General features: G+C 66.7%; 177 protein-coding genes, 2 other RNA genes, 7 pseudogenes and 1 riboswitch (1 of these 187 running past the window's edge). Of the genes and pseudogenes, 48 read left to right on the top strand and 138 right to left on the bottom strand.

What is annotated here, in order from left to right:
* The 5 genes from lgt to XARJCFBP2528_RS10440 form a co-directional block, all read right to left on the bottom strand.
* Window positions 1-115 carry the beginning of a prolipoprotein diacylglyceryl transferase gene (gene lgt / locus XARJCFBP2528_RS10460; RefSeq protein ID WP_016900772.1) on the bottom strand. 776 nt of this gene lie to the left of the window's left edge, so 115 of the gene's 891 nt are visible here — the first part of the coding sequence; the start codon lies at window positions 113-115; the stop codon falls past the left edge of the window.
* A 54-nt stretch (window positions 116-169) separates the two neighbouring features.
* Window positions 170-661 (bottom strand): TPM domain-containing protein, encoded by a 492-nt coding sequence (locus XARJCFBP2528_RS10455; protein WP_026063975.1) that lies wholly within the window; start codon window positions 659-661, stop codon window positions 170-172.
* The gene (locus XARJCFBP2528_RS10450) at window positions 661-1,557 is read right to left on the bottom strand and encodes a TPM domain-containing protein (protein ID WP_039523640.1); all 897 of its coding nucleotides are present in this window, start codon (window positions 1,555-1,557) and stop codon (window positions 661-663) included. The genes XARJCFBP2528_RS10455 and XARJCFBP2528_RS10450 overlap by 1 nt, the downstream gene beginning before the upstream one ends.
* A gap of 385 nt (window positions 1,558-1,942) precedes the next feature.
* Entirely contained in the window at window positions 1,943-2,572 is a 630-nt protein-coding gene (locus tag XARJCFBP2528_RS10445; RefSeq protein WP_039810873.1) for a LemA family protein, read from the bottom strand.
* A 277-nt stretch (window positions 2,573-2,849) separates the two neighbouring features.
* A complete protein-coding gene (locus tag XARJCFBP2528_RS10440) occupies window positions 2,850-3,230 on the bottom strand; it encodes a diacylglycerol kinase (protein WP_016900776.1) in 381 nt (126 codons plus the stop codon).
* 318 nt (window positions 3,231-3,548) lie between these two features.
* Here XARJCFBP2528_RS10440 and XARJCFBP2528_RS10435 point away from each other — a divergent pair, with 318 nt between their 5' ends.
* Window positions 3,549-4,250 (top strand): SGNH/GDSL hydrolase family protein, encoded by a 702-nt coding sequence (locus XARJCFBP2528_RS10435; protein WP_016900777.1) that lies wholly within the window; start codon window positions 3,549-3,551, stop codon window positions 4,248-4,250.
* Window positions 4,251-4,488: 238 nt separating this feature from the next.
* Here the strand turns inward: XARJCFBP2528_RS10435 and XARJCFBP2528_RS10430 are convergent, their stop codons facing one another.
* The 3 genes from XARJCFBP2528_RS10430 to XARJCFBP2528_RS10420 all read right to left on the bottom strand — a co-directional run bounded on the left by XARJCFBP2528_RS10430 (window position 4,489) and on the right by XARJCFBP2528_RS10420 (window position 7,391).
* Window positions 4,489-5,760 carry a sensor histidine kinase gene (locus XARJCFBP2528_RS10430; protein ID WP_039810876.1) on the bottom strand — a complete coding sequence of 424 codons (1,272 nt, stop codon included), beginning with the start codon at window positions 5,758-5,760 and terminating at the stop codon, window positions 4,489-4,491.
* A gap of 144 nt (window positions 5,761-5,904) precedes the next feature.
* A complete protein-coding gene (locus XARJCFBP2528_RS10425; protein ID WP_002811889.1) occupies window positions 5,905-6,618 on the bottom strand; it encodes a response regulator transcription factor in 714 nt (237 codons plus the stop codon).
* A 104-nt stretch (window positions 6,619-6,722) separates the two neighbouring features.
* Complete coding sequence (locus XARJCFBP2528_RS10420) at window positions 6,723-7,391, bottom strand: arylesterase (RefSeq protein ID WP_196299001.1); 669 nt, start codon at window positions 7,389-7,391, stop codon at window positions 6,723-6,725.
* Between the two features lie 103 nt (window positions 7,392-7,494).
* Here XARJCFBP2528_RS10420 and XARJCFBP2528_RS10415 point away from each other — a divergent pair, with 103 nt between their 5' ends.
* The 7 genes from XARJCFBP2528_RS10415 (at window position 7,495) to XARJCFBP2528_RS10385 (ending at window position 15,092) form a co-directional block, all read left to right on the top strand.
* Window positions 7,495-8,100 carry an ABC transporter ATP-binding protein gene (locus XARJCFBP2528_RS10415; protein WP_257998620.1) on the top strand — a complete coding sequence of 202 codons (606 nt, stop codon included), beginning with the start codon at window positions 7,495-7,497 and terminating at the stop codon, window positions 8,098-8,100.
* Window positions 8,097-10,580 carry an ABC transporter permease gene (locus XARJCFBP2528_RS10410; RefSeq protein WP_016900785.1) on the top strand — a complete coding sequence of 828 codons (2,484 nt, stop codon included), beginning with the start codon at window positions 8,097-8,099 and terminating at the stop codon, window positions 10,578-10,580. The genes XARJCFBP2528_RS10415 and XARJCFBP2528_RS10410 overlap by 4 nt, the downstream gene beginning before the upstream one ends.
* Before the next feature lie 194 nt (window positions 10,581-10,774).
* On the top strand, window positions 10,775-11,692 hold the full coding sequence (locus tag XARJCFBP2528_RS10405; protein ID WP_016900786.1) for a TauD/TfdA dioxygenase family protein: 918 nt from the start codon (window positions 10,775-10,777) through the stop codon (window positions 11,690-11,692).
* 89 nt (window positions 11,693-11,781) lie between these two features.
* Window positions 11,782-12,828, top strand: a complete 1,047-nt coding sequence (locus XARJCFBP2528_RS10400) for an ABC transporter substrate-binding protein (RefSeq protein WP_026063977.1) — start codon at window positions 11,782-11,784, stop codon at window positions 12,826-12,828.
* A gap of 3 nt (window positions 12,829-12,831) precedes the next feature.
* Entirely contained in the window at window positions 12,832-13,671 is an 840-nt protein-coding gene (locus tag XARJCFBP2528_RS10395) for an ABC transporter ATP-binding protein (RefSeq protein ID WP_026063978.1), read from the top strand.
* The gene (locus XARJCFBP2528_RS10390) at window positions 13,668-14,552 is read left to right on the top strand and encodes an ABC transporter permease (RefSeq protein WP_039515889.1); all 885 of its coding nucleotides are present in this window, start codon (window positions 13,668-13,670) and stop codon (window positions 14,550-14,552) included. Before XARJCFBP2528_RS10395 ends, XARJCFBP2528_RS10390 begins: the two co-directional genes overlap by 4 nt.
* Window positions 14,553-14,738: 186 nt before the next feature.
* Window positions 14,739-15,092, top strand: coding sequence for a DMT family protein (locus XARJCFBP2528_RS10385; protein ID WP_024938302.1), 354 nt, complete (start codon window positions 14,739-14,741; stop codon window positions 15,090-15,092).
* A 138-nt stretch (window positions 15,093-15,230) separates the two neighbouring features.
* Here the strand turns inward: XARJCFBP2528_RS10385 and XARJCFBP2528_RS24435 are convergent.
* The 8 genes and pseudogenes from XARJCFBP2528_RS24435 to XARJCFBP2528_RS10360 form a co-directional block, all read right to left on the bottom strand.
* Window positions 15,231-15,359: pseudogene (locus XARJCFBP2528_RS24435) on the bottom strand (DUF6607 family protein); the annotation flags it as partial.
* 131 nt (window positions 15,360-15,490) lie between these two features.
* Window positions 15,491-15,619 (bottom strand): annotated as a pseudogene (locus XARJCFBP2528_RS24430) (DUF6607 family protein); the annotation flags it as partial.
* A 131-nt stretch (window positions 15,620-15,750) separates the two neighbouring features.
* Window positions 15,751-15,879 (bottom strand): annotated as a pseudogene (locus XARJCFBP2528_RS24425) (DUF6607 family protein); the annotation flags it as partial.
* A 131-nt stretch (window positions 15,880-16,010) separates the two neighbouring features.
* A complete protein-coding gene (locus XARJCFBP2528_RS10380) occupies window positions 16,011-16,934 on the bottom strand; it encodes a DUF6607 family protein (protein ID WP_047124646.1) in 924 nt (307 codons plus the stop codon).
* A 27-nt stretch (window positions 16,935-16,961) separates the two neighbouring features.
* Window positions 16,962-17,594: a ChuX/HutX family heme-like substrate-binding protein gene (locus tag XARJCFBP2528_RS10375; RefSeq protein ID WP_016903829.1), complete on the bottom strand. Its 633-nt coding sequence runs from the start codon at window positions 17,592-17,594 to the stop codon at window positions 16,962-16,964.
* 5 nt (window positions 17,595-17,599) lie between these two features.
* A complete protein-coding gene (locus XARJCFBP2528_RS10370) occupies window positions 17,600-19,831 on the bottom strand; it encodes a TonB-dependent hemoglobin/transferrin/lactoferrin family receptor (protein WP_047124645.1) in 2,232 nt (743 codons plus the stop codon).
* A gap of 156 nt (window positions 19,832-19,987) precedes the next feature.
* On the bottom strand, window positions 19,988-20,227 hold the full coding sequence (hemP, locus tag XARJCFBP2528_RS10365; RefSeq protein ID WP_024938306.1) for a hemin uptake protein HemP: 240 nt from the start codon (window positions 20,225-20,227) through the stop codon (window positions 19,988-19,990).
* Between the two features lie 333 nt (window positions 20,228-20,560).
* Window positions 20,561-21,529 carry a potassium channel beta subunit family protein gene (locus tag XARJCFBP2528_RS10360; RefSeq protein WP_016903832.1) on the bottom strand — a complete coding sequence of 323 codons (969 nt, stop codon included), beginning with the start codon at window positions 21,527-21,529 and terminating at the stop codon, window positions 20,561-20,563.
* A gap of 330 nt (window positions 21,530-21,859) precedes the next feature.
* Here XARJCFBP2528_RS10360 and XARJCFBP2528_RS10355 point away from each other — a divergent pair, with 330 nt between their 5' ends.
* The 3 genes from XARJCFBP2528_RS10355 to XARJCFBP2528_RS10345 all read left to right on the top strand — a co-directional run bounded on the left by XARJCFBP2528_RS10355 (window position 21,860) and on the right by XARJCFBP2528_RS10345 (window position 25,136).
* Window positions 21,860-22,816, top strand: a complete 957-nt coding sequence (locus XARJCFBP2528_RS10355; RefSeq protein ID WP_047124644.1) for a ribokinase — start codon at window positions 21,860-21,862, stop codon at window positions 22,814-22,816.
* 465 nt (window positions 22,817-23,281) lie between these two features.
* On the top strand, window positions 23,282-24,280 hold the full coding sequence (gene dusB / locus XARJCFBP2528_RS10350) for a tRNA dihydrouridine synthase DusB (protein ID WP_016903835.1): 999 nt from the start codon (window positions 23,282-23,284) through the stop codon (window positions 24,278-24,280).
* A gap of 28 nt (window positions 24,281-24,308) precedes the next feature.
* Window positions 24,309-25,136 carry a methyltransferase domain-containing protein gene (locus XARJCFBP2528_RS10345; RefSeq protein WP_016903836.1) on the top strand — a complete coding sequence of 276 codons (828 nt, stop codon included), beginning with the start codon at window positions 24,309-24,311 and terminating at the stop codon, window positions 25,134-25,136.
* A gap of 57 nt (window positions 25,137-25,193) precedes the next feature.
* On the opposite strand, the gene XARJCFBP2528_RS10340 is transcribed toward XARJCFBP2528_RS10345, so the two are convergent.
* Both XARJCFBP2528_RS10340 and XARJCFBP2528_RS10330 read right to left on the bottom strand, forming a co-directional pair.
* Complete coding sequence (locus XARJCFBP2528_RS10340) at window positions 25,194-26,282, bottom strand: metal-dependent hydrolase (RefSeq protein ID WP_047124643.1); 1,089 nt, start codon at window positions 26,280-26,282, stop codon at window positions 25,194-25,196.
* Between the two features lie 233 nt (window positions 26,283-26,515).
* Window positions 26,516-27,322 carry a UDP-2,3-diacylglucosamine diphosphatase gene (locus XARJCFBP2528_RS10330; RefSeq protein ID WP_047124641.1) on the bottom strand — a complete coding sequence of 269 codons (807 nt, stop codon included), beginning with the start codon at window positions 27,320-27,322 and terminating at the stop codon, window positions 26,516-26,518.
* A 446-nt stretch (window positions 27,323-27,768) separates the two neighbouring features.
* Here XARJCFBP2528_RS10330 and metK point away from each other — a divergent pair, with 446 nt between their 5' ends.
* Window positions 27,769-28,980, top strand: a complete 1,212-nt coding sequence (metK, locus tag XARJCFBP2528_RS10325; protein ID WP_016903839.1) for a methionine adenosyltransferase — start codon at window positions 27,769-27,771, stop codon at window positions 28,978-28,980.
* A 380-nt stretch (window positions 28,981-29,360) separates the two neighbouring features.
* On the opposite strand, the gene XARJCFBP2528_RS10320 is transcribed toward metK, so the two are convergent.
* The 8 genes from XARJCFBP2528_RS10320 to XARJCFBP2528_RS10285 form a co-directional block, all read right to left on the bottom strand.
* Window positions 29,361-30,380: an IS5 family transposase gene (locus tag XARJCFBP2528_RS10320; RefSeq protein ID WP_047124271.1), complete on the bottom strand. Its 1,020-nt coding sequence runs from the start codon at window positions 30,378-30,380 to the stop codon at window positions 29,361-29,363.
* A gap of 810 nt (window positions 30,381-31,190) precedes the next feature.
* Window positions 31,191-32,513, bottom strand: coding sequence for a histidine-type phosphatase (locus tag XARJCFBP2528_RS10315; protein WP_047124702.1), 1,323 nt, complete (start codon window positions 32,511-32,513; stop codon window positions 31,191-31,193).
* A 599-nt stretch (window positions 32,514-33,112) separates the two neighbouring features.
* Window positions 33,113-34,315, bottom strand: a complete 1,203-nt coding sequence (locus tag XARJCFBP2528_RS10310) for an OmpA family protein (protein ID WP_016904953.1) — start codon at window positions 34,313-34,315, stop codon at window positions 33,113-33,115.
* A 318-nt stretch (window positions 34,316-34,633) separates the two neighbouring features.
* Window positions 34,634-36,577, bottom strand: a complete 1,944-nt coding sequence (locus tag XARJCFBP2528_RS10305) for an esterase/lipase family protein (RefSeq protein WP_230673699.1) — start codon at window positions 36,575-36,577, stop codon at window positions 34,634-34,636.
* A 77-nt stretch (window positions 36,578-36,654) separates the two neighbouring features.
* Window positions 36,655-37,692 (bottom strand): DUF4105 domain-containing protein, encoded by a 1,038-nt coding sequence (locus XARJCFBP2528_RS10300; protein ID WP_016902214.1) that lies wholly within the window; start codon window positions 37,690-37,692, stop codon window positions 36,655-36,657.
* Complete coding sequence (locus tag XARJCFBP2528_RS10295; protein WP_016902213.1) at window positions 37,689-38,261, bottom strand: TetR/AcrR family transcriptional regulator; 573 nt, start codon at window positions 38,259-38,261, stop codon at window positions 37,689-37,691. Before XARJCFBP2528_RS10295 ends, XARJCFBP2528_RS10300 begins: the two co-directional genes overlap by 4 nt.
* A 132-nt stretch (window positions 38,262-38,393) precedes the next feature.
* Entirely contained in the window at window positions 38,394-41,108 is a 2,715-nt protein-coding gene (gene ppc, locus XARJCFBP2528_RS10290; protein ID WP_016902212.1) for a phosphoenolpyruvate carboxylase, read from the bottom strand.
* Window positions 41,109-41,507: 399 nt separating this feature from the next.
* Window positions 41,508-43,982 carry a S9 family peptidase gene (locus XARJCFBP2528_RS10285; protein ID WP_211257628.1) on the bottom strand — a complete coding sequence of 825 codons (2,475 nt, stop codon included), beginning with the start codon at window positions 43,980-43,982 and terminating at the stop codon, window positions 41,508-41,510.
* A gap of 189 nt (window positions 43,983-44,171) precedes the next feature.
* A riboswitch (S-adenosyl-L-homocysteine riboswitch) is annotated at window positions 44,172-44,285 on the top strand.
* 31 nt (window positions 44,286-44,316) lie between these two features.
* Here XARJCFBP2528_RS10285 and ahcY point away from each other — a divergent pair.
* Window positions 44,317-45,759 carry an adenosylhomocysteinase gene (ahcY, locus tag XARJCFBP2528_RS10280; RefSeq protein ID WP_016902210.1) on the top strand — a complete coding sequence of 481 codons (1,443 nt, stop codon included), beginning with the start codon at window positions 44,317-44,319 and terminating at the stop codon, window positions 45,757-45,759.
* Window positions 45,760-45,994: 235 nt separating this feature from the next.
* Here the strand turns inward: ahcY and XARJCFBP2528_RS10275 are convergent, their stop codons facing one another.
* The 5 genes from XARJCFBP2528_RS10275 to XARJCFBP2528_RS10255 all read right to left on the bottom strand — a co-directional run bounded on the left by XARJCFBP2528_RS10275 (window position 45,995) and on the right by XARJCFBP2528_RS10255 (window position 50,230).
* Window positions 45,995-46,777, bottom strand: a complete 783-nt coding sequence (locus XARJCFBP2528_RS10275; RefSeq protein ID WP_016902209.1) for a class I SAM-dependent DNA methyltransferase — start codon at window positions 46,775-46,777, stop codon at window positions 45,995-45,997.
* A gap of 31 nt (window positions 46,778-46,808) precedes the next feature.
* On the bottom strand, window positions 46,809-47,741 hold the full coding sequence (locus tag XARJCFBP2528_RS10270) for a sulfotransferase domain-containing protein (protein WP_026064249.1): 933 nt from the start codon (window positions 47,739-47,741) through the stop codon (window positions 46,809-46,811).
* Between the two features lie 490 nt (window positions 47,742-48,231).
* Window positions 48,232-48,918, bottom strand: coding sequence for a sulfotransferase family protein (locus XARJCFBP2528_RS10265; protein WP_026064248.1), 687 nt, complete (start codon window positions 48,916-48,918; stop codon window positions 48,232-48,234).
* Between the two features lie 150 nt (window positions 48,919-49,068).
* Complete coding sequence (locus XARJCFBP2528_RS10260) at window positions 49,069-49,626, bottom strand: DUF3228 family protein (RefSeq protein WP_016902205.1); 558 nt, start codon at window positions 49,624-49,626, stop codon at window positions 49,069-49,071.
* 58 nt (window positions 49,627-49,684) lie between these two features.
* Window positions 49,685-50,230, bottom strand: coding sequence for a DUF2058 domain-containing protein (locus XARJCFBP2528_RS10255; RefSeq protein WP_016902204.1), 546 nt, complete (start codon window positions 50,228-50,230; stop codon window positions 49,685-49,687).
* Between the two features lie 389 nt (window positions 50,231-50,619).
* Between XARJCFBP2528_RS10255 and XARJCFBP2528_RS10250 the strand changes: the two genes are divergently transcribed.
* Window positions 50,620-51,990, top strand: a complete 1,371-nt coding sequence (locus XARJCFBP2528_RS10250; RefSeq protein WP_026064247.1) for an alpha-amylase family protein — start codon at window positions 50,620-50,622, stop codon at window positions 51,988-51,990.
* A gap of 133 nt (window positions 51,991-52,123) precedes the next feature.
* Here XARJCFBP2528_RS10250 and XARJCFBP2528_RS10245 read toward each other — a convergent pair whose 3' ends face one another.
* Window positions 52,124-53,059, bottom strand: a complete 936-nt coding sequence (locus XARJCFBP2528_RS10245) for a Gfo/Idh/MocA family protein (RefSeq protein ID WP_016902202.1) — start codon at window positions 53,057-53,059, stop codon at window positions 52,124-52,126.
* A gap of 401 nt (window positions 53,060-53,460) precedes the next feature.
* Here XARJCFBP2528_RS10245 and XARJCFBP2528_RS10240 point away from each other — a divergent pair.
* Window positions 53,461-53,860 (top strand): annotated as a pseudogene (locus tag XARJCFBP2528_RS10240) (VOC family protein).
* A 71-nt stretch (window positions 53,861-53,931) separates the two neighbouring features.
* Here the strand turns inward: XARJCFBP2528_RS10240 and XARJCFBP2528_RS10235 are convergent.
* Together XARJCFBP2528_RS10235 and XARJCFBP2528_RS10230 are read right to left on the bottom strand one after the other, a co-directional pair.
* Complete coding sequence (locus XARJCFBP2528_RS10235) at window positions 53,932-55,713, bottom strand: S53 family peptidase (protein WP_026064246.1); 1,782 nt, start codon at window positions 55,711-55,713, stop codon at window positions 53,932-53,934.
* 161 nt (window positions 55,714-55,874) lie between these two features.
* Complete coding sequence (locus tag XARJCFBP2528_RS10230) at window positions 55,875-56,852, bottom strand: NAD(P)H-quinone oxidoreductase (RefSeq protein WP_016902198.1); 978 nt, start codon at window positions 56,850-56,852, stop codon at window positions 55,875-55,877.
* Between the two features lie 358 nt (window positions 56,853-57,210).
* Between XARJCFBP2528_RS10230 and metF the strand changes: the two genes are divergently transcribed.
* Both metF and XARJCFBP2528_RS10220 read left to right on the top strand, forming a co-directional pair.
* Window positions 57,211-58,038: a methylenetetrahydrofolate reductase [NAD(P)H] gene (metF, locus tag XARJCFBP2528_RS10225; RefSeq protein WP_016902197.1), complete on the top strand. Its 828-nt coding sequence runs from the start codon at window positions 57,211-57,213 to the stop codon at window positions 58,036-58,038.
* Window positions 58,039-58,108: 70 nt separating this feature from the next.
* Window positions 58,109-58,780: a hypothetical protein gene (locus tag XARJCFBP2528_RS10220; protein ID WP_047124639.1), complete on the top strand. Its 672-nt coding sequence runs from the start codon at window positions 58,109-58,111 to the stop codon at window positions 58,778-58,780.
* 158 nt (window positions 58,781-58,938) lie between these two features.
* Here the strand turns inward: XARJCFBP2528_RS10220 and XARJCFBP2528_RS10215 are convergent, their stop codons facing one another.
* From XARJCFBP2528_RS10215 to XARJCFBP2528_RS10195, 5 genes are all read right to left on the bottom strand, one after another.
* Window positions 58,939-59,451, bottom strand: coding sequence for a P-loop nucleotide/nucleoside kinase family protein (locus XARJCFBP2528_RS10215; protein WP_026064244.1), 513 nt, complete (start codon window positions 59,449-59,451; stop codon window positions 58,939-58,941).
* Window positions 59,452-59,453: 2 nt separating this feature from the next.
* On the bottom strand, window positions 59,454-60,401 hold the full coding sequence (locus tag XARJCFBP2528_RS10210; protein WP_026064243.1) for a Nudix family hydrolase: 948 nt from the start codon (window positions 60,399-60,401) through the stop codon (window positions 59,454-59,456).
* Window positions 60,402-60,538: 137 nt separating this feature from the next.
* On the bottom strand, window positions 60,539-60,907 hold the full coding sequence (locus XARJCFBP2528_RS10205) for a VOC family protein (RefSeq protein WP_016902193.1): 369 nt from the start codon (window positions 60,905-60,907) through the stop codon (window positions 60,539-60,541).
* Between the two features lie 420 nt (window positions 60,908-61,327).
* Complete coding sequence (gene secA / locus XARJCFBP2528_RS10200) at window positions 61,328-64,066, bottom strand: preprotein translocase subunit SecA (protein WP_016902192.1); 2,739 nt, start codon at window positions 64,064-64,066, stop codon at window positions 61,328-61,330.
* Window positions 64,067-64,221: 155 nt separating this feature from the next.
* Window positions 64,222-65,166 carry a M23 family metallopeptidase gene (locus XARJCFBP2528_RS10195; RefSeq protein ID WP_026064242.1) on the bottom strand — a complete coding sequence of 315 codons (945 nt, stop codon included), beginning with the start codon at window positions 65,164-65,166 and terminating at the stop codon, window positions 64,222-64,224.
* Here XARJCFBP2528_RS10195 and XARJCFBP2528_RS10190 point away from each other — a divergent pair, their 5' ends adjacent.
* Window positions 65,167-65,613, top strand: a complete 447-nt coding sequence (locus XARJCFBP2528_RS10190; protein ID WP_016902190.1) for a DciA family protein — start codon at window positions 65,167-65,169, stop codon at window positions 65,611-65,613. It begins immediately after the preceding gene.
* A gap of 186 nt (window positions 65,614-65,799) precedes the next feature.
* Here the strand turns inward: XARJCFBP2528_RS10190 and lpxC are convergent, their stop codons facing one another.
* The 15 genes from lpxC to mraZ all read right to left on the bottom strand — a co-directional run bounded on the left by lpxC (window position 65,800) and on the right by mraZ (window position 83,477).
* Complete coding sequence (gene lpxC, locus XARJCFBP2528_RS10185; protein WP_016902189.1) at window positions 65,800-66,711, bottom strand: UDP-3-O-acyl-N-acetylglucosamine deacetylase; 912 nt, start codon at window positions 66,709-66,711, stop codon at window positions 65,800-65,802.
* A gap of 231 nt (window positions 66,712-66,942) precedes the next feature.
* Window positions 66,943-68,181 (bottom strand): cell division protein FtsZ, encoded by a 1,239-nt coding sequence (ftsZ, locus tag XARJCFBP2528_RS10180; protein WP_016902188.1) that lies wholly within the window; start codon window positions 68,179-68,181, stop codon window positions 66,943-66,945.
* A gap of 290 nt (window positions 68,182-68,471) precedes the next feature.
* The gene (gene ftsA, locus XARJCFBP2528_RS10175; protein ID WP_003485272.1) at window positions 68,472-69,707 is read right to left on the bottom strand and encodes a cell division protein FtsA; all 1,236 of its coding nucleotides are present in this window, start codon (window positions 69,705-69,707) and stop codon (window positions 68,472-68,474) included.
* Window positions 69,704-70,540 carry a cell division protein FtsQ/DivIB gene (locus XARJCFBP2528_RS10170; protein WP_016902187.1) on the bottom strand — a complete coding sequence of 279 codons (837 nt, stop codon included), beginning with the start codon at window positions 70,538-70,540 and terminating at the stop codon, window positions 69,704-69,706. The genes ftsA and XARJCFBP2528_RS10170 overlap by 4 nt, the downstream gene beginning before the upstream one ends.
* Before the next feature lie 112 nt (window positions 70,541-70,652).
* Complete coding sequence (locus XARJCFBP2528_RS10165) at window positions 70,653-71,609, bottom strand: D-alanine--D-alanine ligase (protein WP_016902186.1); 957 nt, start codon at window positions 71,607-71,609, stop codon at window positions 70,653-70,655.
* Window positions 71,606-73,039 (bottom strand): UDP-N-acetylmuramate--L-alanine ligase, encoded by a 1,434-nt coding sequence (murC, locus tag XARJCFBP2528_RS10160; protein ID WP_016902185.1) that lies wholly within the window; start codon window positions 73,037-73,039, stop codon window positions 71,606-71,608. Before murC ends, XARJCFBP2528_RS10165 begins: the two co-directional genes overlap by 4 nt.
* A complete protein-coding gene (murG, locus tag XARJCFBP2528_RS10155) occupies window positions 73,036-74,316 on the bottom strand; it encodes an undecaprenyldiphospho-muramoylpentapeptide beta-N-acetylglucosaminyltransferase (protein ID WP_047124638.1) in 1,281 nt (426 codons plus the stop codon). The genes murC and murG overlap by 4 nt, the downstream gene beginning before the upstream one ends.
* Complete coding sequence (ftsW, locus tag XARJCFBP2528_RS10150) at window positions 74,313-75,692, bottom strand: putative lipid II flippase FtsW (protein WP_016903081.1); 1,380 nt, start codon at window positions 75,690-75,692, stop codon at window positions 74,313-74,315. Before ftsW ends, murG begins: the two co-directional genes overlap by 4 nt.
* Window positions 75,692-76,777 (bottom strand): phospho-N-acetylmuramoyl-pentapeptide-transferase, encoded by a 1,086-nt coding sequence (mraY, locus tag XARJCFBP2528_RS10145; protein WP_016903082.1) that lies wholly within the window; start codon window positions 76,775-76,777, stop codon window positions 75,692-75,694. Before mraY ends, ftsW begins: the two co-directional genes overlap by 1 nt.
* Window positions 76,767-78,260, bottom strand: a complete 1,494-nt coding sequence (locus XARJCFBP2528_RS10140; RefSeq protein ID WP_016903083.1) for a UDP-N-acetylmuramoyl-tripeptide--D-alanyl-D-alanine ligase — start codon at window positions 78,258-78,260, stop codon at window positions 76,767-76,769. The genes mraY and XARJCFBP2528_RS10140 overlap by 11 nt, the downstream gene beginning before the upstream one ends.
* Window positions 78,257-79,732: a UDP-N-acetylmuramoyl-L-alanyl-D-glutamate--2,6-diaminopimelate ligase gene (locus XARJCFBP2528_RS10135; RefSeq protein ID WP_026064461.1), complete on the bottom strand. Its 1,476-nt coding sequence runs from the start codon at window positions 79,730-79,732 to the stop codon at window positions 78,257-78,259. The genes XARJCFBP2528_RS10140 and XARJCFBP2528_RS10135 overlap by 4 nt, the downstream gene beginning before the upstream one ends.
* An 8-nt stretch (window positions 79,733-79,740) precedes the next feature.
* Window positions 79,741-81,609, bottom strand: a complete 1,869-nt coding sequence (locus tag XARJCFBP2528_RS10130) for a peptidoglycan D,D-transpeptidase FtsI family protein (RefSeq protein ID WP_016903085.1) — start codon at window positions 81,607-81,609, stop codon at window positions 79,741-79,743.
* A gap of 82 nt (window positions 81,610-81,691) precedes the next feature.
* The gene (ftsL, locus tag XARJCFBP2528_RS10125; protein ID WP_005991913.1) at window positions 81,692-81,955 is read right to left on the bottom strand and encodes a cell division protein FtsL; all 264 of its coding nucleotides are present in this window, start codon (window positions 81,953-81,955) and stop codon (window positions 81,692-81,694) included.
* Window positions 81,952-83,007, bottom strand: a complete 1,056-nt coding sequence (gene rsmH / locus XARJCFBP2528_RS10120) for a 16S rRNA (cytosine(1402)-N(4))-methyltransferase RsmH (RefSeq protein ID WP_016903086.1) — start codon at window positions 83,005-83,007, stop codon at window positions 81,952-81,954. Before rsmH ends, ftsL begins: the two co-directional genes overlap by 4 nt.
* 14 nt (window positions 83,008-83,021) lie before the next feature.
* Window positions 83,022-83,477: a division/cell wall cluster transcriptional repressor MraZ gene (gene mraZ, locus XARJCFBP2528_RS10115; RefSeq protein WP_016903087.1), complete on the bottom strand. Its 456-nt coding sequence runs from the start codon at window positions 83,475-83,477 to the stop codon at window positions 83,022-83,024.
* 314 nt (window positions 83,478-83,791) lie between these two features.
* Between mraZ and XARJCFBP2528_RS10110 the strand changes: the two genes are divergently transcribed.
* Complete coding sequence (locus tag XARJCFBP2528_RS10110) at window positions 83,792-84,565, top strand: NRDE family protein (protein ID WP_016903088.1); 774 nt, start codon at window positions 83,792-83,794, stop codon at window positions 84,563-84,565.
* 307 nt (window positions 84,566-84,872) lie between these two features.
* Here the strand turns inward: XARJCFBP2528_RS10110 and rnpB are convergent.
* Together rnpB and rsmI are read right to left on the bottom strand one after the other, a co-directional pair.
* Window positions 84,873-85,300: RNase P RNA component class A (gene rnpB / locus XARJCFBP2528_RS21655), an RNA gene on the bottom strand.
* Window positions 85,301-85,463: 163 nt separating this feature from the next.
* Window positions 85,464-86,285, bottom strand: a complete 822-nt coding sequence (gene rsmI, locus XARJCFBP2528_RS10105; RefSeq protein ID WP_016903089.1) for a 16S rRNA (cytidine(1402)-2'-O)-methyltransferase — start codon at window positions 86,283-86,285, stop codon at window positions 85,464-85,466.
* 82 nt (window positions 86,286-86,367) lie between these two features.
* On the opposite strand from rsmI, the gene XARJCFBP2528_RS10100 reads away from it, so the two are divergent.
* Genes XARJCFBP2528_RS10100 through XARJCFBP2528_RS10085 form a run of 4 tightly spaced genes read left to right on the top strand, consistent with a single transcriptional unit; the run spans window position 86,368 to window position 90,413 of the window.
* Entirely contained in the window at window positions 86,368-88,098 is a 1,731-nt protein-coding gene (locus XARJCFBP2528_RS10100; protein ID WP_016903090.1) for a penicillin-binding protein activator, read from the top strand.
* A 4-nt stretch (window positions 88,099-88,102) separates the two neighbouring features.
* Entirely contained in the window at window positions 88,103-88,471 is a 369-nt protein-coding gene (locus XARJCFBP2528_RS10095; protein WP_016903091.1) for a YraN family protein, read from the top strand.
* A 17-nt stretch (window positions 88,472-88,488) separates the two neighbouring features.
* On the top strand, window positions 88,489-89,028 hold the full coding sequence (locus XARJCFBP2528_RS10090) for a metal-dependent hydrolase (protein WP_016903092.1): 540 nt from the start codon (window positions 88,489-88,491) through the stop codon (window positions 89,026-89,028).
* Entirely contained in the window at window positions 89,025-90,413 is a 1,389-nt protein-coding gene (locus XARJCFBP2528_RS10085; RefSeq protein ID WP_016903093.1) for an FAD-binding oxidoreductase, read from the top strand. Before XARJCFBP2528_RS10090 ends, XARJCFBP2528_RS10085 begins: the two co-directional genes overlap by 4 nt.
* 179 nt (window positions 90,414-90,592) lie before the next feature.
* Here XARJCFBP2528_RS10085 and XARJCFBP2528_RS10080 read toward each other — a convergent pair whose 3' ends face one another.
* The 7 genes from XARJCFBP2528_RS10080 to XARJCFBP2528_RS10050 all read right to left on the bottom strand — a co-directional run bounded on the left by XARJCFBP2528_RS10080 (window position 90,593) and on the right by XARJCFBP2528_RS10050 (window position 100,914).
* Window positions 90,593-92,563, bottom strand: a complete 1,971-nt coding sequence (locus tag XARJCFBP2528_RS10080; RefSeq protein WP_016903094.1) for an alpha/beta hydrolase family protein — start codon at window positions 92,561-92,563, stop codon at window positions 90,593-90,595.
* A gap of 289 nt (window positions 92,564-92,852) precedes the next feature.
* Window positions 92,853-93,569 carry a response regulator gene (locus tag XARJCFBP2528_RS10075; RefSeq protein WP_016903095.1) on the bottom strand — a complete coding sequence of 239 codons (717 nt, stop codon included), beginning with the start codon at window positions 93,567-93,569 and terminating at the stop codon, window positions 92,853-92,855.
* Window positions 93,559-96,219 carry a sensor histidine kinase gene (locus tag XARJCFBP2528_RS10070; protein ID WP_016903096.1) on the bottom strand — a complete coding sequence of 887 codons (2,661 nt, stop codon included), beginning with the start codon at window positions 96,217-96,219 and terminating at the stop codon, window positions 93,559-93,561. Before XARJCFBP2528_RS10070 ends, XARJCFBP2528_RS10075 begins: the two co-directional genes overlap by 11 nt.
* Before the next feature lie 55 nt (window positions 96,220-96,274).
* Window positions 96,275-96,928: a potassium-transporting ATPase subunit KdpC gene (gene kdpC / locus XARJCFBP2528_RS10065; protein ID WP_026064462.1), complete on the bottom strand. Its 654-nt coding sequence runs from the start codon at window positions 96,926-96,928 to the stop codon at window positions 96,275-96,277.
* A gap of 3 nt (window positions 96,929-96,931) precedes the next feature.
* Window positions 96,932-98,980, bottom strand: a complete 2,049-nt coding sequence (gene kdpB / locus XARJCFBP2528_RS10060) for a potassium-transporting ATPase subunit KdpB (RefSeq protein WP_016903098.1) — start codon at window positions 98,978-98,980, stop codon at window positions 96,932-96,934.
* Window positions 98,981-98,991: 11 nt separating this feature from the next.
* A complete protein-coding gene (gene kdpA, locus XARJCFBP2528_RS10055) occupies window positions 98,992-100,806 on the bottom strand; it encodes a potassium-transporting ATPase subunit KdpA (protein ID WP_016903099.1) in 1,815 nt (604 codons plus the stop codon).
* Window positions 100,807-100,821: 15 nt separating this feature from the next.
* A complete protein-coding gene (locus XARJCFBP2528_RS10050) occupies window positions 100,822-100,914 on the bottom strand; it encodes a potassium-transporting ATPase subunit F (protein WP_006452907.1) in 93 nt (30 codons plus the stop codon).
* Window positions 100,915-102,122: 1,208 nt separating this feature from the next.
* Here XARJCFBP2528_RS10050 and XARJCFBP2528_RS10045 point away from each other — a divergent pair.
* The gene (locus XARJCFBP2528_RS10045; protein WP_016902631.1) at window positions 102,123-102,461 is read left to right on the top strand and encodes a hypothetical protein; all 339 of its coding nucleotides are present in this window, start codon (window positions 102,123-102,125) and stop codon (window positions 102,459-102,461) included.
* A 40-nt stretch (window positions 102,462-102,501) separates the two neighbouring features.
* On the opposite strand, the gene XARJCFBP2528_RS10040 is transcribed toward XARJCFBP2528_RS10045, so the two are convergent.
* A complete protein-coding gene (locus XARJCFBP2528_RS10040; RefSeq protein WP_039811035.1) occupies window positions 102,502-103,428 on the bottom strand; it encodes a DMT family transporter in 927 nt (308 codons plus the stop codon).
* Entirely contained in the window at window positions 103,425-104,216 is a 792-nt protein-coding gene (locus tag XARJCFBP2528_RS10035; protein ID WP_039811099.1) for a PhzF family phenazine biosynthesis protein, read from the bottom strand. Before XARJCFBP2528_RS10035 ends, XARJCFBP2528_RS10040 begins: the two co-directional genes overlap by 4 nt.
* Before the next feature lie 130 nt (window positions 104,217-104,346).
* On the opposite strand from XARJCFBP2528_RS10035, the gene XARJCFBP2528_RS10030 reads away from it, so the two are divergent.
* Window positions 104,347-105,756 (top strand): aminotransferase-like domain-containing protein, encoded by a 1,410-nt coding sequence (locus XARJCFBP2528_RS10030; RefSeq protein ID WP_047124637.1) that lies wholly within the window; start codon window positions 104,347-104,349, stop codon window positions 105,754-105,756.
* Window positions 105,757-106,367: 611 nt separating this feature from the next.
* Here XARJCFBP2528_RS10030 and fghA read toward each other — a convergent pair.
* The 6 genes from fghA to XARJCFBP2528_RS09995 form a co-directional block, all read right to left on the bottom strand.
* Complete coding sequence (gene fghA / locus XARJCFBP2528_RS10025; protein ID WP_016902627.1) at window positions 106,368-107,198, bottom strand: S-formylglutathione hydrolase; 831 nt, start codon at window positions 107,196-107,198, stop codon at window positions 106,368-106,370.
* A 58-nt stretch (window positions 107,199-107,256) separates the two neighbouring features.
* Complete coding sequence (gene gfa / locus XARJCFBP2528_RS10020) at window positions 107,257-107,832, bottom strand: S-(hydroxymethyl)glutathione synthase (RefSeq protein ID WP_026064350.1); 576 nt, start codon at window positions 107,830-107,832, stop codon at window positions 107,257-107,259.
* A 68-nt stretch (window positions 107,833-107,900) separates the two neighbouring features.
* Entirely contained in the window at window positions 107,901-109,010 is a 1,110-nt protein-coding gene (locus XARJCFBP2528_RS10015) for an S-(hydroxymethyl)glutathione dehydrogenase/class III alcohol dehydrogenase (RefSeq protein WP_016902625.1), read from the bottom strand.
* 63 nt (window positions 109,011-109,073) lie between these two features.
* Window positions 109,074-109,349 carry a formaldehyde-responsive transcriptional repressor FrmR gene (gene frmR / locus XARJCFBP2528_RS10010; RefSeq protein ID WP_016902624.1) on the bottom strand — a complete coding sequence of 92 codons (276 nt, stop codon included), beginning with the start codon at window positions 109,347-109,349 and terminating at the stop codon, window positions 109,074-109,076.
* Window positions 109,350-109,628: 279 nt separating this feature from the next.
* Window positions 109,629-113,204 (bottom strand): PAS domain-containing sensor histidine kinase, encoded by a 3,576-nt coding sequence (locus XARJCFBP2528_RS10005; protein WP_235444143.1) that lies wholly within the window; start codon window positions 113,202-113,204, stop codon window positions 109,629-109,631.
* Between the two features lie 1,160 nt (window positions 113,205-114,364).
* Window positions 114,365-115,465 carry a glycosyltransferase gene (locus XARJCFBP2528_RS09995; protein ID WP_047124635.1) on the bottom strand — a complete coding sequence of 367 codons (1,101 nt, stop codon included), beginning with the start codon at window positions 115,463-115,465 and terminating at the stop codon, window positions 114,365-114,367.
* Window positions 115,466-115,602: 137 nt separating this feature from the next.
* On the opposite strand from XARJCFBP2528_RS09995, the gene XARJCFBP2528_RS09990 reads away from it, so the two are divergent.
* Together XARJCFBP2528_RS09990 and XARJCFBP2528_RS09985 are read left to right on the top strand one after the other, a co-directional pair.
* Window positions 115,603-116,322 carry a response regulator gene (locus XARJCFBP2528_RS09990; RefSeq protein WP_087962308.1) on the top strand — a complete coding sequence of 240 codons (720 nt, stop codon included), beginning with the start codon at window positions 115,603-115,605 and terminating at the stop codon, window positions 116,320-116,322.
* Window positions 116,319-117,842, top strand: a complete 1,524-nt coding sequence (locus XARJCFBP2528_RS09985) for an ATP-binding protein (RefSeq protein ID WP_039811051.1) — start codon at window positions 116,319-116,321, stop codon at window positions 117,840-117,842. Before XARJCFBP2528_RS09990 ends, XARJCFBP2528_RS09985 begins: the two co-directional genes overlap by 4 nt.
* Window positions 117,843-117,977: 135 nt before the next feature.
* On the opposite strand, the gene XARJCFBP2528_RS09980 is transcribed toward XARJCFBP2528_RS09985, so the two are convergent.
* Window positions 117,978-119,342 (bottom strand): glutamate--cysteine ligase, encoded by a 1,365-nt coding sequence (locus tag XARJCFBP2528_RS09980; RefSeq protein WP_039514204.1) that lies wholly within the window; start codon window positions 119,340-119,342, stop codon window positions 117,978-117,980.
* Window positions 119,343-119,632: 290 nt separating this feature from the next.
* On the opposite strand from XARJCFBP2528_RS09980, the gene XARJCFBP2528_RS09975 reads away from it, so the two are divergent.
* Both XARJCFBP2528_RS09975 and XARJCFBP2528_RS09970 read left to right on the top strand, forming a co-directional pair.
* Entirely contained in the window at window positions 119,633-120,469 is an 837-nt protein-coding gene (locus XARJCFBP2528_RS09975; RefSeq protein ID WP_039514206.1) for a helix-turn-helix transcriptional regulator, read from the top strand.
* Between the two features lie 104 nt (window positions 120,470-120,573).
* Window positions 120,574-121,566: an MBL fold metallo-hydrolase gene (locus tag XARJCFBP2528_RS09970; RefSeq protein ID WP_047124634.1), complete on the top strand. Its 993-nt coding sequence runs from the start codon at window positions 120,574-120,576 to the stop codon at window positions 121,564-121,566.
* Between the two features lie 72 nt (window positions 121,567-121,638).
* Here the strand turns inward: XARJCFBP2528_RS09970 and yihA are convergent, their stop codons facing one another.
* Complete coding sequence (yihA, locus tag XARJCFBP2528_RS09965) at window positions 121,639-122,262, bottom strand: ribosome biogenesis GTP-binding protein YihA/YsxC (protein WP_024939454.1); 624 nt, start codon at window positions 122,260-122,262, stop codon at window positions 121,639-121,641.
* Between the two features lie 144 nt (window positions 122,263-122,406).
* On the opposite strand from yihA, the gene XARJCFBP2528_RS09960 reads away from it, so the two are divergent.
* From XARJCFBP2528_RS09960 to betA, 7 genes are all read left to right on the top strand, one after another.
* A complete protein-coding gene (locus tag XARJCFBP2528_RS09960; protein WP_024939455.1) occupies window positions 122,407-123,204 on the top strand; it encodes a c-type cytochrome in 798 nt (265 codons plus the stop codon).
* A gap of 98 nt (window positions 123,205-123,302) precedes the next feature.
* A complete protein-coding gene (locus tag XARJCFBP2528_RS09955) occupies window positions 123,303-123,953 on the top strand; it encodes a thiol:disulfide interchange protein DsbA/DsbL (protein ID WP_039811065.1) in 651 nt (216 codons plus the stop codon).
* 91 nt (window positions 123,954-124,044) lie between these two features.
* Entirely contained in the window at window positions 124,045-124,860 is an 816-nt protein-coding gene (locus XARJCFBP2528_RS09950) for a thiol:disulfide interchange protein DsbA/DsbL (RefSeq protein ID WP_016902612.1), read from the top strand.
* Window positions 124,861-124,909: 49 nt separating this feature from the next.
* Entirely contained in the window at window positions 124,910-125,647 is a 738-nt protein-coding gene (locus tag XARJCFBP2528_RS09945; protein WP_024940789.1) for an endonuclease/exonuclease/phosphatase family protein, read from the top strand.
* 136 nt (window positions 125,648-125,783) lie between these two features.
* Entirely contained in the window at window positions 125,784-127,760 is a 1,977-nt protein-coding gene (gene betT / locus XARJCFBP2528_RS09940) for a choline BCCT transporter BetT (protein WP_039811068.1), read from the top strand.
* Window positions 127,761-127,800: 40 nt separating this feature from the next.
* Window positions 127,801-129,273 (top strand): betaine-aldehyde dehydrogenase, encoded by a 1,473-nt coding sequence (gene betB / locus XARJCFBP2528_RS09935; RefSeq protein WP_039811071.1) that lies wholly within the window; start codon window positions 127,801-127,803, stop codon window positions 129,271-129,273.
* 157 nt (window positions 129,274-129,430) lie between these two features.
* Window positions 129,431-131,101: a choline dehydrogenase gene (betA, locus tag XARJCFBP2528_RS09930; protein WP_039811074.1), complete on the top strand. Its 1,671-nt coding sequence runs from the start codon at window positions 129,431-129,433 to the stop codon at window positions 131,099-131,101.
* A gap of 90 nt (window positions 131,102-131,191) precedes the next feature.
* On the opposite strand, the pseudogene XARJCFBP2528_RS09925 reads toward betA, so the two are convergent.
* A pseudogene (locus tag XARJCFBP2528_RS09925) lies at window positions 131,192-132,069 on the bottom strand (EamA family transporter).
* A gap of 72 nt (window positions 132,070-132,141) precedes the next feature.
* On the opposite strand from XARJCFBP2528_RS09925, the gene XARJCFBP2528_RS09920 reads away from it, so the two are divergent.
* Entirely contained in the window at window positions 132,142-132,621 is a 480-nt protein-coding gene (locus XARJCFBP2528_RS09920; RefSeq protein WP_016902607.1) for an Lrp/AsnC family transcriptional regulator, read from the top strand.
* A 6-nt stretch (window positions 132,622-132,627) separates the two neighbouring features.
* Here XARJCFBP2528_RS09920 and XARJCFBP2528_RS09915 read toward each other — a convergent pair whose 3' ends face one another.
* The 3 genes and pseudogenes from XARJCFBP2528_RS09915 to XARJCFBP2528_RS09905 form a co-directional block, all read right to left on the bottom strand.
* Window positions 132,628-133,482, bottom strand: coding sequence for an alpha/beta hydrolase family protein (locus XARJCFBP2528_RS09915; protein ID WP_016902606.1), 855 nt, complete (start codon window positions 133,480-133,482; stop codon window positions 132,628-132,630).
* A gap of 213 nt (window positions 133,483-133,695) precedes the next feature.
* The gene (locus XARJCFBP2528_RS09910) at window positions 133,696-134,547 is read right to left on the bottom strand and encodes an AraC family transcriptional regulator (protein ID WP_026064346.1); all 852 of its coding nucleotides are present in this window, start codon (window positions 134,545-134,547) and stop codon (window positions 133,696-133,698) included.
* Between the two features lie 84 nt (window positions 134,548-134,631).
* Window positions 134,632-135,414: pseudogene (locus XARJCFBP2528_RS09905) on the bottom strand (TonB-dependent receptor plug domain-containing protein); the annotation flags it as partial.
* A 271-nt stretch (window positions 135,415-135,685) separates the two neighbouring features.
* Here XARJCFBP2528_RS09905 and XARJCFBP2528_RS09900 point away from each other — a divergent pair.
* A complete protein-coding gene (locus tag XARJCFBP2528_RS09900) occupies window positions 135,686-137,659 on the top strand; it encodes a transglycosylase SLT domain-containing protein (RefSeq protein ID WP_047124632.1) in 1,974 nt (657 codons plus the stop codon).
* 888 nt (window positions 137,660-138,547) lie between these two features.
* Window positions 138,548-139,780: a multifunctional CCA addition/repair protein gene (locus tag XARJCFBP2528_RS09895; RefSeq protein WP_047124631.1), complete on the top strand. Its 1,233-nt coding sequence runs from the start codon at window positions 138,548-138,550 to the stop codon at window positions 139,778-139,780.
* Window positions 139,781-139,949: 169 nt separating this feature from the next.
* Here the strand turns inward: XARJCFBP2528_RS09895 and XARJCFBP2528_RS09890 are convergent, their stop codons facing one another.
* From XARJCFBP2528_RS09890 to XARJCFBP2528_RS09770, 24 genes are all read right to left on the bottom strand, one after another.
* Entirely contained in the window at window positions 139,950-142,613 is a 2,664-nt protein-coding gene (locus tag XARJCFBP2528_RS09890) for a TonB-dependent receptor (RefSeq protein WP_047124630.1), read from the bottom strand.
* Between the two features lie 789 nt (window positions 142,614-143,402).
* Window positions 143,403-144,557 carry an N-acetylglucosamine-6-phosphate deacetylase gene (gene nagA / locus XARJCFBP2528_RS09885; RefSeq protein WP_047124629.1) on the bottom strand — a complete coding sequence of 385 codons (1,155 nt, stop codon included), beginning with the start codon at window positions 144,555-144,557 and terminating at the stop codon, window positions 143,403-143,405.
* Window positions 144,558-144,559: 2 nt separating this feature from the next.
* Window positions 144,560-145,588 carry an SIS domain-containing protein gene (locus XARJCFBP2528_RS09880; protein ID WP_016900885.1) on the bottom strand — a complete coding sequence of 343 codons (1,029 nt, stop codon included), beginning with the start codon at window positions 145,586-145,588 and terminating at the stop codon, window positions 144,560-144,562.
* Between the two features lie 5 nt (window positions 145,589-145,593).
* Window positions 145,594-146,661 (bottom strand): LacI family DNA-binding transcriptional regulator, encoded by a 1,068-nt coding sequence (locus XARJCFBP2528_RS09875; protein WP_026063997.1) that lies wholly within the window; start codon window positions 146,659-146,661, stop codon window positions 145,594-145,596.
* 40 nt (window positions 146,662-146,701) lie between these two features.
* Window positions 146,702-147,979: a sugar MFS transporter gene (locus tag XARJCFBP2528_RS09870; protein ID WP_026063996.1), complete on the bottom strand. Its 1,278-nt coding sequence runs from the start codon at window positions 147,977-147,979 to the stop codon at window positions 146,702-146,704.
* 46 nt (window positions 147,980-148,025) lie between these two features.
* Window positions 148,026-148,748, bottom strand: coding sequence for a GntR family transcriptional regulator (locus tag XARJCFBP2528_RS09865; RefSeq protein WP_016900882.1), 723 nt, complete (start codon window positions 148,746-148,748; stop codon window positions 148,026-148,028).
* Window positions 148,749-149,008: 260 nt separating this feature from the next.
* Window positions 149,009-150,175, bottom strand: coding sequence for an acyltransferase family protein (locus tag XARJCFBP2528_RS09860; RefSeq protein ID WP_047124628.1), 1,167 nt, complete (start codon window positions 150,173-150,175; stop codon window positions 149,009-149,011).
* A gap of 121 nt (window positions 150,176-150,296) precedes the next feature.
* On the bottom strand, window positions 150,297-152,732 hold the full coding sequence (locus XARJCFBP2528_RS09855; RefSeq protein WP_047124627.1) for an alpha-N-acetylglucosaminidase: 2,436 nt from the start codon (window positions 152,730-152,732) through the stop codon (window positions 150,297-150,299).
* Window positions 152,729-155,623, bottom strand: coding sequence for a beta-galactosidase GalA (galA, locus tag XARJCFBP2528_RS09850; protein WP_047124626.1), 2,895 nt, complete (start codon window positions 155,621-155,623; stop codon window positions 152,729-152,731). The genes XARJCFBP2528_RS09855 and galA overlap by 4 nt, the downstream gene beginning before the upstream one ends.
* Window positions 155,624-155,788: 165 nt before the next feature.
* On the bottom strand, window positions 155,789-158,497 hold the full coding sequence (locus tag XARJCFBP2528_RS09840) for a TonB-dependent receptor (RefSeq protein ID WP_047124624.1): 2,709 nt from the start codon (window positions 158,495-158,497) through the stop codon (window positions 155,789-155,791).
* A 724-nt stretch (window positions 158,498-159,221) separates the two neighbouring features.
* Window positions 159,222-159,905, bottom strand: coding sequence for a type II secretion system protein N (gene gspN, locus XARJCFBP2528_RS09835; protein WP_374057772.1), 684 nt, complete (start codon window positions 159,903-159,905; stop codon window positions 159,222-159,224).
* A gap of 32 nt (window positions 159,906-159,937) precedes the next feature.
* Window positions 159,938-160,414 carry a type II secretion system protein GspM gene (gene gspM / locus XARJCFBP2528_RS09830; RefSeq protein WP_026063993.1) on the bottom strand — a complete coding sequence of 159 codons (477 nt, stop codon included), beginning with the start codon at window positions 160,412-160,414 and terminating at the stop codon, window positions 159,938-159,940.
* On the bottom strand, window positions 160,411-161,499 hold the full coding sequence (gene gspL, locus XARJCFBP2528_RS09825) for a type II secretion system protein GspL (RefSeq protein ID WP_016900873.1): 1,089 nt from the start codon (window positions 161,497-161,499) through the stop codon (window positions 160,411-160,413). Before gspL ends, gspM begins: the two co-directional genes overlap by 4 nt.
* A complete protein-coding gene (gene gspK, locus XARJCFBP2528_RS09820; protein WP_047124623.1) occupies window positions 161,496-162,488 on the bottom strand; it encodes a type II secretion system minor pseudopilin GspK in 993 nt (330 codons plus the stop codon). Before gspK ends, gspL begins: the two co-directional genes overlap by 4 nt.
* Entirely contained in the window at window positions 162,485-163,108 is a 624-nt protein-coding gene (gspJ, locus tag XARJCFBP2528_RS09815) for a type II secretion system minor pseudopilin GspJ (protein WP_047124622.1), read from the bottom strand. The genes gspK and gspJ overlap by 4 nt, the downstream gene beginning before the upstream one ends.
* Complete coding sequence (gspI, locus tag XARJCFBP2528_RS09810) at window positions 163,105-163,485, bottom strand: type II secretion system minor pseudopilin GspI (protein WP_047124621.1); 381 nt, start codon at window positions 163,483-163,485, stop codon at window positions 163,105-163,107. Before gspI ends, gspJ begins: the two co-directional genes overlap by 4 nt.
* Window positions 163,469-163,951, bottom strand: a complete 483-nt coding sequence (locus tag XARJCFBP2528_RS09805) for a GspH/FimT family pseudopilin (RefSeq protein ID WP_047124620.1) — start codon at window positions 163,949-163,951, stop codon at window positions 163,469-163,471. The genes gspI and XARJCFBP2528_RS09805 overlap by 17 nt, the downstream gene beginning before the upstream one ends.
* Before the next feature lie 27 nt (window positions 163,952-163,978).
* Entirely contained in the window at window positions 163,979-164,443 is a 465-nt protein-coding gene (gspG, locus tag XARJCFBP2528_RS09800; RefSeq protein ID WP_047124619.1) for a type II secretion system major pseudopilin GspG, read from the bottom strand.
* Window positions 164,444-164,471: 28 nt separating this feature from the next.
* Entirely contained in the window at window positions 164,472-165,668 is a 1,197-nt protein-coding gene (gene gspF / locus XARJCFBP2528_RS09795) for a type II secretion system inner membrane protein GspF (RefSeq protein ID WP_047124699.1), read from the bottom strand.
* A complete protein-coding gene (gene gspE / locus XARJCFBP2528_RS09790) occupies window positions 165,655-167,142 on the bottom strand; it encodes a type II secretion system ATPase GspE (protein ID WP_047124618.1) in 1,488 nt (495 codons plus the stop codon). Before gspE ends, gspF begins: the two co-directional genes overlap by 14 nt.
* Window positions 167,143-167,146: 4 nt before the next feature.
* Window positions 167,147-169,228: a type II secretion system secretin GspD gene (gspD, locus tag XARJCFBP2528_RS09785; protein ID WP_047124617.1), complete on the bottom strand. Its 2,082-nt coding sequence runs from the start codon at window positions 169,226-169,228 to the stop codon at window positions 167,147-167,149.
* A complete protein-coding gene (locus XARJCFBP2528_RS09780) occupies window positions 169,225-170,037 on the bottom strand; it encodes a type II secretion system protein N (RefSeq protein ID WP_026063988.1) in 813 nt (270 codons plus the stop codon). Before XARJCFBP2528_RS09780 ends, gspD begins: the two co-directional genes overlap by 4 nt.
* 158 nt (window positions 170,038-170,195) lie before the next feature.
* Window positions 170,196-172,847 carry a TonB-dependent receptor domain-containing protein gene (locus tag XARJCFBP2528_RS09775; protein WP_026063987.1) on the bottom strand — a complete coding sequence of 884 codons (2,652 nt, stop codon included), beginning with the start codon at window positions 172,845-172,847 and terminating at the stop codon, window positions 170,196-170,198.
* Window positions 172,848-172,926: 79 nt separating this feature from the next.
* Window positions 172,927-174,405, bottom strand: a complete 1,479-nt coding sequence (locus tag XARJCFBP2528_RS09770; protein ID WP_026063986.1) for a hypothetical protein — start codon at window positions 174,403-174,405, stop codon at window positions 172,927-172,929.
* Between the two features lie 189 nt (window positions 174,406-174,594).
* Between XARJCFBP2528_RS09770 and XARJCFBP2528_RS09765 the strand changes: the two genes are divergently transcribed.
* Window positions 174,595-175,455 carry a 2OG-Fe(II) oxygenase gene (locus tag XARJCFBP2528_RS09765; RefSeq protein ID WP_026063985.1) on the top strand — a complete coding sequence of 287 codons (861 nt, stop codon included), beginning with the start codon at window positions 174,595-174,597 and terminating at the stop codon, window positions 175,453-175,455.
* Between the two features lie 312 nt (window positions 175,456-175,767).
* Entirely contained in the window at window positions 175,768-177,813 is a 2,046-nt protein-coding gene (locus tag XARJCFBP2528_RS09760) for a TonB-dependent receptor (protein WP_016900860.1), read from the top strand.
* Between the two features lie 224 nt (window positions 177,814-178,037).
* Here the strand turns inward: XARJCFBP2528_RS09760 and XARJCFBP2528_RS09755 are convergent, their stop codons facing one another.
* Together XARJCFBP2528_RS09755 and XARJCFBP2528_RS09750 are read right to left on the bottom strand one after the other, a co-directional pair.
* A complete protein-coding gene (locus tag XARJCFBP2528_RS09755) occupies window positions 178,038-178,406 on the bottom strand; it encodes a VanZ family protein (protein ID WP_208412966.1) in 369 nt (122 codons plus the stop codon).
* A 32-nt stretch (window positions 178,407-178,438) separates the two neighbouring features.
* Entirely contained in the window at window positions 178,439-179,692 is a 1,254-nt protein-coding gene (locus XARJCFBP2528_RS09750) for a class I SAM-dependent methyltransferase (RefSeq protein ID WP_024939666.1), read from the bottom strand.
* On the opposite strand from XARJCFBP2528_RS09750, the gene XARJCFBP2528_RS09745 reads away from it, so the two are divergent.
* Complete coding sequence (locus XARJCFBP2528_RS09745) at window positions 179,691-180,428, top strand: pteridine reductase (RefSeq protein ID WP_016900857.1); 738 nt, start codon at window positions 179,691-179,693, stop codon at window positions 180,426-180,428. The two genes, XARJCFBP2528_RS09750 and XARJCFBP2528_RS09745, sit on opposite strands and share 2 nt — an antisense overlap.
* A 12-nt stretch (window positions 180,429-180,440) precedes the next feature.
* Here XARJCFBP2528_RS09745 and folK read toward each other — a convergent pair whose 3' ends face one another.
* The 5 genes from folK to XARJCFBP2528_RS09720 form a co-directional block, all read right to left on the bottom strand.
* Window positions 180,441-180,953, bottom strand: a complete 513-nt coding sequence (gene folK / locus XARJCFBP2528_RS09740; RefSeq protein ID WP_016900856.1) for a 2-amino-4-hydroxy-6-hydroxymethyldihydropteridine diphosphokinase — start codon at window positions 180,951-180,953, stop codon at window positions 180,441-180,443.
* A 92-nt stretch (window positions 180,954-181,045) separates the two neighbouring features.
* Entirely contained in the window at window positions 181,046-182,548 is a 1,503-nt protein-coding gene (locus tag XARJCFBP2528_RS09735) for a hybrid sensor histidine kinase/response regulator (protein WP_016900855.1), read from the bottom strand.
* Window positions 182,549-182,551: 3 nt separating this feature from the next.
* Window positions 182,552-182,992: a response regulator gene (locus tag XARJCFBP2528_RS09730; protein WP_016900854.1), complete on the bottom strand. Its 441-nt coding sequence runs from the start codon at window positions 182,990-182,992 to the stop codon at window positions 182,552-182,554.
* Window positions 182,989-184,800: a sensor histidine kinase gene (locus XARJCFBP2528_RS09725; protein WP_016900853.1), complete on the bottom strand. Its 1,812-nt coding sequence runs from the start codon at window positions 184,798-184,800 to the stop codon at window positions 182,989-182,991. Before XARJCFBP2528_RS09725 ends, XARJCFBP2528_RS09730 begins: the two co-directional genes overlap by 4 nt.
* Window positions 184,801-185,086: 286 nt before the next feature.
* Window positions 185,087-185,461 (bottom strand): BON domain-containing protein, encoded by a 375-nt coding sequence (locus tag XARJCFBP2528_RS09720; RefSeq protein ID WP_016900852.1) that lies wholly within the window; start codon window positions 185,459-185,461, stop codon window positions 185,087-185,089.
* Window positions 185,462-185,611: 150 nt separating this feature from the next.
* Here XARJCFBP2528_RS09720 and XARJCFBP2528_RS09715 point away from each other — a divergent pair, with 150 nt between their 5' ends.
* Window positions 185,612-186,679 carry an oxidoreductase gene (locus tag XARJCFBP2528_RS09715; protein WP_016900851.1) on the top strand — a complete coding sequence of 356 codons (1,068 nt, stop codon included), beginning with the start codon at window positions 185,612-185,614 and terminating at the stop codon, window positions 186,677-186,679.
* A 205-nt stretch (window positions 186,680-186,884) separates the two neighbouring features.
* Here XARJCFBP2528_RS09715 and gnd read toward each other — a convergent pair whose 3' ends face one another.
* From gnd to XARJCFBP2528_RS09675, 8 genes and pseudogenes are all read right to left on the bottom strand, one after another.
* Window positions 186,885-187,826 carry a phosphogluconate dehydrogenase (NAD(+)-dependent, decarboxylating) gene (gene gnd, locus XARJCFBP2528_RS09710; protein WP_016900850.1) on the bottom strand — a complete coding sequence of 314 codons (942 nt, stop codon included), beginning with the start codon at window positions 187,824-187,826 and terminating at the stop codon, window positions 186,885-186,887.
* Between the two features lie 20 nt (window positions 187,827-187,846).
* The gene (locus XARJCFBP2528_RS09705; RefSeq protein ID WP_289882756.1) at window positions 187,847-189,256 is read right to left on the bottom strand and encodes a hypothetical protein; all 1,410 of its coding nucleotides are present in this window, start codon (window positions 189,254-189,256) and stop codon (window positions 187,847-187,849) included.
* Window positions 189,257-189,352: 96 nt separating this feature from the next.
* Entirely contained in the window at window positions 189,353-189,733 is a 381-nt protein-coding gene (locus XARJCFBP2528_RS09700) for a glycine zipper 2TM domain-containing protein (protein WP_026063982.1), read from the bottom strand.
* A gap of 120 nt (window positions 189,734-189,853) precedes the next feature.
* Window positions 189,854-190,645 carry a DUF2242 domain-containing protein gene (locus XARJCFBP2528_RS09695; protein ID WP_047124616.1) on the bottom strand — a complete coding sequence of 264 codons (792 nt, stop codon included), beginning with the start codon at window positions 190,643-190,645 and terminating at the stop codon, window positions 189,854-189,856.
* A gap of 73 nt (window positions 190,646-190,718) precedes the next feature.
* Window positions 190,719-191,691, bottom strand: a pseudogene (locus XARJCFBP2528_RS09690) (DNA methyltransferase).
* Entirely contained in the window at window positions 191,684-192,784 is a 1,101-nt protein-coding gene (locus XARJCFBP2528_RS09685) for a radical SAM family protein (RefSeq protein ID WP_016900845.1), read from the bottom strand. The pseudogene XARJCFBP2528_RS09690 and the gene XARJCFBP2528_RS09685 overlap by 8 nt, the downstream one beginning before the upstream one ends.
* A gap of 22 nt (window positions 192,785-192,806) precedes the next feature.
* Window positions 192,807-194,210, bottom strand: coding sequence for a nicotinate phosphoribosyltransferase (locus XARJCFBP2528_RS09680; RefSeq protein WP_016900844.1), 1,404 nt, complete (start codon window positions 194,208-194,210; stop codon window positions 192,807-192,809).
* A 125-nt stretch (window positions 194,211-194,335) separates the two neighbouring features.
* Complete coding sequence (locus XARJCFBP2528_RS09675) at window positions 194,336-195,391, bottom strand: bifunctional nicotinamide-nucleotide adenylyltransferase/Nudix hydroxylase (RefSeq protein ID WP_047124615.1); 1,056 nt, start codon at window positions 195,389-195,391, stop codon at window positions 194,336-194,338.
* Between the two features lie 164 nt (window positions 195,392-195,555).
* On the opposite strand from XARJCFBP2528_RS09675, the gene XARJCFBP2528_RS09670 reads away from it, so the two are divergent.
* A complete protein-coding gene (locus XARJCFBP2528_RS09670) occupies window positions 195,556-196,422 on the top strand; it encodes an endonuclease/exonuclease/phosphatase family protein (RefSeq protein WP_047124614.1) in 867 nt (288 codons plus the stop codon).
* 54 nt (window positions 196,423-196,476) lie between these two features.
* Here the strand turns inward: XARJCFBP2528_RS09670 and XARJCFBP2528_RS09665 are convergent, their stop codons facing one another.
* Complete coding sequence (locus XARJCFBP2528_RS09665; RefSeq protein WP_039811165.1) at window positions 196,477-197,361, bottom strand: LysR substrate-binding domain-containing protein; 885 nt, start codon at window positions 197,359-197,361, stop codon at window positions 196,477-196,479.
* 176 nt (window positions 197,362-197,537) lie between these two features.
* Between XARJCFBP2528_RS09665 and XARJCFBP2528_RS09660 the strand changes: the two genes are divergently transcribed.
* Window positions 197,538-198,281, top strand: a complete 744-nt coding sequence (locus XARJCFBP2528_RS09660; RefSeq protein WP_039811168.1) for a sulfite exporter TauE/SafE family protein — start codon at window positions 197,538-197,540, stop codon at window positions 198,279-198,281.
* Between the two features lie 184 nt (window positions 198,282-198,465).
* On the opposite strand, the gene XARJCFBP2528_RS09655 is transcribed toward XARJCFBP2528_RS09660, so the two are convergent.
* From XARJCFBP2528_RS09655 to XARJCFBP2528_RS09640, 4 genes are all read right to left on the bottom strand, one after another.
* Window positions 198,466-200,625, bottom strand: coding sequence for a carboxy terminal-processing peptidase (locus XARJCFBP2528_RS09655; protein ID WP_196299004.1), 2,160 nt, complete (start codon window positions 200,623-200,625; stop codon window positions 198,466-198,468).
* A 383-nt stretch (window positions 200,626-201,008) separates the two neighbouring features.
* Window positions 201,009-202,022, bottom strand: a complete 1,014-nt coding sequence (lipA, locus tag XARJCFBP2528_RS09650; RefSeq protein ID WP_024939683.1) for a lipoyl synthase — start codon at window positions 202,020-202,022, stop codon at window positions 201,009-201,011.
* 15 nt (window positions 202,023-202,037) lie between these two features.
* The gene (lipB, locus tag XARJCFBP2528_RS09645; protein WP_047124612.1) at window positions 202,038-202,736 is read right to left on the bottom strand and encodes a lipoyl(octanoyl) transferase LipB; all 699 of its coding nucleotides are present in this window, start codon (window positions 202,734-202,736) and stop codon (window positions 202,038-202,040) included.
* The gene (locus XARJCFBP2528_RS09640; RefSeq protein WP_016900827.1) at window positions 202,724-203,002 is read right to left on the bottom strand and encodes a YbeD family protein; all 279 of its coding nucleotides are present in this window, start codon (window positions 203,000-203,002) and stop codon (window positions 202,724-202,726) included. The genes lipB and XARJCFBP2528_RS09640 overlap by 13 nt, the downstream gene beginning before the upstream one ends.
* Before the next feature lie 275 nt (window positions 203,003-203,277).
* Here XARJCFBP2528_RS09640 and XARJCFBP2528_RS09635 point away from each other — a divergent pair, with 275 nt between their 5' ends.
* Window positions 203,278-204,339: a lipid A deacylase LpxR family protein gene (locus XARJCFBP2528_RS09635; RefSeq protein ID WP_047124611.1), complete on the top strand. Its 1,062-nt coding sequence runs from the start codon at window positions 203,278-203,280 to the stop codon at window positions 204,337-204,339.
* Between the two features lie 201 nt (window positions 204,340-204,540).
* On the opposite strand, the gene XARJCFBP2528_RS09630 is transcribed toward XARJCFBP2528_RS09635, so the two are convergent.
* From XARJCFBP2528_RS09630 to XARJCFBP2528_RS09585, 10 genes are all read right to left on the bottom strand, one after another.
* Window positions 204,541-205,746 carry a D-alanyl-D-alanine carboxypeptidase family protein gene (locus XARJCFBP2528_RS09630; protein WP_016900824.1) on the bottom strand — a complete coding sequence of 402 codons (1,206 nt, stop codon included), beginning with the start codon at window positions 205,744-205,746 and terminating at the stop codon, window positions 204,541-204,543.
* 259 nt (window positions 205,747-206,005) lie between these two features.
* Entirely contained in the window at window positions 206,006-207,421 is a 1,416-nt protein-coding gene (locus XARJCFBP2528_RS09625; protein WP_016900822.1) for a septal ring lytic transglycosylase RlpA family protein, read from the bottom strand.
* Window positions 207,418-208,557, bottom strand: coding sequence for a lytic murein transglycosylase B (gene mltB, locus XARJCFBP2528_RS09620; protein ID WP_016900820.1), 1,140 nt, complete (start codon window positions 208,555-208,557; stop codon window positions 207,418-207,420). The genes XARJCFBP2528_RS09625 and mltB overlap by 4 nt, the downstream gene beginning before the upstream one ends.
* Window positions 208,558-209,025: 468 nt before the next feature.
* Window positions 209,026-210,426: a glycoside hydrolase family 28 protein gene (locus XARJCFBP2528_RS09615; RefSeq protein ID WP_016900818.1), complete on the bottom strand. Its 1,401-nt coding sequence runs from the start codon at window positions 210,424-210,426 to the stop codon at window positions 209,026-209,028.
* Between the two features lie 321 nt (window positions 210,427-210,747).
* Complete coding sequence (rodA, locus tag XARJCFBP2528_RS09610; RefSeq protein WP_016900816.1) at window positions 210,748-211,866, bottom strand: rod shape-determining protein RodA; 1,119 nt, start codon at window positions 211,864-211,866, stop codon at window positions 210,748-210,750.
* The gene (gene mrdA, locus XARJCFBP2528_RS09605) at window positions 211,863-213,923 is read right to left on the bottom strand and encodes a penicillin-binding protein 2 (RefSeq protein WP_016900814.1); all 2,061 of its coding nucleotides are present in this window, start codon (window positions 213,921-213,923) and stop codon (window positions 211,863-211,865) included. Before mrdA ends, rodA begins: the two co-directional genes overlap by 4 nt.
* Window positions 213,924-213,926: 3 nt before the next feature.
* On the bottom strand, window positions 213,927-214,412 hold the full coding sequence (gene mreD, locus XARJCFBP2528_RS09600; RefSeq protein ID WP_016900812.1) for a rod shape-determining protein MreD: 486 nt from the start codon (window positions 214,410-214,412) through the stop codon (window positions 213,927-213,929).
* Entirely contained in the window at window positions 214,409-215,602 is a 1,194-nt protein-coding gene (gene mreC / locus XARJCFBP2528_RS09595; RefSeq protein ID WP_016900810.1) for a rod shape-determining protein MreC, read from the bottom strand. The genes mreD and mreC overlap by 4 nt, the downstream gene beginning before the upstream one ends.
* Window positions 215,603-215,682: 80 nt before the next feature.
* Window positions 215,683-215,758: non-coding RNA, sX9 sRNA (locus tag XARJCFBP2528_RS22365), on the bottom strand.
* A 160-nt stretch (window positions 215,759-215,918) separates the two neighbouring features.
* On the bottom strand, window positions 215,919-216,965 hold the full coding sequence (locus XARJCFBP2528_RS09585; protein WP_006452025.1) for a rod shape-determining protein: 1,047 nt from the start codon (window positions 216,963-216,965) through the stop codon (window positions 215,919-215,921).
* A 276-nt stretch (window positions 216,966-217,241) separates the two neighbouring features.
* On the opposite strand from XARJCFBP2528_RS09585, the gene XARJCFBP2528_RS09580 reads away from it, so the two are divergent.
* Together XARJCFBP2528_RS09580 and XARJCFBP2528_RS09575 are read left to right on the top strand one after the other, a co-directional pair.
* Window positions 217,242-218,174 (top strand): carbohydrate kinase family protein, encoded by a 933-nt coding sequence (locus XARJCFBP2528_RS09580; protein ID WP_047124609.1) that lies wholly within the window; start codon window positions 217,242-217,244, stop codon window positions 218,172-218,174.
* A 249-nt stretch (window positions 218,175-218,423) separates the two neighbouring features.
* Entirely contained in the window at window positions 218,424-220,397 is a 1,974-nt protein-coding gene (locus XARJCFBP2528_RS09575; RefSeq protein WP_016904618.1) for a sigma-54-dependent Fis family transcriptional regulator, read from the top strand.
* Between the two features lie 770 nt (window positions 220,398-221,167).
* Here the strand turns inward: XARJCFBP2528_RS09575 and XARJCFBP2528_RS09570 are convergent.
* The 7 genes from XARJCFBP2528_RS09570 to XARJCFBP2528_RS09540 form a co-directional block, all read right to left on the bottom strand.
* Window positions 221,168-223,552: a TonB-dependent receptor gene (locus XARJCFBP2528_RS09570; RefSeq protein WP_016904617.1), complete on the bottom strand. Its 2,385-nt coding sequence runs from the start codon at window positions 223,550-223,552 to the stop codon at window positions 221,168-221,170.
* A gap of 11 nt (window positions 223,553-223,563) precedes the next feature.
* The gene (locus XARJCFBP2528_RS09565; RefSeq protein WP_016904616.1) at window positions 223,564-224,670 is read right to left on the bottom strand and encodes an S-(hydroxymethyl)glutathione dehydrogenase/class III alcohol dehydrogenase; all 1,107 of its coding nucleotides are present in this window, start codon (window positions 224,668-224,670) and stop codon (window positions 223,564-223,566) included.
* A gap of 35 nt (window positions 224,671-224,705) precedes the next feature.
* Entirely contained in the window at window positions 224,706-225,767 is a 1,062-nt protein-coding gene (locus tag XARJCFBP2528_RS09560; protein ID WP_016904615.1) for a beta-propeller fold lactonase family protein, read from the bottom strand.
* On the bottom strand, window positions 225,764-226,303 hold the full coding sequence (locus XARJCFBP2528_RS09555; protein ID WP_343122743.1) for a c-type cytochrome: 540 nt from the start codon (window positions 226,301-226,303) through the stop codon (window positions 225,764-225,766). Before XARJCFBP2528_RS09555 ends, XARJCFBP2528_RS09560 begins: the two co-directional genes overlap by 4 nt.
* On the bottom strand, window positions 226,300-228,318 hold the full coding sequence (locus XARJCFBP2528_RS09550) for a methanol/ethanol family PQQ-dependent dehydrogenase (protein WP_343122742.1): 2,019 nt from the start codon (window positions 228,316-228,318) through the stop codon (window positions 226,300-226,302). The genes XARJCFBP2528_RS09555 and XARJCFBP2528_RS09550 overlap by 4 nt, the downstream gene beginning before the upstream one ends.
* A 637-nt stretch (window positions 228,319-228,955) precedes the next feature.
* Complete coding sequence (locus tag XARJCFBP2528_RS09545; RefSeq protein ID WP_039811235.1) at window positions 228,956-229,579, bottom strand: HAD family hydrolase; 624 nt, start codon at window positions 229,577-229,579, stop codon at window positions 228,956-228,958.
* Window positions 229,580-229,718: 139 nt separating this feature from the next.
* Window positions 229,719-230,438 (bottom strand): hypothetical protein, encoded by a 720-nt coding sequence (locus XARJCFBP2528_RS09540; RefSeq protein ID WP_039811238.1) that lies wholly within the window; start codon window positions 230,436-230,438, stop codon window positions 229,719-229,721.
* Window positions 230,439-230,686 lie beyond the last annotated feature (248 nt).

The following is a 230,686-nucleotide window of genomic DNA, read 5'->3' as shown; positions in this document are numbered from 1 at the left end:
AGCGCCCCAGTGCCCAGGCAGAGAAGAATGCGGCCAGGTACATCAACCCGTACCAGTGCACCTGCACCGGTCCAAGCGAGAAGGCGATGGGGTCGATGGCGTGCAGATAGATCATGCGGACCGCGGATCACGAAAAAGCGAGGCGTCTATTCTGACACCTCGCACGCGTTCAGCCTAAGAGCTGGGGACGATCGGGCAGCTCGTCTTCATGCTGGGAGCCGGCAGCGGCAGGAAAATGCTCGGTCAACAGCTCGGTCACCGCCTCGATCCCGGCCAGCACCGCCGCCTCGTGCTCGCCATCGCGCAGGAACTGCTGCATGCGCCGGCACACCTCGGCCCACTGCGCTTCCGGCACCCGGCTGCGCAGCCCACGGTCGGCGACCACTTCGATGGCGTGGTCGGCCAGCAGCAGATACAGCAGCACCCCGTTATTGGCCTCGGTGTCCCAGGTGCGCAATTGCGCGAAGGCCTGCTCGGCACGCTGGCGCGCGGTGTGCCCGCGCCATAGCGCGTCCAGCGGCAGGTCGGTTTCCACCGCTACCATGACCTGGCCGGTATGGGTGCGCTCGCTGGCGGCAACCGCCGCGGCGATCGCATCCATACAGCCGGCCGGGAAACTGCGCTGCGCCGAGGGCGCGAAGACATGCCTGAGCCACCGCATTACCAACTCCCCGAGGCGCCACCGCCTCCCGATGATCCGCCACCACCACCCCAGCCGCCGCCACCGAAACCGCCGCGGCCACCGCCTCCAAAGCCACCGAATCCACCACCGCCCCAGCCACCGCCGCCGACAAAGCGCCCCGGCGAACCGGACGCCAGGCCGGCCAGCAGCCCGATCACCGCAGCGCCGGCGCTGGCGAACAGCAGCGAGGTAAACAGCAGGGCGGCACCGCCGGCGGCGACGCCGGTCAGCAATGCACGCAGCGGCCGCGGCAGGGCACCGAGAATGCCGCGCGCCACCATCGCGACCACAAAACCGATGAACAAGGCCATGATCCAGCCGCCGCCGCCCGAGCCATTGCCGGCGCCGCCGTCGGCGTGCCCGCTGACCGGCGCCGGCAAGGCCTCGCCTTCGATCAGGCCGGCCAGCGTCGCAGTCGCCGCACTGATGCCGCCGGCGTAGTCGCCCTCACGGAAGCGCGGCGCCAGATACTCCTGGATGATGCGGTTGGCCGTGATGTCGGGGATCGCACCTTCCAGGCCGTAGCCGGGCTGGATCCGCACCCGGCGGTCGTCCTTGGCCACCAGCAGCAACACTCCGTCGTCCACGCCCTTGCGGCCGATCTTCCACTGGTCGAACACGCGCTGGGTGTACTGCTCGATCGGCTCCGGCTGCGTGGTCGGCACGATCAGGACCTGCAACTGCGCGCCCTTGCGCTGCTGCAAGACCAGCGCCTGCTGCTCGAGTTGCTGGATCTGCGTGGCGTCCAATGTGCCGGTGGTATCGACCACGGGCGAGCGCAGTGGCGGAATGGCTGCCAGATCCTGCGCCAGGAGCGAGGCCGGCAACAGCAACAGCGCCAACATCCAGAACACCCGCGTGTAGTTCTTCCGCATTCGCAACTCCTGGCTGATTAGCACTGACACTTCATCGGCACTGGCTTGGCTGATCCTTCTCCCTGCGGGAGAAGCTGCCCCGAAGGGGCGGATGAGGGTGCGAGCGAAGCCTCGTACAGTTGGAATAGCACGAGGACTTCGTCCCGTACCCTCCCCCGCTCCGCCACCCGGCCCTCGCTGGCAGCGCGGGCGCTCCAGGGCTTGCGCGCCAGTGGCGCGCAAGCCGTGCCTTATCGCCCCGAGGGCAGAGGCTTGATGTGCCGCTCCTGAAAGTTGGCATTGATCCAACTGGCGATCGATGGGTTGCCATCGCAAACCTAACGATCGCTTCGACATGCCGTGCGGCACATTGCGCAGTATTTGGTACTGCGCAAATCGCATGTGTTTACTGCGCTGGCTGCGGCTGCGGCGAGGGCTGCTGCGGCGCCTGCTGATTGCCGAAATCCACCTGCGGTGCGCGCGAAATCTGCGCTTCGTTTTCCACGCTGAAATTGGGCTTGGGCTGGTAGCCGAAGATCTTGGCGGTGATCACCTGCGGGAACGAACGGATGTAGGTGTTGTACTCCTGCACCGTCTGGATGTAGCGACCGCGCGCCACGGTGATGCGGTTCTCGGTGCCTTCCAGCTGCACCTGCAGATCGCGGAACGACTGGTCGGATTTCAGCTGCGGATAGTTCTCGCTGACCACCAACAGGCGCGACAGTGCGCTGCCGAGTTCGCCCTGCGCCTGCTGGAACTGCTTGAGCGAGGCTTCGTCGTCGGCATTGACCTGGATCTGCCCGACCCGCGAGCGCGCATTGGTCACCTCGGTCAGCACCTGGCGCTCCTGCTGGGCATAGCCCTGCACGGTGCGCACCAGATTGGGAATCAGGTCGGCGCGACGCTGATATTGATTCAGCACCTCCGACCAACCTGCCTTGACTCCTTCTTCCTTCTGCTGGATCGCGTTGTAACCGCAACCGGACAGCGAGACGGTCAGGATCAGCAACACCAGGGCGCGAATCAGGACGGGCATGCAGGCGATTCCGTTGAAAGAGAGCCGCAGCATGCCATGCGGCGAGTCAAGCCGGCATGCACGCGTGCGCCTGGCAGGCGATTCCGGCCAGGCGCGATGACGCCCGGCCATCGGCAGAAGCAGTCACTGCATGCTGTGTGACAGGTTGATACGTCAGCTGGCGCGATCCGGCGCATCTCATCGCAACGAAGGTCTCCATGCATCTGCCAATCCAGTCGCCTACAGAAGCGAACTGGTAGCTGCACGTCGCTCAGAGGTAGCTCAGAGGTAGTGCTCTTCAGAACAAGCGCGGCAGCAGGACCAGTCCCCAGCACAGCAGCACATTGATCAGCAGCAGGAACACCGCCGCCGAGCCCATGTCCTTGGCACGGCCAGCCAGCACGTGGTGCTCGGGGCCGTAGCGTTCGATCACCGCCTCGATCGCCGAATTCAGCAGTTCGGCGGCCAGCACGATCAGCAACGGCGCGATCAGCGCAATGCGTTCCAGCCCGGACTGGCCGAGCCACAGCCCCAGCGGCAGCAGCACTGCCGCCAGGCACACCTCCAGCCGAAACGAGGATTCGTGCAGCCATGCCGCGCGCAGACCCTGCCATGACCAGATCGCCGCCTTGAGCATGCGGCGCGGACCGCGCGGCACGTGTCCCAGTTGATCGGCCATGCGTCAGTGCTTCCGGCCGCAAGGGCGTGTCTGGGGACGGCTCGAACGCATGGCGTGGTCACTGCTGGGGAAAGTGCGAATCTTGCACCGTCGTGCAGCGCGCCGCCAGGGCGTGACCAGGTGCCGCAACAGCTGGCATTGGGCCTGCAAGGCCGTCAGATGCTGCCGCATGGCGCAATCTTTTCCACATTGTCTGTGCAGGCCCGGCGGCACGCTCTGCGAGCAACCCATGACAGGCGCTGGACGCCTACCGGTTTGCCCTGGGCTTCCAGCCTGTCGCACCATGGTGGTCCGCTTCACTGTCGCAGGTTCTTTCGCATGACCAAACATCCCTTGCGCACGCTGCTGTGCGCGCTTGCCTTGTTGTCCGGCCACGTCCACGCCGCCGCCCCGCACCCCGCGCCACAGATACCGGCGCAGGTGTCCAATCCCGCCTGGGAAGACGACATGCGGCGCTTTTCCGACAGCGATGCGCAACAACCGCCGCCCCGGCACGGCATCGTCTTCGTCGGCAGTTCGTCGATCCGTTTCTGGGACACGCTGGCACAGGATTTCCCCGGCATGCCGGTGATCAATCGCGGCTTCGGCGGTTCGGAAGTGCGCGACAGCACCTGGTACGCCGACCGCATCGTGATCCCGTATGCGCCGCGCCAGGTGGTGCTGTATGCCGGCGACAACGATCTCAACAGCGGCCGCACGCCACAGCAGGTGCGCGACGACGTGCTGGCATTCGTGCAGCGCATCCGCCGCGATTTGCCCACAGCGCGCATCAGCTATCTGTCGATCAAACCCAGCCCCTCGCGCGCACATCTGCTGCCTTCGATCGTCACTGCCAATCGCCTGATCAAGGACGCACTCGCGCCGCTGCCGCACGTGGACTACGTGGACGTCTACACGCCGATGCTCGACGCCGACGGCAAACCGCGCGCCGAGCTGTTTCGCCAGGACATGCTGCACATGACCGCCGATGGCTATGCCATTTGGCGCAAGGCGGTGGCCCCGGTACTGAAGCAGAAGTAGCGCCCTGCAGGTCGATCTGGCGAGGCACTCGCCAGATCGGTCGATTGATCGATTGCGGCAAGCGATCCCGCAGATGCAGCTGGCGTCAGCGGGGATCGCCACGGCGCGCGGGATCAATGCCGCGCAGTCGAAAACGCCATCGTCGCAACCGCAAACGGCGCCCCAGGCGCATGCAGCGCGTCTGCCTCATGAGCAGCCGGTTCCAGGCGACCCGCATGTCGCTAACGCCCCCACTACCTCAGGCCACCACCACCGCAACCGAGGTGCCGACACCGGACTCGCTATGCAGCTCGATCCGCCAGCCGAAGCGATCGCACAGCCGGCGCACGATCGACAGGCCCAGGCCGGTGCCCTGCGGGCGCGTGGGATCGGCGCGAAAGAACGGCTCGAACGCGCGCGCGCGCGCTTCCTCGCTCATGCCGATGCCGGTATCGCGCACGACGATGCGGTCCTGGGTGACTTCCACTTCGATGCTGCCGGTGTCGGTATAGGCGCAGGCATTGCGCAGCAGGTTGCTGAGCACCACGCGCATCACCCGCGGCGGGGCGAAAATCTGCAGGCTGCGGTCGCCGACCATCGTCAGGGACACCGGCTTGTCGCCCAGCAGTTCGCGGGCGCTGTCGACTTCCTCGCTGGCCAGTTCGGCAGCATCGAAGGTTTCGCTTTGCGGGTCGATCTCGGCCTCGCGCGCCAGGATCAGGAAGGCGTCGATCACCGCTTCCATGTCGCGGCCGGCACGCTGGATCCGGCGCAGGCTGCGCTGGGTGCGCTGCGACAATTCGTCGTCGGCCAGCGCCATGTCGCTAGCCACCCGGATCACCGTCAACGGTGTGCGCAGCTCATGGCTGGCATCGCGGGTGAAATTGCGCTCGCGTGCGACATGGTCGCTGACTTTCTGCCCCAGCGCATGCAGCGCGGCGGCCAATTGCCGCGTCTCGCCCTGCAGGTCGGCAGGCAACCGCTCCGGCGCCAGTTCGTCGACATCGGGGTTGCGCGGATCCCACTGCGACACGCGCCGCGCCAGCCAGCTGATCGGCGAGACCAGCCGCTTGGAAATCCGGTAGGTCACCCAGAACACGCCATAGATCGCCAGCAGCACCAGCATCGCCGGCACCACCCCGAACCAGAGCGTCAGATGCGCCGCGCGCGAGCGTGGGAACACCAGGTACAAGCGCCCTTCCGGACGTTGATCGACATACACCAGGGCGTCGGCGGCGGCCACTTCGCTGAAGCCCGGCGACAACCGCTGCAAGGCCGCTGGCGCAGGGTCGCGGCCCTGGCCGGCGGGCGAAAAATAGCCCTGGATGTTGCGTGTATTCGGCGGCGGGTTGGTCGGCGCGCTCTTGTGCAGGTGCCAGAAATGCACCGCCTCGTCGGCAAGCACGGTGCGCACCAGGCTGTACTTGATCACGAAGGACAGCAGATAGCCGCCCAGCACGATCGCCAGGCTCGCCAGGGCGACCTGCAGCAGGAAGGCGAGACGTATTTTTCGTGGAAGCCCGTGCGGCATTGCTGCATCCAGGGGAGAGCGCCGGATTATAGGCAACGCTTCCGTAAGCCCGTCGTGCAGCCAGACGGCAGCACGCGGAAGCGACAGGCGCGTGGGCGCCTAGGGGAGGTGACCGGCCGTCGGAACGGCGGCCGGCCGGTGACATCAGGCCATCGGCTGGGCGATGTCGGCGATGCGATAGCCGGCGCTCTGAACCGTGTGCAGCAGCGGACGGTCGAACGGCTTGTCGATGATCTTGCGCAGGTTGTACAGATGGCTGCGCAGGGTGTCCGAATCCGGCAACCCGTTGCCCCAGATCTCGCGCTCGATTTCCTGGCGGGTGACCACCCGCGGCGACTCGCGCATCAGGATGGTGAGCAGGCGCAGACCGATCGGCGAGAGCTGCAGCTCGGTGCCGGCGCGGGTGGCGCGCATGCTGACCGGATCGAGCACCAGGTCGGCGACCTTGAGCACTTCCGAGCCAACCTGGCGGCGCTCGCGGCGGATCAGGGCACGCAGACGGGCTTCCAGTTCCTGGATCGCAAACGGCTTGGTCAGGTAGTCGTCGGCACCGAAACCCAGGCCGGTGAGCTTGTCGTCCAGCGTGTCGCGGGCGGTCAGCATCAGTACCGGGGTGGACTTGCGTGCGTCGTTACGCAGGCGGCGACACACTTCGATGCCGTCCAGACGTGGCAGCATGAGATCCAACACGACCACGTCGTAGCTGTTCTCGGCGGCCAGACGGTAGCCGTCGAGTCCGTCCTGTGCGTAGTCGACCTCGAAGCCACGGCCTTCCAGGTACTCGCCGATCATTTCAGAGATATTGCGGTTGTCTTCGACGACCAGCACGAGGCCGGACGTTTCCTTGGTCTGACGCATGGACTTTCCTCGGTCTTCAGCTTTGTGAAACATGCCGGATCGGCAGTGGAAAGGGCGTGAAGACCAACTAACGTTCTGTGACGGCGCGCGGTGGCCGCCGGTTGTCAGCGCCCGAGCAACGGACGCAGCGCCGGCCACACCGTTTCCAGCACCCTGGGCTGGGCAGCGGCAGTGGGATGCAGGCCGTCCGCCTGCATCAGGCCTGGCTGCAGCGCGACCTTTTCCAGGAAAAACGGCACCAATGCGGTCTTGTACTGCCTGGACAGGTCGGCGTAGCTCGCCTTCAGGCGCGCGCGGTAGGCGGGACCGTAATTGGGCGGCACATCGATGCCCAGCAGCAGCACCTTCGCGCCGGCCTGCTGGCTGAGCTGGATCATTTTTTCCAGGTTGCCCTTGAGCTGGGCCGGGGTCAGGCCGCGCAGCGCGTCGTTGCCGCCCAGTTCGATCACCACCACGCCGGGGCGGTGCTTCTGCAGCAGGCCGGGCAGCCGCGTCAGCGCACCGGAGGTGGTTTCGCCGCTGATGCTGGCATTGACGACCGCCGGTGGCGTCGCCATGTCACGCTTGAGGCGTTGGTCCAGCAAGGTGACCCAGCCGGACTGCATCGGGATGTTGTGCGCAGCGCTCAGGCTGTCGCCGACCACCAGGATCGGTGCGGTCGCCACCGGACTTTTGGCAGAGGCAATTCCCGGCGCAAGCAGGGACAGTGTCAGCAGCCACAGGACCAGCGCGCCATATCGCAGTGTTCTTTCACGCATTCGGAGATTCCTCATCGACAGTCTGGCCCCCCGCTCCAGCACCCGCACCGCCATCGACGTCCGCGAGGTCGGCAAGTCCGTCAGCGGACCGGAGGGAACACTCCACATCCTCGACAACATCAGCTTGACGGTCAGTGAAGGCGACAGTATCGCCATCGTCGGCGCGTCCGGCTCGGGCAAGACCACCCTGCTCGGCCTGCTGGCCGGGCTGGACCTGCCCAGCCGCGGCAGCATCGCGCTCTCCGGCCAGCAGCTGGGCCAGTTGGACGAAGAGGCGCGTGCCGCCCTGCGCGCGCGCGAGGTGGGCTTCGTGTTCCAGAGCTTCCATCTGCTGCCGGCACTCACCGCCGAAGAAAACATCGCGCTGCCACTGGAACTGGCCGGGCGCGAGGACCCGGCGCGGGTGCGCGAGGTGCTGGAGGCGGTGGGCCTGAGCGCGCGTGCGCGCCACTACCCGCGCCAGCTGTCCGGCGGCGAGCAGCAACGTGTGGCGCTGGCACGCGCCTTCGTGGCCAAGCCGCGCATCCTGTTTGCCGACGAGCCCACCGGCAGCCTGGACCAGGCCACCGGCGCGCAGATCAGCGACCTGCTATTTGCGCTCAATGCCACCAGCGACACCACGCTGGTGCTGGTGACCCACGACATGACGCTGGCGCAGCGCTGCAACCACATCTACCGCATCGACAGCGGCCGCCTGCACGCCCAGCCCGGTTCGGCCGCATGAACGTGCTGCGCCAAGCCGCGCGCGCGGTGCGCCGCGAATTCCTGGCCGGCGACCTGCTGACCGTGTTCGCCGCGCTGGTACTGGGCGTGGCGGTGATGACGGCCGTCGGCACGCTGGTCGATCGGGTGACCCTGGCGTTGACCTCCAGCGCGGCCGAAGTACTCGGTGGCGATCTGGGCGTGACCGGCCGCCAGGAGATTCCGGCCGACTTTGCCGAGGAAGCGCAGCGGCGTGGCTTGCAGAGCACGCGCATAGTCAGCTTCCCGAGCGTGCTGTTCCATGGCGACGCCAGCCAGATGGCCAATATCCGCGGGGTCGGCGCGGGCTACCCGCTGCGTGGGCAATTGCTGGTGTCCACGGACAGTGCCGGCATGCAGGGCAAGCCTGCGGGCGCACCGCCGCCGGGCCAGGCCTATGCCGATCCCCGCCTGCTGGAGGCCCTGGGCCTGCGCGTGGGCGAACAGCTGGAATTCGGCGCCGGCCATCTCACCATCACCGGCGTGCTGCGTGCCGAACCGGATGCCTCCGGCGAGCTGATGCAGCTGTCGCCGCCGCTGCTGGTCAATCGCGCCGATATTGATGGTGCCGGCCTGCTCGGCCCGGGCAGCCGCGCCTCGTACCGGCTGATGTTCTCCGGCGCGCCCGATGCCATCGCCGACTTGCGCGCCTGGCTGAAACCGCGCGCCAGCGAATACCGCCTGGTCGGCATCGAGGACACCCAGCGCGGCATGCGCGCGGCGTTCGACCGTGCGGGCCGTTTCCTGGCCTTGTCGGCGTTGCTGGCGGTGCTGTTGTCCGGCGTGGCGACCGCGTTGGCAGCCAACCGCTTTGCGATGCGGCGTATCGACACGGTGGCGGTGTTGCGCTGCCTGGGCGCACGCCAGCGCGACATCCTGGCGATGCTGTCGCTGCAACTGCTGCTGACCGCGATTCCGGCCTGCCTGGTCGGGATCGGGCTGGGCATGCTGGCGCAGGAAGGCCTGGTGCAGGCGCTGGGTAGCCTGATCCCAAACCGGCTGCCGTTGCCGCAGGCCACCCCTGCCCTGGCCGGTGCCGGCATCGGCCTGGTGCTGTTGCTGGGCTTCGGCCTGCCGCCGCTGCTGCGGCTGCGCAACGTGCCACCGATGCGCGTGCTCAACCGCAGCTTTGCCGCGGTGCCGCCGAGTTCCTTGCTGATCTACGCCGCGGCATTGGCGGCCACGCTGGCGCTGACCGTGTACGCGACCGGCAACCTGGTGCTGGCCGGCTGGGTGCTGGGTGGCCTGGCCGCATTGGCGCTGGTGGCGATGGCGCTGGGACTGGGCCTGCTGGCCTTGCTGCGGCCGATCCAGCACCGCCTACGCGGCGCCTGGAAGCTGGGCCTGGCCTCGCTGACGCGGCGCCGCGGGCTGAGCGTGGTGCAGCTGGTCGGGCTGTCGCTGTCGTTGTGCGCGCTGTTGCTGCTGGCGGTGGTCGGCCCCGGCCTGCTCGGGCAATGGCGCGATCGGCTGCCGGCGGACACGCCCAACTATTTCCTGATGAATATCCAGCCCGAGCAGACCGAACCGGTATTGCAGACGCTGCGCGGCCTGGGTGTACAGGATGCGGCCGTGGAGCCGTTTTCGACCGGGCGCCTGGTGGCGATCAACGACAAGCCGCCATTGCGCGGCGATCGCGATCCGGCCGACGATGGCGACGGCGACAACCGGCCGGTCAATTTCTCCTGGCGGCATGCATTTCCGCCTGCAAACACCTTGCTGGAAGGCAAGTTCTGGGCGGCCGACAGCACCGCGCCGGAAGCTTCGGTGGAAGAAGGCTGGGCGCAGCGGTATCAGCTCAAACTGGGCGACCGCATCACCTTGCTGCTGGGCGAGCAGCAGCGCAGCTTCACCGTCACCAGCATCCGCAAGGCCGACTGGGACTCGTTCCGGGTCAATTTCTTCCTGCTGCTCAACCAGGGCTCGGTCGGCGATGCGCCGTACAACCTGATTTCCAGCTTTCACCTGCCGCCCGGCAACGCGCCCAAGCTGGCGTCGCTGAGCCGCGACTACCCCAATATTTCGGTGCTGGACATCGATGCGATCCTCGGCCGCGTGCGCGAGGTGATCGACCAGGTGGCGCAAGCGGTGCAGCTGGTGATGGGTTTCAGCCTGCTGGCCGGCGTGCTGGTGCTGCTGGCGGCCTTGCAGGCCACCGCCGGCGAGCGTCGCTATGACAGCGCGGTGCTGCGCACGCTGGGCGCGCGTCGCGGCCAGTTGCGTGGCGCGGTGCTGGTGGAGTTCGGCGCGCTCGGCCTGCTGGCGGCGACGCTGGCGGCGACCGCCGCCGCGGTGATCGGTGCGGTGGTCGGGCAAAAGGCCTTCGAGATCGCGTTGACGCCGGACTGGCCGCGCCTGCTGCTCGGCGGTGCGTTTGGCCTTGCGCTGAGCCTGCTGGCCGGCTGGTCGGGCACGCGACGCATTCTGTCCACGCCGCCGGCGTTGGCACTGCGGACCGACTAAGGCCGGGTCGGTTGAACCCGCGAACGGGCGACGCGCAGGCGTCGCCCGTTTGCGTTCCGTCGCACCGCTGCATATACCGGCAGCGCATAAGCACCTTGCCAATCGTACGTTCGCAGCGGCGACCGGACTGCCTACAGTGGTGTGTCCGGCCGCCGGCCCAGGCGGCCACCCGTTGCCGTCGAGGTGCCACCGTCATGGCCAGCGTCACTTCCGCTGCGCGTGCGCAGCCGCCGCGCGATGCGGTTTCCCCACAGCACTCTTCCAGTGTCCGGATCGTGCCGTTCGATGCCCCGCTGGGCGCCGACGTGATCGGCCTGGATCTGTCACAGCCACTGGATGCAGACACCTTCGCGCGCATCCACCAGGCACATCTGGACTACCACGTGCTGGTATTCCGCGAGCAACGCATCACGCCGGCGCAGCAGGTCGCTTTCAGCCGGCGCTTCGGCCCGTTGCAGATCCATGTGCTGCGCAACTTCCAGTTGCAAGGACATCCGGAAGTGCTGGTGGTGTCCAACATCAAGGAGAACGGCGAGCCGATCGGTCTGGGCGATGCCGGCCACTACTGGCACTCGGACCTGTCGTACAAGGACACCCCCAGCCTGGGATCGCTGTTGCATGCGCAGGAACTGCCCAGCGAAGGCGGCGACACCTTGTTCGCCAACCAGCATCTGGCCTGGCAGACCCTGCCCGACGCGCTCAAGCACGCGGTGCGGGACCTGCGTGCCGAGCACAGCTATCTGGCCAAGTACGAAGAACTGCGTGCGCGCAATCCGTGGCGCCCGGCGCTGACGCCGGAGCAGATCGCCGAAGTGAAGCCGGTGCAGCATCCAATCGTGCGCACCCATCCGGAAACCGGCCACAAAGCGCTGTTTGTCAGCGAGCATTTCACCACCCGCATCGTCGGCTTGCCCGACGACGAAAGTGCTGCGCTGCTGCAGGCCCTGTTCGCACATAGCACCGGCGATGCGCTGGTGTATCGGCATCGCTGGCAGCCGCACGACATGGTGTTCTGGGACAACCGCTCGGTCATGCATCTGGCCGCCGGCACGCCCGATCACCTGCGTCGTCGGCTCAACCGCACCACCATCGAAGGCGATGCGCCGTTCTAGCCAAGGTGCTGCCTTGCGCGCGTTTGGCAGCACCTAGCTCGCTGGGAAACGCGCCCTCTCCCTCCCCCCCCCCTCGACTGGAGCGCCGCATGCGTTTGACCGTCACCTCTCACGCACGTCCGCAGCGCCGACGTTTTTCCCGACGTGTCGCGCTGCTGCTCCTGGCCGCGTTGCCGTTGCTGCACAGCGCGCATGCGCAGGCCGAAGGAAAGCTGCGCATCGCCAAACAGTTCGGCATCGTCTATCTGTTGCTGGACGTGGCACAGGATCAGAAGCTGATCGAGCAGCAGGGCAAGGCTGCCGGCGTGGATATCGACGTGCAGTTCCTGCAGTTGTCCGGTGGCGCCGCCGTCAACGATGCCTTGCTGACCGGTTCGATCGATATCGCCGGTGCCGGTGTCGGGCCGTTGTTCACCATCTGGGACCGCACGCATGGCCGCCAGAACGTGCGCGGCGTGGCGTCGCTGGGCAACTTCCCGTACTACCTGATCAGCAACAATCCGCGCATCAAGAGCATCGGCGATTTCACCCCGCAGGACCGCATCGCGGTGCCGGCCACCGGCGTGTCGGTGCAGTCGCGTTTCCTGCAGCATGCCTCCCAGCAACGCTGGGGCGACAAGGGCACCCACCAGCTGGATCCGCTGCAGGTCGCCTTGCCGCACCCGGACGCGGCCGCCGCGATCATCCGTGGCCGCACCGAGATCACCGCGCATTTCGCCAGCCCGCCATTTCAGGAGCAGGAATTGGCGCGCAACCCGGCCGCGCACATCGTGACCAGCTCCTACGAGATCGAAGGTGGCCCCTCCTCGGCCACCGTGCTGTATGCCACCGAGACATTCCGCCGCGACAATCCCAAGACCTATCGCGCCTTCGTCGCGGCGCTGGATCAGGCCGCACGCTTCGTCACCGCGCATCCGGAGCAGGCAGCGGATATCTTCCTGCGTCGCAATGGCTCGAGCATCGATCGCGCGCTGGTGCTGCAGATCCTCAAGGACCCGAAAGTGCAGTTCACGGTGGTGCCGCAGAACACGCTGGGGCTGGGCAGGTTCATGCAGCACAGCGGCGCGATCAAGCAGACCCCGAGCAAGCTGAGCGACTACTTCTTCGACGATCCGCTGATTGCGGGCGGGAGCTGAGCGATGAGTCCGTCCACACCATTGCTGCAGGTCGATCACGTCAGCCTGGAATACGCCTCGGCGCAACGCGTGGTGCGCGCCACCCATCGCGTGCGTTTCGATGTGCATGAAGCCGACCGCTTCGTGCTGCTGGGGCCCTCGGGTTGCGGCAAATCCACCCTGCTCAAGGCGGTGGCCGGCTTCGTCACCCCGCGCGAGGGGCAGATCCGTCTGGATGGCAACGCGGTCACCGGGCCGGGGCCGGACCGGGTGGTCGTCTTCCAGGAATTTGACCAGCTGGCGCCCTGGAAGACAGTGCGCGAGAACGTGGTGTTCGGCCTGCGCGCAGCCCGCAAGCTGTCGCGTGCCGAGGCGCGCGAACGTGCCGACGACAGCCTGGCGCAGGTCGGGCTGAGCGCGTTTGCCCAGGCCTACCCGCATACCTTGTCCGGCGGCATGAAACAACGCGTGGCGATTGCGCGCGCATTGGCGATGCGCCCGCGCGTACTGCTGATGGACGAGCCGTTCGCCGCACTCGATGCGTTGACGCGTTCGCGCATGCAGGAGCAGGTGCTGGAGCTGTGGGAGCAATCGCGCTTCACCTTGTTGTTCGTCACCCATTCGATCGAGGAGGCGTTGGTGGTCGGCAATCGCGTGCTGCTGTTGTCGCCGCATCCGGGCCAGGTGCGCGCCGAGCTCAACGCGCATGCGTTCGGCCCGCACAGCGCCGGTAGCGTGGCATTCCAGCAGACGGCGCAGCGCATCCATCGGCTGCTGTTCGACCTGCCCGACGATGCCCTGGAAGACGCCAAGGTGGCGCCGCTGCGTCGCCCGGCCGAGCGCCAACGCGAGGCGCTGCCATGAGCCGCAGTACCGCCACCGCGCTGCCGCCACTGCCACCGGTACGGGCCGAGTACGAAGTCACCCTGCAGCCGCTGGACCCGGCATTGGTTGCAGCCGCCGCGCCAACGCGCTGGCAGGCACCGCCGTGGCTACGCAAGGCGCTGGTGCTGGTGATGCTGGTCGCAGTGTGGGAGATCGCCGCACGCGTGGTCGGCGACGATCTGATGCTGCCCAGCGCGCTGCAGACCGCACGCGCGTTCTACGACGGGCTGCTGTCCGGCGAGCTGCTGCGCCGCGTGGGCGCTTCGCTGCGCGTGCTGGCGCAGGGCTATGCGCTCGGCGTGGTGCTGGCCTTCGTGCTGACCGCGCTGGCCGCTTCCACGCGCTGGGGCCGCGACGTGCTCGGCACGCTGACCGCCATGTTCAATCCGCTGCCGGCGATCGCGCTGCTGCCGCTGGCCTTGCTGTGGTTCGGCCTGGGCACCGGCAGCCTGGTGTTCGTGCTGGTGCATTCGGTGCTGTGGCCGCTGGCGCTGACCACCTACGCCGGTTTCCAGGCCGTGCCGGAAACGCTGCGCATGGCCGGGCGCAATTACGGGTTGCGTGGGCCGCGCTACGTGGCGCAGCTGCTGATTCCCGCCGCGCTGCCGGCGATCCTGTCCGGGCTGAAGATCGGCTGGGCCTTCGCCTGGCGCACCCTGATCGCCGCCGAGCTGGTGTTCGGCGCCACCTCCGGCCAGGGCGGCCTGGGCTGGTACATCTTCCAGAACCGCAACGAGCTGTATACCGACCGGGTGTTCGCCGGCCTGGCGATGGTGATCGTGCTGGGCCTGCTGGTGGAGGGCGTGGTGTTCCAGGCCATCGAGCGGCTGACCGTGCGCCGCTGGGGCATGCAGCGCTAAGGGGGTGATCGCGGGAGCCACTGGCGCAGCGATGCGTGGCCAGGCGTTTTGCCTGGCCACGCTGCAGATGAACGTGTTGCGCCGGCCACCAACGCCCTGAGCCCGCGTGCCGGGCTCATCGGCACGGTCGCGTGCGCTTAACGGGGCTGGCTTATGCTGCCGGCCCCTCTGCTGCCGTCTGCCGTCATGCCTACCGCCCCCTTCACTGCCTATCTGTATCCGGTGCTGTTGCTGATCGCCAGCAACGTGTTCATGACTTTTGCCTGGTACGGGCATCTGAAGTACAAGAGCACGCCGCTGATGATCGCGATCCTGGTCAGCTGGGGCATCGCGTTCTTCGAATACTGCCTGCAGGTACCGGGTAACCGCCTGGGCAGCGCGGTGTACTCGGCGCCACAGCTCAAGGGCATGCAGGAAGTGATCACGCTGCTGGTGTTCGCCGGCTTCTCGACCTTCTACCTGGGCCAGTCGTTGAAGTGGAATCATTGGGCCGCATTCGGCTTGATCCTGGTCGCGGCATTCCTGATGTTCAAGGAATAACGGCTCTTGAACGGCTAACTGCCGTCTCGCTCGTAGGAGCGCACCAGGGCGCGACCTCGCAGGAGCGTCCCGCAGCGGGATGGGCGTTTTCGGGAATGCCACGTCGCGCCCCGGTGCGCTCCTACCGCATGCGGATGCCTAGTTCGCCGGTTCGACCCACTGCGCGAACACCGCGTCCAGCTGCGCGTCCTTGATCCGCTTGCCGCTCTGCACCGCCTCGGCCTGCTGGAACATCGGCATGATCATCGCCATGCCGTCCGGTTTGCTGGGCGCCCTTCCAGCCGTCTCGCTCGTAGGAGCGCACCAGGGCGCGACCTCGCAGGAGCGTCCCGCAGCGGGATGGGCGTTTTCGGGAATGCCACGTCGCGCCCCGGTGCGCTCCTACCGCATGCGGATGCCTAGTTCGCCGGTTCGACCCACTGCGCGAACACCGCGTCCAGCTGCGCGTCCTTGACCCGCTTGCCGTTCTGCACCGCCTCGGCCTGCTGGAACATCGGCATGATCATCGCCATGCCGTCCGGTTTGCTGGGCGCCCTTCCAGCCGTCTCGCTCGTAGGAGCGCACCAGGGCGCGACCTCGCAGGAGCGTCCCGCAGCGGGATGGGCGTTTTCGGGAATGCCACGTCGCGCCCCGGTGCGCTCCTACCGCATGCGGATGCCTAGTTCGCCGGTTCGACCCACTGCGCGAACACCGCGTCCAGCTGCGCGTCCTTGACCCGCTTGCCGTTCTGCACCGCCTCGGCCTGCTGGAACATCGGCATGATCATCGCCATGCCGTCCGGTTTGCTGGGCGCCCTTCCAGCCGTCTCGCTCGTAGGAGCGCACCAGGGCGCGACCTCGCAGGAGCGTCCCGCGGCGCGATGGGCGTTTTCGGGAATGCCACGTCGCGCCCTGGTGCGCTCCTACGGCATGCGGGTGGCTAGTTCGCCGGTTCGACCCACTGCGCGAACACCGCGTCCAGCTGCGCATCCTGGACCCGCTTGCCGTTCTGCACCGCCTCGGCCTGCTGGAACATCGGCATGATCATCGCCATGCCGTCCGGCTTGGTCTTCAGATGCAGGCCGGGTGGCGTATCGAGGAACCTGGCCCAGCGCGTGCGCACCTTGGCCCAGTAGCCTTGGGTGCCCTTCCAGTACGCATAGGCCGGGGCGAAGTCGACCTCGGTGGTCTTGCGGTAATCGTTGAAGCCGAACTCGCGCGCGATCGCTTCCTGGCTGCCGTCGGGCTTGCGCAGCACCTTGGTGTTGAACTGTTCGTGGGTCCAGCCGTTGGGCGTGAGCGTGTGGCGATTGATCACCGCGAGCGCGTTGTAGTCGCTGCGCTTGGTGTACTCGCGGCGCGGCAACGGGCGCCAGCTCAGGTCGCTGGTCCAGGTGGGATGGCCGTCGGCATAGTCCCAGCGCCCGGTGCCGCAATAGCGTGGCGCGTCGCTGACCTCGTAGACGCACTGGGTCCAGGCGCCGGTGGTGACTGCCGGCGGCAGCGCGTGCACCGTCCAGGTCTGATCGGCGCTGAATTCGAAACGCTGCGGCGCCTCGTAGATCCAGTCCTGCCGCCAATGCTTGGTCACGTGCTTGCTCTTCTCGTCGACCAGCAGATGCTGCAGCACCAGCTTGCGCGGTGAATCCTCCACCACGATCACCACTTCGCTGGCGCCGCTGCGCATGGCCGATGCACGCTCGTAACCGGGCTTGAGCAACACCGTCTCGTCGAAGGCAAAGTCCACCGCGTATTCGCCCTGCATCGCCAGGATGCTCTGGCGGTCGCGCTGGGCGTCGGCGGCGGCAATCAACGGCAACAGGCTCAGCGTCAGTGCGATACAACGAGAAAACGTTCGGCTCATCGGAACTCTCGGGAGTGGTTGGAGACGTCAGCGGCGCAGGCGCATCAGCGACGTGGTCATGTCGGATGGGTTGTTGTTGCTGGATGTGGCGGAGGCCGTGCGCAAGGCGGCAGCGCGCGCGCAGCAGCAATCGTCCACCGCCACGCGGCCGTCGATGCCCTCTTCGCGCGCCAGGCGTGCGGCAACTTCCGCGCCCAGCGCCGACACGGTCGCCAGGCTGGCGACAAACGGCTGCTCGCGGGTGGTGGCGGCCTGCAGGCGCAGCGCGCTCAAGCGCCACGCCTCCCCACGCATGCGCCCGGCCAGACGACGCCACAGCCGCTCGCCGACGCCGAGCTCATGGGTTTCCATCGGCAACGGCGGCAGCCGCGAGACCAGGCGATCCCAGATCAGGAAATCGCTGTCAGGCAGCAGGCAGATCCGCCAGCAGCACTGCCCCTCGGCATCGAAAAACCAGATGCTCTCCCGCACGCCATCGCTGTCGACCTGCCGGCACGCCGCCGCATCCACCGCGTGCTGCCAGCCATCCAGCTCGTTGCCCAAGGCGGGCCGATACAGGCACAGCACCGTGCCCAACGCCGCCAACTGCTGCGGCCGCGGCAACGCAGCGCGGGTGGCACGTGCATGCGACAACGACGGCAGCGGGCGGGCGATGGGCATGGCCGCTACCAGCTCACCGCCAGGCTGACCGAGGCGGTGCGCCCGGCGCCGGTGAAGCGATCGAGCACCGTGCTGCTGGCCAGCGTACCGTTGGGCAGCGCATTCCAGTCCACATAGCGGCGGTCGGCCAGATTGAAGATGCCGGCGGTGACCTTGGCACCGGGTGCGAACTGCCAATGCCCCATCAGGTCCAGCGTGGCGTAACCGGCCGGGGTGTAATAGCTGTCCAGCTGCGGGCGACGCTTGCGCGCGACGAAGGTGCCGATCAGTTCCGCGCCCCAGGCATCGCTGTCGAAGGCCACGCCGAGCGTGCCACGTAGCGGGTCGACCGAGTTGAGCGGGGTGTCGTCGGTGAGATTGTCGCCTTCCGCATACGCCACGGCGCTGTTGAGCGACCAACCCTGCCAGCCGGCCAGGGCGCCCAGATCGATTCCCCCGCGCGCTTCGGCACCCTTGATCACCACATCGTCCACGTTGCGCGACTGGAACAGCATCAGCCCTTCGGCATTGAAGCCGGCCGGCGCATACGATTCGATGAAGTTGCGGTAGTCGGTGTAGTACACGCTGACACCCAGATAGCCGACTGCATCATTGAAACGCAGCCCCAGTTCGCCACCACGGCTGGTCTCCGATTTCAGTTCCGGATTGGCGATGGCGGTGTAGCGCGCCTGCAGATTGGTGAAGCCGATATTGACGTCGTTGTATGGCGGCGCGCGGAAGCCGTGCGCGTAATTGGCATACGCCGACCAGGCGTCCGAAAACCGCCACACCGCACCGAACTTGGGAGACACCTGCGTTTCATCGATGGTCTCGGCGGCAACGCCGGGATTGTCTTCGCGGAAGATGTCGTCCACCTGCGGCGACAGCCGGAAGTAATCCACGCGCACGCCCGGCGTCAGCGACAGCTTTCCATCGAACAGGCGGATCTCGTCCTGCGCATACAGCCCGAGCTTGGTGGTCTCGCTCTTGGGGAAATCGCGCACCGGGAACACGTCCTGACCCACGCGATTAGTGACCACGCCATTGGCCAGATTGACCGAGTAGCCATCGCGCTTGGCGCGGGTGTCGGTCCAGGTGCCGTCCAGCCCATAGGTGATGTCGTGGCTGAGCGTGCCGGTGTCGATGGCTTTGTGTGCGTTGACCAGCAGGCCGTACACGCGCTGATCGAAGTTGTGTTCGTTATGACGGCGCGTGTTGTTGCCGCGCAGCTCGTCGGTGCGCTGCAGGCTCTCGCTGTCCTGGCGATACAGCTGCCACTGCAGATCGTCGGCCAGCGCCCAATCCAACTCATCCAGTTCGTGGCGCAGCGAGACGCGCGCGCGGGTCTGATGGTCGCGTCCGTCCTGCGACAGGATGCGCTGCGATGGCGTGGTCACACGCGGGTCGATGCCGGTCAATGCCTCGATGCTGCCGTAGTCTTCGTTGCCTTCCACGGTGAGCTTGAAACGCTGCTGCGCGCTGGGCGCGTACACCAGCTTGGCCAGCACGCTGCGGCCATCGATGCGCTGCGGGTTGGCCGCAGTACGGGTGAAATCGCGGCTGCGGTTGTCGCCCTGGTTCTGTGCTTCCTGGCCCTGGCGATGGCTGACCGCCACCATGCCGCTCCAGCGCTCGCCGCCGAACGCGCCGGTGGCACCGGCGAACAGGCCGTTCCAGTCGCCTTCGTAGCCGAACTTCAGGCCGACATAGCTGTGCTTGTCGGCACTCAGGTAATCGGATGGATCCTTGGTGACGAAGGCCACCACACCGCCCAGCGCGTCGGAACCGTACAGCGAGCTGGCCGGCCCGCGCACCACTTCGACGCGCTTGAGCGTTTCCAGATCGACGAAGTTGCGGTTGGCGTTGAGGTAGCTGCCGAAGCTGAAGGTGTCCGACACCGGGACGTTGTCGACCAGGATCGCCACGCGGTTGCCGTCCAGCCCGCGGATGCGGATGCCGTTGGCGCCGGTGAAGCGGCCGCTGCTGCTGGTCACCGACACGCCGGGCGTGTAGCGGAACAGATCCTTGAGCTCGCGCACCAGTTGGTTGTCCAGTTGCTCGCGATCGATCACATCCACCGTGCTCGGCACATCGACCAGGGCACGCTGGGTGCGCGTGGCGGTCACCTGCAACCGGTCGAAGTCGTGAACCTCGCGCGCGGCATCACCACTGGCGGCGAGGTCGGCAGCGTGGGCACTCAACGGAAGAGCAGGCAGCGCAAGCGACAGCGCGACCACCAGCGGATGCAGGCGAATCATCGGGAACCTTTGAAGGGAAGTTCCCGGCAGCGCGTGCTGCAGACTAGGCCGCGACCGGCCGCCGGGGGAGAGCGTGGGGTGCGCGGACGGCGGCGGCAACGCCCGCGGCAGGCAACCCGATTCCCTGCGCCAATGCGCGGAATCGGAGGGTGGAACTTACTTGGTCAGGATGAGCTTGTCGTTGCTGGTATGGCGCAGGCGATAGACGCGGTCGCCATGCTGGATCAGCACTTCGCGACGGCCTTTGAGCAGCGCCTCGCTGCTGATGAGGTCTTCTGCAGGGACGGCGCGCGGAGCAGCGCGGTCGCGCAGGTTGACCGGTTCGGAGCGGAGCAGCACGGGATGAGCGGTCATGATCTGGATCTCCAGTCTGTTGGCCAGACAAATAATAACCATTCTCATTTAATGATCAAGAGCTATTCTCATCTTCTTGGCACGAACTTTGTATGGGTTAAATGATTTTGATTTACCTTGCCTATTGAAAGGATCTAGCCACGGGTTCCACCAGCGGTTTTTACGCACGGTGATCGTTGGCCTTGCTGATTACATCGCAGGTGGAAGGCACGCACTGGCAAGCGAAAGCGCGACTGGCATGACGCACCTTGTGCCGCAGAGGTTGGCTGACGTGCACGACCGGTCAGATGCGGCTTCTCGCTTGTTTTGAAGCGCCCGCCAAAAAAGCGTCGCAGCCAACCGTCCCGCACTTGCGCCCACCGCATGAGGTACTCCTCAGTGCGTCGCCGCCTCCACCCGTGCCCAACCATCGGCATCGACCTGGGTCAAGGTCTCCAGCGCGCCGAGATTTTCTTCCAGCTGCGCGACCCGGCTGGCCCCCAGGATCACCGTGGACACGTGCGGGTTGCGCAGGCACCAGGCGATGGCCAGGCGTGCGGGCGACTGGCCCAGCTCGGAGGCCAACGCGCAGAACGCGCGGGCGCGTTCCAGGCGGCGCGCTTCCGGTGCGCCCAGCACTTCGTCCTGCAGCCATTGATTGCCCGGCTGGCCGAGGCGGCTGTCTGCGTCCACGCCGGCGTTGTACTTACCGGTCAGCAGGCCCGAGGCCAGCGGCGACCAGATCGTGGTGCCCAGCCCGCCCTCGCACAGCGGCGCGTATTCGCGCTCCAGACGGTCGCGGTGCAGCAGGTTGTACTGCGGTTGCTCCATCGCCGGAGCGTGCAGGTGTTCCTGCCCGGCGATGCTGATGGCCTCGCGCAACTGCTCGGCGCTCCACTCGGAGGTGCCCCAGTACAACACTTTGCCCTGGCGGATCAGGGCATCCATGCTGCGCACGGTTTCGCGGATCGGCGTGTCCGGATCGGGCCGGTGGCAGAAGTACAGGTCCAGATAGTCCACGCGCAGGCGCTTGAGCGCGGCATGGCAGGCGTCGGTGACATGCTTGCGCGAGAGTCCGCGCTGGGTCGGGCGCGGGCTGTCCACCGCGCCGAAGAACACCTTGCTCGACACGCAGTAACCATCGCGCGGCAGGCGCAGGTCGGCGATCACATCGCCCATCACCTCTTCGGCGCGGCCGCGTGCGTAGACCTCGGCGTTGTCGAAGAAATTGATGCCGTTGTCCCAGGCGGCGGCAATCAGGTTGCGCGCTTCGCTACGCCCGATCTGCTTGCCGAAGGTGACCCAGGCCCCGAACGACAGGGCCGACAGTTGCAGCCCGGTGGACCCCAGACGACGGTATTGCATTGGCAGACTCCAGCAACCTCCGCGGCGCCCTGCCCCGGATCGGCGTGCGCAGTGTAGGACGTGGTGCTGCCGGGGCGACAGGGTTGCGCGGCATCGATGCCGCTCAAGGTCCCATGCCGGTAAGCACACGAGTACCACCGGTTCTATCGGCTCCGGAAAGAAATGCGAACAGCCAGATGAGCCGCACGTTCTTCCGAGCGTCCATTCCTGCCGGCGTGACAGCTGAGGGATGGCTTACCGATTACATCGGCCACGAAGTCCACAGGCATCAACACGTGCTTGAAGCATTGCTTGCCGATCAGCATTCAGTCATTCAAGTCAAGGGTATTTATGAGTTCGGTCGTCGTTGTCGGGTCCTTCAATGTCGATCACGTGTGGCGCTGTGATGTCCTGCCTGCGCCGGGTGCCACCATCGCCGGTCGCTACAGCACCGGCCCGGGAGGCAAGGGCTTCAACCAGGCGGTCGCGGCCGCACGTGCCGGCGCCAGGACGCACTTCCTGTGCGCGCTGGGCGACGATGCCGGCGGCGCGCTGGCGCGCTCGCTGGCTGCGCACGACGGCTTTGCGTTGATCGCCGAGCCCAGCAATGAGCCGACCGGCACCGGCGGTATCTATGTCGACGCGCACGGCCGCAACACCATCGTGATCGGCGCCGGTGCCAACTCGGTGCTGAGCGCAGCGTTCGTGGACAACCAGCGCGCGTTGGTGGCCTCGTCCGGCGTGTTGCTGGCGCAGCTGGAATCGCCGGCGGAGACCATCGAATCGGCGCTGGCGCTGGCACGCGAATGCGGCGTGCTGACCGTGCTCAACGCCGCACCGGCCAATGCGCCGACCTCGATCGGCCTGCTCAAGCTGTCGGACGTGCTGACGCCGAACGAAACCGAATTTGCGGCCCTGCTCGGCCGCCATGTTGGCGAACGCATCAATGCCGACGATGTGGCGGCGCTGGACGGCAACACGCTGCATTCGCTGTGCCGCAAGCTGCTACCGGGCGGTACCGTGGTGGTGACGCTGGGATCGGTGGGCGCCTTCATCTCGCATGCGGAAGAACAGCTGCGCGGCGACACGGCCGCGCATTACCGCGTGGGCGCGGAAAGCGCGCAGACGGTGGACACCACCGGCGCCGGCGACGCCTTCAACGGCGCGCTGGTGGCCTCGCTGGCGCAGGCGCCGACTGCCAACTTCATCACCCACGTACGCTTTGCCACCCGCTACGCCGCGCGCTCCACCGAAGTGGAAGGCGCCGCCACCTCGATGCCGCGCATGGTGCCCGAACCGGCCGTGTGATCCGCACGCTTCAAGCAAACAACGAAGGCGACCGCAGCGATGCGGTCGCCTTTTGCGTTCAAGGCGTCGGCGGCATCCCATGGGACTGCTTCGATCCACGAACGGCATGTTGAGGCCTGTCCATCGACGGACGCTGCGAACCCGGCTGCGCCGGAGCTTCAACGTCCTTCATCGAACAGTCGTCGAGGTAAAGGGACGCAAGCGTGATGCAAGGTCGGGCACCCGTACCCTCATCCGGCGCTGACGCGCCATCGTCTTCCGACGGGAGAAGGAAGAAAGCCGCTCTCCCGTCGGGAGAGGGGTTGGGGTGAGGGTACGGTCAGCCAGCAATCTCGCCGCTGCCCTCGCTCTACTGGTCACCTGACCCACACAGCAACCGCACAAGACCGAAGGCCGGAACTGCTCTCCCGATTCCCGATTCCCCAATCCCGATTCCCCAATCCCCCACCCAGCTACAATGCCACCATGCAGATCGGCCCCTACTCCATCGACCCGAAAGTGATCCTGGCCCCGATGGCCGGCGTCACCGACAAGCCGTTCCGGCTGCTGTGCAAGCGGCTGGGCGCCGGGCTGGCGGTGTCGGAGATGACCATTTCCGATCCACGCTTCTGGGGCACGCGCAAATCGCTGCACCGCATGGATCATGCCGGCGAGCCGGATCCGGTCAGCGTGCAGATTGCCGGCACCGAGCCGCAGCAACTGGCCGAGGCGGCGCGCTACAACGTCGACCACGGTGCGCAGCTGATCGACATCAACATGGGCTGCCCGGCCAAGAAGGTCTGCAACGCCTGGGCCGGCTCGGCGCTGATGCGCGACGAGGACCTGGTGGCACGCATTCTCAGCGCGGTGGTGCAGGCGGTGGATGTGCCGGTGACCCTGAAGATCCGCACCGGATGGGACTGCGATCACCGCAACGGCCCGACCATCGCGCGCATCGCGCAGGACTGCGGGATCGCCGCGCTCGCCGTGCACGGGCGCACCCGCGACCAGCATTACACCGGCACTGCCGAGTACGCCACGATTGCGCAGATCAAGGCGGCGCTGCAGATTCCGGTGATCGCCAATGGCGATATCGACTCGCCGCAGAAGGCGGCGCAGGTGCTGCGCGAGACCGGCGTGGATGCGGTGATGATCGGGCGTGCCGCGCAGGGGCGCCCGTGGATCTTCGGCGAGGTGGCGCATTATCTGTCCACCGGCGAGCTGTTGCCGCCGCCGTCGTTGGCGTTCGTGCGCGATACCCTGCTCGGCCATCTGGAAGCGCTGCATGCGTTCTACGGGCAGCCGCAGGGCGTGCGCATCGCGCGCAAGCATCTGGGCTGGTACGCCAAGGATCACCCGCAGAGCGCCGACTTCCGTGCGGTGGTCAATCGCGCCGAAACGCCGGAAGCGCAGCTGGAACTCACCCGCGCGTATTTCGATGCCTTGATCGCCGGCGTGCCGCCAGCGCTGTCGGTTGCCGCCTGAGTTTTCCTGCGTTGTTGGAGCTGCAGCCATGACCGCACCAAGCGACACCCCGACCTATCTGCATGGGTTTTCGTCCACCGAACAGGCACGCCTGCTCAAGCAGGCGCGCCTGCTGGAAGCCACGCTGTTCAACCAGATCGACTACAGCGGCGCACGCCGGCTGCTGGAAGTGGGCAGCGGCGTGGGCGCGCAGACCGAAATCCTGCTGCGCCGTTTTCCCGACCTGCATGTCACCGGCGTGGATCTGAGCGAGGCGCAGTTGGGCGCGGCACGCGCCAATCTGGAACGGCTGGCATGGTGCCGCGAGCGCTACACGCTGCAGCAGGCCGATGCCAGCGATCTGCCGTTCGAGGCGCGTCAGTTCGATGCGGCGTTCCTGTGCTGGGTGCTCGAGCATGTGCCCTCGCCTGCGCGCGTGCTCAACGAGGTGCGGCGTGTGCTGCTGCCGGGCTCGCCGGTGTATGTCACCGAGGTGATGAACGCCTCGTTCCTGCTGCATCCGTATTCGCCCAATCTGTGGCGCTACTGGATGGCCTTCAATGATTTCCAGCACGACCAGGGCGGCGACCCGTTCGTCGGCGCCAAGCTGGGCAACCTGCTGCTGGCCGGCGGCTTTCGCGATGTGCACACCGAGATCAAGACGCTGCATCTGGACAACCGCGAGCCGGGCCGGCGCAAGACCATGATCGGGTTCTGGGAAGAAGTGCCGCTGTCGGCGGCCGACCAGTTGCTCGAGGCCGGTGCGGTGAACGCAGACACCGTGGATGGCATGCGCCGCGAACTGGCGCAGGTGCACAGCGACCCGAACGCGGTGTTCTTCTACTCGTTCGTGCAGGCGCGCGCGACAGTGTATTGAGCGGGTCAACCGCACACGCTTACTACGTACGCGTTGCCGAGCGTCTCCGCCAGCAGCCTACCGAGCGGCCGGCGCAGGCGTGGTGGCGTGTTCCAGGTCGCCGGTCAGCACCGTGCCGGCGGGCTCGTGCCAGATACGGCGCCACATCTGCGCCAGCACCTCACCGATTTGATCGCGCGCCACCGGCGCGCGGTAGGCGGCCTGGATCTGCCGGGGCGTAATCGGTTGCCATTGCCCGTCTTGGCGATGCGCCACCACGAAGTTGAAGTTGTAGTCCGGCTCCAGACCCATGCGCAGGTCGCTGAGCATCAGCTCGTCATCGACCAGGCGTGCGCGCATGAAACCGCGATTGAACCAGGTCAACCGGCGCACCGCGTCGAAACCGGCCACCTCGCCCAGGGCCTGGGTGTTGCTGGAATAGCCGCGAAACTGCATCGGGCCCTTGTCGGCCACCAGCGAGCGCTCGCCGATCACATAGCCGTTGGGCGTCATCGCCACCACGCGCCACAGCAAGGTGTTGAGCGGCATCGGCACCGAGAAGCGCGGCGCATCCTTCAAGCCGAGCGCGGCCAGCGCACGGTCCGCTTCCTGGTCGACCAGGTGCTTGGCCAGCAACGACCAGCCCAGATAGGCGGAGCTGAGCGCCAGCCCGATCACCAACGCGTGCTGCGCGAGCGGCCGCGTGCGCGCAAACCATGCCACCGCGCAGGCCAGCAACAGCCATAGCGTGTAGGCCGGGTCGATGATGAAGACGCTCGACCACATTGCCGGATGCGGCTGCAGCGGCCACCACAGCTGGGTCCCGTAGACGGTGAAGGCATCCAGCAGCGGATGCGTGATCAAGGCCAGCTGGATCGCCCAGAACCAGCGCTTGGGCGCAGCGGCCACGCGCCCGTTGCCGTAACGGCGAAACAGCCACCAGACCAGCCAGCCCAGCAACGGCAGCACGAACAACGAATGGCTGGCGCTGCGATGCACCGTCATCAGCGTGACCGGATCGTCGGTCAGCGGCAGCAATACCAGCGCATCGAGATCGGGCAAGGTGCCCAGTGCGGCGCCGGCCAACAGGGCGGCACGGCGCTGTCCGGCCGGTGCGATGGCGGCAGCGACGGCGCCGCCAAGAACGATCTGGGTCAATGAATCCATCGGCCGATGCTAGCAGGACGGGCATCGTCCAGTGCCATCACGTGCGTTCCGGCCGGCCGGCAGTCAGCCAGCAGCCGCGGTGCTCGCATTGCGCCGCGGCTCGCGGTCGAAAACGACGCTGCAGCCGCCGTCCGCAGTCCTTGCACCAGGACAGCGAACGCTGCACGCCGCGCACGTCCGGTGGCAGTTGCCGGCAGCTGCGGTCTGCCGGCAGCTGCTGCGCCTGGCCAACCTCACGCCGCGCGCTGCTGCGCGGCATGAGGTTGCGGCGCCAGTTCGGCCAGCACGTCGCCGTGATGGTTGACCAGTTGCAGTGCGCCGGACTGCGTCTCGCGCAGCGCCGTCAGGCTCTCCACCCAGTCGCCGGTGTTGGCGTAGAGATGGCCGGCCTGCATGCGCAGTGCGGCGCGATGGATATGCCCGCAGACGATGCCGTCCAGATCGCGGCGCACCACATCGGCCAGGCCGGCCGCCACGAAGCGGCCGATATAGCGCTCGGCCGCACCGCTGCGGCGCTTGAGAAACTCGGCCAGCGACCAGTAGCGCATGCCCAGGCGCCGCCGCAGACGATTGGTCAGCTGATTGCCGGTGAGGATGCGGTAATAGAGCCAGTCGCCGAATCGTTCCTGCAAGCCACCGAAATGGGTTTGCGCGTCGTAGTCGTCGCCATGGGTGACCAGCAGCCGGCGGCCGTCCAGCAAGGTGTGGACGCTGCGTCGGCGCACCTGCATGGCCGGCATCACCAGACCGCAGAAGCGGCGGATGGCACGGTCTTGGTTGCCGGGCACGTAGATGATCTCGGTGCCGCGCCTGGCCTGCGCATGCAGGGCGGCGATCACCTGCTGATGCGCCGCATCCCAGACCGCGCGCCGCTGCGACATCCACCACAGGTCGATGATGTCGCCGACCAGATACAGGGTCTGGCAACGCTGGCGGCTGATGAACGCGGCGATCTCGGCGGCATGGCAGTGCCGCGAGCCCAGGTGCAGGTCGGACAGGAACAGGGCGCGGACGGGAGGGTGCAATGTGGACACGTGCATGCGGACATCTCCAGGGCAAAATCTCGGCGCCGCGATCGGGCGCTGCGCAGGCAGGCTGCGTGCGCCGCCCGCAGGCGTCGGCAGCGCGCTGACGCAGATGCGCCCGCAGCAAGCCGTGGTGTAGCGCTGCAATCGGACACCCGCATCCCGGCTCGTGGTCGCCATGGCAGCCATGCGCCCTCGTCCCGGCACGCTGTCCAGCGACATCGCGCATTCCCCTCCAGCGGCGTGGCTGCACGCAGCCATGCCGCCAGGCACGCGCGCATGCTGACCGGTCAGTACGACCATTGCATGGCAAGCTGACGACACCTGGATGACCGTGCAAACCCGCGCCACGACACGGGTTTAACGCCACAGCGGGCTGTTCAGGCGCACAATGCACAGGGTTGTCGGACGGTGTATCATCCGCACCCATCTTTTCATCCGAATCAAGGGATATAAGCCTGATGTCCAGCTACCTGTTCACCTCCGAATCGGTCTCCGAAGGCCATCCGGACAAGATCGCCGACCAGATCTCCGACGCAGTGCTGGATGCCATCCTGGCCCAGGACAAGCGCGCCCGCGTGGCATGCGAGACGATGGTCAAGACGGGCGTGGCGATCGTTGCCGGCGAAGTGACCACCAGTGCCTGGATCGACCTGGAAGCGCTGACCCGCAAGGTCATTCTGGACATCGGCTACAACAGCTCCGACGTCGGCTTCGACGGCGGGACCTGTGGCGTGCTCAACCTGATCGGCAAGCAGTCGCCGGATATCAACCAGGGCGTGGATCGCAAGAACCCGGAACAGCAGGGCGCCGGCGACCAGGGCCTGATGTTCGGCTACGCGACCAACGAGACCGACAGCCACATGCCGGCCGCGATCCATCTGGCGCACCGCCTGGTCGAGCAGCAGGCCAAGATCCGCAAGAAGAAGAACTCGGCGCTGTCCTGGCTGCGTCCGGACGCCAAGTCGCAGGTCACCCTGCGCTACGAAGACGGCGTTGCGACCGCGATCGACGCGGTGGTGCTGTCGACCCAGCACGATCCGGGCATCAAGCAGAAGGATCTGGTCGAGGCCGTGCGCGAGGAGATCCTCAAGCCGGTGCTGCCGGCCAAGTGGCTGCACAAGGGCACCAAGTTCCACATCAACCCGACCGGCAAGTTCGTGATCGGCGGGCCGGTGGGCGATTGCGGCCTGACCGGCCGCAAGATCATCGTCGACACCTACGGCGGCTGGGCGCGTCACGGTGGCGGTGCGTTCTCCGGCAAGGATCCGTCCAAGGTCGATCGCTCGGCAGCCTACGCCGCGCGCTATGTGGCCAAGAACGTGGTGGCTGCCGGCCTGGCCGACCGTTGCGAAGTGCAGGTCTCCTACGCCATCGGCGTGGCCGAGCCGACCTCGATTTCGGTCACCACCTTCGGTACCGGCAAGATCGCCGACGGGCAGATCGAAAAGCTGATCCGCAAGCATTTCGACCTGCGTCCGTTCGGCATCATCCAGATGCTCGACCTGATCCACCCGATGTATCAGCAGACCGCGTCCTACGGCCACTTCGGCCGCAAGCCGAAGGACTTCTCCTACACCGACGCAACCGGTGCGCAGCACACCGCCACCGCGTTCTCGTGGGAAAAGACCGACCGCGCCGACGCCCTGCGCGCCGACGCCAAGCTGAAGTAAGCCAGCTGCTCCTGCGGGAGCGGATGCAGTGAATTGCACATGGGCCGCTGATGCGGCCCATGTGCGTTTTGGCGGAATGGATGCGTACAACGGAGCACCACGGATGGATTCACTGCGTGTCCGGTTTTTTGATGCAGCCACCGCGTAACGACGAATCTCCGTGTTGGACGTCTAGTGGGTTTGTGCGAATGCTCCGGTCACTGATGCTTTGTTACTGAGGGCTTCGGCCACTAAAGGGCACCTCGAACAACCTCGATTCTGCCGTTTGAGATGTTCGGTAAGGCGACAGGCCCCCCTCGCACCTGCCGGTCGAAGGGGCGCGAAGAGCCGACCCATGGCATTTCAAACCCGGATTGCGGCCTGTCAGCCGCCGTTTCCGCTCACGCCGGCACGATCCCCTGGCTCTGCAGCCGCGCCAGCCTCATCAGGTTGTGTGCGGCAACCTTCAGGCCGATCACCACCTGGGCTCGCGCCAGGCCAATCGTGCGCAGGCATTTGCCTCCCTGTTGGGCGAGTCGGGCAAACGGATGCTCGCCGAACGCCCGATCCTTGGCGATGCGATGGTTCCGACGCTGCTGGGCCAGGCTCAGCGGCTTGTCCGTCTGCCCCTTGTGCTGGATGTCCGCGCGGTAGCCTTGTCGCCTGAGTTCGGTTTCCCGAGCCTGGCTGGCATAGGCGCTGTCGGCCCGTACCGTGCGCCCGGTGTTGACTGGATCGAGCAGCGTCTCGAAGTGCCGGCTGTCGTGCACGTTGGCCGCACTCACCTCGTGCCGCCGGATGAACCCCCAGCGCCGATCCGTGTTGGCGTGCAGCTTGTAGCCGTAATGGGCCTTGCCGTGCTTGAGCGTCCAGCGCGCCTGCACGTCCTTCTGCCGCCGCTTGGCATCGCTCCAGTCCTGCACAGCCTCGCCTCGCTTGATCCGGGCGTTCTCCTCGCGCGTATTGCGCTGGATCGGCGCGCTGACGATGCTCGCATCAATGATCTGTCCACCCCGGGCAATGAACCCGGCCCGCTGCAACTGGCCGCTCACCGCCGCGCTGATGTCGCCGATCAGATCGTTCTTCTTGAGCCGCTCACGCCACACCCAGATCGTCTTGGCGTCAGGCACCTTGCCGCTGTGTTCCAACCCCAGGAAGCGCTGGAAGCTGCGACGGTCCAGCACCTGGTACTCCAGCGCCTCGTCGGACAGGTTGTACAACTGCTGCAACAGCAGCAGCCGGATCATCAGCTCCGTCGGCCACGCCGGGCGACCGCCCTTGGCACCCGTGCCCAGGCGAAGGTGGCCATCGATCACCGCCGCGATCGCGACGAAATCGATGTGCCGCGACAGCAGCTCCAGCGGATCGCTCAACTGCTGGCGCTTGGCTTCGCGCTCGGCCCCGGCAAACAGACTGATCATCGGCTCTTACCCTGGATGGCGGTGGAACTATGATGCCAAGGATCGGGGGTTTTTAGAGCTGCCCTAAAGGCGCTTGCACGCGTAGTGTCTGCCGATCAGCAGTGGCAATACTGGGAGCGCGGGGCCGCGTCCGGGGGCGGGGCCGTGTGGCGGCATGGACGCCGCCACCGGGCCTCCAGGGGCGGATTCACGGCGTGTCCCGACACCGGGTGCGCCGCCGCGCTGCCGGCCGACTCCGTACACCGATCGATCTTGCGCACGACACCTTGCGTTTCATGCATCTGCTTCGGTTTGCTGCGGGCGCTTGCACGCGTACCAGCGTGGGACACGCCGCAAGTACGTCCATGTAGGCTCTGGCGCGGCATCCATGCCGCTCAAGGTCCCACGCCGGCACCCGCGCAAGCACCACCGATCATTGTCGGCAACTGAAAGAAAAGCTGCGTCTGGTTAACTGACCGTGGCCTGGATCTTGTTCCATCGCCACTACCTAAAGACGAAGTGTTGAGGTGATCTCGACGACCTGGCCGACCCAATCCGCAGGCGCCACGTCTGCTTGAAAACAGTGCTTGCCGATCAGCAGCAGCAATGCTGGGAGCGTGGTGTCGCGTCCGGGGGCGGGACCGTGTGGCGGCATGGATGCCGCCACCGAGCCTCCACGGATGGATTTACGGCGTGTCCCGACACCGGATGCGGCGCCGCGCTGCCGACCAACTCCGTACTCCGATCAATCTTGCGCACGACATCTACCCGCTCCATGCGGATGCTTCGACGAGCTGAAGGCGCCTGCACATCGCAGCCCCGGCATTGCGTTCAAGGCTCGCGTTGCAACTGTTGCTCCAACGCCTGAGCGAACGCCTTCAACGGACACGCCATGCGTTGCTCTGCTGTGCAAACGCCAAGCGCCAACTTCTGCTGCAACGGCGGATGCTCCAAATTTAGCGGCGCCAGCGTCCGCAGTTGATCCAGCGATTGCGCAAGATACTTCGCACGCACCACCTGCTGCCCATTCGGTTCGCGCCATAGCTCCAGCAGCAATGCGCCGCCCGGCGGCGGATCGTCGGCGCCGTAGCCGGGGAGATGAAAGTGCACGCCCAGCAAACCGCTCAACGCAGCGATATGCGTATCGCTGCCAACGAAGACCGAGACCTTTGGCGCCTGCATATCGCCGAAGCGCTGCAGCACTTCGCGCGCCAGCGGTGCGCCCGAACGTGAGGCCATGTAATGCGGGCGCGCGTAGATGTCGAACAACAAGGCATGCAGGCGCGAGACCTGCGCCAGCCGCTCGGGTGTGGCGCGGCCCCAGCCGACCTGCGACAGCGGCAGGCCTTCGGCGTATTGCAGCAGCAACACCTCGCCGGTGCCGGATGTCAGATCGATCGGCCCACCCAGGGCCAGGCCGCGCCCGTTGGCCGACGGTGCCAGCGTGGACGGCATCTGCGCAAAGTCGCAGGGCGTGCGCGTACAACCCAGGATCTGCTGCATCGCCTGCAACTCGGCAGTGTGCCCTCGCAGCAATGCGGCGGGGCCACCGGTTTGCTTTTCGATCGCCGCAACTGCCGCCGTGCCATCGAACGGCACCGCGCCAGCTTCGATCGGGCGGAACAACGGATCGTTGCTGCCGGCCTGGCGATGTCCGGCGACGATCCCGCAGCCCGGTGCCAGCGCCTCGGCCAGCAAGGCGCCGCTGTCGATGGTGCGCTGATCGGTATTGGCCCAGACCGACACGCTGCCTGCTGACGGGCAGCCGCTACGCGGCAACACGCCCTGCTGCGCCAGCCACTGGCGCAGATAGTCGCCGCTCAACTGCACGCCGATGCGCCCGTGCGGCGTCAGCAGGCTGGCCGGTGTGGACCATTGCGGCCACGGCGCGTCTGCATAGTGCGCGGCGGCGGCTTCGCCCTGCAACGGTGCGCGCACGCCATGCCGGAAGACAGCCACCACGCGTTCCAGCTGTGCGGTCTGCGCGATTGCGGGCAGCCCGGGCGGACGCGGCGTGCAGCCGATCAGCAGCAGCGCGCCGAGTGCGAGTGCCGGCATCCGCCATCGCGACCGCAGCGCTGTCGTCGCACGTTGCCTGGCACCTGCGTGCAACGGCGCATTGATCCCGCACGACGGCAACGACGCGATCCCCATCGCGTCGCTGCCGTCATCGCCTGCGGGCGCCTGTTCACCACCCTGCCCCGTTTTCTTCGCTTGCCTGGAACCCATACCTGTTGGTCATCCCGTTGGTCATCGCGGAATTTACCGGGCCAATGTGCAAGGCAGACGACACCTGGCGGAACTTATCCAACATGCCCGGGTAGCCACCACGCGGCGATAAATGCTCAGAAGCAGTCGCACGGTTGCGGTACCAAGAGCGGACAACACAAGAAAGCTGGCCAGTCGTCAGGTGGGTGCGGAGGGCGCGCTCAGAATCGAAATGTACGAGTGGTCCGTGCCGCTTCCGAGCACCGGCCGCCCCGCATGGCGGCGGCGCAGTCGATGTGTTGGCCGCTCGAAGCGCGGCATCAGCCTTGTACACCCGCAACTCACCGCATGGTGCGCCGCTTTGAGTAGATCCCCGCGCACCCACCGTCAGGACGCACTGCACGAGGCAGCGGCGCACTGACATGAGATGGGCCGGCATCTGCCCATCGACACATCTGCCCGAACCGCCGGTGCGGCGCGCCAGCTGTCCGGGATCGTCGTACTCCTGCGCCTGCATGCGAGTGATGCCACGCAGATCAGCCCACTCAGGTGCGCAGGAAGATTTCCACGCGTCGGTTGAGTTGTCGCCCGCCGGGGTTGTCCTGTCCATCCAGCGTATTGGGTGCCACCGGTTGCGATTCGCCATAGCCTTTTGCGCCGGCCGACTGCGCGGCACCGCGGGTGCGTAATGCGGCCAGCACCGCCTCGGCGCGGCGCTCGGACAGCGCCTGGTTATAGGCATCGCTGCCCTTGGCATCGGTATGCCCCCGAACCTCCATGTCCTTGGCGCTGACCTTGCCGAGTGCGGCCGCCAGCACGTCGAGCACGCGCGCGGCGTCGGGGCGAATCTCGGCCTTGTCGAAGTCGAACAGGATGCGCTCGTTCAAGGTGATCAGATAGCCGCACGGTGCGCCGGGAAGTGCGAACTTCTGCAGCAGCGGGAAGCGCCCGGCCGGCGGCACCTTCGGCAGCGGCGGCATGCGCACTTCGCGCGGCGGGGTACCGACGGTGCCGGTGCCATTGCCGCGGTTCTGCACCAGCCCGTCCGGGCCGTTCCAGGTTCCCGAGCCGTCGGCGTTGATGGTGATCAGACCGCGCGGGCCGTTCCAGGTACCGCTGCCATCGCCGTGGTTGTCGACCAAGCCGCTCTTGTCGCTGTTCCAGGTGCCTGCCCCCTTGCCATCCAGACTGATCAGGCCGGCCGGGCCGTTGTAGGTACCGGCACCGCTGGCCTGGACCTGGACGATCGCGTCGTCGCCACCGGCGCCGCTGGCATTGATGGTGCCGCTGCCGTCGGCATTGACGCGGATCAGGCCGCCGTCGAAGTTGGCGGTACCGCTGCCATCGGCCTTGAGGTCGAACAGCCCGCCGTCGCCGTTGCGCAGCAGATTGCCGTTGGCATCGACACTGGTGATGCCGGCGTCGTTGATCAGGCTGCCGCCATCGCCGCAGCGTGCCGGCGTCACGCTGACGCCTTCGATCGGGTCGAGAATGTCCTGCAGCGAGGCCTCCAGTGCGCGCTGCGCCGGGGTCACGCCGGCAATCTCCGGCACCACGATCGACGGGATGGCCGGGAACTCGGGCACCGCTTCATCGGCGACCGGTGGCGATGCGGACGGAGGCGCTGCGGTCTGCGCTGCCGGGGGCGTGGCGCCCGCAGGGTCGGCTGGCTCGCGTTGACCTTCGCCGCGGCCGCAACCGGCCAGCAGCAAGGGCACCCAGATCACTGCCGACAGCGTCTTGCGCATTGCGTCTTCCCTGGTTCGAGCGTGTTCGAGAACCGCCTGATAGCACGGGCCAGGTAAACAACGCGCTAAACGCGGCCGACGCGACGACTGCGCGACCGTCAGGCAGTGCGGTCGGTGCCGGGATCGGCATGCTCGTGTACTCCGGCTCCTGCGCGTCGTCGCACCCACCGGATGACCGCGCGTTGCCCAGGTTGGCCGGCCCAGTCGTGAGCAATCGCAACGCCGGGAACTGGAAAATGGCGCGCATTGGCAGCGGCAAACTCCACACCCCGCGGTGCGTGACTAGCAGCCACGCCTTCCACTGATGGTGCAGCGCACTCAGAACGTCGCCGGCGCCCCAGCCGGACGCGCGGCCTGCGCCTGGTTTGTGTCTGCCGCTTCGGCTTGCAGCTGCTCGTGCAGGATGCGGCGGATTTCCAGAATCGCCTGCGGGGTTTCCTGCACGCTGTGCCAGGAGGTCACCACCAGCTCGGACTCGGCACCGTCCAGATGCGCGCTGCGATACGGCACCAGGCCATCGTCGGAATCGGCCAGCGGCACCTGCGGTTTTTCGCGTCCGACAATGGTGTGGTAATGCACCTGCGGGGAGATCGGCAGGTCCATGCTGGCGCGTACGAACGGGTCGGTATCGCGCAGGTTGTCGATGCTGGTCGGCGGCAGCAGGCGCCGCTTGCGTCGCGGGTCGTCGCCCTGCGCGCGCCGCTCGCTGCTGGCCAGATCCTGAAACACATCGCCGAAGCGATCCAGCAAGGCGATCGGCAAACGCACCAGGCGGCCGACGAAGCGCCCGAGCCCACCTTCGGCCAGGGGCGTGCCGCGGTGCGGCGCGGCGATGAAGATGGCGCGGTCGACCTGCGGCATTGGCGAAAAATGCAGCAACGGCGACAACTTCGCGCGCACGCGTGCGCCGCGCTCGCCGTCCAGCCGGTAGTTTTCCAGCAGGGAATTCCACAGGCGCTCGCCCGACGAAGACACCAGCAGGCGCCCGATCACCCCGCCCATGCTGTGGCCGATCAACACCATGTCGTGCGATGCGATCGCCGTGCCGGATGGATCGAAGTGCTGCAGGCTGCGCTCCACCAGAGCCTGGATTTCGGCGCGGTTGACCGCTACCGGCGCATTGGTGGGGTAGTACACCTGCCAGATCTGGTAGCGCTGGCGCAGCGCTTCATCGCCCATCACTTCGTTGGCGACATTGACCCAGGCTTCCGGGCTGCTGGCAAGGCCATGCAGCATCAACAGCACGCGTCGGTCCGGGTCGTAGGGCTGCATCAGATACAGGTGCGGGCGGTCGATGCCGCGCGCGCTGCCCAGCATCGACCGCAGGGACTGCGCGGCAAACCCGGACCTGGCCAACCACAGGCCATACGCGGCAGTGAAGTTGGCCGCCAGCGGCACGCGCTGGCCATGCAGTACCACTTCGTTCTGGCGATACGGATCGTAAGGCACCACGGTGACGGCACGACCGCGCAGCACCGCATCCAGCGTATCGCCCTCGAAGCGCAGCAGCAGCGTTGCCGGTGCATACGGCATCTCGCTGAAGGTGGGCAGCGGACGCTCCGGTGTCGCGACAGCGGCGGCAGATTGTTGCAAGGCCAGTCCGGCAGGGTCGCCGACCACCTGTGGGTCCACCTCGGCCACCAGTTCGGCGCCGAAGCCGTCGCGTCGATATGTGCTGCGCAGCCCATCGAAGCGCAATGCCGAGGCGGCGAAGATCGCGCGCGGCGTGTTGCCGCCGCCCGGCAACCGATACGCTGACATATCGATACCGACCTGCCAGCGGCCTATGCTGGTCGGTTCGCGCTCGCTCTGGCCGGTCTGCTGCGCGCGTGCGAACAGGCGTTCGATCACCTGCTGCACGGCGTAGTTGTAGTAGTCGCGCACCTGCGTCTGGCGATTTTCGAACGCACGCGCACTGGGCGCCCGATCGGTGAAAAACAGATACGCGTATGCGTGCCGCGCGGCCTCCAGCCAGGCGTCGACTGCGGCATCGCTCATGGTTGTCGGGTCGCGCCCGCCCAGCGCAACCGCATGCGCGGTCCATAGCTCGGCCTGCGTTGCCAGCCGGCGTTCATCGCCGATGCCTGCGACGGTGGCGAGTTGCTGCAGGCAGGGCAGCGGGTCGCTGCGGCAGGCCTTGGGTTGCAGACCGGCCACCTGCACCGTCTCGCCGCTGGCCTGGCTCAACGCGCCAGTGCTGAGCACATCGCCACGCGTGCGCGCGATGAAGTCGCCGCTGCTGTGCGATTGCACCGTGACCATGGCGCAGCCACTCAGCCACAGGCTCGCCAGTACACCCGCCAGCACTGCAGAGGTACGACATCCACGCAGGCAAGCCTTCACCGGGGTGCGCTCGCGGTGGCCCCAGGCGCCGGTGCCTGCGGCATGCCGGCGCGGATGCGCTCGGAGAAATCGGCCGCCTTGTCGGCGGCGATCGCACGTGCGGTGAAATGCCCACGCTGCTTCAGCGTCGCGAAGTCGTAGCCGGGCATCAGCCCATCGTGATCGTAGGCGTATTCGTCGGCGTAGCCGGACAGCAGCAGGCGATGATCCAGCGGCAATGTGGGCTGCAATTGCCGCGCCAACGCGAACACGATCGTGGTGCAGTTGCTGGTGAGCGTGTTGTAGAACGCCGGCGCGCGATTCAAGTCGTTGGCCAGGCCCACGTAGCCCATGAACATGCGGCGCAGCCCGGCTTTGGGAATCGCCAGCCGATACAGATACATGTCCTCGCCGCGCACATTGGTGCGCACGCGCAGGATGTCGCGCTCGTCGGCGGCTACCAGGGTCTCTTCGAAACTGCGGAAAAATCCGCCCAATGCCGAGAACGACTCGTCGCGCTCCTTGCGGATTTCCAGCGAGAACACCACGTGCGAGCCGTCGTCGAAACCGAACGACACCAGGGTGTGCGCGATCGCCGGGCCCATCCAGTACGACAGCGCCAGATCGGCGCTGACCAAACGGTCCAGATCGTACTGGCGGGTTTCCCAGCGCGGCTGGTAGTCGGTTTCACTATGCCAGTCGAAATTGCGCACGTTGTGCAGCGTGACGATGTTGCCGTGCACCTCGGGCTGCAGGCGCTGGGCGACATCGTCGGCCCAGTCGCGGTCCTGGCTGGGCTGCATCATCCACCACGACACCGCCAGCACCGCAAATGCCGCACTGAAGATGCCCACCAAGGCCCAGTTCTCGCGGCCACGGCGCAGGCCCCACAACGCCGCGATTGCCATCGCGCACCACGAGCCCACCCACGCCGCGCGCACGAACGCGTTGCCGGTCAGCGCGAAGTAGATCGCCAGCCCGCCCCAGAGCGCTGCCAGCACCAGCGCCACCCGCAACGCCCAGCGCCCGATGCGCGAACGCGTGGCCGGTTTCATCGGGTGCCGCCTTCCGGTACCTGCATGCCCAATGCGTGCATCAACAGATCGGCCGAACGATGGGCGAGGCGTTTGCGTTCGGATTCGTCATTGCCGCGCAGGCAGCTGCCCAGCATGTCGATCACCAGCAGCAGCTGTTCGTCGTCGACATCGGCGCGGCACAGGCCGGCGTCGCGGGCGCGATGCACGAATGGCAGGAAGATGCTCACCACGCGCCGGTCGGCAGTTTCCACCGCCGGGTGCGCGCGTTCGATGGAACGCCAGAAATCCACCAGCGGCGCGGACTGGGCGATGTGCTCGGCCACGTCGTGCAGCAGCACGGCCAGTCCGTCCGGGCGCTCGGCCAGATCGGCGGCCAGCCGCTCCAGGCCGTCCAGGCCGCGGGTCATCAGCGCGGTCATCAGCGCGAGCCGGTCAGGGAAATTGCGGTACAGCGTGGCGCGGCCAAGGCCGGCACGCTCGACCACCAGCTCCAGCGGGGCATTGACGCCGTGTTCGCTGAACACTTCGTCGGCGGCATCGAGTATCTGCCGGCGGCGCAGCGCGGCATCAGGGCGGGAAGTCGTCATCGCGGCATTATCGGACAGATTTGTCCGGTTACACCAGAGTCCGCTTGCCGATTCCGCACCCTCTCCGACCAACGGTCGGACCGGGCGGTCTGATTCGACCGTCTGATCCGATCGTCGTAGCGCCGAACCGGATCAGCCGGTGTTCTGCACGCCTTGCGAGACGCCGTTGACGCAGGCGACCAGCGCGCGCAACAGCTCGTCGTCTTCGCCATCGGTGGCACGCCAGCGTTGCAGCAGGTCCACCTGCAGCACGCTGATCGGGTCGATGTAGGGGTTACGCAGGCGGATCGACAAGGCCAGCCGCGGGTCGTGCTGCAGCAGCGACTGCTGGCCGGTCAATGCCTTCACCCAGCCTTTGGTCAGCGCCAGCTCGGCGCCGATGCCCGGGAAGAACCGCTCGTGCAGTTCGCCCGACAGCCGCGAGAACAGCTCGGCGATGGTGAGGTCGCCCTTGGACAGCACCATCGCCACGTCGTCGAGAAAGGTGCGGAAGAACGGCCAGTCCTGCGCCATCTCGCGCAAGGTGTCTTCGTGCCCGGCATCCACCGCCGCCTGCAGGCCGCTGCCCACGCCGTACCAGCCCGGGATCACCGCACGCGCCTGGCTCCACGCGAACACCCACGGAATCGCGCGCAGGTTGGACAAGGCCGCGTCCTGGCCGAGCCGGCGCGACGGGCGCGAGCCCAGCGTCATGCGTTCGATCACGTCGATCGGCGTGGCGCGGCGGAAGTACTGCATGAAATCCGGCGCGCCAACGAACGCGCGATACGCCACGGTGCTTTGTTCGGCGACCAGGTCCATCACCGGCCGCCAGCGATCCTCGCGCGGCTCGGGCGCACGCGGACGCAGGCTGGACAGCAGCACCGCGCCGGTCATCTGTTCCAGCGAGCGCAGCGCCAGGGCACGGATGCCGTACTTGCGATGGATCACCTCGCCCTGCTCGGTCACGCGCAGCCGGCCATCGACACTGCCGCGCGGCGCGGCATCCAGCGCGCGGCTGGTCTTGCCGCCGCCACGTGCGATCGAGCCACCGCGGCCGTGGAAGAAGGTCAGCCGCACGCCCAGCTCGGCGGCAGCTTCGAGCAGTTCCACCTGCGCGCGCTGCAGCCCCCAGCGCGAGGCGGTGATGCCGCCGTCCTTGCCGCTGTCCGAATACCCGAGCATCACCATCTGCGTATCGCCGCGCGCGGCCAGGTGCTGGCGGTAGACAGGGTCGGCCAGCAGATCCTGCACGGTGCCGGTGCCGCCGCGCAGATCGTCCACGGTTTCGAACAGCGGCACGATATCCAGCGGCACTGCGCCGGCGTCGTCGACCAGGCCGCCACGGCGCGCCAGCGCCAGCACGGTGAGCACGTCGGCGCGGTTGTGCGCCATCGAGATGATGTAGCTGCCCAGCGCATCGGCGCCGTGGCGGCTGCGCGCATCGGCAAGCGCGGCAAACACCGCATCCAGCCGCGCATTGCCTTCGTCATCCACGCGCGGCAATGCCTGCTCTCCGGCTGCATACGGACCGAGCAATGCAGCGCGCTGCCTGGCATCCTGTTCGTCCCAATCCGCCTGGCCGAGTGCGTCGGCCACTGCACGTGCATGCACGCTCGATTCCTGGCGCACATCCAGCCGCGCCAGGTGGAAACCGAAGGTGCGCACACGCCACAACAGGCGGCGCACCGCGAACCAACCGGCGTGCAGGCCCTTGTTGGCCTGCAGGCTGTCCAGGATCAATTGCAGGTCGTGTTCCAGCTCGGACGGGCTGGTGTAGGCACCCGCGGCATCGTCCAGCGTGGCCTGCAGGCGCGCGCGCATCAGATCGTTGAGCAGCCGGTACGGCATGTCGCCGTGGCGCGGACGCGAGCGTGCGGCGTCCTCCGGCAACAGCGCGCGGTAGCGCTGCAGTTGCTCGCTCAACGCCGGGCTCACCGCCACCAGCGTGGTCGACTGGCTGAGCAGGCTGGCCAGTTGCCACAGTTCCTTCTGATAACGGTCCAGCACCGCACGCCGTTGCGCATCCAGCGTGCCGGCGATGGTGACGGCATCCACGTTGGGGTTGCCATCCATGTCGCCGCCGACCCAGGTGCCGAAGCGCAGCAACCGCGGCAGGGTCGGCACGCTGCCGTAGGTTTCTTCGATGGCGTGTTCGAGGGTTTCGTACATCACCGGGACCACGCGATACAGCACCTGGGTGAGATAGAAGCCCACATGCTCGCGCTCGTCCTCCACGGTGGGGCGCACCGGCGAGGAGTCGGCGGTCTGCCAGGACGCGGTCAAGGCCATGCGGAAGCGCGCCGCGTCGGTGGCGCGCTCGTTGGGCGTGCGCATGCCATCCAGGTTGTCGACCAGGCTGGCGACCATCAGCTGCTCTTTTTCCAGCAGCGCGCGGCGCACCGCTTCGGTGGGATGCGCGGTGAACACCGGCTCCACGTCGATTCGCGGCAACCACTCGCTGAGTTCGTCCAGCGTCACGCCCTGCGCCTTGAGCCGGCGCAAGGCATCGTGCAACCCGTCCGGCTGCGGCGTGTCGGTGCCGCTGCACTGGTATTCGCGGCGGCGGCGGATGCGGTGCACGCGCTCGGCGATGTTGACCACCTGGAAATAGGTACTGAAGGCGCGCACCAGCGACTCGGCCTCGCGCGGCTCGCGCCCGGCCAGCTGCTCGCTCAGCGTCGATGGCGGGGCATCGCTCTCGCGGCGCGCAATCGCCGTGGTGCGAACGCGTTCGATCTCATCGAGGAATTCCGCAGAGACCTGCTCGGCGAGCAGGTCACCGACCAGTGCACCGAGCCGACGCACATCGTCGCGCAAGGCAAGATCGGGGGTAGCGAACACAAGACTGCTGCGGTACTCGTTCATCGGAAACGCACACCCTCTCAAGCGCAAAGTCGTCGAAGACTAACCCAAAAGGATTAGATGATCGCGACTGGCACGACGGTTTCAACACCAACCATCGTGTGCTGGCGCTCCCTGCCCATGACCTCGTAGGAGCGCGCTGGCGCGCGATGGGTCTTTCCCGGTGATGCCCCATCGCGGGCAGGCCCGCTGCTACGCGATGTGGCTGTCCTGGTCATGCTGCGTCGCGCCCGGGTGCGCTCCTACCGGTGATCGCGGCAATCGCGTGGAAAGCGCAGCAAATCTTCCCGGGACGCGAGGCGGACGCATTCGCCGTAGGAGCGCACCCGGGCGCGACGAGGCGTTATCGATAAAGCCGCATCGCGCGCAAGCGCGCTCCTACCGGTGCCAGCGCACCATCGATCACCGCGTACGCGTAGCGCCGGTCTCCTTCACCGGCTCGCCGAGATTGGTCTTCAACCACTGTTCGCTCTCGGCCAGCATCTGCAGGATCGACTGCCGCGCGCGGTACGCATGCGATTCGTTGGGCAGCAGCACCAGCCGCGCGTTGCCGCCCAGGCCCTTGATCGCGGCGAACATGCGCTCGCTCTGTATCGGGAAGGTGCCGGTGTTGTTGTCGTCCTGACCGTGGATCAACAGCAGCGGATCCTTGATCTTGTCGGCGTAGTTGAACGGCGACATCGCCTGATACACCGATTGCGCCTGCCAGTAGTTGCGCTCCTCGGCCTGGAACCCGAACGGGGTGAGCGTGCGGTTATAGGCACCGCTGCGCGCGATGCCGGCCTTGAACAGCCGCGTGTGCGCGAGCAGGTTGGCGGTCATGAAGGCGCCGTAGGAGTGCCCGCCGATGGCGATGTGCTCGCGGTCAGTGACCCCGCGCCGCACCACTTCGTCCACCGCGGCCTGCGCATCGGCGACCAGCTGCGGCACATAGGTGTCGTTGGGCTCGGCATCGCCTTCGCCGACGATCGGCATGGTCGGGTTGTTGAGCACCACATAGCCGATCGCCAGAAACGCCTGCGGCCCCCAGTAGCTGATCGCGTTGAAGCGATAGGGCGAGTCGGTGACCTGGCTGGCGGTGTCGGCACTCTTGAACTCGCCCGGATAGGCCCACATCAGCAGCGGCCTCGGGCCGTCGCGCTTGGGGTCGTAACCGGGCGGCAGCAGCAGCGTGGCGGTGAGGTCCACGCCATCGGCGCGCTTGTAGCGGATCTGCTCCTTCTGCACGCCACGCAACTGCGGCAGCGGATGGGCGAAATGCGTCAACGCACGCGGCGCAGGCGCTGCATCGCCCAATGCCTGCACGACATAGTTGGCCGGCTCCTCGGGCGATTCACGGCTGAGCAGCAACTGCGTTCCTTGCGCATCCAGCAATGCCAGCGGTGCGGAATAGCTCGGCGCCTGCGAATGGAACAGGCGCGTGGCGCGCCTGCTCTGCAGATCGAAGCGATCCACGAACGGGCGGTCGCCTTCCGGCGAGGCGCCCTTGCCGAGCAGGAACAGGCTGTTGCCATCGGCGCCGGTCTGCAGCAGCGTGCGGCCCTTGCCGTCGGCCACGGTCGCCGGCGTGCCGGGATCGTTGTAGCGGTCCTGCGAGGAGCGGTCCCACAGCAGTTCGGGCACGCGCTGCGGCTGGTCCGGTGCAATGCGCCACTGCTTGGTGCGGCGGGTCTTCCACCAGCTTTCACTGAGGATGGCCAGATCGCCGCGGCCCCACTGGATGCCTTCGAAGCGGCTGCCCAGTTGCGCCAGCGTGACCGGCGCACGCGTAAATGGCGCAGCCTGCATCAGCACCGCATCACGGATCTTGCTCTCGCGTGCCGGGTCGCCGCCGTCCTGCGCCTCGGCCCAGACCAGCGTGGCCGGCGCATCGACGCGCCAGGCGATGTCGCGCACGCCGGTGGGCACGGCGTCATTGCCGGTTGGCAGGCCTTCCACCAATGGCAGCTTGGCGATCTGTCGCACCAGCTTGCCCTGCAGGTCCAGCACCTCGATACGGCGTGCGAAGTTGTCCACCGGCACCAGATACGAGAATGGCCGTTCGCTGCGTTCGCTCAGGATGTAACGGCCATCCGGCGACACCGACAGATTGAGATAGATGCCGGGCGTGGCGATCGGGCGCACCTGCCCGCTCATGCTGACGATGACTGGCTGGCCGGTGGCGTAATACTCGAACACGCGCGCATCGGCCTCGTTGCGCAGCAGGTCCTGATAGGTCGGCAGCGAACGCACGCCGGCAGCGGCGCTGGTCTGCTGGATCGCCGGGCCGTCCGGCACCGCATCGCGGGTGGGCGGCGCGCCCTGCCCGGCCACTTGCTGCTGCAGCAGCAGGCCGCTGCCATCGGGCAACCAGCGCAGATCGTCGTTGACGCTGGTGTTCAAACCGGCCACCAGACGCCGCGCCTGCCCGGCCGCCACGTCCACCAGCCACAGCTCGTTGGCACCGCTGGCCGCGTCCTCGCGGCGGAACGCCAGGTAGCGCTGATCCGGCGACCAGCTCAACGTGGCCAGCGACAGTGGTGACGGCAGCCCGGCGATCTGCCGTTCGCTGCCGTCGGCCACCGACAGCAGCCACAGCTTGTCGGCAAAGGAGAACCGGCTGCTGGCAAAGGTTTTGGGATGGATGCGCAGACCGGCCAGCTTGAGTTCGGGCTGGGCCACCTCGGCGATGTCCGGCAACGCCGGCAACTGCATCATCGCGCCCAAGTCGCGTTTGGGCGACAGGTGCAGCAGCGGCGCGCGCGGGGCATCCACCACTGCCTGCAGCGCCTTGGAGGGCAGTTGGTAGCCAGTGCTTGCCGCAGCGGCAGGCGGGCCAGCCGACGCGACGGCTGCGGCCGCAGCCAGTGGTGCGCTCAGCGCCAGTACGCCTGCCAGGGCCCATCGCTGCTGCCGCCTGCCGTGCCGTGCATCGGGTGTCACCTGCATTGTCCATCCCCAGTGTCGATCGACTCCGGACCATAGCAGCCACACGCTCCCCCGCTCCCCTGCCGTTGGTTGGGGCGCGTACCACTTCAAGCCGGCCAATTCATGCCGGAGGGGGGTGCTGCCGATATAATCAACGCTCTCGTCGAGGGGCGCTGCGACCGGTATGGCGGACTGATCCGCCGACTGCACGAAAAGTGCAGGAAATACGGCCAGGCTCGACAAGCATTCATCGTTCAACGGCGCCCCGCATTGCAGACATTGGTCTGCTTACCGGAGCTATTGCATGAACGCTGTCACGAAAATCGCCCCACATACCGATTACAAGATCGCCGACCTCTCCCTGGCCGATTGGGGCCGCAAGGAGCTGGACATCGCCGAGCACGAGATGCCGGGCCTGATGTCGATCCGCCGCAAGCATGCGCAGACCAAGCCGCTGAAGGATGTACGCATCACCGGCTCGCTACACATGACCATCCAGACCGCAGTGCTGATCGAAACGCTCAAGGACATCGGCGCCAACGTACGCTGGGCCTCGTGCAACATCTTCTCCACCCAGGACCACGCGGCCGCCGCGATCGCCGCCTCCGGCACGCCGGTGTTCGCCTGGAAGGGCGAGACGCTGGAAGAGTACTGGGATTGCACCCTGGACGCGCTGACCTTCACCCTGCCCGACGGCACCCAGACCGGCCCGGAGCTGGTGGTGGACGACGGCGGCGACGTCACCCTGCTGATCCACAAGGGCTATGAGCTCGAAAACGGCAGCACCTGGGTCGACGAGCCGGCCTCCTCGCACGAGGAAGGCGTGATCAAGGCGCTGCTCAAGCGCGTGGCCGTCGAGCGTCCGGGTTACTGGACCCGCGTGGTCAAGGACTGGAAGGGCGTCTCCGAAGAGACCACCACCGGCGTGCACCGCCTGTACCAGATCGCCGAAGCCGGCAAGCTGTTGATCCCGGCCATCAACGTCAACGACTCGGTCACCAAGAGCAAGTTCGACAACCTGTACGGCTGCCGCGAGTCGCTGGCCGATGGCCTCAAGCGCGCCATGGACGTGATGCTGGCCGGCAAGGTCGCGGTGGTCTGCGGCTACGGCGACGTCGGCAAGGGCAGCGCCGCCTCGCTGCGTGCCTACGGTGCCCGCGTGATCGTCACCGAGATCGACCCGATCTGCGCCCTGCAGGCGTCGATGGAAGGCTTCGAGGTCAACACCATCGAATCCACCCTGGGCCGCGGCGACATCTACGTCACCACCACCGGCAACAAGGACATCATCACCGTCGAGCACCTGCAGGCGATGAAGGACCAGGCCATCGTCTGCAACATCGGCCACTTCGACAACGAGATCCAGGTCGATGCGCTGAATGCACTCAAGGGCGTGGAAAAGATCAACATCAAGCCGCAGGTCGACAAGTACGTGTTCGGCAACGGCAATGCGATCTTCCTGCTGGCCGACGGCCGCCTGGTCAACCTGGGCTGCGCCACCGGCCACCCGAGCTTCGTGATGTCCAACTCGTTCGCCAACCAGACCCTGGCGCAGATCGACCTGTGGGAAAAGCGCGACAGCTACGAGAAGAAGGTCTACATCCTGCCCAAGCACCTGGACGAAGAAGTGGCACGTCTGCACCTGGAAAAGATCGGCGTCAAGCTGACCACCCTGACCAAGGACCAGGCCGACTACCTCGGCGTGGACGTGGCCGGCCCGTACAAGCCGGATCATTACCGCTACTGAGACATGGGCGCACGTCGCCCGTCCTCGATATGGTGAATCAACGGGCGCCGCAAGGCGCCCGTTGTGCATCAAGGACACGATCAGCGCGGCGTCGAAGCTGAATCCGCGCATGCGTCGCGCTGTGCGTCGTCGCTTGCTGTGGTCGGCCGAAAGTGGCAAACCGCGCAGCGCCAAGGCCACCAACACGATGGCACTTGCTGCAGCCGCCGTTGGCCGATCTTCGCCGACGGCAACGTTAGCCGCGTACGTTCGCCTCGTCCGCATCCATGGCGGCAGGTGCATACAGGGATATCTGGCTACGGCTGCGCGCGGTATAGGGCTGCCCGCTCCAATCGCCCCATCTGGCTCGCAAGCGCAAGCCGGCGATCCGTGCCATCAGATCCAGCTCGGAAGGCCAGACGTAACGATAGCGATCGTTGAAGGTGCGGGTGGCCGACTCCCCGATCATCACGATGCGCTGCTGGATCAGCTGCAGGGCCGGATCGGCGCTGGAGCACATCAGTATCACCGGCACGTCGCCCTCGTCTAGAGGCGGCACCTCCAACGGCCTCACCTTGCCGTCCGCCAGCAACGTCTCCGCCTGCGGCACCATCGTCTGCAGGACGAACACGCCGGACGTTGCCAGGCGCTCGCGCACTGCGCGCAGGCAACGCAACTGCTCGTCCTGCGTCAACAGATAGCCGAGCGAATACACCGAATAGATCAGGTCGAACGGCCCGGCGACCGGGACATCGACGAAATCGGCGCAGACCAGGGTCAGTCGCTCGGCACCGGGCTTGGCACGTAGCATGTCCAACATGCCAGGCGAGTTGTCGATGCCGCAGACTGCCACGCCGCCAGCCGCCAGCGGCAGCGCAATGCTGCCGGTGCCGACCCCCAACTCGAGCGCCGTACCACTGCCGACCAGTGCTGCCAGGGCCTGCACGCACTGCGCTGCACTGGCAGCGGCCCAGTGGTCCCTCAGGCGATCGTAGTACTGCGACACCCGATCGTACGCGTGCGCTGACGATGCATCCATACCGCTCTCCACGAAAGACTCGCGAGCCACCCTACGCAACCATCCCGGTCGTCGCGTGTGCCGCCGACGAAACATCGCCGGTGGCGAGCCAATGCGCGCACTCGGCGCCAAGCTCGGCGACAACACGCTGCCGATACGCCGCATCGACTGCCGGCGCCAGTCGGTCACGCCACCGCCCGTTGAGACCTTGATTGAAGAAGGCTTGGCCACCGTCGCGCCAGAAACCGGCACCCTGTGGAACGTAGCGCGCCGCATGCGCGCGCATGTAGTCGAGGCTGCAGTGCGCCAGCACGCGCTCGCAACATTGAGCATCCAGCGGGATCTCAAGGAATGCGGCAATGCGCCGTACTTGCGCGGGCAAGTCGTGCAGCAACGCGGCGTAATGCACCAGCAGCACGTTGTCGTAATCGCGCAACACCCACCAGGAACGCACGCCCTCCCAGAACGGCCACAGCGGCGCACCATCCGCGCGCATCCAGGTCTGGAAATAGTCCTCGACCGAGCACATGGGCGGCGGCATGACCTTCAATTTACCGTTGCTGGACGGCTCAGCATCCAGACGCGCCTGCGCATCCGCGCTAACCGCCTGCTGGTGGTCGTACAGGCTCCACACGATGTCGCGCGCATCGCGGCCAACGTAGAGATAGCGGGCACGTTCGGACAACACCAGCGCATCGGCGGGCAGATGCGTTTTCACGAAGCGGCGATGGCGCTGCTCGGCGAGCAGTCGCTGCTTGGTAGCCTTGTCCGGATACACCGAGTCGAACCAGGGCGACAGCCGCGAGACCTCGATCTCCTCGGCGCCGCCGAAGATCAGCTGCGCGACGATCTGCTGCACCCAGGTCGTTCCTGCCTTGGCATAGCTGGCGATGACGACATCGTCGTCACGAAAGGCGAAGTCGTTCCAGACTGTAGAGTCGAAAAAGCGATTGGGATATTCGCGCTGCTTGGAGGGCATGCCCACATCGGCGTCCTGTCGGTTGTCATCGCATCGGGCTCATCGAAGTGCACGCGTGAACACCTCGCAGCCGCTTGATCCGCATGGCGCGCCTTGCCCCAAGGCCCAGCAATACGTAACGCACCGCTGCACATCCGCACACTGTACTTGCAGGCCACCGTTGACCTGCGCAGCGCGCAGCGCCGTCGCCGACGATGCGCGTGCTTGCGGGCCATCCGGCCAAGCCCGCCATGGCATGACAGTTACTGCGTATAGATATACGCCACCTTGCGCGGACCGAACATTTTTAGAATCTTCGAAAACACGAGTGACAGCATGGTTTTGACAATTTTCATCACGCACACCTCTTCTGGAAGTTTCAGAAATGGCGAATTCTGACATTCGCCTCATTCAGGCTAGCAATAATCATATGACCGAATCAACATTATGGCTGATACTTTATTTTAAAAATCAAATTGCCAGGCATGCGTCGCAAAATAAGAAGTGCAATGTGCGTTTATCCGAACAAATCTTCGCGCAGGCACTGCAGATATTCGCGCACATGCCGCTCGCGTGCGGCAACGTCATTCGGCAGACGCAAGCCGCGCGTAAACCAACGCAGCCGCGGCCGTGCGTGCAAATGTGGGTATGGCTTGTCCGGCACCGGCACTCCGAGGAAGCTGCACAGTGGCGCCCAGCCTTGCCGAGACGAGAACACCAGCAGCCGATCGGCTGGCACCGTGTCGATCACTGCCTGATTCCAGCGATTGAAGTAGTCGACCATGAAGGCGCGGTCCTGACTGCGCCCACCCATCTGCTGTTTCAGAAACGTACTGAATGTATCGCCTTCGGGGCCGACGAAGGTGCTCTTTCTGCCCGGCATCAGGATGGTCTGGGTCACCGACTCGAACCAGCTGTCGGGATCGCGCACCGTCAAGACGACCTTGGCCTGCGGATATACCTCAATCAATTGCCGCCAGTAATAGCAACCAGGATGGTCGGTGCTCGAACGGTAGCCGCCGAAGATGGCCGACCAGTCTGCAGCACCGCTTTCGGCAGCATTCCACAGCGGCAGCGCCGTCCGCATGTTCGCGGCGACCTCCGTGGCGTGATAACAGGGTCCAAATCCCAAATGTTCCAGCGCGAACTTCAGCGACAGCGTCCCAGTTCTGCCCAGGCCAGCACCAAGCACTTGTAACGACATGGCGATTCTCCAATCCATTACATGCAGGGCGGCAACCTAGCACGCATCCACGGCGTACGTCGCGGCACTGGCAGTCAGGATGGATGTGGAAAATACACGCATCACGCGCGATTTAATTGGCGGACAAGAACGCGCGTCGGAGCGACACGCTCACCCACGCCAATTGGCATTGCGTTCCCAGAACGCGACGCTACGCCGATACGCATCGCGGTCCAGCGGCGTGCCCGAGCCGCCCTCCTCCACGCCCAAGGCATTGCGCAACATGGTGATCGGTGCCATCGGAATTTCGTCCGGCTGTGCGGTGTAGAGACAACCGACCACACCCCAGTCTGCATCGATGGGTGTGCCTTCCTTGGCCAACTGATCGCGGCTGTAGAGGATAGGCAGCAGATATGCGGCCACCGGTGGCTCGACACCTTCGAACCAACGCACCAGCACGGCCAGTTCCTGCGTACTGCGCGCCTCGTAGCCGGAACGCAGCAAGTGACGATTGTCGCCGGTGATCGGCGCGGTAAGGCAGCGGGTCGAGGTCCAGTTGCGGTGCACGTGCAACCGACAGAACGGCGCATAGCCTTCGATCACGCGTACCGGCGCTTCGTCATTGAGCCGCTGGATGAACTGCTCGGGTGTGCAGTCCTGGATGGCGTTGCCGCGACCACCGCGCGGGAACAGGCGGGTACGGGCGAACTGCGTTAGAACGATCGACATGGCAGTGTTGGAGGCGGCAAAGACCGCCAGGGTAGCGTGCAGCCTTGCACGCGGCCACTTACCAGATCAGATCATCCGGCACCTTGAACTGGCTGTAATAGTCATCGTCGCTGTCTGTCGGTGCCGGGGCGCTGCTACGGCCATGATCCAGCACCACAGTGTCCGCATCGCGGCTGTAGACCTTGTCGGCGGCCGCGCGCGGAATCAGCTCGAAGCCATCGCCATGCCGCACGATCACCAGCGCCCCGCTGGCCAACTGGCTGCGCAGCGTGGGATTGACCAGCACGCTGCGGATGACGCGGCCGTCGTTGAAGCGGTAGTCGATCTCGCCATCGCGCTTGACCTTGTTGGTCTCCACGATCTGCCGGACCTGGGCCAGCACTTCCTGCCGCCGCAGCTGCAGCTTGCGTTCCTCGGCCAGCGCGCGATCGCGTTCGGCGCGCTCGGCCTGTAGCCGCGCCGCGTCCACCTTATCGACCTCGGTCGGTGCCACGGCCGCGCCCTTGGCATGACGCTGCTTGTTCTGCTCACGCGCGACCTTGTCCACCTGGGCCTTCTTGACCAGGCCGGCCTTGAGCAGTTGTTCTTGCAGCGGATTGCGCATGGGAGGGGAACCGGTGAATGTGCGCCCAGTTTACCGCGCCCCGCGCCACCCAGCCTGACTGCCCAAGCCCGCGCCGGCTGCAGCACCGCGCCGTACCGCGGTACCGCGATCCACCGGCACCGCGCAAAGCGCGACCTGCATCGGGATTTTTGCAGGTACTCGCATTGAATACGTATGCACAACAGCGATGTTGCGCCGCGATGCACGCTTAGCATCACCGCGCGCTGCACGCCGTGCGCGCGCTTTCCGGAACAGGGGCCGGAGGCCTTGATGCGGGCATCGCACAGCATGCGTGTGCTCGCGCTTACCGACTGGAGATCCATCCGATGCGCGATACGCACACTCCATCCCCACCCTCACCCTCACGGCTTCAACGCAGCTCGCGGCTGCTGCTTGCCGCGCTGGTGCTGTTGCTGACCACCGCCAATGTGCAGGCCGATGTGATCCTGCACGCCTTCAATTGGCCGTATGCCACCGTGGAAGCACGCGCCAAGCAGATTGCCGACGCCGGCTACCGCAAGGTGTTGGTCGCTCCCGCCTATCGCTCGCAAGGCAGCGCATGGTGGGCGCGCTACCAGCCGCAGGATCTGCGCGTGATCGATGGCCCGCTGGGCGACACCGCCGCGTTCTCGCGCATGGTGCAGGCGCTGGCCAACAACGGTGTGGAAACCTATGCCGATGTGGTGCTCAACCACATGGCCAACGAGGCCGCGACACGCTCGGATCTCAACTACCCCGGCAGCGCCGTGCTCGCGCAATACGCTGCAAATCCAGGCCGCTATGACACCTTGCGCCTGTTCGGCACCTTGCAATCGAATTTCCTGAGCGCCAGCGATTTCGGTCCGGCCCAGTGCATCACCAACTACAACGACGCCTACCAGGTGCGCACCTATCGCATCTGCGGTGGCGGCAGCGATCCGGGCCTGCCCGACCTGGTCGGCAACGATTGGGTGGTGCAGCAGCAGCGCGCCTATCTGCAAGCGCTGAAGGCCCTGGGTGTGACCGGCTTCCGTGTCGATGCGGCCAAGCACATGAGCTTTGACCATCTCAATCGGGTCTTCGATGCGGGCATTCGTTCCGGCGTGTACGTGTTCGGCGAAGTGATCACCGGCGGCGGCAGCGGCAATGGCGATTACGACCAGTTCCTGGCGCCGTACCTGCAGTCCACGCCGCATGCGGCCTACGATTTCCCGTTGTTCAACGCGGTGCGCAATGCATTCGCCATTGGCGCCAGCCTGCAGCAGCTGGTGGATCCCGCCTCCACCGGACAGGCCTTGCCGGGCAATCGCGCGTTGACCTTCGCCGTCACCCACGACATCCCCAACAATGCCGGCTTCCGCTACGCCATCCTCGACCCCGTCGACGAGACGCTGGCATACGCGTATCTGATCGGCCGCAACGGCGGCATGCCGATGGTCTACACCGACAACAACGAAAGCGGCGACAACCGCTGGGTCAACGCCTATCTGCGCGACGACCTGCGCCGCATGATCGGCTTCCACAACGGCGTGCAAGGCAGCGACATGCAGGTGCTGTCGTCCAGCTCCTGCCATGTGCTGTTCCGGCGCGGCAGCCTGGGCATCGTCGGCATCAACAAGTGCGGTAATCCGGTCACCAGCACCGTGGCGATGAATGGCAGCGTGCTGTACTGGAATGCGGATTATGTGGATGCACTGGGCTCGGGCAGCGTGGTGCGCATTTCCAGCGGCTCCTATACTTTCACGCTGCCGGCGCGCGGCGCACGCATGTGGCGCCGCTGAGCTGTCGGGCCAGCACGAGGCGTCCGCTGCGTGGCTGGAGCCCGAGCGCAAAGACGCCCGGCCTTTGACACAGGAAAACACCGGCTTATCGCCGGTGTTGTGGATGCTGCAACACGTTGGATGGTGCGACCGGCTACCAGGCAAATGGCGCGGTGACCTTGCGCGCGCCGAGCATGAACGCATCGGCCACATGCACGAACGGGGTGACATCCACCTCCGATTCGCCGGCGCGCACCAGCTGCACGAAACGCCGGTACAAGCCGTCGTACTCGCCGGCGGCCTCCACTGGCTGCGGCTGGCCATCGATACTGAGCCTGGCCCCGCCCTCGCTGAGCATGAGCAGGCCATCGGTGGTGTCCACTTCGATATCCCAGCGCTGATGGCCGGTCTGCAGAAAATCCAGCTCCGCCGTCACCGGCACCTCTGCGGTATCGACAAAGCCGAGCCTGGCGTACAGCGGTGCCTGACGATTTTCCGGCATGTGCAACTCTGCTTCGCGCAGCGCGAAGGGGCGCGGCAACAGATGCGTGATGATGGACAGCGCATTGATGCCGGGGTCGAACACGCCCATGCCGCCCGGCTCCAGGATCCAGTCCTGGCCCGGGTGCCAATGGCGAATGTCCTCCTTCCAGGTGATATGCGCACGCAGGATCTGCTTGTCGGCCAGCCACGCCCGCGCAGGCTCCACAGCAGCGGCACACCGCGAATGCCAGCTGGTGAACAGGCTGCGTTGCGCACGCTGCGCCAACGCGCGCAGATCGTCGATCTCGGCCAGGGTGGCGGCCGGGGGTTTTTCCAGAAACACATGGCGCCCGGCGGCCAGCGCTGCCTGTGCCTGCGCGTGCCGCCCGACCGGTGGCGTGCACAGCGCCACCGCTTCAATCTGCGGATGCGCCGCGAAGGCCTCTTCCAGGCTGTGATAGGCCGGCACTCCATCGACCGTGCCATGCCGGCTCACGGTGGCCACCAGCTGCACATCGGCACGCGCGGCGATGGTGGGCACGTGCTGGTCGCGGGCGATCTTGCCGATACCGACAAGGGCAATGCGCAATGCGTCTGGATGCTTCATCGAAACCTTCGTGCTGATGTGGAAGTGACGGCGCCGCTTCGATTGCAGGAAGCAAGCGAGTACGCAGGGCCGACGCGGCAATGGCGCAATGCAGCTCCGCAGCCCTGCACGCGAGGACGCAGTGTACGGTCAGGGTGCGGCTCGCTGCGAGACATCGCTCCTGCTTGTTTTGCTATACCTGCGCAGCGGGTGGCCTTACTGGGACGTCCATTGCCGCATCGTTGCGGCCGCAGCATTGCGAATGCGCTGGTCGCGGCCTTCACCAGGCGGGACACAGCGTTGGATCAGAAAGCAGATGCGACATGGCGACACTTGCTGACCCGCCAATTGACGCAAGCGCCTGCGGAGACCACGATCGCCGCGGCACACCACCGTGCCATCGTCACTGAAGGATTGCCTCGATGTTGCATCACGTTTCGCTGGGCGTTGGCACGATCGAAGCATCGGCGGCCTTTTACGACGCCGTGCTCGGGGCGCTCGGCTATATGCGGGTGTGGTCCGATCTGGAGCCGGGCACGCTCGATCAGGCGGTCGGCTACGGCCGGGCCCGGCGGCGAAGACAGCCTGGCGTTGAAGCAGCGCCAGGTAACGCAGTGTGCGCCGGGTGCCGGCTTCCATCTGGCATTCGCCGCAGCGAACGCCAGCGCGGTTAACGCCTTTCATCTGGCCGCGCTACAGCATGGCGGCAGCTGCAACGGCGCGCCCGGTCTGCGGCCGGATTACGGCGACGATTACTACGCCGCGTTCGTCATCGACCCCGACGGGCACCACATCGAAGCGGTGGTCGACACCACGCTGTGACTGCTGGCATCTTTTGCATGCGGAGCGGCGCCGATCGTCTCGGCGCCGCACTGCACGGCAGCGGCGCAGGATCAGGGTGAGGCGTGCGCCAGAAAACGGTCGAAATCGGCGATATCCAGGCTGCCCCAACCCGACGTAAAGTCCCAGCCGCTTGCGGCCACATACCCATCGCCATACAGGCCATTGGTTCCGGCCAGCACATCATGTTTGCGCTGCGCATCACCGCGCTGACTTGCGTAGCGATAGATCTGCGGGCCGATGAAGCCCAGATTCGGATGCGATTGCAGCAGCCGGGCGACATAGCCGGCGAAGGTCGGCGTGGCAGCGCTGGTGCCCCAGACGTATCCAAGAAACTCCCGGCCTTGCGCATCGGTCAACAGGATCTCCGCGCTGCTGGAAAAAGCCCCGTTGAAACTGACGTCCGGCACCGCGCGGCGTCCGGAACTCACCTGCGCTGCGATCGCGGTCTTCTGCCACTGCGGCGCGTCGGCGCCCCTGCTCAAGCCGCCCTGGCTGATCTGGCGGCCCACTCCGGCATTCCACACGCGCTCCGCTGCATAGGTGCCTGCGCTACCGGTCTTGGTCTGCAGTTCTGTGGCGCCGACCGCGATTGCATATGGGTCTGAGGCGGGAAACGCGACCTGGCGCTGGTCCTGATGACCTTGCAGGCTGTCGTAGTAAGGCGCACGCGCACGCGCGCTCAATGGTTGATAGATCCCATCGTCGCCGCTGCAGATCAGGATGTTCTGTCCCTGTTTGACCGCCTTGGACACGCTGGCATCGATTGCCTGGAAGATGGTGTCGTTCACTTCGGTTTCGGACGCATAGATCGACATGCTGACTACACGCGCCAGGTTGTCGTCGGCGGCACGCGCCAGGCCATCGGCCATGCTTTTCCACGAAAGGTCCGGGATGTTGTAGATGATCAACTGCTTCAGTCCGCCGGCACTGCCGACCAGCAGCTGCGTGTCCATGTCCCACTCGCTTTCGTTGGTCTTGCTATCCGCACTTGAGCGGAAGCCCGGCGCTGCCGGGTCGCCCACGGTCACTACCTTGACCGGCGTATGCAGGCCGTGCAGCGTTTGGAAGTGCTGCAGACGTAGCAGCGTGTTTTCCAGATTGCCGGACGCGATAATGGCACCGACGACGCTGCTGGCAGGTGCAAGCGCATTCGCGCCATAGGCGCTACCGAGCTCTTCCACGCTGTGCCGCACCACTTCCGAGGCGCTTGTGCTGCGTACAACGACCGCGTTTGTGTGCAGTCCCTGATCGACAACGACACGCGCATCGGCGGGCACCATCGAGCGGGGGGTCAATCTGGCAGCACTGCGGTTATCCAACCCCACCACACCCTGCACGATGGGCCGCAATGCGGCAGGAAGCGCGATCGCATTCTGAGTGAAGTACACCGCACGCCCATCGATGCTGCCAGTACGCAGCGTCACCGCGAATGCCGACTGCAACGCCGCCGCCGTGCCGCTGGCCTGCAACACGCGACCGTCGGATACGACCTGCACATCGGTGATGCCGTACCTGCGCAGATAGTCCTTGACCTGGACGATGTCGTCGGTGGCAGCCGCGGCGCTTTTGTCCAGCGTGCCACGCAGTAGCGGGTCGGCCGCATCGCGCATCAGCCATTGCTCGATCGCTGCGTGCTGCGCGGCTGCATCCGTGCGCGGCTTGAGCACGAGACTGACCTGCAGGATGCGCTCGGGGGCCATCGGCACACTGGCGCTGACCGCTGGCAACCGACTGGAGACAGGCAGCTCCGACGTTGCCGCAGACGCGGTGCCCGCGCTGCATACCGTCACGGTGGATGCCAGCAACGCAATGCCCAAAGAGGTCCGCGTCATTTGATTCCTTCGCTGTCGAGAGTGAGTACACCTGCTGCCGATTGTTACGACCAGGTATGACCATTCACTCTGCGCAGTGCGAAGTTGTTCGGCGTTTAACGAGGATGCGCAGCGCATCTCCCTGACACGCACGCGCATACCGGGCAGGCCACCAGGCGCAGTCACATTTCCAGCACGACCTTGCCCAGGTGGCTGCCCTGCTCCAGATAGCGATGCGCTGCAGCGGCTTCGTTGAGCGGGAAGCGCTTGTCGAGCAGCACGCGCTGCTTGCCCTGCGCGATCCACGGCCACACCACGCGCTCCACTTCCGCCGCCAGACGCGCCTTTTCGTCGGCACTGCGCGGGCGCAGCGTCGAGCCGGTGAGGATGGCCTGCTTGCGCATCAGCAGCGGGATCGGCACCTCGATGGTCGAGCCGGCCTGCGAGGCGATGTAGACGATGCGCCCGCGTGGGTTGAGCGCCTCCAGGGTGTCGGCGAACACCGCAGCGCCCACCATGTCCAGCGACACATCCACCCCACCGTGCGCTTTGGCCACGGCGACAAACGATTCGGTGGTGGAATCGATCGCCACATCGGCGCCCAGTTCGCGCGCCTGCGCTGCCTTGCCCGCCGAACGCGCGGTCGCCAGCACATGCGCACCGGCGGCCTTGGCCATTTGAATCGCAGTGACACCGATCCCGGAGGTGGCGCCATGCAGCAACAACCACTCGCCAGCCGCCAGCCGGCCATGCTCGAACAGGTTGGTGTAGGCGGTGAAAATGGTTTCCGGCAGTGCCGCAGCGTGCACCAGATCCATGCCCGGCGGAATCGGCAACACATGCCGCGCGTCGACCGCTGCGTACTGTGCGTAACCGCCACCGCCCAGCAGTGCACACACCCGATCGCCGACCTTCCAGCGACCGGCCGCCTCCACGATCTCGCCGGCGATTTCCAGCCCAAGCGTCTGCGGCGCACCGGGCGGCGGCGGATAGTGGCCGGCACGCTGCAACAGATCGGGACGATTGATCCCGGCCGCATGCACGCGGATCAGCACCTGCCCCGGCGCGGGACGCGGGCGCGGCATTTCGCTGGCGTACAGTGCATCCGCATCGCCCTTGCCATCGCGGATGGCGATTGCAGTCATCGTGGTATCGCTCATGCGCAGCACTCCGTAGAAAGTGCGCCCAGTGTAGAGCTGCCTGCGTCAACGTCCGGCGCAAGCCCGGTCGCGACATGGCACGCAGGCGCGGCGCAACCACCGTCTCCACAACTCACGGCAGACAATGACGCGATGGCCGGCACTACGCGTGGAACCAGTGCTGCAACAGAAGCGATTCACCTAGTCGATGCGAGGCTTCGCTCGCCGCCGCGCGGCAAGCGCCTGCAGGTCCCCGCAGATCGCGCCGTCATTCCGCTGACAGCACGCGAGGTAACCGAATGCAGGACACCCGCAACCAAATATGCATTCATCGCGATGAAGCGATATTATGCTGACACGATCCGCCGGACCCGCCGCGATGACGCATCTCAGTTTCGAGTTCTACCCGCCCAAGACCGACGACCAGCGCGCACAGCTGGACCGCACGGCGGCCAGGTTGAAGGGCTACGCGCCCGAGTACGTGTCGTGCACCTTCGGTGCCGGCGGCTCCACGCTCAGCTATACCTCCGAGACGGTGCGTCACCTTAAGCAGAAGCACGGTTTCGAAGCCGCCCCGCATCTGTCCTGCGTCGGCGGCAGCCGCCAGGAGATCCGCGAGCTGCTCAAGCTGTATCGCGCGATCGGCTGTACCCGCATCGTCGCGCTGCGCGGCGACCTGCCTTCGGGCATGGGCCATCCGGGCGACCTGCGTTACGCCTCGGACCTGATCGCCTTCATCCGCGCCGAGCACGGCGATGCGTTCCGGATCGAAGTCGGTGCCTATCCGGAAACCCATCCGCAGGCGACCGACGCGCTGAGCGATCTGCGTTACTTCAAGGCCAAGGTGGATGCCGGCGCCGATGCCGCAATCACCCAGTATTTCTACAACGCCGACGCGTACTTTCATTTCCGCGACGCCGTGCAGCGCATGGGCGTGGAGATCCCGATCATCCCCGGCATCATGCCGATCTCCAATTTCTCGCAGTTGCGGCGTTTTTCCGAACAATGCGGTGCCGAGATCCCGCGCTGGATCGGCAAGAAGATGCAGTCCTACGGCGACGATGCCGATGCGGTGCGCGCCTTCGGTGCGGACGTCGTGGCGGCCTTGTGCGAGCGCCTGATCGCCGGCGGCGCGCCGGCCCTGCACTTCTACACGCTCAACCTGGCCAAACCGACCACGCAGGTGCTGCAGCTGCTCGGGCGCTGAGCCAGCCGCTCGAAACCATGCCCTCGGCGGGCATCTCTATGCGGGCACATCACCGGCAAGCGCGCGCGTGATGCACAAACGCCGTGCAAGCTCTTTCGGTCCCGGCGCGTTGCTCGCCGGCTCACGCAGGCCCCGTTACGCTGCGCCGATGCCTCGCCTCCTGCTGCCATTGTTACTGCTGTTCTGCCTGTGCCCGGCCACGCGCGTGCAGGCGCAGGAGATCCGTCGCTGCGTGACAGCGGACGGGCAGACCATGTTCACCGACCGCCGCTGCGAAGATGTCGGCGCTGCGGCGCGCGCGCCGCCGGCCGCGCGCACGCAAGGCAACACCGGCCTGCATCGCTACGGCTGCCCGCGCCGGCTGAGCGAACTGGTGTCGTTGCTGCAACTGGCGGTGGACAGCCGCGACGTCAATCGGCTCTCCAGCCTCTACCTGTGGAGCGGCCAGTCCGACGCCGCTGCCAACCAGGTGCTGAGCCGGCTGGAGGCGATCGTGCAACGCCCGTTGCTGGACATCGTCCCGATGTACCCGCAACGCGATCCGCCGACCCGGGAAGCCGATGCCGGCACGGCAGCGGCTCCATCCCTGGACGGCAGCGCCACCGACGCCCCACTCCCGGCACCGCCAAGCCGCCCACGCCCCTGGGGCCTGCGCCTGGAACAGAACCTCGCCAGCGGTGCGCCCGCAAGCAGCGTGTTGCGGCTGCGCCGGCAGTACAACTGCTTCTGGGTGACGTTTTAGCGCAGCGCCCGGCGTGAGCGGATTGCAGCGGCAAGTACATGCGACGGCGCATTGCCCCGGCAATCGGTGATGGTGACGATGGTGGTGTTGGCTGCTAGGCAGTGAGCGTATCGGCTCAGAGACCCCGAACCTCATGCCTCATAGGTAACGCCTGCAGGCTATGCGACAAGCCGGCCCATGATCTGCGTGACCGCCTGCTGCGGGCTCAGCACGGCGCTGTCGATCACCCAGTGCGGCTCGGTCCAGGCCACGTAGTCATGCGCGAGCACCGAGGCCCACCCCGGCACGCGCAATCCGACCACGTCGCTTTGCCGCGATTCCACGCGCTGCCGATGCACGTTGCGATCGCTGCACACTACCTCGATCTCCAGCAAGCGGCTCCGTGCACGACGAGCTACATCGCGCCACGCTTCACGGGTGACCGGCAATGGGTTCACGCAATCGGCGACCACCACGTGACCCTGCTGCAGATTGGCCTCGGCAAGTGCGTAGGCGGTCATGTAGCCGGCTGCTCCAACATCGTTGGCGAGCGCACCACTTTCGCGTAGTGACTGCTCGATCGTATCGATACGCAAATAAAACGCAGTGCATTGCGTCAGTAGCGCCTGGGCAATGGAACTCTTGCCGACGCCCGGCAATCCGCCGAACACTACCAAGATCGCTGACTGCAGGGTCACTGCGGCCACAGCGCGCGAATCGCCGCGATGCCTTGCGCGCCATGCGAACGGGCTTCGCGCAGGTCGTCGACCTGCATGCCACCGAGTGCGTAGATCGGCAAGGAGACCTGCTCGCGCAAGCGTTCGAATCCATCCCATCCCAGGGGTATTGCACCCGGATGCGACGCGGTCGCCTGCACCGGGCCCAGCACCGCAAAATCGCAGCCAAGACGCTGGGCGTGGCGCAGGTCTTCCAGCCCGTGACAGGAAGCGGCGACCGGCTGCTCGGCCGGCAACGGGCGCTGCTGCAGGCTGGCCAGTTGCTCCGAACCCAGGTGCACGCCGATGCCGAGTTCACTGGCCAGTGCGATGTCGCGGTTGAGCAGCAGTTGCGCGCGCGCACGGCCGCGCAGGCGCATCACCTGCTGCAGCAAGGCCTGCCAGCGCGCCGGTTCGGCCTGCCGCGCACGTAACTGGATGCGCGTGATGCCTTCCTGCAGCGCACGCTCCAGACCTTCCAGCCACAGCGCGTCGTCGTCCGGCTCGGGCGTGATCAGATAGCGGTCGGGCTGGCGCAGCACACCGACCACCGGCACATCGGCCGGCGGCATCGAGTAACGGATCAGCTTGTCGGCGGCCACCCAGGTCATCGCCTGGCCTTCGCGGCCGCGCGGGCTGCCTTTCCATGCGGTGATGTGGCGCACTTCCAGGCGCAGCCGCTTGTCCGGGTACAACTGCGGCACGTCCATCAGCCACTCGCCGACCTGTGCCTCGATACCGAGCTCTTCGTTGAGTTCGCGCACCAATGCCTGTTCGGAGGTTTCGCCAGGTTCGCGCTTGCCACCCGGAAACTCCCACAGGCCGGGCATGTCGCGGGTTTCGGTACGGCGGGTCAGCAGGATGCGGCCGCGGGCGTCGGTGATCACGCCGGCAACGACGTGGATGGATCTTAGAGAATCAGGCATGGCACAAGAGTGCCGCGAGTGAGCCGTTCAGTGCAATCGCTTGAAGGCGGGGAATGGAGATTCGGGAATCGGGAATCGGTTGAAGCACGCACCATGCCCGCCTTTGCAATTCCCCATTCCCGATTCCCGATTCACGTCTACAGTGGATGCCCGATGCGCCAGAGCACGCCGCTGGGATCGTGCAAGGTGAAATCGCGTGCGCCCCATGGCCGATCTTCCGGCGCGCTGCAGCTCACCCCGAACTGCGCGCCCAAGCCGGTGTCGTGCACGTGCTGCCACCAGCTATCGGCATCGTCCACCCACAGGTGCAGCATCAGGTTCTCGGCCAGTTCGCGCAGATAGAAATCCTGCAGCAGGAATGCGCAATGCGTGCCATGCCGGAAGCAGGTCACATTGCCTACCTCGTCCTCCTGCACGAAGCCCAGCGCGCGATAGAACCGCTGCGACACCGCGTAGTCGCGCGCAGGCACGAACACCTTCAATTGCTGGCTGGACAGCAGCGCCATGACCGCACTCCACGCAGGATGTGGATCGAGCATACGCCCCGCAGTGGCACCGGCGGAGACGCCTGCATGCGGAAGGCGCCGTTGGCGCCACAAGAAATGGACAACGCGTGGCTGGCCTGCCGTGCCGAGGCCCACCGCAAGGCAGCTCGCCGGACGCTTCCAGCGTCTATGCGGTTGGTGTCCCGTTGTTGCCTGGCAACGATGCAAGCCATGCCTTCGCAGGGAATTGGCCAAAGGCGGCGAAACCTGAGCGTGGCCTCGTACCCGGTCTGCGATATCCCCTTTCCTGCTTCAAGACCCCCTCAGGATCCCATCCGTAAGCAGAGCCCCCTTGGTAAGGGGGCGCGCCAAAGGCGCGGGGATCGGAAGCAAGGACCGTGGCGCAGCCCGCTTCGCGGGCTGCGCCACGGTCAACTCAGCTCAGCTGAGTTGACCGTGACAATGCTTGTACTTCTTGCCGCTGCCGCAGGGGCACGGATCGTTACGGCCCACCTTGGGCTCGTCGCGGGTCACCTGCGACACCGGCACCGGAGCGTTGCCGCCCTGCATCTGTTCCACTTCCTCGTCGGCACCATAGCTGCCGGCGTCCTGATGCTGGAACTGCGAGGCCATCAAACGCGCCTGCGCCTGCAGACGCTCCTGCTCTTCCAGCTCGGCCACTTCCTCTTCGCTGCGGATGCGCACGCGCGCCAGCAGGTTGATCACTTCGCGCTTGACGTTCTCCAGCATCTCGGAGAACAGCTCGAAAGCTTCCTTCTTGTATTCCTGCTTGGGCTGCTTCTGCGCATAGCCACGCAGATAGATGCCCTGGCGCAGGTAATCCATCTTGGCCAGATGCTCCTTCCAGCCCTGATCGAGCACGGTCAGCATCACGTGCTTCTCCAATGCGCGCATGGTGTCGTTGCCCACCGCCGCTTCCTTCTCGGCAAAGTGCGCATCCACCGCTGCCTGCACCTTGGCCGCAATCTGCTCGGCATCCAGTTCTTCCTGCGTGCGTGCCATCTCGCTCAGCGCCAGCGGCATGCCCAGCTCCGATTCCAGCGTGGCTTCCAGGCCCTTCAGGTCCCACTGCTCATCGACGGAGTTGGGCGGCACGAAGCGTGCGACCAGGTCGTAGATCACATCGCCACGGATGCCGTCGACGTTGTCCTTGACCGATTCGGCATCCAGCAATTCGTCGCGCTGGGCGTAGATCACCTTGCGCTGGTCGTTGTTGACGTCGTCGAAGTCCAGCAGGTTCTTGCGGATGTCGAAGTTGTGCGCTTCCACCTTGCGCTGCGCCTTTTCGATCTGCCGGCTGACCAGGCGGTCTTCGATGACGTCGTCTTCCTTCATGCCCATCATGCGCATCGCCTTCTGGACCCAGTCCGAGGCGAAGATGCGCATCAGGTTGTCTTCCAGCGACAGATAGAAGCGCGACGAACCCGGGTCGCCCTGACGACCGGCACGGCCACGCAGCTGGTTGTCGATACGGCGCGACTCGTGCCGCTCGGTACCGATGATGTGCAGGCCGCCGGCCGCCTTGACCGCATCGTGACGACGCTGCCATTCGGTCTTGGCCGCAAGGCGCTGCTCGTCGCTGATGTCGTCGCCCATGGCATGCAGCTCGGTTTCCAGCGAACCGCCCAGCACGATGTCGGTACCGCGACCGGCCATGTTGGTGGCGATGGTCACCGCGCCTGGCTGGCCGGCATTGGCCACGATGGTGGCTTCGCGCTCGTGCTGCTTGGCGTTGAGCACTTCGTGCTTGACCCCGGCCTTGCGCAGATGCTCGGACAGCATCTCCGAGGTCTCGATCGAGGTGGTACCCACCAGCACCGGCTGGCCGCGCTTGGCGCAGTCTTCGATGTCGGCCAGCACCGCGTTGAACTTGCCCTTGCGGTTGAGGAACACCTGGTCCGGATGGTCCTTGCGCACGGTCGGGCGGTTGGTCGGGATCACCACCACTTCCAGGCCGTAGATGCTCTGGAATTCGTAGGCTTCGGTGTCGGCCGTACCGGTCATGCCGGACAGCTTCTTGTACATGCGGAACAGGTTCTGGAAGGTGATGCTGGCCAGCGTCTGGTTCTCGCGCTGCACCGGCACGCCTTCCTTGGCCTCGACCGCCTGGTGCAGGCCGTCGGACCAGCGCCGCCCGCTCAGCGTGCGGCCGGTGAATTCATCGACGATCACCACCTCGCCATCGCGCACGATGTAGTCCACGTCGCGCTGATAGATCGCATGCGCGCGCAGCGCGGCATTGAGGTGATGCACCACGCTCAGGTTCTGCGCGGCGTACAGGCCGTCTTCGGCATTTTCAAGAATGCCGGCCTGCATCAGCAGTTCTTCGGCGTGGCCCATGCCCGCCTCGGACAGATGCACCTGCTTGCCCTTCTCGTCAATCCAGAAGTCGCCCTCGCCCTCTTCGCTTTCCTGCCTGGTCAGCTGCGGCACGATGCGGTTGACGCGGATGTACAGCTCCGGCGACTCGTCGGCCGGGCCGGAGATGATCAGCGGGGTACGCGCCTCGTCGATCAGGATCGAGTCGACTTCGTCGACGATCGCGTAATGCAGGTTGCGCTGGTAACGGTCGGCCTTGGACAGCGCCATGTTGTCGCGCAGGTAATCGAAACCGAACTCGTTGTTGGTGCCGTAGGTGATGTCGCTGCCGTAGGCCTCGCGCTTGTCGCTATGCGGCATGCCCGGATACACCACGCCCACGCTCAGGCCCAGCCAGTTGTACAGCTTGCCCATCTGCGCGGCGTCGCGGCGCGCCAGGTAGTCGTTGACCGTGACCACATGCACGCCCTCGCCCTGCAGCGCGTTGAGGTACACCGGCAGCGTGGCGACCAGGGTCTTGCCTTCACCGGTGCGCATCTCGGCGATCTTGCCCAGGTGCAGCACCATGCCGCCGATCAGCTGCACGTCGTAATGGCGCATGCCGAGCACGCGGCGGCTGGCCTCGCGGCACACCGCGAAGGCTTCGGGAAGAATCTTGTCCAGGGACTCGCCGGCGGCAAGTCGCTGCTTGAACTCCGGGGTCTTGGCTTGCAGCTCGGCGTCGGAGAGCTTCTCGATCGTCGGCTCCAGCGCATTGATCTGGGTGACGAGGCGGTTGAGCTGGCGCAGCTGGCGTTCGTTACGACTGCCAAAGACACGGGTAAGCAGACTGTTGATCATTGAAGAAACCGGTTGAAAAGGAACGGTTTGACCGACGCCGGTCCCCAAGACCCGGCCGCCGTAAACGAAACAGGGCGCACTGCGCCCTGTCGATGGCAACACCCTATTGTAGCTTGGGGCGGGCCTTCACGAATCAAGCGCCGCCCGCGCCGTCGTCAACCGCGCCCGCGGCGGCCCACCGGCGTGTTGGTATCGCCCAGGAACTTGCGCGGATTGACCACCCGCCCGTCCGCCCACACCTCGAAATGCACGTGGGCGCCAGTGGAGCGGCCGCTGGATCCGGCCCGGGCCACCTGCTGGCCGGCGCGGACCAGATCGCCCACCTTCACCACCAGGCGCGAGTTGTGCGCGTAGCGGGTCACATAGCCGTTGCCATGGTCCACTTCCACCACGTTGCCGTAGCCACCGCGCACGCCGGCATAGCTGACCACGCCGTCGGCGACCGACATCACCGGGTCGCCCACGTTGGCGTGGAAGTCCACGCCCTTGTGGAAGGCCGAACCACCGTCGAACGGATCGGCGCGGCCGCCGAAGCCGGAGGTGATGTAGGTGTTGCGGATCGGCATCCGCGAGGGCACCGAATTCTGTTCGAGCTGATGATCGAACATCAGCGCGGCCAGCACGTTCAGTTGCTGGCCCGAGGCGGAGAACTGCTGTTCGACCTGCCCCAGCGTCTGCTTGAGCGACTCGACCGGCATGTCGCTGACCGGCTCATCGCCGCCACCGACGCCGACCGGGGCGTCGAAATCGAACTCGCCGTCCTTCAGCTTGCCCATTTTGGTCAGCCGCTCGCCCAATGCGTTGAGACGGGTGGCCTGCGCCTGCAGCTCGCCCATGCGCGCGGCCAGTGCGTTGACCTGCGCCTGCGAGGCGCGCTGCGCCTGGGCCAGCTCGGCCTGCTGCCGGGCAACCTTGGCCTGCAACGCGGAATTGGTCACCATGCCGGTGGCGGTGCTGGCACCGATGCCGATCAACATGCCCAGCCCAAGCACGGCGCCGAGGACTACCATCGGTCGATCCGCGGCAAAGCCCTGGAACTGGCGGGCCAACCGCTGCGCCCGGGTTTCGCGAGATTTGATTACAACTTTCTTCAACGCCATATGAGTGTCATGTCCAAGCCCAAGTCCAACGCACGCAACCCTTCCGTCCCACAACCGGCCATCGAGGCCGCGTTGGGTGAAAAGGCTGGCGACCCCTTGCGCCGAGCGTTGTGGCTCGATGCGCTGGACCGGCAGTTGCGCCCCCTGTTACCGCCTCATCTGGTCACCCGTTGCCGGCTGGCCAATGTCAGAGACGAACAGCTCGTTTTTCTGGTTGATTCACCTGTCTGGCATGCCAAGTTGCGACTTGCCGAGACCCAATTACTGGATGCCGCCCGATCCATCGGACTGAAGGCCACCGCAGTGACCATCAAGACCACCACCACCCCGCTGCATTCCCCAATGCAGCAGAATCGCGAGCGTCCGCGCCCCGTCTCGGAGGCCACGCACAGGGGCCTGCGCGATGCGCTGGCCTCCCTGCAGGATGTTCCACCCACCAAAAGGTGAGCACCGCGCCGCTGGTGCGAAGCGGCCGCCGCAGCGTGAAAGAATTGCGAAGACCGCGCACGACCCGACGCATCCTAGCGGGCCTCAGCCACGCAGGAGTTAGAGAAGTCTTAAATAAAAGTTAAGAACGGGCCGGTAATCCGACGCAGTTCACACTTCGAACGCCAACTGCGGCATTCCCCGACATCAGGCGTAGACGGGGCTGGCGTAGGTGACCGGCGGTTGCACGGTGCCTTCCGGGAAGCTGACCCATTCCCAGGCGGCCTGATCCGCCAGCAGTGCACGTACCAGCTTGTTGTTGAGCGCGTGGCCGGACTTGAAGCCTTCGTAGGCGCCCAGAATGGCGCCGCCGGCCAAGTACAGGTCGCCGATGGCGTCCAGGATCTTGTGCCGCACGAATTCGTTGGTGTAGCGCAGGCCGTCCTCGTTGAGGACACGGAACTCGTCCAGCACGATGGCGTTGTCCATCGAACCGCCCAGGCCCAGATTGCGCTCGCGCATGTATTCAAGGTCGCGCATGAAACCGAAGGTGCGGGCGCGCGAGATTTCCTTGACGTAGGCCGAGGTGGAGAATTCGATTTCCTGGCGCGACTGCTTGGCCGGGATCATCGGGTGGTTGAATTCGATGGTGAAGCCGAGCTTATAGCCCTCGTACGGCTCGAAGCGCGCGATCTTGTCGCCCTCGCGCACTTCCACCGTCTGCTTGATGCGGATGAAGCGCTTGGCCTTGTTCTGCTCGACGATGCCTGCCGACTGCAGCAGGAATACGAACGGGCCGGACGAACCGTCCATGATCGGCAGCTCGGCCGAGGACAGTTCGACGATGACATTGTCCACACCCAGGCCGGCCAGTGCCGACATCAAGTGCTCGACGGTCTGGATCTTGGCGCCATTGCAGGTCAGGCCGGTGCACAGCGTGGTCTCGGTGACCAGTTCGGCATCGGCTGGGACTTCGACGATCGGCTCCAGGTCCACACGCCGGAACACCACGCCATGATCGACCGGAGCCGGTCGTAGCGTCATGTACACCTTGTCGCCGCTGTGCAGGCCGACGCCGGTGGCGCGAATGGTGTTCTTGAGAGTGCGTTGCTGGGTCATATGCGAAGTCTGGATGAACAATGCAGACAGACGCTGAACCGGCTGTCTAATCCGTAGAGATTATCTGAATTTTAACAAGTCGCGCGTGACGGGAACTGTAATCCCCGGGTCACGCCACCGCAAAAGCTGCCGGATCGTGGCCGACCCGGCAGAAAGGACATGGCACTACACCCCGAGGCGAACCCCGGGGCGGAACGGACCGCGCCGCCGTAGCGACGCAGCCGACGATCCTCAGTCGGCCTGGCGGCGCAGGAACGCCGGGATATCCAGGTAGTCGTTGGGCAGGTCTGCGGCCGGCGCAGCCGAACCGCCGCCGTTGTTGCTGCCGCTGCCGACCGAGTCGCTGCTCGGACGACGCAGGCCCAGGCCCATGCTGCCGCCGACGGCCTTGGACACCGCATCGCCGCCGCTGGTGTCGAAATCGCCGAACTCCGGCTGGCCGGTGGTGGCATTGCGCACCAGCTTGATCGGCGCGCGCTGGTCCGGACGCTGGGTCTGACGGGCAACCGCACGGTTCAGGCCAGTGGCCACCACGGTGACGCGCACTTCGTCCTGCATGTCCGGGTCGAGCACGGTGCCGACGACCACGGTCGCATCTTCCGAGGCGAACGCCTCGATGGTGCGGCCGATCTCGTCGAACTCGGACATGGTGAAATCCGGGCCGGCGGTGATGTTGACCAGGATGCCGTTGGCACCGGCCAGGTTGACGTCGTCCAGCAGCGGGTTCTGGATGGCGGCTTCGGCAGCGGCCTGCGCGCGATCGTCGCCGCGAGCCGAACCGGTGCCCATCATGGCCAGGCCCATTTCCGACATCACGGTGCGCACGTCGGCGAAGTCGACGTTGATCAGACCCGGACGCACGATCAGGTCGGCGATGCCCTGCACGGCGCCCTGCAGCACGTCGTTGGCAGCGCGGAAGGCCTGGATCATGGTGGCATTTCGGCCGAGCACAGTGATCAGCTTTTCATTGGGGATGGTGATCAGCGAATCGCAATGCTGGCTCAGTTCCTCGATGCCCTTGAGCGCAACCTGCATACGGCGACGGCCTTCGAACGGGAACGGCTTGGTGACCACGGCCACGGTCAGGATGCCCATTTCCTTGGCCAGCTGTGCAACCACCGGCGCTGCGCCGGTGCCGGTGCCGCCGCCCATGCCGGCGGTGATGAACACCATGTCCGCACCCTGCAGCGCGTCCATGATGCGCTCGCGGTCTTCCAGCGCGGCCTGGCGGCCGACTTCCGGATTGGCGCCAGCACCCAGGCCCTTGGTCACGTTGGTGCCGAGCTGCAGCTGCAGCTTGGCGCCACAGTTCTTGATCGCCTGCGAGTCGGTGTTGGCGGTGATGAACTCCACGCCATCGACATTGGTGTTGACCATGTGCGCAACCGCGTTGCCGCCGCCGCCGCCAACGCCAACGACCTTGATTACCGCGTTGGGAGCCATCTTTTCGATCAGTTCAAAATGTGCCATGTCAGTGTCCTCTTTAGATGCCGTGAATGGGGAATCGGGAATGGGGAATCGGATTGCTCCGTTCGCCAGCCCAACACCCGCATGTCGGCGAATGTTGTTGTTTGAATGCCGGGAATGGGGAGTCGGGAATGGGGAATCGCAACAGCGAATCACCTCCACGCCAACCACTGCTTCCTCGGCGGAACCGCAAAAAAACTACGCCCTGCCCGCTCTCACCGCTCTCCACTCAAATCTGCCGCAACCGCTTTGCCTTTGCTTCAACCAATTCTCGAATCCCGATTCCCGATTCTTCAGAATTCCCCGCGATACCAGTTCTTCAATTTCTTGAACAAGCTCCCTGCGCGGCCGGTCGGGATCGACGGGCGGCGTGGGTGTTCGATCTGGCTGCCCATCAGCAGCAGGCCCACGCCGGAGGCGTGCACCGGGTTGCCGACGACTTCGCCCAGGCCGGTGACGTGCTGGGGAATGCCCACGCGCACCGGCATCTGCAACATTTCTTCGGCCAGTTCGACCACGCCTTCCATCTTCGACGCACCGCCGGTGAGCACCATGCCGGCGCGCACCATTTCCTCGAAACCGGAACGGCGCAGTTCGGCCTGCACCATTTCGAAGATTTCCTCGTAACGGCCCTGCACCGCCTGCGCGAGCGCATGTCGCGGCATGCGACGCGGCGGGCGATCGCCGACCGACGGCACCTGGATGCTTTCTTCGGCGGTGGCCAGCTGCGCCAGCGCACAGGCGTAGCGCACCTTGATCTGCTCGGCTTCCGGGGTGGGCGTGCGCAGCATGTGCGCGATGTCGTTGGTGACGTGGTCGCCGGCGATCGGCAGCGAGGCGGTGTGGCAGATCGCGCCCTGCACGTAGACCGCAAGGTCGGTGGTACCGGCGCCGATATCCACCAGCACCACGCCCAGTTCGCGCTCGTCGGCGGTCAGGACCGCCACGCTGGAGGCCAACGACGACAGCACCAGATCGTCCACCTGCAGGCCACACTTCTGCACGCACTTGGTGATGTTGGCCGCTGCCGACTGCGCGCACACCACCAGATGCGCGTGCACCTCCAGGCGCACGCCGGTCATGCCGACCGGATTGCGGATGCCTTCCTGCGAATCGTCCAGCACGTACTCGCGCGGGATCGCATGCAGGATGCGCTGGTCGGCAGGAATGGCCACGGCCTTGGCCGCATCCAGCACGCGCTCCAGATCGCTCCAGGTCACTTCGCCGTCGCGGATCGGCACGATGCCGGGCGAGTTCTTGCACTGCACGTGGTTGCCGGAAATCGACGCGTACACCGAGCGGATTTCGCAGCCGGCCATCAGCTCGGCCTCTTCCACCGCGCGCTGGATCGACTGCACGGTGGATTCGATGTCCACCACCACGCCGCGCTTGAGACCGCGCGATTCATGCGAACCGATGCCGATCACTTCGATCGGATTGCCGGGCGAGTACTCGCCGACCAGCGCGACGACCTTGGAGGTGCCGATGTCCAGTCCAACGATGAGGGATTTGTCGCCTTTGCGGTTCATGTCTTAAAGCCGGGAATAGGGAATAGCGAATGGGGAATGGTCAACAGCGGTGCACGGAGGCGAGGAGAATTGAGGACAAGTGCGCGAGGCGCAGCGGGCGATGCCGGCTTGGGTTTCTTATCCATTCCCGATTCCCCATTCTCCATTCGCCGTTCGACCGTGAAGCCGTTGGTGTAGCGCAGGTCGGCGCGGGCGATCGGGCGTTGCGGGTCGGCCAGTTGCGGCAGCACGCGGGCGAAGCGTTGCAGTCGCGCGCGGGCGTCGTCGCGGCCGATCACGATCTGCACGCCGTTGCTCAGGCCCAGCGACCAGCTGCCGCGCGCATCCATTTCCAGACGCTCCACATCCAGCCCGGTTGGCGCGAACAGCGCGCGCGATTCGTTGTAGAGCGCCACCACGTCCTGGGTCTTGCTGTCCGGGCCACCGAGTTGCGGCAGCTTGAAATCCTTCAACAACGGCGGGGTGCGGAACAGCCGGCCCTGCTCGGACAACATGCGGTCGGTGCCCCAGCGCGCGAACGGCTTGTGCTCGGTGACGTGCACTTCCAGCACATCCGGCCAGCGCTTGCGCACCTGCGCACTTTCCACCCACGGCAGGCGCGCGATGGCGTCCTGCGCGTTCTGCAACTTCACCGCGAAAAAGCCCGCGCGCGCATACGGCAGGACCACCGCGCGCAACTCTTCGGCCGGCACCCGCTTGAAGTCGCCCGACACCCGCAAGCGCGCCAATGGCCAACGCTCGGCACCGACCCAGCCATTGAGCACGGCCACCACCGGCAACGCGACCAGCGCCACCGCGAGCAACCACGCCAGGATGCGCAGGGTGGCGTTCATGCGCGCGCTCCGCGCGCGGGAATGGGGAGTCGGGAATAGGGAATCGTCAACAGCGGCGCACTGCCGGCTGTCGCTTTTGCGATTCCCGATTCCCGAATCCCCAATCCCGGCGTCATAGCGTCTGCTCCAGCACGCGCCAGACCAGTTCTTCGAAATCGATGCCGAGCTGGCGCGCGGCCTTGGGCACCAGCGAGTGGCTGGTCATGCCGGGGGCGGTGTTGACCTCCAGCAGATACAGCTGGCCGCTGGCACGGTCGCGCATCACGTCGACGCGGCCCCAGCCGCGGGCACCGGCAGCACGGAAGGCGTCCAGGGCGAGCTGGCGCAGTTGCGTCTCGGCATCGCCGTCCAGGCCCGGGCACAGGTACTGGGTGTCGTCGGCCAAATACTTGGCGTTGTAGTCGTACCACTGGCCCTTGGGCACGATGCGGATCGACGGCAGCGCGACCTCGCCGAGCACGGCCACGGTGAGTTCGTCGCCTTCGATCAGCTGCTCCATCAGCAGCGCGCCGTCGTAGCGCGCCGCCAGCAGCACGGCTTGTTCGAGCTGGGCCTGGTCGAACACGCGGCTGATGCCGACGCTGGAGCCTTCGTTGGCCGGCTTGACGATCACCGGCAAGCCGATCTGCCGGGCGGCGGCATGGATGTCGTCGGTGCTGGCACCGGCGGCCAGGCGCGCATAGCGCGGCGTGGGCAGGCCCAGCGACAGCCACACCTGCTTGGTGCGGATCTTGTCCATGCTCAACGCCGAACCCAGCACGTTGGAGCCGGTGTACGGCACCTTGAAGGCTTCCATCAGGCCTTGCACGATGCCGTCTTCGCCGCCGCCGTTATGGCCGTGCAGCACGTTGAAGACGCGATCGAAGCGTTTTTCGACCAGCGCCTGCGCCAGGGCCGGAATGCCATCGACCGGCTGCGCGTCGACACCGCGCGCGCGCAGTGCGTCGAGCACGTTGCTGCCGGAGTTCAACGACACTTCGCGCTCGGACGAGGTACCGCCGAGCAGCACGGCGACGCGGCCGAACGCGGCCGGATCGCTGGTACGTGCGTTGGGAATCACCGCGCTCATGCGCTCGCTCCGGTGAAACCGTTGTTGATGATGTGCTGCGCGACATAGCCGATATCGCCGGCGCCCATCATCAGCAGCAGATCGCCGTCCTGCAGCACGTCTGGCAGCACTTCGGCCAGGCCGGAAATCTGCCCGACCACCACCGGCTCGCTGCGGCCGCGCGCACGGATCGCACGCGCCAGCGCACGCGCATCGGCACCCGGAATCGGCGCTTCGCCGGCCGGATAGACCTCGCTCAGCACCAGCGCATCGACGGTGCTCAGCACCGCGGCGAAGGCATCGAACTGATCGCGGGTACGGCTGTAGCGATGCGGCTGGAATGCGACGACCAGACGCTTGTCCGGCCAGCCGCCACGGGCAGCGGCGAACACCGCTTCCAGCTCGCGCGGATGGTGGCCGTAATCGTCGACCACGCGCACGCGCGCACCGGTGCTGGTGGTGACTTCGCCCAGGTCGTTGAAGCGGCGGCCGATACCGGCGAAGTTTTCCAGCGCACGCGCAATGGTCTCCGGCGCCACGCCCAGCTGCCAGCCGATCGCGGCCGCCGCAAGTGCGTTGAGCACGTTGTGGCGACCCGGCAAGGCCAGCGTCACCGGGGTGGTGGTGCCTTCGGGCAGACGCAGCGTGAAGCGCATGCGCGGGCCGTCCTGCACCACGTCTTCGGCGCGTACGTCGGCGTTTTCGCTCATGCCGTAGCTCATCACGTGGCGCGGCGTCTTGCCGGCCAGCGCGGCCACTTCCGGGTCGTCGATGCAGAGCAACGCCAGGCCATAGAACGGCAGGCGCTGCAGGAACTCGGCGAAGGCGGCCTGGATGCGTGCGAAATCGTTGCCGTAGTTTTCCAGGTGATCCGAATCGATGTTGGTGATCACCGCCATCAGCGGATTCAGGCGCAGGAAGCTGCCGTCGCTCTCGTCGGCCTCGGCCACCAGCCACTGGCCGCCACCGAGCTTGGCGTTGGCGCCGGCGGCCAGCAACTGCCCGCCGATGACGAAGGTCGGATCCAGCCCGCCCTCGCTCAGCACCGCTGCGGCCAGGCTGGTGGTGGTGGTCTTGCCATGCGTGCCGGCCACCGCGATACCGCGACGGAACCGCATCAGCTCGGCCAGCATCGCCGCACGCGGCATGATCGGAATGCGCTGGCTGCGCGCTTCCATCAGCTCGGGGTTGTCCTCGCGGATCGCGCTGGACACCACCACGCAATCGGTGCCGAGCACGTTGGCAGCCGAATGCCCGCGCATCACCCGCGCACCCAGCTTGGCCAGCCGCCGCGTCGCCACGTTATCGGAGTTGTCCGAGCCGGAGACTTCATAGCCCAGCGTCAGCATCACCTCGGCAATGCCGCTCATGCCGGTGCCGCCGATACCGACGAAATGCACGCGCGGAAACGCACGCACCAGATCGCCGCTGTCCTGCAGGCGGCGGATCACGCGGCACCTCCGGTGGAGGTGCGAATCGGGAATCGAGAATCGGGAATCGTGTAAAGCGAGGCACCGGCGGCGTTGAGCGCCTGACCGGTGCGCTTGTTTTCTTGCATCACTGTCTGTTCCTGCAATTGTTCTGAGCTCTGCCCATTCCCCATTCCCGATTCACCACTCCCGGCTTCCTGCAGAATGATGTCGGCGATACGTTCGGCGGCGTCCGGCTTGGCCAGGGTGCGGGCGGCCTGGGCCATCGTCAGGCGGCGGGCGGGGTCGGCGAGCAGGGTCTGCAAGACCTGCTGCAAGCGCGCGGCCAGGGTGTCGTCCTGCTTGAGCAGCACGGCAGCATCGGCGCCGACCAGGTATTCGGCATTGCGGGTCTGGTGGTCGTCTACCGCTGCGGCGAAGGGCACCAGCACGCTGCCGATGCCGGCGGCGCACAGTTCGGCCAACGTGGAGGCACCGGCGCGGCACACGACCAGGTCGGCCCAGGCGTAGGCGGCGGCCATGTCGGCGATGAAGGGTTCGACGCTGGCATTGACGCCCGCCTGCGCGTACGCGGCCTCGGCTTCGGCGCGCAGCTTTTCGCCGCACTGGTGGCGCACGTCCACATCCGGGTGACCGAGCGCCGCCAGTGCCGCTGGCACCGCCTGGTTCAATGCGCGTGCGCCCTGGCTGCCACCGAGCACCAGCACGCGTACGGCACTGCCACGGCCGAGCAGACGCGTGGCCGGCGCGGGAAGCGCTGCGATTTCCGCACGCACCGGATTGCCCACCGCTTCTTCGCCGGCGAAGCTGCCCGGGAAACCGGTCAGCACACGGCGCGCAAATCGCGACAACACCTTGTTGGTCATGCCGGGCGCGCGGTTCTGCTCATGCACCAGCAACGGCACGCCGAGCAGCCGCGCTGCCAGGCCGCCCGGGCCGGCCGCGAAGCCGCCGAAACTGATCACCGCACGCGGCTGGCGCTTGCGCAGCACGAAGCCGGCGGCGCGCACCGCGCGCATCACCCGCACCGGTGCACCGAGCAATTTCACCAGGCCCTTGCCGCGCAGGCCGCTGATGGCCAGCGTGTCGAGTTGAATATCGTGCTGCGGTACCAGCCGGGTTTCCATTGCGCCGTCGGCGCCCAGCCAGGTCACCGGCACGCCACGCGCGCGCAGCACCTTGGCCACGGCCAGACCCGGGAAGATATGCCCGCCGGTGCCGCCAGCCAGAATCATCACTGGTCGGATCCCCGCACCTGGATATGCGGGCGTTTGCGCGGGATTCGCATGAGCGCTCATGCAATCCTCCCGAAGGTCGGTTCCACGCGCGGCTGCATGCGGCTGGTGCCGCGCAGGAACTCGGACGCATGCGCAGACGTGGCCGAGGCTGCAGCAACCGGTGCCGGGGCGGGTGCGGCGGCAACCGGCTCGCGCTGCGGCTTGCGCGCGGGCGCGTAGGCCGGCGTGGCCGACTCGACCACCGGTTCGGCCGGCTCGGCCGACGGCGCGCCCGCACCCTGCGGCGACAACTTGCTGCGCAGGCGCTCGGCTCGATCCATTTCGTAGGACACGCGCAGCAGCAGGCCCATCGCCACGCAGGTCATCAGCACCGACGAACCGCCGGAGGAAATCAGCGGCAGGGTCAGGCCCTTGGTCGGCAGGATGCCCAGGTTCACGCCTACCGAAACGAAGCTCTGCAGGCTGATCCACAAGCCGATGCCGAAGGCGATGTAGCCGGAGAAGTGACGCTTCATTTCCACGCAGCGCATGCCCAGCCAGAACGCGCGGCCGACCAGCAGCGCGTACAGCGAGATCACACCGCACACGCCGACAAAGCCTAGTTCTTCGGCGATGACCGAGAAGATGAAATCGGTATGCGCTTCGGGCAGGTAGTTGAGCTTCTGCACCGAGGCGCCCAGGCCCACGCCGGTCCACTGGCCGCGGCCGACCGCCATCAAGGCGTTGGACAGCTGATAGCCGGAGCCGAGCTGGTCGGCCCACGGGTCCAGGAACGAGGTGATGCGACGCAGCCGGTACGGCTCCAGGATCGCGATGAAGGCGAACACCGGCAGGCCGAACACGATCGGCATCGACATGCGCGGCAGGTTCACCCCACCCAGCACCAGCATGCCCGCGGTGATCGCCAGCAGCAGCGTGGACGAGCCGAAGTCCGGCTGCATCAGCAGCAGGCCGACCAGTGCGATCGCCACGCCCAGCGGCTTGAGCATCGCCGGCCAGGTCGCATTGACCTCGTCGCGAAAGCGCACCAGGTAGCTGGACAGCCACACGATGTAGAGCACCTTGACCGCTTCGACGGTCTGGAATTTCGACACGCCCAGGTTGATCCAGCGCTTGGCGCCGTTGACGCTGCTGCCCAGGCCGGGCACGAACACCACCATCAGCAGGCCGAAGCAGGCCAGCAGCAACACCTGGTTGTACTGCTCGATGGTCTTGAGCTCGGTGCGCATCGCCCAGAACGCCAGGCCCACGCCGATGCCCAGGAACAGCAGATGGCGGGTCAGGTAATAGAACGGATTGTCGGACAGCTCGATCGAGCTGGACGCCACCATCACCACGCCCAGCGAGGCGAGCGTGGCCGCGGCCCCGAGCAGCCACGGGTCGTAGCGGCCGCCGATGGCGTCCAGTCGCGTGGCCTGGCGGGACATGTCGTTCATCAGCGCACCTTCAACGTGGCAAGGCCGATCAGCACCAGCACCACCGAAATGATCCAGAAGCGCACGATCACGCGCGGCTCCGGCCAGCCCTTGAGTTCGAAGTGGTGGTGGATCGGCGCCATGCGGAACACGCGCTTGCCGGTCAGCTTGAAGCTGGCGACCTGGATCATCACCGACAGCGTTTCGATCACGAACACCCCGCCCATGATCACCAGCACCAGCTCCTGGCGCACGATCACCGCGATGGTGCCCAGCACCGCGCCCAGCGACAGCGCGCCGATATCTCCCATGAACACCATGGCCGGATAGGTGTTGAACCACAGAAAGCCCAGGCCTGCGCCGGCGATCGCCGAGCAGATGATGATCAGCTCGCCGGCCCCGGGAATCAGCGGGATCTTCAGGTATTCGGCAAACACCACGTTGCCCGAGGCGTAAGCGAACACGCCCAGCGCGCAGGCCACCAGCACGGTCGGCATGATCGCCAAGCCGTCCAGACCGTCGGTCAGATTGACCGCGTTGGAGAAGCCGACGATCCAGAAATAGGCAATCACCACGAAGCTCACGCCGGCCAGCGGCAGCGCGATCGACTTGAACATCGGGATGTAGAAGGTGATCGCGGCCGGCACGTCGGCGGTGTAGTACAGGAACAGGCCCGCGGCCAGGCCGAAGATCGACTGCAGCAGATACTTCCAGCGCGACTTCAGGCCATTGGGATCGCGGCGCACGATCTTGATCCAGTCGTCGTACCAGCCGATCGCACCGAAACAGACCATCACCGCCAACACCAACCACACGTAACGGTTGCGCAGGTCGCCCCACAGCAGCACCGACAAGGTCACCGTCAGCAGGATCAGCGAGCCGCCCATGGTCGGGGTGCCGGCCTTGGAGAAATGCGTCTGCGGGCCGTCCTGGCGAATCGGCTGGCCGCCCTTGAACTGGGCCAGCTTGCGGATCACCGCCGGGCCCATCCACAGCGACAGGAACAACGCGGTCAGCGCGGCCAGGATGCCGCGGAAGGTCAGATAGTTGAACAGCCCGAACAGGCTCTCCAGTTGCTGCAGCCAACGCGCCAGCTCAAGCAGCATGGGATGCGTCCTCCGCCGGTGCGAGCAGCGCGGCGACGATGCGGTCCATGGCGCTGCCACGGGAGCCTTTCACCAGCAGCGTGGGCGGGGTTTGCGCCGTGGTGGCGGCAGTCTGCGCCGCCGCACCGGTGTGTTCGTACATCGAAGAAGATTCCTGCGTTTGGGTCGCCGAAACGGCGAGCTGCGCCAGATCCGCCTGCAAGGCCGCGATCAACGCGGCATGGGTGGCGAACACGCGGCCGCCCTCGCCGAACGCCTGTGCGGCGGCGGCACTGAGCTCGCCCAGCGCGTACAGGCGCTGCAGCTTGGCCGCGCGCGCGCGACGGCCGGCGGCGGCATGCAGGGCCGCGCCTTCCGGGCCGAGTTCGCGCATGTCGCCCAGCACCAGCCAGCCTTCGCCAGGCGCAGCGGCCAGGGTGTCGATGGCGGCGTCCAGCGAGCCGGGGTTGGCGTTGTAGCTGTCGTCGATCAGCACCGCGCCGCCAGGCAGGGCGTGGGTGATCTGACGACCGGCCACCGGGCGCACCTGCGCCAGACCGGCGGCGATGATCGGTAAAGCGATGCCCGCACCCAAGGCCAGGCCGGCCGCGGCCAGCGCGTTGAGCACGTTGTGGCGGCCCGGCAACGGCAGCGCGATCTGCGCCTGGCCTTGCGGGGTCACCAGGGTGAATTGCGCGCCACTGGCCTGCAGCCGCAAGCCTTGCGCGGTGATGTCGGCACTGGCCTGCAGGCCGTAGCGCAACACGCGGCGGCCCTGCATCGGCTGCGCATGCAGTTGCTGCTCGAACCAGGCACCGAAGGCATCGTCGGCATTGATCACCGCCACGCCATCGGCCGGCAATGCGGCGTAGATGGCGCCCTTGGTGCGGGCGACGCCGAGCAGGCTGCCCAGGCGTTCCAGATGGGCGGGGGCGATGTTGTTGACCAGGGCCACGTGCGGCTGCGCGATCTCGGTGAGATAGGCGATATCGCCCGGCTTGCCGGCGCCCATTTCGTAGATCGCCAGGTCCGCATCGTCCGGCGCGGCGATCACCGCCAGCGGCAGGCCGATCTCGTTGTTGCGGTTGCCCGGCGTGGCGTACACGGTGGTGCCGTCGACACGCCCGGCCTCGGTCAGGATGGCCAGCAGCAGCGCCTTGACGCTGGTCTTGCCGTTGGAGCCGGTCAAGGCGATCACCCGCGTGGCGCGGTCGCGCTGCATGCCGGCGGCGATCCGCGCAAGCGCCAGTTCGGTATTTTCCACCAGCACCTGCGGCACGCTCAGTGCCGGCAGCAGGCGATCGACCAGCACACCGCTGGCGCCGTGCGCCACCGCGTCCGCGGCAAAGTCGTGTCCGTCGAAACGCTCGCCGCGCAGCGCCACGTACAGGCTGCCGTTGGCCAGCGTGCGGGTGTCGTTGCCGACGGTGTCGATCATGGCGTCGTCGCCATGCAGCTCGCCACCGGCCCAGTGGGCGATCAACGACAGCGGAGTGAGCTTCATGCGCGCACTCCCAGTACGGTACGCGGCAACAAGGCCTGCGCCGCCACGATGGCGTCGTCGAAGGCATGCCGCACGCCGGCGATTTCCTGGTACGGCTCGTGGCCCTTGCCGGCGATCAGCACGATGTCGGAGGCGCTGGCCATGCTGATGGCCTGATGGATCGCCGCGGCGCGGTCGCGCTGCACGATGGCCGCATCCGGGCGCGCGAAGCCACGCAGGATATCGGCCACGATCACATCGCCATCTTCGCCACGCGGGTTGTCGTCGGTGACGATCGCCACGTCGGCATTGACCTCGGCAATGGCCGCCATCTGCGGGCGCTTGCCGGTGTCGCGCTCGCCGCCACAGCCGAACACGCAGATCAGCCGGTCCTGTGCATGCGAGCGCAGGCTGGCCAATGCCTGTTCCAGCGCGTCGGGCGTGTGTGCGTAGTCGACGACCACCAGCGGTGCGCCATGCGCGCCACCCAGGCGATTCATGCGGCCGTGGGTCGGCTGCAACCGGCCGAGCACTTCGGCGATCTGCGCCGGCGCGATCTCCAGCGCAAACAACGCACCGGCCACGGCCAGCAGGTTATCCACGTTGAAGCGGCCCAGCAGCGGCGAGTGCACCGGATGCACCTGGCCGTCGAGATGCAGCGCGAAATTGATGCCGTTGTGATCCAGCTGCAGTGCCTGCGCACGCACGCTTGCCTGGGCCTGCGCGCGCGAGCTCACGCCGATCGCGCGCAACGCGGGGTCGAGCGAAGCCAGCAGCGTGCGGCCGAAGTCATCGTCCAGGTTCACCACCGCGGCCTTCAATCCGGCGCGCGTGAACAGCCTGGCCTTGGCCGCGCCGTACTGGGCCATGTCGCCGTGGTAATCGAGATGGTCGCGGGTGAGATTGGTGAACACCGCCACGTCGAAATGCACCGCATCCACGCGGCCCTGGTCCAGCGCATGCGAGCTGACTTCCATCGCCACTGCCTGCGCGCCCGCGTCGCGCAACTGCGCCAGCAAGGCATGCGTCTGCAGCACCAGCGGCGTGGTGAAACCGGTCGGCACGGCGCTGCCGTACAGGCCGACACCCAGGGTGCCGAGCGTGCCGGCGGGGGTGCCGAGCAGCGTCAGGGCCTGCGCCAGCAATTGCACGGTGGAGGTCTTGCCGTTGGTACCAGTGACGCCGACCATGCGCATCGCCCGCGAGGGCTGGCCGTGGAACCGGTCGGCCATCGCGCCCAGGCGCGCACGCAGGCCCGGCACCGCGATCGCGTCGGCCGGCGCCGGCAGATCGGCCGGCGCCGGTGGCTCGAACAACACCGCCGCCGCGCCATTGGCGCGCGCCTGGTCAACGAAGCCCAGGCCATGCGCACCAAACCCGGCGATCGCCACGAAGGCATCGCCCGCACGCACCGCACGGCTGTCCATCACCAGGCCCGACACCTGTACCTCATGCGCAAGCGGCACGTCCGGCAATAACTGCGACAGCGGCATGCTGCGGCTCACTGGCGGCTCTCCTGCAACGGTGCAGGCTGGGCGGGTGCGGGCAATGCAGCCGGTGCGAGTGCGGTGGGAATACCCGCAGACACTTCATCCACAGGGTCCGGCACCAACGCTGGGTCCAGATCGGCCGGCTGCGGCTTGACCACCGGCTGCCCGGTCTTGCCGGCCGCCTGCGCGGCCAGCCACGACTGGATGTCGTCCGGCGGCACGTCCATCAGCCGCAGCGCGCCTTCCATTACCTTGTGGAACACCGGCGCCGACACCAGGCCGCCGTAATACACCTTGCCCTGCGGATCGTTGATCACGATGACGGTGGCAAAGCGCGGCCGCGTGGCCGGTACCAGACCGGCGAACAGCGCGTTGTAATGCCCACGCTCGTACCCGTTGGCGCCGTTCTTGCGCGCGGTACCGGTCTTGCCGGCCACGTGATAACCCAGGATCGCCGCGCCCTTGGCGCCGCCCTGGGTGACCACGGTTTCCATCATGTCGATGACCTGGCGCGCCACTTCCGGAGTGACCACCTGGCGGGTTTCGTTGTGCTGGCCGCGCACGAAGGTCGGCGGGGTCAGCTTGCCGCCGTTGCCCAGCGTGGCGTAGGCCTGCGCGATCTGCAGCGGCGTCACCGACAGGCCGTAGCCGTAGGACATGGTGGTCTTGGACGGGCCGCTCCAGCGCGCCGGCTGCAGCACCACGCCGGCCGATTCGCCGGGAAACCCGCTGTGCGGCGCAGCGCCGTAACCGAAGTTGCGGATCGACTGATAGAAGGTCTGGTCCGGCACCTTGGCGGCGATCTTGGCCGCGCCGATGTTGGAGCTGCGGGTGATCACGCCGGTGACATTGAGCACGCCGTTGTTGCGCGGCACATCGCGGATGGTGAAGCGCCCCACCGACATGTAGCCGGGGTTGGTGTCGATGACGGTGTCCTTGGTCACCACACCGGCGGTCAGCGCGGTGGCCACGGTCAGCGGCTTCATCGTCGAGCCCGGCTCGACCAGATCGGTGACCGCACGGTTGCGGCGCGCCGACGGGTTGATGCCGGTGACCGCGTTGGGGTTGTAGGTGGGCAGGTTGACCATCGCCAGCACTTCGCCGGTGGCCACATCCATCACCACCATCGACCCGCCGGCCGCATTGTTTTCGACCAGTGCGTTGCGCAGCTCCTTGTAGGCCAGGAACTGGATGCGGCGGTCGATGCTCAGCGTCAGGTCCTTGCCCGGCTGGGCCGGACGTACCAGATCCACGCTCTCCACGATCGCGCCGCGCGCATCGCGCACCACCTTCTTGGAGCCCGGCTTGCCGCGCAGCCATTCGTCAAAGGCCAGCTCCAGGCCTTCCTGGCCGCGGTCGTCGATATTGGTGAAGCCCAGCACGTGGGCCATCGCCTCGCCTTGCGGATAGAAGCGCCGGAACTCGCGCTGCGAGAACACACCGGGGATCTTCAGATCGACGATCGCATGTGCCTTGTCCGGGTTGATCCGGCGCTGCAGGTACATGAATTCCTTGCCAGCCTTCTGCGCCAGCTTGGCGTTCAACTCGTCCAGCGGCTGGCCGAGCGCCTTGGCCAGCTCGGGAATGCGGTCCGGGTTGCGCAACAGTTCCTGCGGATTGACCCAGATCGATTCCACCGGCGTGGACACCGCCAGCGGCTCGCCGTTGCGGTCGGTAATCATGCCGCGCGAGGTGGCGATCGGCAGTTCGCGCAGATAGCGCGCTTCGCCCTGGCGCTGGTAGAAATCGCGGTTGACCAGCTGCACGAACGCCGCCCGGCCGATCAGCGTCACCGAGCACAGGCCCAGCGCGATGCCGACCAGCGTCAGGCGGCCCCGCAGGTTGAAGTTGCTGCGCGCGCGGTTGCGGCCGGCCTTCATTCCGCACCTCCGTGTGCGCCACCCTGCGGGCAGCGACGCCGTGCAAAACGGCTGTCCTGCCGTTCGGTCACCTGCCGTCTGCTCATGGGCGCACCACCACGATGTCGTTGGTCTCCGGGAACTTCATCCCGATGCGCGCACGCGCAACCTGATCCACGCGATTGCTTTCCGCCCAGGTGGCCTGCTCCAGCTGCAGCCGGCCGAATTCGATATTCAATTCATCGCGCGTGTGCTCGAGCTTGGACAGCTGCACGAACAGCTTGCGATGCATGTGGCGCATGTACACGACCCCGATCGCCGAGGCGATGCTGCAGGCAAGCAGCACGATGAGCAGCAGGCGGCTCATGCGGCGTCTCCTTGAGAAGCCGGGAATCGGGATTCGGGATTCGGGATTCGTGAAGCAGCGGCACTGTTGCCTTTGCCCATTCCCGATTCCCCATTCCCCATTCCCAGCTTCTCGGCCACCCGCAACACGGCGCTGCGGGCGCGCGGGTTGACGCTCAGTTCGGCGTCGTCGGCCTTGATGGCGCCGCTGATCAGCTGCAGCGTCGGCACGAACGGCTGCGCTTCGGGCAGGCGGCGGTTGCTCGGCGGGGCCTTCGCGTAGCGGGCCATGAACTGCTTGACGATGCGGTCTTCCAGCGAGTGGAAGCTGATCACCGCCAGGCGGCCGCCCGGCTTGAGCGCGCCCAGGGCGGCGTCCAGGCCGGCTTCCAGATCGTCCAGCTCGCGGTTGATGTAGATGCGGATCGCTTGAAAGCTGCGCGTGGCCGGATGGGTCTTGCTGTCGCCGCGCGGCATCACCGAGGCGATCAGCTCGGCCAGTTGCGCGGTGCGCAGCAGCGGCTGTTCGGCGCGGCGGGCCACGATGGCGCGCGCGATGCGGCGGCTCTGGCGCTCTTCGCCATAGGTCCACAGCACGTCGGCGATGTCGCGGTCGCTGGCATGCGCCAGCCACTCGGCCGCGCTCTGGCCGGCGTCCGGATCCATGCGCATGTCCAGCGGGCCGTCCTTGCCGAAACTGAAACCGCGCCCGGCCACGTCCAGCTGCGGCGAGGACACGCCCAGATCCAGCAGGATGCCGTCGACGGTTGCCGCAGCGACCACCTGGCCGAGGCCGGCGAAGCTGCCGCGATGGATGGACACGCGCGCATCGTCACCGAACGACTGTTCGGCCACGGCGATCGCGTCGGGGTCCTTGTCCATCACCAGCAGTCGACCTCCCGGGCCAAGATGTTGCAGCACGCCACGGGCGTGTCCGCCACGTCCGAACGTGCCATCGAGATAGGTTCCGTTTTCGATCACCTGCAGGCCGTCCAGAACCTGCGTGTACAGCACCGGCACATGGGCCGCCGGTGGCTGCGACACCGGGTGACCGGGCTGCGCTTCACCGCGCATCCGGGCACCCCGGCTCACAACCTGAGATCGAGCAATTCATCGCCCAGATCCCCGTCAGACAATGTCTGCTGGATCAGTGCGCGATGTGCCTGCTCGCTCCAGAGTTCGAATTTGTCGCCCATGCCCAGCAGCACGGCCTTCTTCTCGATGCCGACCGCATTGCGGTGGCTGGCCGGGATGCTCAGACGGCCATTGGCGTCCAGCTCCAGCACTGCGGAAGAACCCACCAGTTTCTGCTGCAGCGTGCGGACCACGCGCTGGGTATTGGGCTTGGACATCACATCGTCACGCACCCGCTCCCACTCCTTTTCCGCATACAGCCACAGGCATCCGGCTTCGAACGGGTTGTAGGTGAGCACCAGGCGATTGCCGCTCACGCGCGTGACCAGGTCGCGGTATGCGGTTGGCACCGCCATACGCCCCTTGTCGTCCACCGTGATGGCAGTCTCGCCCTGAAACACCGAATACAACCTCGAATACCCGCTGGGGGATCATTGAACCACGAAAAACCACAAAACACCTGGTTTTCCCTCCGTTGCCCACCTTAGCAGCGCGTCAAAGGTTGTCAACAACTTTGAAGGTCACAAATCGCCAGTCGCATCAATGAGTTGCAGCACTCTTTAGAGACTTGTTCAAAGGTTATCCACAAGTTGCTGTTTCATCTCAGATTTTGAGATTGAACAAAAATTCAGGGGCGTGAAGGCCATGTAAACCCGACCGCAGTCTCACTTCACACTGCGCCAGCTGCACATGGGCATTGCGCAAACAGGCGACAATCAGACCTATGTGCCTGGTCGCTCTTGCCTGGAAAACCCACCCGCGTTGGCGCCTGCTGCTGGCGGGCAACCGCGATGAATTCCATGACCGGCCGACCGCTGCGCTGGCGCGCTGGCCGGCACCCGCCGACGGCATTCTGGCGGGCCGCGATCTGCGCTCGGGCGGCAGTTGGGTGGGGTTGGGCAGCGACGGCCGCGCCGCGGTAGTGACCAATGTGCGCGACCCGCTCGCCACTGCGTCCGGCCGCTCGCGCGGACATCTCATTGCCGACTACCTGGCCGGCAGCCTGGACGCTGCCGTGTACGCCGGCGACCTTGCAGCGGCCGCGCATGAATTCCCGCCATTCAATCTATTGCTGTGCGACGCCGAGCGCTGCGAACACCTCAGCAACCACCCGCCGTTGGCACGCACGCTGGCGCCGGGCATCCACGGCATGTCCAACGGCCCGCTGGATGCGCACTGGCCCAAGACCACTGCACTGACTGCAGTCCTGCACGACTGGTGCGCGGCAGGCAGTGACGACCTGCAACCGCTGTGGAGCGCCCTGGGCAACCCCGCCATCGCGCCCGACGCCGCCCTGCCCCACACCGGCGTGGACCTGCCCACCGAACGCCTGCTCTCGGCCGCCTTCATCAACGGCTCCAGCTACGGCACCCGCGCCAGCACCATCGTCGCGGTGGACCATCAGGGCAGCGGCTTCATCCACGAACGCCGCTTCGGCCCCGCCGGGATCTTCCAGGGCGAAACGCGGCTGGACATCGTCGGGACGCGTCGACGATGACTGCCGCAACCAGCGCACATTGATCGCAGCCAAGGCAAGGCGCCCAGCAACGCACCCGAGTGCAAGCCCCCTTGAGTCAAGGGGGCGCGGCGACAGCCGCGGGGTTCTGGCGTGCCCGGAGCGGGGCACGCGTTTTGTATTGCCGAAGGCGGTACCAAGCGTGGGTGTCTTCTTGGGGCGAACACCCAAAGAAGGCAGCGACACAGCCGCGGGGGTTCTGGCATGCCCGGAGCGGGGCCCGCGTTTTGTACTGCCGAAGGCAGTACGAAGCGTGGGTGTCTTCTTTGGGCAAACGCCCGAAAGAAGGTGGCGGAGCCGGCCGGTAAGCCGGGTTCTGTCGTGGACAGTCATTCGTCTAGGCGCTACGTCACCGCAGCGCTCAAGCAACCTACCCGGATCCAGCGCGGGCCACGCCAATGGATCCCTATTTGGTCTTGCTCCAGGTGGGGTTTGCCGTGCCGGTCCGTTACCGGACTCGCGGTGCGCTCTTACCGCACCATTTCACCCTTACCGGCCCCTCGCCACCCCTCTACTGCCTCCGAACGCACCTGGCGATGCTGATGCATCGCCGACACGTATCAGTGGCGGCAGAGGGGTGACGAGGGACGTAGGCGGTATCTTTCTGTTGCACTTTCCGTCGGCTTGCGCCGCCCAGGCATTACCTGGCACCTTGCCCTATGGAGCCCGGACTTTCCTCGGCACTCTTGCGAGTGACGCGACTGTCTGGCCGACTCCGCCGGGGCGCACTATACGCTATCGCCACCGTGCAGAACGGCGCCGCGAGCCGGCCCCGCCATCGCCGGCAGGCCCGCAATTGCCCGTAGGAGCGCACCCGGGCGCGAGAGGCCCTACCAAGAAAAATCCCACTACAGGTCAACGCGCTCCTGCAACAGCACGCCTACCCGCCATACAAGGCCTTGCGCGGCGCACCGGTCAGCTCGGCGGCCAGCTTGGCGGCGGTGGACGGCGGCAGGTGTTCGGCCAGCTTGGCGTAGACGCGGCGGCCTTCGGCCAGCTGGCCTTCGGCGGCGTCGGCGGCGCCCTGCACCATCACCACGAACTCGCCCTTGCGCTGGTTGTCGTCGGCTTCGACCCTGGCCTGCAGCTCGGCCAGGGTGCCGTCGAGCACGGTTTCGAACAGCTTGGTCAGCTCGCGGGCGATCACCGCCGGACGCTCGTCGCCGAAGGCTCCGCGCAGGTCGGCCAGCGACTCGACGATGCGGTGCGAGGACTCGTAGAACACCAGGGTGCGGGTTTCGCCGGCCAGGTGCGCCAGGCGCTCGCGGCGGGCGGCGCTCCTGGCCGGCAGAAACCCTTCGAAGCCGAAACGGTCGCTGGGCAGGCCGGCCACGCTGAGCGCGGCGATGGCGGCGCAGGCACCCGGCACCGGGCTGACCCGGATTCCCCCCGCACGTGCGGCGCGCACCAGCTTGAAGCCGGGGTCGCTGACCAGCGGGGTGCCGGCGTCGCTGACGATGGCCAACGACTCGCCCTCGCGCAGGCGCGCGACGATGCGCTCGGACATGGCCTCTTCGTTGTGGTCGTGCAGGGCCAGCAACGGGCGGTCGATGCCGAAATGGCCGAGCAGCTGGCGGGTATGGCGGGTGTCTTCGGCGCAGATCGCGGCCACGCCACGCAGCACCTCCTGCGCACGCGGCGACAGGTCGGCCAGGTTGCCGATCGGCGTGGCGACCACGTGCAGGGTTCCGGGGGAGGTCATCAACGGTATTCCGTAGGGCAAAGGGTAGAATCGTAGCGTTTTTAACGGTCCGCCCCGGCGGGCCCCGTCCAATGGATCTGAAATGAACAAGCGTGTTGCAAGGATCTCCGCCCTGTCGCTGATGGTGATGCTGGCCGCCGGCTGCGCCACCAGCAGCGTGACCCAGACCGCCTCGCCGACCCAGAGCGCGGCGCTGGCGTTGCTGGACCAGGGCAAGCCGCGCGAGGCGGCGCAGCAACTGGAAGCCGAGGCGGCCAGCGCCAGCGGTGCGCAGCGCAGCCGCCTGCTGGCCGCATCTGCATTCGGCTGGCACGACGCCGGCGATGACGCACGTGCGCGCACGCTGCTGGCGCAGGTCACCCCGCGCCATCTCAGCGGCGAAGACCGCGCCCGCTTCGCGCTGCTGACCGGCGAGCTGGCGGTGATCGACAAGCAGGCCGCGCAGGCGCTGCAGGCCCTGGGCGACAGCCCGCAAGGCCTGCCGCAGCCGCTGCAGACCCGCTGGCTGCTGGCACGCGCAGCCGCACTGGAAGGCACCGGCGACCTGTTCGGGGCCGCCGCCGACCGCGCACGCGCCGACGCCAGCCTGACCGGCACCCCGCGCAGCGAGAACCAGCGCGCGATCGTGCGCCTGCTCGCCGCACTCGACGATGCCACGCTGAAGGGCCGCACCGCGGCGCTGCCGGCGGGCGACCCGCTGTACAACTTTGCCGGCCGCGCCTTGATCAGCCGCGGGCTGGCGCTGCCGCGCGCGTTCGATCGCGACGCGCAATGGGGCTTTGACACCAGCAAGCGCCCGCCGGCCGAACGCGACGGCTATCGCCCGCCGGTCAAGCTGGGCGTGCTGCTGCCGCTCAGCGGCAGTCTGGCGACCGCCTCGGCGCCGGTGCGCGACGGCCTGCTGGCCGGTTACTACGCCGAAACCCGCCGCCGCCCGGAACTGCGCTTCTTCGATACCGCCGGCACCGCCGCCGGCGCCAATGCCGCCTACGACAAGGCGGTGAGCGCCGGGGTCGACTACGTGGTCGGCCCGCTGGGTCGCGACGAGGTCAGCGCGGTGTTCGCACGCGGCCAGCTGCCGGTGCCGGTGCTGGCGCTCAACCGCCCCACCGACAACAAGGCACCGCCCAGCGGCAGCGCCGGCTTCTCGCTGGCGCCGGAAGACGACGGCATCATGGCCGCCGAATATCTGCTTTCGCGCGAGCGCCGCAACGTGTTGATCGTCGGCACCAGCGACGACAACGGCAAGCGCACCATCAAGGCCTTCCGCGACCGCTTCACCGAACGCGGCGGCAGCGTGGCCGGAAGCATCAGCGTGGCCGAGGTACCGGGCGATATCGGTGCACAGCTGCGCAACTACGGTGCTGCCGATGCGGTGTTCCTGGCGGTGCGCGGCAACACCGCGCGCGCGCTGGCGCCGCAACTGGCGTTGAGCGGATTCGCCGGCAAGTCGCGCGTGGGCACCTCGCAGCTGGTGGCCGGCACCGGCAAGGTCGAAGACGACCTGGCCCTGGACGGCATCATCTACCCGAGCGAGACCTGGACCGCGCTGGGCGTGTCCGGGCTGCCGGCCTCGACCCAGGTCGCCAGCACGCTGCCCAGCGCACGCGGACCCGGCGCGCGCCTGTTCGCGTTCGGCTACGACGCCTGGAAGATCAGCGCATATCTGGAAAAACTCGCCACCGGCACCGATGGCGGCCTGCGCGGCGCTACCGGCACGCTGCATCTGGATGGCTTCGGCAACGTGCTGCGCACTCCGGCCTGGTCCACCTTCAACGGTGGCCGCCCGGTGCCGATCGCCGACGGCCGTTGACGCCATGCCGGCAGCGCGCCAGCAGCGGGGTGCGGCGGTGGAGGCGGCCGCACGCGCGCTGCTGGAGCAGGCCGGGTTGCGGCTGGTGGTGGGCAATGCCAACTACCGCGGCGGCGAACTGGATCTGGTGATGCGCGACGGCCAGGCGCTGGTGTTCGTGGAAGTGCGTTATCGCCGCGACAACCGCTTCGGCGGCGGCGCGGCATCGGTGGATGCGCGCAAGCGCCGCAAGCTGGTGCTGGCCGCGCAATTGTTCCTTGCCCATCACCCGGCACTGGCGACCTTGCCGTGCCGCTTCGATGTGGTGGAAGCCAGCGGCGAGCCGCCGGTGCTGAACTGGATCCGCGACGCCTTCCGCGCCGACGATTGCTGACGAACGACTCACGCGCGATGCCCACCATCATCACCCATGCCGCGGTGCCGCTGGCGCTCTGGTGCGCCAGTGAACGCGGCCGCCTGTCGCCGCGCCTGCTCGGTGCCGGCGTCGTCGCGGCGATGTTGCCCGATGCCGATGTGCTGGCGTTCGCGTTGCATGTTCCGTATGCGGATGCGTTCGGCCATCGCGGTGCCAGCCACTCGTTGTTGTTCGCCGGGCTGATCGCGCTGCTGGGTGGTGCTGCGCATCGCCTGTTGCGTGCGGACGCACTGCAGGCAGCAGCGTTCTTGTTCGTCTGCGCCGCATCGCACCCGCTGCTGGATGCGATGACCTCCGGCGGCCTGGGCGTTGCACTGACCTGGCCCTGGAGCGAGGCACGCTGGTTCGCGCCCTGGCGGCCGATTCGCGTGTCGCCCTTCGCCAACGGTTTCTTCAATGCGCGCGGCCTTGCCACGCTGCTCTCCGAGCTGCGCTGGGTCTGGCTGCCGCTCACCGTCGCGGTGCTGGGATGGAAATGCATCCAGCGCGCGGCACCACAGGATCACACTTCATGACCGATGTGCTTCCCACTGCCCTGGCCGCGTTGCTGGCCGCGCGGCTTGGCCCCGATGGCTGGTTGACCGGCGACGACGCGCGGCGCCGCTATGGCGAGGACGATTCGCGCCGCTGGGCATTGCCCGCCGCCGTCGCCTTGCCGGGCGATACCGAGGATGTGGTGGCGATCGTGCAGGCCTGCCGCGCGCATGGCGTGCCGATCGTGGCGCGCGGCGCCGGCACCGGCACCACCGGTGCGGCGGTGCCGTTTTCCGGCGGCGTGGTGGTGTCGATGGCACGCATGGATCGCATCCTTGCGCTGCGTCCGGCCGATCGCTGCGCCATCGTGCAACCGGGTCTGCTCAACGGCCAATTGCAGCAGGCCTTGCAGCCGCATGGCCTGTTCTGGCCGCCGGATCCGTCCAGCGCGGACATCTGCAGCGTCGGCGGCAATCTGGCCACCAATGCCGGCGGCCCGCGCGCGGTGAAATACGGCGCCACCCGCGACAACGTGCTCGGTCTGGTCGCTGTGACCGGCACCGGCGAGGTGATCCGCTGCGGCGGCGCGTATACGAAAAATTCCACCGGCTACGACCTGACACATCTGCTGGTCGGCAGCGAAGGCACCCTGGCGATCATCGTCGAAGCGACCTTGAAGCTGACGCCGCGCGCGGTCGCGCAAGCCGGCGTGCGCGCGCTGTATCGCGATGCTTCCAGCGCCGCGGCGGCGGTCTCGCGCATCATGGCGCAACCGACCACGCCGACGATGCTGGAATTCATGGACGCCAGTGCGATCGCATTACTGCGCCGCAACGGCAGCGATGTGCCCGAGGCCGGCGCGATGCTACTGATCGAAGCCGATGGCGATCACGACACCCTGCCCTACGCATTGCAGGCCTTGCACGATGCCGCCGACGGCGAGGGCGTGGTGAGCCTGGACGTGGCCGCCGATGGCAGCGCGCGCGACAGGTTGTGGGCCGCGCGGCGTGCGCTGTCGCCGGCATTGCGCACGATCAAGCCGGGCAAGATCAACGAGGACGTGGTGGTGCCGGTCTCGCGCATCCCCGAACTGGTGGCCGGCGTGGAAGCGCTTGCCGCCGAGTTCGCGTTGCCGATCGTCGCCTTCGGCCATGCCGGCAACGGCAACCTGCACGTCAACATCATGTACGACCCGGCCGATGCCGACGAACACGCGCGCGCACACGCCGCATTGCCACGCCTGTTTGCGCTGGTGCTGGCACTGGAAGGCACGCTCTCCGGCGAGCATGGCATCGGCGTGGCCAAGCGCGACTTCATGGCCCAGGCCTTCAGCGCACCAACGCTGGCGGCGATGCGTGCGATCAAGGCCGCGCTGGATCCGGACGGGATTCTCAACCCGGGCAAGGTGTTGCCACCCGTTGAGTGACCCGCTTGCAGCGTTGCAGCTGGATTGCCGAACGTGATCCGGAGAATGCTGCACTGGCCTGGCTCGTTTCCGGGGTCGGAGAGCGCAGTGCGCCGATGGCACGATCATCGGCGTCGAAGTCGAAGGCGAGAGAGTGTCCGCCGCAGCAACGATGAGCTGCGGATCAGCACCCCCGCAACTCAACGCAACTGCGCATCCAGCCAATCCAGCACGCGCTGCTGCACATCCACGCCATGCTCGGTTTCGTAAAACCAGTGCGGGCCACGCGGGTAGGTCACCTGCTCGACCGCTGTGCCCTGCAGTTTCAGCGCGCGGTACAACATGTCGCCTTGCGATGGCGGTACGCGTCGGTCGGCCTGCCCATGCAGGATCAGCACCGGCACCTGCACCTTGTCGGCGTAGCGTATCGGCGAGTGTGCGTCGTATTCGACACGGTTGCGCACCGGGTCGCCGAAATAGCCTGGCAGGTAATCGGGCACATCGGTGGTCAATGCCATGGCGCCGATATCGACCACCCCTGCACCGACGATGGCGGTCCTGAAGCGCGATGACTGCGTCACCGCCCATGCGGACAGATACCCGCCATAGCTCCAGCCGCCGATGGCCAGACGCGCAGGATCGATCACGCCTTCGCGTTCGAGTTGGTCCACGCCGTCGAGCACATCCTGAAAATCCGCACCGCCCCAGTCGTGGCGCGCCAGCTCGGTAAACGCCGCACCCTGCCCTTCGGAACCGCGCGGGTTGGGCAACAGCACCGCGTAGCCATGGGTGGACAGCAGTTGCGCCCAGTCATGCCAGGACCCCAACCAGCCGGACGCCCAGGCAGCTCCCGGTCCCCCGTGGATCTGCACCAAGGTCGGCAACGGCGTTCCCGCCTTCCAGCCGGGCGGCGTGACCAATACGCCCGCGATCGACCGCCCATCGCGCGATGAAGTCCAGTTCAATTCGCGCAGCTGGCCATGCGCCCAGGTGGCGACCTGTGGATTGGCGTTACTGCGCTGCGCGAGCTGACCAGCGCGTAACGTCCAGACCTCGGCAGGCTGGTCATCACGCAGACCGAGATAGGCGATATCGCCATTGCGCGCAACGGTGAATGCCTGATACGGAATCTGCGGCCGGGCAAGCGGCTTCCAGCGCCCGCTGTCGGCATCGATGCGCAGAAAGGCGCCACGTACGCCTTGCAACCCTTCGCCGATCAAGTTGCTGTCGTTTTGCCAGCGCGCCAGCCACAAGGTGCCGGGCCAGTCCTGTGCCAGCACCACACGCCGCTGACTGCGCAGCTGCTGCACCACCAGATGCGCCACCATGCCGTGCTCGCCAAGTTGCCCATACAGCAGCCGGCTGCCATCCGGTGACCATTGCAATGGCAATGCCGAGGCATGCGGCTCCAGCACCGCACCAAGCACGCCGTCCTGCAGCGCCAACAGCTGCACGCGCGATGCGTACCAATAGTCGTTGAGCGTGGTGCCGTCGGACACGCGCAGCGCCAGTTGCCGGCCGTCCGGTGACCAGGCGAGGTCGTGCACCTGCAGGCCGGGCGGTGTCAGCACACGCGTCTGGCCGCTGTGCAGATCACGCACCCACACCCGTGAAAACCGGGTTGGCCGCTCGATCTGCACGGCATCGCGCTTTGCGTCCGCATCGGCCGTTGCCTGCGCGGTGGGCGGATCCAGCGCCAGGTACGCGATCTGGCGCGCATCGGGCGACAGCGAGAACTCACTGACCTCGCCTGCCGAACGCGTCAGCAGCTGCGGTGCCGACCCTCCGATCTGTTGCCAGACCTGAGCTGGCGCCAGTTGCTCGCGGGTGGCGTCGTCCGGCAACGGCCGCGTCGACAGGAAGAGCAGCCTTCGGCCATCCGCAGACCAGCGTGGATGCTGGTCGTTGGCCTCATCGCTTGAGGGCATCGACACTGCGGCAGCGGTACCGCGTGCGGGTATCTGCCAAATCTTGCTGAGCGGCAGCTTGCCTTGCGCCTGCGGGATGGCGACGGTGTAGGCGATGCGGCGACCATCCGGACTGATCTGGGGGTCGCCCACGCTACGCAGCTGCATGATCTGCGCAGGCGTCGGCACGGTCTGTGCAAACGCGCAGCCGCTCAACAACAGCCAAGCCGACAACAGCCACAACACACCGAAGCGATACCGCATGTCACCCACCTCTTCCAAATGTCGACGCATGCTGCGCCGCGCATGTTGGCATGCCATTAGCGGCGGCGTGAAAGCACTTGCAACGCGTTCCAGACCATGTCCTTGGCCCGCGCCTGGTCTCGTTCCAGGGCATCCCCATCAGGGCGAGACCCTGGCCGCATTGCACCCACGTGCTTGCGGACTCCCGCATCGCGCGATCGAATGCTCACCCGGCTTTGCACCGTTCGGGACAACCGGATCTCGCTCAAGCTGTCTGCGCCGTCGCCACAAAACAGCTGTGCTGCGCTGCTCAGCGCGTCACCCCGATAAAGCGCAAACCCACGCCCGGTTCGGTGACGATGTAGTGCGGGTCGGCGGCATCGTCGTGCAGTTTCTGGCGCAGCTTGCCGACCAGGATGCGCAGGTAATGGGTGTCTTCCTCGTGGGTGGGGCCCCACACCTCGCGCAGCAGTTGTGGCTGGGTGACCACGCGGCCGGCGTGCTTGAGCAGCAGCGCGAGCAAGGCGTATTCCTTGCGGCTCAAGGGCACCGCCTCGCCATCGAGGGTGACCTCGCGCAGGCCCAGGTGGATGTGCAGGCGGCCGTCATCGAACACGCTCTCTTCCACCGTGCTGCCGGCGCCGGCCTGGCGCAGTAGCGCACGGATGCGCGCCATCAGTTCCTGCACGCCGAACGGCTTGGTGACGTAGTCGTTGGCGCCGGCATCGAGCGCGGCGACCTTTTCGGTTTCGCCGGCGCGCACGGTGAGCATGATCACCGGCACGTTGGACCACTGGCGGATCTCGCGCAGCACCTCGTGGCCGTCGCGATCGGGCAGGCCGATGTCCAGCACCACCAGTTCGGCGCCCTGCCCGGCCAGCGTGGCCAAGCCTTCCTCGGCGGTGCCGGCCTGCAGCACGCGGTAACCCTGCGCACGCAGGCTGATGTCGAGAAAGCGGCGGATCTGCGGCTCGTCGTCGACGATCAGCACGCGGGCAGGCGGGATGGCAGTGGGGTCAGTCGGCATCGGGGCGAGGTGGCGCGGCGGGAACGAGCAACGGCAGCGTAATGCGGATCGTGGTGCCGTGACCATCGGCACCGGCCAGCGCCTCCACGCTGCCGCCATGCGCGCCGATCATGCCCTGGCAGATGGTCAGGCCCAGCCCGGTGCCGTGACGGCCGCGGTCGCCACGCTCCACGCTGTAGAACATGTCGAAAATGCGCGCGCGCTCGTCCTCGGGAATGCCGGGACCCTGGTCGCCGATATCGATCTGCAAGGCGCCAGCCTGCAGCCGCGCCTGCACGGTGACGGCAACACCCGCTGGCGAAAATTTCGCCGCATTCTCCAGCACGTTGAAGATGGCTTGTTCCACCAGTGCCGGGTGCACCCAGATCGCCGGCAGGTCGGCGGCCAGCTCCAGTTGCAGGCGCACCGCCGGCTGGTAGCGCTGCAGCCGCCGCGTGGCCGAGCCGATCAACTCGTCCACGCCGATCCAGTCGCGCTTCAAGGTCAGCCCGGTGTGGCCGAGCCGGGTCATGTCGAGCAGGTTCTGGATGTAGCGATCCAGCCGCTCGCCTTCGAGCTGGATGGTGTCGAGCAGGCTGTGGCGATCCTGCGCGTCCATCGCATCGCCGTAGCTGGCCAGGCTGCTGGCCGAGCCGATCATCGACGCCAGCGGCGAGCGCAGATCGTGCGAGACCGAGGACAGCAATGCCGAGCGCAGGCGCTCGGTTTCGCCACTGACGCGCGCGCCTTCCAGATCGGCGACCAGGCGCGTGCGCAGCGCCGCCTGGCCGATGTCCTCCACCATCGCTTCGGCCAGCCGACGCTCCTCCAGGCCGGGCCGCTGCACGCTCTGACGAAAGCGCAGCGCGGCCACCCCCAGGCTGCCGCGTTCGTGCCGCACCGGCAGGCACCACCACTGCGCGCCGGCCAGCGTATCGGTGAAACGGCCGGCCGGCTGACCGTGGCGCTGGGTCCAGTCCGCCGCGCTGCGATCGAGTGCACCGAAGCTGGCCGGCGCATCGCTTTCGCGCTGCTCCAGGCGCAACCAGGCCTCGGCATCCAGGGCCGTGGCCAGCGCGCGACGGCCGGCTTCCAGCACCTGCCCCAGATCGGCGGCGGTGCTCAGTTCGCGGGCCAGCGTCTGCAGCGCATTGGCATGCGCATTGGCAGCGCGCAAGGCCAGCACCTGGCTGCGCAGGCGCGAGGCCAGGCGGCCGGCGACCAGGGCGGCGATCAGGAACAGGCACACCGTCACCACGCCCTGGCGCGCGCTGATGTGCAGGGTGAAGCGCGGTTCGATGAAGAAGAAGTTGTAGGCGACAAAACTCAGCAGCGCGGCGATCACCGCGGCAGCCATGCGCGTGCGCGAGGCCACCAGCACCACCGCGACGATGAACACCATCGACAGGTCGTCGATGTCGGTCCAGCGCTGGATCACCCACGCCACTGCGACCGCGGCAGCGGCGGCGATCGCCGCGAAGGCCAGGTCGTAACGCTGCAGCCACTGGCGCGGATTGCGCCAACGCTGGCGTGCGCGTGCACGCGCATCGGCGGAACTGACGATGACCAGTTCGTAATGCGCGCCACGCTGCAGCAGTTGCTGGGTCAGCGTGCGGTTGAACATGCGCGCCAGCGGGCGTTCGCGCGTGCGCCCCAGCACCAGCGTGGACACGCCGTTTTGCGCGGCGAAATCCAGCAACGCCTCGGCGACGTTGGCGCCGTGCAGCAGCGCGGTATCGCCCCCCAGGCGGCGTGTCAGTGCGAAGGCGCGGTCGATCTCCAGCTGCCAGGCGGCGTCGGCCACGGTGCGCGTCTGCACGGTGACCACCGTCCACGGGGCATCGCGTCTTTCGGACAACCGCCGCGCCACCCGCACCAGATAATCCGAGCTGCCACGCCCATCGATGGCCACCACCACGCGGCGACGCAAGGCGGCGGTCCCCGGCAAACCGCGTGCGGCCTGGGTGTCGCGCAGATCGCTGTCGACGCGGTCGGCCGCGGTCTGCATCGCCAGCTCGCGCAGCGCGGTGAGGTTGGAAGGCGAAAAGAACGCCTGCAAGGCCTGCGTCGCCTGCTCGGGCAGATACACCTTGCCCTGCTGCAGGCGCTCGATCAGTTCGCGCGGTGGCAGGTCCACCAGCACGATGTCGCGCAGGCGGTCGAACACCGCATCGGGCACGGTTTCGGACACGCGCACGCCGGTGATGCGCAGCACGATGTCGTTGAGGCTTTCCAGGTGCTGGATGTTGACCGTGGTGTAGACATCGATGCCGGCATCGAGCAGTTCCACGATGTCCTGCCAGCGCCGCTCGTGCCGGCTGCCCGGCACGTTGCGATGGGCCAGCTCGTCGATCAGCGCCAGCTTCGGCTTGCGCGCCAGCAACGCGTCCAGGTCGAGTTCTTCCAGCTCCCGGCCCTGGTAGTTGATGCGGGTGCGCGGCAGCAGCGGCAGGCCATCCAGCAGTGCCGCGGTTTCGCTGCGGCCATGGGTTTCCACCACCCCGGCCACCACGTCCATGCCCTGGCGCAGGCGCTCGCGCGCCCGCGACAGCATGGCGTAGGTCTTGCCCACCCCGGGCGCCGCGCCCAGAAACACGGTCAGGCGCCCGCCATGTTCGCGCTGCAGTTCGCCGATCAGCGCGTCGGCTTGTTGGGTGCGGGCGTCAATCATCGGGAATGGGGAATGGGGAATGGGGAATCGCAAAGCCTACAGCTGCCCGATGATCCTAGTGCTTTTGCTTCACCCCATTCTCGATTCCCGACTCCCCATTCCCAGCGCGATCCAGCGCCAGGTTCAGTGCCAGCACATTCACCCGCGGCTGCCCGAGCAGGCCGAACTGTGGCTGTTCGGTGGCGGCCTGTACCAGCGCGGCCACGCGCTGTTCCGGCCAGCCGCGCGCGGCGGCGACCCGGCGCACCTGGACCTGGGCACCGGCCGGGCTCAGGTGTGGATCCAGGCCACTGCCGGATTGGGTGATCAGCTCGGCCGGGACCGCCTCCGGTGCGATGCCGTCGCGTGCAGCCACCTCTGCGCGCGTGGCGGCGATGCGGGTTTGCAGGTCGGGATTGGAACGCGCCTGGTTGCTGCCGGCCGCCGCGGTCGGGTCGTACTTGGCCGCCGAGGGGCGTGGCTGGAAATAGCGCGCATTGGCAAACGGCTGCGCCACCAGGGCCGAGCCGACCACACGCGCGTCATCGCGCAGCAACGAGCCATGCGCCTGCTCGGGGAACAGTGCGCCGGTGATGCCGGTGGCGACCAGCGAATAGCTCAGGCCCAGGCCCAGCAGGATGAACAATGCCAGCATCACCGCCCCGCGCAGGGCGCCGTCGTCGCGTAACGGCTGCGCCGTGGACGTACCGGTTTTCGAAGAAATCGTCATGACTCAGTTCCCCAGGGTGGCGACAAGCGCCAGGTCGATCAATTTGATCGCGGCAAACGGCAGCAACACGCCACCCACGCCGTACATCAGCATGTTCCGGCGCAGCAGGGCCGTGGCGCTGGACGGGCGAAAGCGCACGCCGCGCAACGCCAGCGGAATCAATGCCGGGATGATCAGCGCATTGAAGATCAACGCCTCCAGCACCGCATGCCGCGGGTTGGACAACTGCATCACGTTGAGCGCGGCCATCGACGGAATCGCTGCGGCAAACAGCGCCGGCAGGATCGCGAAGTACTTGGACACATCGTTGGCCAACGAGAACGTGGTCAACGCACCGCGCGTGATCAGCTGCTGCTTGCCCACCTCGACCACTGCCAGCAGTTTGGCCGGATCCGAATCCAGATCGACCATGTTGCCGGCCTCCTTGGCCGCCTGCGTGCCGGAGTTCATCGCCAGGCCCACGTCGGCCTGGGCAAGCGCCGGCGCATCGTTGGTGCCGTCTCCGACCATCGCCACCAGCCGCCCGCCGGCCTGCTCGGCACGGATGCGGGCCAGCTTGTCTTCCGGGCGCGCCTGGGCGATGTAGTCGTCCACGCCGGCTTCGGCGGCAATCGCGGCGGCCGTGAGCGGGTTGTCGCCGGTGATCATCACCGTCTTGATGCCCATCGCACGCAGCTGCGCAAACTTTTCCTTGATGCCCTGTTTGACCACATCGCTCAGCTCGACCACGCCCAGCACATGCCGGCCTTCGGCCACCACCAGCGGGGTGGCGCCGCCGCGCGCGACTTCTTCGATGCGGCCGTTCAACTCCGGCGACACCGTGGCGCCCTGCGCCTGCACATAGGCCACGATCGCATCGCCGGCACCCTTGCGGATGCTGCGCCCGGCCAGATCCACGCCGGACATGCGGGTCTGCGCGGTGAAGCCGATGAAATGCGCGCCCTCCGGCTCGACCGCCACCGCGCCCTGCTGGCGTGCCAGCTTGACGATGGATTTGCCTTCCGGAGTAGGGTCGGCCAGCGAGGCCAGCATTGCCGCATCGCGCAGCTGCGCACGGTCGATGCCGGCCAGCGGATGGAACGCGGTGGCCTGCCGGTCGCCGTAGGTGATGGTGCCGGTCTTGTCGAGCAACAGCACGTCCACGTCGCCGGCCACTTCCACCGCCTTGCCGGATTTGGCCAGCACATTGGCAGACAGCGCGCGGTTCATGCCGGCGATGCCGATCGCCGGCAACAACCCGCCGATGGTGGTCGGGATCAGGCACACCAACAGCGCGATCAGCAACAACGGATCCAGCGTAACGCCGACGAAGCCGGCGATCGCCGGCAGCGAGGCCACCACGATCAGGAAGGTCAGCGTCATCGCCGCCAGCAACAAGGTGAGCGCAATTTCGTTCGGTGTCTTCTGCCGGTTGGCGCCTTCCACCAAGGCGATCATGCGATCCAGGAAACTGTGCCCCGGCTCGGCGGTGACCTTGAACACGATCTCGTCGGAGAGCACGCGCGTTCCGCCGATCACGCCACTGCGATCGGTGCCGGCCTCGCGCAGTACCGGTGCCGATTCGCCGGTGACCGCCGCTTCGTTGATCGTTGCAACGCCGCGCACGATCTCGCCATCGGCCGGGACGAATTCGCCTTCGGACACCATCACGTAGTCGCCCGGGCGCAGCTCTGCCGCCGGCACGCGGGTCTCGCGGCCGCCGAGTGCGGTTTCCACCCGGCGGGCGACCAGATCCTTGCGCGCACGCCGCAACGATGCGGCCTGCCCACGCCCGCGCGCCTCGGCGATGGCCTCGGCGAAATTGCCGAACAGCACGGTGACGAACAGGATCGCCGTCACCGCCCAGCCGAACCCGGCATTGCCATACCCGCTGGCGGTGATCACCGCCGCCAGCAGCGTGCCACCCATCACCACCGCCATCACCGGGCTGCGCAGCAGATGCCGCGGTGCCAACTTGAGGAAGGCCGCGCGCATCGCCGCCACCAGCACGGCGGCGTCGAACAACGCCGCGTCACCGCGCGCGCGTTTTTCAGTCGTATCGATCGTAGACATTGCTCAAACTCTCAGGACGCCGCCAGGGCGAGGTGTTCAGCGATAGGACCCAGCACCAGTGCCGGCATGAACTGCAGCACGGTGAGCACCAGCACGATCGCCATCAGGGTCAGCGCGAAGGTTGGCGTTTCGACCTGCAGGCTGCCGGCCGATTCCGGCGCGCGCCGCTTCACCGCCATGCGCGCGGCCACCATCAGCGGCAGGATCAGCGCGGGATAGCGGCCCAATGCCAGCACCGCCGAGCAACTCAGGTTCCACCAGTACGTCGCATCGCCCAGGCCTTCGAAACCCGACCCGTTGTTGGCGAAGGCCGAGGTGTACTCGTAGAACACCTGGCTGATGCCGTGGAAGCCGGGATTGGAATTGGCGGTAAATGCCGGCACCGCCAGCGCCACTGCGGTGAAGCCCAGCACCACCAATGGCTGCAGCAGGATCAGCAGCGCAAGCAACTGCACCTCGCGCGCTTCGATCTTGCGGCCGAACAACTCCGGCGTGCGCCCGGTCATCAAACCGGCCAGGAACACGCTCAGCAGCAGATACACCACGAACTGCTGCAGACCGCAGCCGATGCCGCCCCAGATCGCGTTGATCAGCATGTCCACCAGCGTGACCAGGCCGCTCAACGGCGCCAGCGAATCGTGCATCGCATTGACCGAGCCGTTGGAGGTCTGCGTGGTCAAGGCCGCCCACAACGCAGACGCATCTGCGCCGACACGCACCTCCTTGCCTTCCATCAAGGCAGCCGAGCTGGCGCTGGCCGAATGCGCTTCGGACCACAGCAACAGCGCGGTGGATGCGACCGACATCGTCAGCATGGTGCCGAATACCAGCGCGGTGAGACGCTTGCGCCCGGTCAGGTAGCCGACCATGAACACCACGCTCATCGGCAACAGCACCAGCGCCAAGGTCTCCAGCAGGTTGCTCAGCGGCGTGGGATTTTCCAGCGCCACCGAACTGTTGGGGCCGTACCAGCCGCCACCGTTGGTGCCGAGCTGCTTGACCGCGACCATCGCCGCAACCGGCCCGACCGGAATGGTCTGCTTGGACATGCCCGCGCTGCTGTCCAGCGGTGCGGCGGTAGCCGCACCCTGCAGCGTGGAGGGCACGCCCTGCCAGCCGAGCAGCACGGTCCACAGCAGGCATAGCGGCAGCAACACACGCACGCTGGCGCGGATCACATCCGCCCAGTAATTGCCGACGTCTGCCTCCGGCAATGCCTCCAATCCGGAAGCCGACTGCTGCCGCCCCTGGCGCGGCATGACGACCTCTGGCTCCTCCAGCCCAGCCACCCGTGGCTTGGCGCTGGCCGTCGCATTGGATGCCAGCAAGGTGTCGGACACAGTTGCGACCGCTCGCCCACCGAACAATGCGCGCAAGGTCGCCACCGCCAATGCCAGACCCATCATCGGCGTCACCACCTGCAGGCCGACGATGCCGGTCATCTGCGCCAGGTACGACAACTGCGCCTGGCCCGAGTAGTGCTGCTGATTGGTGTTGGTGACGAACGACACCATGGTGTGTAGCGCGGTGTCCCAGCGCATATTCGGAATGGCGTCCGGGTTGAACGGCAGCCACCCCTGGGTCATGAACACTGCCCAGGTGAGCAGGCCGACAACCAGGTTGCTGAGCAGGAACGCCACCGCATACCCACGCCACGACATGCCCTGCTGCGGGCGGGTACCGAGCAACGCATACAACGGCCGTTCGATCCAGCCGAACAGCACGTCGCCACGCATCGGGGCGCCGCGCATCACCGCTGCCAGGTAGCGGCCCAGGGGCCAGGCCAGCACGATGGCCAGCGCGTAGACAAGGAGAGTTTCAATCATTGGAGCGCACTCGCATCAGAAGTCTTCGGGGCGCAGGACCACGTACAACAGGTACGCGGCGGCAACGAGTACGGCCACGCCGCACAACAGGGACAACCAGGCAGGCATGTCGGCTACTCCCCGAGGCGCGCGCAACGCGGCGCGATGGATGCGAGATGCGACGGCGCATGCAGCGTCTGCAGGCCGACAAGGCAAAGCGCTGCCGCACCGCGCGCGCAGCGGCGATGGAGCAGACAGGTCAAGGGATGCATCGGGATCGTCCACGGCGGAACCGCTCCGCCAACCCGCGCAGTGTCTTCCCGGGCTGCGTAAAGTCGCTATGGACCTGCAACAGCCGCCGCGTAAATTCCGCATAAATGCTGTGTGGCGACGGTCTGCAGTCACGTCTCCACGCTATGCAGCCGTTTCCGGGCAACTTCGGCCTCCAGTCACAACTCAGGACGACCAGGTTTTGAGTCAGGGCGTTATGAGGTCGGAGCAAAGCCTCGTTGGTCGAGGGCGCGGTGCCCTCGCCACTTCCGGGACACGCCGTGAATCCGTCCATGGAGGCTCCTTGGCGGCATTCATGCCGCCAAGGGTCCCGGAACCGGCAAGGTCACCGCACCAGGACGTTTTGAGGTTGCTTCATCGAAAGCCTGCTAACTGCTCGGCTCGTCTTGGCAACTGATTAGCCATGCTGCAAACACTGCATGCCACGCCCTGCTCGCCCGTGCACACCGACTATCTGGACTGGCCCTTGCCCGCCCACCGTCGCGGGACCTTACGCGGCATGGATGCCGCGTAAGAGCCTACATGGACGTACTTGCGGCGTGTCCTGCGATGGTGGGCGGGCAAGGACCCTGCAGTAAACTTACAGCGTCGAGGGCGCGGCAAGGACACCGCACCGGCTGCGGCTGTTTTGTTGAACACCATGCGCACCGACCATCTGGACTGGTCCTTGCCCGCTCACCGTCGCGGGACCTTACGCGGCATGGATGCCGCGTAAGAGCCTACACGGACGTACTTGCGGCGTGTCCTGCGATGGTGGGCGGGCAAGGGCCCTGCAAAAAAGCCGCAGATCAACCGCTCTACAGCAGACCTATCTGCGCGACCTACTCCCCTAATGTCCTAAGACACAAAGACAACCGGAGCTCCGAGTTGCATCCTCGTTCTCCAGAGGCAGTCAAAAAATGGCGGGACGAGCACACAGCGCCCTCCCCGCTCGCGGAACAGCCCGTGACTCCGCACCTGGAGGCTCCCACGTGTCCACACCTGTCGACGGAGCGCTCACCGCCGCTGCACTAACGTACCGGCGTCATCCATCAGAGTCCTTGCACATGTCTGTCAGCTACTCGATCAGCCTGCCCGACCCCAAGCTCGCCCGTGGCGGCGATGCGAGCGTGAGCTTTAGTGCCCATGGTGCCGAGGCCTTTGCCGAACAGTTGCAGGCCGCCTTGCGCGATCCGGCCTGGTTCGATCGCTGGCGCCAGCTGCAGGCCGACCCGGACGCAGTGGACCCCAGCCTGGGCGTGACCGATCCGTCGGCCACGGTTACCGGCAAGCAGGGCGATCTGCGTGTGGACCTGGTCGCCACCACCAGCATCCCCGGCGACCTGCTCAAGCAACGCATGCAGGCCCTGGCCGGGCACCACTGGGAACTGCGCGACGTGCGTTGAGTTCCACGGCTGCCGCGTGCACTGCGCGGCGGCACTTTGCTCAGGCCGGTGCGCTGTCTGCCACACGCCGCGGCCAGCGCCATTTCAGATTCACCGCCAGCGTGCCCACCACGATCAGTGCCAGGCCCAGCCACTGCACCGGCACCAATGCGTGGCCGTAGAGCAGATAGTCCAGCAGTAGCGTCACCAGCGGATACACGAACGCCAGCACCGCAATCGTGGCCACATGCAGATGGCGATAGGACGAATAGAACAGCACATAGACGATACCGCTGTGGATCACGCCCAGGCCCGCCAGCCACAGCCAGTGCAGGCCCGGATGCAACGCCGCACTGCTGGAAAACCCGGCCAGCAGGAACGTGCCGACCCAACACTGCACCGTCACCACCGCCAGCGGCCGCTCGCGGCTGATACGGCGCGACATCAGCAGCGACGCACCGCATAGCAACGCCGCCAACAGCGTGAGCGCGATGCCGATCAGATAGCCACGGTCGGCCGCCTGCCACAACCGGGCCGGATTTGCCGAGCAGGCCACGCCGACGAATGCCAGCAACGTCCAGCCCAGATCGGCGCGCCGCGTGCGCTCGCCTTGCACCAGCGCGGCCAGCAGCAACATCACGAACGGAAACACGTGGTAGACCATGGTCGCCACGCCGATCGACGAGCGCGCCATGCCGGCGAACAACGCCACCCAATTCAACACCAGCAGCACACCGCTGATGATGGCATCGCGCAACAGCGCACGCTCGCGCCATAGCCCTCGCAGCTGTCCACCGACCAAGCCACATGCGGTAAGAAACAGCGCCCCGAACAGGCAGCGATAGAACACCGCTGTCACCGGATCCTGCCCGCTTTCGTGGACGAATACGCCGACCGAACCGATCAGGACTTCGGCAACCAGCAATTGCCAGACCGCCCGTCGCCCAGCGCCGGCCGATACTGCATGCACGGATAGGGGAGTGTTCATAGCGCAATGGTTCCCTGCAGATACTGGACAGCGCTGCCGCGCACGTAGACATGCTGCGGCTCGACCCGACACTGCAGTTCGCCGCCACGTGTGGAGGCCTGCAGCGCGGTGAGCTGCGTCTTGCCCAGCCGCCGTGCCCACAGCGGCGCAAGCGCGGCATGAATCGATCCGGTAACCGGATCTTCGCTGCCGCCGTTGGACGGCCAGAAATAGCGGGAGACAAAATCATGCTCAAGGCCTGGCGCGGTGACCGCCACATCGCGCGGCGCCAGTGCCAGCATCCGGCCCAGATCCGGCGTCACCGCACGCACCTGTGCTTGGTCGGCGTAGACGGCGATATAGGCCTGCGCGTTCGCATAGACAGCTTGGGGCGCGATCGATAACGACTCAGACAACGCGTGCGGCACCACTTGCAGCAGCGACGGCGCTTGGTTGGGAAAGCGCAGCTCGAAGCTGCGCTCATCCATCCTGGCAACGGCGATCTCACCGACAGCCGGCGCACGCAAGCGTAGTGGAAACGCCGCCAGCTGGTGCGTCGCGATCACGAACGCGCTGGCCAAGGTCGCATGCCCGCAGAAGCCGACCTCCTTGAGCGGTGAAAACCAGCGGATGTCGAACACCCCGCTGTCGTCGCGAACAAAGAAGGCGGTCTCCGAAAGACTGTGTTCACTGGCGATGGCCTGCATCACCGGCTCCGGCAACCAGGCCTGCAACGGCACCACGGCTGCCGGATTGCCCTTGAAACGCATCGTGGTGAACGCATCGACGATAAACACAGGAAGCAGCACGGCCAACCTCACAGAAGGAAATCCATACCTGGCGTACTCACCGGGCACGGCCAGTCTGCAACGTGCTACCCGACCATCACAGATTCAGATACGCTGCAAATCGACCAATACAGATGGAAGGCGCCCGCAAATGCTGCTGTACGAATCGCTGGCCACGCAGCTACGGCAGCAGATCGAAGGCGGCATCTTGCGTGCCGGCGAGCGCCTGCCCTCGATCCGGCAACTGGCCGCCAACCATGGCATCAGCACCGCCACCGCCGTGCAGGCCTGCCTGCAACTGGAACGCGAAGGGCGCGTGCAAGCGCGCCCGCGCTCGGGCTACTTCGTGCGCAGTACGACGCCTGCATTGCCGGCCGCAGCACCCGTCACACGTCGGCGCAAGCCGGGCATGGTCGACAACCCGGCCTTGCAGCGCGTGCTCGACACCTTGGCACGTACCGACCTGGTGCCACTGCACACTGCCACCCCCGCGCCTGAGTTATTGCCCACCGCACAACTGGCCGCGGCCCTGTCGCGGCAGCTGCGTCGCCAGCGCTCGGCGGCGTTGGATTACGCACCGCCGCAAGGCCACCCCGCACTGCGCCGGCAGATCGCACAACGTTATGCACACTGCGCAACCACCGTCGATGCGGAAGAAGTGGTGATCACCGCCGGCGCAATGGAAGCGATCAGCCTGGCGCTGCGCACGCTCACCGCGCCAGGCGATGTGGTGCTGGTGGAAACGCCCACGTATCACGGCATCCTGCAGGCGGTGGCGGCACTGCGCCTGAAGGTGCTGGAAGTACCCAACCTTCCCGGCCAGGGTATCGATGTCGCGCGTCTGGATACGCTGCTGCAGCGCACGCCGGTGCGTGCGGCGGTGCTGATTCCCAACTTCAACAATCCAAGCGGCAGCCTCACGCCCGACAGCGCCAAGCGCGCATTGCTCGACAGCTGCGCACGCCATGGCACCGTGGTGATCGAGGACGATATCTACGGCGAACTGGATTGGTCGGGCCAACGTCCACGTCCGCTGCGCCATTTCGATACCCATGCCAACGTGATCACCTGCGGCTCGTTCTCCAAGGTGCTCTCGCCCGGCCTGCGGGTGGGGTGGTTGCTGGGTGGCGACTGGACCGACGCCCTGGTGCGCGCCAAGTACTTTTCCACCGTCGGCAGCGCCAGCCTGCCGCAACTGGCACTGGCCGATTACCTGGCGCAACACGATCTGGAACGGCATCTGCGCAAGCTGCGCCGCACCCTGGCCGACAACGGGCAGCGGCTGCGCGATGCCATCGTGCGGCATTGGCCGCAAGGCACGCGCGTGGGCGACCCGGCAGGCGGGTTATCGCTATGGCTGCAATTGCCCGACGGCGGTAGCGGCCAGGCCGTGTTCGAGGCCGCGCTGGCAGAACGTATCGGCACCTCGCCCGGTCATCTGTACTCCAGCCGTGGCGACTACGCAGATCACCTGCGGCTGACCTGCGGCCAGCCATGGAGCGACACGCTGGAGCGTGCGATGCGCCGATTGGGCAAGCTTGCGGCGCAGGTGGTGCGTTAGCCGTTCTTGGTTTGTGGCAATGGCTATAGCCGACAAGATAATGATGTGACGCAGCTGGTCGACGCAGACTTCGGATGCGATAAGGCTGCTTGCGCGCCTTAGCAGAAAGTTTGCAGGGCGTTGTGTTGAAGCCTGCCTGTTGAATGCGCTGTATTGAAAAGCTGACAGGACGCCGTTATCCAAACAACGGCACGCCATGCTCTGCTTGCACCAGCACACCGACCATCTCGCTTGGTCCTTGCCCGCTCACCGTCGCGGGACCTTACGCGGCATGGATGCCGCGTAAGAGCCTACATGGACGTACTTGCGGCGTGTCCCGCGATGGTGGGCGGGCAAGGGCCCTGCAGCCACGCCACAGATCAGCCGCTCTAACGGCCAACTTTCGCGCTCCACCAAGCTTCGCCGTCCCCTCATCCGCCCGTGAGCCCGTACCCTCATCCGCCCCTGCGGGGCACCTTCTCCGATGGGAGAAGGGAGGTCGATTCGACGCCTTGCTCAAGCCGCGGCCCACGCAACACGGCAGCGCTGCTGCGCGACAATGCAACGTAACGCAATGCGCACCACCATCCACCATCGCATACCACGCATCTACTGCGCACTCGACCAGCCGATCAACCACGCAATGCCGCGGCATGGTGTGCGATGTGTTCGCCGATAAAGCTGGCGATGAAGTAGTAGCTATGGTCGTAACCGGGCTGCAGCCGCACCGTGACCGGATAATCGGCGGCCTTGGCAGCCTGTTCAAACAGCGGCGTCTTCAGCTGGTTCTCGAGGAATTCGTCGCCATCGCCCTGATCGATCAACAGCGGCAGGCGCTCCTGCGCCTGTGCGATCAACGCAGTGGCGTCGTACGCTTGCCACGCTGTGCGGTCCGCCCCCAGGTACTGGCCGAATGCCTTCTCGCCCCACGGCACCTGGCTGGGCGCCACGATCGGCGAGAATGCCGACACGCTGCGATAGCGGCCCGGGTTTTTCAACGCGATGGTCAAGGCGCCATGGCCGCCCATCGAATGGCCGCTGATCGCGCGCGCACCGGTGGTGGCGAACTGCGCTTCGATCACTGCCGGCAATTCGTTCACCACATAGTCGTACATGCGGTAATGCGCCGCCCACGGCTGCTCGGTGGCGTCGACATAGAAGCCGGCACCCTTGCCGATGTCGTAGCCATCCGCGTCGGCCACATCGTCGCCACGCGGGCTGGTGTCGGGCGCGACAAGGATCACGCCATGCTCGGCCGCATACCGCTGCGCGCCGGCCTTGCTGATGAAGTTCTGTTCGGTGCAGGTCAGCCCGCTCAGCCAGTACAGCACCGGCAACGGGCCATCGGCGGCCTGCGGCGGCAGATAGACGCCGACCTGCATGCTGCAGTTCAAGCTCTGCGACTGATGCCGGTAGACGTCTTGCCAGCCGCCGAAGCAGGCATGGTGTTCGATACGTTCCATGAGATTCCTTCGATAAAAACCTGCGGCCGGCACGAGCGCCGGCCGCGGGGGTGGGCGATCAGTGCAGCAAGCCCTTCTTGCGTGCCACATTGGCGGCCAGCGCATCCATCAATCCCGGCGACAGGCAGTCGTACGGGGTCAGCCCGAGCTCGTTGAGACGCGCGCGCACGCCGTCCATGTCCGCCGGCGGCGTGCCGGTTTCGATGATGGAGGACACGAACGCCGCAAAGCCCGGCGGCGACCAGCCCGACTGCTGCGACAGCTCGGTATGGATGAAGTCCAGCCCGTAAAACGCGTGCCCCTTGTCTTCGATGCGACCGAACATATGCACGCCGCAGCCGGTGCACGCATGCCGCTGGATCGCCGCGCTTTCGTCGACGACCTTGAGCTTTTCCGCATGCGCGGTCACCGTGACCTTGTCGCGCGGCACCACCGCAATCACTGAAAACGTTGCGCCTTCCGGCTTCCAGCATTTACTGCAGCCGCAGGCGTGGTTGTGCGCGGTCTGCGCAGCCACGTCCACGGTCACCTTGTCGCTGGCGCAGTGGCATTCAAGGGTTCCGCCCTGAAAGCTTTCTGCACCGCCACGCGCTACACCACTGTCTACCGAAGGATGAATCGAGACGCTGGTCATCATGCCCCTCCCGGAGTATCGGGTACCACGTGCGCGGAAGCGGCCGCGCGCCGCTCCTGGCCGTACGGTCAGAAATGGATCACGGTGCGGATCGACTTGCCTTCGTGCATCAGGTGAAAGGCCTCGTTGATCTCTTCCAGCGGCATGGTGTGGGTGATGAACGGATCGAGATCGATCTCGCCCTTCATCGATTGCTCCACCATGCCCGGCAACTGGGTCCGTCCCTTGACACCGCCGAACGCCGACCCGCGCCACACGCGGCCGGTCACCAGCTGGAACGGACGGGTGCTGATTTCCTGGCCGGCGCCGGCCACGCCGATGATGACGCTCTCGCCCCAGCCCTTGTGGCAACACTCCAGCGCCGAGCGCATCACGTTGACGTTACCGATGCACTCGAAGCTGAAATCCACGCCGCCATCGGTCAGCTCGACGATGACCTCCTGGATCGGCTTGTCGTAGTCCTTGGGGTTGATGCAATCGGTGGCGCCCATGCTGCGCGCCAGATCGAACTTGCCCGGGTTGGTGTCGATGGCCAGGATGCGCCCGGCCTTGGCCTGCACCGCGCCCTGGATCACCGCCAGCCCGATGCCGCCCAGGCCGAACACCGCCACGCTTTCGCCCGGCTTGACCTTGGCGGTGTTGTGCACCGCGCCGATGCCGGTGGTGACGCCGCAACCGAGCAGGCAGACCTTTTCCAGCGGCGCTTCCGGGTTCACCACCGCCAGCGAGATCTCCGGCACCACGGTGTACTCGCTGAAGGTGCTGCAGCCCATGTAGTGGTAGATCGGCTCGCCGTTGTAGGAGAAGCGCGTGGTGCCGTCCGGCATCAGGCCCTTGCCCTGGGTGGCGCGCACGGCCTGGCACAGGTTGGTCTTGCCCGACAGGCAGAACTTGCACTTGCGGCATTCGGCGGTGTACAGCGGGATCACGTGGTCGCCGACCTTGACGCTGGTCACGCCCTCGCCGACCTGCTCGACGATGCCACCGCCCTCGTGGCCCAGCACGGACGGGAAGATGCCTTCCGGGTCGTCGCCGGACAGCGTGAACGCGTCGGTGTGGCACACACCGGTGTGGGTGATGCGGACCAGCACTTCGCCGGCCTGTGGCGGTGCGACGTCGATCTCGACGATTTCCAGCGGCTTGCCGGGTCCGAATGCAACTGCTGCACGGGATTTCATGTGGTGGCGCTCCTGACGATGGGGTTCAAGGACGGGCACGGCAGGCGCCGGCCCGGTGGGAGTTCATTTGAGATAGGACCGGACCAGCCCGAGCAGCTCCTGCACCCGCTCGGCGCGCTGCGCATCGGAGGCGGCGGCGTGGCCGAAGTCTTCGCGGATATGCGCTTCGAGCACCTGTGACATCAGCCCGTTGACGGCACCCCGGATCGCGGCGATCTGCTGCAGCACGGGCGCACAGTCTGCGCCCGCCTCCAACGCGCGCTCAAGCGCGTCGCACTGCCCGCGCAGGCGTCGCACGCGCGCTAGCGCCCGCTTTTTCTCCTGCGGCGAATGCGGCATGACGGCTCCGGCTAAATACTGGGGGGCAGTATATGGATTCGCCCGAAAAAATCCATGCCTGCGAGGAAGTTCGCTCAACCAGCGCCGAAGACGGCTGCTGCCTGGATCGGCGCCCAGCCGCGACAACATCCGCGCCAGCCATGGCGCTGACCGTCCATCCAGGCACCTGCCGCTCGTCGACCCGTGCTGCTGCGCTGCTGGGAATTAGGCGTGCCGGCCGCCGCTGTCGTCGCACTGCAGCACGCCACTGGCAGGCGTGTGCAGGCGCAGCACGCATCTTCAGCCGTCGTCGCTTTCCAGACGCATGCTCTCCGACACCGGCAGCTCGATGGTGCAGCGCACGCCGTCCGGCCCCAGCACGTAGGTCGTCTCGGCCTGCAGCTGGTACGGCAGCGCGCGTTCGATCAACTCGCGCCCATAGCCGGAGCCCTGCGCCGCTTCGCCAGGCGCCGGCATGTGCACGCCGGTCTCGCTCCACTCGATGCGCAGGCGGATGCCCTTGGCGGTACCCAGCAAGTGCCAGCGCACCCGCAACTGGCCGCCGGCCTGTGCAAGCGCGCCGTACTTGTTGGCATTGGTCGCCAGCTCGTGCAGGGCCAGCGCAAAGGTCTGCACGGTGCTGGAGCGCAGACGCACGCCGGCGGGGCCGTCCAGTGTCACGCGGTCGCCTTGGCCTTGCGCATCGATCGCGCCCATGGCCGACAGCTCGACCCGGATCAATTCGTCGAACAGGATGCGATCGCCATCGTTCAGGCGCGACAGTAGGCCCTGCACGCGCGCCAGGGCATCCAGGCGATCGTTGTAGATCAGCGCCAGCTCGGCGATGGTCTTGCTGCTGCGTTGCGTGCGATTGAAGACCACACGCACCACACCCATCAGATTGCGCGTGCGGTGCTGCAGCTCGGCCAGCAACACCTGCTGGCGATCTTCCCACTGCCGTCGTCGGGTCACGTCCTGGCCGATCTTGAGATAGCCCAGCGGCTCGGCGCTGCCATTGCGCAGCGGCCGCGTTGCGCCTTCGATGAACACGTGCCGGCCATCCTTGCATTGATGCCAGCGCACATTCGGCGCGCCGCCGGTGTAATGCGCCTGTTCGATCTCGCGCTGCGGCACGCCGGTCAGGCGATCTTCGGCAACGAAGGTCATCGCGATGTGTTGGCCGATCGCCTCTTCCGCGGTCCAGCCGAACACCGCCTCCGCACCCGGCGGCCAGGTCTGGATGTGTCCGCGCGTATCGGTGGTAAAGATTGCATAGTCGAGCGCGCTCTCCAGGATCACCCGGTAGCGCTCCTCGCTTTCGAGCAGCGCGCCCTGTGCACGCGCACGCTCCAGCGCCGCCCAGGTGCGCTCGGCGGTTTCCTCTGCCAGACGGATCTCGGCGGCATTCCAGTTGCGTGCGCTGCGTTGATTGACCACGAAGGTGGCCACCAGCCGGCCGCCCTTGATCAGCGGCACCACGATCAGCGCAGCGATCTGGTTGTCCAGGTAGGCTGCGCGCTGATCGTCGGGCAATGCAGGATCGGTGGCGGCATCGCGCACCACCCAGGTCTGCGCGTCGAGCAGCCAGGGCATCGGCCAGTCGGTCAACGCGAAGCGACGCGCATGACTGGTTTCATCGGGCTGATGCCAGTCGCGCTCGACCACGTACTGCTGCGCCCTGGCATCCACTTCCACGTAGTAGGCGCGGCCGGCGTTCAGATGCTCGCCCAGCACGCGTGCGGCCTCGCCCTGGATTGCGGCCGGATCGGGCAGTGGCCGCAAGGCGTCGGAGAGTTTCAGCAGGAAGGCATTGCGGTCCTGCACCTCGCGTAGCGCCGCTTCGGTGAGCTTGCGGTCGGTGATGTCGAGCACGAACTCGAAGCCGGTGCCATCGGGCAAGCGCTTGGACGCAAACAGGGCCCAGCGCCGGGTTCCGTCCTTGCACAGGTATTGGCGCTCATACGGTGTGGCGCTGCCCTTGGTCCTGAGTTCCTCGAACGCCCGCTCGCACAGGTCCCTGGCTCCGGGTGGGGTCAGCGCCTGCCAGGAGAGCGTGCCCGCTTCCACGTCGGCACGGCTATAGCCGCTCATTTTCAGGAAGGTGTCGTTGGCATCGGTGAGGCGGCCGCCCATGTCGAAGTAGGTCGCGCCGACGGTTTCGATCGTCAACGCGGTGCGGAAGCGTTCTTCGCTGGCACGCAGCCGCGCGTCGGCGCGTTTCTTGTCGGAGATGTCGCGGAAGTACACCGACATGCCGCCATCGTTGGTGGGATAGATGCTGGTATCAACCCAGTACCCCAACGCCGGCGACAAGGCTTCCAGTCTGACCACCTGGCGTGTCTGTGCCGCGCGCACATGCGCCTGATACGGAAGCGACCCGATCGAGTCGGGAAACTGCTCCCACAGCAGGTTTCCCAGCAGTTGGTCGCGTGCACGCCCCCACAGCAGCTCGGCTTTCTGATTGATGTAGGTGAAGCGCCCCTGCGCGTCGACGCCATAGAAGGCATCGGAAATACTTTCGAGGATGTCGCGATTGCGCTCGGCAAGCGCGCCCACTTCCGTCTGCACCTGGCGCTGCACCGTGACGTCCTGCACCACCGCAACGCCACCGGTCACACGGTCCTCTTCGCGTAGCGCCACCGCGGTGATGCGCAACCATCGCTGCGCGTTACGGGGATCGATGAAATCCACCGGCACAGTCGTGTCTTCGCCACGCAGCGCGCGGGCGCAGGGAAATTCCTGGATCGCGACCGCCTGCCCCTGCTGGTCGACACCGGCCCGCGGTTGCTCCTGCACTGATTCGCGCGAAGGAACCCGCTCTGCCAACTGGTCACGCAATTGTGGATTGCGGTAGGTGAAACGGCCTTGCGTATCGAACAGGCCAATTCCGATCGGAACCTGATCGAGCACATAGGTCAGCCGCGCCTCGCTCTCGCGTAGGTGTTCCTCGGCCTGCTTGCGCGCGGTGACATCGGCGCCGGCACCGAACCACTCGGTGACGCGCCCGTCCGCATCTAGTGCCGGTACCGCCTTGGTCGCCATCCACGCAATGCTGCCGTCGGCGCGTCGCACCCGGTGCTCGAACACGATCGCGCTGCGCGCGCGGATGCCTGCATCGATCCTGCTCCGCACCAGCGCCTGATCCTCTGCAGGGATGTAATCCATGATCCAGGAACGGCTGGTCGCCATCGCATCGGCAGCGCGTTCGCCGGCGGTCAGCTGGTGCATCTCGTCCCAGTCGGCGCTCATGCGGTAATGCACCTCGGAACTCGCCGCCGACAGCGCGGCCAGCCGCGATTCGCTGGTGCGCAGTGCCAGCTCGGCACGGTGGCGCTCGATGTAGTCGGCAGCCGTCCATGCGAGCAGTTCGAGCAATCTGAGTTCATGCTCCGCAGGCCGATACGGCACGGTGAACTGGGTCCCGAGCAATCCCAGCAGGCCACCAGCACGATTGAACAACGGAGTGAACTGGGCAGCACGGATGCCGCTGCACAGCGCTGCCTCGTAATCGGGGGTTCCCTTCAACGGGGTGAAGGTTTCGATGTCCTCGATCACCAACTGCCGGCGTTCGCGCCGCACGGTGTCGCAGGTCGCCTGAAAGCCGTCCTTCAGGAACTGCTGCACGAATGCACTGCGTTCGTCATGTCCGCGATAGACACGCAGCTCCATCTCGCTGTTGTGGGCGCTGACCAGTTGCACGCAGCCGCAATCGGTACGCGCGAAGGCACAGGCAAGCGCAGTGATTTCCTGTAGCGCGATGCGGGCATCGGCCTGTGCCGCCAGGCTGACCTGTAGTGCATGCAGGCGACGCATGCCGGAAAGCTCGTCCTGCAGCGCCGCGTTGTCCTGCATGGTGTCGTCGGGCACGGCACTCATCGTGTCCGGCTCTTGCCTGCGCGCATCGTCATCGATCATTCGTACCGGGTGAGCCCACACAGTGGGCAATCGATGGCGAAGAGCTTGTCAGTAGCGTGCTCGACACTGCCGAGTGTCGTCGGGTGCCTGGCGCACGGATAGGACCCGGCTGAAGCATCACGGAGGGAAATCGCTTCAGTCGGCCTCGCGACTGCCTGGCGATTGTCAGAGGATCCAGGTAGAGGCCGCCAAGCGCGGCCAGCGTCCGCTTCGTCCGGATCCAGCAGTGCGTCGCGCAGGGCGACCGCCGCTCGTGCGCAACCCACTCCAGCTGCAGCATCGCCGCCAGCAGCTGGAACCGACGGTAGGCGTGATCAGCACGATCAGCCGTGCCGCGGTAGTGGCGCGAAACCTTCGGCCTCCAGGCATTGCGACAGCGCGGGCGGTGGCGGGCCGACGGGCGGCGCGTCAGGCGCAGGCAACGCGATGCCTTGCGCGGTGGCACAGGCCTGCAACGCGGCGTCGAAGTCGGGATCATGGGGCGGCGGACCATGTGGTTCTCCAGGCCCGTGCGGGCCATCGGGCGCCGGGCCGTCGCGCCAGGGCCCGCCGGGCATCGGCGTTGGCCAGCTCGCGCCTTTGCTGACCAGACAGCGCTCAAACGCACTGCGGTTCATGCCCTGCGCGGGCGCATCGGGATGCGGCGTGGCCGCAGCTGGCGGGGGCGATGCGATTCCCTGCTCACGAGCACAGGCCTGCATCGCGGCCAGATCGCTCGCACTCGGTGGTGGTGGTGGCGGACCACGCTGCGCCTGCGGTGGCGCGGGCGGCGGAGGTGGCCCGCCGGAAGGCGCGCCGCAGAAACTGGCGCAGCCGCCCAGGCCGAGCACTGCGAGCAATGCACTGATGGCAACGGCTGTGGTGCGTGTCTGGACCATCGTCGATCTCCCTGGCTGGATGGCGCATGCGCGTACCGCACGCACATGGCAATAGCGGGCTATACCCGCTTGGTCAGGGAGAGCGTTGCATCGTGATATGTCGTGCATTTGCCGCTGCGCGCCGATCGCTGGCGTGCGCCGTCATGCAGCGTGCAAGACCTGGGACCACGCCAGCACCGTGCTGTATCCAACACGCCGGAGCGTTGTCAGAGCGGTGACCCGGCCAAGCCAGGGGCTAACGCATCAGTTCTCGACGACCGCCTGAGCCACGTCTGTGGCGACGTCCGCCGCATCTGCCGGCAACGACGCCAGCACCGCATTGCGAAAGCGCGCGGCGAATGCGGCATCGTTGGCCTGGTAGAACGTCCGCGCGTTGGCCGACAGCTGATCCAGCTGCGCCTGCGGCAAGGCCAGCGCGGTTTCCACCGCCTGCGCAATGCCCGCCGCATCCACGTAGTAATACGACGCCAGACGCCGCTGGCGCACCTCGGCCACCGGAATCAGCACGCCGTGCTCGGGCCTGACCAGCTCGTTCATCGGCTCACCGTCGGTGGCCAGGGTCACCGCGCCCACGCTCAGCGCTTCCATCAGGTAATGCCCGAAGCCCTCGGCCTCGGATGGGCACAGATGGAACAGGTGCGCGTTCTGCAGGCGGCGCAGTTCGGCGTCGTCGAGATAACGGACGCGATGGTCGATGTTCGGCGCCACCACCGGCTTGCCGGCCGTGCGCGGGTTCTGCACCACCGTCAGCAGCGGCCATTCCGGATGCCGCTGCCAGGTCTCCAGCAGCACGCGGGTCCCCTTGGCGGTACTGCGCCCGGCCAGATGGAAGAACGCACGCTGACGCACGACCTGTGCGTCGTGGCGATCCGGGCTGGTGAAGCCGATGAACCGCGTGGTGCAGCCCAGACTGCGGAAAATCCGCTCCGCGTGATGGGTCTTGCACAGCACCGCGTCGAACTGCGGCAGCCGCGGCAGCCACTTGGGCAGCAACCATTCGGGATTGGGTACCAGCAGGTTGGTCTGGCCCAGCGGCAGGCAGCGCGCATACACGCGCTCGGAAAAGATCTGCACCGGCACCCGCCCGAACAGCGCGCGACTGGCCCACAGACGAGCTTCGCGCGCAGTGTCGTGCAGCCGCTGACTGGTGAAGCCCACTTCCTGCACCGGTATGCCGCCGGCACGCAGCGTCTGCGCCATCAGCACCATGTCCCGGGTCAGGCCCACGCCGTTGTCGCGGCTGATCACCCGCATCATCGGAAACGCCTTGTCATGCGTACACTCGCCATTGCTGCGGCACAGTGTCGATGGCCCGGTTTCCTGCGCGATGTCCCGTTCTGTCATGTTGCGTCACACGTGTGCCAAAGGTTGACAAATTCAATCATTATGATGGGTGCTCCAGCCCTGCAACTGCGAGCACCATGTATCCGGTCGCCACCACCCTGCGCGGGCCAAGTGCCGCGCCACCGACGATGATCTCCATGGACATGCAACAACCCTGCGTTCTTGTGGTCGACGACGACCCGGACCTGCGCAAGCTGATCGGCGAGTTCCTCAGCGCCCACGGCTACCAGGTGGACGTTGCCGAAAACGTGGCGGAGATGCGCAAGAGCATCGCCCAGCGCCGCCCGGACCTCATCGTACTCGACGTGATGATGCCTGGAGAAGACGGCCTGAGCGCGGCGCGGGCGCTGGCCAGCGAGCGCGGTTCACCTGCGGTCATCATGCTCAGCGCGCTGGGCAACGACACCGACCGCATCATCGGCCTGGAAGTGGGCGCCGACGATTACCTGGCCAAACCCTGCAATCCGCGCGAACTGCTGGCGCGGGTACGCGCCCTGCTGCGCCGCAGCCAGGCCAGCAGCGAGCAGGCCGACCACCGTGGCAATGTCTACGAGTTCGCCGGCTGGCGGCTGGACGTGGTGCGGCGCGACCTGCGCGACCCCACCGGCATCTTCATCAACCTGTCCGACGGCGAGTTCGCGCTGCTGCGCACCTTCGTCGAGCATCCGCAGCGGGTGCTCAGCCGCGACCAGTTGCTGGACTACGCCCGTGGCCGCGACACCGACGTCTACGACCGCGCCATCGACAGCCAGATCAGCCGCCTGCGCCGCAAGATCAACGAGCGCGTGCATACCGAGTTGATCCGCACCGTGCGCAACGAGGGCTACATGCTGCTGCCGGGCGTTTCGCGTCTGTGAGTAAACCGGCACGTCGCGGGCTGTCGATCTTTGCCCGTACCTTCGTGCTGCTGGCGGTGGCACTGCTCACCGCCCAGGCGGTCGGCATCGCCCTGCTGGTGATGCGCACCCCGGTCTACGAGCCGCCGGTGCATCCGCCGGAAGTGGTGGCGCTGCTGTCCACGCGCATGCCGGCCGGCACCCAGACCCTGACGGTGCACGAATCGGCCCAGGCCCCGCTGCCGCCGGCAGGCCAGGTGCGCGACGGGTTCGCCGAAATGCTGCTGGCCCATTGGCTGGATGTCCCCGAGCAGCGGGTGCGCTTCTACCGCAGCGCCGACGATCGCCAGGGCCCGCGCATCGGCATGTCTCCACCGCCGCGCATGCCCAGCCAACCGCAGGCATTCGGGGCCGATGATGGCGATGCCGGTCCCACCGGCAATCGCCGTGATGCCTTGCAGCGTTCGCCGCCGGCGCCAGGCGACTGGCCGCGCGATCGCCACCCCGGCGCCCCGCCGTTCGGCAATGGGCTGCGTCCGGACGATACCCCCGGCGCCTGGGAAAGCGAGCGCCTGACCCCAGGCGTGCCCTTGCTGGACGGCTTCACCGCCGCGCTGCAACAGCCCGATGGCCGCTGGCGCACGGTCGAATCGCCACCGCGGCGGCTGTCGGCCGAGTTCAAGACCCATGTGGTGCTGCTGTTCCTGGCTGGCCTGCTGGCCAACGTGCCGCTGGCGTGGTGGTTCTCGCGCGCGCTGTCGGCGCCGATCAAGCGCTTTGCCGAAGCCGCCGACCGGCTGGGCCGCAACCCGGATGCTGCGGCACTGCAACGCAGCGGCCCGCCGGAGATCGTGCGCGCGGCCGATTCGTTCAATGCGATGCAGGCACGCCTGAACCGCCTGATCAACGAACGCACCCACATGGTGGCGGCGATCGCGCACGACCTGCGCACACCGCTGGCGCGCCTGTCGTTCCGCCTGGACGGCCTGCAGCCGCCGTTGCGCGACAAGGCGCTGGCCGACATCGACGAGATGAAGGCGATGATTTCCGCCGCGCTGGATTTCATCCAGAACGATCGCCACCGCGGCAAACGCGCGCCGCTGGATCTGCGCCTGCTGGTGGAAAGCGTGGTCGACAACGCCACCGACATCGGCGCCGATGCCGAACTGCTGCCCGGCCCGGCGATCACCCTGGATGGCGACCCGCTGGCCTTGCGGCGCGCAGTGATGAACCTGCTGGAGAACGCGCTGAAATACGGCAAGCGCGCGCGCCTGCAACTGCAGCGCGATGGCGAAGACGGTGTGCTATGGATCGACGACGACGGCCCCGGCATCGACCCGACCCAGCGCGAACAGCTGCTGCTGCCGTTCGTGCGTGGCGAGTCCTCGCGCAATCGCGACACCGGCGGCATCGGGCTGGGCTTGTCGGTGGCGCACAGCATCGTGCTGGCGCATGGCGGCGACCTGCGCCTGGACAACCGTGCAACAGGTGGCGGCCTGCGGGTGACGGTGCGCCTGCCGTGCATGCCGGAGCGGCGCTAGGGCTGGGCTAGGGCGCGTTCTCTCGCCCGCGAGCTCGGCGATGCCGGCCGGCGCGCACCCGAGAGTTCACGCCTGCAGGTAACGATCCGCGCGATCGATCAGCCGCGCGCGACCACTGCTGCGATCAGCAAGCGCTCAGTACGCAAACTCGCGGAACACGCGATCGATGTCGCCCTTCCATGCGCCGTGATACAGCGCCAGCTTGCGCTCGGCGGCGGTAACACCGCTCTCGGCGATCTCGGCGATCACATCCACAAAGCCGGTTTCGTCCTGACCATCGGCATTCAGGCGCGCACGCCGACGCAGGCCCTCGCGGGCGATCTTGACCGCTTCCACCGCCAAATCGCGCACCGTGCCATTGCGGAACGGCAGGCCGAGCGCATGCTTGGGCACGCCGTCGCGCAGCGCGTGGCGCTCGGCGGTGCTGAAATCCTTGACCAGATCCCAGGCCGCATCCAGCGCGGTGTCGTCGTACAGCAGCCCGACCCAAAACGCCGACAGCGCACACAGGCGGTCCCACGGGCCGGCGTCGGCGCCGCGCATTTCCAGGTACTTCTTGAGGCGCACTTCCGGGAACGCGGTGGTCATGTGGTCCGACCAGTCGCGCAGCGTCGGCAACGCGCCCGGCAATGCCGGCAACTTGCCTTGCATGAAATCGCGGAAGCTCTGCCCGCTGGCATCGACATAGACGCCGTCGCGGTAGGAGAAATACATCGGCACATCGAGCAGGTAATCGACATAGCGCTCGTAGCCGAAGCCGTCCTCGAACACGAAGTCCAGCATGCCGGTGCGGTCGGCGTCGGTGTCGGTCCAGATGTGCGAGCGGTAGCTGAGGTAGCCGTTCGGCTTGCCTTCGGTGAACGGCGAATCGGCGAACAACGCGGTGGCGATCGGCTGCAACGCCAGCGACACGCGGAACTTCTTCACCATGTCCGCTTCGGTGGCGTAATCCAGGTTGACCTGCACCGTGCAGGTGCGGGTCATCATGTCCAGGCCGAGCGAGCCGACCTTGGGCATGTAGTTCTTCATGATCTGGTAGCGGCCCTTGGGCATCCACGGCATTTCATCGCGGCGCCACTTGGGCTGGAAGCCCATGCCCAGGAACCCCAGCTGCAACTCGCCGGCCACCTGCGCCACTTCGTCCAGATGGGTGCCGGTTTCCACGCAGGTGTGATGCAGGGTTTCCACTGCCGCACCCGACAGTTCCAGCTGGCCGGCCGGCTCCAGCGTCACCGAGGCGCCGTCGCGCAGCAGCGCGATGGTGTGGCCGTTTTCCTGCACCGGCTCCCAGCCGAAGCGGGTCAACCCGGTCAGCAGCGCCTGGATGCCGCGCTCGCCTTCGAACGTGGGCGCGCGCAGGTCGTCGAGCTGGAAGCCGAACTTTTCGTGCTCGGTGCCGATCCGCCAGTCAGCGCTGGGCTTCTCGCCGGAGGCCAGCACCTGGACCAGCTCCGCGCGTTCGGTGATCGGCGTTTCGGCAACGTGGCTGGGACTCGACAAGGGCAGGCTCGCAGGAAAATTTAGGGAACGATGTGGGGGTCCTCCCCAGCCACCGCAAGGCCCGCACTATAACCGCAGGGCATGGAAAGAATTGCTGCCATCGGCCGGGTCTGAGATTTCCATCCATGCGCACGGCGTAGCCGTGGCAGCCGAGGCCGGGCGTGACGGAGGGCACCGCAGGCTGCAACCGTCCAGGCTGAAACTGGCCCCCGCTAATTCCCGCACGCGCGGATGCACGGCGTTTGATCGTCCTCAGCCGCGCAGCCGCGATCCTGTAGCATCGCCCGGCCATGACCGTTGCGCCCACACCCACCGACGCCCTGCTCGCGCAGATGGCCAGCCTGCTGCATTGCGAGCGCGCCGAAGGGTTTGCCTGCGTGAGTGCGCGGCGCGAACACGGGGCGCGCTCGGTGGATCTGACCCAGGCGCAGTTCGCGATGGTGCTGCAGGGCCGCAAGCAGGTGCGCAGCGCGACCCAATCGCTGCAGTTCGTGCCGGGCGACCTGTTCCTGGTGACGCGCCGTTGCCGCATCGATGTAATCAACACGCCCGACCCGCAGACCGGGCTCTACCTGAGCGTGGTGATCCCGCTCTGCGAAGAGGCGCTGGCCGCTGCGCGTGCGTTGTGGAACGAGCCGCTACCCCAGGCCGGCGCCGACATCGCGCAGCTGCCGGCGATCGATTTCGCGCTGACGCTGCGGCAATGGCGCGAGGCGCTGCAGCACGGCCTGTATACCGAAGCACGCCTGGCGCTGGCCGCACTGGTCGTCACCCTCTGCCGCCGCGGCCACGGCGGCCTGTTGCTGCCGCCGGCGCCAAGCGTTGCCGAGCAGGTGCGTACGCTGATCACCGCGCAACCGCAGCGGGCGTGGCGCTCGCGCGATATCGAAGACAGCCTGGGCATCAGCGGCGCCACCTTGCGCCGGCATCTGGCTGCCGAACACCGCTCGCTGCGCGAATTGATCACCGACGCGCGGCTGGCGCACGCCATGGCCTTGCTCTACAGCACGCGCTGGCCGCTCAAGACCGTGGCCGCGCGGGCCGGCTATCGCTCTACCCGCAGCTTCAGTCAGCGCTTCCAGCAGCGCTACGGGCTGGATCCGGCCAGCATCGGCAATAGCCGCTAGATCGCCGACGCGAGCGCTTCGCGCAGCGCAATGAGCGAATCGCGCAGGTCGCCGCGGCCAGCATGGCGACACCGCGGCGGTTGCCGCCTGTCCTGGAGTTGCCCATGTCTGTTTTTTCCGCCCTGCGTTCGCTTGCGTCGCTGTTGCTCGCCGCAAGCGCCACGCTGGCGCACGCCGCTGCGCCCGCATCCACCCACGCACAGGTCCCCGGCTTCTACCTGCAGCGCATCGGCACGCTGCGCGTCACCGCCTTGTTCGACGGCAGCGTGGCGTTGACGCGGCAACAGCTGTCCAACGTGGCCCCGGCAGAGCGCGACCGCCTGCTCGCGCAGGGCTACGTGCCTGAAGACGGCAAGGGGCTGCAGACGGCAGTCAACGCCTATCTGATCCAGGACGGCAGCCACCTCAGCCTGGTCGATACCGGCACCGCGCAGTGCCTGGGGCCCGGCCTCGGTCAGGTGCTGAGCAACCTGCGCGCGGCCGGTTACGACCCCGCCCAGGTCGACGATGTGCTGCTCACCCACGCGCATCCGGACCACCTGTGCGGCCTGCTCGATGCGCAGGGCACGCCGGCCTTTCCCAACGCCACGGTGTGGCTGTCCGAGGCCGATGCCGCGTACTGGCTGGATCCGGCCTCGGAGGCCGGTGCCTCGGAGGCCGGTGCCGCGCCGACGCTGCAGTTCGCCTTCCCGCTGGCACGCGCAGCGGTGGCGCCGTATCAGGCCCAGGGTCGGCTGCGCCGCTTCCAGCCCGGCATCAGCGCATTGCCGGCCGGCATCACCGCGCTGGACAGCCAGGGCCACACGCCCGGCCACGTCTCCTATCGCTTCGACGGTGGCACCGGCAACACCGTGCTGGTATGGGGCGATGTGCTGCACTACCACGCCGTGCAGTTTGCCCGGCCGGACGCCTCGTTCGAGGCCGACAGCGACCGCAGCAAGGCGATCGCCTCACGGCGTCGTCTGCTGGCGCAGGCCGCCGACGGCCGCTGGTGGGTGGCCGGCGCGCATCTGCCGTTCCCGGGCCTGGGTCATGTGCGCCGCGAGGGCAAGGCGTTCGCCTGGGTGCCGACCGAATTCGGCGCCGTGCCGCAATGAAAAAACGGCGAGCCCTGGCTGGCCGTCCTGATGGTCTGAAGGGCCAGGCGTCATGCGCAGGCCCGCCTCGGCTCACTCCGCGGCAGGCGCCGCGACGTCCAGGCCCAGCCAGCCGCCGACGATGCCGCGCAACTCGTCCACGCCCTGGCGCGACTCGCCGGAGTAGGTCTGCACGGTCACGCTGTCGCCGAAGCGCGAGGTCACTTCCTTCTTGACCTTCTGCAGGGTCTGCATCTGCTGGCCACGGCCGAGCTTGTCGGCCTTGGTCAGCAAACCATGCGCGGGCAGGCCACGCTCGGCCGCATAGCCGAGCATCTGCAGGTCGTAATCCTTGAGCGGATGGCGGATGTCCATCACCACCACCAGCCCGCGCAAGGCTTCGCGGGTGCGGAAATAGCGGTCGATGAAGGCCTGCCAATGCGCCTGCAGGTCCTGCGGCACCTTGGCGTAGCCGTAACCGGGCAGATCCACCAGATAGCGCTCGGGCTGGATCTGGAAGAACACCAGCTGCTGGGTGCGGCCGGGGGTCTTGGACACCCGGGCCAGTGCGTTCTGGCGGGTCAGCGCGTTGAGCGCGCTGGATTTTCCGGCGTTGGAGCGGCCGGCGAAGGCGACCTCGTAGCCGCCATCGTCGGGCAATTGCCGGGCGTTGTGGGCGGACAGGTGGTAGCGGGCTTGTTCGATAAGGAGCGACATCTCCCTAGGATCGCACGTTCGGGGCCCGACGGTTTTGCTGCACTGTTCGTTGACCCTGGCGCAAAGGCGTGTCGATAATCGAAGCACGCCTGCCACAGCCAGCACCCAACGCGCGCGGGCCGGGTCCATACGGAGCTTTAGCTGATGCGCCATGCTCGTGTGCTAGTCCTCGCCGCCCTCGCCGTGCCGGTCATCGCCGCCGTGGCGTTTGCGCAGTCGGCGGTCACGCCGATCCCCGATCCGCCGCCGGTGCGCATTGCCCCGCTGGAGGTGGACCTGTCCAAGACCACCTGGGGCGATGCCAAGGCCGGCCAGACCAAGGCCGCCGCCTGCGCGGCCTGCCATGGCCCGGACGGCAATCCGGCGGTGGCCATGTACCCGCGCATCGCCGGCCAGACCGAGCGCTACGTGGCGCACCAGGTGGCCCTGATCGCCAGCGGCGAGCGCAATACCGGCATGTCGGCGGTGATGGTGCCGTTCGTCAAGGACCTCACCGCGCAGGACATGCGCGACCTGGGCGCCTACTTCGCCACGCAGAAAGCCGCTGCCGGGGTGGCCGACGATGCGGTGGTCAACGAGGGGCCGTACCAGGGCCTGAAGTTCTACCAAGTCGGCGAGAAGCTCTACCGCAGCGGCGATGTCGCGCGCGGCGTGCCGGCCTGCATGGCCTGCCATGGCCCGTCCGGCAGCGGCAATCCCGGCCCGGCGTATCCGCGCCTGGGCGGCCAGCATGCCGAGTACGTGGCGCGGCGCCTGAAGGAATACCAGGCCGGCACCACCCAGGAGCGCAACCCGGCGCTGTTCAATATCATGGCGCAGGTGGCGCACCCGCTGACCGAGCAGGAGATCCAGGCGCTGGCCAGCTATCTGCAGGGTCTGCACGACCGCGCCGACGATGCCGCCGCCGCGCAACTGCCCGCAGCAACGCCCGCACGCTCATGAGCTGACCGCCGCAACCGCCACAGCGTGTCACGACGCCGGTCCCCGCGACCGGCGTCGTCGTTTCCCGCCCTCCCCCTTCCCACCCCCACGGAGCCTGCATGAATCTGTTTTCCCGCCTGTCCCTGCTGTTGTTGCTGTTGATGCCGCTGGCGGCCTGTGCCGCCGACAAGAACGCCCCGCCGGTCGAAGGCGACGACTACATCGTCATCGACGGCGGCCAGCCGTACGCGCCGCTGGCCGGCAAGGTGGAAGTGGTCGAGGTGTTCGGCTACACCTGCCCGCACTGCGCGCACTTCGAGCCAACCCTGGAGGCCTGGGTGGCCAAGCAGCCTTCGTATGTGCGCTTCACCCCGGTGCCGGCGGCATTCGGCGGGTTCTGGGATGCCTTCGCGCGTGCCTACTTCGCCGCCGACACCCTGGGCGTGGCCAAGCGCAGCCATCGCGCCATGTTCGAGGCGATCCACGAAAAGCAGACCGTGCCGACCCAGAACGTCGCCCCGGAGGAACTGGCCGCCTTCTACGCCGGCTACGGCGTGCCGCAGCAGCGCTTCATCGAGACCTACAAGAGCCAGGCGGTCGACGCCAGGCTCGATGCCGCGCGCGAGTTCGCCAAGCGCAGCAAGCTGCCCGGCACCCCGGCGATCATCGTCAACGGGCGCTACCTGATCGGCGCGCGCAACTACCCGGACATGCTGCGCGTGGCCGACTACCTGATCGCCCGCGAACACGCTGCGCCTGCCAAGCGCTGAACCGCGTAACCGCCACCGACGGCCGCCCGTGGCATCATGCGCCCCGCGGCCGTCCGGCCCTTTCCTCGCCCCACGCTGGAGATCCAATCCGATGAAGACCCGCTTCGCCCTGACGCTGATGGCGCTGCTGCCGATCCTGGTCGCCTGCAAGGCCCAGGACGGCTCGTCCGACACCGCACCTGCCGCCACCACGCCGGCTGCCGAAACGGCACCTGCTCCGGCCGCTGCCACGCCGGCCGCCGACCCCGCCGCACCGCCTGCAGTTGGCGAGAGCGCCAGCACCCCGCCGGCCGCCGCCCCCAGCGCCGCACCGCGCGCGCCGAACGGCCCCGAGCCGGTCGCCGGCACCGACTACCTGGATATCGAAGGCGGCCAGCCGTACCAGCAGGCCGCCGGCAAGATCGAAGTGGCCGAGGTCTTCGGCTATGTCTGCCCCGCCTGCAACGCGTTCCAGCCGCTGATCGGGCCGTGGAAGGCCGGCCTGCCGTCGGACGTGCACTTCGTCTACGTGCCGGCGATGTTCGGCGGCCCGTGGGACGACTACGGCCGTGCGTTCTACGCCGCCGAAACCCTGGGCGTGCAGGAAAAGACCCACGAAGCGCTGTACAAGGCCATCCACACCGAGCAGACCCTCAAGGGCGAGCGCGGCAAGGATTCGGTGCAGGACATCGCCGCGTTCTACGCCAAGTACGGCGTGGACCAGAAGACCTTCATCGACACCATGAGCAGCTTCGGCGTGTCGGCCAAGACCAACCGCGCCAAGCAGTTCGCCACCCGCAGCAAGCTCACCGGCACCCCGTCGCTGATCGTCAACGGCAAGTACCTGGTCAAGGGCCAGAGCTTCCCGGACATGCTGCGCATCGCCGATCACCTGATTGCGCGCGAACGCGCCACGCTGGCCAAGTGATCCTGTCGATCGCCGCCCTGTGAACGCTTCGGATTCGCGCACCCTGCGGGTGCTGACGGCCAATATCCAGGCCGGCTCCAGCACCCGCCGTTACAGCGATTACGTCACCCGCAGCTGGTCGCATGCGTTGCCGCTGGGCAGCAAGCGCACCAGTCTGGACAGCATTGCCAAGCTGGCCGGCGAGCGCGACATCGTCGGCCTGCAGGAGGCCGACCCGGGCAGCCTGCGCTCGGGTTTCACCAACCAGACCCACTATCTGGCCGAGCGCGCCGGCTTCCACTACTGGAGCCACCAGCCCAACCGCCGCATGGGCGGTGTCGCCTCCAGCGCGAATGGTTTGCTCAGCAAGCTGGAACCGCTGGAAGTGCAGGACCACGCCCTGCCCGGCCGGATCGGCGGGCGCGGCATCCTGCTGGCCAAGTTCGGGCAGGGTCGCGAAGGCCTGGCGGTGGCGGTGGCGCATCTGTCGCTGGGCGCCAATTCGCGCATGGCGCAGCTGGCCTTCATCGCCGAGTTGCTGTCCGAGCATCCCAACGCGATGTTGATGGGCGATTTCAACTGCATGGCCGACCGGCCGGAAATGCAGGCGCTGTACCGGCACACGCGGTTGCAGCCGCCGAGCTGCGAAGTGCATACGTTTCCGAGCTGGCGTCCGGACCGGGCGATCGACCATATCCTGGTCAGCGACAGCCTGACCATCGAGCATATCGAAGCGATTCCCGCAGCGTTCTCCGACCATCTTGCGGTGGGCATGGATATCCGCGTGCCGCTGCAGCTGCTGCGCTAGCCACCAGGCAAAGTGGCTACGGGTTCGCACTGGCGAACTCGACCGATGACACCCCCTCGACACCGCCTGTGCGACAACGCAGGCGGTTTTTCGTTGGGAGCACAGCACGTGATACGCGTCATATGAGTGTGTCGGCATGAGTGCGGTTGAGCCGCAGCTGTTGCCGGTGCGCACCCTGCGCCCGGTGTTCGTGCTGGCGGCCACGGTGGTGTGTACGTTTGCGTTGTTGGTGTCGTTGTTTCCGCTCGAAGCGGGCCGCGTGCTGCTGGACGCGCAGACCTGGGCCTCGCGCAATGTCGGCTGGTACTACCTGCTGGCGATGACGGTGTATCTGGTGTTCGTGCTTGGCGTGGCCTTGTCCAGCTACGGCAACATCAAGCTCGGCGCTGATCACGACGAGCCGGAATTCAGCTACCTGTCCTGGGCCGGCATGTTGTTCGCCGCAGGCATCAGCATCACGCTGTTCTTCTTCTGCGTCTCCGAACCGCTCACCCATTACCTGCAACCGCCACAGGGCGGCACCGGCAGCGGTGAAGCCTCTGCGCGGCAGGCGATGCAGTTGCTGTTCCTGCATTGGGGATTGCATGGCTGGGGCGTGTTCGCGCTGGCAGCGATGGCGCTGGCGTATTTCGCATTCCGCCACAACCTGCCGCTGGCCCTGCGCTCGGCGCTGTATCCGCTGATCGGCAAGCGCATCAACGGGCCGATCGGCTACACGGTGGATGCGCTGGGCATCGTGGCCACCGTGTTCGGCCTGGGCGCGGACATGGGCTTTGGCGTGCTGCATCTCAACGCCGGCCTGAGCGCCTTGATGGATGTGCCGCACACCCATTGGGTGCAGGTCGCGCTGATCGTGGCGATGATGGGCGCGGCGATCGTGGTGGCGGTGTCCGGCGTCGAGAAAGGCGTGCGCTGGATGTCGGACATCAACATGCTGCTGGCGATCGCGCTGCTGCTGTTCATGCTGTTCGCCGGCCCCACGCAGTATCTGCTCAACACGCTGATCCAGAACCTGGGCGACTACCTGGGCAGCGTGGTCAACAAGAGTTTCGATGCGTACGCCTACGGCGGCCGCAGCGACTGGCTCGGCAACTGGACGGTGTTCTACTGGGCATGGTGGATCGGCTGGGCGCCATTCGTGGGCCTGTTCATCGCGCGCATTTCGCGCGGCCGCACCATTCGCGAATTCGTGCTCGGCGTGTTGCTGATACCGCTCGGCTTCACCCTGGCGTGGCTGTCGATCTTCGGCAACAGTGCGCTGGACCAGTTGCTGCACCACGGCCAGGGCGCGCTGGCGCAGCAGGCCATCGATGCGCCGCAGACGGTGTTGTACTCGCTGTTGCAAAGCTATCCGTGGAGCCGCACGGTGATCACGGTGACGGTGGCGATCAGCTTCGTGTTCTTCGTCACCTCCGCCGATTCCGGCACCGTGGTGCTGTCCACGCTGTCCTCGCACGGCGGCGAGCCGCACGACGATGGCCCGCGCTGGCTGCGCGTGTTCTGGGGCGTGCTCACCGCGGTGGTGACCGGTGGCCTGTTGCTGGCCGGCAGCATGGACGCATTGAAATCGGCCGTGGTACTGGCCTCGCTGCCGTTCTCTGCAGTGCTGCTGCTGATGGCCTGGGGCTTGTCGCGCGCGCTCAGCGAAGAATCGCAACGCAAGCGTGCGCAGCTCTACAGCCCCAGCCCGCTGATCGGGCAATCGCGGCACCACCGCGGCTGGCGTCAGCGCCTGGGCCAGGCGATGCATTTCCCGGCGCGCGATGAGGTCTATCGCTTCATGCACGACCAGGTACGCCCGGCGATCGAAGCGGTGACCGCGCAGCTGCAGGAAGAAGGCTGGCAGGTCAGCAGCCGGCTGGACGACGACATGGAAATCAGCGTCGACCACGGCGAGCAGCAGGGGTTCCGCTACCAGGTGGTGATGCGCGGCTACCTGACGCCTTCTTTCGCCGCGCAACGCCTGCGCAACCAACGTTATTACCGCGCCGAAGTGTATCTGTACGAAGGCAGCCAGGATTACGACCTGGTCGGTTACAGCCGCGAGCAGATCATCAACGACATCATCGATCAATACGAGCGTCACCTGCAGTTCCTGCATCTCACTCGCTGAGGTGCCGCCGCTGCCGCGTGCGCCCCACAGGAGGTTTGTCATGCCACGTTTTCCCGACCAGTTGCTGTATATCGGCGGCCGCTATGTTCCCGCCCGCGGCGGCCACACCTTCGAGGTGGTCAACCCCGCCACCGGCGAGGTGCTGGCCAATGTGCACAACGCCGGTGCCGACGACCTGGATGCCGCGGTCGACAGCGCCAAGGCCGGCCAACGCGTATGGGCAGCGCTGACCGCGGTGGAACGCGCGCGCATCCTGCTGCGCGCAGTGGCGCTGCTGCGCGAGCGCAACGACGCGCTGGCCGAGCTGGAGACGCTCAACACCGGCAAGCCGTTGAGCGAAACGCGCAGCGTGGACGTCGTCACCGGTGCCGACGTGCTGGAGTATTACGCCGGCGTGTCGCAGGCGCTGCAAGGCGCACAGGTGCCCTTGCGAGAAGGGAGCTTCTTCTATACCCGGCACGAACCGCTGGGCGTGGTCGGCGCCATCGGCGCGTGGAATTACCCGATCCAGATCGCGCTGTGGAAAGCCGCACCGGCACTGGCCGCCGGCAACGCGATGATCTTCAAGCCCAGCGAAGTCACTCCGCTCACCGCACTCAAGCTGGCCGAACTGTTCACCGAAGCCGGCCTGCCCGATGGCGTGTTCAACGTGCTGCCGGGCGATGGCGCCAGCGTCGGCACCGCGCTCACCGAACACCCGCAGATCGAAAAGATCAGCTTCACCGGCGGCACCGCGACCGGGCGCAAGGTGATGGCCAGCGCATCGAGTTCGTCGTTGAAGGACGTGACCATGGAACTGGGCGGCAAGTCGCCCTTGATCGTCTGCGCCGACGCCGACCTGGATCTGGCCGCCGACATCGCGATGATGGCCAACTTCTACAGCTCCGGACAGGTCTGCACCAACGGCACGCGCGTGTTCGTGCCGCGCGCGCTGCGCAACGCCTTCGAGGCGCGGCTGCTGGCACGCGTGCAACGCATCCACATCGGCGACCCGCTGGACGAGCGCACCACCTTCGGCCCGATGGTCAGCGCCGCGCATATGCAGCGCGTGCTGGACTACATCGAGCAGGGCAAAGCGGAAGGCGCACGCTTGCTGTGCGGCGGCGAACGTCTGCGCGATGGCGCGCTGGCACAGGGCTGCTATGTCGCACCGACCATCTTCAGCGATTGCACCGACGTGATGACCATCGTGCGCGAAGAGATCTTCGGACCGGTGCTGAGCCTGCTCGCCTACGACGACGAAGACGAAGCAATCGCACGCGCCAATGCCACCACCTACGGCCTGGCCGCAGGTGTCGTGACGCCGGATCTGGCGCGCGCGCATCGCCTGATCCATCGCCTGCAGGCGGGCATCTGCTGGATCAACACCTGGGGCGAGTCGCCGGCCCCGATGCCGGTGGGCGGCTACAAGCAATCCGGCGTGGGTCGCGAAAACGGCCTGGCCACGCTGCAGGCCTATACCCGCACCAAATCCATCCAGGTCGAACTGGAACGCTACGCGTCGGTGTTTTGACCGGACCGATGCCACCTGTTAGGCCGTCGCCGGCGACACCGGCGAGCTGCGCAAGCGGAAGCCTGTAGATCGCGCCGCCATTTCGAACAAGAACAGCCGCCCCCTGCGCAATCGTCTTGAAAGCCGCTTCATCCGGCACCGCAACAAGGAGAACCCCATGCAACGCGAATACGACTACATCATCATCGGCGCCGGCTCGGCAGGCAACGTGCTGGCCGCGCGCCTGACCGAAGATCCGGGCGTCAGCGTGTTGCTGCTGGAGGCCGGCGGGCCGGATTATCGGCTGGATTTCCGCACCCAGATGCCGGCGGCGCTGGCGTTTCCGTTGCAGGGCCGTCGCTACAACTGGGCCTACGAGACCGAGCCGGAGCCGCATATGGACAACCGGCGCATGGAATGCGGGCGCGGCAAGGGATTGGGCGGCTCGTCGTTGATCAACGGCATGTGCTACATCCGCGGCAATGCGCTGGATTTCGACCATTGGGCCAAGCGGCCGGGCCTGGAAGACTGGAGCTACCGCGACGTGTTGCCGTACTTCCGCAAGGCCGAGACGCGCGACATCGGCGCCAACGATTATCACGGCGGCGAAGGCCCGGTCAGCGTGGCCACGCCGAAGAACGACAACAACGTGTTGTTCCATGCCATGGTCGACGCCGGCGTGCAGGCCGGTTACCCGCGCACCGACGATCTCAATGGCTATCAGCAGGAAGGCTTCGGGCCGATGGACCGCACGGTGACGCCGCAGGGGCGTCGCGCAAGTACCGCGCGCGGCTATCTGGACATGGCACGTCCGCGCGATGGCCTGCACATCGTCACCCATGCCACCACCGACCGCATCCTGTTTGCCGGCAAGCGCGCGATCGGCGTGCATTACCTGGTCGGCAACAGCAGTGAGGGCATCGACGCGCATGCGCGCCGCGAAGTGCTGGTGTGCGCCGGCGCGATCGCCTCGCCGCAGTTGCTGCAACGCTCCGGTGTCGGCGCGCCCGATCTATTGCGCGCACTCGATGTGCAGCTGGTGCACGACCTGCCCGGCGTCGGCCAGAACCTGCAGGACCACCTGGAGGTCTACATCCAGTACGCCTGCACCAAGCCGGTGTCGTTGTATCCGGCGCTGCAATGGTGGAATCAACCGGCCATCGGTGCGCAGTGGTTGTTCGCCGGCACCGGCACCGGTGCCAGCAACCAGTTCGAGGCCGGCGGCTTCATCCGCACGCGCGAAGAATTCGACTGGCCCAATATCCAGTACCACTTCCTGCCGGTGGCAATCAATTACAACGGCAGCAATGCGGTGAAGGAACACGGGTTTCAGGCGCATGTGGGTTCGATGCGCACTCCCAGCCGCGGGCGCGTGCATGCCAAGTCGCGCGACCCGCGCCAGCATCCATCGATCCTGTTCAACTACCAATCCACCGATCAGGACTGGCAGGAATTTCGCGATGCGATCCGCATCACCCGCGAGATCATCGCCCAGCCCGCACTGGATGCCTATCGTGGCCGCGAAATCAGCCCGAGCGCGGACTGCAAGACCGATGCCGAGCTGGACGCCTTCGTGCGCGCACGCGCAGAGACGGCGTATCACCCGTCCTGCTCCTGCGCGATGGGCACAGATGACATGGCGGTGGTCGACGGACAGGGCCGCGTACACGGCATGGAGGGCCTGCGGGTGATCGATGCCTCGATCATGCCGCGCATCATCACCGGCAACCTCAACGCCACCACCATCATGATCGCCGAGAAGATCGCCGACCGCATGCGTGGCCGCACGCCACTGCCGCGCAGCACGGCGGACTACTACGTGGCCGGGGATGCACCGGCACGGCGCTGAGCCACCCGGTAGTGCCGGCCGCTGGCCGGCCCTTCACAATCCAACGCAACCTGGGAGCCGGCCAGCGGCCGGCACTACGGGTCGCCCGCATCACGCGGACGTGCCGGGTACCATCGGCACCACCCGCCGTGCGGTCAACGTACTGCCCACCGAGGCCACCACCGTGCAGCCGATCGCCGCCCATTGCAGCGGGGTCAGGTGCTCGGCCAGCAATCCCATCGCCAACAGCGCGGCGACCGCCGGCTCCATGCTGATCAGGATGCCGAACGTCTCTTTCGGCAGCCGCTTGAGCGCCATCATTTCCAGCGACATCGGGATCGCGCTGGAGACGATCGCCACGCCCAGGCCGAACAGCAGGATCTTCGGATCCAGCAACGCCATGCCCGCATGCGCCACGCCCACCGGCACCACCACCAACGCCGCCGCGCACAGCCCCAGCGACACCGTATGCCCGGCCGGCAGATGGCCGGCGCGCTTGCCGAAGATGATGTACAGCGCCCAGCACACCGCCGCGCCCAGGGCGAACATCACCCCGACCGGATCCAGTGGCTCAGCATGGCCCAGGGGCAGCAGCAGCAACAGCCCGACCAGCGCGCAACCGACCCACACAAGATCGACCGGCCGCCGCGAAGACCACATCGCCACCGCCAGGGGCCCGCTGAATTCGATGGCCACCGCGATGCCGAACGGATCGTGCGCAGCGCCATGTAGAACAGCAGGTTCATCACCCCCAGCGTGATGCCATAGCGGATGATCGGCCCGGCATCGGCGCGGGAGGTGGTCCACCGCCACGGCCGGAACACCATCAGCAGCACCAGCGCAGAGAAACCCACGCGCAGCGCACTGGTGCCCTGCGCGCCGATCAACGGGAACAGCTGTTTGGCGTACGAGGTGCCCACGGCCAGCGAGGTGACCGAGCCGAGCACGGCCAGGGCCGGAAAGAAGGTGGAGAGGCGGGAGGTCGACATCCGCACAGGATATTGCGCAACGACCGAGGCAGATGCTCAATTGCAGGGGCCTTTCTGCATGTTTCACTCACCATGTCCGCCACGCCCTACACTCCCGACAGCTTCGACCGCGCCATCCTGGCGATCCTGCAGCGCGACAACGCCACCCCGCAGCGCGAGATCGCCGAGGCGGTGAGCCTGTCCGCGCCTGCGGTGCAGCGGCGGATCAAATGCCTGGAAGAAACAGGCGTCATCCGCGCGAACGTCGCCGTGCTGGACCAGGCCCGGCTGGGCCGGCCGCTGACGATCATGGTCGAGGCCCGGGTCGCCGGCGAGCAGCCGCACCGGGTCGCGCCGTTCCGCCGTCGCGTGCAGGAAGACCCCGCCGTGCAGCAGTGCTACGCGATCACCGGTGATGCCGGCTTCCCGCTGATCCTGACCGCCGCCTCGATGGAGCAATACGAGGCGATCAGCGAGCGGCTGTTCGGCAACGACGACAACATCGAGCGCTTCCGTACTGCGGTGGCGCTGAGCACGCTCAAGCGCGGGCTGGATGTTCCGCTGGCGGAGTGATCGGCCTCAGCGCGTCGCCGACAGCGCAGCGTCGAACAACGCCGTCGCTTCCGTGATCGCCGCCCCGTGCGTGGCCTGCTTGTCGGCCGCAACCTGGCAGAGTGCGCCGACGCGCGTCTGGCCCAAGGCGGTGCAGCTGGACAGAAAGTCGTAGTGCCCGACGGCTGGCAAGGTGGTCAGCGTCGCCTTTGGAAGTGCTGCGGCCGCGATGTCGCTGTTGGTGGCCGGCGAGGCCACCGTATCGGCCGCACCGACGAGGACCGACACCGGCAGCCTTACCTTGGCCAGTTCTTCTGGCGCGAAGGCCTGCACCATCGCCGGCGCGATCAGGAACACGGCGCCCACGCCGCCGATGGTGCGATCGTCACCGGCCCGGGCAACCCATGGCGCCAGTTCCGGTGTGTCTGCTGCGGCCATCCGCCGCGCCAAGGTCAGTGACGGAGTCTCTGCCTGCGGAGCGCAGACGCCGTCATCGGGGTGCGTGCGACAGAACGCCAGCAGGCGCTGCACATCGGGACGTGCACCTGCGGCGACCAGCGCGGTGAACCCGCCGGCCGAATAGCCCGCAATGCCCAACCGCGTGGCATCGATCATGTCCGCCAGCGCGGGATCGGCCTGCACGGCGGCCAGCGCGGCGGCAAGATCATCCACGCGATTCCACATCAGGATGCTGCCGGCCTCGGTCATGGGGTCCACGCCGTTGTTGCCGGGATGATCCACCGCGATCACCACATACCCTGCCCGCGCCATCGCGGTTCCGAACCAGCCCATCATCCGCGCACTGCCGCCGTTGCCGTGCGAGAGCATCAGGACCGGCCAGCGCCCTTCGGCGATAGCGGCATCGGCGGCGGCCGTGCCCACCTCGACCTGGCGGGCCGATCGTCAACGCGGTTTCCCGCGCATCGGACCGGGCGGGGTACCACACGGTGTAGCGCACGCTGTCGCGGTGTTCGGCATCGCGTACGGAAGCACTGTGCGTATACGCGACGCCGTGGCGTTCGCCGGCCGGATGCGCGGCGGCCATGGCAAGCACGGGCAGGCAGAGCCACAGCAGCGCAGTGCCGCAACGGACAGTCATTCGCATGGGTCAAGCTCCTTGGGGTGCAGCACATCGGTCAGGGGCAGCCAGATCTCCACCCCACCGTGGCCGCTGCGGTCATCGAAGCGCGCGTCGTAGCGCTCCAGATCCGGTGCGTCGGCCAAGGTCAGGCCGGAGGCCGGCAGATAGTCGTTCAACAACCAGAACCACGTGGAACGGATGGCGGAGATGTGCCCGGCGTGCCACGCCACCAGGTACTCCCGGGGCGGGATCGCAACCGCCTGCCAGCCTGGGGGCACGGGCGCGGAGGCACCGAGCTGCACACCGGCGATGTAGTCGAAGCCACCGTCGGCATCGCTGTTGCAGCACACGCCATAAGCGATCCCCGCGCCCAGCCCATGTGCTTCGTCCAGCCGCTGCCATTGCGAGGGGATCGAGGCGACCGTCGCGGGCGTGTGGCGGGCTCCGATCCCGGCCACCCGAAGACCGCTACGGTATGCACGGTGTGGCTCGATGGCGCAAGGCGTCGAGGTATCCACCAGCTTCAGCGCCTCGACCAGCGCCAGGTCGGCGAGACCCTGCACGCGTACCTGTTCGGGGGGCCGTCCGAACTGCTCGGCAAATGCACGGGTGAACGCGGCATGTGAGGCATATCCGGCGACTATCGCCACATCAAGGATGTCACCGGCTCCGGCCGCCAGCTGGCGTGCGGCTTCGGTCAGCCGGCGGCCACGCAGATAGCGCACCACCGAGGTGCCGGTACTGAGCTGGAACACGCGCGAGAGGTGAAACGGCGACAGCCCGACCACGCGGGCGATATCGGCCAGCGACGGGTTTTCAGCGAAGTGGCTTTCGATGTACCACAAGGCCCTGCATACCGCACCCATGCCGCCAGATCCATGTCGATGAACGGGTGCGCAGCGTAACCCGGCGGGCGTCGCGCCATTTGATCGTTCTTGCTGCGCGCTGCGAGGCGTGGCCGAACTGCCGAACGACAGGCCCGTGCCGGGCACCGGCAAGCGCGATTGTTCGCGCATGTTGGCATACACCGGATCCTGCCTGGTCCAGCTGGTGCCCAGAAACAGGCTGTAACGGTCGCCACTGGTGCCTTAGGCCAGGTCGACGCCCTTCTGGGCACCATCGCCCCTGCCGTATTGCCCGTAGTTGAGCGTGACCTGCGCACCGTCGAAGCTGCGCCGGGTAATGATGTTGACCACGCCGGCGATCGCATCCGAGCCGTACAACGACGAGGCGCCGTCTTCGAGCACCTCGATGCGCTCCACGATCGCCAACGGAATGGTGTTCAGATCGGTCGACGAGCCCACCCCGGAGGCCGAGGATTCGTTGACCCAGCGGATGCCATCGACCAGCACCAGCACGCGCTTGGTGCCGAGATGGCGCAGATCCACCTGCGCCGAGCCGGCGCCCACACCGCCGCCATCGGGCGGAAAGCCGAAGTTGCCCGACGAGTTGAATTTGGCGTTGAGCGCCGAACCCGATGCGGTGAGTTCCTGCAGTACCTCGCCGATCGAGGTCAGGCCGGTGCGTTCGATGTCGGCGCGGTTGAGCGTCTGGATCGGCACCTGGCCCTGCAATTCTGCGGTCTTGATGCGCGTGCCGGTGACCTGCACGCTGTCGAGCGTGCGCGTACTCGGGGCGGCCTCGGGCTGTTGCGCCCAGGCGAGTGTGGGAACCAGACACAACGACAACTGCACGGCCAGGCATGACCGAGGGGAGCCAATCAGACGCTTCATCCTTTCTCTCTCCAGAAGGACTTGCTAAGTGTCCGCACGCCCCCGTGCCCTGCGGTCCGCCCCAACTTTTAAACGAAACCTTAACGCCCCGCAAGCCAACCACGCAGCAGTGAGAGACGCTTCGCATTGCGCGCCGGGCCGCAGACCAAGACCGCGCGCCAACTGGACGCATCTGCACCTTGCGGCGCATGTCGCTGCCGACAGCGCTGGCGGGAATCGATCCTGCACGTATTCACTCAGGCGCGCAGGCGCGCTTGGGTATCATCGCGCAATGACTTATGCCCCCCGTCTTGCCACTGTGTTCGTCGGCCTGCTGTGCCTTGGCAGCACCACGCTGCATGCCCAAAGCCTCGACCCGCAACTGATCGCCATGCGCGATGCCATCGCCGCTGCAGAGCGCGGCCAGTCCGATGCCGGTCAGCTCGGTGCCCTGAGCCGTCACCCGCTCTATGGCTGGCTGGAATTTGCCACGCTCAAGCGCAATATCGACAACGTCTCCAACACGCAGGCACAGGGCTTTTTGCAGCGTTATGCAGGCCAGCCGGTGGCCGAAAGCTTCCGCAGCACCTGGTTGCCGGCGGTGGCGCGGCGTCAGGACTGGACCACGTTGCTGGCCAACTGGAAACCCACCGACAACGTCGGCCTGCGCTGTGGGCAGCTGACCGCGCGGCAGGCCACCGGCAAGCTGGATGCGCAGTGGAGCCGCGATGCGTTGACGTTATGGCGCACCGGCAAGGGCCTGCCCGATGCCTGCGATCCAGTCGTTGCCGGGCTGGAGTCGCGCGGCGAGCTCAGTCCGGCGCTGCGCTGGGAGCGCGTGGAGGCGGCTGCCGATGCGCAGCTGCCTGCGGTGATGCGCACGGCCGCACGCGGTCTGCCGGCAGCCGATCTGGCCCTGGCCAACGACTACGCCGCGTTTCTGGACAAGGTGCATCCGCGTGCATCGAGCTGGCCCAGGACCGAGCGCAGCCGACGCATCGCGGTCGATGGCCTGGCCAAGCTGGCCAAGAGCGACCCGGATGCGGCCGAGCAGCAGTTGCCGCAGCTGGCCAGCGCGCTCGGCTTCAGCGAGGCGCAGCGCGGCCAAGTGCTGTACCAGATCGCGCTGTGGACGGTGGCGTCGTACCTGCCGGATTCGGCGCGTCGCCTCAATGCAGTGCCCGATGCCTCGTACGACGAGCGCCTGCACGAATGGCGCGCGCGCGAGGCGATGGCGCGTGGCGACTGGCCGGCAGCCTTGGCGGCAATCCGCAAGATGCCCGCCACCCAACGCAGCGATTCGCGCTGGCAGTATTTCGAAGCGCGCCTGGCCGAGAAGACCGGCGCGGCCGCGGCCGCACAACCGCTGTATCGCGCAGCCGCGCAATCGCCGACCTTCCACGGCTTCCTGGCCGCCGATCGTCTGCAGCAGCCTTATCGGCTGTGTCCGTGGGAGCCCAAGGACGCCCCGCAGGCCAAGGCAGCCGTCGCGCGCGATCCAGCACTGATCCGCGCCATCGCCTTGTTCCAGATCGACCGCCCCGGTTGGGCCGTGGCCGAGTGGAACGATGCCGCGAGCCGCTTCGACGACACCCAGCGCCGGCTGGCGGTGCAGGTGGCCAGCGAGAATGGCTGGTTCGATCGCGCAGTGTTCGCGCTCGGCAAGCAGCCCGACGAACAACGCCTGTATGCATTGCGCTTTCCGCTGCATCACGACGACAGCATTCGCCGCGAAGCGGCCAAGAACGCGATCGACCCGGCCTGGGTGGCAGCTGAGATCCGTGCCGAAAGCATCTTCAATCCGCGCGCCCGCTCGCCTGCCAACGCGATGGGCTTGATGCAGGTACTGCCGGGCACCGGCGCGGCCGTGGCCAAGGGCATCGCCCTGCCCGGTTACGCGGGCGCCACTAGCCTGTACGAGCCGGACACCAATATCGCCATCGGCACCGCCTACCTGCGCCAGTTGCTCAATACCTACGGCCTGCCCTACCTCACCATCGCCGCCTACAACGCCGGTCCGGGGCCGACCGGGCGCTGGCAATCGCAACGGCCCAACTTCGAGCCGGACTTCTGGATCGAGACCATCAGCTACAAGGAAACCCGTGAGTACGTCGCGCGCGTGCTGGCTTTCAGCGTGATTTACGACTGGCGACTCAACGGCGACATGCTGCCGCTGAGCGATCGCCTGATGGGCAAGCTGGTGGACAAGCGCCTGAAACCGGTGTGCACGCCAGGCCAGGCGACCAATAACGCGGCGCAGGACTGAGCTCCCAGTCAGCCGCCAAGCATGGCGGCCGGATGAGGTGGTCGTGCTTGCGCGGTTGCAGGGGTTGTCTTGGCCTGGGGCGCAAGCTAGGCGATGCCGCTCTGTTACTCGCCTTTCGGTACGCTCCTAAGCTTCGGGCTTTGAGGCTTCAGACTCTGAAGCTCTAAGCTCTGAAGCTCTGAGGCACTGGGGCACTGGGGCTAACCAAGCTTTCCCGACGTTGCGTTGTTTCGGTGCATCGAAAGCTCGGGTCGGCGAGTGCGCGGTGCCCTCACCGCTTGCGGGACACGCCGTGAATCCGTCCGTGGAGGCTCGGTGGCGGCATCCATGCCGCCACACGGTCCCGCAACCGGCAAGGACACCGCACCAGAAAGTTGGTCGGTAATCACGTGAAAGCAGCTTTTTGCACGACGTGCATTGGACGTTGTCCGTTGGGCCGGGCAAGTACATCACTATCCGAAATGCACATCACGCACTGCTCTTGCCCATGCGCAGCAGACATCCCGACTGGTTGCCGCTCGACGTGCATCGCGCATTGAGCCGGCGCATCGGCATCAAACACCGCGCATCAAGCATTGCGCTTAGCTGTGCACACCGACCATCTCGACTGGCCCTTGCCCGCCCACCGTCGCGGGACCTTACGCGGCATGGATGCCGCGTAAGAGCCTACATGGACGTACTTGCGGCGTGTCCCGCGATGTTGGGCGGGCAAGGGCCCTGCAGTAAAGCCACACATCACCCCGCTCTACAGCTGATCTATCCGCAAAGCCGTAGATCGTCCACTGTGCCCTACGACATGTCCGCGATGGTGGGCGGGCAAAGGCCCTGCAGCCAAGCCGTGGATCAGTCGCCCTACGACGCACGCACCGCATCGGGCATCATGTCGCGATGAAGACCTATCTCGTTGGCGGCGCAGTCCGCGATGCCCTGCTTGGCCAGCCCGCTGGCGACCGCGACTGGGTGGTGGTCGGTGCCGATCAGGCGCAGATGGAACGCCTGGGCTTCAAACCGGTGGGGAAGGATTTCCCGGTGTTCCTGCATCCGCGCAACGGTGAGGAGTATGCGTTGGCGCGTACCGAGCGCAAGTCCGGGCGCGGCTATCGCGGCTTCGTGGTGGATGCCGATCCTTCGGTGACGCTGGAAGAGGATCTGCTGCGCCGCGACTTCACCATCAATGCGATCGCACGCGACGAGGAGACTGGCGAGTTGTTCGATCCGTATGGCGGCGCGCGCGATCTGCAGGCGCGCGTGCTGCGGCACGTGGGGCCGGCCTTTGTCGAAGATCCCGTGCGCGTATTGCGTGCTGCCCGCTTCATGGCACGCCTGGCACCGCTTGGTTTCACTGTCGCGCCCGAGACCGCAGCACTGATGCGCGAGATGGCCGCCAGCGGCGAGCTGGACAGCCTGGTGCCCGAACGTGTGTGGCAGGAATTGCGCCGCGTGCTGGAGAGTGCACAGCCGTCGGCATTCCTGCGCACGCTGCGCCACACCGATGCGCTGCGCGTCATCCTGCCCGAGATCGATGCGCTGTATGGCGTGCCGCAACGTGCCGAGTTTCATCCGGAGGTGGATACCGGCATTCACCAGGAAATGGTCAGCGACATGGCCGCGCGACTGGCGCCCGGTGACGCGCTGGTGGGCTTTGCCGCATTGACCCACGACCTGGGCAAGGCGCTCACGCCGGCGGAAGAATGGCCGCGCCACATCATGCACGAACAGCGCGGCGTTGCCCCGCTGCAGACATTGTGCGAGCGGCTCAAGGTGCCACAGGATTATCGCCAGCTCGCCATCACCGCCTGCCGCGAACACTTGAACGTACATCGCCTGGCCGAACTGCGCGACCGCACCGTGCACGAGCTGCTGGTGCGCTGCGACGCGTTCCGCCGCCCCGAGCGCATCGCGCAACTCGCGCTGGTCTGCGAAGCCGACAAGCGTGGCCGGCTGGGCAGCGAAGACGCCGCGTACCCACAGGGCGAACAACTCAAACGCCTGCATGCCGCTGCGCTGGCCATCAATGCGCGCGACCTGGCTGCAGAAGGCTTGCAAGGCCCGCAGATCGGCGAGGCATTGGCGAAGGCGCGGATTGCGGCGATTGCGGCCGCAAGAAAGTCCGGCACATAGCCGATGCATCGCGCATACCGTTGTCGCAACACGACAGGGATGTAGCCGTGCCAAGCAAAGCGTTGCCGCTCAGATCCGGACTAGCGAAAGATCCCCGGGTCGAAATTGCAACCGCGAGCCGCCGCCATTGCAACAAGGCGGCTGCCCGAGAGCAGCCGCCCGGCCGACGTCACAGCTTGAAATTCAGGCTCAGCATGAAGGAGCGGCCGTTCTTGTAGATGTAGTACGGCTGGTTCTTGTTACCGATATAGCTGAAGTAGGTTTCATCCAGCAGATTGGTGGCTTCCAGCGCCACGCGCAACCTCTCGGTGGCCTGGTAGCCGAACGAGGCATCGACCTGGGTGAATGCATCGGTCATCTGCTGCCCGTTGAGGCGGCCGATCTGGGTGAAGTATTCCGAGCGCCAGCCCAGATTCACCCGCGCGCTCCATTTGCCCTGCTCGTAGTACGGGCTGATGTTGTAGGCGTTGCGCGAATTGTACGGCAGGCTGTAATCGCCGTCGGTCTTGGAATCGGAATAGGTGTAGTTGGCCACCACGCCGAACCCGTTGCCGAAGTTGTGCTGCAGGTTGAGCGCAACGCCGCGCACCTTGGCATCGCCAGCGTTGGTCGGCACGGAGGTCTGATAGGTGCTCGAGCCGCCGGTGGCGTTGTTGAAGAACACCCGGTCTTCCACGGTGGTCAGGATGTAGTTGGAGATATCGCGCGAGAAGAACTCGCCGCTGAGCAGGCTGCTGTCGGAGAAGTACCACTCCAGCGATGCGCCCAGGTTGGTGGACTCGTACGGACTCAATCCAGGATTGCCCGTGGATGCGGTGAGCGTGGTGTCGTCGGTGGCCACGTACGGGGTCATGTTGGTGTAGCGCGGCCGTGCGATCACCTTGGAGGCAGCAAAGCGCAGCATCAGATCGTCGCGCAGGTCGTAGGCGATGTTGAAGGACGGCAACCACTTGCCGTAGCTGTTGAGGAAGTTGACCGGCGTATAGCCGCCACCGGGCGCATAGCTGAAACCATCGGTGGAATCGCGGGTGTGCACGTAACGCACGCCGACGTTGCCGCGATAGCGCTCGCCGGAAAAATTGCCCTGCAGGAACCAGGCGCGGTTCTGTTCTTCGATGCTGTAGTTGCCGGCGTAGCTGATCGGCAAGCCGTCATCGCCTTCCAGGCCACCGATGTATTGGCTGATGGCGCCGCTGTTGATGGTCGACCAGCGCTGCATGTCGGCGCTGGTCGACAAGCCGTCCAGATAGCCCGATGGCGTGGTGCCCGGCGAGAACGCTGCCAGCGTGCTGCCGTCGTTCGGGGTCCAGGTGCGGCTGTAGGAGGATTGCCCGGTGGCGTGATTGGTCAGCTTGATGCCGGTGAGGATCTGGGTGAACGGCCCCCACTCCACCGCATGGTCGAAGTCCAGCTGCAGGTAGCGTTCCTTGTCGTACTGCGGGCTGTGGCTGGCCGAGGCGTTGTTGAGCTGCATCGCCGCCGCGTTGGTGGGGTCGGTGCTGTAGTCCATCGCGGTGCGGCGCCCGTCGATGTTGTAGCTGTAACCGGCGAGGTTGCGGAACTGGATGCCGTAGATGCGCTCGGCACCGCCCTGTGAACTGGTGTAGCCCACCTGGCTGGACGCATTCCAGCCATCGCCATGCCAGTCGGCGCGTAGATGGATGCTGCCGGTGCTGACCTCGCTGTTGCGCAGGTAGCCGTCCAGGTAGGTGTTGGACTGGTCGCCGAACGTACCCGAGGTCGCCACGCCGTTCTCGAAGCCCAGCGCCTGCGCATCGCCTGGGGTGGAACCCCAGTAGCCGTAGCGGCTCTGGTTGTAGTTGTCGAAACTCTCCTTGACGTACAAACCGGTCAGGTTGAGCTCGAAATCGGCATCCGGCTTCCACTGCAACGCCGCGCTGACGCCATCGCGCTTGCGCGTCTGCTGGAACAACGCGGTGTTGATCGAGGTCGGAAAGACGCCGGTGTTGTTGCCGACCACAGACGCCGGGAACCCTGCGCCTTGCACATTGTCGTAGCCGAAGATCTCCACGCCATCGCGGCGCAACACGCGCTGCGAATGCATCACCGAGGTGAGCACACCGAGCGTTTCATCCTGGTTCTTCCAGCTGTACAGCGCCGAGGCATTCGGCTTGCCCTCCTCGGAACGATCGTTATAGCCGTAGCTCACCGTGCCGGTCAGCGTATTGCGCTCAAGATCCAGCGGCTTTCGCGTGTGCACGATCACGGTGCCGCCGATGGAGCCCTCGTCGATGCGTGCCTCCGGTGTCTTGTAGACCTCCATCAGGCCGACCACTTCCGGCGCCAGCGTGCTGTAGTTGAACGAGCGGCTGTCCGGGTCGTTGGGATCGCCGCCCCAACTGGTGGAGGCGATGGTCTGGCCGTTGAGCAGCACGCGATTGAGTGCCGGATCGGTGCCGAGAATGCTGACCTTTTCGCCTTCGCCGAACTGGCGATCCACCGTGATGCCGGACAGGCGCGACAGCGACTCGGCAACGTTGGTGTCGGGGAATTTGCCGATGTCTTCGGCGCTGATCGCGTCGACGATCGCATCGGCATTGCGCTTGACGTTGAGTGCCTTGCCGAGGCTGGCCTGATAGCCGACGACCTTGACCTCGTCCAATGTGGACACCGAGGGATTGGTTTGCGCGAGCGCTTGTTCCTGCGGGGCTGCAGCCTGCTCCTGCGCACCTGCGGGCAACGCGGCAAGACCTGCCAGCGCAGCGCCACCGATCAACAGGCCGCGGACAGCAGTACTCAATGGGGTGCGACGCAGCGGGTGCGCATGACAGAACAGGTGACGGGACAACTCGAACAAACGGGAAGACGGCATTGCGTAGACCTCTTGACGGATGTCAGGTGGCAACCATGTGGTTGCACGACAACGCGCGATGCGCGTGACATGCCCGCACTCCGTCCCCTGTGCCGGATGCGAGCAGCGTCCCGCACCGCCGTAGTGGCATGCGGGTCAGCGCCAGTCCGACCAGCAGCCGGACGACAACGCTTTCAAGAATTCAGAAGTGGCTCCTGCTCGCTGACAACGTTATCAGCGAAGGTGCCTTTCGCAGCCGGGGCTGTCAACTCGCTGCCACAAATGCCCAGCTTCATGCCTGAAACCGCACCGACGATGCAGATATTGGAATGACAGCGTGATCGTGTTCGCACTCATATGCATCGACGATGCAGACCACTGCGCGTAACAGCCTGATGCCACAACGCTGCGCAGCCGGATGTTGCGATGCAGGGTGTGTTGCAGGCTTTGTTGTGGTGGATGGTGTATGCGGCGCCTTGCCAAACCACTGCGATTGCAGTGCTGACCTGCGGCAAGCGCATGCGGCTGCAGTCATCGTCGAGCGTCTATTGCAACAGAAAGCGCGTCGGTTGCACTACGCGTTGCGTGACGCCGAAAGCGCCCGACTTCTGCTTGGCCGCTCCATCGTTCGACACTGATTCCTTTCCGGAACTTGGCAAAAGCACGCCCTGCACTCGCGCACGCACGCACGCACGCACGCACGATCATGCTGCAGCGTACCGACGATGGCGGTTCACCGCAGACAAGACCGCAAACAAGGTTTCAAACGCATCGCGCCGCACGAACGGGTTCGTGCGGCGGCGTGCGGACTTATTCGCGCTGCCCGGCGACCCAGGTGGCAAGTACCTGCACGTCTGCATCCACCAGCACCAGATCGGCCTGATAGCCGGGTGCAATGCGGCCCAGGCGCTGGCCCAGGCCGATGCATTGCGCCGGATAGGTGGACGCCATGCGCGCGGCTTCGGCCAGATCCACGCCCAGCCACTGCACGCTGTTGCGCACAGCCGTGGCCATGTCCAGCGCCGAGCCGGCCAGTGCGCCGTCGGCATTGCGTACCACGCCGTCCACCGCGGTGATGGTTTCGCCGTACAGGTCGAAACTGGGGCTGTCGGCACCGACCATCGGCATGGCGTCGGTGACCAGCAACAGCTTGCCGCGCGGTTTGGCGGCCAGCGCCACGCGCAGGCTGGCAGGATGCACGTGCACGCCATCGACGATGATGCCGCACCACACATCGGGGTCTTCCAATGCGGCGCCGACCGCGCTGGGCTCGCGCCCGGCCAGCTGCGACATCGCGTTGTACAGATGGGTGAAACCGCTGACGCCGGCGGCAATGCCGTCGCGCGCCTGCTCGTAGCTGGCCGCAGTGTGGCCGGCAAACACGATCGCGCCGCCGGCGACGAAGGCGCGAATGTCGTCCAGCGGCACGCGCTCGGGTGCGAGCGTGATCAAGGTGACGCCGTTGTCCAGCGAGGTATCGACGGCAATCTCGTGCGCGTCGGGCAGGCGGAACTTGTGCGCGTCGTGCGTGCCCTTGCGGGCCGGGCTCAGGTACGGGCCTTCCAGATGGATACCGAGCACGCCGGGCACGCCTTGCGCGATGGCCTGGCGCGTTGCTTCGATCGCCTCGGCCATGACCTCGGCGGTGTCGCTGATCAGCGTCGGCAGCATGCCGGTGGTGCCGTAACGGCGATGCGCGGCCGCAATCGTGGCCAGCGCCTGCGGGTCGCGCGCGTTGTTGAACAACACGCCACCACCGCCATTGACCTGGATATCGATAAAGCCAGGCAGCAAGGTGGCACCGCCCAGATCCACACGCGTATACGCCTGCGCAACGCGCGCATCGTCGGCCGCCACCACCGCCTGGATCTGCGTGCCGGCCAGCAGGACCACCAGCCCATCCTGCAAGCCATCGTCGGTGAGCACGCGTGCATTGCACAACGCTTGAATCGGGGAAGCATCCATGTTCAAACGGTTTCCGTGACCTTGTTCAAATGCGGCGGCAGATCGGGATTGTTGCCACGTTGCAGGGCCAGCGCGTTGATCGCGCGGTAGAAGCTCTGCACGGTCAGCAGCGGCGCGCTGGCCGGGTGCGCTGCATCCACGAGCGGCAGGTCGCCGTCGGGGGCGGCCAGCCACACCTGCGCGCCACGCGCGCGGAATTCTGCGGCGAGCGCACGCGTGCCGGCGCCGGTTTCGTCGGGCTGGGCGAACACCAGCACCGGGAAGCCCGGCCCCACCAGCGCCATCGGGCCGTGCTTGACCTCGGCCGAGCTGTACGCCTCGGCATGCAGGCCGCAGGTTTCCTTGAACTTCAGCGCCGCTTCCTGCGCCGCACCCAGGCCCAGGCCGCGACCGAGCACGAACAGGTTGTGTGCCGGCACCAGGCCGGCAGTGAGCGCGGACCAGTCGGCCTGCCAGGCGGCGCGCAACTGCTGCGGCAGTGCCTCCACCGCCGCGAGCAGGGCCGGGTCGTTCTTCCACACCGCGCCCAGGTGCAGCAGCGCAGCCAGCGAGGCGAGATAACTCTTGGTGGCGGCGACGCTTTTTTCCGGGCCTGCGCCCAGCGGAATCACCACCTCGGCCAGCTGTGCCAGCGGCGAATCCTCGACGTTGACCAGCGCGACCACGCGCGCGCCGGCCGCCTTGGCGGCCTCGGCATTGCGCAGCAGGTCCGGGCTCTTGCCCGATTGCGAAATCACGATATACAGCGCGCCGCGCAACTGCAGCGGCGATGCGTAGACCGAGCCCACCGACGGCGATGCAGAGGCGGTCACGATGCCCAGTTGTGTTTCGAACAGATACTTGGCGTAGGTCGCTGCGTGATCGGAACTGCCGCGTGCGCAGGTCACCACGAACGGCGGCGGCGTATCGCGCAGCGACTGCGCGAGGGCGGCGACGGTGTCGGCATTACGGGCGAACTGTGCGGCGACCACGTCGGCGGTCTGCGCCGCCTCGCGGAACATCAAGGTCTCGGTTTCGGTGGGAAGGCTCATCGTGCTCAGGCGGATTCGGGAGGAAGGGATTTGGCGGACGGCGTCTGCGCCGGTGCAGTGGAACCGCGCACCACCAGCTGCGGCACAAAGCCGCGGTTCTGCAATTGCGCGGGCTGGTCGTCGTAGGCATCGCTGCGCAGCTGGCTGATCAACAGGCGTGCGGCATGCCGCGCGATGTCGTCGGTGGCCTGCTTGGCGGTGGTCAGCGCCGGCCAGGACTGGCGCGAGAACGGGCTGTCCTCGAAACCGGCGATCGACAATTGATACGGCACGTTCATGCCGGTGGACTTGGCTGCGGCCAGCACGCCCGCGGCGATTTCATCGTTGCTGCCGAAGATGGCGGTGGGCGGCTCGCGCAACGACAGCAGCCGGCGCGCGCCACGGAAGCCGTCGTCGAAGGTGTAATCGCCGGGAATCACCAGGTGCTTGTCCAGGGTGATGCCGTAGTCCTTCAACGCGGCCTCGTAACCGGCGTAACGCTCGCCGCTGGAGCGGTGCTGCGGGCCACCCCACAGGAACCCGATGCGCTGATGGCCCAGCTGGACCAGATGCTCGGTGATCTCGTAGGCGGCAGCGCGGTCGTCGATATAGACGCAGGGGCCGTCGCCCGGATCGTCGGTGGCGGCGATGATGCGCACGCTCTTGATGCCGCGCGCAGCCAGGCCGGCCATCAACTCGAGGCGCTCGGACATCGGCGCGGTCAGCACCACGCCGGCCAGCCGCGAGCGCTGCACCCATTCGGCCAGTTCTTCGGCCAGCAATGGCGAGGTGGAATCGCAGGGATGGATCTGCAGGCCGAAGCCGGTTTCGCGGCAGGCGGCCAGCACGCCGTTCTGGATGCCGATGATGTGATACGGGTTGGGATTGTCGTAGACCAGGCCGATCACGAACGGCGTGCCGCTGCGCAGGTTGCGCGCGGACGGATCGGGTTCGTAGTCGAGATCGGCGATGGCGCGCAGCACGCGCGCGCGCGTGGCCTGCATCACCGACGGTTCGTTGTTGATCACGCGCGACACGGTCTTCAACGAGACCTTGGCGCGCTCGGCGACATCTTTGATGGTGGGCCTGCGCATGGGTGTGCCTTGTTCGTCGGAACGCATCATGCTGCCTGGTTCACTTGGCCTGGGCCGGCAGGCCCACACGGTAACCGCGCAGCGAATAGAACAGGATGTAGAGATAGCACGGCACCATCAGCGCAGCGAACACGACCTGGAAGTCGTAGTGCTGTTTGAGAATGGCGAACAGCTGCGGAATGATCGCGCCGCCGGCAATGCCCATGACCAGCAAGGCCGACCCGATCTCGGTGAAGCGGCCGAGCCCGCGAATGGCCAGCGGAAAGATCGCCGGCCACATCATCGCGTTGGCAAAACCGAGCGCGGCCACGAAGCCCACCGACACATAGCCGTGGGTCAGCAGCGCGCCCAGCGAAAACAGCACGCCCAGCACCGCCGACACGCTCAGGTAGCGCGCCTGCGAGATCACGCCAGGAATCAACGCCAGGCCGACGATGTAGCCAACCAGCATCGCGCCCAGCGTGTAGGAGGTGAAGATCTTGGTGCTGTCCAGCGGCAAATTGAAGCCGTGGCCGTAGGTGCCGATCGCATCGCCGGCCATCACTTCCACGCCCACGTAGACGAACAGGCACAACACGCCCAGCCACAGGTGCGGGAACTGGAAGATGCTGGACTTCTGCACGCCAACCGCGCTGCCGGGCGTGGCATTGGCCTCGGAGGCCCGCAGCTCCGGCAGCGGCGAGAACAGCACGCCGATCGCCAGCAACAGCAGCACGCCAGACATCACCAGATACGGTGCGTGGATCTTGGCGGCAAAGGCCGTGAGCAACTGCTGCTTGGTCGCCGCATCGGCGCTGGCCACCTGCGCGGACAGATCGCCGATGCCGTGCAACACCAGCGAGCCGATCAGGATCGGCGCCAGGATGCCGGCGATCTTGTTGCAGATGCCCATCAGCGCGATCCGCCGCGCCGCGCTCTCGATCGGCCCGAGGATGCTGATGTACGGGTTGATCGCGGTCTGCAGCAGCGCCAGGCCGCTGCCGATCACGAACAGGCCGCCCAAGGCGCCCGGATACCAGCGCTGGGTGGCGATTTGACCGAAGCCGGCCGCGCCCACCGCCATCACCACCAGGCTCAGCGCCAGCCCCTTCTTCATGCCGGTGCGCTTGAGGATCCACGACGCCGGCAGCGCCAGGAAGAAGTACGACAGGTAGAACACCATCAGCACCAGGAAGGCATTGACCTCGTTGAGGTCGAACGCCAGCCGCACGAAAGTGATCAGCGGCCCGTTGATCCAGGTGAAGAAGCCGATGATGAAGAACAGCACGCCGACGATGGCGATCGAGACAACGGGATTTGCGGGCCTGGCGGTAGTCATGGATCGGCTGGCTCTTGAGTTGTCGGTTGGGGGGCGCCGCGCTGGATCAGCGGCGCAGTTCGGCGACGAAATCGTAGAAATCGTTGTGGCAATAGGTGTCGGTCAGTTCGATCGCGCTGCCGTCGCGCGCATAGCCCACGCGCACCACATGCAGGATCGCCTCGCCGGTCTTCATGCGCAGGTGTTCGGCCAGCCGCGCGGGCAGATTGATCGCGCGGAAGTACTGCAGCGCGCGCACCACCGGGGTGCCCTGCGCGTCCAGGTAGCTGTAGAGCGAATCGCCGATCTGCTGCGGGTCGGCGACGATGCGCTGCGGCAACACCGCATGCTCGTAGGCCATGACCCGGTCGTCGGCGCTGCGCAGGCGGGTCAGCGAGGCCACCGCCGCATCCGGCGACAGGCCCAGCCGCAGGATCTCTTCGCCATGCGCCGGACGCAGCCGCCGCTCCAGCCAGCGCGTGCCGGGCTCGTAGCCCTTGATGCGCAGCGTCTCGCTGAAACTGGTCAGGCCGCTGAGCTGGTGCTGGATCTGCGTGGTGACAAAGGTGCCGGCGCCCTGCCGGCGCGAGACCAGGCCCTGTTCGACCAGCACGTCCACGGCCTGGCGCAGGGTCACCCGCGAGATCTGCAGCCGCTCGCACAGCTGGCGCTCGGCCGGCAGCGCCTCGCCGGCCTTCCACTGCGCGCCGCGGATCTGCTCGTCCAGCTTGCTCGCCAGTTGCAGATACAGCGGCGTCGGCGCGGAGGCGTCCAGCGTCAGCGCGTCCATCCGGGGGTCGGAGTCCGTCCTGGCTTCAGTTTTCGGTTTGGCCATTGCCTGTCCTCCGGACCGACTTGGATTCGTTAGGTCCAATATAGTACCAATTTGTCCGCAGCGCATTAGCGGCTGTGGATCGTCGGGAGCGATGACAAGCCTGGCTGACGCAGGCATCCACCGCGCTGGTCAAGGGCGGGATGCATGCCGATGACCAAGCTGGTGCGGCATTGTCCGCGCGCCGGGGCTGCGTCACCCGTTGCCGGGCCGGGCGATCACAGCCGCAGATACCAGCGCCGCCGATCCATCCACCAGCCTACGCACCAACACAGCAGCGTGTAGCTCAGCGCGCACAGCAGCGAGCCGAGCGGGCCCGGCGCGATGGTCTGGAACACGCGGATGCCGGCCCAGGCGTACAGGTCCAGCCCGGAGCTGCCGGCCGGGAGCAGCCGCAGCACCACCACGAACAGTTCGGAGAACAGGTAGATCGCCAGCGGGTTGCGCCCCAGCACGGTGAAGAAGCCGCTGCCGCCGCTCCAGCCGCGCAACTCCAGCAGGTAGACCAGGACGCCCAGCGCCAGCAGATCCAGGCCTACCGTGCAGGCGACGAACGACCCGCTCCAGAGCTTCTTCGACAGCGGCCAGGCCGGGTGCCAGAGCAATGCCAGCAGCACCAGCCCCGCGCCCGCCAGCAACAGGCTGCGCGTGGCGGCACCGGTCTTGCCGTGCCGCTGCAGGAAGCGCCCGCCCAGATAGCCGGCCAGCACGTTGACCGTGGCCGACAGCGTGCCAAGCAGGCCCTCGGGGTCGAAGCCGCCATCCTTGCGATACAGGTGCGCATGCCCGTACAGCCACAGGTCCAGCCGGGTGCCGGCGTTGCCGGTCTTGCTCAGCTCCGTACCGGGCTGGCCGAAGACGTACAGCAATGCCCAGTAGCCCAGCAGCAGCGCGACGCAAACCGGCGCGATAGCGCGTGGCGGCAGATAGCGCACCAGCAGCGCCGCAAGCAGATAGCACAGGCCGATCCGCTGCAGCACGCCGGTCAGGCGGAGTTGATCGACTGCAGTGAACGCCCATCCACCATCGGGCTGCGGGTGGAAGAACGGAAACCAGTACATCAGCACGCCGCACATCACGATCAGCGCGGCGCGCTTGCCCACGCGGGCGAGGAACTGCCGGTGCGGCGTGCCGGTGGCCAGCGCAAAACTCATCGCGCTGCCGACGGCGAACAGGAACGAGGGAAACACCAGATCGGCAAGCGTGAAGCCGAGCCAGGCCGCGTGGGTCAGCTGCGCATATGGCTGCGCGCCGGGCCCGGCGGTGTTGACCAGGATCATCAGGAAGATGGTCAGGCCGCGGAACACGTCCAGCGACAGGAAGCGTTCGCGCCTGGGTGCTGCGGTTGCAGTGCCAGCTGCAGCAGGGAGTGTTTGTGCGCTCATTGCAGTTCCTTGCCCAGCGACTGCAGGTGGAGGCGGCGCGCAGACCTGCTGCCCGTGACGAGCGTCATTGCATCGGCGCTGAAGCGCTCATGCATGGCCGCGGTGTGCGATACGCATCTGCTCATTGGGCAGTGCCTTGCCTGGTGCTGCGAATGGCACCGTGCGCCATGCCGTGCACGTCGCCTTGGGCAATGCCTTGCATTGCATCGCGCGTACTGCCTTGCACATTGCGTTGCATGGCGCTTTGCAAGCCATCAGGCGCATCCACCTGCGCCAGCAAGCTGCGTAGCAGTGTCAGTGGGTCGCGGGGTGGCTGTCGCTTCGGCAGCGCGTCCTGCGCGGCCCATTGGCGCTCCCACGCGGCAAGCTGCGCGTTGACTGCCGCTGCGTCGAACGGTGTGCCCGCCTTGCGTGCAGCGCGGTATGCGCCGAGAAAGCGCGTCCAGCGCTGCAGATAGAAATCCGCGTACATGCCCTGCCATGCCTTGGACGCGTAATCGGCTAGATTGCCGTCGCCGCCCCAGATGCTGATCTGTGCACGTGCATTGCCGACATAGACACGCCGCAGTGCGGCATCGTTGCCGGCGGCCGCGGCGGCCTGGCCGGTCCAGTCGGCCAGGGTTTCGTGCTGGCCGCCGACCAGTGCATCCAGCCCCTGCACCAGTTGCGTGGTGCGTGCCAGCAATGCATCGCCGCGCGCAAAGTCGCCGGCGTCGTAGGCCTGCACCACCGCCTGCAATTGACGGTCGGCGTGCAGGCTCAGGTAATGCCGTGCGTCTTCGATCAGGTCGTAGCGGTACAGCGGTGCGTCGGCATAGCGGTCGGCCTGCTGCAGCAACGCGTCGATGGCGCGGCGCAGGCGTTGCGGGTCGCCGGGGCGGTCATCGAAGCCGACGATGTCGGCGGTCGGCCGCTTGAACAGCAGATACGCGCCGGCGCGCTTGTTCCACCAGCGCGGCGACCAGTAGCGGGTCTGGTAGATGCCCGCTTCCAGATCCGACCAGGCCTGCAGCAAGGCCGCATCGCTGCGGCCGTAGCGCGCGCGGGTGTACTGCGTGAGCCATTGCGACCAGGATTGCTGCGGGCCCTCCCAGGCCAGCGCGTAGAGATAGTCGTAGACCACCGAGTTGTTGTGCAGCCCTTCCGGAAACACGCCAAAGCCGCGCAGATTGCGTTTGTCCGGATCGGCCAGCAAGGCCTGCAGATCGTGTCGATAAAACGCGAAGTCGCCGTACAACGGGTTGCTGGCGCCGTAGTTGTGCACGTAGCCATAGATCCACTGCTTGTTGTCGAACGCCTGCGCCGCCTTCCAGGTGCCGGGATAGCGGTCGTTGCCGATGTCCAGCACCATCAGTCGCGCGTCGGGTACCTTGCCGAGAAACGCGGCGATCGCCTGCGGTTGCCAGAACTCGCGGTCGGCACCGAACAGCCAGCCCTGCATCACCCAGGTGGCCTGCGGATTGACCTGCGCGATGGAGCGGTACAAGGCCTGCCCGTACTCGGCCAGGCGTGCATCGCGTTGCGCCGCCGGCACGGCCTTGGCACGTGCGGCATCGGAGTTGGCGATGCTGTCGCCGTATTTGGCGGCGGCCACGTCGCTGCCGTCGTCGGCCACTGGCGGCAGCATCTCGTTGAAGGCGTCGGCCAGATAGAACTCGCCTGCACCGTAGGCCTGCGTGTACAGCTCCAGAAACCGGCGCGCGACCTGGGCGAACAGCGGATCGCGTGGATCCAGCCAGTAGGTTTCGTGGAAGCCTTCCCAGGCGCGCATGCGGTAGATGCGCGCATTGGGATGCGCCTGCGCGAATGCCTTGGGCACGTAGCCGGCAAACGCCGGCAGCACCGGTTGCATGCCCAGCTCGCGCATACGGGTGAGGATCTGCGTCTGCAGCACGCGCTTGCTGTCGATCCATTGCTGCGGCAACGGTGCGCGATAACCTTCGATATTGCCCATGCGCTGCCACGGGGTGAAGGCGGGGCCGGAGAAATACTCCGCGAGCGCGTCATCGCCCACGTCGAACTCGCGCCACAGCCCCTGCCAGATCGCCTCCTGCCCTTCCATCGCCAGCGGCATGTCGATGCCGTGCAACGCCATCCAGTCGATCTCGCGCTGCCAGCGCGGCCAATCCCAGAACGGCGTGGTGTAGCCGTAGGTGCAGGTATTGAGATAGGCGCGATGGGCAAACGGCGTGCGCATCTGGCCGCTGCTGTAGGCCGGCCATTGCGCCGGCAGCGCCACGCGGTCGCCTTCCCAGCTCATCGAGGCCGCACCGGCCTGGCCCAGATAGGCGTAGGCGCCACGCGCCAAGGCCACCTGCGAGGAGCCGGCAATGCGCACCGTGTCGCCGCCGGCATCGATGCGATACCAGTCCGCGCCGTCGCCGCGCGGCGCCACGCGCATCTCGAACTGGGCGGCGCGTGCGCCGATCAGGCGTTGCAGCACCGCCTGTGCGGGTGGTGTGGCCAGCACGGTGAGGGGAATGGCGAGCAAGGCGCCCAGCACTGTGCCGGCGAACAGCCGCGCGGGCGCGGACGGGAAAAACGATGAGGTAATCATGGCGAGTTCCGATACTGCACGGTGACGACGTCGTGGAATCCAAACGGTTGATCCGCAGCGACCTGCAGGATCACCGCCAGCGTGCGCGCGCCGGCCGCGGGTGCAAGCGCCAACTTGATCGGCGTACCGGCCGCCGCCTGCGTCACTGCACGGCCATCCAGAAACACCTGCGCCGGCCCGCTGAGGCGGCCCAGGTCGAGCATGCCGCCGTGGGCCTGCACGCCCTGCCACGGCGTGAACCGGGTGCGGTACAACACGTAGCCGGCGCGTTCGGGCGCGGTTTCCAGGGTGCCGGGCAACGTGTTGCTCCAGCTGTTGTTGTCGTTGGGGCGGCGCGAGAGATCCGGTGCCGGCGGCTGCGCGAAGGCGGCGGTGTGGCGCCAGCTTTCGACCACCATCACCGGCGCCACGATCGGCACCGTGGCTGGCAGCGGCACCGCTGTGCAGGCGATTTCGAGCGCGGCATCGCGCACGCCTGCGCTACGCGCCTGCAGCCGTAACGCGCCTGCGCCACACCCGGCCTGCACGATCGCCTGAGCCAGCCCGTTGAACAGGGCCACTTGCATGCCCTGATCGGCGGCGTGCGCATTCGGGTCGCCATTGCCGACACCCAGCAAGCGGCCACCGCTGACCTGCAGCGTCAGCATTGCATTGCAATCGGGCACGTGGCGACCTTGCGCATCCACCGCTTCCAATGTCACCGGCTGCGCATCGCGGCCATCGCCGCGCAGCTGGGGGCGGTCGGGCGTGAGCCGCAGCGCAACCGCTGCGCCGGTGGTTTCCACCCGCGTGCGCGCCACCTCGCGGCCGTCGCGCCAGGCCACCGCCTCCAGCACACCCGGCGCATAGTCCACCTGCCACTGATTCATCTGCGCGCGATCCACCCCCTGTTTTCCCAGCGAGCGGCCATTGAGCCACAGCTCCACCTGCGTGGCATTGCAGAACGCCATCACCTTGATCGGCCGGCCTTCGCGGCCGGGCCAGTTCCAGTGCGGCAGCAGGTGCAGCACTGGCGCGTCGTCGATCCACAATGCGCGGCGCAACCAGTAGGCGCCCTTGGCAAATCCGCATTGATCCATGATGCCGAAGAACGCGCCCACCGACGGCCATTCGAACGGCGTGGGTTCGCCGCGATAATCGAAGCCGGTCCACACGAAGCTGCCGGCGACGAACGGGCGTTCGGCAATCAGCTGCCAGGCGCGGCGGTGGGTATTGCCCCAGTCCGCGGCCAGGCTGTCGTCTTCGGCCACCACGTGCGCGTCCAGGTCGGTGAACCACGCGCCGCGGGTCTGGAAGGCGCTGGTGTCCTCGCTGGACAGCATCGGCGTGCGCGGCCGCGCCGCATGCACGCGGTCGTAGTTGAACTGGCGGTAGTTGAAGCCGAGCACGTCCACCACATCGGCCGCGCCACGGGTGGCGAACATGCCGTCGTTCATGCCGGCGGTGATCGGGCGGCTGTCGTCGAGCGCGCGCACGGCACTGGCGGCGCGCGCCATGATCGCGTAACCGGTGGCGGTGCCCTGCAGCGGCTCCTCGTTGAGCAGCGACCACAGGAACACGCTGGGATGGTTGCGCTGGCGCCGCACCATGTTCTGCAGCAGCGCCACATACTCGGGTGCGGGATTGAATAGCCTGTTCTCGGCCATCACCAGCATGCCGAGCCGGTCGCAGGCCTGCAGCAGTTCCGGTGCCACCGCGTGATGCAGGCGGATGGCATTGCAGCCCATCGACTTCAAGCGCTGCAGGCGAAACGCGTGCAAGGCATCGGGCAGCGCCACCCCGACGCCGGCATGGTCCTGATGCAGGCATACGCCCTTGATCTTGAGCGGGCGGCCATTGAGGAAGAAGCCGTGGTCGGCATCGAAGCGCAGGCTGCGAAAGCCGATCTCGCACTCGACACGGTCGCTGCGGCCGTCTGCGCCACGCACGCTGGCCTGCACGCGATACAGCACCGGCGTGTCCACGCTCCAGCGCTGCGGTTGCGGCACCGACATGCTGATGGCTGCCTGCACGGTACCGAATGCAGCCACGCGCAGTTGCGTCTCGCCACTCGCCACGACAGCACCGTTTGGATCGCGCAGCGCCACATCCACCCACGCCTCGGCAGGCTGTTCGCCGCTGTTGACCAGGTCCAGTTGCACCGGCAGCTGCCAGAGATCGCCCGGGCCTTCGCGCGGCACTGCCGCCAGGCCATCGCCGGCGATATGCAAGGGCGCACGCAGCACCAGCCAGGTGTGCCGGTAGATGCCGCCGCCTTCGTACCACCAGCCATCCATCGCCTCGGCATCGACGCGGATGGCGATGCTGTTCACGGCATTGCCGTAGCGCGCGACCGGCGTGAGATCGATGACCAGCCCGTTGTAGCCGCTCCAGCTGCGCGCCATCAGCATGCCGTTGACCCACACGGTGGCATGGCTGGCGATGCCGTCCAGACGCAACTCTACCGCCTGGCCGCGCGCGGATTCGTCCAGCCGCAGCGTGCGCCGGTACCAGGCAATCCCGCGCGGGCGATAGCCCTGCGCGATGTTGGCGTCGGCGCGCACCGTCTGCTCCACCACAAAATCGTGCGGCAGTTGCAGCTGTCGCCAGCCGGTGTCGTCGTAGTCCGGCGCCGCTGCACCCCAGGCGCGGCCGGCCTTTGCATTGTCGTAGGTTTCGTCCTGCGCCAGCAGGCGCGGGAACGGTAGATCGCCCGCGTGGAAGCGCCAGCCCTCGTCCAGATCCAGCCACTCGCCGGCGTCATCGGTGCCCGCTGGCGGTGGCGCGGGACGCGGCGTGCCGCCACTGCCCGCGCGTGTCGCTACAGCGCTCGCCGCGCCCGGCAGCAGCGCCGGCACGCCGAGCAGCGACGAGGCGCAGACGCTGCCGGCAAGGAACTCACGCCTGCGCATGATGGCGCCTGCCAGCCTGCACCGCAGGCGTGCTCCGTGACGCGCGCGGCGCAGCCACGCGTGCGGCCACTGCATGGCGCGCGTCCATCACACCTGCGGCATTGCCGGCACTGCTGGCTGCCGCACGCAGCGGTGCATGCCGGCGCAGCGCTCTCTGGCCCGGCATCACAGCATGTCCCACTGCATCGACAGGTAGTAGCTGCGGCCGGTGACGCCGGTCATCTGCCAACGGCTGGCGATGTCCTTGTAGGCCTCCTCGGTGCGGTTGGTGAGATTCAGGCCACCGAGCTGGAAACTCAGCCTGTCGTTGACCTGGTAGCCGAGCACCGCATCCAGCTGGGTGCGCGCCTTCATGGTGTGGCCTTCGCGCGCGAAGAAGCTGTCGCTGCTGTCCTGTTCGTACTCGCTGCGATGGTTGAGCGAAACGCGCGCCGAATAATGCGCACTCTCCCAGTACGCGGTGGCGTTCCAGGTCTGCTCGGACAGGTTGCGGATCTGGAAATCGGTATCGCGCTGCGGAATCACCCGGGTGAAGTTGGTGGTCACCCCGAAGCCGTCGATCGGCAGCCAGGCATCCAGCGATTGCGTCCAGCCTAGTTCGTAACCGCGGATTTTGACCTTGCTCGGGTCGTTGGTGGTGGCGGTGATCTCGTAGATATCGCCGCCGCTGTCCACGCAGTCGCCGGCCGCGTTGCTGGACAGCGCAGTGCCGTTGAAGGCGGCCGGGCAGACGATGCTGTTGAAGGTGCCGTTCTTGATGTTCTTCCAGAAGCCGGCCACGGTCAGCGCGCCGCCGTTGCCGTAGTACCACTCCAGGCTCAGGTCGGCCTGGTCGGCGGTCAGTGCCTTCAGATCGGTCTGGCCCTGGGTGACGACATAGGTGGTGGTGCCGCCGGTATTGGTGCCGGTGGAGATGGTCGAGGCGATGGCGGTGTTGCTGTCCAGAATTGGACGCACCAGTACCTTGGCGGCGGCAAAGCGCAGCAGCAGGTCGTCGCGCATGTCCAGCACCAGATTCAGGCTGGGCAACCAGTTGGAATACTCGTACGGCGCACGCGCGGTGCCGATCACCACATTGGCATCGTCGCTGGCGGCCTGCGCCTGGGTCAGGTAGGTGTCGGTGGTGCGCTTGGTGTTTTCGTAGCGCAGGCCGAGGTTGCCGCGCAGACGCATGCTGCCGATGTCGGTGTCGATGCGCGCCATCGCATAGGCCGAGGAAATGTCGTTCTCGATGCTGTAGCTGCTTTGCGGTGCGAACAGCACCGGCACGCTAATGCCGGCCGCCGCCAGCGAGCGCGCGTAGGCCGCGATGTCCGGGGTGACCCAGCTGTCCTGCGAGGCCAGCTGCCCGTCGAGGAAGTTGCTGACCGTGCTGTTGGCGGCCGACAGCTCCGGGAACATGTCGAAGCCCGACACCGCACCGGTCCGGAGCAGATACAGAAAGTCGCGCCGGCGCACGTCGCGCTCGAAGGTTTCGCGGCGGTATTTGGCACCGAAGCGCACCGCGTTCAATGCACCCAGCCCCAGATACCGTTCGGCATCCAGCTGCAGCGACCACTCCTTGTTGCTGAGCGACTGGATGGAGCCGTTGGGATACTCGCTGCGCACCAGATTGCGCTTGTCCCAGGCGCTGGCATCGGTGGCGTCGGCATCGGTGGTCAGCGAGATCGCGTCGGGATTGGAGGTATCCAGCAGCGTCGCCGAGGGGATTCGGCCCAGGATCGCGGCGCGTTCGTTCTCGTCGGTCTTGCCCTGGGTGTAATTGGCCGCGCCACTGAGCGTCCAGGCATCGCCTTTCCATTTGAAGTCGTAGGTGAGCAACTGGGTGGACAGGTCGTGTTGTTCGATCTGGCGGTTGTTTTCCAGCCAGTAGTCCGATGCCGACACCTGCGTGGCGGTCAGGCCGTTGGTCTGCAGCACCGTCAACGGGCTGCGCTCGAACGAGTACACCAGCTGGTTCATGTCGTTGGCGGTCTTGTCCTGCGAATACAGCGCAGTGAGGTTCATCTCCAGCTGGTCGTTGGGCTTCCACTGCAGGCCGCCATTGAACATCTTGCGCGTGGTCTCGCGCTCGATCGAGCGATAGCGCGGGCGACGCGGGATGTACAAGGTGCCGGCGTCGGTGTCCTGCGTGTACCAGCGGTCGATCCACAGATAATCGGCGCGGTCCTTGAGCTTCTGGTAGCCGGCACTGAGGAACACGCCCAGATCGCCGCCACCGAACTTGAACTGGTCGATATAGGTCAGCACCCCCTTGGGCGTGGGCGAGCCACCGGCGAACTCCGCATATTGGGTCTTGGCCGAGAACAGCAGTTTGGTCTGTTGGTAGTCCAGCGGTTTGGTGGTGTTGATGTTGACCGTGCCGGACAGGCCACCGGCATCCATGTCCGCCGACGGCGACTTGATCACCTCGATCCCGGCAGCCACTTCCGGCTGGATGATGTCGTAGCGAAACCCGTCGGTGAAGTCGGCGCTCTTGATCACCTGGCCGTTGATGGTGGTGGCCGAATACTGCGGGCCCAGACCACGCACGCTGATGGTGGAGCCACGCCCGTTGATGGTGGAGATCTGCACGCCGGGGATGCGCTGGATCGCTTCGGCGATGTTCTCGGCAGGAAACTTGCCGATGTCCTGTGCGGAGATGCCATCGGTCATGCGCACGTCGTCGCGCTTGTTGTCCATCGCGGTGATCAGGCTCTTCTGGTAGGAGCTGGTGACCTTGACGGTATCGAGCTGGGAGATCTGCGCCGATGCCGCCGGCGGCGATTGCTGCGCCTGCGCATTGGCACCGCAGGCAAGCAGCGACAGCGCGATGGCGACGGACAGCGAGGAGGGCGAACAACAACGCAACGAGGCACGCGGGACAGGTGACATGGGAGATCCTGAGGTGGAATGGCTGGACGACGACGCGGCTGGCGTTCCGATCAATCAGCAATGACAGATCCCGGCGTTGGGCAACCCACCCACACGCGCACAGGCCACCAGTTCCGGACGTGCGGAACCGCCTGCGATCTGTTGTCTGCTAGCACCCCGTACGGCCCCCCGTGGGTGCCGATGCCGCCTCCCTCCCAGGACGGACATCGCATGCCATTGCTGATCAACGGCCCTGACTGGCAAATACCAATTCAGTGGATTTGATTCTTATGGTCTTTAAAAGATCCTGTCAACAGTCACTGCCGAAAGTGTTTGACCGGCGGCTGCGAACGCGCCTGAGCCCTGCTTTTCAAGACCTTCGACGGTGCACAAAGGATCATTCGGGTGCGCAGCGGGCATCGTTGTCACAGGACCAGTCACTGACCAATCCCCGGTAACCAGACCAATTCCGGCGGATCCGGAATGTGCACACCGCAGCGCACGCATTGCGGGCTGGATCACAGTCCATACCGCACGCTCCCGCGTATCGGAAGCAGCACTTCTGCCTTATCGAAGCAACCCAGCAACTGGCGCAATGACTACGCAGGGTCCTACGCCGACAACGTTGTCAACGGACCAATGAACTGTGCCATCGCAGTGGCCGCGATGAAGACCTCAGCCTCCGGGCATGCACGCTAATGGTGCAGACGACAGATTTCTCGCCGCGCCGCGCGTAACAGCAGTCCTAGCGCAATTGCCCCTGGTCGATGCGCAACAAGCTGCGCTCCGGGGTGGCGGCAAAGCCCAGCAACTGCAGGCCCACGCCCAACACTGCGTCCTGCCCCGGATCGATGCGTGACTGCAATTGCCAACGCCCATCGCGCCACACTTGCAGCTGTGCATCGGCCTGCACGCCGGCAGGCAACGGTGCATCGGGCAGCAGACTCAGCACGGCGCTGTCATCCACGCACCGCGGCTGCCCGGACAAGCGCAACGGCGGCAGACCGGGCAGCTCGCCCGCCCCGCTCGCCAGCAGTTGCAGGCCGACCCGCCCACCTGCCTGCACGCAGCCGGTGGCATCGAACAGCAGATCCACCTGCTGCAGCTCCACCGCCAGATCGATCAAGGCCATGCCCGCCGGCTGGCGCAACAGCAGCTGGCCCTGCGCATCGCCGATACCGTGTTGCGCGCCATCCACCAGCAGCAGTTGCAGCTGCGTGGCCTGCAGGTGCACCTGCCGCTGTCCACGCAACAGCGGCCAGATGCGCGGCCGCACCATGACATCGCCGAAGGCGATGCCCTGCCATTGCACCTGCCGCAAGGTGCCTGCCCATACCGGCCCCTCCACGTCCAGCGCCGAGAACGGCAGCCCCTCGCGTGGCAACACCAGGCGCAGGGGCAGCCATGCCAGCAGTGCAATGCCCACCATCAACAGGAAGACCAGGGTCCAACGCAGGCGCGTCACGGTGCAGGCTCCGCAAACCCGCAGCGTACCCGCAGTTGGCCCTGGTCGCGCACGATGCTCAGCTGCGTCGGCGCCAGGCCATGCGCCTGGCGCAGCCGCTCCAGCCAGCCGAACAAGCTGGCGCCGCTGACCGCATCGATCTGCACGTCCACCCCGCCCGCTGCGTTGCGCTGCTGGGCGGTGATGCCGACACCGGCATCGCGTGCGCTGCTTGCGATGAGCTCGTTCAGTGCCGCCGTACCAGGTGCAGCGGTACGCCTGCTCGCCGATGCCTGCGCAGATGCATCGAGCATCAGCTGGGCCGCAGCGGCATAGCGCGCCTGCGCCTGGGCACGCCAGTGCCGCAACGGGGAGTAGAGCGCGTACCAGGCGACGAATGCGGCCACGGCGGCGCACATCACGCCCAGCATCAGCCGCTCGCGCGGCGCACGTGCCTGCCACCACTGCATGCCGCGTTGCATAGGTGCAGTCATCGCAATGGCTCCAGCACGAACGGCGTCCGCAGGCGATCGTCCTCGCCCTGGCTGCTGCCGGGCTGCAGTTGCCACCCCTCCCCGGCCAGCCGCGTGGACAACTGTTGCAGGCTGGCGCCATCGGCGTGCAGCAGGGTGCCGCGCAGCGGCTGTGTGGCGTGATAGTCGATCTGATCCAGTTCCGCCGCCGGCATGGCATCGACCGCTGCGAACAAGTCGCCGAGCTGCATGGCCAGGCGATCGGCCGCTGCACCGGTATGCCGGCGTGCCTGCAGCGCGGCCTGCACCGCCGCCGCATCGCGCACGCCCAACTGCGCGGCGGCGCGCGATTGCAGCAGGCGCGCGCCGATTTCGTAGCGCAGTGTCTGCGCCAGCAGCAGCACCAGCGGCGACAGCAGCACCAGTGCGGCCAGCGCCGCAAGACGGCGCGTAGTGACCGTGCGCGCAGCGGCCGGCCTCGCAGCGAACGCGTGCTGCAGCAGGTTGATGGGCGCGCGCATGGCGCCTTGCGCAAGGCAGGCAATGGCGTGTGCGGTGTCCTGCGCTGGCGGCTGTGCCGGCGCGCGCTCGCCCAGCAGCATGCACGCAGCCTCCGGCTCCAGGCTGCAGGCCAGGCCTGCGCCACGGATCAGCCAGCGACCGTCCCAGTCCACCACTGCCGCCGCAGCGTCCGCGCCGGGCTCCAGCAACAGGCAATCGGGCACCACCGCATCGGGGACGACGCCCAGCTGCGCTGCGCGCGCCAACCACTGCTGCATCGTTGCGCCATCCACCGCAGCGGCCAGGCGCGTGCCATCGGCCTCGCTGCGATCGGCGATCACCACATGCAGGGCCGGCGTCTCCACAGCCAGATGTTCGGCCAGTTGCAGGCGCGCGGCCGCGACCGACTGCGCGATGCTGCGGCCGGGCAGGCTCAGCCAGCGCAGATGCACATCCACGCCCGGCACCACCAGCACGCTGCGCGCGGACGGTTCATACGGCGCGCTGGCCACACGCTGCGACAGCACCTGGCCATGCGCGTCCACACGCACGGCGATCGCCTGCGCCGTGGCATCGGCGGGCAGCAACAGCAAGGTGGTACTCATTCGTCGGAACTCCATTGGCGCGCCACCAGCCGCACGCGGCCGGCAGGATCCTGCTGCAGCAAGGCGTCCAGCACGACCTGCGCGCCGGCATGGTCGACCTGGCTGTAGAGGGAGAAATAACGGGTGCGTAATTCGATCTGTTCCAGCACTGCATTGGACAGCTCGGCCTGGATCAGCGCAGGCTGGCTCAGGAAGGTTTTGACGTCGCGCCATCCTCCGGCCGGCCGCGCGGCGATGACGCGGCGCGCGGCCGGCAATTCCAGGGCGCCTTCGGTCAGCGCCACCAGCACCGGCGCATCCTGCAGACGCAACGTATTGATGTTGACCGGCGACAGCCGCGCCTCCGGCAGTGCGCACACATGCGGCCGCAACTGCGCGATCACCTGCGGCGTGTAGCCGGCGATGGCGCGCAGCTCGCTGACGCCCGCCAGCAGGGTCGCCCCGCTGCGCAACGGCACTGCCGATTGCAGGTAGCGATCGTCTTCAGCGCCCTGCGCACCGGGCTGGCTGTCGCTGTCGATCCAGTCCACCAGCGCATCGGTCAGCGCCTGCGCCGGTTGCGGTGCGATGCCCAGCACCTCCAGCAAGGCGCGGTACTGCGCTGCGCCGTCGTCGCTGCGCTGCCATTGCTCGGGCGCACCGGCGACCACGCTGTTGAGATTGAAGCAGCCGCCGCGGTCGCGCAGCCGCACGCTCAACGCGCCGTCGTCCAGCGGGAAGGTTACCGGTTGATCGTTCCAGCCACCCTCCAGCGTGGTACGCATCGGGTCGCGCCTGGCCAGTGCCTGCAGGCGTTGCCGGGCGATGGTTTCGGTGCCCAACGCATACCACTGCGCCTGCGTCATCGCCTCGCCGTTGCCGCTGCGGCGCAGGCCAAAACGCAGATCGTCCAGCACTGCCACCATCAGCAACGTCATCACCGCCACCAGCAACAGCACCGTCAGCAGTGCGACGCCGCGTTGCCCGGCGTGTGCGTTCAAGGTCTTCATCCGCGCCCCTCCGGCAGCAGGAACAACTGGCGCACGCGGCCCCATTGCTCCAGGTCCAGCTCCAGCGAGATCGCATCCGGCAGTGCGTCGAGCCCGCCGCTCCAGCCATCGCTCCACTGCGCGCGATAATGGAACCCGACCACCGCCGAGCGCACGCCACGCAACACCACCTGCGGCGGACCGGCGACTGCACCGTCGAGTGCGGGGCGTGCACTGCGCTCCAGGCGTCCATCGACCACCCGGTATTCCACGTATTGCAGCGACGCACGCGGCGCCTGATCCGGATTGCTCCAGCCGCGTCGCACAAAACCGAACAGCGGCCCCGGCACACCGGGCGGGCTGGCGACGAACGCGGTGCGTGCAGCGCCGCCCTCGCTGTTGCGCGTGCGCCGCACTGCGGCCTGCTGCAGGTCGCTGCGCAGCAGGCCATGTGCAAGCTGGAACTCGCGAACCTGCTGCAAACGTGCACGCACCGCATCGCGCTGGTCGATGCTCTGGCGCATCACCACCACCGCGGCGACCGCCACCAGCGCGAATACCGCCAGGGCGACCAGCAGCTCGATCAAGGTAAAGCCCGCGCTGCCACGGCTGCCCGCTGCGCTGCGAGGTGTGCGGATCATTCGGCGCTCCGCAAGACGCTGAGGCTGGCGATTTCCTGCGCCTGCGCTGCGGCGCGCACCTGCACCTGGATGCGCACGATGCCGGTACTGCCGGCTGGCATCGACGTACGCCGCCAGTCCCAGCTGCGTCCGCCCAGCGTTTCCTGCCCGTTCGCCGGCGCCACTGCTGCGGCGGTGGGCGCCAGCATCGCGTCGATCGCCTGATTCTCCGCAACCACCGCAGCCAGTGCGCGCTCTTCCAGCACCACCGCGGTGCGCGTGCTTTCGCCGGACAGGTTCAGCAGGCCAACCACGGCCATGCCGAAGATCGCCAGCGCGACCATCAGTTCGAGCAGCGAAAATCCGGCGCAGGCATCGGGCTTACCGCAGGGGCGCATCGACCCGCACCACGCCGGCGGCGTCCACCACCACCTGCAGCTGCTGCTGGCCGTCGGCCAGCGCGATGCGTTGCGGCGTGGCCGCACCGGTGGGATCGAAGCGCACGCTCAACTGCGTCCCGCCCACCGGCAACTGCGTCTGCACGCCGGCAGGCCAGCGCATCGCGGCGAACGGCTTTTCATCCAGCGGCACCCAGCGTTGCTGCGCCTGGCGGCGGAACCTGTAGCCACCTGCATCCACGGTCACCTCGACCATGCGCAGGCTCAGGATGGCTTCGTCGCGTGCGTGCAGCAAGGCACTGGCCAATGCATCGGCCTGGTCGTGCAGGTCGCGCCGCGCATCGGGCAAGGTCAGCACCACCAGCGTACTGGCCAGTGCGGTGATCACCAGGACGGCGAGCAGTTCGAGCAGGGTGAAGCCGCGCGCCTGCGCCCGCGACGCGCATGCCCGTGCTCGCCTTGCCATGTCCGTTTGCGCGAGCACTGTTGCGACTCAGCGCCAGTTGCCGACATCGGCATTGTCGGCGTCGCCGCCTTCGGCACCATCGGCACCGAACGAGTAGACGTCGAAGCCACCACTGCGGCCCGGGCGGCGGTATTGATACGCATGGCCCCACGGATCTTCCGGCAGGCGGCGGATATAGCCGCCCTGGCGATAGCGCTCGGGCCGGGTCAATCCGCTCGGCGCATTGAGCAAGGCCTGCAGGCCCTGTTCGGTGCTCGGGTAGCTGAGGTTGTCCAGGCGATAGGTCTCCAGCGCCTGCTCCAGCACCGCCACGTCGGCACGCGCCTTCTCGACCATGGCGCGGTCCTGGCTGGGCATCACGTTGATCATCACCACCGTGGCCAGCAGGCCGATGATGACGATGACCACCATCAACTCGACCAGGGTGAAGCCGCGCGTTCGCGCTTGCGAGGACAGCGAGCAAGGACGTTGGCGGTGACGGATGGACTGCATGAGGATCTCCAGGGATGGGCGGCCGCGCTCAACCAAGCGCGAGGGTGTTGAATTGCAGGATGGGTAGCAGGATCGACAGCACGATCACCGCCACCACGCCGCCGAGCAGCACGATGATGGCCGGCTCCAGCAGGCTCATCGCCGCGGTGGTGAACGACGCGAACTCGCGCTCCAGATAATCGGCGGCGCGCTCCAGCATCGGCGCCAGACGCCCGCTGTTTTCGCCACTGGAGGCCATGTACAGCAGCGTCGGTGGAAACACGCCGGCGCGCTTCATCGCCGCGGCCAGGCTGCCGCCTTCGCGGATTGCCGTGACCATGCTGTCGGTGGCCAGCCGCAAGGCGCGGTTGTCGACAGTGCGCGCGGCGATCATCAGGCCTTCCATCAACGGCAACCCGCTGTTGACCATGATCGCCAGGGTGCGCGCCATGCGTGCGGCGTGCAGGTCGCGGATCAACCGGCCGAGCAAGGGCGCGCGCAGCACCGCACGGTCGGCCGCCAGGCGTAACTCCGGGCGCTTGAGCAGGCGCAGCGCTGCGATCACCGTAATGACCAGTGCCACCAGCAACGGGATGCCTGCATGCAACAGGAAGTTAGACACGCCGATCACCGCGCGCGTCAGCCATGGCAACGCGCGGCCCATCGAATCGAACTGGTCCACCACCTTGGGCACCACAAAGGTCATCAGCACGATGACCACCGCACCGGCGGTCAGGGCCAACGCCGCCGGATACACCAACGCAGACTGCAGCTTGCTGCGCACCTGCGCCTGCCGCTCCAGCAGGTCGGCCAGGCGCTCCAGCACCTGCGGCAGCGCCCCGGCACTCTCGCCCGCGGCCACCATCGCGCGGTACAGCGGCGGAAACGCCATGCCCTGGCGCGCCATCGCATCGGACAGGCGGAAGCCCTCGACCACCAGCCCGTGCGTCTGGCCGGTGACCCGGCGCACGCCGCGCCGTTCGGATTGCGTGCCGATGGTGCGCAGCGCTTCTTCCAGCGGCGCGGTTTCCACCAGCGTGGCGAGTTGCCGGGTGAACAGCACCAGATCCTTGCCACTGAAACGCGCCGGACGCACGCTGCTGGCCGCCACCGCCGCCTCCACGCGTACCGGCACCCACTGCCGCTGCTCCAGTTGCGCACGCGCAGCCTGTACCGTGTCCGCGCTGATCACGCCCTGGCGGCTGTGCCCATGCAGGTCGAGCACGGTGTAGTCAAACCGTGGCATGCGCATCGTCCTGCTGGCGGGTCACCCGCAGCGCTTCTTCCAGCGTGGTGAGTCCTTGCAGCACCGCCGCGCGCGCGGCATCGCCCAGGCGCGCTGCGCGTGCGAAAGCCGCTGCAGCCAGGGCATCCTCGTCGGCGTTGTCGCCGATCAGGCGGCGCATCGCATCGTCCACCGCGATGGCTTCGTAGATGCCCACGCGCCCGGCATAACCGCTGTGGTGGCAGGCCGCGCAACCCACGGCGCCATAGATGGTTGCATCGTCGGGCGCCTGCAACATCTGCCGCGTGTTGGCATCCAGCGGGCGCGGTGCGCGGCACAGCGTGCACAGGCGACGGACCAGGCGCTGCGCCAGAATCAGCCGCAGGCTCGACGCGAGCAGGAATGGCTCGATGCCCATGTCGCGCAGCCGCGTGACTGCGCCCACCGCATCGTTGGTGTGCACGGTGGACAGCACCAGGTGGCCGGTGAGGCTGGCCTGCACGGCGATCTGCGCGGTCTCGGTGTCGCGGATCTCGCCGATCATCACCACGTCCGGATCTTGGCGCAGGATGGCGCGCAAGCCGGCCGCGAAGGTCATGCCGACACGTGCGTTGACCTGGGTCTGGCCGACGCCGTCGATGGCGTATTCCACCGGGTCCTCCACCGTGAGGATGTTGCGCGAGCCATCGTTGAGCAGGCTCAGCGCCGCATACAGCGTGGTGGTCTTGCCCGAGCCGGTCGGCCCGGTCACCAGCACGATGCCGTTGGGCACCTGCAGGGCGCGCTGCACCGTGTGCATCACCGCCGGTGGCATGCCCAACTGGGCCAGCGACAAGGTGCCCTGCTCCTTGTCCAGGATGCGCAGCACCACCCGCTCGCTGCTGCGCGTCGGCAGCGTGGACACGCGCACGTCCAGCGCCTTGGCGCCCATCACCAGCGACACGCGGCCATCCTGCGGGATGCGTTTTTCGGCGATATCCAGCCGCGCCATCACCTTGACCCGCGACACCAGCAACGGCGCGATGCGTCCGGGCAAGGTGGCCGCCTCGCGCATCACCCCATCCACGCGCAGGCGCACGCGCAGCCGCGATTCGTAGGATTCCAGATGTACGTCCGAGGCGCCCAGGCGCGCGGCCTCGGCGATGATGCCGTTGATCAGGCGGATGATCGGCGCATCGTCCTGGCTGTCGAGCAGATCGGCGGTGGGGATGTCGTCGATCAACGAATCCAGGCTGCCGTGCAGGTCCAGCGCCTCGACCTGCACGCCCTGCTCCATGCCGGCATCGGCGTAGATCTCCGACACATGCCGGTCGAACACCGACGGCGCCAGCGTGCGCACCTGCAACGGCATGCCCAGCGCACGCCGCAGCTCGATCAGCGCCTGCACATCGCCGCCTTCGCGCAGGCCGATCTGCGCGGCGCTGTCGCTGCCCAGCAGCACCACGCCGTGGCGCTTGGCAAACGCGTAGGAAATGCTGGCACGCGCGGTGGTCATGGCATCAGCGCTGCGCGGGACGCGCGCCGGGCGCAGGCGTTGTTGTCGGTGCGGGCACGGCCGACGATGGCGCGGCCGGCAGCTGCGGCGGCTGCGCGCGCAGGTAGTCGCGCACCAACGCATCGAGCGCGGCTTCCGGGTCGCCATCGGCCAACTGGCGATCGCGCAGATAGGTGTAGCGCGGCGCGGTCATGCGCTGCGCATCGGCCGCGTCGCGGATGATGGTCGGGCGGATGAACACCATCAGATTGGTCTTGTCGCGGTTGCGCGACTTGTGCCGGAACAGCGCGCCCAGCCCGGGCACATCGCCCAGCAGCGGCACCTTCTCCACGGTCTGCCGGTCGTTCTGGTCGAGCAGGCCGCCGAGCGCGACGATGGCGCCGTTTTCCACCACCACGCGGGTTTCGATCTGGCGCTTGTTGAACACCAGCTCCGACGACTGCGCGCTGACCGGCCCGGCAATCGCCGAGACTTCCTGCTTGATCGCCAGGGTGATGCCGCCGGCGGTATTGATCTGCGGGCGCACTTCCAGCTCTACGCCCACGTCCTGGCGCTGGATGGTGCGGAACGGGTTGTCGTTGGCCGCGCCCAGCACTTCGCCGGTGGTGATCGGCACTTCCTGCCCGACCAGGATGCGCGCCTGCTCGTTGTCCAGGGTCATGATCGACGGGGTCGACAACAGATTGGAGCCGGTGTCGCTCTTGACCGCATCGATGATCATGCCGAACACCGCATCGTTGCTTTGCCCGGCCAGCCCGATCAGGCCGCCGCTCAGGCCCAGCAGCGATTGCGCGGCCACATTGCGCGCCTGTTCCAGCACCGAATCGTCTTCGCCGTTGTTGCTGCGCGTGCCGGCCGCCGCTGCGGCCAATGGCACGATGCCCGGCGAGGCGCCGCTGTACTGCGTGGCGATCAACGGCACCGTGCCATTGCGCCCGGCCAATAGCAGCTGCACACCCAGACGCTTGGCGGCGGTGTCGGAGATCTCCACCACGATCGCTTCGACCAGCACCTGCTCGCGATGCACGTCCAGCTGACGGATCACATCCATCAAGGCACGCTGGGTTTCCGGGTCGGCATTGATGATCAAGGCGTTGGAGCCGGGATAGCGCACGATCACCGGGCGCTTGCCGGCGGCCGGTGTGATCACCTGCGTCTGTGGAGCGCCCGCAGCAGCGGCGGCCACATCCACCGCGTTGGAGCGCGTGTCCTGCCCGGGCTGTGCCTCGTTACCCGGCGTCTGCCCGACCAGCTGCTGCAACACCGGCAGCAACTGCTCGGCGCTGGCGTGCTGCAGCCGCACCACGCTGACATCGCCGCGACGTTCGGCGCGCCCGTCCAGATCCACCGCGGTGCGTACTACCCGCTGCACCAATGCAGGGTCGCCGCGCACGATCAGCGAATTGCTGCTTTCCACCGGCAACACCGACAGCACGTTGCTGCGCTCTCCCCCCTGCCCGAACAGCGAGGTCAGCGTGCGCGCCAGTTCCTGCGCGGAGCTATTGCGCAAGCTCACCGTGTCGATCGCCGCGCGGTCGGTGTCGATCTGCGCAACCAGCCCGCGCACCCGGCGCAGGTTATCGGCGTAGTCGGCAATCAACAGGCTGTTGCCCTGCGGCATCGCCATGATCACGCCGCCGCGCCCGATCAAGGGCTTGAGGATCTCCGCGGCGCTGCGCGCATCCACGCGTTGCAGGGTGAACACCTGCGTGGCGAATCCCAGGTTGCCGTTGGTGGCGCTGGCGGGCTGCTGTGCAGCGGTATCGTCGGGAATGATGCGGTAGGTCGACGGCCCGCTGGACACCGCGATCAAGCCATTGGCACGCAAGACCGCCAGCAGCATGCCGAGCAGATCCTGTTCCGACATCGCCTGCGCACGCGCCACGTTGACCGTGCCCTGCACGCGCGTGTCCACGATGAAGGTGATGCCGGTGGCGCGCGACACATCCTGGATAAAGGCGCGCAGGTCCACATCCTGCAGGCGCACGGCCGGCGCATCGGCGGCATGCAGCGACAGCATCGGCACCGCCGGCAGGGCGAGCAACAACGTGGCCGAAAGCAGCCATCTGGGGCGGGCAGCAGTCATTGCGGGCGCTTCAAGGTCATGGTGTGGGTCTGGCCGTCGCGGCGGTAGGTCAGCGTGGCCGCCTGGCCATCGCGCAGTTCGTCCTGCAGCTCGCGCAGGTGTTCGGCATCGAGCGTGCGGCCATTGAGTTGGGTGAGCACATCGCCCGGCGCCAGGCCGGCCTGGCGCAGCAGTGCACCATCGCCGCGCGGCATCACGGTGAAGCCACTGCCGTCTTCGCTTGCACGCAGGCCGGCGGTGGTGAGCAGTTGTTGCGGGTCGACGGCCGCCGCCGTGGCCGTGCCAGCCGCAATGCCGACATTCGACGTCACCGCAGGTGCGCCGCCCGCTGCTGCGGGCGCGGCCGTTGCCGGCGATGTAGCTGCCGCAGACGCGCTGGATTCCACCAAGGCCAGACGTCGCACGCTGCTACCGGTACGCAGCAGCACGTGATCGCTCGCGATCGCCTGCACCGTCACGCCAGGCACCACGCCATCGCCCATGCGATACGCCCCCTGCCTGCCGTCGCCGCTGCTCAGGAACGCAGCCGCTTGCGCGCCGCCCGCGCGTACGCCATGCAACACGATGCCGTCGCTATTCGCCTCCGCAACGCTGCGATAGAACACATCGCGGCGCAGTGCCGGCAATTCCGCCTGTGCAGGCGTGGTGACCTGGGTGGTGCCCAACGGCCCGATCGGGGCGATCACCACCCACACCACGCGCGCGCACTGCAACGCGAGCAAGGCCAGCAGCACGCAGGCCAGTGCGCTGCGGCCGCGCGCCGACATCAGGGGTTTCAAGGAGGGCAAAGCGCGCTGCAAAGCGGACATCCGTCTCAGGATTGCGGTCGGATGACAGAATGCGGCAGCAATGTGTCAGTTCGAAGAAAGTGATGACACAAGCCGACACACGGCGACACGGACCCAGATGCAAACGCCCGCCATGCGAGGCAGGGCGGGCGTTTGCGATACCGGCAGCGGGCGTCGGATCAGAAGCGCGCTGTCACACTCAGGTCATACGTCACGCCGGGCTGGTACTCGTACAGGTCTACCCGATTGCTGCCCAGGCTCTGATATTCCTGGTACTTGGTCTTGAGCAGGTTGCGTGCGGCGAAGTTCAACGACAGCGTATTGCCCGACCATACCAGGCCCTTCTTGATCACCAGATCCAGCGAGGTGCCGGGTTTGTCGATGTAATCCGGTTGCCCCGGTCGACCACGCGCGGACACCCGCTCACCGACATAATTGGCGATCAAGGTGGCCTGGCTGTGGGTGCTCTCGCTTTCCACACCGATCTGCAGGTTGGCGATGTCATCGGACTGCCCCTGCAAGGCCGAGCCATCGCGGATGAACAAGGTCGCCTGCACCGGTGCGGTGAAGCCGAACGGCTGCACGGTGTCGCCATCGCTGGCACTCACCTCCGACTTAGTGCGCGTGTAGTTGCCGGACACGAACACCCGCTTGTCGCCCCACCAGTCGGCCGCGATCGGCAGGTCCAGATATTTCTTGGCCTCCAGTTCGATGCCGTACAAGGTGGCCTCGGGCGCATTGATGAAGCTCTGCACGATGCCGCCGCCGGGCGCATCGTTGACGATGGCTTCGATCGGCTTGTCGATGCTCTTGTAGAACGCGCCGACGGTGAAATACTCGCCCGGCTCGAAGAACCACTCGTACCGCGCATCCAGGTTGACCAGCTCGCTATCGACCAGGAACGGGTTGCCGAAGAACTGGCGGTCGATATCCGGGTCCAGATACTGCTGCGGCGCCATCTCGCGGAACTGCGGGCGCGCGATGGTCTTGGACGCACCAAAGCGCAGCTGCTGGTTCTCGGCAAAATTCCAGGTCACCGTGGCCGATGGCAGCGCGTAGCTGTTCTCCAGCGGTGCCACGCTGTCCTGGCGCACGCCAGTGAAGATGTCGTACGGATGCACCGCCTGGGTGGCGTCTTCGTAGCGCACACCGACGGTGGCGCGCAGGGTCGGCACGATCTCGCCCTCGGCCTGCAGATAGGCCGCCTTGACCTTCAGGGTCGCATCGTACGCGGCCGCACCGAAGCTGCCGGTGGTCTCGCGCAGGCGCAGCAGATCGTTGCTGAGGTTGTAATCGGAGATCAGGTAATCCACACGCTGGAACTGATTGTAGAACGGCAGCGGGCCGTCCAGCGCCAGGAAGCGGAACTCGCGGCTCCACGCGCTGCGATCGTTGTCCAGATAGGCCAGACCGCCCTTGACGGTGAAGTCGTGCTCGATCGGCAAACGCCAGGTCACATCCACCCCGCCGCTGGCCACCTTGTCGTCGACCTTGCTGAAGCGGGTGTAGTTCTGCACGCGCGAGGCATCATGCGCCCAGTAGCCATCGAGCAACTCGTAGCGAATGCCGGTTTCGTACGGCACATCGCGGCTGGCATTGGCCACCGCTGCGCGCCATTCGATCTTGAGATCGTCGTACTCGCCGAACGCGTGCGTGCCGCGCAGCTGGTTGTTGATCAGCTGGCGCTCGTACCACTCGGTGTTGTCGTCACGCACATCGAAACCGGCCAGCTCATCGCGGCCGGCACGGCTGCGCGCCACTTTCAAAGCATCGTGCACATACAAGGTGGTCCAGCCGATGGTGTGGCGGCCGTACTCCCAGCCCAGCCCCAGCATGCCGTTGGTGCGCACGTTGTTGCGGGTGGTGGCGAAGTCGTAGTTGGAATTGAACTCGACCGTATCGCCGACAAAGATGCCGTCCTGCTGCTTGCCGGTGCGCGTGCGCCACTCGTTGTCGTAACTGGCCACCGCGATGATGCCCAGCTTGGCCTCGCCCACGTCCATGCTGTAACCGGCACTGCCGCCGACATTGACGTCCGGGGCGATGCTGTCCTTTTCCTGCAGCACATACAGGTTGGCGTCGTTCAAGCTGCGGCCGATACGGCGGATGTCCTCGCGCGAGAAACTGCCCAGATCCACGCGCCGGCCGCTCTGGATCGCATCGCGCAACGCGGCAGGCTGCTTGCGGGTGCCGTCGTCGTAGCCCCATTCGTCATCGCCGGAGCCGTAATAGGTCAGGCCTTTTTCGCCGGTGCTGACGCTGTTGACGCCGCCACCCACGGTCAGCGACAGGAAGGGTTTGTCCGGCACCGCCATCGACTGCAGATCGATCACGCCACCGCCGAATTCGCCCGGATAATCGGCCGAATAGGTTTTCTGCACGGTCACGCTGGCCAGCACATCGCTTGGGAACAGATCCAGCGGCACCACGCGCTGCATCGGCTCGGGGCTGGGTAACGGCGAGCCGTTGAACAGTGCCGACGAATAACGCTCGCCCAGGCCGCGCACATACACATACTTGCCGCGCGACAGGCTCAGCCCGGTGACACGCGTCAGTGCCACCGCCGCGCTGCTGTCGCCGGTGCGCTCCATGTCCTCACGGGTGACGAACGATGCCACCTCCGAGGTCTGCAGCATCGGTTCGGGAATGTACTCGCCGCGCACCACGACCTGGTCGAGTTGCTTGGGCGCACTGGTGGCGGTGCTGCTGCCACTGGCAGAGCCGGCATCGGTGGTGGTCGACTGCGCCAGCGCAGCGCCGGAAAACAGCAAGGTAGAAATGGAAAGAGACAGGCCCGTCCGCGAGAGACGGGCGACAGCGGAGGTTCGCATCGTGGGAGCCCTGGCAACTGAAAGATGAAGCTGGACGCATCACAAGGCAGCCGCGCGGGCTGCCTTGCGATGCTGTGCCTCAGCAGGGACGATCGGCGGTCAGGCCGCAGGTCCAGCCCTGCCACCAGGTGTCGTTGGCATCGCGCACGCCACCGATGTAGTTCACCTGCTGGAAGAAGCTGCTCACCCCGTTCAAGCCCTGGAAGGCCGGCACGGCGCTTTCGTTGGCGCCATTGACGAAGGTGTTCTGCAACGTGGACACGCCGTTGGCGACGTTGTTGGTGCCGGCCGCGAACTGGGTGGCCGCACGCGCGTCGCTGCCGAAAGCCGTCGGGCAGGCGAAGAACACCGAGTTGAAGGTTCCGAGCGTGTCGGCATCGGCCAGGTTGAAGCACACCAGGCCATCACCGCTGCCACCGGCCGGACGCGTGACGACCGAGTTGTAGAACGCGGCCTGCGTGCCCTGGTTGAGCATGATCGCCGCACCGGCGCGCGCATTGCCCACGTAGGTGAAGTTGGCCACCTTCGGGCGCGAATACGGCTGACGGCGCAGGCTGCTCCACTCGTTCATGCGGTCGCCGCCACCGGCGCGCTGCACCACGATGCCGAACTGCAGGGCACCGTTCCAGCCGGCATCGGTATCCAGCGAATCATCGTCGGCGCCGGTGATCACGATGTGGCTGCCGTTGACGGTGCCGCCGAACCATTCGATGCCGTCGTCGGAGCTATTGTGGATCTGCACATGATCCAGGCGCGTGCCGCTGCCCACGCCGGCCAGGGTGATGCCCTGCAACTCGTTGTTGGGCGAAATTTCGAAGCCCGAATACATCACCCGCAGGTAGCGCATGGAGCCGCTGTTGTCGGTGGCGCTGTTGCCACCGTAGAACGCGTTGGTACCTTCCACCTGCGCCTGGCATTCCGGCGTACCGGAGACCGTGGTGCCCGGGCAGTTGTTGATGGCCGCACGGCCCAGCACCACGATGCCACCCCACAAGCCGATGGTGTTGGCGCTAACCTGGCCCTCAAGCGCCTGGCGCGCGGTGAACACGATCGGGGCGGTGGCGCTGCCTTCGGCAAAGATCTGCGAACCGCGGTTGACCACGATGTAGTCGCTACCCGCCGAACCGAACAGGGTCACGCCCGGCTCGATGGTCAGGATGCCCTGCGTGCTGCCGGCGGCCGGTGCGATTGCGTTGCCGCCGCGGTCGGTGCCCACGTTGACGCGTCCGCTGATCGAATACGCCGTGCCCGTACGTGCCGGCACCACCAGGTTGCCGTTGATGGTGTCCGGCAGCTGGCAGGCGCGCAGCGTGTTGTTGGCGATGGTGCCGACGTTGGAGAAACCGGTCGGGCAATCGGCGGCCGGGCCGGTCGGTGCCGGAGCGGGCGTCGGTGCAGGCGTGGGCGCCGGGGTCGGTGCGGGAGCCGGCGTCGGTGCCGGCGGAAATGCGCCCTCGCCGGGCGAGGCGACACGATCGGCACCACCACCGCAGGCCGACAACGCCAGCGCGGTACCAAAGGTCATGAGAAGTGTCTTGCTGCTATTGCGAACGGACATGCGGCTGATCTCCAGGTCAAGAAAGGTCCGGTATGAAGAGGAGTCGTCAAGAATTGGTTGCGTTCCGCTCACTGCAGTGGCGAGCACGTTCAAGATCCCCGTCACTTTTATAGGGGCTGTCTGTTTCATTTGTCTTACGACGACACAATTGACACATGCCTGCCACACATTGACATGCACTGTAGGAGGATGACTCCGCCCCCCATCCCCGCTGCCCTGGGCGACTGGATCATTGCGCAGGCAATGACCGGCCAGCCGCCCGAACAAGCGCTACAGCCGCTCCTGGATCAGGGCTGGAACGAACAGGACGCCATCGATGCAGTCGAGGCCCTGCTGCGCGACCACATCCAGCAACACGCGCAGACCCATGGCCTGCCGGTGCCGGTGCGCGTGCCGGCAGTGCTGCAGCATAACGATGCCTCGTTGCTGGACCTGGGCGATCGCCAGGTGCGCGTGCTGGTCAGCCTGGTGCTGCCGCGCGTGGTGGTGCTGGGCGATTTCCTGTCCGATGCCGAATGCGAGGCATTGATCGCACTGGCGCAGCCACGTCTGGCGCGTTCGCGCACGGTGGACAACGACAACGGCGCGCAGATCGTGCATGCCGCACGCACCAGCCACAGCATGTGCCTGCAACTGGGGCAGGATGCGCTGTGCCAACGCATCGAAGCACGCATCGCCCGCCTGCTCGACTGGCCCGTGGACCACGGCGAAGGACTGCAGGTGTTGCGCTATGCCACCGGCGCCGAGTATCAACCGCACTACGATTACTTCGACCCCGCGGCCGCCGGCACGCCGGTGTTGCTGCAGGCCGGCGGCCAACGCGTCGCGTCGCTGGTGATGTATCTCAACACGCCGGAACGCGGCGGCGCCACGCGCTTTCCCGATGCGCACCTGGACGTTGCCGCCGTCAAAGGCAATGCGGTGTTCTTCAGCTACGACCGCCCGCATCCAATGACACGCAGCCTGCATGCCGGCGCACCGGTCCTGGCCGGCGAAAAATGGGTGGCGACCAAGTGGTTACGCGAACGCGCGGTACGCATGCCCGGCTAACGCTCCGCAGAACACCGGCACCAGCGGCCGGCACGTACCGCCGCGACCAGCCCCCCTGCCGCCTGCCACCCAAGCCTGTTGCGCCGGGCCAGCTACGCCTGGTCACCGGAGCTGCTGCCGGCCTCCAATCCTGCTGACCGCAGCCACCGCTGAGCGCGGTGCGAAGCGCGCTGGCTGCCGCGATCCCGCCCCCGGCAGCGCACGCGCACCGCGAGCACCCTGCAGCTGGGATCGAAGATTTATCATTTATGTTATAATATTGCAAAAGATGCCACATTCGGTTTCCCACTTCGCATTGGTGCTGTCCGATCCATGAAGATCCACATTCTCGCGGCGGCCGTCGGCGCCGTTCTGCTGCTCCCTGAGGCACGCGCACAGTCGTCCGATTCGGCGCTGACGCTCGGCAAGGTCGATGTCCACCAGCATGGCGAAGGCCAACTCACCGCGCATCAGGTACTGACCTCGGTGGACGTGCTGGGGGCCGATCAGATCGAGGACAAGAACGTGTCCTATAGCTGGGAGCTGCTCGGGCAGATGCCCGGCATCCAGCTCACCGAAACCCGGCAAGGCGCCGAATCGGGCAAGGTCAGCTTTCGCGCCTTCAACGGCGAGGGTTACCTCAATGCGATCAAGACGCTGATCGACGGCATCCCCAGCAACGTCAACAGTGGCAACCAGCGCTTCATCGACATGCTGTTCCCGCTGGAAATCAGTTACATCGAAGTAGTGCGCGGCACCAATGATCCGCGCTACGGCCTGCACAATATCGGCGGCAACATCAATTTCGGCACGCGCCAGGGCGGCAGTTACACCGACGCGCGCCTGACCTACGGCAGCTTCAACACCCGCGATGCGCAGCTGGCCGTGGGACGCGAACGCGACGGGTTTGCGCAGAACTATTTCGTCGGCGTGCAGGCTTCCGATGGCTACCGCGACCACGACACCTCCAGCAAGTATTCGTTGGGCGGCAAATGGTTCTACGGCAACCTCGACGACGGCATGCGCATCGGCCTGACCGCACGCGTCTATCACAACCAGGCCGACGAACCCGGCTTCATGACCGCAGCGGAAATGCAGGCAGACCGTCGCAGTTCGGACCTGCGCAACCGCAACGACGGCGACGACCGCGACATGCGCCAGTTCGGCGTCCATCTGGATCTAAAGCTGGCAGACGGGCTGTTTTTCGGCACCAAGCTTTACTCCAACCGCTATCACGACGACCGCCGGGTGACCTTCAGCGACCTGCCCACCGGCAATGCGCCACGCCAGCGCCGCATCTGGGACGAGACCCAGGTCGGCATGCTCAACACGCTGACCTGGCGCAGCAGCGACACGCTCACCCTGGAAGGCGGCATCAACTACGAGCATCAGGACAACGCCTACCGACGCGAGCGTTTCAGCTATGCCGAGCCCACCGATTTCAATGCCACGCCGGCACGCATCCAGAACGACGACCGCCATACCTTCGACAACTGGGGCGCCTACGTGCAGGCGATCTATCAGCCGACCGAGGCGCTGAAGATCGTGCCGGCCTACCGTGTGGACCGCTTCGACGGCGACACCCGACTGCCCGGCGGCGTTCGCGCGCCGCTGCAGCGCTACGGCACCATCGAGCAGCCCAAACTGAGCCTGGTCTACGCCTTCACCCCGACCACCAACGTCTATGCCAACTGGGGCCGCAGCTTCCAGGTGCTGACCGGGTCCACGGCGCCGGCTTACCTCACCGCCGGGCAGGCGGACGTCGGCCCGTCCACCAATACCGGCGTGGAGCTGGGCATGAAATTCAGCCCGTTCCAGGGCGGCCAGGCGCGCATTGCGGTGTGGCAACAGGATGCGGCCAACGAAGTCTCCAACATGCCCGCCACCGGCACCACCGTCACCCTGGGCAAGACACGCAGGCGTGGCGTGGATGCGCAGATCAATGCGCAGCTGGGCGACAGGTGGACGCTATGGGCATCGCACGCGTACCAGGAGGCAAAGATCGAACGCGACGACCGCGATGCCAGCGTGTCGCTGGTCGGCCGCGAAGTGGCCGCAACGCCGCGTTACATCAGCAACGTCGGCGTCGAGTACCGCCCGACCGCTGCGCTGCGCTTGGGAATGCAGGGCCGCGCGCAAGGCGACTACTATCTGGAGGAGCGCAACCTGGCCGGCAAATACGGCGGCTTCGCCACCCTGGATCTCACCGCCAGATACTCCATCAATCCCGCCTGGAGCGTGGATCTGCAGGTCCGCAATGCCACCGGCCGCGAGTATGCCTACGTGTGGTACGACAGCTTCTTCTGGACGCAGGCGCAGCCGATGTTTTCGCCAGCGGCAGGGCGCCAGCTCTATCTTGGCCTGAACATGAAGCTGTAACCCGCGCATCCACAGGCTGCGATCGACGTCTCATCCGATGATGTACGCGTGGCTGCTACCCGATGCAGCCCTGCGCCGGATCCGGGACTCCACACGCTGCAGGCAGCTGTCACGACATCCCGCTACCCGCTGCCGATGCGTCAATGCGCCATCGCAAGTACACCGCTCGATAACGGCAGTGCCTGGCGCACACGCGCATTCGTACACGCATGCGCGCACGCAACTCAACCCCGCGCGAACAGGCGCTGGTCGATCCGCAACATCACAAGACACAACGGCGTCCACGCCAGGCACAGGCCTGCAGCAATGCCCAGCGTGTCGGCCAGCGCATCGTATGGGTCGGCGCTTCGATTGGTGGTCAGTGCGCCTTGCGCGATCTCGATGCCAACGCCTAAAGCCACCAGACCGATGGCCGCACCAACCTGCGCGCGGCGCGTGGCAAACAACTGCACCGCGCCCCAGCACAACAGCGCGAAGGTCAAAAAGTGCTCGGCCTTGTCGCTGTTATCCGGCAGCTCCGGAATCTCCGGCGGCGGCCCCAGGCAGACCGCGATCACCACCACGATCGCAGCGATCCACAACCCCACCCACAACCGCGGCCGATGAAACGGGCGCAGCGTCTGCGTCACAGCCGCCACGTGAGATCGCCCGCCAGAAATGCCGGCGCAAAATCGACGTCGCGCGCAAACCCCATCACCTGGAAGCGCTCGCCCATTTCGCTGGGCAAGGTCAGCCGCTTGATCTGCTCGCGCAGCCGCATGCGCCCTACTTCGTCGGTGCGCGTGTCGGCCTGCGCCAGCAACGCATCCAGGCCGTTGCCGAGCAGAAAGCTCGCCTGCGTGCAGTAGCCGGCCAGTTCGAAACCGGCTCCGGTGCCGGCCTCGGCCAACGCGGTGAAGTCCACCGACGCAGTCAGATCCTGCAGGCCCGGCCAGCGATACAAATCCTCATGCATGCGATGGCGATAGAACGCGCGCAGGGTGCCGTCTTCGCGCTGCGCACGATAGAACTCGCCACGCGGGTAACCGTAATCGACGAACAACATCGCGCCGCGCTTCAGACCGCCGGCCACTGCCTGGATCCAGTAGGGCAACTGCGGCAGCAGCTCGGAGCGATAACCATCGGCGAAGGGCTGCTCCAGATAACGTTCCAGATGCCGCACCGCCGCGCCCAGCAATGCATCGGCCGGCTGCTCGCCGCGCGCGAATTGCTGCTGCGCATCCAGCACCACGGTTTCTTCATACACCTCGCCATCGCGCAGCGTGAAGCGCGGCGTGGGCAATGCGTCGATCACTTCGTTGGCGAACAGCACCCCGTCCCAGTCGTCCGGGAACGGCCCGTCCAGCCACTCCACCAGATCGAACACCGGCGGGATCAGGCTGCGTCCCAACCGCTCGCGCTGACGCTCGCGCAGGTCGGCACTGGGCTCCAGGATCGCGTAACGCTCCGGCAGCGCATCCAGCTCGAGCAGGCGCTTGAGCGTGACTTCGGCAAAGGCACCGCTGCCGCCGCCCACTTCCAGCACGCGCGCCTGCGGCCCGAGCTGCTGCAGCACCGGTGCCAGCGCACCGGACACGGTGGCCGCGAACAACGGCCCCAGCTCCGGTGCGGTGACGAAATCGCCAGCCTCGCCGAACTTGCTGGAGCCGGCGCTGTAATAGCCCAGACCCGGCGCGTACAACGCCAGCTCCATGAAACGCGAGAACGGAATCGCACCACCGGCGGCGGCGATCTCGGCGCGCAGATGCGCGGCCAGCCGGTCGCTATGCGCCAGGGCGTCCGGATCGGGAGTAGGAAGGTCGGCGTGCATGCGGGCACCGGTTGCGGGGACAATGCACAGGATAGCCGAGCCCTTTGCAACGCCGAGCGAGTACGCCATGACAGACAGTTCCAAGGTGGTGTTGATCACCGGTGCAGGTCGCCGGATCGGCGCGCAGATCGCCACCACGCTGCATGCGGCCGGCTACCGCGTCGCCCTGCATGCGCACCGCTCCGGCGAGGCGCTCGGCGCGCGTGTAGCGGAGCTGTGCGCCCTGCGCGCCGGTAGTGCACAGGCCTTGCACGCCGATCTGCGCCTGCCGGAGGCACCGGCGCAGCTGGTCGCCGACTGCATCGCCGCGTTCGGCCGCCTGGATGGCGTGGTCAACAATGCCTCCGCGTTCTACCCCACCGCGCTCGGCGCAGCGACAGCCGCGCAATGGGACGAGTTGTTCGCAGTCAATGCACGCGCACCGTTCTTCATCGCCCAGGCTGCCGCCGCGCAGCTGCGCCAGCACCGCGGCGCCATCGTCAACATCACCGACCTGCACGCGCAGCAGCCGATGCGCAATCACCCGCTGTACGGCGCGTCCAAGAGTGCGCTGGAAATGCTGACCCGCTCGCTCGCGCTGGAGCTGGCACCGGAGGTGCGCGTCAACGCGGTCGCGCCCGGCGCGATCCTGTGGCCGGAGGAGGGCAAATCCGCAGCGGCCAGGCAGGCGCTGCTCGCACGCACGCCGCTGGCCCGCATCGGCACGCCCGAGGAAATCGCCGAGGCGGTGCGCTGGCTGCTGGACGACGCCGGCTTCGTCACCGGCCACACCCTGCATGTGGACGGCGGCCGCCGGCTCAGTTGAGCTGCAACGGCGCTAGCGCGCCACGTCCAGCGCCGGGGCCGCGTCCAGCGCCACCGTCGTGAACGCGATGCCGTGCTGCGGATGCGCCTGCCACAGCGCGGCCAGGGTCTGCCCGCTGAGCGGGTCGACAAAATCGGGCGCGATATCGGCCAGCGGCTTCAACACGAAGGCATGCTTGAGCTCGGGCCGCGGGATGCGCAGATGACCGGGGCCTTCGATGATGCAATCGCCGAAGAACACCACATCCACGTCCAGCGTGCGGTCGCTGAAACGCGGGCCGCTGCGATCGCGGCCGTGCGCATCTTCCAGCGCATGCAGCCAATGATCCAGCGCAGCCAGGTCCATGTCCGTGTCCAGCGCCACGGCGTTGTTGACGAAGTCCGGACCGTCGAAGCCCACCGCCGGCGTGCGGTACGCCGGCGAGACGGCAAGCTGGCCGAAGCGTGCGCGCAAGGCGTCGACGGCCAGGCGCAGGTAGTGGGTCGGCTGGACGTTGCTGCCGAGGCTGAGAAGCACGGTGGTCATGCGTTATTCGCGCATGCGGCCAGCGTGGGCGTCAACTGTTGCAATCGTGCCGCATCTGAGCCTGCCCGCCCGCAGCGCGCCAGACCCTGGCCTCAGGCCGCTTCCAGCGCATGCGCCACCGCGCGGAACACCCGGCGCATTTCCAGCGGTTTGCGCAGCACATGCACCGGGATATCCGGTGGGAAGTGCGAACGTTGCAGCGGCGCGCCGACATCCTCGAGCACGATTGCCGGGCCGTGGTAGCCCAGCTCCTGCATGCTCAACAACACGCTCACCGCCGAGAGCTGGATGATGTCGCTGTCGATGATCACCAGGTCCGGCATCGCGTGCTGCTGCACCAGGTGCAGCGCCGCCGCGCCATCGGTGGCCAGCTGCGGTTGATAGCCCTGGCTGGACAAGGCATTGCCCAGCAGCGACAGACGCGTGGCCTCGCCATCCACCAGCAGGATGCGCTGCCCATGCCCCAACGCCAGCGGCGGCTCGGTGTCGGCAATCGTCACTGCGGCCGCACGCATCGGCACGATCATGTCGAACCGCGTGCCCTCGCCCAGGCGGCTGTCGACCACGATGCTGCCGCCGTAGCTTTCGACGATGCGCTTGCAGGAAATCAGCCCCAGGCCGGTGCCATCGGCCTTGGTGGTGAAGAAGGGGCTGAACAGGCGTGCGCGGGTATCTTCGTTCATGCCCACGCCGGTGTCGGCCACGCTCATGCGCACGCGCGTGCCGTCGTGGCGATCGGCCGACAGGGTCAGCATCCCGCCGCCCGGCATCGCCTGGATCGCATTCAGGCCCAGGTTGAGCAGGCATTGCTGCAACTCGGTGTAGTTGGCCTCGATGGTCAGATCCAGCGGGATCGTGTCCATCTGCAGGCGCACGCCGTCGGGCAGGCTGCTCTTGAGCAACATCTGCACCGCCTGGAACAGGCTGGCGATCGACACCTGCTCGCGCGGCTTGTTGGAGCCACGCACGAACGAGAGCATCGACTCGGCCATCTCGTGCCCGCGCCGGCCGCACTCGGCCACCACGTTGGCCAGCTGGCGCAGCTGCGGATCGTCGGTGCGTCCGGCCAGCAGGTCGGGCACGATCAGCAACGGCTGCAGGATGTTGCGCAGGTCGTGGCTCAACCCAGCCGCCAGCATTGCCAGGCTTTCCAGCCGCTGCGCGCGCATCAGCTCGCTCTCCACGCGCTGGCGTTCCAGGTCGGCGCGCGCCTCGCGGATCGCGCGGATCACCGCGCTCGGCAGGCGGGTCGGATTGTGCTTGATGATGTAGTCGTTGGCGCCGTCCTGCAGCGCCTTGACCGCGGTCTCCTCGCCCATGGTGCCGGAGACGAAAATGAAGGGCGTGGCGCCGCTCTGGCGCACCAGGCGCAGCGCCTGATGGCCGGAAAAACCGGGCATGCTCAGGTCCGACAGCACGATGTCCGGCTGGAATTCATCCAGTGCGGCACGCAGCGACGGCTCGCTGTCCACACGCTCGAACGCCGCATCCAGCCCGGCATCGAGCAGCTGATCGGACAACAGCTCGGCGTCTTCCGGTGAATCTTCCACCAGAAGGATCTTCAGCTGCTCCAGTTTGCCCCCCTCTTGCAGCATGGGTCAGTCCAGCTCCGGTGCCTGATTGATGACCGCCCAGAAGGTGCCGAGCGTCTTGACTGCGTTGAAGAACTGATCCACGTCCACCGGCTTGACCACGTAGGCATTCACGCCCAGGTCCCAGCTGCGGGCCAGGTCGCTCTCCTCACGCGAGGACGACAGGATCACCACCGGCAGGCGCTTGAGCGACTCCTCGCTGCGGATCTGCTTGAGCACTTCCAGCCCGTCCAGGCGCGGCATCTTGATGTCCAGCAGCAACACCGCCGGCAGGCCTTCCTCGCGATCGGCGAAGATGCCCCGACGCAACAGATAGTCCATGGTCTCCACGCCGTCCTCGACGTGCACGATGGGATTGGCCAGGCGGGCTTCGCGCAGGGCGTCGACGGCCATTTCCGCATCGGCCGGGCTGTCTTCTGCCAGAAGAATGGTACGGATGGCGGTCATACATTGAACTCTTGGTTGGGCGCTTCAAGCGCAGGAGGAAGCACAAAATAGAACGTGGCGCCTTCGTCGACCGCGCCTTCGGCCCAGACCCGGCCGCCGTGACGCGTCAGCACACGCCGCACGCTGGCCAGGCCGATACCGGTCCCGGGATATTCGCTGGCCTTGTGCAGGCGCTGGAACACGCCGAACAACTTGGCGCTGTATTCCATGTCGAAGCCGGCGCCATTGTCGCGCACGCTGAACTGGTGGCCGCCGTCGGCCATCGGCGTATAGGTGACCTCGATCCTGGCCACCTCGCGCTTGGTACTGTATTTCACCGCGTTGCCGAGCAGGTTCATCCACAGCTGGCGCATCATGTTCTCGTCGGCCACCAGCACCGGCAACGGCGCGATATGCCAGTCCACACGGTGGCCGGTGTTCTCGCTCTGCACATTGGAATCCAGGATCGCGCGGGTTTCCGACACCAGCGACTGCATGTCCACCGCCTGCAACCGCAGCGCGCTGCGGCCCAGTCGCGAGTACACCAGCAGATCGTCGATCAGCGACGCCATGCGCCGCGCCGAGCTGCTGATCACTTCCATGTAGTGACGCGATTTCTCGTCCGCCGCATCGCCCAGGTGGCGCGCCAGCTTGTCGGAGAATCCGGCCACATGGCGCAGCGGCGCGCGCAGGTCGTGCGAGACCGAGTAGCTGAAGGCTTCCAGCTCGCGATTGACCTCCGACACCTGCTCCACCTTGCCTTCCATCTGCCGGTTGAGCTCCTGGATGCGCAGCTGCGAGGCCTTCTGCAGGCTGATGTCGCTGACCGTCATCAGCACCACGTCTTCGTCGCTGGTATCCGGCAGCGGCATGCGCCGCGCGTTGATCAGCATGGTGCGCTGCACGCCATCGGCGGCGCGCTGCTCGTGTTCGTAGTCCCACAACTCGCGGCCGCGCAGCAACACGTCGGCCAGCCGCTGATGGATCTGCGCATCGCGCCAGACGCCATCGCCCACGTCCTCCAGCGGCATCGATTCGTTGCCGCGCTCGTCCAACCCGTACAACTCGGCAAACGCCGGGTTGTGCAGCAGGATGCGCTGGTCGGAATCCAGCAGCACGATCGGCTCGCGCACGGTCTGCAGCACCGACGACGCGCGGCCGTTGGCGCGCAGGTATTCCTGTTCGGCGGCCAGGCGGCGACGGATCTGCCGCTGCAGCAACCAGGTCACCGTGCCCAGCAGCAGCAACTGCACCACCAACGTGCCCCAGCTCAACACCGCGTAATGCGTGCGTTCGGTATCGGCGCGCGCATTGCGCAACTCCAGCAGCTTGCCCTCGGCATCCTGCAACTCGTCGATCAGCACGCGGATCGGGTTGTTCAGGGTCATGTCGTTGATCAGCAGACGGATCTGCTCCGGTGCGGTGGTCACCGCGATCCGCTCGGCCAGCAACAGGCGCCGCTCGATCGTGCTCTGGATGCGCCCCATCCGCACCTGCTGTGCCGGGTTGTCCTTGGTCAGCACGATCAGCCGCTGCACCGCGGCCAGCGACTCACGCCGGCCGCGCCGCATGCGCTCCAGCAGGGCCGGGCGCTGCACGCCGTGCGAGCGCATCAAGGCCGCCGATTCGGTATCGCGCATCGCCGCTTCCAGGCGCTGGGCGGTCTCCTGCACTTCCTGGCTATGCGATACCCATACCGCGGCCTGGTTGGCATTGTGCGCCATCTGCTGCAGCAGCAGCGACGGCACCACCACAATCAGAAACACGGCAACCGCCAGTAACGGCAGGCGCCAGCGATCCCATCTGTCTTCTTGGACCGTTGTCTGCATTGCTAGGTCGGTATCCGCTCGCTGCCAGGGCCCCGAAGGCGAGTCGGCATTGTCTCCGATCAGGCCCAGGATGAGATTAACGATTCAGCCTGATCACTCCGGCGGCGACATAGCTGAATGGGCATATCATAAGTGCAGTAAACGTGAAAATGGCGCGAGCGCGTCACCGCCTGTCGGCTTGCCTGGGTCGCGCGCAGGCAACAAAAAAGGCGCACTCCATGGAGTGCGCCTTGTGCTCGGTTCAGCCGCCTCGCCTCGGCTGTCCCGGCATTCGCTACCGCTGCAATTACATCTTTGCAGCGACGACCTTCAGGCCGGTGGACTTGACGCTCTTGACGCCTTCGATGCCCTTGGCAACTGCCACGGCCTTGTCGTGCTCGGCCTTGGTGGCAACCGTGCCGGTCAGGGTAACGATGCCGTTCTTGGTCTCGACCTTGACGTCGGTGCCCGACACGTTGTCGGTAGCCAGCAGATCGGCCTTCACCTTGGTGGTGATCCAGGTGTCGGTCACCGGCTTCTTGGATTCGTTGATGTTGTCGGCAGCGTGATCCTTGTGCGCAGCGTGCTCCTGCGGCGCAGCGAATGCCTGCGAGGCACCCAGCGTCAGACCGAGCGACAGCGCCAGGGCCAGCAACTTGCGTGCATGTGTGATGTTCTTCATCGGATGTACCCTCCTGTGAATGTGGCGGCAGTCTGCAGTGGCGCTCGTCGTGCACACGTGACTGCCGGATGCAGGGGTTGTGAACCCGTCGCACACGGGTGGGTGCAATACCATGCAGGCCTCCTCCGTCGTTGCGATGAACCGTTTTCAATGCCTAAACCGTTCAATCTGGCCGTCGTCGGCTATGGCTATGTCGGCCGCACCTTCCATGCCCCGCTGATCGCCGGCACCCCGGGCCTGGCCCTGCACAGCGTGGTGTCGTCCAAGCCGCAGCAGGTACAAGCCGACTTTCCCGATGTCGCCGTGCTGGCCGATCTGGAAACGGCACTGGCCGATCCGGCACTGGATGCGGTGGTGCTGGCCACCCCCAACCAGACCCACGCGCCGTTCGCGTTGCAGGCCCTGGCCGCCGGCAAGCATGTGCTGGTGGACAAACCCTTTGCACTGGACGCTGCACAGGCGCGCGAAGTGGTGGCTGCTGCGGCGGCAGCCGGGCGCATCGTCAGCGTGTTCCAGAACCGGCGCTGGGATGCGGACTTTCTCACCGTGCGCCGGCTGATCGACGAAGGCCAGTTGGGCGAGGTGGTGGAATTCCATTCGCACTTCGACCGCTTCCGGCCGCAGGTGCGCGACCGCTGGCGCGAAAGCGACATCCCCGGCGCCGGTCTCTGGTACGACCTGGGGCCACATCTGCTCGATCAGGCGCTGCAGTTGTTCGGCACGCCGCAGGCGATCGGCGCGGACCTGCAGCGCCAGCGCAACCAGGCGCGCAGCGACGACTATTTCCACGTCACCCTGCGTTACCCGCGGCTGCGCGTGATCCTGCATGCCGGCTCGCTGGTGGCCGACAGCGGCCTGCGCTTTGCCGTGCACGGCACCCGTGGCAGTTACCTCAAACACGGGCTGGATACCCAGGAAGACCAACTCCGCGCCGGACGCCGCCCCGGTACCGCCGGTTGGGGCGTGGACCCGCTTCCGGGCACGCTGACCCGCGTCGACGACGAAGGCCGCGTGCACACCCACCAACCCGACACCACGCCGGGCGACTACCGCCAGTGCTACGCCGCATTTCGCGATGCCCTGGCAGGGGCCGGCCCGGCACCGGTCAGCGGTGCCGACGCGGTGCAGGTGATGGAGCTGCTGGAGCTGGCGCAACGCAGCGCCGCCTCGGGCCAGGTGCAATGGCTGGAAGGCGCAAGCACGGCTTCGCGCGGCTGATGCACGGCCGGGCGCCGATATAGGCGCCCAGCTGATATTCGGCATCGGCAATGGCGCGCCCGCGCCCTGCGCTGCCACGTCCGGGCACCGCGTCAATGCGCACTGCACTCAGTCAGCGCGCACGCCGGCAGTCGCCCGACATAGACGCAATGGAACAGACTGCCCTGCGCGCCCGCCATGCAGGCGCGCAGGCGTCGGAGATCGCTCAGACGTCCTTGCTGCCGATCGTCGGCGCGGCTTCCGTGGTGGTCTTGACCGCATGACCACCGAACTGGTTACGCATTGCGGCCAGCAGCTTGTCGGTGAACGAATCCTTGTCGCGCGAGCGCAGCCGCTCCATCAGCGACAAGGTGATGATCGGCGCCGACACTTCCAGGTCGATCGCCTCGGCCACCGTCCAGCGCCCTTCGCCCGAATCGGCCACGAACGGTGCGATACCGGCCATGGTCGGATTGTGCGCCAGCGCATCGGCGGTGAGATCCAGCAGCCACGAACGCACCACGCTGCCATCGCGCCAGATCTCCGCGACCTGGTGCAGGTCCAGCGCAAAGTCGCTCTTGTGCTGCATCAGCGCAAAGCCCTCGGCATAGGCCTGCATCATTCCGTACTCGATGCCGTTGTGGACCATCTTGGTGAAGTGGCCGGCGCCGCTCGGGCCGACGCGGCCCCAGCCCTTGTCCGCTGCCGGCGCCAGCGTGGCCAGGACCGGATGCAGCGTGGTCACCGCCGCTTCGTCGCCGCCGACCATCAAGCTGTAGCCTTCCTGCAGGCCCCAGACGCCGCCGCTGGTGCCGCAATCGACAAAGGCGATCCCACTGGCATGCAGCAGCGCGGCGCGGCGTTGCGAATCCTTGTAGTACGAATTGCCGCCGTCGATGACGATGTCGCCGGCCTGCAACAGCGGCAGCAGCTGCGCCAGGGTGTCGTCGACGATCTTGCCCGCCGGCACCATCAACCACACCACGCGCGGGCTCGGCAGCGCGGACACCAGTGCAGCCAGCGCATCGGCAGTGACAATGCCCTTGGCCTGCGCACTGCTACGCGCACCTTCGCCCGGATCGTAACCATGCACGCGGTGTCCGCCGTGCACCAGGCGCTCGGCCATGTTGGCGCCCATGCGGCCCAAACCCACCATACCCAGTTCCATAATCGCTCCTCATGATCTGATCAGTGCAGGGTGCCACGCCCGGCGTACGCTGGCGTGGCGGAATTCTCAATGGATTGTTCCGCCGCGGTGCCGGCGCCGCACTGTTGCAGCTGCCAGTCGATCCAACGCCAGTACAAGGTGCTGCGCAGATTGTGCAGGGTCAGGTCGATGGCATACGGCGTGCGCGGATTGCGATCGAGCAGGCGCGCCACGTGGTACCCGATCGGCTTGATGCCCTTGGGATGCACGTACACCAGAAAGCCCTGGTAGAACGGATCATCCAACAGGCCTTGCAGCGTTTGCAGGCGTGCCTGCTGCTGCGGGTCGAGCGTGGCGCGCAGCGCGGCATCGCGCTCGTACAGCAGCCGCTCGAAGCGACGTTTGCCCGGCCCGCGCAGTTCCCTGGCCAGCTCCCAGATCTGCCGGTTGAGCGCATCGTAGTGCGCAAAGCCGCCGTGCTGCGCCAGCGCCCGCGCCGCCGCATCGCTGACGTCCACCACCACGAAGTTTTCGGCCTGGTTGTGGATGTCGTCCAGAAACGACTTGTCGAACACATGCGCGATAAATCCCGGCGCGCCGACAAATGCCTGCCGGCCCAGCTGCGCGGTCCTGGCCGCCTTGCCGTCGGCGAAGAACTCGCCGGCATGCGCGCCCAGCAGGATGCTGTCGGTGTCGTGCAGGGTCAGAAACGTGCCGATCGACAACTCGCCCGAGGTGAACACCTGATCGAATCCGGCATCGCCATACAACTCGCGCTGGGTGGCCAGCTGGGCCACCTGCCGCCCCACTCCGCATTCGGAGCGCACCTGGCCGCGATAGAACGCATCCAGCGCCTGCGCATTGCTGCCGCGCGGTTGATAGCCGCGCCCGAAACTGCGAAAGCCGCTCCAGCCCTGCGAGGCCGCGCCACGCCAGCCGAATCCGATCCAGCCCAGCTGCAGTGCCGAAAACCGGTAGCCCGGGTTGTCCTGCAACTGTGTGGTGGCACGCCGTGTGGCCGCACCGAGTTCGAACGCGTACGCGCATTGAGTGGCGCTATCGTCCAGCAAGGCCTCGAGCGCAGCGCCGCGTTGCTGCGCGTTCCAGCTGGCCGGCAGCGTCAGCTGCAGATCGCCGGCCGCACGCGCCTGCGCAAGCGAGCCGCGCGTACACGGCTCGCCGCGCTGGATCACCGGCGCACTCACCGCAGCGCGGCGAATATCCCAGCCCAGTCGCCGCAGCAAGGCATCGACGCAGTCCACAGACGCCTTGCGCGCGGTCTCGCTCGGCGTGGCTGCGGCGGCCTGCAACAGCTGCACACCGAGCAACGCGGCCGCGCATAGACGCACGGCAACGCGGGAGCGCGATTCGGGCCGCGCAGATGCGGATGCAGACGCACGCTGCCTCAATCCCGTCCACAGCCGCAGGCGGGGCTTCTGGAACGCACTCATCGGCACAAGGTGATGTAGATCGGCAGCAAGGTGCTGCATCCTCAGACGTAGAAAGCCCCGGCAGGACCGGGGCTCGCAGGGTTCACTGCATCAGGTTCAGCGGCGTTCGCAGACGCGCTCGACCTGACGGTTACCGTTGGCTTGCTGGCGGTTGCCCTGGATGGTGCGGCCCGCTGCACCGCCGGCAACTGCACCGGCCACGGTTGCCAGCTTCTTGCCGTTGCCGCCGCCAACCTGGTTGCCGAGCAGGCCACCAATGGCCGCGCCAGCAACAGTGCCACCGATACGATTGGGATCGGTCGAGTTCTTCTGCACTTCGACATTGCGGCAGCGCACGCGCGTGCCATCGCCGAACTTGCGGCCTTCATCTGCCTCGGTATAGCGCTGCTGATGCGAACGCGTTTGCGCCTGCGCCAGGGTGCTCGTCGCCATCAACGCGATCAGGGACATACCCACAAGGGAATTGCGCATCTTCATCGTCTGTCTCCATCTCGCCCCTTGGCGAGTCATGGTTGCACTTTCGCCACTTGGTCGAGAACGCAACGTGAAGCGTGCAACCGGCTATTCAGGCTTTGGAGCAGAGCCTGAATCGCTCCGTCACGGCTGGGTTGCTGGCTCGGTTTGCGGCACCTTGGCTGGTGTCGGCGGCGGGTCCTGCGCCTCTACCGGCAACGGCGCCACTGGTGGCTGTTCGACAGGTGTTGCGGCAGGTTGCGCCGCAGCTGTTGCGGGTGAGGCAGGAACAGTGGCCGCCTCGCTGGCCTGAGCGGCCGCAGGCACCGGAGCCGGTACTTGTGACACCGCGTGTGCCGGAGGCGGCGGTGACGGAGCAACAGGTGCAGGTGCAGGCACCGCTTCGGTGACCTTGGGCAGGTACGAATTCAGACGGTCGAAGAAGCGTTTGTAGAAGGCCGCGTCCTGCACCGTGGTGCTGGACACGCGCACCAGCGAATCACCGCTGCTGCCGACCGGCAACGACAACGAACCAAGCACGCCGACACCGACGCTGGCCGAGGTCGAACTCTTCTTCAGCGCATAACGGTCCTGCAATGCGCTGACGAACACCTGCGCCTTGCCGCCGTCCTGCGTGGCGCAGGAAATGCGCAGATTGAGTTGTTCGCTCTGGTCGGCTTCCTTGAGCTGGAAGTTCTTGCTGCCTTCCACCGCAGCGGCATCGGCACGCGTCACCGCATAGCCCTGGCTCAACAACACCCGGCGTGCGGCCTCGCAGGCCTGCGGCGAGGTGGACGCCACGCTGCGCGAGTAGGTGTCGTCGGAATTGAACGACTCGCGCATCAGCATCGTGTCGCCCTTGCTGCCGCCGCAGCCAGCCAGGGTTGCCAGCGCGCCAAGCAGGGCACCGCGCGCAATCAGGGAAGAACAAGACATGGAGACATTCCGGCATCCAAAACCGGCACAGAGCATAGCGGCAACCGGTGTGCGCGCGGCGTCGCGGGGCCGATCAGGGCAACGGCGGTTCATCCGCTGGCAGCTGCAGGTCCAGCTGCAGGCGGCTGCCGTCTGCGCCGATGCGCTCGGCGCGCAGATAGTGGTGCGTACGCACCGCCGCCAGCGCGACCGGCGCCCGGCATGGCTCGCCCCACAGGCTCAAGGCGAATCCCTGCGCCTGCAGCCAGCGCGCGTAGCTGCCGTGCACCTGCACCGGCAGGCCGTCTGCGCGTAGCGCCTGCAGCAGCAGCGCTGCCTGCTGCAGGTCCAGCCGCGCACGGCAGTGCTGGAAGAATCAGCGCGTACTCGTGGCTGCGATTGCTGTGCGTACCTGCAGGCGCCAGCGCCGCGCCAGGACGCCGGTAGCACAGCACCCGCTCCTCGCGCAGGGTGAACAGGCTGGCAAGGATCCGCCCCAGATCCCACGCCTGCGGAATCACCCGCCCGCCGACGACGATGTTTTCCGCCATCGCCACACCGAAGCCATCCGCTCGCATCCGCTTGCGCAAGGCATGCAATACCGCTCGCATGTCGGACAGATAGCCTGCGTAATCGGCACTGGCATACAACTGCCCCGGCAATGCCGCACCGTGCCAGTGGCAACCGAAATACGGCACGTTGGTCAGGCACAGATCGATCTCCGCTGCAGGCGCGGTGTCGACCAGCGTGCCGACCACGACCGGCGCCTGCACGCCGTGCCGCTGCAGGCGCGTACGTGCAAGTTGTGCACGTGCGGCATCGATCTCCATGCCATGCGCGCCACGCCCTTCCAGCGCCGCCGCCAGCAGCGTGCTGCCAAATCCACAGAACGGATCGAACACCTGCGCGCCAGGCACGCTGAAGTGCCTCACGAATGGGCGCATTTGATTCACCCAGCCACAGTCGCGCCCGCCAAGCGGATCGGCTGCGCGCAGATCCTCGGGCAATGCCCAGGACGGCTCATCCGGTGCCGGCGTCCACCAGCTGCGCTGGTCGAGTTCATCCATCGGCCGGCTCCCACAGCACATCGGCATCCGGGTCCCAGCCCGCGCACAGGCGGCCGTTGGCGAAGAACACCAACTTGTAGAGGTCGCCGGTGGCGTGGCGTGCGTGCATGGCCGCGTAGTCGGCACTTTCGAACACCACTTCCAGACCGTCCTCGCTGCGCATGCGCAGATTCCAGAAGTAGTACCCCTCGGTCATGCCGTCGGCTTGCCAACGCGACCACCATGGCTGCTGCATGCAGTCCGCCAACAGGCTTTCCATGCCGATGCGATGCTGCGCGATATAGCGCCAGGTGCCATTGTTGCGGTACGCATCGTCCAGACGCGACAACTCGCGAAAGATCACCTGCGTGGCGCCACAGCGGCGCGCCCACGCGATGTACTGCGCCACGCCATCGGCACAGTCCACGCCGCCCCGCTGCACGATGCAGACCAGCCGCACCGGCAGGCGCGCTGCGATGCGTTGCGCCGTCCGCGCGAAGATGGCCGCATCGGCAATGGGCTCGTCTGGACGAAAGCGCATGATCGCGTCGTTGCCGGCCTGCAGCGGGTGGTGACGCGACAGCTCGATCCACGACAGGCCGAAGTCGACCAGGGCATCGAGCAACTGCGCTCCCCGCGCGCGCGCCAAGCCGGCGCCATTGCTGTACAGCACGCGCTGCTCCACGCACGGGCCGTCGGGCGTTGTCGCCAGGGTCTGCAGCAAGGTCTGCAACCAGTCCGGGTCGTCGGTCATCTCCAGGCCGGACAAGGAATACGACAACGGCACCCCGTGCAGCAGCTGCAACGCAACGCGCAACTGCGCAAAGTAGTCCGGCCCTGGCCGCAACGTCGCTGCCGCCGGGCCACCACGGTGTTGACGCAGGTTTTCCGAACAGAAGCCGCAGCGCGCCGAACATGGCCGTACCGAGGCATACGGGGTCAAGGTGATCGGCAACGCTGCCCGATACGCGCGCTCGCCGATGCGCAATGCATGCCATCGGCTGCTCTCGCCCTGCTGCGGCACGCGCCGCCGCAGGCTGGGCGCGGCGGCGCGCAACCCGGCCAACAGCGGCGATGCAGACAGCAACGAGTCGTCATCCAGGGAGGCGTGCATACCGTCAGCCGCGCGGCGAACGTCAGCGGCGCGCGGCATCGGCACGTGCGCGCACCTGTTCCAGCGTCCACTCCTGCTGCATGACGCCGTTCTCCCACACCGTCACCAGCGCATCTTCGCTGTCGGCATGCGCGTCGACTTCATCCAGCAATGCGCTGCGATAGCTGCCATCGGCACGGTCGCGCAGCAGGGTCAGCCGACCGCGCTTGCTCTGCTTGCCCTTGTCGGTGATCGGGTCCTTGTAGACATCGATCCATTGCCCGTCCACGCGCACGGCCGAGCACTTCAACGCAAACTTCTGGGTGTCGCGGTCCACCTTCTGCAACAGCGCACCGCCCATGCCGAAGGCGACGTTGTCGGCGGCATAGCCGGCAGCAGTGATGCGTTCGAGAATCGCGCGCAGCGACTGCGGATTGATGCCATCGCCCTGGATCACCCGCACATGGTTGAGCACCTTGTAGCCCTTGCCGTTGCGCTGATGGCCGAACGCCTCGTCCAGCAGCAGCAGGCATTGCTCGACCACATCCACCGGGTCGCCCGAATCCGGACGGATCACCACCGTCGCACCGGAGGCAATCACCTCCTCGCGCAAGGTGGTGCCCCAATGCTCGCGGATCGCGCGGTAGATGTCGTAGCTGTCCGATACCACCGCCACCAGCGAACCGGGGCGCGCGAACTGCGCCAGCATGTTGCGGTACGCATCGGCCTCGCGCTCGCGGCCCCAGCTGGTGATGGTGCTGTGCTCGGCAGCGGGAATCGAATAGCCGGCTACCGGCGTGTGGTAATGCGCACGCGCCAGCAGCAACGCCGACAAGGTATCGGTGCCGAGGAAGTTCACCAGATGCGCGGCACCGCCCAGCGCGGCCGAGCCAAGGCTGGACACCCCACGCGCGCCGAAGTCATGCAGCTTGAACGGCAACTGCCCTTCCGGATCGTCGCTGGTGCGCTGCAGGTAATCGCGCATCACCTGCTTCACCTGCCAGCTCACCGTTGCCACCGTCACCGGGTACCACACGCGCAGCAGCAGCGTTTCCAGGTACGACGGCACCCAGAACGCCTTGGGATCGGTGGATTCGATCGTCATCAACACATTGTGCGTGGGCACGACCGTGCCTTCGGGCACGGCACGGATGCGGATCGGCAGTTGCCCGCCGAGACGATCGACGATGTCGCGCCAGCCGGCTTCGTTGAACGGCTCGCCATGCGCGGCCAGCAAGGCCTTCGCATCGTCGATGTCGGCGTGCGTCACCGGCCGGTTGATGGCCTCTTTCAGGATCGACTGCAGGCCGAAGAACACGGTCTGGTCGTAGACACCACCGCGCGATTCGACATAGAAAAACGCCGCATCGGTGCCGGGTGGATACTGCAGCCAATGGCTGGCCTTGTAGCTGTCGGTGTTGAGCAGCAGGTTATCGAGGTAATGCATGACGGAAGCTCCTTCGCGTCGAATGAACCAGCGGTCTGTCCGCCGGCGGGAGGCTACGGTTCAAGCCGATCCTGGATTGCGCGCGGACGCCTTGGGTGGATGACGGCACGCAATCCTTGTCGGCCTCAGCCGCGACCCAGGAAGAATTCGAGGATATGCAGATGATCTTCGTACAGGCGCGGGCCCATCGCCATGACTTCGGCGAGCGGAATCCAGCGCGCCTTGTCGGCATCGTCGCCGCCACGCACCGCGGGCAACTCACCGGCGGGAAATTCGAAATGGAATGCATGGGTGATGGTGCGCCCGCGCAGGCTGCGCTCGGGGTGGTCGAACACCTGGCGTCCTCGCAACGAGCCCTTGAGCACCGGCACCGGCACCTTGAGCCGTGTTTCCTCGCGCAGCTCGCGCAGGCAGCCGTCCAGCAGCCCTTCGTCCTGGCCGACGAAACCGCCCGGCAATGCCCACAAGCCCTTGCCCGGCTCGGCGCGACGACGCACCAGCAGCACGTGGCCAGAGTGCACCACCACCGCATCGGTGGTGACGAAGGTCGGCGGATACGGCGCATCCTTCCAGGCGGCGCGATATTGCTCGATGAAACGGTATTCGGCCACCAGCTGCGCGTAGCTCGGCGAGTTGCGCCGGAACGCTTCCAGCATGTCGTACACCGGCGCCGGCACATTGCCGCGCAGCATCAACAACCCACCGTGGAAGCCGATCTCGCCGGCCTCGAACAGATAGCGGCGCAACTCGGTGGCCGACAACGTGGCGGTATGTTGGACATCTTCCAGCGGCCACTGCGGAAACTCGCGCAGGTAGTAGCTGCTGGCGTCCTTGTCCATGCCGATCAGGCCGATGCGCGCATCGGGCGTGCCGCCATCGGCCTGCACGGCCTCGGCGACCTGGCGCTGCACCTCGGCAATCCACAGGCTTTCGTTGTACAGATGGTCGCGCAACGGGCGCAGGATCAGCCGCTGGCTCTCGCCCGGCAACGCCGACTCGATCATCACCGCACGTTCGGCGACGGTCCACGGATTACGAATGGTGCGGGGCGTGTCGGCAGAGCCGATCAACACGATGAGTTTGTTCGCCTTACCCAGCGCGTGGCGGGCGACGGCGGCGTGGCCGTTATGAAAGGGCTCGAAACGCCCGATAAACACGAGATAGTCGTACTGCGGCGCCATGAGAATCCCTCACGGTTGTAGTAGGCAGCCAGCGGTCTATCCGATGGCTTGATGCAAATGCTACGCCGATGTGCGACGACGTCAAGCGTGTGCGGCGTGGCAATGACATTTCGGTCATGCATGCCGATTAGACTCGCCGATTGGTCCTTGAGGAATCCGCCTGCATGTCACGCCTGTCCGTTCGCGCCATCTCACGTTCCCTGTTCGCCGCACTTGCGCTGCTGTGCATCGCCTTGCCTGCGTTGGCTGCACCTGCGCCCGCACCCTTGCGGGTGATGTCGTTCAATGTGCGCGTGCCGGTGGATACCGATGGCGACAAGCGCTGGAGCGTGCGCCGCACGGCGATGGTGGCGTTGGTCGAACAAGCGCATCCGGACGTGTTCGGCACGCAGGAATTGGTGCAGGAACAGGCGCAGTATCTGGCTGCACAGCTGCCTGATTACCGCTGGTTCGGCAAGGGCCGCCGCGGCGACGACAGCGACGAGCACATGGGCGTGTTCTACGACAGCCGCGCGGTGTCGGTGGTGGAATCGGGCGATTTCTGGTTGTCGGAAACGCCACAGGCTCCCGGCAGCAGCAGCTGGAACATCGACCTGCCGCGCATGGTGACCTGGGCCCTGTTCGAGCGCCGCAGCGACAAGCGCCGCTTTTATCTGCTCAACACGCACTTCGCCCACCGCGACCAGGACGAGGCCGCCCGCGAGCACAGCGCGCGCCTGATCCTGTCGCGCATCGCGACGCTGCCTGCCAATATTCCGGTGGTGCTGACCGGCGACTTCAACAGCGATCCTGACCAGGGCACCTACCGCGTCCTCACCGCCTCGCTTGGCGATGCACGCGCCCGCGCCCCCGAACCGCAAGGCCCGGAAAAAACCTTCCAGGACTTCACCACGCAGCCGACCCGTCGCATCGACTGGATCCTGTTCCGTGGCCTGACACCGACACGTTTTTCCACGCTGGATCAGCGTCCCGGCGGTGTATTGCCGTCCGACCACTATCCGGTGCTGGCCGAATTCGCCTGGCCGCGTTGAGCGCGCCGGCAACGTGACGCTGTCACGATGCCGGCGGCTCTGACGCGACGCAGCTCAGTCGCGTTGCAGCCAATCGACCAGTGCTTGCAGCATGGTCGACGGCGCAGGCTCGCAGCGCAGCACGATCGAAAGTTGCCGCGGTGCCCAGGCTGCATCCAGGGGCACCGTGGCCAGCTGATCGCGCACGCATGAGCGTTGCACTGCTGCGTGCGGAAGAATCGCCACGCCCATGCCTTGTGCGAGCATGCGGCACAACACGTCGATGCCTTGTACCTTTGCACGCATGCGCACCTGCACGCCGGCGCGGTTCATCTGCACGCGCAGATGCCGTTGCAAGGCGCTGTCGCCGGCCAGCCCCAGCGTGTCCATTCCCGCGAGCTCGCTCAATTGCAGCGTCTCGGCGCCGGCCAGTGGATGCGCTGCAGCCATCACCAGCACTAGCCGATCCTCACGGAACGGCAGCACCTGCAGCCCACTGAGATCGGCATGACCTGCGACCACGGCAATGTCGGCGCGTTCCTCGCGCACCGCATCGGCAGCTTCGTCGCTGCCCTGCTCGGTCAATGCCAGATCCAGCTGCGGATGTGCGATGAGAAAATCCGCCAACCGTTCGGGCAACCATGCCGACAGCGCCGCGGTATTGGCCGCCAGCCGCAGCGTCACCTGCCCACTACCACCATAGCCGCCCAGCTCCAGCTGCAGCGCCTCTACCTGCCGCTGCAATTGCCGTGCGTGCCGGAGCAACACGCCACCGGCCGGAGTCAGGCTGACGCCGCGGCGCCCGCGTTCCAGCAGTACGGCGCCCACCTGCAGCTCCAGCGCACGAATCCGCGCACTGGCAGCGGCCAGCGACAACGCCGCGCGTTGCGCACCGGCAGTAATGCTGCCGGTCTCGACCACCGCGATGAACAACCGTAAATCGACAAATTCCAGATGCATGAGCGCTCCACAAGCACGTGCATGTCATCGACATGCGCTCGCCACCGACAAGACAGGTCAGCCAAGCCAGGGACCTCTGCACGCGCGGCATCCCGCCTTGGCCTTCGGCTCCGCCGAAGCCTGCATCAAACAATCACGCATTGTCTGCCGCGGAACAAGCCCGGATCCTTGGCGGTATGGAGACATTGCACACCCACTGGCATCTGATCGCAGGCGTGTTTTCGCTGGCAGGCTGGGTCAAGGGCGTGGCCGGGATGGGCTTGCCGACCGTTGCGATGGGGCTGCTGGGTCTGTGGCTGACGCCTGCCGAGGCAGCGACCTTACTGGCTCTGCCTTCGCTTGTGACGAATCTGCAGCAAGCCTGGGGACCGGACACCGCGCCCCTGTTGCGACGTCTGTGGCCATTGCTGGCCGCCGTGACGCTGGGCACCTGGCTGAGTGCAGGGGTGCTGACAGGCGCCGACCCCAGCCTGGTCCGCGCCGGGTTGGGCGCGCTGCTGGCGCTGTACGCCTTGCTTGGGCTGGCCCGTCGGCACTGGACGATGCAGGCACGTCACGAACCGTGGGCAGGGCCACTGGCCGGGCTGGCCACCGGTCTGTTGAGTGGCGCCACCGGCGTGTTCGTGCTGCCATCACTGCCCTACCTCACCGCCCTGCAACTACCGCGCGAGCTGTTGATCCGCGCCCTGGGCTGGTGTTTCGGCGTGGCGACGCTGGCGCTGGCCAGTGCACTGGCCTGGCACGGCGCACTGCCCCGCGCGGCGATCGCTCCGTCGTTGTGGGCACTGCTACCCACCGCCATCGGCATGTGGCTAGGCGCCTGGGTGCGCAACCGCATTTCCGCCGAGACGTTTCGACGTTTCTTTTTCACCACCTTGCTGGTGCTCGGCCTGCAAGGTGTCTGGCAGGCCTTGGCGTAAGCCGCGTCAGGCGCAATGGAGCGTCGCACGGCTCACAGGCACGGCAGCTGGCAATCGATCGTCAGTCAAACCCGCGCGCGCCGTCGTGCCGAACATGAAAGGGTCGCCCAATGAAAACGCCACCGCGATGCGGTGGCGTTTTTGTACTGCAAGCTGATCTTGTCGCCAGCTGTTCGGCAAACGATCAGTCGGCCCAACGCCCCGGCGCGGTCGACTGCGGCAGCACCTGCGCCGACAACGGCTGGTCCTGCGACAGCAGGCCCAGCGCATCGGCGAGGATGGCGGCCGATTCGTGCAGCAACGGATCCGGGCGCTTTTCTGCGGCCTTTTCGCGCGCGGTGTCCTTGACGATATCGCGCTCGTTGCCGGTCAGGCCGTCGTCGCTGTCTTCGGCAAGCGGGTCCAGCGGCAGGCCCAGCTGCTTACGCACCTGCTGGCGATCCTTGCGCTGCTGATCCTGCTTCTGACGCTCGGCAACGCGCTCGGCTTCATTCAACGAGATGTACTTCTTGGCCTTCTCATCGCGGAACTGCTTGACGTCCTCTTCCCACCACTGGAATTCCTTGTCGGTGGCAATGCGTGCGGTATGCAGCCGCTGCAATTTGGGCAGCAGCGGCGCGAAGTTGCCGTACTGGGTGTGCGGTGCGGCGGCAATGCGCGTCCACGGCAGCGCGTTGTCGTAGGTGCTCTCACCGAACTCGGTGGCATCCACGCTGGCCGGGAATGCGATGTCCGGCACCACGCCCTTGTGCTGGGTGCTGGAACCACTGACGCGGAAGAACTGCGCAATCGTCAGCTTGACCTGACCGTAGCGCTGCCCTTCTGCCGCCGGCCAGCGGTCCAGGTCGACGATGTTCTGCACCGTGCCCTTGCCGAAGCTGGTTTCACCGATCACCAGGCCGCGACCGTAGTCCTGGATGGCACCGGCAAAGATCTCCGAGGCGGATGCCGAGCCGCGGTTGATCAGCACGCCCAGCGGACCATCCCAGGCGACCTTGGGATTGCTGTCGCCATTGACGGTGACCCGGCCGCCGGATTCGCGCACCTGCACCACCGGGCCCTGTTCGATGAACAGGCCGGTGAGCTCGATCGCCTCGTCCAGCGAACCGCCGCCGTTGTTGCGCAGGTCCAGCACCACGCCGTCGACCTTGTCGGTCTTGAAGCCGGCCAGCAGCTTGGCGACGTCGCGCGTTGCCGAGGCATAGTCGGTCGCGTTGCGGCGACGGCCTTCGAAATCCTGATAGAAGCCCGGCAGCTTGATGATGCCGATGCGGCGCTCCGGCTCGCTGCCCTTGGCCGGCAGGGTGATGGTCTCGCCCTTGGCGGCCTGCTCGGCCAGGCGCACCTTCTGCCGGGTCAGCGTCACGGTACGGTGCTTGCCGTCGATGCCCGATTCGGCCGGGATGTATTCCAGGCGCACCTGGGTGTCCTTGCTGCCGCGGATCTTGGCGACCACGTCGTCGATGCGCCAGCCGATCACATCCTCGATCGCGCCGTTCTTGGCCTGGCCCACGCCGACGATGCGGTCGCCCGGCTTGAGCGTGCCATCCACCGCCGCCGGACCACCCGGGATCACCTCGCGGATCACCACCATGTCGTCCTGCTTCTGCAGCTGCGCGCCGATGCCTTCCAGCGACAACGACATCTGCTGATTGAAGGTTTCTGCGGTGCGCGGGGTGAAGTAATCGGTGTGCGGATCGACCGCATTGGTGTAGGCGTTGACGAAGAACTGGAACACGTCCTCGCCCTTCAACTGCTTGACCGAATCGGCCAGCGAGACATAACGCTTATCCAGCGTCTTGCGAATGTCGTCAGGCTTCTTGCCGGCCAGCTTGAGGCGCAGCCAATCGTTCATCACCGACTGCCGCCACAGCACGTCCAGCTGCTTGTCGTCTGCCGCCCACGGCACGTCCTTGCGGTCGTACTCGAACTTGTCGGTGCCGGAAAAATCGAAGTCCTGCTTGAGCAGGTCGCGCGCGTACTTGACGCGCTGATCGACGCGCTTCTTGTAGACCGAAAACACCTGGAACGCCGGCTCCAGATTGCCACCACGCAGCGCATCGCCAACGCCCGTCTGCAACGGCGCAAAGCTATCGATGTCGGCCTGGGTAAAGAACTGTTTGCTGCCGTCCAGGGTTTCCAGATAGCGCTTGAAGACGTCCTTGGACATCGTTTCGTCCAGCGTGCGCGGACGGTAGGCATAGCGGCTGTCAGAGAGCAGACCGTAGACCAGCTTGGTCGCAGTGGCCTGGTCGGGCGTGGCTGCGGCCGGCAACGCCGTGTCGGCGCGTGCGAGCAAGGCCATCGGAGTGGTCAACACCAGCGCCAGCAGGCCGGCCTTCATGGACGTAGAAACGTTGTAGGTCATCGAATGGCTCTCGGCACAGGGCCGACGAAAGAAAGGCGGTGAACGGATCAGACAGCATGACAGTGCCGAAAGTTGCTGGCGTTGTCATCCACTGGCTGAATCAGCCTAGCGCCGGGCCTGTAGCGGATTGTGAACGCGACCGTACCCTGCCAGCCAAGAGCAGCGGCCGGAGACATCACGACCCCGCGGTGTGCGGGGTCGTGTGGGTCGTTCTAGCTCGAAATCATCGGAGCTACGCGAGGGCGGTCGCGGGCAGTTCGCGACGACACGCACTCGGCGTGCGGCCGGCTGCGGCATCAGATGACACAGCACCGGCGGCCGCGCCCGCCTGAGCGTGGGCGCAGGCGTTATCGGCTGGCTTAAGCAGCGACGCCCGCGCCGGCGGCCTGACGATCGGCGTGATACGAGGAGCGCACCATCGGCCCGGAGGCGACGTGGCTGAAGCCCAGCGCATTGCCGTAGTCCTCCAGCGCCTTGTACTCCTCCGGCGTCCAGTAGCGCATCACCGGATGGTGATGCGGCGTCGGCTGCAGATACTGGCCGATGGTGATCATGTCCACATCGTGCGCGCGCAGGTCGCGCAAGGTGGCCTGAACCTGCTCCATCGTCTCGCCCAGGCCGAGCATGATGCCGGACTTGGTGGCGATGGACGGATGCTGCGCCTTGAAGCGCTGCAGCAGGGTCAGCGACCACTGGTAGTCGGCCCCCGGACGCACGTTCGGGTACAGGTCCGGCACGGTTTCGATGTTGTGGTTGAACACGTCCGGCGGGCTCAGCGCCAGGATCTCCAGCGCGCGGTCCATGCGGCCCTTGCCGCGGAAATCCGGTGTCAGGATCTCGATGCGGGTCTTGGGTGAGCTGACCCGGATGGCCGAAATGCAGTCGACGAAATGCTGGGCACCGCCGTCGCGCAGGTCATCGCGATCCACGCTTGTCACCACCACATACTTCAGGCCCATGTCGGCCACGGTGGTGGCCAGGCTGGCCGGCTCGTTTGCATCCGGCGGCTTGGGCCGGCCATGCGCCACATCACAGAACGAGCAGCGCCGCGTGCACACCTCGCCCAGGATCATGAAGGTCGCAGTGCCGTGGCTGAAGCACTCGTGGATGTTCGGGCAGCTGGCTTCCTCGCAGACCGTGACCAGGCGGTTTTCGCGCAGCTTGGCCTTGAGGTTCTGCACTGCATTGCCGGACGGAATCCGCACCCGGATCCACGACGGCTTGCGCAACACCGGCGCATCGACGAACTGCACCGGCGAGCGGTTGATCTTGTCGCCACCGATCTGCTTGACGCCGGTCTGCAGCGGCGCAGGTGCGGCGGTGTCGCCGGAGACGACCTGCAAGGGGATGGAACGGGCGATAGGCTGGGTCATGGCAATAACGGGCGCTCAGGCCGGAAGCGAAAGGTCGGGCAACGCGGAGACAGGCTGCAGGACGAGACCGAACTGGCGCGCCAGCTGATCGAGCAGCACCGCCTTGACGGCGTCCATCCCGGAGGGGCCACCCAAGTCTAGCACCGAGGTCACCTGCAGGCCCTGGTAGCCACAGGGGTTGATGCGGTGGAACGGCTCCAGGTCCATCGCCACATTGAACGACAGGCCGTGGAAGGTGCAGCCGCGCCGCACCCGGATCCCGAGCGCGGCGATCTTGGCCCCGCCCACGTACACGCCCGGCGCGCCCTCGCGGCGCTCGGCGACGATATTCCACTCGTCCAGCGTATCGATCAGCGCCTGCTCGATCTTGCACACGTAATCGCGCACGCCGATCTTGAGCCGACGCAGGTCCAGCAGCGGATAGACCACCAGCTGGCCGGGGCCGTGATAGGTGACCTGGCCGCCGCGATCGACCTGCAGCACCGGAATCTCGCCCGGCGCCAGCACATGCTCGGGCTTGCCGGCCTGGCCCAGCGTAAACACCGGCGCATGCTCGACCACCCACACTTCGTCTGCGGTGGCCTCATCACGCGCATCGGTGAAACGCTGCATCGCACGCCACACCGGGGCGTACTCCTGTCGACCGAGGTCGCGCAACTGCGCCGGCAGCACGGGAACGGGGCTTTCCGCTGCCTGGACCGCTACAGCGTCCACTTCACTTCCGGGTGATCGCGCAGCGCCTGGTGCGCAGCGTCGAACTGCTCGCGGCTCTCGGCGCGGAAGCCGATCTTGACCGAGACATATTTGCCGCTGGACGAATGCTTCCAGCTGATGCTTTCCTCCAGCAGCTCCACACCGGTGGCGGCGAGCAGGCGCGGAAGTTCGCTTTCCAGCCCGCGCTCGGCCGCGCCCATGGCGCTGAGCTCGAAGGTACCGGGAAACTGGAAGCCGTGATCGGGGTTGTCGGTGCTGATTTCCATCCGCCCATTATCGGGACGATGGCGGACAAACCCAAGCCCGCACTGGTCGAACGGATGAGCGCGTCACGGCCGGGGAGCCGGGCGGGCCGCCCCCAACTTTCAGCAAGAATCTGCCATTACAGTCCCGGACCAAACACAGATACGCGCCGGTGATGGTTCTACACGGTGGGGCGCCGGCAGAAAATGTTTGTGCTCCTGGGCACGTTCACGCGGCGCAGCAGCGGCCGCAGGCACCTTTGCTGAACATCGTCCTTTCCTACCTTTCCAGGCCCTCCATGCTTCGACCGCGCGCCTTGTCCGCTGCCCTGCTGCTCTCTCTTTCCGGGCTGTCGCTGCCGGCCCTGGCTGCCGACCAGTGCGACTCCAGCAGAATGAGCCGGACGCCGCCGGCGGTGAACTTCCGGGTCGACAACGACCTGTTCGGCGGTGAGGACCAGGACCAGGGCTATTCCAACGGCGCGGTGCTGACGCTGGTGTCGCCCAACCTGGTCGACTACACCGACGACCCCTGCCTGCCGCGCACCGCGCGCTGGGTCAACGGCTATCTGGAGCGTCTGCATCCGGGTGAGTTCGACCAGCAGAACATGGTGTTCTCGATCGGCCAGGCGATTTTCACTCCCACCGATCCCACCCGCCGCGATGTGATCCCGGACGATCGCCCGTATGCGGGCATCCTGCTGGCGAGCTTCGGCTACAACGCGCGCAACGATGCGCATCTGCGCACTACCCAGCTGCAGATCGGCGTGGTCGGCCCGTGGGCATTTGCGCAGGAAGCGCAGGATGCGATCCACGATGTGCTGGGCGACGAAAAATTCCAGGGCTGGGACAACCAGCTGCACAACGAGCCGCTGGTCAACCTGGTGCACGAGCGCATGCGCCGCTGGCCGGGCGATGCGGCAGTCAATGCGGACGGCTTCGGCTGGGATTTCATCTCGCATTGGGGCGGCGCGGTCGGCAACATGGCCACGCATCTGAATGCCGGTGGCGAGGTGCGCTTCGGCTGGAAGCTGCCGGACGACTTCGGCAGCACCCCGACCCGCCCGGCCGGCGAGAACACCGCCCCCAGCCGGCTCGGACGCGCCAGCGGCTGGTCGGGCCATCTGTTCCTGACCACCGATGCGCGCTGGGTGCTGCGCGACATCACCCTGGACGGCAACACCTTCCGCAACAGCCACAGCGTGGACAAGCGCCCGTTCGTGGGCGATGTCGGCTACGGCCTGGCGGTGATGTACGGCAGCTGGAAGTTCGCCATCGCCCGCTACCACCGCACCCGCGAATTCGACACCCAGCGCGAAACGCCGGTGTATGGCAGTTTCACGATCAGTCGGATGCTTTGAGGGCTGGGAATCGGGAATTGGGAATCGGGAATAGGTAGAGCAAGAGCGACACCCCGCTTCTGCGATTCCCGCCTCTCCGATTCCCGCCTCTCCGATTCCCGCCTCTCCGATTCCCGCCTCTCCGATTCCCGATTCCCGATTCCCGATTCCCGATTCCCGATTCCAAAGAAAAAGCCGGCTTTCGCCGGCTTTTTCTTTGGATCACTCTGATTCCCACCACATCCAGAACGCATCCCAGAGGCGCTTGAAGAAGCCACCCTCTTCGACTGCGTTGATGGCGACCAGCGGGGCCTGGGCGATGATCTTGCCGTCCAGGCTGACCTTGACGGTGCCGATCTGCTGGCCCTGCTTGATCGGGGCCTGCAGGTTCTTGGCCACTTCCATGCTGGGCTTGAGGTCGTTGTAGCGGCCGCGCTGCAGGCTGACCAGCAATGGCTGGGCCACGCCGAGCTGCACTTCGTCCTGCTGACCCTTCCAGACCTTCTGCTTGGTCACGACCTTGCCGGGCGCGTACAGGCTGTGGGTTTCGAAGAAGCGGAAGCCCCAGTTGAGCAGGGCCAGGCTGTCGTCGGCGCGCTGGCGCTCGGACGAATCGCCCATCACCACCGCCACCAGGCGCTGGTCGCCGCGCTTGGCCGAGCTCAGCAGGCAGTAGCCGGCCTCGGAGGTGTGGCCGGTCTTGATGCCGTCCACCGCCGGGTCGCGCCACAACAGCAGGTTGCGGTTGTTCTGCTTGATGCTGCCGACCTGGAATTCCTTGATCTTGTTGTAGGCATAGGTCTCCGGGTAATCGCGCACCATCGCGCGGCCCAGCATCGCCAGGTCGTAGGCGGTGGAATGGTGACCTTCGGCGCTGAGGCCGTGCGCGTTGACGAAGTAGGAGTCCTTCATGCCGATCTTGGCGGCGTAGCTGTTCATCAGCGAGGCGAAGGCTTCTTCGCTGCCGGCCACATGCTCGGCCAGTGCGATCGCGGCATCGTTGCCGGACTGGATCGCCATGCCCTTTTCCATGTCTTCCAGACGCGCGGTCTGGTTGACCGGGAAGCCGCTGTAGCTGCCGTCGGTGCCGGCACCGCCCTCGCGCCAGGCGCGCTCGCTCATCATGACCTGGTCGTCGCGCTTGACCTTGCCATTCTTGATTTCGGCAGCGACCACGTAGGACGTCATCACCTTGGTGATGCTGGCCGGCGCCAGCTGCTGGTGGATGTTTTCACCGGCCAGCACCTGCCCGGTGGCGTAATCCATCAGGATCCAGGACTTGGACACCGCCGGCGCGGGTGCGGGCGGAACCGGGACGGCGGCCGGCGCAGCGGCAACGGCAGGCGTCGGCTGCGGCGCAGGGGTCTGCGCGCAGACCAGGCCAAAGGCAAACGTGGCCACCGCAGCGGCGGCGAAGCGGAATTTCATTGAAGAACGACTCCTGACGGGCCCGAAGGCTGGGTAATGCGAAATTGTAAGGCGCCACGGCGATCAGGGCGACGCGCGCGATGCTGCGCGCGCCTGCGCAGTTCAGCGATGGCGGCAGGCGGCGCGCCGAACGTGGCTGACGCGCTGGGCGATCGAGCAAGCTGCATGGGGCGCGTCGTGATCGCGGCTGCCCGACGCTACCTGTCGATAGCGGGCGCCGGGCTACCTGCCGACGCCTTGGCTGCCGGATCGATCGTGGCTAGTTGGCGACGATCTGCGGACGCCCGAAGCCCAGGCCGGCGATGCGCTGCGCGATTTCCGAGGCATTGGCGTGATCGCGCGCGTTGACGCGCAGCCGCCACAAGGTGCGACCGCCGCTGACGATGTCGCTGACGCTGGCACCGGCAATCCCGGCCGAGGCAAGCTGCGACAGCGCGCGGGTGGCGTTTTCGCGGCTGGCGAAACTGGCCACCTGCAACAGGATGTCGCCCAGTGCCGCCTCGGCCACGCTCGGCGCCTTGACCGGTACCGGTTCGCTCCTGAGCGGACGTGCCGGCGCGCTGTCGGCAGGCTTGATCGCCGCCACCGCGACCGGGGCGGCTGGCGCGACCGCGACCGGGGCAGCCGAGGCAGGCCGCGGCGCGGCGGCAGCCGGCTTGCCGGTGGCCACGCGCACGCCCTGCGACTTCATCCAGGCATCGAAGTTGTCGGCGTTGCCGGGCTGGCGCGAATCGGCCACGCGGTAGCGCCAACGCTCGCCCGCGGGAACCGCAGCAGCCCCTGCACTGCCTGCCACTGCGGCGGCCACCGGAGCGGCGGCGCTGGCGGCCACTGCGCGCGGGGCGGCGGCCGGGACGGTGCGGGTGGGCAGGCGCTGCACCAACCCATCGATCTGGCTGGCGCTGGCGGCCGGCCGTGCGGCGGCGACCGCAGTGCTGACCGGCGCGCTGCCGCTGCGGCGCTTGGCCAGCAGATTGCCGTTGTCGGCTTCGGTCAGGCCGCGTACCTCGACATTGCCAGTGCCCTTGCCGGTGATGCCCAGCTTGACCGCAGCGGCGTAGCTCAGATCGATCACGCGGCCATCGTGGAACGGGCCGCGGTCGTTGACGCGCACCACCACCGAGTCGCCGGTGTCGGTGTTGGTCACCAGGGCGAAGCTGGGCAACGGCAAGGTCTTGTGGGCGGCAGTGAAGGCGTACATGTCGTAGACCTCCTTGTTGGAGGTCAGCCGGCCGTGGAATTTGCTGCCGTAGTACGAGGCGGTCCCGCGTTCGACATAGTCGCCGGGGTTGTCCATCACCACGTAGCGTTTGCCCAGCACCTCATACGGCGAGCGGTTGCCCACCGCCGAGCGCGGCTCGTTGGTGACCAGCGGTTCGGGGATGCAGGCCACGTTGGGCACGTGGTCCGGCGTGGTGTCCTTGACGCCGGGCTTGTACAGCCCGCCGGCGGTGTAGTCGCCGCGCGTGGACGGGTCTTCCTTGGCGGGTGCGTAAGGCGAGGTCGAGGGGCAACCGGTGGCCACATACGCCGGCCCCTTGCCGTCGACCTTGACGCCCTTGATCGCGCCGCTGCCGCCGGTGCCGGCGCTTTTCTTCGGTGCACTGCTACAGGCCGCCAGGCCAAGCATCAGCGCCATCGGGATCAGCCACTTGGGGCCTGTCGTGCTGTTCATGCCGGGGGTAACTCCTTGCCGGCAATGGCCTCGGACAGCTGGAACACGGCCATCGCGTACATCTTGGAAATGTTGTAACGGGTGATCGCGTAGAAATTCTGGAAGCCCAGCCAGTACTGCTTGCCGTTGGCATCGTCCAGGGTGATCGGGGTGGCAGTGCTGCCGGCCACCACCGGGGCATTGGGGTGATAGCCGCGCGCGGACAGGTCGGCCAGCGTGTACACCGGCGACCAGTCGGTGGGATTGAATTCCTCGTGGCCGGCGGCCAGCGCGGCCGGCACCGCGACCTGGCCACCGCGCACCCAACCGCCCTTCTTGACGAAGTAGTTGGCGACCGAGGCGAACACGTCGTTGTGGTCGGTGAACAGGTTGCGCCTGCCGTCGGCATCGCCGTCGACGGCGAACTGGCGGTAGCTGGACGGCATGAACTGGCCCATGCCCATCGCGCCGGCATAGCTGCCGATCAGCGTGGTGACATCGAGCTGCTCTTCCTTGCCGAGCGCGAACAGCTGGCCGAGTTCATCGCGGAAGAACAGCTCGCGACGCACTTCGCGTTCGAGCTTGGCCGGGTCGCCGCTGCGCGGGTAGCGGAACGCCAGCGTGTACAGCGCGTCCAGCACGCGGTACTTGCCGGCATTGCTGCCGTAACTGGTTTCCACCCCGATGATGGCCACGATCACCTGCGCCGGCACGCCGGTGGCCGCTTCGACCTTGCTCAGTTCGGCGCGATGCTCGGCCAGGAACTTGCGGCCGCCATCGATCCGCGCCTGGGTGATGAACATCGGGCGGTATTCGTTCCACGGTTTGACCCGCTCGGCCGGGCGCGACATCGCGGTGACGATGGCGTCCTTGAACTGCGCCTGCGCCAGCACCGCTTCGATCTGTGCGGCGTCGATGCCGTACTTGGTGGCAGTGTCGCGTACGAAGTTGGCGCGGGCGATCTCGAACGGCATCGGGGTCAGGTCCACCGGCGGCAGCGCGGGCGCTTCGGCAGCGGCACTGACGGGCGCGACCGGGGCGCTCGGCGGCTTGGCCGGGGGCGCGCTGGCGGCCGGCGGCGGGGTCGGAGGGCTGGGCTGGGTCGCGCAGGCGACAAGGCCGAGGGTGAGCAGGCAGGTCAGAGTGCGTCGAATCATCGGCCGAGGGTAACAGAGAACAGATGAACTTCTGGCAATAAGACCATGAAAGGAAAGAGCTTTAGCTTGCTGGGTTGCGGTTGGGGAATCGGGAGTGGGGATTTGGGATTGGCCAGGCGCCTGGTTATGTGCCGGACGCGCTGATGGCTGCTGGTGCAGCTGACCTGGGGTTGCCTTCCTCAACAGACGACTCGGCCTACTGCCGAACCGAATAGAACGCTGGCGATCACCGCCACCGGCGGCACCTGCTCACGCGATCCAGAGCAAGCGCGCATGCTCGACGCTGGAAGGCCAGCTCGTCGCCACGATCAATGTCCAACGCACCGGCGACAGGGCGCCCTTGGCAGCCATGCCGTCGGACCTGTTTCTATTGTTCACCTGAGGGCGGCGCCGGTCGGCTGATCCGTCTCTTTGTCAATGTCGATCCAGCCATCAGGCGCGGCCGATCATCCAGCCGCGCCTGATCGATCACAACGCCGGGAACTGCGGCGCACCCGCGCAGGTGGGAACGCTGCCACTGAGTTGCACGCTGGAGGTGGTGACGTTGCTGCCGGTCGGGGTGAGCGCGCTGTTGCTCAGCCCGATCTGCGCATCGCTGGCGGAGACCGCGGTATTGCCGGTGGCCACATTGGCCAGCGTCAGGTCCAGCGGCGTCTGCGCATCGAAGCCTTTCAGGATCCAGCCCTTGCCCTTGAGGCCGACATCGCCGGTGGTACGCAGGCCGTTGACGACGATCCCGGCGAAGCTGGGCTTGGTGCCGCTGCCGCCCACCGAATAGAACGGGTTGATCACCAGCGGGCTGGTCACCCCGTACAGGCAGGTATTGCGATAGGTGACCAGGCTGACCGGGCCGCCCTTGGCAAGGCTGGTCTTGATGCGCAGCCCGGTGTTGTCGGTACTGCGGTTGCCGGCATCGTCGGTGGCGGTGATGGCGTTGTTGTCGACCAGCACGTTGTTGACCCCGGACATCACTTCGCTGCCGATCGAGATGCCGTGGGTGCCGTAGCAGCGGTTGTCGCGCACGCTGATGTTGCCGGACTTGGACGCAATGGTCTTGATCGCGACGCAGTCGTCGCCGCCCATTACATCGTTGTCGACCAGGCTGGCGTTGACCACGCTGTCCAGGTCCAGGCCATCGGTATTGGGGCTGGTCGCCGGCGACTTCACCCGCACGCCCCAGATGGTCAGGCCATCGACGATATGCGCGAAGAAATGGAAGTACGCCGCATTGATCAGATTGACGTTGTAGAGGGTGAACGTGTTTGAGTTCTGCACCTTGACCAGGTCCGGGCTGTTCTGCACCTGGCCGGCAGCCTTGGCGTTTTCGCCGAACTCCCACCAGGTGGTGCTCTTGCCGAGCATGGGCAGGTCGCCGCGCCCGTCGATCGTGCCCTGGCGCCCGCCGGTGCGTACGCCCATCACGCCCGACCTGGTGCCCTTGACGCTGATCAGCGGCAGGCAGCCGCCGCTCTTGGCGCCTGCGACACCGCAACCGCTGCCGTAGTCGGCCGGATTGCGCGAGCCGTACAGGGTCACGCCCTGATCGACGACCAGGGTGACGCCGGTGGGAATGGTCAGCGGGCCGCTGAGAAACGCGTTGCCGGTACCGGCCTTGAGCAGCACGCTGCCGTTCTTGCCGGTGCAGGCAGTCAGCGCGGCCTGGATGGCTTTGGTATCGGGCGGCGCGCTTTCCAGCGCGGCGTCGAACAGCCGCCCGCTTGGCGTGTGGCTGGCGCTCACCGGCTGGCAGGTGGCGGGAATCGCCGGCTCGGAGACCGCGCGCGTATCGCCGGTGGCAAGGTTGATGGCGCCGGCGTGTGCGGCGAACGTAAGACAGACACCGCCGATCGCGGCGGTTAGCAGTTTCATGGAAGAAGTCACCTGGAAGAGGAATGGCGCGTGCCTGCAACTGCAACGCGACCCGGCCGCGCGCAGGACGGCGGCGCATCGGACTCTACGGAGCGACGCGCCCATTCACAGAAGACGAGCGAACCCGATACCGCATGCGCGAAGCGGCCCTGCGCCGGGATGTCGTCATTGCAACGCAGCGCGCAGAACCGCGCGCGCCTTGCGCAGCGTCAGCTGCGTGCCATGCGCCTGTCGCCAGCGGCGTGCTGCGACTGGCCAGGTGTGATTGGTTCTTTCGACATGGGTGAGTGCCTGTCAGCGTCGGCTGCAGAACGCGCCGGCTCAGTAGCCGTGCACCGGACGGTGCGCCTTGACCGCCATCACCAGGCCCAGCCCGGCCAACAGCGATACCGCCGAGGTACCGCCGTAACTCATCAGCGGCATCGGCACGCCCACCACCGGCAGCAGCCCGGAAATCATGCCGCCGTTGACCAGCACGTAGACGAAGAAGGCCAGGCCGGTGGCACCGGCGACCAGGCGCGAATAGGTGTCGCGCGCCTGTGAGGCGATCCACAGGCAGCGCGCGATCACGATCAGGTACAGGCTGAGCACGGTTGCCACGCCAATCCAGCCAAACTCCTCGCTGAGCACCGAGAATGCAAAGTCGGTGGTCTGTTCGGGAATGAAGTTCAGATGCGACTGCGAGCCCAGCCCCCAGCCCTTGCCGTCGAAACCGCCCGAGCCAATCGCGATCTTGGACTGGATGATGTTCCAGCCGGCGCCCAGCGCATCGTTTTCCGGGTTGAGGAACATCATGATGCGGTCCTTCTGATACGGCCGCAGCAGCCAGAACCAGGCCACCGGCGCGGCCGCCGAGACGCCGCCCACGCCCACCGCCACCCACCACCACGGCAGGCCGGCCAGCAGCAGTACGAACACGCCGCTGGCGGCGATCAGCACACCGGTGCCGAAGTCCGGCTGCAGCATGATCAGCGCGGTCGGCACGCCGATGATCACGCCGGTCACCAGCACGGTGGAGATGCGCGGCGGCAATGGCATGCGGTGCAGATACCAGGCCGCCATCATCGGCAGGCTGATCTTGAGCAGTTCGGCCGGCTGCAGGTAGAACAGTTTCAGGTCCAGCCACTGGCGACCGTACTTGCCGGTGCCCAGCGCGAACACCGCCAGCAGCGGCAGCATCGACAGGCCGTACACCCACGGCGTCCAGGCGCGCAGGCGTAGCACCGACATGCGCGAAATCCCCCACATCGCGGCCAGGCCGATGATGAAGCGCACGGCTTGCGCCATCACCAGGTGATCGCCGTTGGCAGCGCCGCCCGCGCTCTTGAGCACCGACAGGCCGATCACCATCAGCGCACCCAGCGCCAGGCACAGCACCCAGTCCAGGCTGCGCGTGAAGCGCGCAACCATGTCCACCAGCCAGCGCAGGATGTCACTCAATGGTCGGTCTCCTGGACCGCATCGGGCACATCCGGCACCACCGGCTGCGCCGGCGTGTTGGGGTCCAACGCCACCGCGGTCTGGCCGATCACCACCGGCAGCTCCTCCAGCGTGGCCGCGGCCGCATCGCCGGCCTGGCGCGCATCGGTGGCGCCGGCTTCGAACTGGTTGACGCCCACCGCGGTCATGCCGAGCTCGCTGTCCAGCGGCTCCAGGCCGGCGGGCAGCTTGCCGAGCAGCCAGGCGTCGAAGATCTTGCGTGCGATCGGCGCTGCCGAGCTGGTACCGAAACCACCGCCCTCCACCGCCACCGCCACTGCGATGACCGGGTTGTCGGCCGGCGCGAAGCCGACGAACAGGCCACGGTGGCGCAGATGCAGCGGCAGGCTGCGCGGGTCCACCGCGGCCACGCCCTTGCGGCTGACCACCTGCGCGGTGCCGGTCTTGCCGGCCATCTGATACGGCGCGCCCGGCGTGATCGCATAGCCGGTGCCGCCGGGGCGCATGGTGTCCATCATGCCCTCGCGCACCACCTGCAGATGCGCCTCGCTCGGGCTGATCGGCTTGCCCGGCGGCTGGATCATCGGCTGCCAGGGGTGATCGAAGCCAGTGCGCTGCTCCAGCACCAGGTGCGGGCGCAGCAGCAGCCCGCTGGCGATCGCCGACACCCCGCGCACCAGTTGCAGCGGGGTCACCTTCCAGTCGCCCTGGCCGATGGCGATGTTGACGGTGTCGCCGGGATACCAGCGCTCCTTGCGGGTTTTGTACTTGTAGGCCGGCGATGGCAGGATGCCGCCGATCTCGCCGAGCAGGTCCACCCCGGTCGGCTGGCCGAAGCCGTACTCGCCCAGGTAGTGGTCGAAGCGCTCGATGCCCATGTCCACCGCCAGCCGGTAGTAATAGGTATTGACCGACTGGGCGATGGACTTGCGCAGATCGGTCCAGCCATGGCCGCCGCGGTGCGAGTCGCCCCAGCCGCGGCTGACCCCGGGCAGGTAGAACATGCCGGTGGACAGCACCCGGTCTTCCGGCCGGCGCAGGCCGCTGTCCAGGCCGGCCAGCGCGATCAGCGGCTTGAGCGTGGAGCCCGGCGCCACGCCACCCAGCACCAGCCGGTTGAACTGCGGCCGCGACGGGTTGTCGTTGAGCATCTTGAAGTCGGTATGCGAGATGCCGTTGACGAACAGGTTGGGGTCGTAGCTGGGCAGGCTGACCATGCCCAGGATCTCGCCGGTACGCGGGTCCATCGCGATCGCCGCGCCTTCGTGCTCGCCGAACGCGGCCACCATCGCGCGCTGCAGGTCGGCATCCACCGACAGCCGCAGGTCCGCGCCCGACTGCGGCGCGACCCGGCCGACGGTGCGGATCGCCCGCCCCTGCACGTTGGTTTCGACCTGCTCGTACCCGACCTGGCCGCGCAGGTCCTGCTCGTAGTAGCGCTCCAGCCCGGACTTGCCCATGTGGGTGAGCGCGGCATTGCCCTCGCCCAGCACCGCCAGGTCCTTCTCGTCGATACGGCCGACGTAGCCGATGATGTGCGCGAACAGCGGCCCGTACGGGTAGCGGCGGGTCAGGTAGGGCTCCAGCTCTACCCCGGGGAAGCGCCAGCGCTCCACCGCAAAGCGCGCCATTTCCTCATCGCTCATGCGCAGCTTGAGCGTCACCGGCAGGAAGCTGCGGCGCGCGCGCCGCTCGCGGTTGAAGCGCTCCAGATCCTCCGGCGCGATCGGGATCACCTTGCCCAGCGCGGCCAGCATGGCGTCCATGTCGGCGACCTTGTCCGGGGTCACGTCCAGGCGGAAGGCCGGCACGTTCTCGGCCAGCAGCCGGCCGGTGCGGTCGTAGATCATGCCGCGCCCGGGCACCACCGGCTTGGGCTTGATGCGGTTGGCTTCCGAGCGCGTGGCATAGACCTCGTGGTCGAGCACCTGCAGCTTGAAATACCAGCCGCCCAGCCCGACCAGGCAGATCACCACCATCACAAAGCCCAGCACCGCACGCCGGCGGAACTGCTCGGCCTCCGCATGCGGGTTCTTCGGGTGACGACGCCCGTGCATGGCTTACTTCTTGCTCCGCTTGCCCAGCCGCACCGCATCCAGCAACACGAACAGCGGCGGCCACAGCGCCATGCCCAGCAGCGGCGCCCACCAGTAACTCCACGGCAGGGTCGGCTCGCCCACCGCCAGATGCACGGCCGAGGAGACGATGCGGTCGTTGAGCAGCAGCCCGCCGATCGCCAGCGCCTGCTGCGAGACCGGGAAGAAGCGCATCCGCGCGCGAAAGCGCTGCAGGATGAAGGTCATGATCACCAGCCGCAGCGCCTGCTCGCCGAGTAGCCCGCCGTACAACAGGTCGGCCAGCACGCCGGCCACGAAGGCGATGCCCAGCCCGACCCGGTCCGGCTCCTCGATCACCCAGTACGCCAGCACCAGCGCCAGCCAGTACGGACGCAGCGGCTGCACCACCACCGGCAGCGGCAGCAGGCCCAGCACCAGCGCAATGACGATGCTCGCCGGCAGGATCCAGGTGTTGCGCATGCGGGTCATTGGTCCGTCTCCTGCGGAGCCGGATGGGAATTGGGAGTCGGGAATGGGGAATCGGTAGGAGCGGTGTTCTGCGGCGGTGCGGCGGCTGCGCCCTGGTTGTTTCGGGGCCGGGAATTGGGAATAGGGAATCGGGAATTGGTAGGAGCGCCACGCTGCGGCGTCGCGGTGGCTGCGCCCTGGTTGTTTTGGGGACGGGAGTCGGGATCCGGGAGTTGGGAATTAGCAGGCACAGCCCCTTGCGACGATGCAGGTGCTGCGGCTTGCCTGGTCAGTCGCGCGGAGGGCGTCGCCTCGGCGCCGTTGCCACTCCCGATTCCCGATTCCCCATTCCCGATTCCCGGCACCACGCGTAGTGGCTTGCCCGCGCGCAGCAGCAGCACATCGCGGCCGCGATCGAGCTTGGCGGCCGGGGTCAGTTCGCCGACCAGGAAGGCGTGGGTGTCGTCCGGATGCAGTTCGGAGACCTTGCCGACCGGGAAGCCGGCCGGGAAGCGGCCACCGAGGCCGGAGGTGACGATTTCGTCGCCCACCTGCACGCCGGCGCTGAGCGGGATGTCGCGCAGTTCCAGCCGGTCGCCGCGGCCGTAGACGATCAGGCGCACGCCGTTGCGCGCCACGCTGACCGGCACCGCGTGGTCGGGGTCGGTCAGCAGCAGCACGGTCGAATGCAGCGGGGTCACTTCGATCACCTGGCCCATCAGCCCGCCGGCATCGATCACCGCCTGGCCCAGCAGCACGCCATCGCGGCTGCCGGCGTCCAGCAGCAGGCGCTGCCGGGTCGGGTCCAGGTCGATATCCAGGATCGGCGCCAGCTGCACGTCCAGCCCGCGGCGCTCGGCGACGTTGAGCAGCTCGCGCAGCTGCGCATTGTCCAGCGCAGCGGTCTGCAGCCGGGTCAGGCGCGCATTGGCCACCAGCAGCTGATTGCGCAGGGTGCGGGTTTCTTCCACCAGCTGCGCATGGGTGGCGGCGTTGTCGCGCACCTGCGAGCCGATCCGCCCCGGCAACCCGGCCACCGCCCAGATCGGCTGGATCAGCAGGTTGGCCTGCAGACGCACCTGGCTCAGCCAGCCACCCCGGCTATCGAGCGCGATCAGCACGATCGCCAGCACCAGATAGACCAGCAGCCGCAGCGTGGAGGTGACTTCGCCAGGACGGGAGGCGACGGGAGGACCGGCGTAGGAGGGCACTGTCAGGGCCGGGATTGGGGAATCGGGAATGGGGAATTGGAGAGCGCTGTGCTGCCCTTGGTGCGGCTCAGGCTAGGAGCGGCTAACAAAACGTAGCGAGCAATCGTCAGGTGGGTGCGGGCGGCACGCAGGAACCGGAGTGTACGGCGGGTGCATGAGGATTCCGAGCACCTGCCACGCCCGCCTGACGGCTGCGCAGTAGTTCTGATGGCTGCTCTGGAACTCAAATCGGCGGGACCGCGTCGTAACCGCAAAAGGCCGCAGGCAGGGAATGTTTTTACGATTCCCCAATCCCGATTCCCGATTCCCGCCCCCATCACTCCGGCGCGAAGAACTCGTTGCCGTGCATGTCCACCAGCTCCAGCGCGCGACCGCCGCCGCGGGCCACGCAGGTGAGCGGGTCGTCGGCGACCTGTACGTGCAGGCCGGTTTCTTCGGAGATCAGGCGGTCCAGGTCGCGCAGCAGTGCGCCACCGCCGGTGAGCACGATGCCGCGCTCGGCCACGTCGGCACACAGTTCCGGCGGGGTCTGCTCCAGCGCCAGCTTGACCGCCGAGATGATGCCCGACAGCGGCTCGTGCAATGCCTCGAGCACTTCGTTGGAGTTGATCTTGATCATCTTCGGCACGCCTTCGGCAAGATTGCGGCCGGAGATCTCCATCTCCTGCACCTCGTCCTGCGGGTAGGCGCAGCCGATCTGCAGCTTGATGCGCTCGGCGGTGGCTTCGCCGATCAGCATGCCGTGGTTGCGGCGCACGTAGTTGGTGATCGACTCGTCGAAGCGGTCGCCGCCCACGCGCACCGACTGCGAGTAGACGATGCCGTTGAGCGAGATGACCGCCACTTCGGTGGTGCCGCCGCCGATGTCGATGACCATCGAACCGCGCGCCTCGGTCACCGGCATGCCGGCACCGATCGCCGCGGCCATGGGTTCCTCGATCAGATACACATCGCGCGCACCGGCTTCTTCCGCCGATTCCTTGATGGCGCGGCGCTCGACCTGGGTGGAACCGGCCGGCACGCATACCAGCACGCGCGGGCTCGGGCGCAGGAAGCGCGACTTGTGCACCTTCTTGATGAAGTGCTTCAGCATTGCCTCGGTGTAGGTGAAGTCGGCGATGACGCCGTCCTTCATCGGGCGGATCGTGGTGATGTGGCCCGGGGTGCGGCCGAGCATCTGCTTGGCCTCGGCGCCGACGGCGGCCACCGAGCGCGTGCCGCCGATTGCGCGGTCCTGACGCACCGCCACCACCGAAGGTTCGTTCAGTACGATGCCCTGCCCGCGTACGTAGATCAGCGTATTGGCCGTGCCCAGGTCGATGGACAGGTCGTTGGAGAACATGCCGCGGAGTTTCTTGAACATCGAGGGAGTTGTTCCTGGGTAAGTCGCGTGCCCGCCGCCAGACTGGCGAAATTTTGGGCAGAAAACGAAGTCCACTAGCCTAGCAATCCCCCCCGGTGCGGGCAAGGAAAAATCGGCCGTTGCGGCGTCGTTTTCATGTGCCGGTCACGCCGGGCATGGCATGCGGTTGTGGCCCTGATCGGTCGCAGCCGTTACCCTTTGCGCCGCGGCGCGCGCGCCGTCCCGCTGCCATGCCCGGCAACTGGCGGGTATTTCCCAACGCAAAGGCCTGACTCGATGTCCGCACTGATCTGTGGTTCCCTCGCCTACGACACCATCATGGTGTTTCCGGACCAGTTCAAGAACCACATCCTGCCGGACAAGGTGCACATCCTGAATGTGTCGTTCCTGGTCCCGCGCATGCGCCGCGAGTTCGGCGGTTGCGCCGGCAATATCGCCTACAACCTGCATCTGCTCGGCGGCGCGCCGATCCCGATGGGCACCGTGGGCCAGGACTTCGGCCCGTATCGCGAACACTTCGAAACGCTGGGGATCGAACTGTCGCGGGTGAAGATCATCGACGACCTGTTCACCCCGCAGGCCTTCATCACCACCGACCACGACAATAACCAGATCACCGCCTTCCATCCGGGCGCGATGATGCGCAGCTACGAAAACCACGTGAAGGATGTGCCGGGCGTGACCCTGGGCCTGGTCGGCCCGGACGGGCGCGAGGGCATGATCCAGAATGCGGAAGAGTTCGCTGCCGCCGGCATTCCCTTCATCTTCGACCCCGGCCAGGCGATGCCCTTGTTCAACGGCCCGGAACTGCGCCAGTTCATCGAGCAGGCCCAGTACGTTGTGGTCAACGACTACGAATCCAACCTGCTGCAGGAACGCACCGGCTGGAACGAGAAGGACATCGTCTCGCGCGTGCAGGCCTACATCACCACGCAGGGCCCCAAGGGCGCGCTGGTGCATACGCCGGAAAAGACCTACGACATCCCGCCGGCGCACGAGCGCCGCGTGGTCGACCCGACCGGCTGCGGCGACGCCTTCCGCGCCGGCCTGATCTACGGCATCCAGGGCGGCTACGACTGGCTGACGATCGGGCGGATGGGCAACCTGATGGGCGCGCTGAAGGTGGAGCACCCCGGCACGCAGAACCAGCGCTTCGACTTTGCCGAGTTCAACGACCAGTTCAAGCAGCAGTTCGGCTACGCGCTCTGACGCGGCACCACCGCTGATCAGCGCTGTGCCCTTCCCCCCTCGGGAGAAGGTGCCCCGCGGGGGCGGATGAGGGGACGGGCGAAGCCCCGTGCAGGTTGAACAGCACGACGCTTCGCACCGTCCCCTCACCACAGCCCCTCTCCCGCATGAGAGGGGCGCGCCTGCACCGCAATTGCTGCAATGCAGTTTGAGCATCGGCCCGATCTGTGCCTCTACTGACGTTTCGCGCCCACTGAGGAACGCTGGCCCATGTCCGAGCCAAGCGTTGTCGCCGCCACGTCCATCGCCCTGCCGGAGATCGAACCGGATGCGCTCCGGCAGATCCGCCGGCTGCGCGACATTGCGCCGCTTGCCGCACCACTGTCGCGCTCGTGGCGGCGCTGCCTGGACGATTACGCGTTGTTGCCCGAGGCAGCCCCCGAGCCGCTGGTGCACGATGCGCTGCACGTGCGCGAGCGCCAGCAACGTCTGGGCGATGTGCTGCGCATTGCCAAGGTGGAGATGGAAAACCTCTACGAGCAGATCGCCGGCAGCGGCTACGCCGTGATCTTTGCCGACGCCGAAGCGACCGTGCTGCACAGCGTGCACGACCCCACCCTGCTGCGCGAATTCCGTCAGGCCGGTCTGTTCTGCGGCGCCAGCTGGGCCGAGTGTCACCAGGGCACCAACGGCCTGGGCACCTGCGCGGCCGAGCGCACCGCGGTCAGCGTGCACCGCGGCGAACATTACCTGACCCGCCATCTGCCGCTGTCGTGCAGCGGTGCGCCGATCCTGGACCCGCATGGCGGGCTGCTGGCGGTGCTGGATGCGTCCACTCCCAATGCCCAGGACGGCAAGCAGATCCAGCGCCACACCGTGGCCCTGGTGAGCATGTCGGCGGCGCAGATCTCGCGCTCGCATTTCCTCAACCAGTTCGGCCATGCGTTCATCCTGCGCTTCCATAGCCGGCCCGAGTTCGCCGGCCTGCTGCACGAGGCACTGATCGCGATCGATACCGATGGCCGCGTGCTGGCCGTCAACGAGGCGGCGCTGGAACAACTGGGCAAGATCGATCGCAGCCAGCTGGTGGGCCGCAACATCGCGCAGGTGATGCAGCTGGATTTCGACACCCTCGAGCATCGCGCCGGCAGCGATGCCGGCACCTTGTGGTCGATCCGCTGCGCCTGCCATGGGCGGCGGTTCTACGCACTGGTGCGCCCGCCGCGCGCGCGCACTGCGCTGCCGGCGGTAGGCGGGCCGGCGCAGCTGGCACCGGATACCGAGCTGCAACCCGGCGAACATGTCGGCTCGGATTCGCGCATGCGCCACAACCTGGCCAATGCCTTGAAACTGGCTGCGCATCGCGTGTCGATTCTGCTGCGCGGCGACACCGGTACCGGCAAGGAGGAATTTGCCAAGGCGGTGCACCGCGGCTCGCCGTGGGCCGGCGGCGCGTTCGTGGCGATCAACTGCGCGGCGATTCCCGAGGCATTGATCGAGAGCGAATTGTTCGGGTATGCGCGCGGTGCCTTCACCGATGCCGCGCGCGAAGGCCGCCATGGCAAATTGCTGCAGGCCAGCGGCGGCACCCTATTTCTTGATGAAATCGGCGACATGCCGCTGCCCTTGCAGAGCCGCCTGCTACGCGTGCTGGAAGAACAATGCGTCACCCCGCTGGGCAGCGAACGCGCGGTACCGCTGGAGCTGCACGTGATCAGCGCCAACCATCGCGATCTGGCGCAGCGGGTGGCGGCCGGCGAGTTTCGCGAGGATTTGTATTACCGGCTCAATGGCGTGGTGCTGCACCTGCCACCGCTGCGCGAGCGCAGCGACAAGGCCGAGTTGATCCGCACGCTGCTGCGCGAGGAAAACAGCGAGCACAGCGTGCGCATCAGCGAGGAAGCGATGCACAAACTGCTGAGCTACGCATGGCCGGGCAACCTGCGCCAGTTGCGCAATGTGCTGCGCACGGCGGCGGTATTGTGCAGCGACGGAGTGATCCGCCTGCCCAACCTGCCGCAGGAAATTGTCGATGCCGGCAGCGCACCATGCCTGGTCGATGGCCGCGCGGTGGCCGCCGACGACATGCCCGGCCGCGTCGCACTCGACCAGGCCGAGCGCCTGGTGCTGCAGCAACAACTCGAACGCCATCGCTGGAATGTCAGCCGCACCGCCGATGCCCTGGGCATCAGTCGCAATACGCTGTATCGCAAGCTGCGCAAGCATGGCCTGGATACCGGGTGATTGAGAGGCAGGGATTCGGGATTCGGAATTGGGGATTCGTTAGAGCCCATGCTGGTTCTTGGCGCTGGTATTTGGAGCGATTTATCAAGAGCACTTCTTGACCATCAGGTGGGTGCCGCTGTTGTTTGGTGCGGCATGCACCACTTGTCGATGCCGCGATTGTGGAGCGGATGATTTGGGGCTTGGCTGCAGGGCCCTTGCCCGCCCACCATCGTGGGACACGCCGCAAGTACGTCCTTGTAGGCTCTTACGCGGCATCCATGCCGCGTAAGGTCCCGCGACGGTGGGCGGGCAAGGGCCAGTCGAGATGGTCGGTGTGCATGGTTTTAAACAAGGCAACCAATCAACTGTCTGGTGCGGTGTCCTCACCGCTTGCGGGACCGTGTGGCGGCATGGATGCCGCCACCGAGCCCCCAGGGACGGGTTTACGGCGTGTCCCGCGAGCGGTGAGGGCGCCGCGCGCTCGACCGACTCGGCTCTTGATCTAAGCTTCCGAGTAACCATCAACTGTCTGCTGCAGTGTCTTCGTTCTTCAATGACGTCACCAGCCAACTCTCTGGTGCGGCGGCCTCACCGATTGCGGGACCGTGTGGCGGCATGGATGCCGCCACCGAGCCTACATGGACGTACTTGCGGCGTGTCCCGCGAGCGGTGAGGACACCGCGCCCTCGACTAGCGCAGCTCGGCACCATCCAGATAACGCTGCGGGCGACTGGCGATTGCACCTTGCGCCTTGCGAATCCCTAATCTCCAATCCCGAGTCCCCAGCCTCATAACGCCCAGCGTATGCCGATCAGATACTGCCGCGGCACGCCCGGCGCGAGGAACCTTGCCGGGCCGGTTTCCGCGGGTGCCTCCTGCGGGCGCGCGAGTTCGCCATCGGGGAATACGTCTTCGGCCACAGCCGCGTAGGTCGCGTAGCGGCGGTTGAAGACGTTGTCGATGCGGGCGAACAGCGACAACCGCGCGCCCAGTTGCCAACGCGCCTGCAGATCCACCAGCGCGTAGCCGGCGGTGCCGATGTCGATGCGCTCGGGTGCGGGCTCGCCGTCGTCGGCGTTGTCGACCTGGCCATCCTCGTTGCCGCTGGCCACGCGGCCGGCCACCGCACGCACCCCGGCACCCAGGGTCAGCGCATCGCGCTGCCATTCCACGCCGAGCTTGAGGTTGTGGCGTGGCAATGCGGCGATGCGCAGGCCTGGCCGCAAGGCGATCACGCGCTCGCCGGACAGCAGCTCGCCATCGCTGCGGTAGGTCGCATCCAGGAAGCTGTAGCCGGCCGACCATTGCCAGTCGCCGCTGTGCAGGCGCAACGCCAGATCCGCGCCCTGGTAGCGGGTGCGGCCGACGTTGTCGAAGTAACCCAGCTGGGTGTCCGGGGCGCGCAGGAACAGGATGTCGTCGCGATTGTCGGCGCGGTACACCGACAGGCTGGCGTTGCTGTTGGCCGACGGTGCCCAGCGCGCGCCGAGCTCGTACGTGCGGGAGACGATCTGCTCCAGGCGCGGGTCGGCCTGCAGGCCGGTCGGCAACCGACACGGCTGGGTGGGATCTGCGCAACCCAGTTCGATCGCGGTCGGTGCGCGGCTGTTTTGCGCGACCGAGCCGTACAGCGTCAGTCCCGAATCGAGACGATGGGTCAACCCTAACGATGGATTGGCCTTGGCATAGACGAAACGCTCGCGTGGGCGGTCGCCGTCCTCGGCGGTGGAAAGGATGTTGTCCACCACCACGCGATTCCAGCGCACTGCGGCACTGAGATGGGTGGCAGCGTCCAGCGCCCAGGTGTCGGCGACGAACACGCCCAGCGTCTTGGTGCTGCCGCGCACGCCGGAAAAGAACGCGCGCTCGGCATCCGGATCGGCAGCGACCGAGCGGTCCGGTTGCACCCAACCGTCGCGGGCGAATTGCTGATAGCGCACATGGCCGCGATCGAAGGTGACGCCGGTGCTGAGCGCATGCGCCCCCCATTGCCTGCTCAGGTTGACTGCCAGGCCTTGCGCCTCCTGGCGCATCTGGGTGGTGTTGAGCGCGCCGGTGGGCAGTGCATCGGCATCGGCGCGCGCGACATCGCAATCGGCATCCAGCGCGCTGCCATCGGCGGCGTAACCGGAGGCGCATTCTTCGACGAATTCCTCGTAGTCCTCGCCGATATCGCCATTGACGGTGTCGCGGCGGCCCACGCGCGCGTAGGCCAGTGCATGCAACGCGGTGTCCGCAGTGAAACGATGGTCCAGTTGCGCGGTGAACAGCGTATTGCGATTGCGGGTGAGATCGGGCGAGGTGTACACCGCGCGGCGGTCGGCGCGATACAGGCCGGGCTCGGGGCCATCGTCGGTGTAGCGCGTATCCGGCAGCAGGCCATTGCCGATCAGGCGGCTGCGCCCGTGCAGCAGCGACAGGCTCCAATCGGTCTGCTCGCCTTGCTTGCCGACCTTGCCGAACACGGTTCCCAGGCGGCCTTCGGAGGCATCGCGCCAGCCGTTCTCGTCGAAACCGGTGACCGCGACAAAGCCATGCCAGCCGTCCTGACTGGCGAGACCGTAACTGGCGTCCAGTCGCTTGCGCGCACCGCTGCCGATGCTCAGCTCGCCCTGCACTCCCGGTGAGGTGAGGCCCGACGCGGTAGACAGCACCACCGCGCCGCCGAGCGTGTTCGGCCCGAACAAGGGATTGGAACCGGGCATCAGGGTCACCGCGTTGATTGCCGACTCGGGCAGCATGTCCCAGCTGACGATATCGGCGAACGGTTCGTTGAAACGCACGCCATCCAGATACACCGACACGCCTTGCGAGGCGCCGGGCAAGGCGGAGGCACGAAACCCGTGGAAGGTGAGGTCGTTCTGGAACGCGCTGCCTTGCACATCGTTGCCATCCACGCCGACGAAGCGCCGCTGCAGCAGATCGCCGAGGTTGTTGCTGCGCGCGCGCGACAGCTCGCTGTTGGTGGCCGATTGCACCATGTACGGCAGCTGTGCCGCATCGATGGTGGTGCCGGGAATCGGCGTGGCGGTGACCTCGATGCGGTCCAGCCAGGTCACCTGCGGCGCCTCGGCCGCCACTGCCAGCGCGCTGCTTGCGAGCAAGGCGCTGGCGCAGGCGCCTGCCAGTGCGTGATGGTGCAACGTCGCTGTGCTGCGTGTGCCTGCTGCCATCTGCGTCTCCCTCAATAGAGCACGATCGATTTGATGCCGCGCGCCGCACGCAAGTCCGCCAGCGCCTGATTGATGTCGTCCAGCGCCAGCGTGCGGGTGATCAACGGTGCCAGCCGGATGTCGCCGTGCAGATAGCGCGCGACATAGCCGGGCAATTCGCTGCGCCCCTTCACTCCGCCGAAGGCGCTGCCGCGCCATACCCGCCCGGTCACCAGTTGAAACGGGCGCGTGCTGATTTCCTGCGCGTCGTCGGCCACGCCGAGGATGACGCTCTCGCCCCAGCCCTTGTGGCAGCACTCCAGCGCCGCGCGCATCGCGCCGACATCGCCCACGCATTCGAAGCTGTGGTCGGCGCCGCCATCGGTGAGGTCCACGATCACCTGCTGGATCGGTGCGCCGTAGTCGCGCGGATCCAGGCAATCGGTGGCGCCCAACGCGCGCGCCAGCGCGAACTTGGCCGGGTCGATATCCACCGCGATGATGCGCCCGGCCTGCGCCAGCACCGCGCCCTGCACCACCGACAAGCCGATGCCGCCCAGGCCGAACACCGCCACGCAGTCGCCGGGCCGCACATGCGTGCTGTTGAGCACCGCACCGACGCCGGTGGTGACCGTGCAGCCGAGCAGACAGACCTGATCCAGCGCTGCCTCCGGCTGGATCCGCGCGACCGCGATCTCCGGCACCACGGTGTATTCGGAGAACGTGCTGATGCCCATGTGGTGCAGGATCGGCCGGCCGTGCAACGAGAACCGGCTGCTGCCATCGGGCATCAGCCCGCGCTCCTGGCTGCTGCGGATCGCCTGGCACAGGTTGGTGCGGCCGGAGCGGCAGAACTTGCACACGCCGCATTCGGGCATGTACAGCGGGATGACGTGATCGCCGGGCTGCACGCTGGTGACGCCGATGCCGACCGCTTCGACGATGCCCGCGCCCTCCTGCCCCAGGATCACCGGGAAGCTGCCCGCCTGCGCATGCGCCAGTGCATGCGCATCGCCATGGCAGATCCCGGTGGCGACCAGGCGCACCAGCACCTCGCCGGGCCGCGGCGGCTGCAGGTCCACCTCTTCGATGGTCAGCGGCTGGTACGGACCCCATGCCACCGCAGCGCGTGTCTTCATCCGGCCTCCCTGGCGCGCTGCGGCATGCCCGCCGCTCAGCGCGCGATGACCACGCCCCACGGCAGTTCGCCGACGGGGATCTGTTTGATCTCGCGCAACGCGACGGTGTCGATCACGCTCACCGTGTTCGAGCGCCCGTTGGCGACATACAGTTTGTCGCCGGCCGGGGTCAGCGCCGGATTCCACGGCCGCAGTCCCACCGCGATTTCGGCGAGACTGCGCGCAGTGTTGGTATCGATCACGCTGAGCGTGCCGGCACCACCGTTGGACGCATACAGCCGCGTGCCGTCGGCCGACAACGCCACGCCTGCCGTGCGCACGCCGGCCGGCAGGCTGGCGCGGCGTTGGCGCGTCTGCAGGTCGATCACGTCGACCACATTGGCGGTTTCCTGCGCGATGTAGACGCTGTGCCCGTCGGGCGCAAATGCCATGCCGCGCGGATGGCCGCTGGTGGCGACCACGCCACGCGAGCGACCGGTGGCCAGCTCGATCATGTCCATGTCGTTGGAGCCCTCGTTGCTGGTGAGCAGCCACTGCCCGTCCGGCGTGTAGGCGCAGTGCTCGGGTGCCTGCCCGCGCGTAGCGATCACCTGCTGCACGCTGAACTGTGCCGCATCGATCAACATCACCTGGTTCTGGCCTTCCACGCACACCGCAAACTGCTTGCCGTCCAGCGACAACGCAATGCCTTCGGCGTTCTCGCCGATCTCCACGCTGCGCAGCACCGCGTCTTTTTCGGTGTCGAGTTCGATCAGGCGGTGATGCTCGGCATCGATCAGGTACAGATGCCCCTGCGGGCCCGGCAATACCTGCTGCAGGCGCTTGCCCAGCTGCCCCTGTGCGCTGAGCGTACGCACCACCGTGTCGGTGTGCGTATCGATCACCGACACCGTGCCGCTGCGCTGGTTGGGCACATAAGCAAATACCGGCAGCGTTGCGGGCAGCGGTGCTGCAGCGGGCGTTGCAGGCGTCGCTGTCGCCGGCGCCGCGTTGGACGCCGGCGGCTCGGCATCGCGCCGGCAACCGGCCAAGGCCAGCAGCGCGACCAGCGCAGGCGCTGCAAGGATGCACTGCCAACCGGTTGGCGCTGGCCTCATTGCGCCTTGCCCGCGGTCTTGTTGATCGAATGGATGAAGGCAAGCAGTTTCTCGGTGTCGCCCGGCTTGAGCACCGGCGCGAACGGCGGCATCTGCCCGACCACCTTTTCATGCCCGACCCGCGTCTTGCCGTGGGTGATCATCGCGGCGGTGCCTTCGCTGATCAGCGTACGCAAGGTGTCGTCGTCGCTGCCATACACCCAGATGTCGTTGGTCAACGGCGGGCACATGCCGCCGCCACCGGTGCCGCCATGGCAGGCATTGCAGCCGGCGGAGAAATAGATCTTCTTGCCCTCGGCGATCAGTTCGGGCGTGACCTTGACCTCCGGCCCCTTCGGGATCGGCACCACGGTGGCCGGCGCTGCGGGCGGCGTGGCCGGATCCGGCGCAGGCCCGGCGGCCGGGTTGGGCACTGCGGCGCTCGCTGCTGCAGGCGCTGGCGCGGCGGTGCCGGTGGCCGGCGCCGGCCGATGCATGCCACGCGCACCGGCAGCGAACTGCCGGTGCGCGCGTCCAACGCCTTGCGTGGAACTCATCGTGCGGTCTTCGCTGCGGTGTTGGCGGTGCCGCCGCCTGCAGCCGCCGTGGCGGTGGCACTGGCGGTCACGGTCTTGCCGGCACCATCGATCCGGAAGGTATGCACCATGCCGCCGAGCGGGATCTTGTCGAAACCGGCACCAAATGCCAGACCGGCTGCGCCCAGCGCGCCATACGGATCGGACGGATCCAGACCTGCGGCCACCGGCAGACCAATCCAGCCACCGATGCCGGAGAACACCGCCACGTACTGGTGCCCATTGGCCTTGTAGGCGATCGGGTTGCCGATGATGCCGGAGGGCAGTTTCATCTCCCACAGCTTCTTGCCGGTGTCCTTGTCCACCGCACGGAACCAGCCATCCAGCGTGCCGTAGAACACCAGCCCGCCGTCGGTGACCAGGGTGCCGCTCCACACCGGGAACTTCTCCTTGATCTCCCACTTGGACTTGCCTTCCACCACGTCGAAGGCCTTGACGATGCCCAGTGCACCCGGCTCGTTCGGTTTCATCATCACGTTGGCGAATACGTACGGCAGGCCCATCATGGTGTTGCCGCGTTCCTGCGGTTCCAGCTCCATATGCCAGTTGTTGGTGCCGCAGAAGAACACCGCCGCATTGGCCGGATCCACCGAGCACGGCTGCTGGTCCTTGCCACCCATCGCCGACGGGAAGGCCTGCACCTTCTTGCCTCGCTCCAGCGGCGAATGCGCGGCCACCTTGACCGGGCGACCGGTCTTCATGTCGATGCGTTCGGCCCAGTTGGCCGGTACGAACTTGTGCGCGCGCAGCAAGGTGCCGTCGCGGCGATCGAGCACGTAGGCAAAGCCGTTGCGATCGAACTGCACCACCGATGGTACCTGCTTGCCGTCGATGCTCAGATCGACCAGGATCGGCTCGTTGATGCCGTCGTAGTCCCACTGGTCGAACGGCGTCTTCTGGTAGCCCCACACCGCTTCGCCGGTATCGATCTTGCGCGCGAACAGGGTCATCGACCACTTGTTGTCATGCTCGCCGTTGTTGCATTCCTCCTGCGAGGTCTTGCCGCAGCGATACGACGGGCTCCACAGGCCGGGATTGCCGGTGCCGTAGTAGAGCAGCTTCAACTTCGGGTCGTAGCTGTACCAGCCCCAGGCCGCACCACCGCCACGCTTCCATTCGTCGTTGGGAAAGGTCTTGACGCCTAGATCGCCGAGCTGGCCATGCTGCGGATTGGCCTTGTTGAAATCCGCACCCAGGCAGATCGATTTGTCGGTACCGGCCGCATCGCAGGACCAGGCCTGCTTGCCATCGGCCAGGTTGTAGGCAGCAACACGCCCAAGCACGCCGAACTCGTTGCCGCTGATGCCGGCCACCACTTTGCCGTCGGCGATGATCGGCGCCATGGTGATGGTTTCGCCCTTGTCCGGGTGCGCGAGTTTCTGCTTCCACACTTCCTTGCCGGTCTTGGCATCGAGTGCGATCACATCGCCGCTCAGGCTCCCGAACACCAGCTTGCCATCGGCATACGAGGCGCCGCGGTTGACCGTATCGCAGCACGCCACCGCCACCGAGCGTTCGTCCTGCTGCGGGGTGTACTTCCACAACACCTTGCCGCCGTCGTCCTGCGCAGCCAGGTCGATGGCGAACACGTTGTTCGGATACGCGCTGACCATGTACATGACGCTGCCGATCACCAGCGGCTGGCCTTCGTGGCCGCGCGTGGCATCGGTCTTCATTTCCCACGACATCTTCAGGTTCTTGACGTTGTCGCGATTGATCTCGGCCAGCGGGCTGTGCCGGGTCAGCGCGAAGTCGCGCCCGATGCCGCCCCAGTTATCCGGGTTGCTGGCATTGGTGGTGAACTCGCTGTCGGTATCGACCACGGCGACGGCCGTCGGCGCGGCGGGTTTGGCGGCCGGTGCGGGCGTTGTCGTCGTTTCCGTGGCTGCGTCTTTCTTGCAGCCGGCCAACGCGGCGCTCAGCGCAAGCATGAGCAGCACACTGCTGCGCAGGCTGCGACAGGAAGATTGATGCATATGCGTCTACCCCTCTCGATTGAACAACCAGTCGGTTGAAACATTCCGCAGCGCAGGCGTTGCACCCGCCAGTTGCACCGCGGACGTCGGAAACGTCGAGAGGGAAAGAGCAAACGCCATGCCAGCGCACTGGTGCGACGCACCATGTTGGAGCAGCAGGGTTTGCTGTGATGGCAGTCGCTTGCGCAAGGCGCACTGTCACGGTTCTGGCACAGTTTGCGCCGGGCGTGCTGTGACATGGATGGTGCAGCGGGTGTGGGACTGCCTGTCAGCTGGTGCTGCGCACCTTGCACGCTTGAGTCGACATAGCTCGCTGTGGCTCGCGCAAGGCAACACCTCACCTCACCGAAAGCCAGCTACGTCGTCGACTGGGGTGCTGCCGCGTTTCCCTTCTCCCATCGGGAGAAGGTGCCCGAAGGGCGGATGAGGGTACGGCGCAGACAGCCGTGTGCTGTCCGGCTTGCTGATGACGCGTTGCAAGATTCAGCAGCGTCCACGCCCTTTCGAGCGCATGTCACCCTTCCAATGCGATGACGGTGTCCTGATTGTCATCGTCATCGTCATCCAGCGACACGCGGCCAGCCACGCATCGCACTCCATGCTTTGCGCGCGCCTGGCCTACTCGCCAAACCTCACGCTAGCGGCTCCACTGCGCCAGCAACTGCGTGCAATCCTGCAACCGCCAGTCGGCAAGGCCGGGCCATGGATCGCCGGGTGTGTTGACCAGCACGGTGCAGGCACCGGCTGCACGACCGCAGGCCAGGTCGTTGTGGTGATCGCCGACCATGACCAGTGCTGCGCCATCCACCGCCCAGCGTTGCGCAAAATACTGCAGGCCATCGGGTGCGGGTTTGGGGGCGGCCTCATCGCGGCCGACGATGTCGTCCCAGGCGAATGCATCGTGCAGGCCGATCGCCTGCAATGTCACCTGCGCCAATGCGCGTGCATTGCGGGTGAGCATGCCGAGCCGGCATCCGGCTGCCTGCAACGCACGTACCAGGGCCACTGCACCGGGTGCGGGCTGTGCGGCCTGTGCGAGTTCACGCTCGTGCGCGAGCAACCAGGCGTGTTTGGCTGCGGCCTGCTCGGCCGGCAGCGATGCCAGGTGGTGCAGGATGTCCGCCTCGGGCGGGATCTCCAACACGCGTCGGATCAACGCGAAATCATGCACCGCTTCGGTCAGCGTGCCGTCCATGTCGAATACCCAATGGCGGTAGCCGGACAACGCGGGCGAGATCTGTGTGATGGCCATGGCGTCCATACGTGAGGAGACTCCAGAGATGGTGGCAACGCCGCAAGCCGTCAGGGAACGCACATCGCGCACTCACCCGAATGGACCGGCACCTCATGCCGATGCCGTACGCCGACTGCGCAGCTGGTGCCGTGCAAGGGCGGTGCGCCTACTTCCAGCCCGGCATCTGGGTGGTGTCCAGGCCACCCACGTCGAACTCTGCCGTGCGCATGCCGCCGGCTTTCACCGGGAACGCGATGCTGATGCGCTTGGCATTGCGCACCAGCTTCCACAGCGCCTTGTCGTCGTCGATGAACATCGCGATCGCTTCATCGGTGTCGGGGCGGTGCGCGGCCATCGGGCGTGGTGCGCCACCATCGGCCGAGACCTGCACCTTGCAGCCGCCATAGCAGTTGAAGTCGCCGGCCTTGAGCACGAGATAGCTGTGACGCTTCCACTGCGGGTGATCGCGGAACACCAGGCTCACCGGCTTGGGGCCGCTGCCGTCGACATCCACGCGGCTCTTGGCGTCGATCATCGCCGAGCGCTGCGTGCCGCCCTTGGCCGGCACCTGCGAGTACTGCCACAACGCCTGCATGCGGCGCAGTTCGCGCGCCTGGTCGCCCTTGGCCTTGATGTCGGCATAGCCGGGTTCGATGCGTGTGGCCGCCGCGGTACCGGCGTAGCCTTCCAGCAGTGCGGCACCATGCGCACGCGCCATGTCCCAGTTACCGGCCTTCACCGCCTCGTCGTATTGCTTGGCGAGTGCGTCGGCCTGCTGTTGCTTGACTTGCGCCTGCGCGCTTGCCTGCGCCTGACGCTGCGCCTCGCGGTCGGTACAGCCACTCACTGCAGCGACGCACAAGGCCGCGCTCAGCAGATACTTCATCGTCGACTCCGGAAGGCATGAAAGGCAGCGGCAACGATACCAGCCTGCCCGCGACAGCCGCGATCAAACTACGGCACAGCGTAGGAGCGCACCCGGGCGCGATGGAGCATTCCCGGTAAAGCCACGTCGCGCACGGGTGCGCTCCTACGACGGCGATTGCAGGGCACGGTGCTAGAGCAAGGGCACGGGGCCGCCTGCACGATGCAGCAATGGAAGCGGCGGGAGGGCGTCTGCAACGCCCTCCCCTG

Source organism: Xanthomonas arboricola pv. juglandis, assembly GCF_001013475.1.
Lineage (GTDB): Bacteria > Pseudomonadota > Gammaproteobacteria > Xanthomonadales > Xanthomonadaceae > Xanthomonas > Xanthomonas arboricola.
Note: the sequence above shows the minus strand (reverse complement) of the source record. Positions and strands in the feature narration are given on the sequence as shown.

What these genes read in the sequence shown, in the direction of transcription:
- XARJCFBP2528_RS10455 (WP_026063975.1), bottom strand. Translation starts at nt 661, where the DNA reads ATGCGGTGGCTCAGGCATGTCTTCGCGCCCTCGGCGCAGCGCAGTTTC.
- XARJCFBP2528_RS10450 (WP_039523640.1), bottom strand. Translation starts at nt 1,557, where the DNA reads ATGCGGAAGAACTACACGCGGGTGTTCTGGATGTTGGCGCTGTTGCTG.
- XARJCFBP2528_RS10445 (WP_039810873.1), bottom strand. Translation starts at nt 2,572, where the DNA reads ATGCCCGTCCTGATTCGCGCCCTGGTGTTGCTGATCCTGACCGTCTCG.
- XARJCFBP2528_RS10440 (WP_016900776.1), bottom strand. Translation starts at nt 3,230, where the DNA reads ATGGCCGATCAACTGGGACACGTGCCGCGCGGTCCGCGCCGCATGCTC.
- XARJCFBP2528_RS10435 (WP_016900777.1), top strand. Translation starts at nt 3,549, where the DNA reads ATGACCAAACATCCCTTGCGCACGCTGCTGTGCGCGCTTGCCTTGTTG.
- XARJCFBP2528_RS10430 (WP_039810876.1), bottom strand. Translation starts at nt 5,760, where the DNA reads ATGCCGCACGGGCTTCCACGAAAAATACGTCTCGCCTTCCTGCTGCAG.
- XARJCFBP2528_RS10425 (WP_002811889.1), bottom strand. Translation starts at nt 6,618, where the DNA reads ATGCGTCAGACCAAGGAAACGTCCGGCCTCGTGCTGGTCGTCGAAGAC.
- XARJCFBP2528_RS10420 (WP_196299001.1), bottom strand. Translation starts at nt 7,391, where the DNA reads ATGAGGAATCTCCGAATGCGTGAAAGAACACTGCGATATGGCGCGCTG.
- XARJCFBP2528_RS10410 (WP_016900785.1), top strand. Translation starts at nt 8,097, where the DNA reads ATGAACGTGCTGCGCCAAGCCGCGCGCGCGGTGCGCCGCGAATTCCTG.
- XARJCFBP2528_RS10405 (WP_016900786.1), top strand. Translation starts at nt 10,775, where the DNA reads ATGGCCAGCGTCACTTCCGCTGCGCGTGCGCAGCCGCCGCGCGATGCG.
- XARJCFBP2528_RS10400 (WP_026063977.1), top strand. Translation starts at nt 11,782, where the DNA reads ATGCGTTTGACCGTCACCTCTCACGCACGTCCGCAGCGCCGACGTTTT.
- XARJCFBP2528_RS10395 (WP_026063978.1), top strand. Translation starts at nt 12,832, where the DNA reads ATGAGTCCGTCCACACCATTGCTGCAGGTCGATCACGTCAGCCTGGAA.
- XARJCFBP2528_RS10390 (WP_039515889.1), top strand. Translation starts at nt 13,668, where the DNA reads ATGAGCCGCAGTACCGCCACCGCGCTGCCGCCACTGCCACCGGTACGG.
- XARJCFBP2528_RS10385 (WP_024938302.1), top strand. Translation starts at nt 14,739, where the DNA reads ATGCCTACCGCCCCCTTCACTGCCTATCTGTATCCGGTGCTGTTGCTG.
- XARJCFBP2528_RS10380 (WP_047124646.1), bottom strand. Translation starts at nt 16,934, where the DNA reads ATGAGCCGAACGTTTTCTCGTTGTATCGCACTGACGCTGAGCCTGTTG.
- XARJCFBP2528_RS10375 (WP_016903829.1), bottom strand. Translation starts at nt 17,594, where the DNA reads ATGCCCATCGCCCGCCCGCTGCCGTCGTTGTCGCATGCACGTGCCACC.
- XARJCFBP2528_RS10370 (WP_047124645.1), bottom strand. Translation starts at nt 19,831, where the DNA reads ATGATTCGCCTGCATCCGCTGGTGGTCGCGCTGTCGCTTGCGCTGCCT.
- hemP (WP_024938306.1), bottom strand. Translation starts at nt 20,227, where the DNA reads ATGGTTATTATTTGTCTGGCCAACAGACTGGAGATCCAGATCATGACC.
- XARJCFBP2528_RS10360 (WP_016903832.1), bottom strand. Translation starts at nt 21,529, where the DNA reads ATGCAATACCGTCGTCTGGGGTCCACCGGGCTGCAACTGTCGGCCCTG.
- XARJCFBP2528_RS10355 (WP_047124644.1), top strand. Translation starts at nt 21,860, where the DNA reads ATGAGTTCGGTCGTCGTTGTCGGGTCCTTCAATGTCGATCACGTGTGG.
- dusB (WP_016903835.1), top strand. Translation starts at nt 23,282, where the DNA reads ATGCAGATCGGCCCCTACTCCATCGACCCGAAAGTGATCCTGGCCCCG.
- XARJCFBP2528_RS10345 (WP_016903836.1), top strand. Translation starts at nt 24,309, where the DNA reads ATGACCGCACCAAGCGACACCCCGACCTATCTGCATGGGTTTTCGTCC.
- XARJCFBP2528_RS10340 (WP_047124643.1), bottom strand. Translation starts at nt 26,282, where the DNA reads ATGGATTCATTGACCCAGATCGTTCTTGGCGGCGCCGTCGCTGCCGCC.
- XARJCFBP2528_RS10330 (WP_047124641.1), bottom strand. Translation starts at nt 27,322, where the DNA reads ATGCACGTGTCCACATTGCACCCTCCCGTCCGCGCCCTGTTCCTGTCC.
- metK (WP_016903839.1), top strand. Translation starts at nt 27,769, where the DNA reads ATGTCCAGCTACCTGTTCACCTCCGAATCGGTCTCCGAAGGCCATCCG.
- XARJCFBP2528_RS10320 (WP_047124271.1), bottom strand. Translation starts at nt 30,380, where the DNA reads ATGATCAGTCTGTTTGCCGGGGCCGAGCGCGAAGCCAAGCGCCAGCAG.
- XARJCFBP2528_RS10315 (WP_047124702.1), bottom strand. Translation starts at nt 32,513, where the DNA reads ATGGGGATCGCGTCGTTGCCGTCGTGCGGGATCAATGCGCCGTTGCAC.
- XARJCFBP2528_RS10310 (WP_016904953.1), bottom strand. Translation starts at nt 34,315, where the DNA reads ATGCGCAAGACGCTGTCGGCAGTGATCTGGGTGCCCTTGCTGCTGGCC.
- XARJCFBP2528_RS10305 (WP_230673699.1), bottom strand. Translation starts at nt 36,577, where the DNA reads ATGGTCACGGTGCAATCGCACAGCAGCGGCGACTTCATCGCGCGCACG.
- XARJCFBP2528_RS10300 (WP_016902214.1), bottom strand. Translation starts at nt 37,692, where the DNA reads ATGAAACCGGCCACGCGTTCGCGCATCGGGCGCTGGGCGTTGCGGGTG.
- XARJCFBP2528_RS10295 (WP_016902213.1), bottom strand. Translation starts at nt 38,261, where the DNA reads ATGACGACTTCCCGCCCTGATGCCGCGCTGCGCCGCCGGCAGATACTC.
- ppc (WP_016902212.1), bottom strand. Translation starts at nt 41,108, where the DNA reads ATGAACGAGTACCGCAGCAGTCTTGTGTTCGCTACCCCCGATCTTGCC.
- ahcY (WP_016902210.1), top strand. Translation starts at nt 44,317, where the DNA reads ATGAACGCTGTCACGAAAATCGCCCCACATACCGATTACAAGATCGCC.
- XARJCFBP2528_RS10275 (WP_016902209.1), bottom strand. Translation starts at nt 46,777, where the DNA reads ATGGATGCATCGTCAGCGCACGCGTACGATCGGGTGTCGCAGTACTAC.
- XARJCFBP2528_RS10265 (WP_026064248.1), bottom strand. Translation starts at nt 48,918, where the DNA reads ATGTCGTTACAAGTGCTTGGTGCTGGCCTGGGCAGAACTGGGACGCTG.
- XARJCFBP2528_RS10260 (WP_016902205.1), bottom strand. Translation starts at nt 49,626, where the DNA reads ATGTCGATCGTTCTAACGCAGTTCGCCCGTACCCGCCTGTTCCCGCGC.
- XARJCFBP2528_RS10255 (WP_016902204.1), bottom strand. Translation starts at nt 50,230, where the DNA reads ATGCGCAATCCGCTGCAAGAACAACTGCTCAAGGCCGGCCTGGTCAAG.
- XARJCFBP2528_RS10245 (WP_016902202.1), bottom strand. Translation starts at nt 53,059, where the DNA reads ATGAAGCATCCAGACGCATTGCGCATTGCCCTTGTCGGTATCGGCAAG.
- XARJCFBP2528_RS10235 (WP_026064246.1), bottom strand. Translation starts at nt 55,713, where the DNA reads ATGACGCGGACCTCTTTGGGCATTGCGTTGCTGGCATCCACCGTGACG.
- XARJCFBP2528_RS10230 (WP_016902198.1), bottom strand. Translation starts at nt 56,852, where the DNA reads ATGAGCGATACCACGATGACTGCAATCGCCATCCGCGATGGCAAGGGC.
- metF (WP_016902197.1), top strand. Translation starts at nt 57,211, where the DNA reads ATGACGCATCTCAGTTTCGAGTTCTACCCGCCCAAGACCGACGACCAG.
- XARJCFBP2528_RS10220 (WP_047124639.1), top strand. Translation starts at nt 58,109, where the DNA reads ATGCACAAACGCCGTGCAAGCTCTTTCGGTCCCGGCGCGTTGCTCGCC.
- XARJCFBP2528_RS10210 (WP_026064243.1), bottom strand. Translation starts at nt 60,401, where the DNA reads ATGCCTGATTCTCTAAGATCCATCCACGTCGTTGCCGGCGTGATCACC.
- XARJCFBP2528_RS10205 (WP_016902193.1), bottom strand. Translation starts at nt 60,907, where the DNA reads ATGGCGCTGCTGTCCAGCCAGCAATTGAAGGTGTTCGTGCCTGCGCGC.
- secA (WP_016902192.1), bottom strand. Translation starts at nt 64,066, where the DNA reads ATGATCAACAGTCTGCTTACCCGTGTCTTTGGCAGTCGTAACGAACGC.
- XARJCFBP2528_RS10195 (WP_026064242.1), bottom strand. Translation starts at nt 65,166, where the DNA reads ATGGCGTTGAAGAAAGTTGTAATCAAATCTCGCGAAACCCGGGCGCAG.
- XARJCFBP2528_RS10190 (WP_016902190.1), top strand. Translation starts at nt 65,167, where the DNA reads ATGAGTGTCATGTCCAAGCCCAAGTCCAACGCACGCAACCCTTCCGTC.
- lpxC (WP_016902189.1), bottom strand. Translation starts at nt 66,711, where the DNA reads ATGACCCAGCAACGCACTCTCAAGAACACCATTCGCGCCACCGGCGTC.
- ftsZ (WP_016902188.1), bottom strand. Translation starts at nt 68,181, where the DNA reads ATGGCACATTTTGAACTGATCGAAAAGATGGCTCCCAACGCGGTAATC.
- ftsA (WP_003485272.1), bottom strand. Translation starts at nt 69,707, where the DNA reads ATGAACCGCAAAGGCGACAAATCCCTCATCGTTGGACTGGACATCGGC.
- XARJCFBP2528_RS10170 (WP_016902187.1), bottom strand. Translation starts at nt 70,540, where the DNA reads ATGAACGCCACCCTGCGCATCCTGGCGTGGTTGCTCGCGGTGGCGCTG.
- XARJCFBP2528_RS10165 (WP_016902186.1), bottom strand. Translation starts at nt 71,609, where the DNA reads ATGAGCGCGGTGATTCCCAACGCACGTACCAGCGATCCGGCCGCGTTC.
- murG (WP_047124638.1), bottom strand. Translation starts at nt 74,316, where the DNA reads ATGAGCGCTCATGCGAATCCCGCGCAAACGCCCGCATATCCAGGTGCG.
- ftsW (WP_016903081.1), bottom strand. Translation starts at nt 75,692, where the DNA reads ATGAACGACATGTCCCGCCAGGCCACGCGACTGGACGCCATCGGCGGC.
- mraY (WP_016903082.1), bottom strand. Translation starts at nt 76,777, where the DNA reads ATGCTGCTTGAGCTGGCGCGTTGGCTGCAGCAACTGGAGAGCCTGTTC.
- XARJCFBP2528_RS10140 (WP_016903083.1), bottom strand. Translation starts at nt 78,260, where the DNA reads ATGAAGCTCACTCCGCTGTCGTTGATCGCCCACTGGGCCGGTGGCGAG.
- XARJCFBP2528_RS10135 (WP_026064461.1), bottom strand. Translation starts at nt 79,732, where the DNA reads ATGCCGCTGTCGCAGTTATTGCCGGACGTGCCGCTTGCGCATGAGGTA.
- XARJCFBP2528_RS10130 (WP_016903085.1), bottom strand. Translation starts at nt 81,609, where the DNA reads ATGAAGGCCGGCCGCAACCGCGCGCGCAGCAACTTCAACCTGCGGGGC.
- ftsL (WP_005991913.1), bottom strand. Translation starts at nt 81,955, where the DNA reads ATGAGCCGCCTGCTGCTCATCGTGCTGCTTGCCTGCAGCATCGCCTCG.
- rsmH (WP_016903086.1), bottom strand. Translation starts at nt 83,007, where the DNA reads ATGCGCGGTGAAGCGCAGCCCGGTCACCCGGTGTCGCAGCCACCGGCG.
- XARJCFBP2528_RS10110 (WP_016903088.1), top strand. Translation starts at nt 83,792, where the DNA reads ATGTGCCTGGTCGCTCTTGCCTGGAAAACCCACCCGCGTTGGCGCCTG.
- rsmI (WP_016903089.1), bottom strand. Translation starts at nt 86,285, where the DNA reads ATGACCTCCCCCGGAACCCTGCACGTGGTCGCCACGCCGATCGGCAAC.
- XARJCFBP2528_RS10100 (WP_016903090.1), top strand. Translation starts at nt 86,368, where the DNA reads ATGAACAAGCGTGTTGCAAGGATCTCCGCCCTGTCGCTGATGGTGATG.
- XARJCFBP2528_RS10095 (WP_016903091.1), top strand. Translation starts at nt 88,103, where the DNA reads ATGCCGGCAGCGCGCCAGCAGCGGGGTGCGGCGGTGGAGGCGGCCGCA.
- XARJCFBP2528_RS10090 (WP_016903092.1), top strand. Translation starts at nt 88,489, where the DNA reads ATGCCCACCATCATCACCCATGCCGCGGTGCCGCTGGCGCTCTGGTGC.
- XARJCFBP2528_RS10085 (WP_016903093.1), top strand. Translation starts at nt 89,025, where the DNA reads ATGACCGATGTGCTTCCCACTGCCCTGGCCGCGTTGCTGGCCGCGCGG.
- XARJCFBP2528_RS10080 (WP_016903094.1), bottom strand. Translation starts at nt 92,563, where the DNA reads ATGCGGTATCGCTTCGGTGTGTTGTGGCTGTTGTCGGCTTGGCTGTTG.
- XARJCFBP2528_RS10075 (WP_016903095.1), bottom strand. Translation starts at nt 93,569, where the DNA reads ATGCCGACTGACCCCACTGCCATCCCGCCTGCCCGCGTGCTGATCGTC.
- XARJCFBP2528_RS10070 (WP_016903096.1), bottom strand. Translation starts at nt 96,219, where the DNA reads ATGATTGACGCCCGCACCCAACAAGCCGACGCGCTGATCGGCGAACTG.
- kdpC (WP_026064462.1), bottom strand. Translation starts at nt 96,928, where the DNA reads ATGACGATTTCTTCGAAAACCGGTACGTCCACGGCGCAGCCGTTACGC.
- kdpB (WP_016903098.1), bottom strand. Translation starts at nt 98,980, where the DNA reads ATGTCTACGATCGATACGACTGAAAAACGCGCGCGCGGTGACGCGGCG.
- kdpA (WP_016903099.1), bottom strand. Translation starts at nt 100,806, where the DNA reads ATGATTGAAACTCTCCTTGTCTACGCGCTGGCCATCGTGCTGGCCTGG.
- XARJCFBP2528_RS10050 (WP_006452907.1), bottom strand. Translation starts at nt 100,914, where the DNA reads ATGCCTGCCTGGTTGTCCCTGTTGTGCGGCGTGGCCGTACTCGTTGCC.
- XARJCFBP2528_RS10045 (WP_016902631.1), top strand. Translation starts at nt 102,123, where the DNA reads ATGTCTGTCAGCTACTCGATCAGCCTGCCCGACCCCAAGCTCGCCCGT.
- XARJCFBP2528_RS10040 (WP_039811035.1), bottom strand. Translation starts at nt 103,428, where the DNA reads ATGAACACTCCCCTATCCGTGCATGCAGTATCGGCCGGCGCTGGGCGA.
- XARJCFBP2528_RS10030 (WP_047124637.1), top strand. Translation starts at nt 104,347, where the DNA reads ATGCTGCTGTACGAATCGCTGGCCACGCAGCTACGGCAGCAGATCGAA.
- fghA (WP_016902627.1), bottom strand. Translation starts at nt 107,198, where the DNA reads ATGGAACGTATCGAACACCATGCCTGCTTCGGCGGCTGGCAAGACGTC.
- gfa (WP_026064350.1), bottom strand. Translation starts at nt 107,832, where the DNA reads ATGACCAGCGTCTCGATTCATCCTTCGGTAGACAGTGGTGTAGCGCGT.
- XARJCFBP2528_RS10015 (WP_016902625.1), bottom strand. Translation starts at nt 109,010, where the DNA reads ATGAAATCCCGTGCAGCAGTTGCATTCGGACCCGGCAAGCCGCTGGAA.
- frmR (WP_016902624.1), bottom strand. Translation starts at nt 109,349, where the DNA reads ATGCCGCATTCGCCGCAGGAGAAAAAGCGGGCGCTAGCGCGCGTGCGA.
- XARJCFBP2528_RS10005 (WP_235444143.1), bottom strand. Translation starts at nt 113,204, where the DNA reads ATGAGTGCCGTGCCCGACGACACCATGCAGGACAACGCGGCGCTGCAG.
- XARJCFBP2528_RS09995 (WP_047124635.1), bottom strand. Translation starts at nt 115,465, where the DNA reads ATGACAGAACGGGACATCGCGCAGGAAACCGGGCCATCGACACTGTGC.
- XARJCFBP2528_RS09990 (WP_087962308.1), top strand. Translation starts at nt 115,603, where the DNA reads ATGGACATGCAACAACCCTGCGTTCTTGTGGTCGACGACGACCCGGAC.
- XARJCFBP2528_RS09975 (WP_039514206.1), top strand. Translation starts at nt 119,633, where the DNA reads ATGACCGTTGCGCCCACACCCACCGACGCCCTGCTCGCGCAGATGGCC.
- XARJCFBP2528_RS09970 (WP_047124634.1), top strand. Translation starts at nt 120,574, where the DNA reads ATGTCTGTTTTTTCCGCCCTGCGTTCGCTTGCGTCGCTGTTGCTCGCC.
- yihA (WP_024939454.1), bottom strand. Translation starts at nt 122,262, where the DNA reads ATGTCGCTCCTTATCGAACAAGCCCGCTACCACCTGTCCGCCCACAAC.
- XARJCFBP2528_RS09960 (WP_024939455.1), top strand. Translation starts at nt 122,407, where the DNA reads ATGCGCCATGCTCGTGTGCTAGTCCTCGCCGCCCTCGCCGTGCCGGTC.
- XARJCFBP2528_RS09955 (WP_039811065.1), top strand. Translation starts at nt 123,303, where the DNA reads ATGAATCTGTTTTCCCGCCTGTCCCTGCTGTTGTTGCTGTTGATGCCG.
- XARJCFBP2528_RS09950 (WP_016902612.1), top strand. Translation starts at nt 124,045, where the DNA reads ATGAAGACCCGCTTCGCCCTGACGCTGATGGCGCTGCTGCCGATCCTG.
- betT (WP_039811068.1), top strand. Translation starts at nt 125,784, where the DNA reads ATGAGTGCGGTTGAGCCGCAGCTGTTGCCGGTGCGCACCCTGCGCCCG.
- betB (WP_039811071.1), top strand. Translation starts at nt 127,801, where the DNA reads ATGCCACGTTTTCCCGACCAGTTGCTGTATATCGGCGGCCGCTATGTT.
- betA (WP_039811074.1), top strand. Translation starts at nt 129,431, where the DNA reads ATGCAACGCGAATACGACTACATCATCATCGGCGCCGGCTCGGCAGGC.
- XARJCFBP2528_RS09920 (WP_016902607.1), top strand. Translation starts at nt 132,142, where the DNA reads ATGTCCGCCACGCCCTACACTCCCGACAGCTTCGACCGCGCCATCCTG.
- XARJCFBP2528_RS09910 (WP_026064346.1), bottom strand. Translation starts at nt 134,547, where the DNA reads ATGGGTGCGGTATGCAGGGCCTTGTGGTACATCGAAAGCCACTTCGCT.
- XARJCFBP2528_RS09900 (WP_047124632.1), top strand. Translation starts at nt 135,686, where the DNA reads ATGACTTATGCCCCCCGTCTTGCCACTGTGTTCGTCGGCCTGCTGTGC.
- XARJCFBP2528_RS09895 (WP_047124631.1), top strand. Translation starts at nt 138,548, where the DNA reads ATGAAGACCTATCTCGTTGGCGGCGCAGTCCGCGATGCCCTGCTTGGC.
- XARJCFBP2528_RS09890 (WP_047124630.1), bottom strand. Translation starts at nt 142,613, where the DNA reads ATGCCGTCTTCCCGTTTGTTCGAGTTGTCCCGTCACCTGTTCTGTCAT.
- nagA (WP_047124629.1), bottom strand. Translation starts at nt 144,557, where the DNA reads ATGGATGCTTCCCCGATTCAAGCGTTGTGCAATGCACGCGTGCTCACC.
- XARJCFBP2528_RS09880 (WP_016900885.1), bottom strand. Translation starts at nt 145,588, where the DNA reads ATGAGCCTTCCCACCGAAACCGAGACCTTGATGTTCCGCGAGGCGGCG.
- XARJCFBP2528_RS09875 (WP_026063997.1), bottom strand. Translation starts at nt 146,661, where the DNA reads ATGCGCAGGCCCACCATCAAAGATGTCGCCGAGCGCGCCAAGGTCTCG.
- XARJCFBP2528_RS09870 (WP_026063996.1), bottom strand. Translation starts at nt 147,979, where the DNA reads ATGACTACCGCCAGGCCCGCAAATCCCGTTGTCTCGATCGCCATCGTC.
- XARJCFBP2528_RS09865 (WP_016900882.1), bottom strand. Translation starts at nt 148,748, where the DNA reads ATGGACGCGCTGACGCTGGACGCCTCCGCGCCGACGCCGCTGTATCTG.
- XARJCFBP2528_RS09860 (WP_047124628.1), bottom strand. Translation starts at nt 150,175, where the DNA reads ATGAGCGCACAAACACTCCCTGCTGCAGCTGGCACTGCAACCGCAGCA.
- XARJCFBP2528_RS09855 (WP_047124627.1), bottom strand. Translation starts at nt 152,732, where the DNA reads ATGATTACCTCATCGTTTTTCCCGTCCGCGCCCGCGCGGCTGTTCGCC.
- galA (WP_047124626.1), bottom strand. Translation starts at nt 155,623, where the DNA reads ATGCGCAGGCGTGAGTTCCTTGCCGGCAGCGTCTGCGCCTCGTCGCTG.
- XARJCFBP2528_RS09840 (WP_047124624.1), bottom strand. Translation starts at nt 158,497, where the DNA reads ATGTCACCTGTCCCGCGTGCCTCGTTGCGTTGTTGTTCGCCCTCCTCG.
- gspN (WP_374057772.1), bottom strand. Translation starts at nt 159,905, where the DNA reads ATGGTGGGCATTGCACTGCTGGCATGGCTGCCCCTGCGCCTGGTGTTG.
- gspM (WP_026063993.1), bottom strand. Translation starts at nt 160,414, where the DNA reads ATGACTGCACCTATGCAACGCGGCATGCAGTGGTGGCAGGCACGTGCG.
- gspL (WP_016900873.1), bottom strand. Translation starts at nt 161,499, where the DNA reads ATGAGTACCACCTTGCTGTTGCTGCCCGCCGATGCCACGGCGCAGGCG.
- gspK (WP_047124623.1), bottom strand. Translation starts at nt 162,488, where the DNA reads ATGAAGACCTTGAACGCACACGCCGGGCAACGCGGCGTCGCACTGCTG.
- gspJ (WP_047124622.1), bottom strand. Translation starts at nt 163,108, where the DNA reads ATGATCCGCACACCTCGCAGCGCAGCGGGCAGCCGTGGCAGCGCGGGC.
- gspI (WP_047124621.1), bottom strand. Translation starts at nt 163,485, where the DNA reads ATGCGCCCCTGCGGTAAGCCCGATGCCTGCGCCGGATTTTCGCTGCTC.
- XARJCFBP2528_RS09805 (WP_047124620.1), bottom strand. Translation starts at nt 163,951, where the DNA reads ATGGCAAGGCGAGCACGGGCATGCGCGTCGCGGGCGCAGGCGCGCGGC.
- gspG (WP_047124619.1), bottom strand. Translation starts at nt 164,443, where the DNA reads ATGCAGTCCATCCGTCACCGCCAACGTCCTTGCTCGCTGTCCTCGCAA.
- gspF (WP_047124699.1), bottom strand. Translation starts at nt 165,668, where the DNA reads ATGCCACGGTTTGACTACACCGTGCTCGACCTGCATGGGCACAGCCGC.
- gspE (WP_047124618.1), bottom strand. Translation starts at nt 167,142, where the DNA reads ATGACCACCGCGCGTGCCAGCATTTCCTACGCGTTTGCCAAGCGCCAC.
- gspD (WP_047124617.1), bottom strand. Translation starts at nt 169,228, where the DNA reads ATGACTGCTGCCCGCCCCAGATGGCTGCTTTCGGCCACGTTGTTGCTC.
- XARJCFBP2528_RS09780 (WP_026063988.1), bottom strand. Translation starts at nt 170,037, where the DNA reads ATGTCCGCTTTGCAGCGCGCTTTGCCCTCCTTGAAACCCCTGATGTCG.
- XARJCFBP2528_RS09775 (WP_026063987.1), bottom strand. Translation starts at nt 172,847, where the DNA reads ATGCGAACCTCCGCTGTCGCCCGTCTCTCGCGGACGGGCCTGTCTCTT.
- XARJCFBP2528_RS09770 (WP_026063986.1), bottom strand. Translation starts at nt 174,405, where the DNA reads ATGTCCGTTCGCAATAGCAGCAAGACACTTCTCATGACCTTTGGTACC.
- XARJCFBP2528_RS09765 (WP_026063985.1), top strand. Translation starts at nt 174,595, where the DNA reads ATGACTCCGCCCCCCATCCCCGCTGCCCTGGGCGACTGGATCATTGCG.
- XARJCFBP2528_RS09760 (WP_016900860.1), top strand. Translation starts at nt 175,768, where the DNA reads ATGAAGATCCACATTCTCGCGGCGGCCGTCGGCGCCGTTCTGCTGCTC.
- XARJCFBP2528_RS09745 (WP_016900857.1), top strand. Translation starts at nt 179,691, where the DNA reads ATGACAGACAGTTCCAAGGTGGTGTTGATCACCGGTGCAGGTCGCCGG.
- XARJCFBP2528_RS09750 (WP_024939666.1), bottom strand. Translation starts at nt 179,692, where the DNA reads ATGGCGTACTCGCTCGGCGTTGCAAAGGGCTCGGCTATCCTGTGCATT.
- folK (WP_016900856.1), bottom strand. Translation starts at nt 180,953, where the DNA reads ATGACCACCGTGCTTCTCAGCCTCGGCAGCAACGTCCAGCCGACCCAC.
- XARJCFBP2528_RS09735 (WP_016900855.1), bottom strand. Translation starts at nt 182,548, where the DNA reads ATGCTGCAAGAGGGGGGCAAACTGGAGCAGCTGAAGATCCTTCTGGTG.
- XARJCFBP2528_RS09730 (WP_016900854.1), bottom strand. Translation starts at nt 182,992, where the DNA reads ATGACCGCCATCCGTACCATTCTTCTGGCAGAAGACAGCCCGGCCGAT.
- XARJCFBP2528_RS09725 (WP_016900853.1), bottom strand. Translation starts at nt 184,800, where the DNA reads ATGCAGACAACGGTCCAAGAAGACAGATGGGATCGCTGGCGCCTGCCG.
- XARJCFBP2528_RS09720 (WP_016900852.1), bottom strand. Translation starts at nt 185,461, where the DNA reads ATGAAGAACATCACACATGCACGCAAGTTGCTGGCCCTGGCGCTGTCG.
- XARJCFBP2528_RS09715 (WP_016900851.1), top strand. Translation starts at nt 185,612, where the DNA reads ATGCCTAAACCGTTCAATCTGGCCGTCGTCGGCTATGGCTATGTCGGC.
- gnd (WP_016900850.1), bottom strand. Translation starts at nt 187,826, where the DNA reads ATGGAACTGGGTATGGTGGGTTTGGGCCGCATGGGCGCCAACATGGCC.
- XARJCFBP2528_RS09705 (WP_289882756.1), bottom strand. Translation starts at nt 189,256, where the DNA reads ATGAGTGCGTTCCAGAAGCCCCGCCTGCGGCTGTGGACGGGATTGAGG.
- XARJCFBP2528_RS09700 (WP_026063982.1), bottom strand. Translation starts at nt 189,733, where the DNA reads ATGAAGATGCGCAATTCCCTTGTGGGTATGTCCCTGATCGCGTTGATG.
- XARJCFBP2528_RS09695 (WP_047124616.1), bottom strand. Translation starts at nt 190,645, where the DNA reads ATGTCTTGTTCTTCCCTGATTGCGCGCGGTGCCCTGCTTGGCGCGCTG.
- XARJCFBP2528_RS09685 (WP_016900845.1), bottom strand. Translation starts at nt 192,784, where the DNA reads ATGCACGCCTCCCTGGATGACGACTCGTTGCTGTCTGCATCGCCGCTG.
- XARJCFBP2528_RS09680 (WP_016900844.1), bottom strand. Translation starts at nt 194,210, where the DNA reads ATGCATTACCTCGATAACCTGCTGCTCAACACCGACAGCTACAAGGCC.
- XARJCFBP2528_RS09675 (WP_047124615.1), bottom strand. Translation starts at nt 195,391, where the DNA reads ATGGCGCCGCAGTACGACTATCTCGTGTTTATCGGGCGTTTCGAGCCC.
- XARJCFBP2528_RS09670 (WP_047124614.1), top strand. Translation starts at nt 195,556, where the DNA reads ATGTCACGCCTGTCCGTTCGCGCCATCTCACGTTCCCTGTTCGCCGCA.
- XARJCFBP2528_RS09665 (WP_039811165.1), bottom strand. Translation starts at nt 197,361, where the DNA reads ATGCATCTGGAATTTGTCGATTTACGGTTGTTCATCGCGGTGGTCGAG.
- XARJCFBP2528_RS09660 (WP_039811168.1), top strand. Translation starts at nt 197,538, where the DNA reads ATGGAGACATTGCACACCCACTGGCATCTGATCGCAGGCGTGTTTTCG.
- XARJCFBP2528_RS09655 (WP_196299004.1), bottom strand. Translation starts at nt 200,625, where the DNA reads ATGAAGGCCGGCCTGCTGGCGCTGGTGTTGACCACTCCGATGGCCTTG.
- lipA (WP_024939683.1), bottom strand. Translation starts at nt 202,022, where the DNA reads ATGACCCAGCCTATCGCCCGTTCCATCCCCTTGCAGGTCGTCTCCGGC.
- XARJCFBP2528_RS09640 (WP_016900827.1), bottom strand. Translation starts at nt 203,002, where the DNA reads ATGGAAATCAGCACCGACAACCCCGATCACGGCTTCCAGTTTCCCGGT.
- XARJCFBP2528_RS09635 (WP_047124611.1), top strand. Translation starts at nt 203,278, where the DNA reads ATGCTTCGACCGCGCGCCTTGTCCGCTGCCCTGCTGCTCTCTCTTTCC.
- XARJCFBP2528_RS09630 (WP_016900824.1), bottom strand. Translation starts at nt 205,746, where the DNA reads ATGAAATTCCGCTTCGCCGCCGCTGCGGTGGCCACGTTTGCCTTTGGC.
- XARJCFBP2528_RS09625 (WP_016900822.1), bottom strand. Translation starts at nt 207,421, where the DNA reads ATGAACAGCACGACAGGCCCCAAGTGGCTGATCCCGATGGCGCTGATG.
- mltB (WP_016900820.1), bottom strand. Translation starts at nt 208,557, where the DNA reads ATGATTCGACGCACTCTGACCTGCCTGCTCACCCTCGGCCTTGTCGCC.
- XARJCFBP2528_RS09615 (WP_016900818.1), bottom strand. Translation starts at nt 210,426, where the DNA reads ATGAAACTGCTAACCGCCGCGATCGGCGGTGTCTGTCTTACGTTCGCC.
- mrdA (WP_016900814.1), bottom strand. Translation starts at nt 213,923, where the DNA reads ATGCACGGGCGTCGTCACCCGAAGAACCCGCATGCGGAGGCCGAGCAG.
- mreD (WP_016900812.1), bottom strand. Translation starts at nt 214,412, where the DNA reads ATGACCCGCATGCGCAACACCTGGATCCTGCCGGCGAGCATCGTCATT.
- XARJCFBP2528_RS09585 (WP_006452025.1), bottom strand. Translation starts at nt 216,965, where the DNA reads ATGTTCAAGAAACTCCGCGGCATGTTCTCCAACGACCTGTCCATCGAC.
- XARJCFBP2528_RS09580 (WP_047124609.1), top strand. Translation starts at nt 217,242, where the DNA reads ATGTCCGCACTGATCTGTGGTTCCCTCGCCTACGACACCATCATGGTG.
- XARJCFBP2528_RS09575 (WP_016904618.1), top strand. Translation starts at nt 218,424, where the DNA reads ATGTCCGAGCCAAGCGTTGTCGCCGCCACGTCCATCGCCCTGCCGGAG.
- XARJCFBP2528_RS09570 (WP_016904617.1), bottom strand. Translation starts at nt 223,552, where the DNA reads ATGGCAGCAGGCACACGCAGCACAGCGACGTTGCACCATCACGCACTG.
- XARJCFBP2528_RS09565 (WP_016904616.1), bottom strand. Translation starts at nt 224,670, where the DNA reads ATGAAGACACGCGCTGCGGTGGCATGGGGTCCGTACCAGCCGCTGACC.
- XARJCFBP2528_RS09560 (WP_016904615.1), bottom strand. Translation starts at nt 225,767, where the DNA reads ATGAGGCCAGCGCCAACCGGTTGGCAGTGCATCCTTGCAGCGCCTGCG.
- XARJCFBP2528_RS09555 (WP_343122743.1), bottom strand. Translation starts at nt 226,303, where the DNA reads ATGAGTTCCACGCAAGGCGTTGGACGCGCGCACCGGCAGTTCGCTGCC.
- XARJCFBP2528_RS09550 (WP_343122742.1), bottom strand. Translation starts at nt 228,318, where the DNA reads ATGCATCAATCTTCCTGTCGCAGCCTGCGCAGCAGTGTGCTGCTCATG.
- XARJCFBP2528_RS09545 (WP_039811235.1), bottom strand. Translation starts at nt 229,579, where the DNA reads ATGGACGCCATGGCCATCACACAGATCTCGCCCGCGTTGTCCGGCTAC.
- XARJCFBP2528_RS09540 (WP_039811238.1), bottom strand. Translation starts at nt 230,438, where the DNA reads ATGAAGTATCTGCTGAGCGCGGCCTTGTGCGTCGCTGCAGTGAGTGGC.